Origin of the sequence: Duganella fentianensis (genome assembly GCF_009857835.1) — a bacterium.
Classification (GTDB): Bacteria; Pseudomonadota; Gammaproteobacteria; order Burkholderiales; family Burkholderiaceae_D; genus Rugamonas; species Rugamonas fentianensis.
The window spans coordinates 569,353-800,038 of the sequence record NZ_WWCL01000001.1; the positions used below are offsets into that span (position 1 = coordinate 569,353).

The following is a 230,686-nucleotide window of genomic DNA, read 5'->3' on the forward strand; positions in this document are numbered from 1 at the left end:
TATAATAAAACGCTAAGTGTTGTATGTTTTGGCATCGTTTTTCAGCTCAGAGTGTGTTTGTTTTCAGTAAGTTAGGCTCTTGATCGACATGGAAGAACGGCTGTCGGCGGCTCGGGCCAGCTTGGGTAGTAGCAACGGAGAGTGCTCCCGCTACACGGAACGCGAGATTGCGTTACCAATCCGGTCATGGTTTCTTGTCCCCACGCACGTGTCCTATGCAGTAGAATTTCTGCCAAGAGTGGCGGAGTTCTAACGCGGTAGATCGTCCTGACTGGATGTAAGTAAGTCGTAGTATTGTCGGACTTGGGTAGTCGGCAAGTTCGAAGACCTAGGTTCGATAGGGCCGCAAGAAACTTTATCCTAAATAAGCAAGTCGTTGTGTAATCGAAAGCGCCTGTGCCAACTAAGAAACCTGAATCCAAAGCGGCTGCAAAGCCGAGCAAAGTGACCGCAAAATCTGCCAAGACGGCGGACAAGTCGGAGACGCGTGTTGCCAGCAAAGTGCCGGCCGTGAGCCAGACCACCGATGCTGCTGCACTGGCAGCCATCGATACTTCGGGCTACGTGCTGCCGACGGTGAAAGTGCCGGGGCGGCGCGGTCGCAAGCCGAAAGAATTCCAGCCTGAAAACGACGAAGTGGCCGCACTGAATGCGGTCGAGCGCGCCGAACTGAAAGCGGTGGACAAGGCCAAGGCCAAGGACCGCAAGGCCAAGGAAAAAGCACTGCTGAAGGATGCCTTCTCGTCGGACACGGAAGCTTCGGAAGAGGAACTCGAGCGCCGCCGCCAGAAACTCAAGACTCTGATCAAGTTCGGTAAGGAACGCGGTTTCCTCACCTACGCCGAGATCAACGACCACCTGCCTGACAATATCGTCGATCCGGAAGCGATCGAAGGCATTATCGGCACCTTTAACGACATGGGCATTGCCGTCTACGAGCATGCGCCCGATGCCGAAACCCTGCTGCTGTCCGATAACGTTGCCACCGTCACCAGTGACGACGAGGCCGAAGCGGCGGCCGAAGCCGCACTGTCCACCGTCGATTCCGATTTCGGCCGTACCACCGACCCGGTGCGTATGTATATGCGCGAAATGGGCTCGGTCGAGCTGCTGACCCGTGAAGGCGAGATCGAAATCGCCAAGCGTATCGAAGACGGGCTGAAAGACATGATCCAGGCGATTTCCGCCTGCCCCGTGACGATTGCCGAAATTATCGCCGCCTCCGACCGTATCCGTGCCGAAGAGATCAAGATCGACGAAATCGTCGATGGTCTGGTAGACGAGAACGAAGAAGAAGCGGCCGCCCCGGCTGCTGCTGCCCCGTCCGACGATGAAGAGGAAGACGAGGACGAGGAAGAAGAGGAAGAAGAGGAAGAAGAAGAGTCCGGTGGTTCTGCCGCCGGTGCGGCCGGTTACTCGGCCGAACAGCTGGAAGCCCTGAAAGCGGCTGCGCTGGAAAAATTCGACGTCATCTCGCTGCAATTCGACAAGATGCGCCGCGCCTTCGAGAAAGAGGGCTATAACTCGAAAGCCTACGTCAAGGCACAGGAAGCGATTTCCTTCGAGCTGCTGGGCATACGCTTCACCGCCAAAGTGGTGGAGAAACTGTGCGACACCCTGCGCGGTCAGGTCGATGAAGTGCGCCATATCGAGAAACAGATTCTGGATGTGGCCGTGAACAAGTGCGGCATGCCGCGCGCCCACTTCATCAAGGTCTTCCCCGGCAATGAAACCAATCTGGACTGGGTGGATGGCGAAGTGGCGGCTGGTCACGCGTATAGCGCGATTCTGGGCCGTAATATCCCTACCATCAAGGAACTGCAGCAGCGTCTGATCGACCTGCAGGCCCGCGTGGTACTGCCGCTGCCCGATCTGCGCAACATCAACCGCCAGATGGCGGCTGGTGAAATGAAGGCGCGCAAAGCCAAGCGCGAGATGACGGAAGCTAACTTGCGTCTGGTGATCTCGATTGCCAAGAAATACACCAACCGCGGTCTGCAATTCCTCGATCTTATTCAGGAAGGCAACATCGGTCTGATGAAGGCGGTGGACAAGTTCGAATACCGCCGCGGCTACAAATTTTCCACCTATGCCACGTGGTGGATCCGGCAGGCGATTACCCGTTCCATCGCCGATCAGGCCCGCACCATCCGGATTCCGGTGCACATGATCGAAACCATCAACAAGATGAACCGGATTTCGCGCCAGATTCTGCAGGAAACGGGTGCCGAGCCTGATCCGGCCACGCTGGCCATCAAGATGGAGATGCCGGAAGACAAGATCCGCAAGATCATGAAGATCGCCAAAGAGCCGATTTCCATGGAAACGCCTATCGGTGACGACGACGATTCCCATCTGGGCGACTTCATCGAGGATAACAACACGCTGGCGCCGTCCGATGCGGCCCTGCATGCCTCGATGCGCGGTGTGGTCAAGGATGTGCTGGATTCCCTCACGCCACGCGAAGCCAAAGTGCTGCGCATGCGTTTCGGTATCGAAATGTCGACCGACCATACGCTGGAAGAAGTGGGCAAACAGTTCGACGTCACGCGCGAGCGTATCCGTCAGATCGAGGCCAAGGCACTGCGTAAATTGCGCCATCCTAGCCGTTCCGACAAGCTCAAGAGCTTCCTGGAAGGTAACTAGGGCTTGACGCTGGGCCTGCCTAGCCAGTATCCTCGCGCATTCGCTTGTGCATGCACTTCAGGCGTAAGCTTTCAAAGTATGGGCCGTTAGCTCAGTTGGTTAGAGCAGAGGACTCATAATCCTTTGGTCGCAGGTTCAAGTCCTGCACGGCCTACCAATACAAAAAGGAGTCAGATACCGTATCTGACTCCTTTTTTCATTTCCGCTCCCGGCAGCATCCAGCAGGTTTGCGCAAAGTGGCTACAGGCCGCTATTTGGCCGCTACAGTGAAGTAGCGTCACCCAGCGCAAAAAATCGTCACTCTCATTGATGTGATATATACTCAATTTTGAGTAATTAAGGACTCATTTCATGAGGCCGAATTACAAGCCCCCTTTTCTGGCATTCGTGAAGAAACAGAGTCGTCCGTTTCAGCTGGCGATCGAGGATGCCGTAGAGGACATCTGCGCGCAGCCATCTATCGGCGTAGCCAAGGCGGGTGATCTGCACGGTCTCCGGATTTTTAAATTCAGATGCCATGGCCAGCAATTCCTGATTGCCTACTGCCCAACAGAGAGCGCCGGCTCAGGCAAGGCGTCAGGCTGGCAGCAGATAGACTTTTACCAGATAGGGCCGCACGAGAATTTTTATAGCAATCTCAAGAAGTATCTGAAATCGTGAGGGCATATGCGTCAGAACACCGCAGAAGAAGTCTATCTAAGTTTTACCCGCTTACCGGCGAACGAACGCGCCAGATTTTTCGCCTTGCTTGCCGAGCCAGCCCCCCCATCGCAGAATTTTTCACACGAGCAGGTGTTCGGGCATCTGGCCGGAGCGCGCTTCACGGCACAGGAGGCAGCAGAGTATCTGGGAGTTTCGATGGCCACCTTCCGCCGCTATGTGGCCCATGGCAAGCTCAAGGCGAGAGAAGAAGTTGGCCGTAGCCAGCTGTTCGCAACGGAAGATCTCAAGCATTTCAAGCGGGCGTTGCAGGAAGTCAGAACGCGTGGCGCTGTAACGGCAGCCTGAATCAGCTTTGCATAGTTGCTGACATACCCGCTTGCGCAAGGCAGGCGGCGCGTAGCTGCAGCAGGCTGGCGCGGTGCAGGTGCTCGTCCAGCTGGTCGGCGCTGGCCAGCGCAGCGTCGATCTGGGCTAGCTGGCTGGCGTAGTCCTGCAGGTAGCCATGGGCTTCGGCCAGCGGATGCAGGAAGGCCACCAGTATGCCCGGCATTACGCTGCGCACTGCGCCGGCAGCGTATTCGAGCAGGGCGATGCCTTCAGGCTGGCCGGCACGGGCCAGACTCCAGCCGCGCAGCATGGTGCCGGCCACCTGCCACAGCGCCAGCTGGTACTGGCCGGCGATGGCAAGGATTTCTTCGGCCAGCACCGCCACCTGCGCACCATCCTGCTGCAGCCGGTGCACGGTGGCTGCATGGACCAGCGCGAAGCAGAGCGAATCGGGATGCTCGAGCTGGCGTGCCAGCGTCACGGCGGCCGCAGCGGTTGCCAGCGCGGCCGTATGCTGGCCAAGCGCCTGATGGGCCCATGCCGCATAGGCCAGACCCGCCACTTGCGGATCGTGGCCGCGCTGGTGCTCGTGCCCTTGCCCGTGTCCGTGCTGCCGCGGCTGACCGGCACAGAGCTGGGTGGCCGCCTGTGCATGGTCCAGTGCTGCTCCATAGCGGCCCTGCCACAGGGCCTGATTGGCGGCCGCTGCATGGGCGTGGCCGCGCCGCAGCACATCGCCGCTGGCGTCGGCCGCCTGCAGCAGCGGCGCTATCAGTTCGGCGCTGCCGCGGAAGCTGGCCTGCGCACGCGAACTGGATACCATCCATAGCCCCCACAGCACGTCGAAACGGGCTGCACCCTCATACAGTCCGGCATATTGGCCCTGACATTGCGCATAGGCGCGGTCGTACACGGCCGCTGCCTCTGCCGAACCATAGCCGGCCAGTGCCAGCAAGGCCTGTCCCAGCACCAGCAGCAGATCGCGTTCCATGCCGGCTCGTACCGTACCGGGCGGAAGATGTTCGAGCGCCGCCAGTCCGTTGCGCAAATGCGCCGCCGATTCGGCGCAGGCGTGTGCGGCCAGCGCGTGCTGGCCCGCCTTGAGCCACCAAGTCAGCGCTGCCGGATAGTCGGCTGCCTTGCCCAGATGGTAGGCCAGCTGCGCCGGCTGCTGGCTGGTGCGCTGGGGGAAGTGCTGGATCAGCGCATCGGCAATGCGGCGGTGGGCGCGCTGGCAGTCGGCGCGCGTCTGTGACTGGTAGGCGGCCACCTGCAGCAGGGCGTGGCGGAATTCGAACTGGCGTGCATCGCGCGCTTCCAGCAGGCGCGCCTGCTGCAGCGTTTGCAGCTGTTCGGCATCGACGTGGGTAACATGGGCCAGCAGCTCCAGATCGAAGCTGCGGCCTATGGTGGCGGCGTATTGTGCCAGCCGGCGGGCCGCACCCGTGGCGTCCAGCCGCGCCGCCAGCAGATAGGCCAGCGTGGCCGGCACGCTGCTCGTGGCCGGCTGCGCCAGCGCCTGCCGCACCAGTTCCTCGGCAAACAGCGGTATGCCTTCGGCACTGGCGACGATGCGGGCAATCGCGGCGGGCGGCAACGTGCTCTCGCTGGCGCCGACCAGCGCTGCCATGGCCGCGTCGTCCAGCTGCGCCAGTTCCAGCACTGTCGCATGCGCGGACAGCCATGGGGCCAGCGGGCTGTCGTTGCGGACTGTGTAGACGGTGAGCACGGGCAGGGCTGCCGTGTGCTGGGCCAGCGCGGCCAGCACGGCCTGAGTGGACGGATCGGCCCAGTGCAGATCTTCCACCGCCAGCAGCAAGGGGCTGTGTTCCGCAGCATTACGAAACAGCGCCACCAGCGCGCTGCTGGTGTGCTGGCGCAGCATCTCGCTGCCCATGGTTGCCGGCGTTTCGGCTATACCCAGCAGTGCCTGCAATCCTGCGCTGACGGAGGCGGCGATGGCGCTATGCTGGCGCGCCAGATAGTGTGCCAGCATGCTGCGCCGGCTGGCCGCATCGTGCTCCGGCTGGCAGCCGATCTGGCGTTCCAGCAGGATGATCAGGGGCTGCCACGGAGTGTTCTGATAGGCCGCTTCACATTGCAGTTCCAGCCGCTGCCAGTGTGCGATGTCCAGCGTGCCGGCCAGTTCGCGCAGCAGGCGCGATTTGCCTATGCCCGCTTCGCCGCGCAGCACCACCTGCTGCCCTTGTCCGTGGCTGGCAGCGTCGCGCAGGGCCGCCAGCTGCGCCAGTTCGGCCGTGCGCCCTGCCAGCGGCAACAGGCGTGGTGCGGCATCCAGACGGCTGTTGGCGCCCGTAGTACCGGCCACGCGGTAGCTACGGAAGGCCTGTGAGCCGCAGGGCTGCAGATAGAAGTAGCCGCTCACCAGCTGGCGGGCCGCATCGCTGAGGTGGATTTCGCCACTGCCGGCGCGCTCGTTCAGGCGCGCGGCCAGTGCCGAAGCTACGCCGGCGGGGTCAGGCTGCTCGCCATGCGTGCCCGTGACGATGACGGCGCTGTGTATGCCGCTGCGGGCATAGACGCCGGCCTGACAGGCCGCGCTGATGGCACGGGCGGCGCGTACGGCATTGCGCGCGCCATCTTCGGCGGCGACAGGGTAGCCGAAGTAGCCGGCAAAGCTGCCACCCGGGGCAGCGATAACGTGGGCACCGTGCTGGCGCGCCAGTTGGGCGCAGTGCTGGTAGGGCAGGCGCAGGCGTTCGGCAAGGTCTTCTGCATCATTGCTGCTGGCTGCGTGCAGGCTGCAGTGCAGTATGGTGACCAGCCGCCGTTCGGGAAAAGCCGGCACGTGGGCTGCAGCCACTGCCTGCTGCGGCGCAGGCCAGCCTTCCGTGCGGACGCTGCAAGCTTCGCGCCGCTGCACCTCGCTGCGTATGGTTTCGGCCAGCTGGCGCGTAGCCGCTGCCGGGCTGGTACCCAGTTCCTGTTCCAGCAGGCGCTGGCAGTTGGCATAGTGCCCCAGCGCTTCGGCCGGCCGCCCGGTGGCAGCCAGCAGGCGTATCACGGCGCGGTGCGCCGCCTCGTTCCAAGGTTCCAGCGCCAGATAGCGGCGCGCATGCTGCAGTGCGCGTTCGCTGGCGCCTTGCTGTTCCAGACTTTCGCGCAAGCTTTCCAGTAGCCGCAGCATGTGCTGGTGCAGGGTGGTGCGCCAGCCATCACGCCAGCCTTCGAAGTCCGCCGCATCGTCAACGGCCAGATCGGCGAGGAAGTCGCCACGGTACAGGGCAGCGGCCGCTTCCAGCTGGCCGATGTGCTGTTCGGTGGCTGCGCTGCTGTCGCTGCTACGGGCCGGCGGGCTGCTGGCCGTGGCGAGAAAGGCGCGCGCATCGAGCCACCAGTCGCCATCGCTATTCAGGCGCACGGCTTCGCGTCCGGTGATCAGCTGCGCTGCGCCATCGCCCAGCATGCGGCGCAGATGGTAGAGCGTCTGGCGCAGGTTGATGCGCGCTGCTTCGGCGGGCAGCTGTGGCCACAGCAAATCCGCCAGTTGTTCGCGGCGGTGGCTGCGCTGGCTCTCCAGCGCCAGATACGCCAGCAGGGCCAGCATCTTGCCATAGACCTTGCCGGCAGGCGGCTGGCCCGCGACGCTGAGCTGGATATCACCGAGCAGGTGGAGCTGCAACCGGACAGGAGGCGGAAATGGTGGCGGCATGGTGGTGCTGGGAGCGGGCAGTCTGTGATGGGCGCTGGCTTATAGGCTTAACCGTCAGCGTCGGGCACCCAGTTAACGCCGGGTTTACGCTGGCTTGTTAAGATGAAAATTATGTTTAATGCAATTAAGACATTTTATCATCAAGTGATGCAGCGCTCGGGCGGGCTGCGTTGGCAGCGGGTGCGCGCGTGATGGCGTGGCCCGCTTTGAATTATTACGGACTGCAAGCGCGATGACCTATTTTTCTCTGACTACTACACGCCGTCAGTCGCTGGCGCTGGCCCTGCTGCTAGCCAGTGCGATGGCGGCTGCCCGCGCCGACGAAGCGGCTAATTCGGCTAATCCGGCGAACGATGCACCTGCGGCGCTGCGCCTGTCCGGCTTCGGCACGCTGGGTTTTACCCATAACGATAACCGTGATGCAGGTGCGATCTTTTCCAGTGCACAGAAGCGGCCCGCAGGGCAGGGCTGGTCGTCCAATCTGGATTCCGTGCTGGGACTGCAGGTGGAATGGCAGGCCGGCCCGGATACGGCCTTCGTGCTGCAGGGCGTGGCGCGCGCTGGTGACGATCTGTCGCCAGAACTGCGCATGGCCTATCTGCGCCAGCAGATCAGCAATGACTTTGCCGTGCGTGCAGGGCGCATCCGCAGCCCGCTGTATTTCGATTCGGATGTGGTGGAAATCGGCTACGCCTATCTGATGGCGCGTCCCGCTCTGCCGCTGTATGGCACCGTCAACAGCGTGGCCTCGCTGGACGGGGCCGACCTGCAATGGCGCCACAATATCGGCGACACCGCGCTGCTGGCGCAGGCCTATTACGGCCAGTCCGATTACCGCCACCGTTTCTACAATCTCGATCCCGTGCAGGCGGCCGATGCCAGATTGCGCAATATTCGCGGGCTGGCCGTCAGTGCCACCCTGCCCAACCTGATCCTGCGCGCTTCGCATAGCGTGATCGGCAGCTACACCATGCGTTCGGCACAGGTCAGCCAGATCAATGGCGCAACGGCGCAGCTGGCCGGTGCACTGCAGGCCAGCGCTGCCAACCCCTATCTGCCGCCAGCGCTGGCGGCCGGACTGCAGGCGCGTGCCCAGAGCATACGCGCGCTGGCCTCGCCGTTCGATAGCCGGCCTCTGTACACCAGCGTGGGCTTCGATGCCAATGCGGGCGACTGGCGCCTGCTGGGCGAAGCCACGCGGCTCGATTCGCGCTCGGCCATGGTGGGCAAATACCATGGTTACCAGTTCACCGTGGCGCGCAGCTTCGATGAATTCACGCCCTATGTATCGCTGGCGCGTCAGCGCCGCGCCAGTCCGGCGCTCGATACTTCGGCGCTGGCACCGACCGGGCTCGATCCCATGCTCGATGGCGGGCTGGCGCAGCTCAAGGGTGGGCTGGATCAGGCTGCGCGCTATGCCGATCTGTCGACCCGTTCCATCAGTGCCGGCGTACGCTACGACTTCCGCGGCAATATGGCGCTCAAGCTCCAGTACGATCACCTGCAGACGCCCGGCGCCTACTCGCCCGGCTACTTTGCCGTGTCCCGCCTGCCCATCCGTCCGACCGTGAATCTGTTCACCGTGTCGCTCGATTTCGTTTTCTGAAGGTCGCATCATGCGCATAGCACAGTACTCTCTGATCAGTTGCCTGCTGCTGGCCTGCAGCTGGGCCCAGGCGCAGGTCGTGGTGGTGGTCAACCGCGAAACTGCCGTAGAAAAGATCAATTCCGATCAGGCCACCCAGATGTTCCTCAAGCAGGTGCAGACCTGGCCCGATGGCAAGCCGGTGCAGCCCATCGATATCCGCGAAGGGGCGCCGCTGCGCGCCGAGTTCTATAGCAAGGTTACGGGGCGCAGCGCCGGCCAGGTGCGCGCCTACTGGGCGCGCCAGAGCTTTACCGGCATGGGCTTTCCGCCCAAGCAGGCCGACAGTGCCGAAGAGGTGAGCAAGCTGGTACAAGCCACTCCCGGCGCCATCGGCTACATCAACAAGAAGCAGGTGGCGCCGGCCCTGAAAGTCGTTCTTGAAACCTCGCCCTGATTGCACCGTCCCATGCTGAGTCACTTTCTGGCTCCCACGGTCTGGCTGTCCAACCGCCTGAGCTTCAAGCGCAAGTACGCGCTGATCGGCGCGGTGGTGCTGCTGGCACTGGCCCTGCTGTGCACTCCCTTGCTGCGCAAGGCGGGCAGCGATATCGAACTGGCGCGCAGCGAACGCGAAGGGCTGGTGGCTTATCGCGCCCAGGCCCAGGTGCTGTATGCGCTGGTGAATGCGCGCAGCGCTGCCGTGCTGGCACCGCTGGACCGGCCGGACTGGCAGGCACTGGAAGCGAGCATGCTGCAGTTGCTGCATGCGGAATACCGCGGCGCCGGCATGGAAGCGGTCGCGCGGGTACGCAGCAGCTGGCAGCAGGCACAGGGGATAGCCCAGTCGGGAGACCGGCGCCAGCGCTTTGTTGCGCTGACGGGCAGCATCAATGCCGTGCTGGCGCTGATGCGCGAAGATGCGCGCACCCACCGGCTGAATGTGGATGGTGAGCTTGATGCCACTTTCGACATGCTGGCCAACCGCCTGCCGCTGGTGGCCGAAACGCTGGCACGCCAGCAGGATGCGCTGACCTTCAATTCCGACGATATGGCTTCCTATGCGCTGGGTGCGCAGGTGGTGCTGAGCGAATCGGTGGCCAATCTCAAGGCCGGCCTGTCGCAACTGGCGGCGCTGCACCAGCCGGCTACACGGTTGCAGACGCCGCTCAGCCAGTTCCTGGCGAATATCGCGCGCCAGCAGGATGCAGCCGACAAGACGCTGGATGCACCGGCCAGCATCAACGAATTGCGTGCTCTGGCCACCGATAATCTGCAGGCCGCCCGTGAACTGCTGGAAGCCACGGCCGGCGATGCCGACGCTTTTCTGGCGCTGCGCATCGCCCGCCTGCAGCAGTCGCAGCTGATCGTGGCGCTGATACTGGTGGCCGTGATCGCCGCCATCGCCTATCTGTTCGCCGGCATCTATCTTTCCACCCTGCGTTCGCTGCGCAGTCTGTCGGAAGGCACGGAATCGTTCTGTGCCGGCCGGCTCGATACCCGCATCCATGTCGATACGCGCGACGAACTGGTGCTGGTGGCGAATAACTTCAACACCGTGGCCAGCGAATTTGCCGGTCTGCTCGAAGTGGTGCGCGAACAGAATGAATCGCGCGAACGCGAGCTGGAAGAGCAGGTGGCGGCACGCACCTGGGAACTGGCGGAAAAGAACGAAGCCCTGCGTGCGGCCGGCGAGCGGGTGCAGGAAGAGCTGGATCTGGCACGGGCCATGCAGCAGGCCATACTGCCGCAGCACTTCCCGGCCGAAGATGACTGGGCCGTGCATGCCGCCATGTATCCGGCGCGCGAACTGGGCGGCGATTTCTACGACTGCTTCCCGCTGGCCGATGGCCGCTGCGGCGTGCTGGTGGCCGACGTTTCCGGCAAGGGCGTGGGGGCGGCCTTCTTCATGGCCGTCTCGCGCACGGTGCTGCTCGATCTGGCCATGACGGGCGATGCGCCTGCACGCGTGCTGGCAGCGGCCAACGAGCTGCTGTGCGAACGCAATCCCATGGAGCTGTTCGTCACGGCTTGCTATGCCATCTACGATCCGCAGGATGGCTCGCTGGTATATGCCAGTGCCGGCCATCCGCCGCCGCTGCGGCGCCAGAGCGACGGCGCAGTAGCAGCCTTGCCCTGCATGATGGACGTGGCGCTGGGCTGGATGCCGGGGCTGGAATACACCGACCAGCATGCCGTGCTGGCGGCCGGCGAAGCGCTGCTGCTGTACACCGATGGTGTGACGGAAGCCTTTGCCGATACCGGAGAGGCATATGGCGAACAGCGTTTGATGGCATGGTTTGCCGCCAGTGCCGCCAGCAGTGCGGCGGCCACGGTAGCTAGTCTGGTGCGCGATGTCGCCAGCTTCGTAAATGGCGCGGAAGCGTCCGATGATCTGACCTGTCTGGTGCTCAGACGAAAACCGGGAGTCCCCCTGATGGATACAACACCTATCGTGCTGCATAACAAACGCCTGCTGCTCGAATATGACCTGCCGTCGCGGCTGGAAGAAATCGCCCAGCTGGCGGATGCGGTCAGCACGGCGCTGACCGACCGCAGCGATCTGGCGTTTGCCGCCAACCTGTGTCTGGAAGAGCTGGTGACCAACACCATACAGTATGGCCTGCACAGCGCGCCGGACCGGGTGATCCATGTCCGCATGAGCATCTCCGACGAATGGCTGGAAATCATCCTCAAGGACGATGCGCCGCCGTTCGACCCGTTTGCCGAAGCACCGGCGCCCGATCTGGATGGCGATCTCGAAGCCCGTCCTATCGGCGGCCTGGGCGTACATCTGGTGAAGACCCTGATGGACGATGCGCGCGCCTACTTCGATGGCAGCGGCAACCTGATCGTCCTGCTGAAAACCCTGCGCACCTGAGACGCACAATCACTCCGACCCGACGACTAGACCAGGACCTACCATGAGCTTCCAATACGACTTCTCCCAACTAGATGGCGCCACTGCCGTACGCCTGAGCGGCCGGCTTGATAGCGCAACGGCCAGCGGCTTCGAAAAACCCCTGCAGGACCTGTTCAACCAGCCGGCCAGCCGGGTGCTGATGGACTTCAGTGCGCTCGATTACATCTCCAGTGCCGGCCTGCGCGTGGTGCTGATGGCGGCCAAGCGCGCCAAGCAGAGTCAGGGCGCGCTGGTGCTGTGCAGCCTGCAGCAGCAGGTGCGCGATGTGTTCGAGATCAGCGGCTTTCTGCGCATCCTCGATGTGGCCGACGATAGCAGCGCGGCGCTGAACCAGCTGCGCGCCCGCACCTGAACCTTCGACACGCCGACTGAACCCGCATGGATATTTTTGCCAGCATCTTCGCCGGACTGGGGCTGTTTTTCATCGGCATCCGCCTGTTAAGTAACAACGTCAAGCAGCTGATAGGGCGGCGCATGCGCGTGCTGATCACGCGCGTGCTGGAAGGGAATGGCTCGGTGGCGCTACTGGGCCTGCTGGCCGGCGCCATCATCCAGAGCCTGAATGCCGTTACCTTTGTGATGGTGGCGCTGGTCAGCGCCGGTGCCATCGACAAGCGCCGCGCCTTCCCCGTCATCAACTGGGCCAATCTGGGCACCTCGGTGCTGATCCTGATGGCGACGCTGAATATGCACTGGCTGATCCTGCTGCTGATAGGGATCACGGGCACCACCTATTACCTGAATCTGGACCAGTCGGCACGCTACCGCCATGCCATCGGTGCCTTGCTGGGACTGGGTTTGCTGTTTCTCGGCATAGATTTCATCAAGTCCGGCTCCGCCATCCTCAAGCACACCCTGTGGCTGAAGGATGCCATGCAGGTAGCGGGGCAGTATCCCTTGCTGAGTTTTGCCATCGGCACGCTGATCGCCGCGCTGGTGCAATCCTCGCCTACCGTGACGGTGGTGGCGATGGCGATGGCCGCTGCCGGCCTGCTGCCGTTCAGCAGCGGTGCCATGATCGTGCTGGGTGCGGGGCTGGGCTCGGGCCTGGCCACGCTGTCGATGACGGGCAAGCTGACCGGCAGTGCGCGCCAGCTGGTGCTGTATCAGGTTACGCTCAAGGCCAGCGGCGTGACCGTGATGATGACGCTGCTGACGGCCGACTGGCTGAGCGGCCAGCGGCTGGTCGAGCATGTCATGCAGCAGCTGGGGCTGGGACCCTCGGGCCAGCTGGCCGCCATCTACCTGCTGCTGCAGATCGCTTCCGATCTGGCCATGCGGGCCTTGCGCGCACCTGTGCTGCAGTGGCTGGAGCAGCTGGCGCCGCCGTCAGTGGAAGAGACGCTGGGGCGGCCTCACTACATCAACGATGAAGCACTGGTGGAGCCGGAGACGGCGCTGCTGCTGGTGGAAAAGGAGCAGCAACGCTTGCTGGCCAGTCTGCCCACTTATCTCGATGCGCTGCGCGAGGATGTGTACAGCAGCAGCCCGGCCGCGCACATCCTGCGGGCGGCAGAGGGCAATGTGATCCGCGAATGCGATGTCTTCCTGACCGAGCTGGCCGACCGCAATCACAGCCGCGAAGTGCTGGAACAGACCATCGTGCTGCGTGACCGCAACCAGCTGCTCAACAATCTGCAGGAAGCGCTGGCCGAACTCGATCAGGCCATCGGCGATCCGGTACGCATGGGCGAAGTACGCGGTTTGATTGATAGCCTGGTGGAGAGCCTGCACATGATGCTGGAAACGCTGGCCGAAGTGGCGGCCGCACCGGCGGCAGCGGATCTGGAAATGCTGCGCATGCTGACCCATGACCGATCGGAACTGATGGATGCCATCCGCCGCCGCATGCAGGGTGGCGGCATCGCGGCCGAGATCCAGCAGGCGGTGTTTTCTGCCACCGGCCTGTTCGAGCGCAGCGTGTGGCTGCTACGGCGCTATGTCCTGCTGCTCGACGTCAGGCCGGACAGCGCGGCACCAGCGCCGGCAGGCAGCGAGCGTGCCAGCAGGTATAGCGCCGCATAGTAGGTGCCCAGTACCAGCAGGGCAGAAGCGGGTAGCGGTGCATAGAATTTGTTATACGCCAGCAGGGTATCGGAACTGAGAAACAGCAGGCCGCCCAGCGCGGCCAGACTGCTGGCCGGCGTGGCCAGACTGCGTGCACGTGCGATTGCCTGTGCGCTCATCGCCACCAAGCAAAGCATGTAGGCCAGCACGGGCGGGCGCAGGGCTGCACCGATGCCGGGCCACAGCACGGCCAGATTGGCACAGCCTATCAGCAGCAGGAACAGCAGTGGCCACAGTGGACGGGCCCAGCGGGCGTCGCGCGTGAGGGCGCGCAGAAAGCACAGGTGGGCTAGCAGGAAGCTGGCCAGACCGAGTTCGAAGCCCAGTGCCAGCGTGCTTTTCGGGAGCATCAGCAGCACATCGCCCAGCCACGAAAATCCCAGTCCGGCCAGCAGCGCACGGCGGTAGGCGGCGTAAGTGGCCGGCGTAGCATGGCGCCAGACCAGCGCCGCGATCAGCAGGGTGGCCAGTGGCTTGGCGATGTAGTGCAGCCAGATGGCCGCGCCACCCAGCGTGGAGCCGAGTATGGCCAGCGCGGCGCTGAGCGCGATGAGCGACTGGTGTAGACGAGAAACTGGCATGGCGTAATCCCCGATCGACGCTGTAGGCACAGCAAACCCGGGCTAGACTAGCACAAGCCCGGCGCCTGTCGCCAGATCAACTAGCGCGCCGGCTTATTCCTTGCTGCGGATATCGTGCATGGAGATCACCAGATCGGCCGCCGTCAGGCTGGTCTTGGCGGGGAAGCCGTCTTCCAGCGCCACCACGGCGCCGGCACTGATTTTTTCGTCGGCGCCGGTGCTGGCCGGCATGAAGGCGAAGTTGGGGAAGCCGCTGCGGCCCTGTGCCGCGATCTCGCGCACTGTGCGCGGCGCCGCGCGCAGCAGGCCGTTACGCACGTGGCGCTGACGCTCTTCGTTGCGCTCCTTGAGCAGCGCCTGCAGGCGCTGGATGCTCTGTATCAGCTGCTCCTGCTCGGCGTACAGGGCGGCCAGCGCCTCGTCATCGAGCGGGGCTTCCCACTGGGTCAGCTTGAGCAGGCCGCGCCGGTGCAGGTTCTGGCGCTGGATGTCCAGATCGACCGTGCCCTGGCGTGCCTGCTGGGATTCCAGATTGCGCGCTTCCTGCAGTTCGCCATGCAGGCGATGCCATTTGTCGCCGAACTCGAACACCAGCCCGTCGAAGTAGAAATACATGGGCAGGCCGCTGGCCAGAATCTGCGCCTCGCTCTGCTGCCAGCGGGCAGCCAGTTCGGCGACGGTGAGGGTGATCGGTTCGATGATGGACATGGTGGTGTAACGCGGGCAGGGCAGGCAAAGCGCTATTGTAACGGGGACGGCGCCGTTTGCTGTAGTTGTCGCTGCTTGCCGCTGACCGGGCTGCGGGAGGAGTAGAATGGCGCAGTACAGAGGAGTTGTGGTCATGATGTTTTTAAAAGTTCCGTTCGCGGAAAAAGATGAAGCCAAGGCACTGGGCGCGCGCTGGAATAGCGAGCGCAAATCGTGGTATGTGCCCGACGGGAAGTCCACCGAAGCGTTTGCCCGCTGGCTGCCACCGGGCGGCGCGGATTTTGTACCGGCCATTGCGGCCGTTACGCCCCGTTCCCATCCCGTAACGGTCGATAGCTATGCCGGCAAGCCCGTGGTGGGCAAATATTTTGTCGACCTGCAGCACCTGTGCAATCCTTTCGCAGCCTGCGACCATTGTGCGCCACGCCTGCAGGAATCGGGCTGGCAGGCCGCGCATGACGAGGCGGGGCAGCTGCTGTCAGCCGTGCGCTGAAGATGGAACCGGCCGCCGCGCTGTTTGCTCCGCTCTACGCTGCCCTTGAAGGCGGCGAGCAGCACCAGCGTGCGGCCCTGCTGCTGGCGCCTGATGCGCCATTTATCCGCTTTATCGAAGTGGGCTATGCGCTGCGCGCCTGTCTGGAGGACCGGCGCCAGCATGACTATCTGCTGCAGCGTTTGCGTCCCCATGCGGGCGTCATCGTCGGTACGCTGCCACCCGGCCTGCTGCCACATAGCATGCTGCCGCGCACCCCGGCCTTGCCGCAGTTTCGTCCACTAGAGCAGATCAGCGATGGCGAGGTGCGCGACTGGCTGGTACAGGATGCCGGCATGGTGTACGGCGAACTGCAGCAGGACGAGCTGGCGCGCTATTTCGCCGCCATTGCGCCGCTGCTGGCGCCGGGCGGGCTGATGGTCGATCTCGGTAGCGGGCTGGGCAAGGTGGTGATGACGGCCGCACTAAGCCTGCCGTTCCAGCGCTGCGTGGGGGTGGAATTGCTAGCCTACCGCCACCAGCTGGCGCTGCAGCGCTGTCAGCAATTGCTGGCGCTGAACCGGCAGCAGCTGGAGCGTTTGCCGCAGCCGCTGCAGCGCGACCAGCCTTTGCTGCTGCCCGGCGGTGCCGGCACCACGCTGGCCCATCTGCTTGACCTGCCGCAGCGGCTAGCCTTCATCGAGGCCGATATGTTCGCTGTCGATGTACGCGCTGCCACGCTGGTGTTCCTCTACAGTACCTGCTTCGGTGCGCTGATGCCGGCGCTGGCCCACAAGCTGGCCAGCGAGCTGCAGCCCGGCGCGCTGGTCAGCACTACTACCTATCCGTTATCCCATCCGGCTTTCCGCATCCTGCACCACTATCCGGCCGGTACGCTGGCGTGGACTGCCGTCTATCTGTACCAGCGCCATGGCGAGTGGGATGGCAGTGCGCCGCCAGCCACCAGTTATGAACCCGATGCGGCCGAATGGGAGGCGCGCATGCGGGCCGAACTGGCGGCGCGCTAGGCCGCGCTGCTGTCCTGCAGCAGCCAGCGCTGCGCCGTTGCTATGACCTGCTGCGACAGGGCGCGCGTGTAGGGCGTATCGATATCCCAGCGGTGCCAGATCAGCGGTACGTCGAGATAGTGGCCCGGCGTCAGGTCGACCAGTGTGCCATCGCGCAGGCCGTCGGCACATTGCAGCACGGGCAGCATGCCGTAGCCGAAACCGGCCGCCACAAAACGCAGGAAGCCATCCGAGCTGGCATAGGCATGGTGCGGGAAGGCGCCCGTATAGCCCGTGTACTGGGCGATGTAGCGCGACTGCAGGGCATCCTTGCGGTCGAAGATCATCACCGGCGCACGCTGCACGGCTTGCGCCGTCATGCCTTGCGCGAACCAGCGCCGGGCAAACGCGGGGCTGGCCACGCACAGATAGCGCATCCGCCCCAGCGCGGTGGACGAGGTGCCCGCCACCTGCGCCGTTTCACTGGTGACGCAGCCGAACACCCGCCCTTCGCGCAGCATGCTCAGGGTGTGGTCCTGATCGTCCATGCGGATGTGCAGCATGCAGTCGCCGCCCAGCATCAGCGGGGTCAGGGCTTCCTGCAGCCAGGTGGCGGCGCTGTCGGCATTCACGGCAATCGCGATTTCCGGCGTGGGCGCGCTGCCCGGCGCCGCCTGCAGCAGGGTGGCTTCGAGCAGGCGCACCTGACGGTAATGGGCAATCAGGCGCTGGCCAGCCGGCGTTGGCACGGGCGGCTGGCTGCGTACGATCAGCAGTTCGCCGGCGCTGTTTTCCAGCATGCGCAGGCGCTGCGAAACGGCGGACTGGGTAATCGCCAATGCGGCGGCGGCTTTGTCGAAATTGCCATATTCGATGATGGCGTCGAGCGCGGCCAGCCCGCGGTAATCGACCTGCTTCATTAGTTTTCCTAATATTTGGTGATTATTATTAATTATACTTATCTTTGGTCCCCCTTTAAGCTGGCGTTTTCTACAGGGGATAGCCATGCTGGCAGCAGCTTTTTTCAAGGGTATGGGACTGGGCGGCAGCCTGATCGTGGCGATTGGTTCGCAGAACGCCTATCTGCTGCGGCAGGCACTCAAGCGCGAGTTCGTGCTCAGTTGCGTAGCCATCTGCGTGCTGTGTGATGTGGTGCTGATAGGCGCCGGGGTGGCCGGCATGGGTGCGCTGATTACCGAGGCGCCTGCGCTGCTGTTGCTGATCAAGATCGCCGGTGCGGCGTTTCTGGGCTGGTATGGCTGGCGTGCGGCCCGCTCGGCCCTGCAACCGGGCAGCATGCAGGCCGGGGCGGAAACGGGCGCAGCCGATAGGCGCACGGTACTGGCCGCCATGCTGGCGTTCAGCCTGCTCAATCCTCACGTGTATCTGGATACGGTGGTGCTGCTCGGTTCCATCGGCGGCCAGCAGACCGGCATGGGGCGCTGGTATTTTGCGGCCGGCGCCATGCTGGCTTCGCTGCTGTGGTTTAGCAGCCTGGGTTTCGGTGCGCGCTATCTGACGCCCGTGTTTGCCCGCCCGCGCGCGTGGCAGGTGCTCGATGTGGTGATCGCGCTGGTGATGTGGAGTCTGGCCATTTCCTTGTTTCTGTGACAGCGCCTGTGTCATTAGGCAACAGAACTCGCGTGTTGACGTGCTCTGCCGTATCGCCGCTGCCGGACTTCGTCATACAATGGTCTGAATAAATATTCCTAGAACGTTGAGACGCAGGATCGCAGGGCCTCCTTTATGAGCACGGATCTCGGTAGTTACGCCCATCTTTCAGCAATTGCCGCAGCCTTTGCGGCTGATGCCATTCTGAGCACATTGCTGATTTTCCTATGGCTGATGCAGCGCAAGGAAAAGCACGCGCTGTACTGGGGGCTGGGCCAGCTCTCGGTAATGAGCGGCATCGTGCTATGGTTTATCGGCGGCCGCTATCTGGCCGAAGTCTGGCGTATTCCGCTCTGTGCGGCGCTGCTGGCGGCCGGCATGGTGGGCTACTGGAGCGGCACCAAATTCTTCCTCGGCGAATTGCATCGCGCCCAGCAGCGCTGGATCCTGCCGGTGGCGCTGGCCATCACGCTGGCCTGCTATGTGGTATGGGATGCCATGCCGTCCCTGCTGGCGCCCGGCAGTGCTGCCATCCTCGGCGTGGTAATGGTATGGTGCGGCCAGCGCCTGATCCGTAACAAGAACCGCTACCGCTTCCTCGGCGTTACCCTGCTGCTGCGCGGTGTCTTCAATGTGCTCAGTTCCGTCACGCTGGGGCCGGAGCTGTATCTGTTCTGGTTTATCGGCACCACCGTGCTCAAGACCCTGAGCATGCTGGGGCTGATCTATGCCGTGCAGGACGAAATCCAGCAGCGCTATGCGCGCACCATCGATAGCCTGAGCAACGGCTTTTTGATCCGCGACCGGCGCGGCTATGTGCAGGTGGCGAACGAGCGCTGCGCGCGCTTGCTGGGCTTTGCCGGGCCGGCCGATCTGGTGGGCAAGCATGTGAGCGATCTGCTGCCCGGGCTGACGCCGCAGATGGCCGACGAATACTTCCAGCGCTTCATGGCGCCCGGTGCCGTCTATCCGCTGGTGGAGACGGCCATGTTCCAGCTGCATGACGGCAGTCGTCTGCCGGTCGAGCTGCTGGCGTCGCCGTATGAAGAACGGGGCCGGCTGTATTGTCTGGTGCAGCTGCTCGATATCAGCGAGCGTACCCGCAAGGATGATTTGCTGCGCAAGGCCGCCAACATCGATCCCGTGACGGGCTATTTCAACCGCCACGCCATCACCAACCGGCTCAGGGAAGAAGTCACGCTGGCCTGCAGCGGCGGCTGCGAGTGCGCCGTGCTGTTCATCGACCTCGACAAGTTCAAGCGCGTCAACGACTCTTTCGGCCACGCCGTGGGCGACGAGCTGCTGCGCCAGTTTGCGCGCCGCCTGCATTCGGTGCTGGGCACGAAAGATGTGCTGGCCCGTTTCGGCGGCGACGAGTTCATCGTGGTGCTGCCCGAGCTGGCGGCCGGCAGTGCCGAGCAGCAGGCGCGCGCCTGTGCCGAGCAGATCGTCGCAGCCATGGATAACAGCTTCACCGTGACGCACCACGTGATCGGCGTGTCGGCCAGCGTGGGCGTGGCCTGCTATCCGCAGCACGGCATGGATGGCGCCACGCTGATCCGTCACGCCGATATCGCCATGTATGTAGCCAAGAAAAGCGGACGGGGCGAAGTACGCTTCTTTAACGATGCCATGAATGCGGCCGCCAAGGATGCGCTGGTGATCGATGGCGCGCTGCGCAGCGCGATTGCCGGGCAGGAGTTCCGTCTCGTGTATCAGGCCATTACCAGCGCTGCCAGTGGCGCCCTGACCAAGGTGGAAGCGCTGCTGCGCTGGCAAAGCGCTACACTGGGCAATGTGGCACCGGACCGCTTCATCCCCGTGGCGGAAGACAGCGGCATGATCGTCGAGATTGGTACCTGGGTGCTGAACGAAGCCTGCCGCCAGCTCGGTGTGTGGAAGGCTGGCGCGCTGGGCGAACTCACCGTGAGCATCAATGTCTCGGCATGGCAGCTGGCCGATCCTGCATTCGTGGGGCTGGTGCAGCAGGCGCTGGCGCACAACGACCTGTCACCGCGCCAGCTGGAGCTGGAACTGACGGAGCGTGTGCTGATCGATAACGGCGGCGAAGTACAGAGCGTGCTGGCGCAGCTGCGCGGCATGGGAGTGGGAATTTCGCTCGATGATTTCGGCACCGGCTATTCCTCGCTCAGCTACCTGACCCAGTTCCACCTCAACACGCTGAAGATAGACCGCGCCTTCGTGATGGATATCGAGCACAGTGAACGCAGCAATAATCTGGTGCATGCGATTATCGCCATGGGCCAGAGCCTGGGGCTGCAGCTGGTGGCGGAGGGGGTAGAAACGGCAGGGCAGGCCAGCATCTTGCGCCAGCTGGGCTGCCACCATCTGCAGGGTTATCACATATCGCTGCCGATACCGGCGGATGAATTGCCGGCCTTTGCCTGTCGCCTGAAATCGGCCGGTGCCGTGGCCGAAGTGGCCGAAAACGCCTGAGGGCGGAGTCAGCGGCTGCTGGCAGCCGGCTTCTGCGCCGCTTCTTCCGCCGTGAGTATCCAGATGCGGTCGATATTGCCCCAGCTATCGACCGTGTAATTGACCACCAGATCGCTGCCGCGTATGGCTGCCGGCAGTTCGATCAGATTATCCTGATTGAAGATGCGGGCCGAAGGCGCCAGCTGGCGCACTTTACCGTCGATCAGCACTTCGGGAAAATAGGCCGGCGTCATCTTGCCGCGCACGGCATTGGCGGGGAAGGGCCGTTCGAAAGCCTGTACGCTCAGGCTGGCCGCGCCAGCAAGCAGCAAGAGCGCTAGTCGGATGGTGCGTCGCATAGTCCCTCCCTGTATGAAGCGTCCATTATAGGGCCATCGTCAGCAGCATGGCCGCCACGGCCACGGCCATCACGGCCGTGCACAGCCAGCCCAGTACGGTGAGACGGCGCGAAATCACCAGTGTGCCCATCACTGCTGGCCGGCGTGCCAGCAGCATCAGCACCACCATGATGGGTACGGAAATCACCCCGTTCACCACGGCACTCCAGTACAGCGCACGGATAGGATCGATGCTGGTGAAGCATAGCGCCGTGCCGATCAGGGTGGCGGCGGCGATGATGCCGTAGAACTTGCGCGCGCTGCCATACTGCAGTTCCAGACTGCCGCGCCAGTGCATGGCGCCTGCCATGGCATAGGCAGCCGAACCGGCCAGCACGGGCACGGCCAGCAGGCCGGTGCCGATGATGCCCAGACTGAACAGGGCGAAGGCGAAATCGCCGGCGATGGGGCGCAAGGCTTGCGCCGCCTGGGCCGAAGAGCTGATGTCGGTGATGCCGTGCGCACCCAGCGTGGCGGCCGTGGTCAGCATGATGCACAGCGCTACCAGATTGGAAAAGCCCATGCCGATCACGGTATCGACCTTGATGCGCTGTAGCTGGGGCTGGGCCTGCTCGGTGGCGTGCTTGAGTGCATGGGCATGCGGATCGGCGCGCAAGTCTTCCACTTCCTGCGACGCCTGCCAGAAGAATAGATAGGGACTGATGGTGGTGCCGAATACAGCCACCACCGTGGTGACATAGGCAGGCTGCCACGACAGCGTGGGCCAGACCATGGCCTGCAGCACCTGCAGCCAGGGTAGCTGCAGGCTGATGGCCGTGGCCACGTAGGCAAACAGGGCCAGCGTCAGCCATTTGAGTACATGTACATAGCGGTGGTAGGGCAGCAGCACCTGCAGCAGCAGCGACAGCAGGCCCGCAGCGGCGGCATACCAGTGGCTGGGGCCGCCCGTGAGCAGGCTGACGGCCTGACCCATGGCGGCGATGTCGGCCGCGATGTTGATGGTATTGGCCACCAGCAGCAGACTGACGATGGCGTACAGCAGGGGACGCGGCAGATGGCGCCGCATATTGGTGGCCAGCCCGGCGCCGCTGACGCGGCCGATGCGGGCGCTGATGGCCTGTATGCCCACCATCAGGGGCAGGGTCAGGATCACGGTCCACAGCATCTGCAGGCCGAACTGGGCACCGGCCTGCGAATAGGTGGCGATGCCGCTGGGGTCATCGTCGGCCGCACCCGTGATCAGGCCGGGGCCTAGCTTGCTGAGCCAGCTACTGGCGGCCTGAGCCTGCGCACCGTCCTGCCCTGCGGGCGTCGCTGGGGGAGACTTGGTGCCGGGTGGGATAGGCTGGGACATAAGGCGAGTGTAAGTAAATCCGGTTCTGCATACTAACCGAGGTGAGGAAAGCTTGTCATAAAGTTGTCATGGCAGCGTCATAGACGCGTCACATGCTGTTTCTACAATCTTGCGAGTTAGTTTGCTACCGCTCTTACATTCACTCACAAGAAAGAAAAATCATGCAACAGCGCTTCCCACTGAAACCTCTGTGCCTGCTGGTTCTGCAGGCGCTGGCCTGCCACGCCTATGCAGGCGACGCGGCCGACGCAGCCGCCGACAGCAATCTGGCCGGTGCCGTGGTCGGTCCTATCCAGACCGTAGAGATCACCGGCCGTGGCCAGTCGCGTCAGGTCCAGAACATCAACAAGACCGATCTGGCCGAAGCGCTGCCGGGTACCAGCGCACTGAAAGTGCTGGAAAAACTGCCGGGCGTGAACTTCCAGTCGGCCGACCCTTTCGGTGCCTACGAATGGTCGACCCGCTTCAGCGTGCGCGGCTTCAACCAGAACCAGCTGGGCTTCACGCTCGATGGCGTACCGCTCGGTGATATGAGCTACGGTAACAACAACGGCCTGCACATCAGCCGTGCGATTTCGTCGGAAAACATCGGCAGCGTCACCGTGTCGCAAGGCGCCGGTGCACTGGCCACGGCTTCCACCAGCAACCTCGGTGGCACCGTGCAGTTCTTCTCGCAGATGCCTAACGATGAACTGGGCCTGACCTTCGCCCAGACGCTGGGCAGCGATTCCACTGCGCGCACTTTTGCCCGCGTCGATACGGGCCTGCTGAACGGCGTGGCCAAAGCTTATCTGAGCGGCACGCGTCAGCGCACCGACAAGACCAAGGGTGCCGGTGGCCAGAACCAGGACCAGCTGAACTCCAAGTTCGTGTTTAACTTCGGCGACAACAAGCTGACCGGTTTCCTCAACTATTCGGACCGCCGCGAAGTTGATTATCAGGACGTGTCGCCGGAAATGGTGCAGCGTCTGGGCTATCAGTGGGATAACTACGAAGGCGACTGGCAGCGTGCTGTGAACGCTGCCGCCGGCAAGTTCACGGGTGGCGTGAACAGCATGGATGATGCCTACTACTCGGCCGGCGGCCTGCGCAAGGATACCCTGGGCGGTCTGACGCTGGACCTGAACTTCGGCAGCCATGTGAACCTGAACAGCACCATCTACCATCACGATAACGAAGGTCAGGGTCACTGGTACACCCCGTACGTGGCGACCGATGCCGCCAATCCGATTTCGCTGCGTACCACCGAATACTCGATAGGCCGCGATGGCGTGACCAGCAGCCTGACGTGGGAACTGGGTAGCCACACGATCAACTTCGGTATCTGGGGCGAGCGCAGCAACCACACGGCCAGCCGTAACTACTACAGCGTGACTGGTCCGGCCGACACCATGGTGTTCCTGTCCAAGCCATTCCGCACCGACTGGAAGCAGAACTTCATCACCACCACCTCGCAGTACTACCTGCAGGACAGCTTCAGCGCCATGGACGGCCAGCTGAAATTCAATGCCGGCTTCAAGGGCATGGACGTAGCCATCAAGGCCACCAATCTGGTGGGCAGCCGCGCTGCCGGTGAACTGAGCGCCGAGAAATCCTTCCTGCCGCAGGCCGGTGTCAACTACGCCATCAGCAAGGACGACGAAGTGTTTGCATCGGCTTCGAAAAACATGCGCGCGTTCCAGCCGGGCGTGAGCGGTCCGTTCTCGCAGACGCAAGTGGCGTTCGATGCCGGTGTCGCGAAACTGAAACCGGAAACTTCGGTCAATCTGGATCTGGGCTACCGCTTCAAGCGTGCTGACGTACAGGGTTCGCTGGCCGTGTACAGCGCCCGCTTCGATGACCGTCAGCTGAGTGTGGCCACCTGCGCCGGCATCGTCGGCTGCCCGTCGACGCTGGTCAACGTGGGCAAGGTCGACACCAAAGGTGTGGAAGCGATCGGTGTATGGAAGATCAACCGTGAACTGAGCTGGTTCAACTCGGCCACATTCAACGATTCGAAATACAAATCGGATTACATGGACGGCAAGAATCTGGTGGCCGTTAGCGGCAAGCAGGTGGTGGATGCGCCGCGCGTGCTGTTCAACACCGAAGCTTCGTATGAAAACGCCGGCTGGTTCGCCCGCGTCGGTGCCAGGTACACGGGCAAGCGCTACTACACCTACACCAACGATGCCAGCGTACCGTCGTTCTGGCTGGCCAATCTGTCGGCTGGCTACAAGCTGAAAGCCATGGGCGGCCTGAAAGACCTGACCCTGCAAGCCAATGTGACCAACCTGTTCGACAAGAAGTATCTGAGCTCTATCGGTACCAACGGCTTCCAGAACACCGATACCAGCCATACCTTCCAGAGCATGCTGACGGGTGCACCACGTCAGGTCTTCGTGTCGCTGAACGGCAAGCTGTAATGCGGGCGCCCCTGCTGGCGCTGGTCTGCGGTGCGCTGAACGTTACGGCCGCCGCAGCGGCCACCACGCCGATCGAGCACGTCATCGTGCTGGTCGGCGAAAACCGGACCTTCGATAATCTGTACGGGGTCTACCAGCCGCGCAGGGGACAGACTGTCTCCAACCTGCTGTCGAAGAAGATCGTCAATCCCGACGGCACGCCGGGCCCGCGCTTTGCTGATGCAGCGCAGAAGCTGGGCCTGTCGACGGGCGCCTACACGCCTACGCCGGCCGTAACGGGCAGCTATGCCACGCTGCCGCAGCCGTGGGCCGCCGGTGCATTCGGCCAGCGTCAGGATGTGCCGGATGCACGCTTTCCGGCCAGCCTGCCTAACGGCCCGTTCCAGATCACCCACCATGTGGGCTATGGCGCCCACACGGGCGACCCGACCCACCGCTTCTTCCAGATGTGGCAGCAGGTGAATGGCGGTAAGAACGATCTGTTTGTCTGGGTCGGCGATCAGACGGGCCCCGGCCCCAGCAACCCCTTCCCGCTGGCACCCGGCCGGACAGGGCAGGGCGGGGTGGCCATGGGCTTCTACAATATGGCGCGCGGCGACGCTGCCCTGTTCAAACGGCTGGCCGACCAGTATGCCATCGCGGACAATTATCACCAGCCCATCATGGGTGGCACCACGGCCAACTACTTTGCGCTGGCCACGGCTGATGTGGGCGTGTATCTGGAAGACGGCAAGCCGGCCGTACCGCCGGCCAAGCTGATCGAAAATCCTGATGCCCAGCCGGGTACCAACAACTGGTACACGGAAGACGGCTACCGTGGCGGCACTTATGTGGCCTGTGCCGACGAGAGCCAGCCCGGTGTGGCCGGTATCCGCCAGCTGCTGGCGGCGCTGCCTTACAAGGCCTTCAATGACGGCAATTGCGCACCGGGCCACTACTACATGGTCAACAACCTTGATCCGGCCTACGGGGCGATGGGGCAGGCGCTGGAACTGGGGCCGGACAAATTCCTGCTGCCGCCGCAGACCATGCCGCACATCGGCGATGCGCTGACGGCTGGCGGGGTGTCGTGGAAGTGGTATAGCGGCGGCCGTAACGACGGCATCAAGGTGGACAAGGAATACTGCGGCATGTGCGATACGCCGACCTTCTTCAGCTCCACCATGCAGGGGCCGGACAAGGCCAAGCTGGTCGATCTGATGCAGTTCTATGTGGACGTAAAAGACGCCGCCACTTTCCCGGCCGTGTCCATCATCGCACCGTACGACAGCATCTCCGGCCATCCAGGCTATGCCATGGAAACCAGCTTCGACGAACTGGTAGCCGGTGTGATCGACCGCGTCAAAGCCAATCCGGCGCTATGGAAGAACACCGCCATCCTGATTACTTTCGACGAAGGCGGCGGCTATTACGATTCCGGCTATGTGCAGGCGATAGACTTCTTCGGCGACGGCACGCGCATACCGCTGATTGTGGTGTCGCCATGGGCGAAGAAGGGTGTGGTCGATCACACCTATTATGATCACGCGTCGATCGCCAAATTCATCGAGCGTAACTGGTCGCTGCCGCCGCTGTCGGCACGCAGCCGCGACAATCTGCCCAATCCCGTGCATGGCAAGGCCGATCCGTATGTGCCGCTGAACCGTCCCGCGATAGGCGATCTGATGCCGCTGTTCGATTTCTCCGGCAGCCGCCGCTAGTCGGCCTATGATTAGCCAGCTGCCGGTGTTTCCGGCCGGGCGTCGCCAGCATGCTGCTGTGCGGCGCTCTGGCGCTCCTGCCATTCTTTCAGGGCCACACGGTAGCGATCGAGTTCGCCCTGATACATGTCTTCCACGCAGAAGGTGCAGCCGCTGTGGCAGCAGTCGCCCGGTGCCGGTGGCTGCGGCGCTTCCGGTTCCGGATCGTGGTTCAGTGTGGCGGGTGGAGTGACAGGTGGGTGTGCTTCAGACATCTATTCCTCAAACAGGTGGCATGGCCAGTAGCGCCATGTTACGGCCCTTTTCCTTGGCGCGATAGAGGGCGCGGTCGGCCATCTGCACCAGCTGGTCCGGCGTGCTGTCCTCGCTGGGCACCATGGCGGCCACGCCTATGCTGATGGTCATCACGCCAAACGGCGAGGCCACGTGCGGCAACTGGCGGCGTGCCAGTTCGGCGCAGATGGCCTGCGCCGTGCCGTAGGCATCGGTGGCATCGGTGGCTGCCGCCAGCAGGGCAAATTCTTCGCCGCCGTAGCGCGCTACCAGATTGGAGGTGCGCCGGCCATGGCTGGTGATCAGGTCGGCCACGGTGCGCAGCGCGCTATCACCAGCCAGGTGGCCGTAGTGGTCGTTGTATTTTTTGAAGTAGTCCACGTCCAGCATGGTCAGGGCCAGCGTCTGGCCGGTGCGGGCGGCGCGGCGCCATTCCGTTTCCAGCGCCAGATCGAAACCGCGGCGGTTGCTGACCCCCGTCAGGCCGTCGGTGGTAGTCAGGGCGGCCAGCTTGCGGTTGGATTCTTCCAGTTCTGCCGTACGTGCCGTAACCAGCTGTTCCAGCTTGGCCTGATGGCGCGTCAGACGGCGGATGCGCACTTTGTACAGCAGCAGCAAGGTGCTGACCACCAGCGCGATCAGGCCGGCGCGGAACCACCAGCGCTGCCAGAACGGCGGCGTGATGGTCACTTCCAGCGTAGCCGGTTGCGGATTCCATACCCCCAGATGGTTGGCTGCCTTGACGCGGAAAGTGTAGCGGCCCGGATTGAGGTTGGTATAGCTGGCGCTGCGGTGGGCAGCGTCGGTTTCCACCCAGTCCTGATCGAAGCCGTCCAGCTGGTAGGCATAGCGGTTGAGCGAGGGCTCGGTGTAGTGCAGGGCGGCGAATTCGATCGAGAACACCGAGGCCTGCGCCGACAGGGTCAGCGCGGTAGGCGAGGTGACAGGGCCTTCGGCCTTGACGTTTTCGCCCGGTTTGCCATCCTGCAGCGAGTGGTTGAACACGGTGATGTCGGTAATGGCCACCTGCGGCGGGCGCGAACTGGTACGCACATTGGCCGGGGTCACGGCCGTCATGCCGTGCACGCCGCCGAAGTACAGCACGCCTTTTTCATCGGTGGTGGAGGAATTGACGGTAAAGCCTTCCGTCAGGCCGTCCGAGGCTGTGAAGCGGGCCACCTGGCCCGTGGCCGGATCGAGCCGGTACAGGCCGGCGATGGTGGAGCACCAGATACGGCCTTCGCTATCGTGCTCGATGGCGAGGATTTTCGGTGCGCGCATGGCGGCCGCGTAGGACTTGAAGCTGACCGTGCCATCGCCCTTGAACTGCACCAGATCCAGGCCCTTGCTGGTACCGACCCAGATGCGGCCTTGCGCATCTTCGTGCAGGCTGGCGATGTTGTCGTCGCTCAGGCCGGCAGCGTCCTTGCTGTGGTGGCGGAAGTGGCGGAATTTGCCGGTGGCCGGATCGAGCAGGTCGAGGCCGCCGCCATTCCATTCCGAACCGGCCCAGACGCGGCCCTGCCGGTCTTCCAGCACGGCCGAGGTGCCGTTCACGGCGCGGGTGGCGGGGTCGTTAGGATCGTTGTAATAGATTTTGCGTGCATCCGTTTTGGGGTCGTAGCGGATCAAGCTATTGCCAGTCGCTAGCCACAGCACGCCACCGGCGCCGGGCGCGATGGCGTTGATGTAGTCGCTCGCAGTGTTGCCGAAGTGGATGACCTGAAACGGGCTGTCCGGCGTGTCGAGGCGGTTCAGACCGTTGGACGTGCCCAGCCATAGGGGGCCTTTGCTGGCCACATCCTGATACATGCTGTAGATGATGGAGTGGCTGAGTTTGCCCTTGGTCTTGTCGTCGGCATGGTAGGTGCGGATCACCGTGCTGGTGGCGGGATCGTACAAGCTCATGCCCACATTGCCGCCCAGCCAGACGCGCCCGCCCGGTGCCCGCGCCAGACTCAGCAAGGCATTGCTGGCCGGACCGGAACGGCTGTCGATGCGGAACGGTACGTGGCGGGTAAAGCCTTCGCTGTTCAGGTTGGCAAGGCTGATGCCGTCCGTGAAGGAGGCGATCCACAGCATGCCGGCGCGGTCCTGCAGCACGGCGCGCAGGTTATCGCCGGGCAGGCTATACGGGTCGTCGGCCGCGTGGACGAACTGGTCGAAGCTGGCCGTGGCCTCGTTCCAGCGCAGCAGGCCGGCCGACAGGGTGGTGCTCCACAGCGTGCCCTTGTCGTCCAGATTGAAGTTGGTGATGCGGCTGTAAGGCGAAGCGATGGCCTGGCGGCTGCTCCAGTCGCTCTTGCCATCCCAGCGGATCACGCCCGATTCCGTGCCTATCCACAGTGCGCCGCTGCGGTCGAACTGCAAGGCCCGTACGATGTTGACGCGCGCATCGGGCACGGGGCCGGGGTCGACCTGATGGTGCTGGAAGCGGTTGCTGCCCGGTGCCAGATAATCGAGCCCGCCGGGCCAGGTGCCTATCCAGATGCCGCCGCGGCTATCGAGTGCCAGCGCATTCAGATCATTGCTGGCCAGACTGTCGGGATTGTCGTCCTCGTGGGCGTAGACAGTGAACTTGCCGCTGACCGGGTTGAAGTGCTGCAGCCCGCCCCAGCTGCCCACCCACATGCCGTCCTTGCCATCGGAAATGATGTTCTTGATGATGCGGTGGTTCTTCGGCGCTTTGCCGCTAGGTGCGTAGGTGGTGAAGTTGTTGGTGTCGGGATTGAAGCGGGCCAGCCCGTTCTGGGTGCCGGCCCAGATAAAGCCCTGCTGGTCTTCATAGATGGCGGACACGCGGTCATGGGGCAGGCTGTGCGGATCACCGGGGATGTTGATGTATTTGACTGCCTGATAGCCGTTGTAGCGGTACAGGCCATTGGTATGGGTGCCTATCCAGATAAAGCCTTTGCGGTCCTGCAGCAGCGACAGCATGGAGGGTTCGTCGCCGTCGAGCGGGCCCAGCTTCTTGAAACGCAGCGAGGGAACGGGGGCAGCCGCCAGATCGGCAGCGGGCAGGACACAGAAGACGGTGCAGACAAGAAGAAATAGCCGCAGAGCGCGGCGCAAGGCTGTTGCTAGGTCAGGCATGTTGATTTTCCGTGGGCGGCGCAAGCAGCCGGGCGCCGTACTAAACATTAATTGGTATCTGAGCAGAATGACTATTATACATGCCATTGATGCAATGAAATTGACACAAACTGGGGTTTTTTAGCGCAGTTGCCGCAATTTAGGGTATAGTTTACGGCGCTTATAGTATCGTGCTCACCGCTTTACCGCTCCGCCGGTTGTTCCGCACTTCCTCCAGGTTGTCCAGTAGCGCCGGGCCGGCCGCGCAAACACGTTGTTAATTGAAGAAAGCTGGGCTGCCCGCCGCAGGGCCGCCACCCACATTATGTCCGAAACCCAACATTTCACCCCGACCGTGTCCGACCCAGTTCTGGCCAGTGTGCCTGTTGCCATCGAGCCTGCGATTGCCGTTGAAGCGGCTGCCGTAGCAACGGTCGCGGTTGAAGTCGCTCCTGCCGCTGTGGCAGTGGCTGTCGAAGTTGTTAACGAAGTGGCTGCCGCGCCTGCCAGCGTGCGCTTTGCCGACTTCGGCCTGTCGCCCCTGATCCAGCGCGCGCTGACCGAGCAGGGCTATGAACACCCGACCCCTATCCAGGCGCAAGCCATCCCCGTGCTGCTGCAAGGCCGCGATGTGATGGGCGCGGCCCAGACGGGTACCGGCAAGACGGCCAGCTTCTCGCTGCCGATTATCCAGATGCTGCTGGCCCATGCCAGCCACAGCACTTCGCCGGCGCGCCACCCTGTGCGTGCCCTGATCCTGACGCCGACGCGCGAACTGGCCGTGCAGGTAGCGGAAAACGTGCAGGCCTATGCCAAGCACACGCCGCTGCGCTCCACCGTGGTGTTCGGCGGCATGGACATGAAGCCGCAGACGGTGATCCTGCGCAATGGCGTGGAAATCGTCATCGCCACTCCGGGCCGTCTGCTCGACCACGTCGAACAGAAGAATATCGCCCTGAATCAGGTGCAGATGCTGGTGATGGACGAAGCCGACCGCATGCTGGACATGGGCTTCCTGCCCGACCTGCAGCGCATCATCAACCTGCTGCCGGCCAAGCGCCAGAACCTGATGTTCTCCGCCACCTTCTCGCCGGAAATCAAGAAGCTGGCCAACACCTTCCTGAACCATCCGGTCACCATCGAAGTGGCGCGCAGCAACCAGACCGCCGACAAGGTGACGCAGGTGGTGTACAAGGTAGCCGAGAACCAGAAACATGCGCTGACTGCACATCTGCTGCGCCAGCGCGAGCTGAAGCAGGTGATCATCTTCTCGAATACCAAGATAGGCGCTTCCCGTCTGGCCCGCGGGCTGGAGCAGGAAGGCATGAAAGCCGTCGCCATCCACGGCGACAAGAGCCAGCAGGAGCGCATGGCGGCGCTGGACGCTTTCAAGAAAGGCGAGATCGACATTCTGGTCGCCACCGACGTGGCGGCCCGTGGTCTGGATATTTCCGACCTGCCGTGCGTGATCAACTACGATCTGCCGTATAACGCGGAAGACTATGTGCACCGTATCGGCCGTACCGGCCGTGCCGGTGCGTCCGGCGATGCCCTGTCGATCTATTCGGACAAGGACGAGCGTCTGCTGGCCGATATCGAAAAACTCATCAAGCAGACCATCAAGCGTGGCGATCTGGCCGGCTTCAACCCGGCCCCTGCCTATGCGGGTGAAGAGCGCGGCGAACGCCGTGGCCGCCGCGACGAAGCGCCGCGCAGCAGCAGCCGTGCCGGCGAGCGCGTGGCACCGCGTACGGGCAGCAGCACGTTTGTTCCGCGCCGTGAAAAAGTCGATCCATGGTTCCTCAAGCCTTACGAGCCTGCCAAGGCGCCTGCGCCCGCCAGCACGGCGACGCTGGGCACGGCGGCGCCAGGCGCGCCCAAACCCAAGCAGAAGCTGGCCTTCCTGCTCGGTGGCGTACCGCGCAGCTAGTCCGCTCCATACTCAGTCCATGCCGCTCGCTGAACCGAGCGGCATTTTTTTTGCCCGAAAAGAAATTCCATAAGACAACATTATTTTCAATTTGGAATCAAAATTGTAGACAGGGCGATTTTGTGGCGATATACTTCAAATATCCATTGAGAAATAATTGTTTACAAATTTCAACTAAAGGGAAAAATCATGCGCTTTATCACCATCGCTAAGTCTGCTGCTGTTGTTGCCGCTCTCGTTGCTGGTCAGGCGTATGCCGCTCCGGTCGAACTGATCACCAACGGCAGCTTTGAAACCCTGAACGGTAACCAGAGCCTGAGCAACGGCAGCTGGAGCATCTACAACAACATCAACGGCTGGCGCGGTCTCGATTACGGTATCGAAGTGCGTAACAATGTGGCCGGCACTGCTTTTGATGGCAAGTATTTCGTCGAACTGGACACCACCTACAATAGCGGCATGGAGCAGGTAATTTCCGGCCTGAACGCTGGCAAGCACTATACGCTAAGCTTCGCGATGGCTGACCGTGCCGGCGTGGCCAGCGCTTCGCAAGGCCTGCAAGTGCTGTGGAACGGCTCCAAAGTAGCCGAATACACCAATGCCAGCGGCTGGACTGTCCAGACTCTGGACGTGGTGGCTGGCCTGGGCTCGAACAAGCTGATCTTCAAGGCGGCTGGCATCAGTGATTCCTACGGCACCTCGCTGGACAAGGTTTCGCTGGTTGCTGCTCCGGTACCTGAACCGGAAACCTATGGCATGCTGCTGGCCGGTCTGGCCCTGATGGGTGCCGTGGTACGCCGCAAAGCACGCAAAGCCTAAGCTGCGGCCGCTGAAGCGGCAGCAAACAACGCGCTGACGGGTGTCGCCACCCGCGGCGCTTTTTTTTATGGGCGGACGCGGACGCGCGGCCGTTACCGTCTTGTCACAGTGTCGTGTTATGGTAGCGTGCTATGAAGAAACTACTTGCCCTGATCCTGCTGCTGGCGGCGCAGAGCGTGCTGGCGCGTCCGGCAGCGCCCCTGATACTGATTTCGATCGATGGCTTCCGCGCCGATTATCTGGAGCGGGGTGTGACGCCCCATCTGTCTGCGCTGGCGGCGCGCGGCGTGCGGGCGCAGGCCATGCGGCCTTCCTTTCCCTCGCTGACTTTTCCCAACCACTACACGCTGGTGACGGGCTTGCGCCCCGACCACCACGGGCTGGTGGGCAATGTTATCATCGATCCGGCCATCCCGGAACGGCACTTTCTGATACGCGATAAACAGGCCGTGCTGGACCGGCGCTGGTGGGATCAGGGCGTACCCGTATGGGTGACGGCCGAACAGCACGGGCTGCGTTCTGCCTCCGTGTTCTGGCCCGGTAGCGAAGCCGATATACAGGGCGTGCGCCCCACGCTGGCACCGCCGTATGACGATGAGATGACGCCCGAGCAGCGGGTCGATCTGCTGCTATCCTGGCTGGACCTGCCGCAGCAGCAATGGGATTTCCTGTCGCTGTATTTCAGCCATGTCGACCATGCCGGCCATGATTACGGTCCCGTAGCCGAGCAGACCATGGCTGCCATCGCGCAGGCCGATCAGGCCATAGGCCGTTTGCTGGCCGGTCTGCAGCAGCGCGGCATACAGGCCAATCTGGTGGTGGTGGCCGATCACGGCATGGCCGCCGTGAGTCCGCAGCGGGTGATACGTCTGGACCAGCTGGCGCCGGAAGGCAGTTACGAGCAGGTGGTGGACGGCCCGTATGCGGGCCTGGATCCGGCAGCGGGGCGGGCGGCCGAGCTGGAAGCGGCCTTGCTCAAGCCCTGGCCGCATATGCAGTGCTGGCGCAAACAGGACATACCGGCACGGCTGGCGTATGGCCGCAATGCGCGCGTGCCGGCGCTGATCTGTCTGGCCGAACCCGGCTGGAGCATAGTCTTTAGCGCCGAGCAGGCCGCCAAAGTTCATGGCGGCCGCCACGGCTACGATCCGGCGGCGCCCGAGATGGCGGCCCTGTGCATTGCCGCCGGGCCCGGACTGCGCAGCGGCATGCTGCTGCCGGCCTTCGATAACGTCGATGTGTATCCGCTGCTGATGCATCTGCTGGCGCTGCCGCCGCTGGCGACCGATGGCCAGCTGACGCCATGGCTGCCGGCCTTGCGCTAGCGCTGCGGCGGGGCTTTTTACAATTCTTGCAATTTACTGCGGCGTTTCCCTGTCTGGGCTGGTTTACAATGAGCGACTTTTCGCTCTGTATCTGTTGCCATGAAACGTGAACCACTGTCCGCCAGCACTGCCGAAGCGCCCATCGTTGCGCCGCCCCATCCGGCCTACCGGCCCGATATCGATGGCCTGCGTGCGATTGCCGTGCTGGCCGTGGTGCTGTTCCATGCCTTCCCCAATCTGCTGCCGGGCGGCTTCATCGGCGTCGATATCTTCTTCATCATTTCCGGCTTCCTGATCGGCAGCATCATCATGGGCGAAATGGCCCAGCAGCGTTTCAGCTTTGCCCGTTTCTACGGGCGCCGCATCAAGCGCATCTTCCCTGCGCTGGCGCTGGTCATGGCCAGCTGTTTTGTGGCCGGCTGGCTGGTGCTGTTCGCCGATGAATTCCGCATGCTGGGGCGCCATCTGATGGCCGGTGCCGGCTTTGTCTCCAACCTGCTGCTATGGAGCGAAGTGGGTTACTTCGATACGGCGGCCGATACCAAGCCGCTGCTGCATCTGTGGTCGCTCGGCATCGAAGAACAGTTCTACATTTTCTGGCCCATCCTGCTGATGCTGGCGCAGCGCTGGCGCCAGCGCGCCTGGCTGTGGGCACTGGTGCTGGGCGGCCTGTCCTTCCTGCTGAATGTGGCGCTGGTACACCGTTATCCGAGCGCGACCTTCTATTCGCCGGCCAGCCGCGTGTGGGAACTGCTGATGGGTAGCATGCTGGCCTATCTGACCCTGCACGGCCAGACGCTGGCCGGACTGCTGCGCGCAGGTTCAGCTGCGGCTACGGCCGCGGCGCCCGCGCCGGCGCCCGGTGCGCAGCGGCGCAATCTGTACAGCGTGCTGGGCATGGCCCTGCTGCTGGCCGGTTTCGTGCTGATTACGCGCAGCCGCGCCTTCCCCGGCTGGTGGGCGCTGCTGCCCACCACGGGTGCCGTGCTGCTGATTGCGGCCGGTCCGCAGGCCTGGTGCAACCGCTATGTGCTGGCGCAGCCGCTGCTGGTGTGGGTGGGGCTGATCAGCTATCCGCTCTATCTGTGGCACTGGCCGCTGCTCTCGTTCGCGCACATCCTGCACTCGGCCCAGCCGGCATGGCAGGTCCGTGGCGTGGCTGTGCTGCTGGCCGTGCTGCTGGCGTGGCTGACCTACCGTGTGCTCGAACAGCGCGTGCGCGCACCGGCCCATAACCGGCGCAAGATCATCGTGCTGAGCGGCTTGATGACGCTGGTGGCTGCAGCCGGCCTGTGGCTGGCGACCCATGCCGGCCTGCCGGCGCGTTCCGGCATCGTGGCCAACGCGGCCTTGCAGAAGTCGCTGATCGTGGTGGAGGATGTGGCCAATGCGGAAGCCTGCAAAACCCGTTATGGTTTCGCCAGCAAGTATGAATACTGCCTGCTCGATCAGGTGAAGCAGGAGCCGACCGTGGCGCTGGTGGGCGATAGCCATGCCTACCATCTGGTGGCCGGCCTGACGCGCTACTACCACGACCATGGCGGCAATCTGCTGATGCTGGGGACGCGCGTGCCCTTCATCGGCCTGCCATCGGGTGACGATCCCTATCAGCAGGCTACGCCGCGCATGCTGGAACTGGCTTTGAATACGGCCAGTGTGCAGACGGTGATCTTCTCGACCGCGCTCAAACTCCATGAAGGTAATCCCGACGGGGTGGCGACGGTGCAGGCTTTGCGCACGACGCTGGAGCGCTTCAGCGCCGCCGGCAAGCAGCTGGTGTGGGTGAACGATGTGCCCATGCTGGACTTCGAACCGCGTTCCTGCATCGGCCGTCCCGGTATGGGGCTGGTAGGGGCCGGGGTGGATTGCACGCTGCCGCGCGCCACCTTCGAGCGGAATACGGCCGGCCATGCCGCCATCGTGGCCCGCCTGCTCAAGGAATTCCCGCAAGTGAAAGTATTCGATACGGCCGCGCCGCTGTGCGATGCCAGCCGCTGCCACGTCATGCTGGACGGGAAGCTGATGTACCGCGATACCCACCATCTGAGCTACGACGGCGACCTGTATGTGGCCAGCACCTATGCACGCCAGCTGGGGCTGGCGCCGTAATCGCCTGCGGGCATAGCGCCGCTGCGCCCGCAGCTTGACTGGCCGGCAGGCTGGGTCGGCGGCAGCCTAGCGGAATTCCAGCCTGGCCAGCATCACGCCCAGCAGGCGCTGGTCTTCCCCTATGCCCAGCGCATGCGGCGAAGTCGCATCGGGCAGCGTCAGGGCCAGTTCCACATCGCCACGCTGGTCTGGCGGCAGTGCCAGCGTGAGCTGCTGCTGCGGGTGGGCGCCATCGAAAACAAATTCCTGCACGGCGCCGCCATTCACGCGCACCTGCACACGCTGGCGCCGCGCTTTTTCCACGAAGGCGGAAGCATGCAGCGTGACGCTGTGTGGCCGCTGGCCGTTCAGCTGCGGCAGCGGACACAGGATGCTGGCGCTGGCCTGTTCGCTCCAGCGCCCCGTAGGTTCGGGGAAGCTGAAGCCACGGAGGGTGCAGGGTGGCGGCAAGGCTTTGTTGCCGAGTTCGATCACCGGCTGGGCGCTTACCAGTTCGCGCGTCATGCATAGGGCATCGAGCATGGGGAATGCCTTGCTGGAGCCGGGCAGGGCACACTGGGTCAGTTTGCTCAGGCTGGAGTTCTGGCCAGTCAGTACTACGCCATCGAGGCGGGCTTCGCTCAAGGGCAGCAGCAGCTGGAAGGCAGCTTCGCGGCTGGTGCGGAAGATGCCCAGACTGTACATGTAATCGAGATAGGTATCGCTGTGCGTCATCTGCAGTACGTAGACATCGCGTGCCGGCGTCTCGGCCAGCAGCAGATCGCGCCGCAACGTGAGCTGGTGCTCGAGCTGGACCAGATCGGAGGCATCGCGCTTCGGCCCTTGTGGCTGTACGGCATAGCAGCACAGGGCAGCCAGCACCGGTAGCAACAGCAGCTGGGTGGCCCAGCGTTCGCTGCGGCCGAGGCGCGGCGCGGTATTCCAGTTGCGCAGCATGGGCAGTAGTGCCACGAGCAGCAGCAAGGCCGTGTCTAGCGCGAAGATGTGCTTTTTGACGGCGTATTCGGAGCCCTGGCCCAGCTTCAGCGCCACCAGCTGCATCACGCACATGCCGCTGACGGCCACGCCATACAGGGCCAGATACTTGAGACCCAGCGCCTGACTGCCTTGCGCAGGCTGGGCCTGTGCCAGGGCACGCCAGCGCCATGCCAGCAGCGCGGCCAGCGCCAGCACGGCCAGTGCCAGCAGCGCCATGCTTTTCATGTTGTGGATATAGGCCAGATCGAGCACGCCATTGTTGGCGGCGATTTCCTTCATACCGATATAGCTGGGGTGCTTGACGAAGACCAGCGCGCCCAGCACGGCCAGTGCCGCGCTGCTGCCCAGCTGGCGCAGCGTGGGGCGGCGCTGGCACAGGTCCAGCAGCAGGCTGGCGCCGAGCAGACCCAGTAGTTCGGAAGCGGGCAGCAGATGCACCAGCGCCACTAGTGCGATGCCGGCAATGATGAACAGGTGGCGGCACCATGCGGGCGCGCCGCGCTGTTCCAGTACCAGTACGCCCAGCAGCACCAGCGCTGCACCGGCATGGCCGACCAGCTGGGCATAGAAGTAATAGCCGCCGATTTCGCTGGCGTGTACGAACAGGTGCAGGCTGGCGCTATTGCCCAGCGTGAGAGCGGCCAGTAGTAGCGCGCAGCACCAGGCGGCGCGCTGCGGCAATGCCAGCAGTACGGCGCTCAGCGCAGCCCAGATGATGGCGATCGACAGCCCGCCCAGCAGCTGCATGCCGGCCAGCGGTGAGCCGAGCAGCTTGCCCAGCAGTGCCGCCAGCTGGTGCGAACCGCGCGGGTAGAAATTCATCTCGCCCAGACTGCGATCGATGCCGGGCGGGAGCGACCAGTCCTGATACAGCCTTGCCGTCAGGGCGTAGTGGTGGCCCAGATCGGTGGAGTGGGCATACAGCGCATCCATCCCGTTCAGTACCAGCGGCAGCAGGGCCAGCACCAGCAGGAGCAGCATCCACGGGCGCAGGCTGTCCGGGCTGCGCGTGGGTTCGGGATGGTGAGCCATGATCAGCGCTTTCCGCCCAGCCGTGCCAGCAGGGCCTGCGCGGCAGCGCGGCCTTCGCGGATAGCGTAGTTGGTGCCACGGTCCTCCGGATAGATCTGCGCCATGGTGCTGATGCGGGCATTGGCAAACGGCGTTTCGGCGGCCGGCACATACGACGAGTAATTGCGTTCCGTGACCGGCTGGGCATAGTCGGCGCGCCAGATCTGGTAGTCGCGGATCCAGTCGCGCTGCATGGCCGGGAACATGCGCTGCAGATGGCTCAGGGCGAAGTCCAGATAGGCTGCGTCGTCCATGGACCATAGCGGGTCTTCCTTGGCCAGATAGCGCGACAGGAAGACGATGTGCTTGCCGTCGTAGTTGGCCGGACTATCGAAGTTGGTATGCTCGATTACGCCGACGAAGGGGAAGCCGGGATCGTTGACGTTGAGCCAGTAGGTATCGGACAGGCTGCGGTCCAGCTGCAGTACCAGACAGGCATTGGCCAGATACTTCACGCGGCGCAGGCTGGCCAGCCAGTCGGCCTTGGCGCTGTTCTGGAAAATGTCGGCGATGATGGGCAGGGCCGGCGTGAACAGGAATTCGCGCGCCGTGTAGCTGCCTTGCGCCGTCTGCACGGCCTGTACCTGCTGGCCGTCGGCCGACAGGCCCAGACCGCTGACAGGGGCGCCATACTGCACGCGGCCGCCGAGGCGGGTGATTTCATCGGCCATGGCCTGTGCCAGCCGGCCGAAGCCGCCCTTGAAATAGGCCAGCTGTTCGCCACCCTTGGCGTCGCGCGTGCTGCCGCGCAGTACCAGCTTTTTCCACATCCAGACGGCGTTGATGGCATCGGCAAAAATGCCGAACTTGTTTTCGATCAGCGGCTGCCACACGATGCGGTAGACGTTCTTGCCGCACAGGGGTTCCAGCCATTCGCGTATGGTCAGGTGTTCGATGGCGCGCCAGTCCTTGACGCTGCGCACGCGCAGCACCAGCAGGCCGAGACGGATACGGTCGATCAGCGAGAGCGGCTTGAAGCGCAGCAGGTCGAGCGGGGTGGAGAGGCGCCAGTGGCGGCCGTTGAAATACATGCCGGTCTTGGATGGCATGATCTGGATCTGGCCTTCCAGCCCCAGTTCGCGCACCAGCTGGGGCACATAGCTATCGTTGTCGAACCAGTGGTGGTAGAACTTTTCGATGGTCACGCCATCGCGGAACTGGAAGGTGCCGGCCAGGCCGCCCGGGCCGCTGTCGCCGTCGAGCACCAGCACGCGCTGGCCGGCGCGGGCCAGATCGAGGGCGGCACTGAGACCGGTGAAACCTGCGCCGACGATGGCGACGTCGTAATCGGGAGTGGTATTTTGCTTAGCAGTCATGGAACAAACTCAGTTGGCAGGCGCGGCTTGCGCGCTCTGGAAAGTAAAGCGGCGGTTGAGGGCGAACTGCAGCACCACCACCATGGGCAGGGTCAGCAGCTTGGCCAGACTTTTATCGAGGCCAGCCTGCTCTACCAGCAGCCACAGTAATATGGCCGATGCCGTGTAGCCCACCGTGGCCACGCCGAGGAACAGGGCCAGGCGCTGCAGCACGCGGTCGCGCTGGCGGAAGGTGATGATGCGGTTGAGCGTAAAGCTGAGCAGGGTGCCGGTCAGGTAGCCCAGCACATTGGCGGCCTGATACCACATGCCGCTGCTGATGCTGAGGTGGTAGACCAGATAGTCGCTCGATACGCCTAGCCCGCCGCACAGGCAGTAGAGGATGAACTGCATTACGCGTCCTCCGCCGGCAGGCCGACCGTGGCGCCGATCACATACTGGGGCCGGCCGTTCAGGGTGAGCAGCACGCGGCCCAGATATTCGCCCAGCATGCCCAGCGCCACCAGCTGCACGCCACCGATGATCAGCACCGTCACGATCAGCGAAGACCAGCCGATAGGCATGCGGTCCAGCGTGAACTTCTGGATGATCAGCAGTATGGCCAGCACAAAGCCCAGCCCCGCCATGGCCATGCCGGCGAACGAGGTCAGACGCAGTGGCACGATGGAGAAGCTGGTGGCCATTTTCAGCCACAGGGAGATGGATTTTTTCAGGCTGTAGCCGCTGTCGCCGGCAAAGCGCGCATGGTGCGCCACCGTGACGCTGCCGATATTGCGCGTGGCCGACAGGATCAGTCCATCCACATACACATACGGACCGTGGTAGCGCAGCACATCGCGCGCGATGCTGGCACGCATGGCGCGGAACGGCGACAGGTACAGGCCCTTGGGCTTTTTCATCAGATAGCTGGCCACCTTGTCATTGAGGCGGCTGCCCAGCAGCTTCCACGCCGCGTGCTGGCGCTGGGCGAAGCTGGCGTAGACCACGTCGCGTCCCCGGTCCAGTTCCGCCAGCAGGGTCGGTATGTCGGATGGCGCATGCTGCAGGTCGTCGTCCATGGTGACGATGACGGCTCCGCGCGCACGTGCCAGACCGGCCATGATGGCATTGTGCTGGCCGGCGTTCATGCGCAGGTGGATGCCGCGCACCCAAGGGTATTGTACCGAGAGTTCGGTCAGTACCTGCCAGCTGCGGTCGGGCGAGCAGTCGCACACGAAGATGGCTTCATAGCTGCCGCGGATGGCGGGCAGGCCGTCGAGGGTGTCCTGCAGGCGGCTCACCAGTTCCGGCAGCACCAGTTCGCTGCCGTACACGGGAATCACCAGCGACAGGGCGAGAGAGGTTTCAGTGGCCATAGTATTTGCGGATCAGGTTAATGATGTAGTCGGAACCGAATTCCAGACCGATGGCGCGCGCTGCTGCCATCGACAGTTCGACGTCGAGCTGATAGTGGTCGCCCGCATCGACTTCGGTGTAGTTGGCGCGCTGGCCCAGCACCTGCTCGAAAGTATGCACGAGTTCGGGCACGGGCACGGAAAACGGGCAGGCCACGTTGGTGATCACGCCGTCGGCCCAGTGGTGGTCGATCAGCTGGGCGACGATGGCGGCCACGTCTTCCACGTCGATCAGATTGCGCCAGGCGCGCAGCCAGAGCTGGAACGGTTTGCCTTCGGTGATCTGTTCGTTCAGGTAGTTGGTCAGCGTGTAGGGATTGGGCGTGCTGCCCACTACCTGCGGCAGGCGGATGATGGCCATCTGCCGGCTGCGCGCCGTGATCAGGGCTTCCATGGCGCGCTTGTGCTGCACGTAGGGGGTGTGGGCCAGTTCGGCATCGTGTACCGAGCAGCTGCTGAAATACACGGTGAACAGGTCAAGTTTCAGTGCCTCTTCCAGCATGGCCTGTTCGCGTGCATATTCTTCTGCACGGGTTTCGCGCGAATTCGAGACGCCGGAAGCGAATACCAGTACGTCGTCGCGCAGGCGGAAGTGGGGCGCGCAAGCCTGCGCCAGTAAGCCATTACCAATAATCATGGGGTGTTTTTAGTTGTTCTGTTTCAGGGAGCGGCAGGGCGTTCAGCAATGCGCAGGTTTATCAGGCCCAGCCCCAGCGCGCGCGGGTCGTTGCCCTGACCTTGCGATTGCGGAGTGGTGGGATGGGGTATGGTCAGTTGCAGGCGGCGCTGCTGGCCGTCCGTATCGAACTGCAGCGTGACATCCTGTTCGCTATCGCTGGCATTCAGGCGGAAGCTCTGCTGCTGGCTGCCGACGCGGGCAATCACAGTGGCGCCCACATTCGGTCCGTAAGCGTGGCCGCGCAGCTGGATGGTCAGGCGCTGTGGCAGCGGCTGGGCAAATTCCAGCTGCACCGTGTCGCCCAGGGTCCAGCTGCCCCAGTGTTCGGCATCACCGAGGCCGCTGCTGGCGGCCAGCACGTTGCGGTCCGGCTGTTTGAATTCTATGGTGTGCAGCAGCTTGCTGCGCGGCGGCAGGCGCAGCAGGCTATAGCCGGGGCCACTGCCTTGCACGGCCAGCTGGGCCGGCAGCGCGTGCTGGCCCACCACCAGCAGCCAGTCGCTATCGCCGGGCGCTTGCGTCAGGTCCAGCGGCGCACCGGGCTGCAGGCGCACCATGCCGACGTCGCGCTGGTCGACATGGAACATGGCACGGTAGATGCCCGGCACTTCGGCGCCGGCGATACTGAGGCTGGCCCGCTGGGCCGGCGTCAGTGCCTGATGGGCGTAGCGGCCGGCCAGATCATAAGGGCTGGGCTGTTCGGCGCGGCTCAGGATGGCGCGGGTCTGCAGCTCGCCGACGATGCAGTTGAGCGGAGTGAGCACCAGCAGAAAAGCCAGCAGGGCCAGACGGGGGCGGCTTACCCACAGCAGCAGCAGCGGCAGTTGCAGCCAGCCGACCCAGCGCATGGGCTGGCTCAGTTCCGGGCCATCGATGAACGAGGGATGGAAGTGGGCCGGCAGCCAGAACTGGGCCAGCAGCAGGGCTGCGGCCAGCGGCAGTGCGCACAGCAGGCGCACGTTGCGGCGCACTTCCGGCGCAGCCAGCAGACCGGCACTACTCAGCAGCATCAGGGGGAAGACAAAATCGTAGTAGCGCAGGTGCATGCGTTCACCTTCGCCGGCGGCGGCGCTGGCGATGGAGCCCGTGTAAGCCACCGTCATGGCCAGCGCCGCACCCAGCATCAGCACGGTGTACAGCGTCAGTCTGGCTGCGCCGGGGATGGCGGCGCGCTGGGCCGGACTGCAGGCCAGCGTCAGCATGGCGGCGATGGGCAGGGCATACATCAGCGCGAGTCCCAGCAGGTGGCCCTGCAGGCTATGCCAGGCAGCTGCCAGCACGGGCAGCAGATGGGCGAAGCCGCTGCTGTTGCTGGCATGGCCGCCATAGAAACTGCCCAGCAGACTCAGACCGGCTTTGCCGGCCAGCAGATAGCCCAGGCCCAGTTTGACCGCCAGCAGGCAGGCGACAGTGATGATGGCGCTGGCCGGCAGCAGCAGGGGCAGTACGCGCCAGCCACTGCGACGCCAGCTGCAGTACCAGATGAAGGCCAGTAGTGCCGGGGTGAGGAACAGGGCGTGCACCTTGATCAGGCTGAGTGCCCCGAGCAGGGCGCCACCGAGCGCGGCGACGGCCAGATCGGGCCACTGGCCATGGCGCGCCAGCACGGCCCAGCTGAGCACACTGAAGCCGAAGAAGTAGCTCGCTTCCGGCATGAAGTAGACCGTGTAGCTATTGAACGGCGCCAGTACGGCCAGCAGTGCCAGCGCTGCTGCCAGCGGCGCGCTGCAATAGCGCCGCCCCGTCAGATACAGGAAGGGCACGGCGCCCACCAGCAGCACGGCATTGCCGATGCGGGTGCACTGCAGGAAGGAGTCGCCGCAGGCATTGGTCAGGCCGAACAGGGCCAGATACAGATAGGATGGCACGATGGCTTCGGCCAGCGGCTGCAGGCGGGCGTAGCTGCTGTAGCTCCATTCATCCATGAAGATCAGCGGATAAGCTGCCTGATTCCGCCAGATCAGAATGAACAGCACCAGCAGCGCCAGCGCCGTGAGTAGCGGCGCGACGTGAGAAGGGGCCGGCGTAGTAGGGCGCAGGGCGGACATGAGAGAGCTGATTCGGTTACGGGACACTGTAAATTATACCAATATTATTTATAAACTAATTCCGGCGGCAGCCAGGGGCAGTAGTGCGCATTGCGGCCGCGCTAGCGGCTGGCGCGCCACTGCGCCAGATCCTGCTGCAACTGTTCCCAGCGGTAGAAACGCCGGTTTTCGTAGTACAGCGCGCCCTGATGGGGGCGCTGCTGCAGGCGCGCCAATGCCACGCCCTGTAACTGCTGCTCGCCGCGCAGCAGGTAGTGCAGCAGGACGAAGGGGAACAGCCCTATCCAGGTGTTGCGCTGGGACGGATACATCAGGCATAGGCGCAGATGCTGCCAGCGCTGGCGCCATGGCAGGCGCTGGCGCGCCACTGCGCCGTTCTGTGCCAGCGGTGACAGCACGCGGAACAGGGGCGCAGGGCAGCCCAGCGCGTTGTACAGCGAATACTGGCGCACGCGTTCCAGCAGGCCATGGCGGGCGGCGATTTCGCAGGCGAGGGCATGCAGCGCATCGTGGTCGTGGTGGCCGCCTTCCCATGCCGTGACGTAGATGCTGTCTATGCTGTCGGCGCCACCGTGCTGTAGCTGGTCCGGCGCCTGCAGCAGCCATTGTTCCAGCCACTGGCCGGCGTCGTGCAGCCGTTGCGGCAGGCTGGCATCGGCTATCGCCAGCTGGTCGCCGGCAAAGCTGACGGCGCTGGCTGCGACTCCCAGCCGCGCCAGCACGGCCAGCGATTCCTGATTGCGTTGCTGCGCCAGAGCGCCCTCACCACGGGTGAAATAGGCGCACTGCACCGCCAGCCCGCGCTGTACGCAGTCGGCGATGGCGGCATACACGCCGTATTCGTCGTCCTGATGGGCGAACAGGAACAGGGCACGCATAGGTTTAATAGGCATCGAAATCCAGGAAGCTGAAACGGAGGCGGGCCGGATCGAGCCGCGCTACCCGCGCCGACAGGGGCTTGAAGATCAGGTTCAGCGGCGAAGGGCGCAGGCGCTGGGGAATGCTGGCATAGTTCCAGTAAGAGCGTTCCGCGTCCGGCACCAGACCGATGAACAGGCGCGCGGGCGAAGTCCAGCCGGCGCTGGCCACCCCGGGCACTTCCGGTGCCTGGTCCAGCGTGGCGATGGCCGGCAGCATGGGACTGAGCGAGGGCGCAAAGAACTGCCAGTGCGCGCCGGCGGCGCGGCGCGTCACGGGATTATTCGGATTGGCGCAGCGCCATGCCAGCGCCGCGGCGCTCCAGTGACGTTCGAACGAAGGCTGGCGCGGGCTGTCCTTGCGCAGCAAGGGGCCCAGCCCCACGCGCGCTTCCAGCGGGCGCACCAGCTGGAAGCCCAGTTTGCGGATGAAGCCCGGCGTGCTGTTGGCATTGGCCACGCCATACACGGCATCGAAGCCCAGCGCAGTGGCGGCGTCGTAGCACATATGGGCCAGCTGGCTGAACAGGCCCTGGCCCTGATAGTCAGGATGGGTGGCGGTGTTCAGCGATAGCAGCACGCGGATCAGCTGTCCTTCGAAGCGGGCCTGTGCGGGCAGGCAGACATAGTGGGCCGCCAGCGTCTCGCCATCCCAGGCGTCGAAGCCGACCACGCGGCCATCCGGATTGGCGCGGTATAGCCATTCCAGATATTCGGTGGTGAAGCGGTCTGCGGCACCGGCGGGGAAGCAGGCGGTAAATAGCGCGCGATAGCGCTCCAGCGCAACAGGGGTGGTCTCGACGTTGGCGAATGTAATCACTTGAATATCCAGTGCTTGCTGAGCAGGAAACCATTAACAGCCACCACAGGCAGCGAAACGATCTTGCCGGCCAGTGGAGGAAAACCGAGGACGATGGCCAGATTGACCAGCGCTACCGTGATCATATAGTTGATTGCCACCACACAGAGAAAACGCAGGAAGCTGGCGCCCGATGTCAGGCGGCCGAACGTCACGCGGGCGTGGAAAGCGTAGTTGAGCAGCAGGCCGGCCAGAAAGCCGCCCGAAGTGGCCAGCAGCGCGCTGCAGCCCTGCCACAGCAGCAGCTGCATCAGGCCGACGTCGAGCGCGGCGCACAGCAGGCCGCCCAGCACGAAGATGGCGAACCGGGGACGGTGCTCAGTCATGCTGCTGGCCTGCATCGCTGTCCTGTCGTGGCGTGCTGTCCGTGTCGGCACTGGCTGGTGCTGTGGCAGTGCGCAGGGCGCGGCGGCGGAACAGCTTGCGCTGTAGCGGCTGGCGCGGCACGCTGGCGATGTCGTAGGCGAGGAAGGCCAGTACCAGCTGCACGCCCATCAGCAGCGGCATTGCGGCCAGCATCACGGTGCCGGCCGGCGTGCCCACGCCGGCACGGGCCGAATCGGCCCAGTGCCAGATGCCGTAACCTAGGCCGGAGAGTATCATCAGCAAGCCCAGTGGCAGTTCGATCGAGGCCAGCGACATATTGCGCAGGTAGTAGTTGTAGAACAGCCGCTTGATGAAGTTGCGCGCATGCTTGGCCATGAACTCGGTGACGATCTTGGAGATTTTCAGGTTGCTCACTTCATCGCCGTACACGGCGTCCATCGGCACATCGGCCACCACGGCGTGCAGCGTATTCAGGCGGAACAGCATGTCCGTCTCGAAGAAATAGCGCTGGCTGATCTTGTCGAAGGGCAGGTGGCGCGCTGCATTGGCGTGGATCGCCGTGTAGCCGTTGGTGGGGTCGAACAGATGCCAGTAGCCGGACGACAGTTTGGTCAGCAGCGACAGCACGGCATTGCCGAACAGGCGTACCGGCGGCATGGCGCCTATCTGTTCCAGATCGTAGAAGCGGTTGCCCTTGGTGTAGTCGGCTTCGCCGGCCAGTATCGGGCCGATGAAGTCGGGGATCAGCGCCGGATCCATCTGGCCATCGCCATCGATCTTGACCATGATGTCCATGCCATCGGCTATGGCGGCCCGATAGCCGGCCATGACGGCGCCGCCCACGCCGCAGTTGACGGCATTTTCCAGCACCACCACGCGCGCATCGCTGCACTGGCTGCGCACGAACTGGCCGGACTGGTCGGGGCAGCGGTCGTCCACCACATAGATGCGTTCGACCTCGGGGCCGATGGCAGCGATCACGTCCAGAATATGGCGCGTGACCTTGTAGCTGGGGATGACGACAGCAATGCGGGCGTTGGCGTTGTGAGGTGACATAGGCGTAGGGATGCTGGCTAGGTGTGGTCCGGATTTGCCGTGTCGGCAAACAGGATGTCGGTCAGGTTGCGGGCGTTGTCGGCCCAGGTGTGCCATGGCATGGCGCTGGAAGGTATGGTCTGGCCGGCAGCCTGCAGGCGCAGCCATTCCTGCACGGCGGCTGCCAGTGCGCTGCCGCTGCTGCCGGTGAAATACTGCGCATGGTCGCCGGCGATTTCGCGGAACACGGGGATGTCGCGCGTCAGCAGCGGCATATCGTGGCGCGCCGCTTCGATCAGCGGCAGGCCGAAGCCTTCGCCTTCGCTAGGGAATAGCAGGCAGGCGCAGTGCCGGTACACCTGTTCCAGATATTCGTCGCTGATGCCCTGCAGCCAGTGCAGGCGCTGGCCCAGTTGCGGATGGTTGCGCAGGCGTGCCATGATGGTCGGTATGGTGCGGCGCTGGTTGTCCGGCAGGCCTTTCCAGCCCTCGCCACCGACGATCACCAGCCGTACATCGACCCCGGCCGCCCACAGCTGTTCGAAGGCGTCCAGCGCCTGCAGATGGCCTTTGCGCGGTTCGATGGTGCCTACCATCAGGAAGCTGGGCACGGAGCGGATATCGGCCAGCACAGCTTGCGCATCATCGGGCAGGCCGGTACTGGGCATGGAGGCGGCAATGTCGGCGCCGTGGTGCAGTACGGCGAACGCCGGTACGCTGCGTTGCGGCGCGTGCTGGCGCAGCCATGCGCGGGTTTCGTCGGCGACGGCGCCGCTGATGCACAGCAGGCGGTCGCTATTGCTGGTGACGGTATGCAGCCATTTTTCGAACACATCGTCGACCCGGCCGGGGAAGAATTCCGGCCGCAGCACGGGCAGCAGATCGTGGATCAGGAAATTCACACTGACGCCGGCCGCACGCCAGCGCTGGTACAGGCCGGTGCGCGCTGCTTCTGTTACGGCACCGGGATAGAAATCGGGGCTGTAGAACACGTCGCCGGCACGCACTTTGACTTCTTCATCGACCACGCCATAGCTGTCGGTGCCGGCCAGCGTGTGCAGGTAGCGTCGTGCGTAGCAGTAGTGCCAGCGGCCGCCTTCATCGCTCAGGTACACGGGCAGTACCTGATAGCGCGTGCTGTGCTGGGCCAGCAGTTCGGCCAGCTGGGCGCGCACCACGCGCTGTATGCCCGTCTTCAGGTCTTCGCGCGCGATCGCCGACACATCGACCAGCAGCTGCGGGGCGATGCCGTCGGCCGCTACGCTGGTGTAGCAGTGGCCATGGACGGTGGCTTCCATCAGTTGCTGGGCGCTCTGCGCCCACGTCAGCCATGGCAGTGCACTCGATGGCGGCGCTTTGCCTGCTGCGTGCAGGGCCAGCCACTGTGCTATGGCGTCGGCCAGTGCCTGCGGCTCCTTGCCCTCGAAGTAGTAGGCGTGCTCGCCCGCCACTTCGCGGAATACGGGTATGCCGCGCGCAATGATGGGCAGCTGGTGCTGGGCCGCTTCGATCAGCGGCAGGCCGAAGCCTTCGCCTTCCGACGGCGCCAGCAGGGCAGCGCAGCCCTGATACAGCTGCTGCAGCATTTGGTCGGATACGCCGGGCAGCCAGAACAGGCGCTGTTCGCGCTGCGGGTGGTCTTCCAGTTTCTTGGCCAGCGCATCGACCAGCCAGCCGTTCTTGCCGACGATGACCAGATTGACGGCCACGCCCTGCTGCCACAGCAGCTCCAGCGCGGCCAGCGTCTGTGCCTGACCCTTGCGCGGCTCCAGCGTGCCGACCAGCAGCAGGGTCGGTGCCGCTTTCAGTGCCGCCAGCACCTTGTCGGCATTGTCAGGCAGACCGGTGCTCGGTGCGCTGGCATCGATGTCGGCGCCCAGATGGAAGTAGCTGAGTTTGAGCGGCGCCTGACGGCGGTTCGGCCGGGCCGCCAGCCAGGCGGCCAGTTCGTCCGAGACGGCGCGCGAGATGGTGACGATGCCATCGGCCGCGTAGGTGATGGTGTCGAGGTAGTCGCTATAGTATTTCTCGGCGCCGTAGACAAAGCATTCGGGCCGCAGTACGGGTAGCAGGTCGTACACCACAAACCACACGGCCACGCCGTGGCGGCGCAGCGCCAGCAGTTGCGGCTCGTTCTGGGTGGTGCTGTTGGAGGCCAGATCGAGACCGAGGAACAGATCACCGGGGCGGGCTTCGATCGGTGCGTCTTCCAGCTGGGGCGACTGCACACCCAGCATGGCCGTGGTGAAGCTGCGCGCATAGCGGTAGCTGCGGTTGCCGCCTTCGCCGTACACGGGTTCGACGCGGTAGCCTGCTGGTGGTGCCTTGATCAGGGCCAGCAGGATGCTGCGCACCACGCGCTGGATGCCGGTCTTGTGATCCACCTGCACCAGCGCCGATATATCCACCAGCAGCTGGCGCGGTGCCATGGCAGGCTGGTTGGCCGCGATGGCACTGGCTGCGGCGATCAGCTGGGCTTCGTCGGCTGCCTTGCCGGGCAGGGCCGTCAAGGCCTCGAGCAGCTGGCGGTAGTGGCTGGCGCTGCTGGTACGGCTAATCTGTTCGATGGCCGCATGGTACTGGCGGCCCACTTCGGCCGGTGCATGGTGCTGCTGTACATGGGCGCGGCCAGCGGCGGCCAGCGCGGCACGTTGTGCCGCGTCCGCATGCAGCCCGGCCAGTGCGGCACTGAGGGCGCTGTCGTCGAACAGGTCGGGCAGCTTGATCAGCACCTGGTCCGGCAGGGTGGCGGCGGCGCCGTGCGCGTTGATGATGGTGGGGACGCCATGCAGCAGGCAGTCCAGCACGGAGGCGGAAGTCTCGCCGCGCGTCTGGGTGCGCAATTGCACGGCGGTGTCGCTGGCGGCCAGATAGTGCTGGTAATCGTCGGCGCTGACAAAGCCGGTAATGCGGATGCTGGCGGCGCAGCTGGCGCTGGCGATGCGGTTTTGTAGTTCGGCGCCATACTGGCCGGCTTCGTTCTCGCCGACGAACACCAGCTGGCAGTTGGCCTGCTGTGCCAGCGGCGAAGCGAGGAATGCGTCGAGCAGGCGGTGATTCAGTTTGGTGGGGCCCAGCATGCCGAAGCTGGTGACGAGGTAGCTGTCCTCGCTGATGCCCAGCTGCTGCCGCGCTGCGGCACGGTTCTGTTGCGGCGTGGCCTGTGCCAGCGCAGCCGGCAGGCCGCGCAGCAGCGGCAGGGTGTGCCACTGCCCGGCATAGCCGGCGCCATACCATTGCTGCGCCAGCGTGCGCGAGAAATCGGAATGGACGATTACGCCGCTGGCCTGATCGAGCACCGCCTTATTCGACGGCATGGCCCAGATGGATGGATTGTGGCCCAGTTCCTTGTGTGCCAGCAGGCCGTTGTGGCCGTGCGAGGCATACAGAGCCTGGAAATACGCCAGCGGCTGTACGCCGTCGCGCTGCATATTGTCGATCACGCCGCTGAGGAAGAAATCGTGCAGCACCACCATGCCCGGATACTGTTCCAGCAGGGGGAACATATACTGGTGCGCGTTGGAGTTGCCGAAATGGTAGAGCCGACGCGCAAAGCTTTCGGCACGGGCGGCAAACTGCGCGGGCGTGAGCAGCGGCAGGCGCTGGCCCAGCGCAGTGGCGGCCACGCCGGCGTGGGCCGCGTCCGAGACCACCAGCGTGATGTCGTAATAGGCTTCCAGTTCGGCGATCAGCTCGACGCTGTAATCGGCGATGCCGGATTTTTCCGGCGGCAGCGGCGAAATATAGGCCAGTGCCGGGCGGCTTATGGCAGTGCTGCTGGCGCCCGCGGGCTGGGCAGATTTTTCAGTGCGCCGCGCCAGTGCCGTCTCCAGCGTGGCCCACAGGGCTGGTGCCGCCTGCTCCGGCTGTTCGTAGACTTCATCGCGCAATACCAGTGCGGCGTCGCGCAGGCATTGCTGCTGGGCTTCCGGCAGTGTCTTTTCCTGCGTGCTGGCGGCCAGCGTGTAGACCATCAGCGCATTCTGCGGTGCGCTGCTGTACAGGGTGTCGTTGAGGGCCAGATCGAACAGGCCCGGTAGCAGGATAACGTCGGGATTCAGGCTGGCGAGAAAACCGTCGCGCACCAGCGGCGCGGCCTGCTGGGACCAGCCGCTGCCGGCCGGGGTGCGGTAGCTGCATAGCTGCACGGGCAGTGCGCTGAAGGCATGGCGCAGCGCATCGATGCTGTCGCTCTGGCGTTCGTCGAGCGCGATGATCAGGCTGTGCGCCTGCGCGCGGCTGGCAGCGCTGCGCGCCATTGCCTGAGCCAGTCCGATGATGGCTTGCGGGTTACGGGCCGCGCCGTTCTGGCAGGCTTGAAGATCGATAACCAGACGCATACTTAGTGTTGTCCCTTGTGTTGTGCGCGGCGCAGGTCGTCGAGCACCTTGCGCGCCGAGAGTGGCAGTTCGCGCTGCAGATGCGGTACGTCCGCAGCGCCGGCGGCGGGGCCTCCACCCTGTTTGATCACGTGCAGGCTGCGGCTGACGATGCGGCTCAGGAAAGGCGAGCGCACGATGATGGGCAGCAGGGCGCGGCGCAGCGCTTCGCGCGTGGTGAGCCAGCGCACGGTGCGGCGGATGGCGCCGCGCACAGCGCGTTTCGCCAGCTTCGGCAGGCTGTTGTCGCCACGGCGCATGATAAAGCGCAGCGGCGCCGTGATGCGCCACGAGCTGCTGGCATATACCGCCAGCAGGCGCTGTTCCAGATCCTTGCCCCAGGCGGCGGTCTGGTGCAGATTGCTTTCCAGTTGGCGCACGCTGGCTTCGGCCTGGCGCAGGTCGGCTTGCAGCTGCAGGGCTTGCAGTGTCAGTTGCTGGGCGCGCTCTTCCAGCCGCGCCGTGGTATCGGCCAGCGTCTGTTCCAGCTGGCTGGCGCGCTGGTCGGCCTTGACGCTGAGTTCCCAGGTGTCTTTCAGCTGCCGGTCCAGCGCTTTGCCGCGCTGCCAGGCCTTATCCAGATGGTGGGTCAGGTAGTCGTCGAACACATTGGGCTGCACTTGCAGCTGTTCGGCCAGTTCGGCATGTTCGTCTGCCACGTAATAGCGGTTCAGGCCATCGAACCAGGCAAAGCGGTACTGGTGCCCGGTGACCAGATGTTCCCACTGCAGGTGGTTGCTGTCGCGGCTATTCGGCATGATGGCTTCCACCACCACGATCCATGGACGGCACAGCGAGAAGTCCATGCCGCGCAGGACATCGGCTTCGAAACCTTCCACATCGACTTTGAGGAAGTGCACCGGACCGCTGACGTGCTGGCGGCAGATCTCCGTCAGTGTCAGCAGCGGCACCGTGTGCTCGACTACGGCATGGCCGTGGGCGCGGTGATTGGCCGCCACTTCGGCATCAGTCGAAGCCCAGCCGTTCACGTCCGGCACATCGAACAGGGTGATGCTGCCGCTGCTGGCGCCGGCCGCCACGTTCAGGTTGATGTCGCGTGGCCGCTGTTCGCGGAACGCGGCGCCATACGAAGGCATGGGTTCGATATTGATGCCGCTCCAGCCCTGGTCGTAAAACGCTTTGGTGACGGAATGCAGTTCGGGATCGTTGGCACCGACGTCGATATAGAAGCCGTTGGGCACATGCTTGAGGGCGCGCCACAGCAGCACGTCCTCGTAGTTCTGGGCGTAGGAAAGGAAGCTCATGACCGGATAATCTCGATAGCGGGATCCAGCCATGCCGATCCCTCAAAATGGGGCCGCTGCATATTCACCACGGTGAATACCAGCGCCAGATCGCGCCATTCGTAGTTGTTGACCAGATGGGTGGCCGTGCTGACGATGGCGGTGGCCACCGAGTAGCTGCCGGCGCCCAGATTGGCGGCGAAAGTGAAATCGTAGGTGACGCGCTGGCCGGCCTGCATGTCTTCCAGTGGCAGTTCCTTGAGGTGGGTGTTGGTGCCATACATGGCCTGGCCCAGCCTGTCCTTGATCATATAGCCGAGCACCATGCGCGGTATCGGTGCATGCACGGCCACGGTCACGCGCAGGGTCACCTGCTGGCCCACGTCGATCACTTCGACCGCTTCACCTGCCTGGTTGAGCAGGGCAATCTCGGCCACCGTGGCTTCGCCCGTGCCGGACGTGACCTGCAGCTTGCCGTCGTCGCGCTGGCTCAGGCGCAGCGTGCTGTTTTCCCGTTCCGCGATCAGGGCGTTGTAGTAATCCATGATCTCTTCCGGTGCACCCTCGCGCGCCAGCTGGCCGCCGTCGAGCAGGATGGCGCGGTCGCACACGGACTGGATGGCCTGCTTGTCATGCGAGACCAGTAGCAGGGTAGTGCCGGCGCGGCGGTACTGGCGGATACGCTCGAAACTCTTATGCTGGAAATAGGTGTCGCCCACTGACAGCGCTTCATCGACGATCAGGATGTCGGGCCGGCGTGCCGTAGCGACGGCGAACGCCACGCGCATCTGCATGCCGCTCGAGTACACGCGCACCGGCTGGTCCATATAGTCGCCGATTTCAGCGAAGGCTTCGATGTCCGGCATCAGGGCGGTGATCTGCTCGACCGACAGGCCGATCAGCTGGCCCGCCATGTAGACGTTCTGGCGTCCCGTGAAATCGGGATGGAAGCCCATGCCCAGTTCCAGCAGCGCTGCCACAGTGCCTTCCATGTAGACGCTGCCCGTGCTGGGCTGGGTGGTGCCGGTAATCAGTTTCAGCAGTGTGCTCTTGCCGGCACCGTTAATGCCGATCAGGCCGACAGCTTCGCCCGGCTGCACCTGGAAGCAGATGTCGCGCAGTATCCACTTCAGACGGTGGCGTGCAGGGCGGAATGGCAGCAGCCATTCCAGCAGCCGTGCCCAGCGGTTGGGATAGAGTTTGTAGGCCTTGCCCAGATTGCTAACGGTTATGCTGCCCATCAGAGTTCATCCACCATTTCACCCGCACGCTTGCGGAACAGTTGCAGGCCCAGCGCGCACAGCAGCAGTGCCAGCACGGCAGCTGGCAGCAGACTGGACCATTGCGGTGCCTGCGCGCTGACGAGGATAGTCTGGTAGGACTGGATCACGGCAGCCATGGGATTCCAGGCCAGCAGGCCACGCACTTCCGGCGGCAGTATGCTGGCCGGATAGACGATGGGGGTGAACCAGAACCAGAACTGGATGAAGATCTGGAAGAACTGGCCCACGTCGCGGAAAAATACGTTCAGCACGCCCAGCACCATGCCCAGTCCGATGGCGAGGGCAACCTGCAGCAGCAGGATGGGCAGGATCAGCACGAAGACGGCACCGGGAAACTGGCCGCTGGCGATCAGGAAGACGCTGAACAGGCCGAAAATGATGGCGAAATTGACCAGCGCATTCAGCACCACGATGACGGGCAGACAGATGCGCGGGAAGCTGATCTTTTTGAGCAGATTGGCCTGCTCGAGAAACATGTTCTGCGCCTTGGACGTGATCTCCGCGAACAGGCCCCAGGTGAGGATGCCGGCGCACAGGTAGATGCTGTAGCCGTACACGCTGGCATTGCCGGGCAGGCGGTTCTGCATCACTTGCGAGAAGATCAGGGTGTACACCAGGATCATGGCCAGCGGACTGAGTACGGTCCAGGCTGCGCCCAGCATGGTGTTACGGTATTTGGACTGGAACTCGCGCTTGACACTGCCGCTGACAAAGCCGCGATAGCGCCACAGGGCGCCGAACATGGCGAGCGCCATTATGCACCCTTCATGGCGAAGTGCGGCGGGATGGACAGGGGCAGGCGCAGGGCTGGCATCATCAGCAGGCAGGGTGCGGAAACGGCACCGCGGGTCAGTTTACAAGTGGGCGATTATACCGCACGGCTTGTTAAGCTAGAAACATGTTACAGCTTGTCACATGCCCGCCGACTAGAGGTTTTATTCGCTCTGGACCAGTTTCTGCAGTTCCTCCGGCTTCTTGATAATCAGCCGGTGCGGTTCCTTCTGGACGATGCCCTGCTGGGTCAGTGCCAGCAGCGCCCGGGTGACGGTTTCGCGGCTGGTATTGATCATATTGGCAATATCCTGATGAGTGGGCAGGTTTTCCACCACGGTGCCGTCAGCATCTTTTTTCTGCATCAGCACGATATAGGAATAGATGCGCTTGGACGTGTTGTTGATACTCAGCAGAGCGCGGAATTCCGAATCGCGCTGGATTTTCTGGGCCAGGTGGCGCAGCATCTGGCGCGCCACGGAAGGCGAGTGGGAGAACAGGTTCATGGCGACGGGGGCGGGCAGGAAGGCTACCAGCACGTCGCTCATGGCTACCACCGAGGCGGAGCGGGTGGAACCGTTGATCAGGGCGATTTCGCCAAAGAAGTCGCCCGGTACCAGCATGCGCAGGCCTATGGCACGGCCATCTTCCGTGATATCGACCACTTGCAGCGAGCCGGACAGCAGGAATAGCAAACCGTCGCCACTGCCGCCCTTGTGCAGCACCACATCGCGCTTGGCGTAGTGGCGAATGCGCAATTCCGGCTTGATAGCCGCCATTTCGTCGGGGGTGAGTTCTGCCAGCAGCGGGATTTTCCGGAGGAAAATCTGGATCTGCGGTTCTTCTCCGGCCGGTGGCGGGGTCACGGTGTTGCTTGCAGGGGCGGTGTTAGACGTCATGTTGCCATTGTAACGTGTTCGTGTCGCCGAGGTAGCACTACGCTACAGACCCTGCCACTGCCAGGTCAGCTGCAACTGCCGGTCGTTGTATTGGAAAATGGAGATGTTTTCCTTGTTACGTACCTGTCGCGCTTCCAGTTGCAATGATTGTGTAGTGCTCAGTGGATATGTGACGGCAGCCCGCCAGACCTGTGTATTCTGATGGCGGATCTGATCGATAAAGCTGGGCGAGTAGGCTTTGCTGCTATCCCAGACCTGCTGGGTATAACTTAGTTCTCCGGTGGTTTCTCCTGCCAGACGATGGCGCCACAATGCGGTGGCCATCCAGCCTTCGCGATTTCCCCCGGGCCGGGCCGATCCGGCGCGGTCAGTCAGTCGCCCCAGAGTCATGCTGGCGCTGTTGTCTTCCAGGCGGTAATTAAACTGGCCTCTGATTTCGGCAGTGTTCGAGTTGAAATTGTCCTGCGTCAGGTATTCGACATGGGTTAAGGCCGTCGTCAGATTAAATTGCATGCTGCCCGGCAGCGGCAATGGTGGCCCCACGCGGGCTTGTACCTGCGTCTGGCGCTGGTATAACTGGTTACCCAGGGTAATCAGACCGACGCTAGCCGCACCATGCAGGGTCCAGCGACCAAAGCGCCATGGCGTATCGAAACCGGCAAACAGAGAAGACGAGTTGTACTGCCCTAATCTGTCATAGCGACGTGACTGCAGTTGTACATAGCCCGACGTACCATTCGGGGTCAGATCGCGCAAATAGTCTGCCGTCAGCAGGGAATACTGATCATGTTTAGGCAAAAAATCGCTGGTTAATGGCAGTTCGACCGGAACGCCCGACGAACTGGCCGTATAACTGCCTATGCTGGATCCCTGATTGACGTTCTGGTCTATGCCGCGCGCCAGGCTGAAGGCCAGCTGGGCATTAGGACGCCAATGGGCACAGCCATTGCTGCGCGCCTCGGTGATGAGCTGCATGATGCCGGGCGAAGGATTGAAGCGGCTGCGGATGACTTCGAACATGCGCTCAGCCTCCTGCTCATGGCCCAGTGCGCACTGTATGAGCGCAAGATCCAGCCAGGCGCCGGCATGCAGGGGCTCGCCTTCTATCACCTGTCGCAGTGTATCGCTGGCATCCGTGTTACGGCCTTCGGCAATAGACTGCAGCGCTTGCCGGTATAGCTGCTGGTTCTGACCAGCTTCTTCCTGCGCCTGCAGCAGGGGCGGATAGAGCAGGACGAACGTGGCAAGCAGCGTGGCGGACAGGGAGGCTCTCAAGCGCCTTGCTCCTGTTGTGACGCGATGCTTTGAACGGACGTTGCTGCTACGGTGGTGCTCATAAGTGTTTCTAAAGTATAAACTGTGGTGGGCTTTTCCTTGCCCCGTAATAAACGTTCACCCAGTGGAATAAAGCGGTGCCGGCGCGCCCGTTCTACTGTACCGGCGCCTACGATCACGTCGTAGGGGTAATCGCGCGCCGCCTGTTCCAGCCGGGATGCTGTGTTCACGCTGTCACCAACGGCAGTATAGATGCTGCGGAAGGTGGTGCCGAAATCCCCAGCCATGGCCAGACCGCTATCGATTCCTATGCGGACACGTAACGGTGGTCGCCCTTTGGCCTGTTGCGCGAGGCTCAGTTGCTGTACGCGCCGCACAATAGCATGGGCAGCGTCTAATGCCAAATCGGCATGTTGTAAATTTGGTAATGGTGCTCCCCAGAAAGCCACCAGTCCATCGCCGGTATACTTATCGAGTGTACCGTGATGCTCAATCACGGGTTCGGTCAGGCATTCGAGAAAATCACGCGTCAGCTTGGCTGCTTCGTCCACCGGAAGGGACTCCACTTGAGTGGTATAGCCTTCCATATCGGCGATCAGGGTAGTGACGTCAAGCTGGCGCGGTGCCAGCGGGTCCAGCAGGTCGCTGCGCAGTAACTCCGTTACGACGGCCGGAGCAACATACTGGCGCAGAGTGTCGAGCAGGTGGCGCGAGCGCTGCTGGGCTAGTTGCCACTGGTAGGGCACGGCAAAAGTCAGCATGAAGAGCAGCGAAGCGAGCGGCGCAGTCGTGGAGAACTCTGCATCGTGCCGGCTGATGACAAAGGCCAGTATCAGCCAGCACAGTGCCCCGGCCGCCAACAATAGAATGTTGCGTGCCGCTGAAAGGCGCGGCAGGCTATAGCCTATCAGCAGTGCCATCAGGGTTGCCCAGGCCAGGGCCATCCAGCGGCCCGGCCAGCGGGCTGGAGTGAGGCCGTCGCGCTGGTCGAGCAGAGTCGATAGCAGGGCGGCCTGCACGCCCAGACCGGGCCGGTTGGCCGCCAGCGGCGTGGTGACGCGGTCCGCCAGCGTCAGCGAGGAGGAGCCGATCAGCACCAGGCGCCCGCTGGCGCTGGCCGGATCGATGCGGCGCTGCAGGATGTCGGCCGCGCTGACCACGGTGTAGGCTGGCCAGTCGCGCTGGTAGGAAATCCGTAGCGCAGCGCTATCGGCACCCGGAAGTACTTTGGAACCTCCGCCACAGCAGTTGATCAAAGCTAGGCTGAGCGCGGGATAGACCTGACCGTTATACTGGCTGAGCAGCGGCGCCCGGCGCAACGTACCGTCGGCATCGGGTACGAAGCCGATGTTGCCGATATGGGCGGCGGTGCTCGCCAGCTGGGCATGGTTGGCCATATAGCCAGTAGCTGGCAAGGCCGGTGTGCTGCTCTGGATGGCGCCACCCAGTACCCCTTTGCGTAGCGGTTCGGGGCGGGTCAGACTGTAGTCCAGGGCCTGGGCCAGCACCAGCGGCCCGTTCTGTGCCAGTAGCGCGAGCCGGGTATCACCCATGGTATCGCCGGCATCGGGCATGAGTATGTCGAGCGCAATCCCGCGCGCACTGTAGTCGGTGAGCAGGATTTCGACCATGTCGGCTATCCTGCCCCGGTTCCAGGGCCAGGGGGCGACGGTGTTGAGGCTGGTTTCGTCGATGTCGACGACCAGCACGCGCGGCTCTTCGGCATTACTTGTCTGTAGCTGAATATAGCGGTCGCGCAGCCATTCATCGGCCAGAAAGCTGCTGCCGGACGGACTGAACCACTCCGCCGCCACTGTGATGATTACGGCCGCCAATGGTAACAACCAGCGTAATTGCCGGCTAAAAGCAGGGTAGGGCGAGCGCGAGGCCGGCAGTGTGGTCATCAGGGAGTTACGGCAGTGTACTATCAGCGAGAGATTGACAGGTTACAACACGCAGCTAAGGGCGGCAAACGCTTTTGCTACAAAGTGTAAAGTTGGCGGCGTAGGGCTGGGCTTTCAGTAGAATGTGACGTTCATCACGGAAATATCCCTTGGAGCGGGGATAATTCTAGTTGTACCAAGGAGAATTATGATGCGTAAATTACTGATACTTGCTAGCAGCCTGCTGCTGGCTCACGCCGCCCATGCCGCCGAGGCAGGGAAAATCATATTCGTCGCCGGTGCAGCCAAGGTTGCTTCCAATGCAGCCGTTCTGAATGCAGCGGTCAACGAAGGTGAAATGCTGAGCACCGGGGCGGACGGCTATATTTATATCAAGACCATCGATAATGGCTTGTTTGTCCTGCGCCCGAATACCCAGGCGCGGATTGCTAGCTATCATATAGATAGTGTTAATCCTGCTAATACCCGTATCAAGCTCGAACTGATCAGCGGCGTGGCGCGTAGCCAGTCCGGTCAGGCCGTTAAGCTGGCGCGGCAGAATTTCCGCTTTAATACGCCGGTCGCTGCGATCGGGGTGCGCGGTACCGACTTCACTGTATTTACTGATAATGAAACTTCGCGTGTTACCGTTCTGTCTGGCGGGATAACCATGAGTGGTTTCGCCAACGGTTGCCGCCCAGAAGGAACGGGCCCATGTGAAGGCGCTGCAGCGCGCGAACTGAGTGCTGCACAAAAGGGGCAGTTGCTGCAATTGCAGCGAGGTCAGGCAACGCCTCAGTTGATGCAGGGTAATACGTCGCTGGCCCCTGATCTGGTGGCGCCGCCGCGGTCTGATGAGCCAGGTAAGCCGGCTAGCGGTTCTGCAGCAGCAGCGACGGAGCCTAGCCTTGACCCCAAGAAAGATCTGACGCTGCAGCAGGAGAAGGCGAATCAGCAGGCTATTGCTCAACAGCCTACAGTTAAGCCGACAGTACCGGATGTGACCGTCAAAACGCCTGAGGTGGTTGCACCAGTCACGCCAGAAGTTCCCGTTGTGCCGCCGGCGCCTCTGAAGGAAGTTAGTTGGGGGCGTTATACCGCCATAGCGAATCAGCCTGCGCCGACGGTGGCGCTTGCTAAGGACGGAGCTGACCGGATTGGTTTTACCGAAGATTTTGTATTGTTCCGCAGCCGTAACGGCAGTAATTTTGCGACCCCAGTGCAGGGTTCGGCCGCGTTCACTCTGGCCAGTAGTGAAGCATATATCCGCAATCTGGATGGCACGGGCAAAGCGCCCGTCAGCCTGCAGAATGGGGTGTTGTCTTTCGAATTTGGCAATTCCAGTTTTGCGACTCAGTTCGATGTTCTAACGCAGAATGCGGAAACCTACAAAATGGCAACTACCGGCAAGGTTGGTAGCGATGGCGTGTTCTCCAGTCTTAGCAATAACTCGCGCAGTAATAATATGTCGGTGACGGGAGCATTGTCGGATATGGCGAACGCAAGCTATATCTTCCAGGGGAGCCCCGACGCCAAGCACGTAGTCAACGGGGTAGCAACCTGGAGAAAGTGATCCAAGTTAAATTCATACCGAGCCCGCCCTCAATATGATGTGAGGGCGGGCTTTTTTCGTTGCTTTTTATTTTTAAAAAGACAATGTCGGGCAAATTTGCGTTATGCTGCCCGATGCTGTTTTGAAATATTTTTTTTGTTGAATGGGCGCCTGGGAAGCGGGGTGTCCATACTTTTGCGTGTCAATTTGATTTATCCGGGGCCATCTACCATAATGGCCGCGCGGTAATTTAATGTCGCAAAAAAGCAAAAAAAGCAGAGGTAATTGAGGTTTGGTGTGACGATCGTCACATTCTTCCCCAGCTATCCTCTGCCATTATTCGGTACGCCTAATTGCGATTCGCAGGCTGCGTTGCCGAAGCGCTTATTTTTTTAACCCTAGGAGTTATACAAATGGCTACAACCACTGAATTAGTTCAACAACTGTACGTAGCGTACTACAACCGTCCTGCCGACGTAGCTGGTCTGGCATTCTGGGTTGACGCTATCGACAACCGCGGCGCGACTATCGACCAGGTTAGCAAGGGCTTCAACACCGTTAAAGAGTACACCGATATGTACTCGGGCAAAACTGCTGACGCAGTTGTAAACACTGTTTACCAGAATCTGTTCGGCCGTATCGCCGACAGCGAAGGTCTGAACTTCTGGGGTCCAAAGATTCAATCGGGCGCTATCACCACCGCTGACCTGGTTAAATACATCACCGCTGGCGCTGTGAACGCTGACGGTACCCCAAATGCTGACGGCCAAGTATTCGCTAACAAAGTAGCTGCTGCTCAAGCCTTCACCACCGAAATCGGCACCGCCGGTAACGAAGCTGAACGCGTTGCTTACGCTAACGGCGGCAACGCTGTGGCCGTAGCTAAAGCCTACATCGCTGGTGTAACCACCACCGCATCGCTGACCGCAGCACTTGCAAACGTGCACGCTGTTGCTCAATCGGCTCTGCCAGCCCCAGAAGTTACCAACTTCACCCTGAAGGCTACCGTTGACGACGTTCTGGGTACTGCTGGTAACGATGTTATCACCGCTGTGATCGATGGCACTACCAATGCTGTAGCTACCACCCTGACCCCACTGGACACCATCAACGGCGGCGCCGGTAACGACACCGTTGTGCTGAACGTCCTGAACGGTGTGGGCAATGCTGGTACCGCAGTTGCCGCTCTGCCAGCTGTTACCGTCAGCAATGTTGAAAACCTGAACATCCGTTCGGCAGTCGATCTGACCGCCAACACCTCGTCGTGGTCCGGTCTGACCAACGTCAACCTGACCCAAGGTGCAGTTGTTGCACTGACCTCGGGTGCTACCACCGCTGTTGCAGTTTCGGGCGCCACCGGTAACGTTAGCGTAACCGGCGGTTCGACCCAGACCGTCACCAGCGCAGCTAGCGGCACCGCTGTGACTCTGGGCTCGGCTGCAGGTGCAGTTGCTGTAACCCACACCGCACAAGCTGGCGGCAATATCGGTATCAACAACGGCACCACCGTTGACGTAACCGCTTCGGGCGCTACCACCGGTACCGTAATCATCGGTAACACCACCGCTGCTTCGGGTGCTGTAAATGTTAACACCACCGGCGCTGCTTATGCTGCCGCTGACACCGCTGCAGTACGTGGCCTGATCACCATCACCGGTGGTACTACCGTCAACGTTAAGCAAACGGCTACCTCGTCGGACGCTAAAGTTGCTGCTGATACCAGCGCTGTTGGTAACGGTGTAACCCAGAGCGCAGTAACGGTTCATGCTAACAACAGCACTACCGCTGTTACCGTAGCTCAAACTGCCGCTGCAACCGCTGTAGACGCAGTTATCGCTGCTGCTGGTGCTAAGCAAGTTGACACCGTGACCTTCACCGCCATGGCTGCCAATGACAGCATCACCGTTGGTGGTCTGACCTTCACCGCTTCGAAAGCACTGACCGCTGCTCAAGCTGCAGCTGCATTTGCTAACCTGGCTTCCGGCGTTACCACCGGTGCAGCGCCTGCTGCTAACGGTATCTACTCGGGTACCTTCGTGTCTACCTACACCACTGGTGCTGTTGTGACCACTGGCTCGGTAGTAACGGTAGATGCAACGGCAAAAACCGCTGCAAACGGCAACACCCCAATCTCGTTCTCGGAAAGCGTTGCTGCTGCCAACCCATCGGTAGCTAACAAAACCGCTGGTGTGGTCAGCGCTGATGCAGTGACCGGCGTACTGGGCGTAGCAAACGGCACCGTTACCATCGACAGCGCAGCTGTTACCGGTACGGCTAAACTGGCTACCGTTTCGCTGGACGGCTACGGTGCTGCCACCGTTGCATCCGACGCACTGACCAGCCTGAACCTGGCACACAGCGCTTCGACCGTAGGCGTGACCAACGCTGCTGCAACCACCCTGGCTCTGGGCCTGAACAGCGTTACCGGCGCAATCAACCTGGGTTCGACCTACACCGCACTGAACGTAACCACCAGCGGCGACGACTCCGCTTCGGCTGTTACCGCTGGCGGCGTACAAGCTCTGACCATCACCGGCACCCAAGCTGTTGATCTGTCGGGCTCGACCCTGGGCGCACTGAAAACCGTTACGGTTTCCGGTTCGGCTGGCGTAACCATCAACGCTTCGGGCTCCAACGTGACCGCCGTGAACACCTCGGCAACCACCGGTAAAGCTGTCGTGTCGATCGACGCTACCAAAGCAACCTACACCGGCGGCGCTGGCGTTGACGTTGTAACCCTGACCACCACCGCCCCAACCAAGGCTGTATCGCTGGGCGCTGGCGACGACACCCTGGTTCTGGCAACGGGCACGACCTCGGCTACCGTTACCCTGGACGGCGGCGCGGGCACCGACATTCTGTCGATGGCAGCTGCTGACGCTGCTTCGGCATCGTCGACCAGTGCATTCGCTGACCGTATCACCGGCTTCGAAAAACTGAAAGTTGGTGCTGCTGGTGCTGCTACCACCGTTGATCTGGCCAACATGGACGCTATCAACTACGTGATCAGCGCTGGTGCTACTGGTACCAAAGAAGTGTTCGTCGCAACCTTCTCGGCTGATACCACCGCAGGTCACCTGTCGTTTGACGGTATCGACTTCACCGGCGTAGTTGCTGGTACTGCCGCCGCTACCGCAGGGGCATTTGTTACCTACTACAACGCACAGGCTGGTGCTAACTGGGTTGCTGTGGACAACACCGATGGTACCGTGACCTTCACCGCCAAAGTGGCTGGTGCTGTAACCGACATCCTGTCGGCAGCCTTCAGCACCCACGGCATGGGCGCAGACGTTACCGTTACTGCAGCTGCTCCAACCACCCAGGGTGCTGACGCTAACCCAGCAAACACGCTGACTCTGACCCACTTCGCCAACAACGGCACCGTGGAACTGATCGGCGCTGCTGCAACCACCACCGTCACCCTGAACGATGCAACCGGCACTTCGGACAGCCTGAACATCATCACCAAAGTTGGCACCGCCAACCTGGACTTCGGCACCGTTGCTGCTGCTGGCGTTGAGACCCTGAACATCACCGCGACCGATACCGACACCTCGACGTCGACCGGTAACGGCGTTCAGACCGCAACCCTGGCAGTGACCGACGCGGCTGCTAAGTCGATCGTGATCACCGGTACTTCGGCTCTGACCCTGTCGCTGAACGCAGCTAACACCGCTGTGACCTCGATCGACGGTTCGGCTATGTCGGCTAAGCTGATCGCTGCTACCGTAGCTGGTGCTGCCGCTGCTGCTACCGTGAAAGGTGGCGCTGGTGCCGACCAACTGACCGCTAACCACATCGGCGATACGCTGATCGGTGGCGCCGGTAACGACACCCTGATCGTCAACGCTGGTCTGGTAACCCTGACCGGTGGTGCTGGTGCAGATACCTTCGACGTTTCGACCGCAACTTCGAACTCGAACAGCTACGCAACCATTACCGACATCAGTGCTGGCGACAAGATCACGTTCAACAGCGCTGCTGTGAACTTCTTGGCTTCGAAAGTAACTCTGGCTAACACCGCTGTGTTCCAGGATTACGCTAACGAAGCGATCAAACTGAGCTCCGACGGCCAAGTGTCGTGGTTCCAGTACAATGGCGATACCTACATCGTTGAAAATGCAACTGGCGCTTCGACCACCCAGTTCACCAACGGTACCGATATCATCGTTAAACTGACCGGCATCGTTGACCTGAGCACCGCTTCGTTCAGCAGCTCGACTCACACCGTTCTGATCGGCTAATCAGGCTGAATTGGATGAGCTAACCCTTGCTGGCGGTCTGACTGCCAGTAAGGGGGAACTCTGAAAATTTCTGCTAGCCTGAAAAGGCGCAAAACCACCTAGTGCAAACTGGGTGGTTTTTTTTATTCATTGAGGTTTGCTTGTGTTTCCCTGGTAGGGCGGGAATGAATTGCCTGTTTTTTGTGCAACATGGAGCGCTATTTTGTAAATTTTGTGACGCAAATCACATTTGCGGATCAAAATCAGGGATAATCTCTGCACGCGTTGCGGAAGTATTGCCTATGCTCAAAATTGGCGGCGGCGTGCTCAATCGTTATCCGGAAATAGGTCGTGCGTTGCACGAAAATATATGAAAAAGAAATTGGTTGAAGGTAAAGATGAAATCGCCGAGGTGTTACGTGGTTTCAAGAAGACATTTGTTACGGTAGGGACGTTCAGTGCGATCAGCAATTTGCTGATGCTGGCGCCGTCTATCTATATGCTGCAGGTCTATGATCGTGTGCTGGCTAGCCGCAATGAAATTACGCTGCTGATGCTGACGCTGATGATGCTGGGCGCTTATGCCTTCGTCGGTACGCTCGAGCTGGTGCGTAGCTTCGTGTTGGTACGCGTCGGAGCGCAGTTCGACATGCAGCTTAACAAGCGCGTCTACACCGCAGCTTTCGAACAGAATCTCAAGCGTTCAGCCAGCAATGCCGGGCAGGCGCTCGCCGACCTGACCAATCTGCGTCAGTTTTTGACTGGCAATGCGCTGTTCGCGTTTTTCGATGCGCCATGGTTCCCCGTGTATCTGCTGGTGATCTTTGTATTCGAACCGTCACTGGGGCTGTTCGCACTGGGGGGCACTGCCGTCCTGGTGCTGCTGGCTTACATCAATGAACGCGTGACGCACAAGCCTTTGGCCGAAGCCAATGGTATGGCCATTTCTGCCAATAATCTGGCGACCAATAATCTGCGCAATGCAGAAGTCATTGAATCGATGGGTATGCTGCCCAACCTGCTGGCGCGCTGGTACCGGCTGCACGGCCGGTTCCTGCAGGTGCAGGCGGAAGCTAGCGAAAAAGCCGGCATCGTTGGTGCTGTGACCAAATTTGTACAAGTGTCCTTGCAGTCACTGGTGCTAGGCTACGGCGCGTTGCTGGTGCTGGAAAATAAAATTTCTCCGGGAATGATGATTGCAGCCTCGATTCTGGTGGGCCGCGCATTGGCACCGGTGCAGCAGGTGATCGGTGTATGGAAGTCGTTTGCCTCGACCCGTAGCGCCTATGAGCGTCTGAACGCGCTGCTGGCGGCCAATCCCGCCCGTCCGGTAGGGATGGCGCTGCCCAAGCCACAGGGCATACTCGCGGTCGAAGGTGTCACCGCTGGCGTGCCGGGCAGCCCGACCCCGGTGCTGCGCGGTCTGACCTTCGCTGTACAGGCTGGTGATGTGCTGGGTGTAGTGGGCCCTAGCGGTTCCGGCAAATCGACTCTGGCACGTCTGCTGGTAGGCGTGTGGCCCGCTGGAATGGGCAAAGTGCGCCTGGATAGCGCCGATATCTATACCTGGAACAAGGCGGAGCTGGGGCCACACATGGGTTATCTGCCGCAAGACATCGAATTGTTCAGTGGCTCTATCAGTGAAAATATCGCTCGCTTCGGTGATGTCGATCCGGAAATGGTGGTGGCTGCGGCAAAGCTGGCCGGTATCCACGAAATGATCTTGCACCTGCCTGACGGCTACAACACCAAGCTTGGTGACGGTGGCGCCGGTTTGTCCGGTGGTCAGCGTCAGCGTCTGGGGCTGGCACGGGCCATGTATGGTGATCCTGCTGTGCTGGTGCTGGATGAGCCGAATTCCAATCTGGATGATGCGGGTGAAGCGGCGCTGGTAAGAGCCATTAATGACCTGCGTAGCCGCGGTAAGACAGTAGTTCTGATTACTCACCGCACCAACGTGATCGGTGCCACGACCAAGTTGCTGGTGCTGCGCGAAGGTCAACTGGCGGCCTATGGCCCGACTAATCAGGTACTGGCAGCTTTGCAGGAAGCTACCCAGAAGCAGCTGGAAGCGCAGCAGCAGGCGGTTGCACAACAACAGGCCGCGCAACAGCAAGCGGCGCAGCAACAAGCGGCACAGCAACAAGCGGCACAGGCAGCGGCCTCGACCGAACAGGAGTAAGCCATGAATATGATTAGTAAGAAAGATCCGGCGGTCGAAGTGATCAGCCATGATGTGGCGCAGGTGCCGGTGAATACCGATGCATCCTCGTATGCCCGTACTGGCTGGACGATTTGTCTGGTGGGTGTGATAGGTTTCCTGCTATGGGCAAATTTCGCCCCGCTGGATAAAGGGGTGCCGCTATCGGGTACGGTGGTGAAGGAAGGCAACCGTAAGGCCGTGCAGTATTTCGGCGGCGGCATCGTACAGGATATCCTGGTGAATGACGGTGACCACGTGAAAGCTGGCCAGGTACTGGTGCGCATGAACAATGTGCAGGTGAAATCGGCGCTTGATGTAACGCTGGCGCAGTATCTCAGTACGCGTGCGCTGGAAGCGCGTTTGAAAGCTGAACTGGCCGGTAAAGGCAACGTGCCATTTCCGCCCGAACTGGAACGCTACAAGAGTGACGACCGCGTAAGTGGCCTGCTGGCCTTGCAGGCCCAGTTAATGACATCGCGTCAGGTCTCGCTGCAGAATGAACTGGCAAGCGCAGATGAGAGCATTGCAGGTATTGAAGCTCAGATACACGGTCTGGAACAGTCACGCGACAGTAAGAAGGAACAACTGGCGATTCTGAAGGAGCAGGTTGACAGTACCCGTGACCTGGCCAAGGATGGTTTCATTGCGCGTAATCGTTTCCTTGACCTGCAACGTTCGTATGTGCAGATGAGTGGCGCTATTGCCGAGGATGTGGGCAATATCGGCCGTTCCCGCCGTCAGGTGAGCGAATTGCATTTGAAGAAAACCCAGCGTCAGCAAGATTATCAGAAGGAATTGCGTACCCAGCTGACAGAGACCCAGAAAGAAGCATCTGCTCTGGCGGGGCGTCTGGAAGGGCAGGAGTTCGAGGCGAATAATGTCGAGGTCAAATCGCCTGCGGACGGTGTGGTACTGGGCTCGAATGTGTTTACGCGCGGAGGTGTGGTGGCCCCGGGCGCCAAGATGATGGAAATTGTTCCAGCAGAAGATGCACTGGTGGTTGAAGGTCAACTGGCGGTAAATCTTGTGGACAAAGTTCATCCGGGACTGCCGGTCGAAATCATGTTGTCGGCATTTAACTCGAACAAGACCCCGCACATCCCCGCCGAAGTTGTCACTGTGGCGGCTGACCGTAGTGTCGAAGAACGCACCGGTGCCCCATATTACAAAGTGCGTGTGCGCGTGACCAAGGCCGGGCTGAAACTGATTGCCAGCCACAAGCTGAATGTGGTGCCTGGTATGCCGGCGGACCTGTTTGTGAAGACGGGTGAACGCAGCATGATGAATTATTTGCTGAAGCCGTTGTACGATCGCGCCAAAACGTCGCTGTCGGAGGAATAACGTGGCTGATCTAACTTATCGTTTCCGGATCAAATCGGTGCTGGCAGCAATAATGGCGGTGAGCCTGCTGCCTGCGGCCCCAGCGCACGCGTTGGGCTTGCTGGAAGCCTATCAGGCTGCACTAAAAAATGATCCGGCATATCGGGCGGCCTATTATGCCGGTCAGGCAGGCGCTGAGAACCGCGCTTTGGGTCGCGCCAACTTATTGCCTACGGTTTCGGGCAGCTTTGGCGCCAGTAAAGTACGTAACACGATCACTGAAGCGAAGATCATCTTTCCGCGAGACTATCTGAGCCGTTCGGCGACGGTGCAGCTGCGTCAGCCATTATTCAGCTTGGATGCCTGGGCGCGTGCCAAACAGGGGAGCGCGCAGGCTGCCTATGCCGCTAGCGTGTTTGAAAGCCAGCAACAGGAAGTTATCTCGCGCGTTGTGAATGCCTATTTCGATGTGCTGTATAAGGCGGACCTGCTGGCGCTGGCGAAAGTCGAACGCGATGTTTATGTCGAGCAGCGCAAGATAAATGATCGGCTGTTTGAAAAAGGCGAAGGTACCCGTACCGATATGCTGGAGAGTCAGGCCCGCCTTGATACTGCCGAAGCGGCAGTGCTGGAAACACAGGATGCGCTGACAGTGTCGCGTACTACACTGGCAGCGATAGTTGGCGTGGAACTGGGGCAGCTTGATGCGTTGGTTCCAGAATTCGAAACCCGCCCACCGGAGTCCTTGAGCTTTGAGGCATGGAAGAACATCGCACTGGAGCGCAATCCGGACATCAAAGCCATGATGCATGGTGTCGAGATTGCCCGTCAGGAGGTGACTAAATCCCGTGCGGGCCATTTGCCAAGAGTAGACTTTGTGGCGGCTTATAGCCGGAGTTCCTCCGATACGATCCAGACCTACAATCAGGAAACGACATCACGTAGCGTGGGTATACAGGTGAATATTCCGCTGTATGCCGGTGGTCAGGTGAACGCTGCGACACGGCAGTCGGTGGCGAATCAGGAAAAGGCCAAGGCAGACCTGCAAGCACAGACTGACAAGGTCTTGACGGAATTGCGCAAAGACTATGATGCAATGATGAGTAGCGTAGCGCGTATTGGCGCTCTGCAAAAGGCGGTAGCGTCTTCCGAACTACTGATCAAGGCGACCCAGATGAGCGTGAAAGGCGGTGTGCGGATTAACCTTGATGTGCTGAATGCTACCCAACAGCTTTACGTGAATAAGCGCGATCTGGCGCAGGCACGCTATAACTATCTGCTTAACACACTGCGTATGCGCGCTTCGGCGGGTACGCTAACCGAAGCGGATGTGCGTGAGATTGCACCGTATTTCCGTCCGGTGTCGTGATGCGGCTGATGGACGATGAGTTGGAAGTGACGGTCGATGGCGTGAGTTACAAGGTGGCCGACCTGTGCGAAGAAGCAAAGGCGCAAGTAACCAGTTTGCAATTCGTTGACGCGGAAATCGCAGACCTGCAAGCAAGGCTTGCGGTCTACCAGACAGCTCGCAACTCCTATTAAGCTGCGTTGCAGCAATTGATACCTCGTACCAAGCAGTGAGTCAAAAACGCATTTCTTCGGGAATGCGTTTTTTTTGCTTAGGACTAAGTCGCCGGTGCGAAGCATTGCATTAGCGCGTGATCGACGAAGGATGCGCGGGCCGGCAAGGAAGGTATAGGTGCCAGATAATTCCACCACGTCGATCGGCTATAATTCCCGATTTATTTCGAAATTGCTAATGGATCCGGAGAAACAGCCTTTAGTGCCAGAAGGGGCGTCCGAACTTAATCTGACATACCGTTCCGATATCGATGGATTGCGTGCGCTGGCCGTGCTGGCAGTTGTGCTGTATCACGCCTTTCCTACCTTGTTACCCGGCGGTTTTGCCGGCGTCGACATCTTCTTTGTTATCTCGGGTTTCCTGATCGGCGGGATACTGCTGGATGGTATAGCGCGTGGCGGCTTCAGTTTCGCCGAGTTCTACGCACGTCGCGTGCGCCGGATTTTCCCTGCGCTGCTGATTGTGATGTCAGCATGCCTCGCCTTTGGCTGGTTCTCACTTTTTCCCGATGAATACAAGATGCTCGCCAAGCATGTGCTGGGCGGCGCTGGCTTTGTCTCGAATTATGTACTGTGGAATGAAGTGGGCTATTTCGACACGGCGGCCGAGACCAAACCTCTGCTACACCTGTGGTCACTGGCGATCGAAGAGCAGTTTTACATCGTGTTTCCTGCCTTGCTGTTGCTGGCCAGACGCCGGCCGATGCTATTGGTGCTAGGCATGGCGCTGGTTTCGTTTGCGCTCAATGTGGGCGGGGTCAGCCACTATGCCAGCGCCACGTTCTACTCTCCTGCTAGCCGGTTGTGGGAATTATTGCTGGGGACTATGCTGGCCTATCAATTACGGCAGCGTAAGGACCCAAGCAGTACCAGCGTAGCCGGCGAGCGTACACAGCGCGCGCTTGGCAGCAGCGGTCCAAGCGCACTGCAGTCGATACTCGGACTCGTACTGCTGGCCGGCGCTATGCTCGTTCTTCGTGCCGAACGCCATTTCCCGGGCTGGTGGGCCTTGCTGCCTACGCTGGGGGCATTGCTGGTGATATCGGCTGGTCCGCAGGCCTGGTGCAACCGCGTGCTACTGTCGAACCGGCTGATGGTGGGCGTGGGCTTGATCAGTTATCCGCTCTACCTGTGGCACTGGCCCTTGCTGGCATTTGCCCGCATCGTTGAATCGGGCCTGCCATCGGTGCGTATCCGCGTAGTGGCCGTGCTCGCGGCACTGGGCTTGGCCTGGCTGACCTGGTTTATGCTGGAGCGGCCCATGCGGCGCCCTCGGTATGGCCGTCGCAAAGTCGGCGCGCTGTGCGCGGCGATGTTGCTGCTGGCGCCAGGCGCTGGCCTGCTATACCGCTACGATGGCCTGCCGACCCGCGCTAGCGTAGTCGATAGTGCACGCCAGCAGCAGGACCTGATCTTCACGCCGGACTATCGCAACGCTGAGGTCTGCATGGCGCGCTATGGTTTTGTCGGCGCGCTGCAATACTGTCAACTGGACCAGCCGCAACAGGCACCGACCGTGCTGCTGCTTGGCGATAGTCATGCCGGCCATCTGGTCGATGGATTGCGCAGCTATTACCGCAGTCGTGGCGAAAACCTGTGGTATCTGCAGACCCGTCTGCCATTCGTGGGTGTTCCGCCTGGCGACGATATCCTGCAGAAAGAGACGATACGGATGATGGAACTGGCGCTGCATACGCCCGGCATCAGGACGGTGATCTTGTCCACGGCATACAAGCTGGCGCCCAGCACGGCTACCGGACGGGTGGCTTACGATGCATTGCGTAACACGCTGCGCCAGTTTCTGGCACAGGGCAAGCAAGTGGTGTTTGTGAACGATGTGCCGGCGCTGGACTTCGATCCGCGTGCCTGCCTGCGCCGCGCCGGCGTGGCCAGCTCGCAGACACGTACTGATTGTGCCATCCCGCGCAGCCAGTTCGAACATAACGTCGCCGAGCATGCTGCGGCGCTCCGTGCAGTGTTGAAGGAGTTCCCAGCCGTACAACTGTTCGATAGCGCCGCACCACTGTGCGACGCCGAACGCTGCCATGCCATGCTGGGGCAGACGCTGATGTACCGCGACACGCACCATCTGAGCGCCAGCGGCGATGCTTACATGGCCAAGCAGTATGCGCGCCAGTTAGAGGCGCGCGCTACAGGAGCTTATTTGCCGTAGCAATGCGGGCAGGATTTGCCTTCGACAAATTCCGGTGCGATCTGCTGGCGCGGCGTGACCACGGCACGGCAGTTGAAGCACTGGGTAGTCTCGGTGGGCTCCAGTTTCGGATTGAGCGCAGTGCGGTAGTCGAACACGAAGCAGTCGCCCGTGTAGTGGTCGCCACCCACTTCCTCGAAATACTTGAGGATGCCGCCTTCCAGCTGGTAGACATCCTGATAGCCGATGTTCTGCATGTGGATGGCGGCTTTCTCGCAGCGGATGCCGCCGGTGCAGAAGGTCACCACGGTCTTGCCGGTGAAATCGTCCTTGTGCGCGGCGATCACTTCGGGGAATTCGGTGAACTTCTTGATGCGGTAGTCCACCGTGTTGTCGAAGGTGCCCACATCCACTTCGAAATCGTTGCGGGTATCCACCATCACGACCGGCTGGCCCTTGTCGTCCACCCCGTTATCGAGCCAGCGCTTGAGCGTGGCCGCTTCGACGAAGGGCGCGCGGCCATCTTCCGGCTTAATCAGCGGCATGCGCATGGTGATGATTTCTTTTTTCAGCTTGACCAGCATGCGCTTGTGTGATTGCTCGGTCGAATAGCTTTCCTTGACTTCCAGATCGGCAAAGCGGGCATCGCTACGCACCCAGGCGAGGAATTCGTCGATGTGGGCACGCGGGCCGGAGAGGAACATATTGATGCCTTCCGGGGTCAGCAGAATCGTGCCTTTCAGGCCTAAACGCTGGCAGATCGCCTGATATTCAGGACGTTTGGCTTCCGTATCGTCGAAGGTGACGAATTTGTAGGCGGCGATATTGACGTGAGCGGCAGCGGCGGCGGTTGCGGCAGCATGCGCTTCAGCTTGTAAAGCAGTATTAGCGTGCATGATGATCCAGATCAAAAATTTTTCGGAGCCGACATTATACGCAAGCTTGGCCGTCCGGGTTTTTTTACCGCCAGACGGCATTGCGTTTTTCGCAACGCATGCCTTTCCAAAGTACGCTAGTTGATTTCCGGAGTAGGGGCGCCACACGGTAAAATAGCCGGATATTGAACCCGCAACGAGCAGCATATGAACATGGCAGTAGACCCAGCAGCTATCCCCGCCGCATCCGCCCCGGCAGCCTTGCCCACCGGCCCGGATTTCGTCCACCTGCGCGTGCACTCCGAGTACTCCATCGTGGATGGACTGGTGCGCATCGACGATCTGGTGAGCACAGCGGCCAAGGACAAGCAGGCGGCGCTGGCCGTCACGGATCTGGCCAATATGTTCGGCATGGTGAAGTTCTACAAAGCGGCGCGCGGCAAGGGCATCAAGCCCGTGGTCGGCGTGGACTGCTGGATCACCAATGACGAGAATCGCGACAAGCCCTCGCGCCTGATGCTGTTCGCAAAAAACCGCATGGGCTATCTGCAGCTGTGCGAGCTGCTGTCGAAAGCCTGGCTGACCAACCAGCACCGCGGCCGCGCCGAACTGCGCACCGAATGGCTGCAGGAGCTGACCCAGCAGGACTACCCGCTGCTGCCCAATGATGCCAAGGCCAACGGCCTGATCGCCCTGTCCGGCGCCCATTTCGGCGACATCGGCATGGCCATCGAAAACGGCAATCCGGCGCTGGCCGAACAGCTGGCGCAGAAATGGGCGGCCATTTTCCCCGGCCACTTCTACATCGAGATCCAGCGCGCCGGCCAGCCCAATCAGGAATCGCAGGTACGCCATTCGGTGGCGCTGGCCTCCAAGCTGGGCCTGCCCGTGGTGGCCACCCACCCCGTGCAGTTCCTGTCCGGCGACGAATTCATTGCGCACGAAGCCCGTACCTGTATCGCCGAAGGCGAGCTGCTGGCCAACAGCAAGCGGGTACGCAAATTCAACGAGCAGATGCGCTTTTTGTCGCAGGCGGAAATGCGCGAACTATTCGCCGATCTGCCGGCAGCCCTGCAGAACTCGGTGGAGATCGCCAAGCGCTGCAACCTGACTCTGACGCTGGGCAAGCCGCAGCTGCCTAACTTCCCTACGCCGGGCATGACCATCGACGAGTTTCTGGTGGCCGAAACCAGGAAGGGGCTGGAAGAGCGTCTGCTGCATCTGTTCCCCGATCCCGCCAAACGCGAACAGGAACGCCCGCGCTACGAAGCGCGTCTGGAGTTCGAGAACAACACCATCATCAAGATGAAGTTCCCCGGCTACTTCCTGATCGTGGCCGAGTTTATCCAGTGGGGTAAGAATAACGGCGTGCCGATCGGGCCGGGACGGGGTTCCGGTGCGGGGTCGCTGGTGGCGTATGCGCTCAAGATTACCGATCTGGACCCGCTCAAATACAACCTGCTGTTCGAACGTTTCCTCAATCCGGAACGGGTATCCATGCCCGACTTCGATATCGACTTCTGTCAGGAAAAGCGCGAACTGGTGATCCAGCACGTGAAAGATCTGTATGGCCGCGATGCGGTGTCGCAGATCGCCACCTTCGGTACCATGGCAGCCAAGGGCGCGATCCGTGACGTGGGCCGGGTGATGGACTTCGGCTATAACTTCTGCGATGGCGTGTCCAAGCTGATTCCGTTCAAGCCGGGCAAGCCCGTCTCGATCGCCGATGCGATCGAGGAAGAACCGATGCTCAAGGAACGCCAGCAGAACGAAGAGGAAGTGGCGCAGCTGCTGGATCTGGCGCAGCAGGTGGAAGGCATCACACGTAACATCGGTATGCACGCCGGTGGTGTGCTGATTGCGCCGGGCAAGCTGACCGACTTCTGCCCGCTCTACACCCAGTCCGGCGATACCGGCGTGGTGTCGCAGTACGACAAGGACGACGTGGAAGCCGTCGGTCTGGTGAAATTCGACTTCCTGGGCCTGACCACGCTGACGATTCTCGATCGCGCGGTTCGTTACATCAAGGACCTCGATCCGGCCGAGTCGGAATTCGATCTGGCCAAGCTGCCGCTGAACGACCGGCCTTCCTACGAGCTGCTGACCAAGGCCAAAACCGTGGCCGTGTTCCAGCTTGAATCGCGCGGTATGCAGGGCATGCTGAAAGATGCGCGGCCCGACCGCTTCGAGGACATTATCGCGCTGGTGGCGCTGTACCGTCCGGGCCCGATGGACCTGATTCCCGATTTCTGCAAACGTAAGCACGGCGAGAAGTTCGACTATCCCGATCCGCGCACCGAATCGATTCTGTCCGAAACCTACGGCATCATGGTGTATCAGGAGCAGGTGATGCAGATGGCGCAGATCGTCGGCGGCTACTCGCTGGGCGGCGCGGACATGCTGCGCCGGGCCATGGGTAAGAAAAAAGCCGAGGAGATGGCCGAGCACCGCGCCATCTTCCGCGCCGGTGCCGCCAAGGACGGCCTGTCGGAAGAAAAAGCCGACGAGATTTTCGACCTGATGGAAAAGTTCGCGGGTTACGGCTTCAACAAGTCGCACGCCGCCGCCTATGCACTGCTGTCGTATCACACGGCCTACTTGAAGGCGCACCATCCGGCCGCCTTCATGGCAGCCAATATGTCGCTGGCCATGGACGATACCGAGAAGGTCAAGATTCTGGTGGAAGACGCCATCGACATCTGCGGCCTGACCATCCTGCCACCCGATATCAACCACTCGGATTACCGCTTCACGCCGGAAGGTCCGGCGCCTTCCGTCACGGGCAAAAAAGTCACCCACATCCGCTATGGTCTGGGCGCGGTCAAAGGCTCGGGCCAGAATGCCATCGAAGCGATTATCGCCGCGCGCAAATCGGGTGGCCCGTTCACCAGCCTGTTCGATTTCTGCAAGCGCGTGGACAAGAAGCAGATCAACCGCCGCACCATCGAATCGCTGATCCGCTCGGGCGCCTTCGACTGCCTGCAGGTGGACCGCGCCGTGCTGCTGGCATCGGTGGGCTTTGCGATGGAATGCGCCGAGCAGGAAGCCCGCGCCGCCAATCAGGTCAGCCTGTTCGGCGGTGACGACAGCGATCTGGTGGCGCCACCGGAATACGTGAAGACGGCACCGTTCACCGACCGCCAGAAGCTGGCCGAAGAAAAGATCGCGCTGGGCTTCTACCTGTCCGGTCACATGTTCGATTCGTTTGCGCCGGAAGCGCGGCGCTTCTGCCGCACCAAGCTGTCCGAGCTGGAACCGTCACGCGAGCCGCGCATGCTGTGCGGCGTGATTACGGGCGTGCGGCCGCAGATGACCCAGCGCGGCAAAATCCTGATCGTCACGCTGGACGACAAGACCTCGGTGGTGGAAGTGACCGTGTACAGCGAAGTGTTCGAAGAGCACAAGCACATGTTCCGCGAAGACGAATTCCTCGCCGTAGTGGGCAAGGTGTCGGAAGACCGCTTCAATGGCGGCTTGCGGATTTCGGCCGAGCGGGTGTTCGACATCATCACGGCGCGCGTCAACTACGGCAAGCAGCTGGGCATGGCGCTGCCGGCTTCGGTGGATGTGCGCAAGATGTCGGAGTTGCTGGCGCCGCACCGTCAGGCCGACGGCTTGCCCGTTTCGCTACGCGTCATGCCGCAAGGGGTGAGCTGCGTGCTGCAGCTCGGTGAAGGCTGGCGCGTCGCGCCGTCGGACGAATTGCAGCTGGCCCTGCAGCAGGTGCTGGGCGCCAGCGAAGTCGCGATCGAGTACTAGAGCAAGTACGAGCGCAAGTACGAGCGTGACTACTGGCGGGCGTGGCTGGCCGCGTTAAGCCAGTGCCAGCTTGTCCTCTTGCAGTTGCGGGGCCGGCATGGTGGGATGGCGCTGGCCCAGCGTGCCCGGCACAGCTTCGAAGCGGGGGGCGTGCAAGCCGTGGCGGATGTGCGCGGCCAGTTCGAGCAGGGTTTCGTGGCGCTTGCGCGCTTCCGAGCGTTTTTTCGAAGCGATCGCCGCCAGATCCGGCGGCGCGATGGCCACGCAAGGCAGGCGATAGTCGCCATCGCTGCGGCGCGCTGCTTCCAGTTCCTGCCACAGGGCGTCGTAGTCGGCGTGCACTTTGCCCTGACGGGTGGCGCTGTGGACCACGCGGTTGGCATTGCTGACCATACGCATTTCCACGCAACCGTAGTCATGGCCGATCTGGCTCAGCAGCTTGACCATCAGGTTTTTCGGACGCAGGCCATGCAGTTCGCGCGTGGCATCCTTGATCAGCTGCAGCCCCTGTTCGCCTTTGGGTCCCTGCATGCAGCCTATGCCCAGCTGCATGCCGCGCGTACCTTGCAGGAAGGAGAAGGCACAGGTGTAGACCAGCGTTTCGCCTTGCAGCAGTTGCAGCACCAGTTCGCCTTCACGTTCCATCGGTTCGATGGCGCGCAGCTGGATACGGTAGGGCAGGCCGGTCTTGCCGCTGATCTGCCCCAGCATGACCGGCGCGCGGGCAGCGCGCACCGTCAGCGGGCCCAGACCCTGACGGAAGATGAAGCCGTAGTGCTGCTGCAGCATATCCACGCGGCTGCGGCAGCAGGCCGTGCTGCTCAGGTAGGGGCGATAGATTTTGTAGAGCAGACGGGGCCGCGACCTGACCAGATCGAGAAACAGGGGGTGAGAGTTTAGCAGGCCCAGCCAGGCAACCGTGGCTTCACGGTGCCACAGGCCACGCAGCGAAAGTTTCAGCGACTCGCGCAGCCGCTTCAGGCCGCGAAAGCTGACCACGCCGGAGCGGAGAGAGATGGTGTTAGTCATCGAGAAACTTCCATTGCACTTTATTCAAGTCGATATCATAACTGCTGTGTAACGCAATGTAAATTGGTGTAAAGGCCTACGCTTTTCCCTTAATAATGGCGGTCTGGAAAAATAGCCATTACAGGACGTAAACTCTTTGATTTGTAAGGGAAACACGTAGGCGTAAAATGCAGTGATTATTGCTTTTAGAAAATGCATAATGCTACAAAACGATACAAAGCCTCCCTATGCATAAAGTCCGTTCCCGCTATCTGGAGTTTCCGGCGTTCATAGCGCTGTACCTGCTGTTCGACTGGGCTACCTATGTCGATCCGCTGTACGGCCTGAACATCACGCCCTGGAATCCCGATCCGGCGCTGGGGCTGGTGTTCTGGCTACGTCATGGCTGGCTGGCGGCACTGCCGTGGTGCGTGGCCCTGATAGGCGGCGAGCTGCTGGTGCGCGGTTTGCCGGCCGGCTGGTGTATTACGCTGCTGAGTTCGTTGTGGCTGACCTGCGGCTACGGCATGCTGGGTGCGATGCTGCGGCGCCAGTTTGGCGATGGCGGGGTGTTCGATAGCCGCGACCGCATGTTCCGCTGGGTGCTGATCGTAGTGGTGGGCGCGCTGCTGAATGATCTGGGCTATATCGCCCTGCTGTCGGCCGGCGGGCTGATTCCGCTGGGGCAGTGGGGCGAGGCCGTGCTGCGCTTCGGCATAGGCGATGTGGTGGGCATACTGGTGTCGATGCCGCTGTTCTGGATGCTGTCCAGTTCGTCGGGCCGGCAGCGCCTGTTTGCCACCGTGTGGCGCGCCGAGACGCTGGGCTATCTGGGGCTGACGATAGGTGTGCTGTTTCTGGTGTTCGGTTCCATCGCCACCTCGGAATTCAAGCATTTCTATTTCCTGTTCCTGCCGGTGATCTGGGCGGCGTTCCGGCAGGGGTTGTACGGCACGGCGCTGATGGTATTTACCCTGCAGGCGGCAATAGGCGCGCTGGTGAAATGGAATAATGCGGTCGATATCGCCGTACACGAGCTGCAGATGCTCGATGCCGTGCTGGCGCTGGTGGGTTTCTCCATCGGCATTGCGGTGGATGAGCTGCGCAAGGCTTCGAATGAGCTGAAGCGTACCTTGCGTCTGGCGGCAGCCGGCGAAATGGCGGCAGCGCTGGCGCATGAGTTGAACCAGCCCCTGACGGCGCTGGGTGCTTATGGCAAGGCATGTGAATTGCTTCTGGAACGGGGCGAGGCGGGCGAAGTGATGAAGGGCGCGATCCAGCGCATGATCGCCGAGTCGGGACGGGCGGCGGACGTGGTGCGGCGCCTGCGCGACTTCTTCCGTACCGGCGCGATCAAGCTGGAACTGCTGGAAATGAATCAGGTCGTGGCCGATGTGAGCCAGCAGTTCGTCGGCCCCATGCGCGAGCAGGGGGTGGTGCTGACCATCTTGCCGGCAGCGGCGCTGGCCGTGCAGGCCGACCGCCTGCAGCTGGAGCTGGTGCTGCGCAATCTGCTGGCCAATGCCATGGAAGCGGTGCAGGAACAGCCGGCCGGGCAGCGCCACGTGACGGTGTCGCTCAGCCAGACGGCAGCCCAGCGCCGGGCCGGGCGGGCGCGCCATGGCTGCGTGCAGCTATCGGTGGAAGACAGTGGTAAAGGTATTTCGGCAGCGCAGGCCATGCGCCTGTTCGAGCCCTTTGTTTCGTCCAAGGCGAGCGGGCTGGGGCTGGGGCTGGTACTGAGCCGCGCCATGATGGAAGCGCACGGTGGTTCATTGTGGGCAGAAGTGGCGCAGCATGGTATTTTCAGACTGGCGCTGCCGCTGGCGCGGGCGGAAGAGCAGCTAAATACGCAGGTGAATAATGCAACATGATCTAACTATTTTTATCGTCGACGATGATCCCGCAGTGCGCGATGCACTGAGCCTGCTGCTGGGCGTGCGCGGCTACCGCACGGCCATGTTTGCCAGTGGCGAAGCTTTTCTGCAGGCGTGGCAGGCGGCCTGGCGCGGCTGTCTGCTGATCGATATCCGCATGTCCGGCATGGACGGGCTGGCGCTGCAGCAGGAGCTGCTCAAGCGCGGCTGCCCGCTACCCATGATCATCATGAGCGGCCATGGCGATGTGAGCATGGCGCGCGCCGCGTTCCGCGCCAATGCCATTGATTTTCTGGAAAAGCCCTTCGACGATGCCAAGCTGATTGCCGCCATCGATGAAGCGCTGGCGCTGGCACGCAGCCATCATACGGCGCAGGAGCAGCGCGACCGCAGCGTGCATCTGCTGAGCGAGCTGACGCCGCGCGAGCGCGAAGTGATGAAGCTGGTGGTGACGGGGCGGCATAACCGCGATATCGGCCCCGAACTGGGTATCAGCGTGCGCACGGTGGAGGTGCACAAAGCCCGCCTGATGGCCAAGCTGGGGGTGGATAATGTGGCGGATCTGGTGCGGATCAGCATGCTCGACAAGAAGAGCTGAAACGGAGCGCTGCAACGCTCGCGCTGGCGCCGCAGGGTGGCGGCGCCGACGGATTTAGAGCGCAGCGTGTTCGCGCAGGCCGCGTACGGCCACGATGGTGCGGTCTTCGGCGCGCTGCAGCACCACCTTGCGGTTGCTGGTTTCCTGATCGCGCTGGTTTTCGCGGTGCCACAGGTGAAACACTTCCGTGCTGAAGGCGCCGTCCTTGCGCATCACCCCCGCATTAAACAGGCGCACCACCAGATCGGAATCTTCATGGCCCCAGCCGAGGAAGCTCTCGTCGAAGCCGTTGACCATGTCCAGATCGCTGCGCCAGACGCCCAGATTGCAGCTCTTGATGCGGCGCCAGGTAAAGCGCTTGCTGGTGCGCCACAGGTCGGGCCAGGTGGCCAGTAGTTGCAGCACCTTGTTGGTATCGCCGCGCAGGCGCCAGCCCAGCTTCTGGCCCAGCGTCAGGCTTTGCAGGTCGAGGTGCTGCTGCAGGGTGCGTTCGGTGGCGGCCGGACTGAGGAGAATGCGGCTGCCCGAGACCAGATAGCCGTGCTGCGCCAGTTTGCGGTGCTGGCTGATAAAATCGCGCTGCGGTACGCAATCGCCGTCGAGGAACACGATGTAGTTGCCACGGGCGTCCAGCGTGCCCAGATTGCGTGCGCGGGCGGCCCGGAAACCCAGGTCTTCCTGCCACACGTGGCGCAGCGGCATGGGCGCGCGTGCCTGCAGCGCGGCGATGGCCTGCTGCGTGTTGTGGCCGGAGCCGTCATCAGCGATAATGATTTCGAAGTCCTGATCGTCCTGGGCGAAGCAGGCCTCGATGACGCAAGTCAGGGCATCAGGACGGTTATAGGTGGTGACGACGACGGAAATAGTGGGCGATGGCATATAGGAAACTGCGCGCACGAAGGGCAGTCCCGTCGCACCGCATAAACATAAAAATGCATGAATAATAGCTCACCTCCGAATCGCGCCAGCACTGTCTTTATCCACAGCCTGATTTTCATGCTGCCTTTTCTGGCGCTGATCAGCAGTTTTGGCGTGGGCCTGTGCAGTTTCGCGTTTCTTCTGGCGGCGATTTTCTATCGCCGTCCGGCCATGGCGGCGCTGCGGCCTGTGCTGCCGGCCGTACGCCCCGTACTGATCGCCTTTGCGCTGGCGCTACTGCTGGCCGTGCTGAATCTGAGCTTCAGCAGCGGCGTACTGCTGCGCGATATGGAAAAACCCACCCGCATGCTGGCTGCGGCCACCGTGATGCTGACCGTGCTGGCGCTCCGGCCCCAGCGCCGCGCCCTGTGGTGGGGCCTGATCGCCGGCTCCATCGCCGGCGCCGTTTTCATTGCCTACCAGCGCTGGGGGCTGGGCGTGGACCGGCCGGGCGGGCTGATTAACTCGATTACTTTCGGCGACATCGTGCTGTGTATGGGCCTGCTCTGTCTGGCCGGCATGCAGGATTTCCCCGGCCGCGCTGCAATCTGGCCCGGCCTGGGCGCACTGGCCGGCCTGTTCGGCTCCATCGCTTCCGGTACCCGTGGCGGCTGGATCGCCATCGTGTTCGCCCTGATCGTGCTGCTGCGTTACAGCCACGTGCTGCGCGGCCGTCTGCGCAAGGGGCTGGCCCTGCTGGCGCTGGCGCTGATGGTGAGCGCCTTCTTCATTCCGCAGACGGGCGCGCGGGTGCGGGTCGATCAGGGCATCAGCGATGTCGAGCAGTATCTGAACGGCGGCGAAACCTATACCAATGTGGGCATACGTTTCGAACTGTGGCGCAGCGCCGTGCAGCTGATCAAGCAGCATCCGCTGCTGGGCCTCAATCCCGTCAGCGAACGCAGCGAGCTGCAGGCGCTGGTGGAGCAGGGGCGGGTCCACCCCTATGTGCTGGACTTCCCCCATTATCACAACGATATCCTGCAGGCGCTGGTGTTCGGCGGCGTGCTCGGCCTGCTGGTGTGGGCTGCTACGCTGGTGGTACCCATGCTGTTCTTCCTGCGCATGCTGAACTGCCCCGAGGCCAGCCGCAATGGCGCCTATGCGCCGGCGCTGGCAGGGCTGCTGCTGGTGCTGAGTTACTTTGCCTTCGGTCTGACCGAAGTGATTTTCTGGTCAGTGCGTAGCTGTATGTTCTACGCCCTGATGCTGTTTCTGTTGATAGGCCTGTGTCTGAATACGCAGCTGCCGCCCGCGAGTGGAGAAAAGGCATGAGCCAACTGCGTACCCTGGTGATTTCGCCCAACTGGATAGGCGACGCCGTCATGGCCCAGCCGCTGCTGCAGCTGCTGAAAGCGGCCCATCCGGAGCGCCCCATCGATGTGCTGGCGCCACCGGCCGTGTCGCCCGTCTGGCGCCAGATGCAGGAAGTGGCGGAAGTGCTGGAAACCCCGTTCCGCCATGGCGCGCTGCAGCTGAAGGAGCGCTGGAAGTATGCGCGCCTGCTGCGCCAGCGCGGCTATGCCGATGCCTACGTGCTGCCCAATACCATCAAGTACGCGCTGATCCCCTGGCTGGCCGGCATAGCGCAGCGGGTCGGCTACAAGGGCGAGAGCCGCTACGGCCTGATCAACCTGATGCACCATGACGAAACCCCGCCGCGGCCTATGGTGGCTTTCTATGCCGCGCTGGGCGCACCTGTGCTGGCGCAGCAGAGCGCCGCCATGCGCGCCGCGCTGCCCAGGCCGCGCATGCAGGTCAGCGCCGGGCAGCGTCAGGCCGTCTGTACGCGGCTGGGCATCGATGCTGCACGGCCCGTGCTGGCACTGGCACCGGGGGCGGAATTCGGCGGCGCCAAGCGCTGGCCGGCCAGCCACTTTGCCGGTCTGGCCCGTGCCGTGCTGGCGCAGCAGCCGGCCACGCAGGTGATCCTGCTCGGTTCACCGAAAGATCAGGAAGCCTGCAGGGAAGTAGCCGGCCAGCTGGCGGGCGCGCAGGTGTTCAATCTGGCTGGCGCTACTTCGCTGGCCGAAGCGATTGCGCTGATCGCCGTGAGCAGTGCCGTGGTGGCCAATGATTCGGGCCTGCTGCACATCGCGTCAGCGCTCAACCGTCCGGTGGTGGCGCTGTATGGCCCGACAGATCCCGACCATGCGCCGCCGTTTTCCGATCTGGCCGCGTCGATTTCGCTGCGTCTCGCCTGCGCGCCCTGCAAGCAGCGCGAATGCCCGCTCGGGCATCAGGACTGCATGGTCAAGCTGACGCCGGAGCTGGTGTGGCAGCGCCTGCAGCCTATGCTGGCGGCCCGCTAGCATCCGCCACGCCCAGCAGCGCAAACGCTGCCTCGGCCACGGCCGGCGGCACCAGATGGCCGCCATCGAATTCCGCGTAATGCACCTGATAGCCTTCGTTGGCCAGCTGGGTCGCCAGCGACTGGCCCCGCTCGACGGGCAGCACGGCATCGCCCGAGCCATGGCCGATGAAGATGCGCGGGCTGGCGCTGCGCCCATTGGGGAGCATGCAGCCCGGCGAGAAGGCCAGAATATCGCTGAATAGCTCGCCATTCATCAGTCCTACCGAGAGGGCATACGAGGCGCCGTCGGAAAAACCGGCCAGCGTAATCGCGCTCGCGTCCACCTCGTGGCGTCGCATTACCCACGTCATCGCCTGATCGAGAAAGTCCAGATCGGGGCCATAGCCGCCGCGGAACATATCCCAGCTGGTTCCGCGCGCTTCCGGTATCAGCAGCAGCACCTGCTCGCGCACGGCGTAACGCAGGGCGGCAGCATCGGCGCCGCCATGCTGGCCGCGCGCTCCGTGCAGCAGGACCAGTAGTGGCGTGGTGGGTCCTCTTCCTTCCGGAATGTAGAGCACGGCCTGACGCTGGTGGGGAAATGCCAGCTTGTGTATGCCGGCTGGCAGCGCCAGTGCGGCGCTGGCGCCGTTGCCATACAGCGTAGCGCGCGCATGCAGGCGCCCGTCGTGCGCAGGCGCAACTGGATTCAGGGCGGGACTGTTCATGGCGACTCCGGCGCGTGAGGTTATTTCAGTGTAGCGACTTTTGCCTGCCGCGATGTTTCGAAATGTGACGGACTGGACAGGGAAGCGGCAAGCTTGTATTCAATCATTTTCACCAATATTCTCAAAATAAACAATAATTGCCTTCCGGAAGTTTTTAAAATACACTCTAGCTATATTGTTTTTGTCAAAAAACACGAATTTTCCGATTGCGGAGGCTGCGTTGTCCCGTCAAATTCCGAACAAGGCCGGTCTGGCTGCGGTAGTGCTGGCTGCCGCCATGGTGCTGAGTGCCTGCGGTCAGCGGCAGGCGTTGGCCCTCCCTGCGAATGCGCAGCAGATGGCCAGCCATATCGAACTGGCGCTCGAGCGCGACCAGTTCCGTGCCGCCGTCGAGATGGGCGAAGCCTTTTTACAACGGCATGCCGATCCGGAGGGGCGTATCCACCGTGCACTGGTCGGCGCCTATCTGGCGCTGGGCCATGCCGCACCGGCAGCGCGCCACATGGAGCTGGCAGTGGCGGCCGGTGCCACGGCAGCACCCAAGGCGGCGCCGGCCATCCTGCCGCAAGCGCGAGTGCACGATGCAGAATAGGACTTTGCTTGCGGCGCTGGCGCTGGTGCCAGGACTGGTGCTGGCCTTGCCGGCCCGGGCAGACCTGTCCGGCGCCATGGCGGCCTACGTGCGGGCCGACTATGCCAGTGCCCAGCGCCAGCTGCTGGAACTGGCGCAGCAGGGCGAGTCTGCCGCCCAGCTGTATCTGGGCCGTCTGTATCAGGAGGGGCGCGGAGTCGGGCAGGATTATGCCGAAGCGGCACGCTGGTACGGGCTGGCCTCGGCAGGCGGCAATCTGCCGGCACGCTACAGTCTGGGCAGTCTGTACTTTCAGGGCCGCGGCGTAGCGCGCAACCATACGGAAGCGCTGGCGCTGATCCGCTCCGCTGCCGAACAGGGGCTGCTGCAGGCCCAGTTCGAGCTGGGTAGCATGTATGCCTCGGGGCAGGGCGCGGTGCGGGATTTCCGTGAAGCGGTGCGCTGGACGCGCATGGCGGCCGAACGTGGTGATGCGCAGGCCCAGTTCAATCTGGGCGTGTTCTACCGTAACGGACAGGGCGTGGCGCAGAGCTATCAGGAGGCGCTGTACTGGTACCGGCGCGCGGCCGATCAGGGCGAGCTGGGGGCCATCTACAATCTGGGCTGGATGTATGCGGGGGCGCTGGGCGTGCGGCAGGACCGGGTGCGGGCCTATGCCCTGTTCAGCGTGGTGGCGGAACGTGATGAAGCGCGCCAGAGTGCGCGCGATGCCCTGGCGCCCAGGCTGACGCTGCAGGAGCTGCACAGTGCGCAGCAGCTGGCGGCACGCCTGAACGGCGCCGGTACTATCAGCAAGTTGCTGGAGCAGCCCGCCGTCTCTGGCTCTGGCGCGGCGCGCTAGCGCTACATCAGGATGACGTCGTACTGCTCCTGATGGTAGGCCGTTTCCACCTGTAGCGAAATCTTCTTGCCGATGAAATCACCGAGCATGGCCAGGTGCTGCGACTCTTCTTCGAGGAACAGGTCGACCACTTCCTGCGAAGCGAGGATGCGGAACTCGCGCGGGTTGAACTGCTTGGCTTCGCGCAGCAGCTCGCGCAGGATTTCGTAGCAGATGGTGCGCGAAGTTTTGACCTGACCCTTGCCGTTGCAGGCCGGGCAGGGCTCGCACAGGATGTGGGCCAGCGATTCGCGCGTACGCTTGCGCGTCATCTCCACCAGCCCCAGCGCCGAGAAGCCGGACACGGAGACCTTGGTGCGGTCGCGCGACAGGGTTTTTTTCAGTTCGAGCAGCACGGCGTTGCGGTGCTCGGTGTTTTCCATGTCGATGAAATCGAGGATGATGATGCCGCCCAGATTGCGCAGCCGCAGCTGGCGCGCAATCGCATGCGCCGCTTCCAGATTGGTCTTGAAAATGGTGTCGGCAAAATTGCGTCCGCCCACGAAGCCGCCCGTGTTGACGTCGATGGTGGTCATCGCTTCGGTCTGGTCGACGATCAGGTAGCCGCCCGATTTCAGATCGACGCGGCGCCCCAGTGCGCGCAGGATTTCTTCTTCCACGCCATACAGATCGAACAGCGGGCGCTCGCCCGTGTAGTGCTGCAGCCTTGGCAGTACGCTAGGCGTATAGGTCTTGCCGAATTCCTGCAGGTTCAGATGGTTCTCGCGCGAGTCCACCTGTATGGTGGCCGTTTCGTCGTGCACGAAATCGCGCAGCACGCGCTGGGCCAGACTCAGATCCTGATGCAGCAGGGTGGTGGCCGGTTTGGTACGCGCACCATGGCTGATCGCCGCCCACGTTTTACGCAGGTATTCGATGTCGGCCGCGATGTCGGAATCGCTGGCCTCTTCGGCTTGCGTACGCACGATGTAGCCGCCTTTTTCATCTTCCGGCAGCAGGCTTTGCAGGCGTGCGCGCAGCGCTTCGCGGTCGGCTTCCTTTTCGATCTTCTGCGAGATGCCGATATGGCTATCCTGCGGCAGATACACCAGCATACGGCCGGCAATCGAGATCTGGGTGGACAGGCGGGCGCCCTTGGTGCCTATCGGGTCCTTGATCACCTGCACCGTCAGCACCTGACCGTCGAACAGGATTTTTTCGATAGGCGTGGGCGGGCTATTCTGGCTGCCGTCGTGCGGACGGGCTTCCCAGATGTCGGCCACGTGCAGGAAGGCGGCCCGTTCCAGACCAATGTCGATGAAGGCAGACTGCATGCCCGGCAGTACCCGCACCACCTTGCCGGAATAGACGTTACCGGCCAGGCCGCGCGTGAGCGTGCGTTCGATGTGCAGTTCCTGCACGGCGCCCTGCAGAATCAGGGCGACGCGGGTTTCCTGCGGGGTGATGTTGATCAGTATGTCTTCGTTCATAGGTCTCCGGCTACTGCGTATGGTTATGAACGTCGATCATACACGCCGCTTACAGCAGCGGCAAACCGGCCTGCTTGAGTAGCTGGGCCGTTTCGTACAGAGGCAGGCCCATGATGCCGGAATGGCTGCCCGAGATATGTTCGATGAACTGGCCAGCCATGCCCTGGATGCCGTAGCCGCCGGCCTTGTCGAACGGTTCCTTGCTGTTGCAATAGGCCTGGATGGCCTCTGCCGACAGTTTGCAGAAGCGTACTTCGGACACTTGCGTGAACTGGCCCTGGAAAGCCTCCGAGCAGAGCGCCACCGAAGTCAGCACCTGATGGCTGCGGCCCGACAGCAGTTCCAGCATGCCGCGCGCTTCCGTCACGCTGCCCGGCTTGCCGAGGATGCGGCCATCGATGGTGACCGTGGTATCCACCCCCATCACCAGCCGCTCCGGCATATTGCGCAGCTTGACCATGCGGTGGGCAAAATGGGCTTTTTCATGCGCCACGCGTGCCACATACACTTCCGGGGTTTCGCCGCGCAGCACTTCTTCCGTCACGTCCATGCCGCGGCGGCCATCGCTACGCAGTTGCAGCAGCTCGAACTCCACGCCGATCTGGCGCAACAGTTCACGACGACGCGGGCTTTTGGAGGCAAGATAGATCATGTTTTCGGCTGACTGCATGGCGGACCTCAGACTCGGTGGTAGGGATGGTTTTGGGTGATCGTCCACGCGCGGTAGAGCTGCTCGGCCAGCATCACCCGCACCATGCCGTGCGGCAGGGTCATGCTGGAGATGCGGATCAGGCCTTCGGCGCGGGCTTTTAATGCAGGATCGAGACCGTCGGCGCCGCCGATCAGGAAGGCCGTATCACGGCCATCCTGCTGCCACGCTTCCAGCTGCTGCGACAGGCCGACCGACGTCAGGTCCTTGCCGCGTTCGTCGAGCGCGATGATGCGCACCGACTTGGGCAGGGCTGCTTCGATGCGCTCGCGTTCGAGCGCCATCGCGGTGGCGGCAGTCTTGCTACCGGAACGTTCGACCGGCTTGATTTCCTTCAGCACGATCTTGAGTTCCGGCGGCATGCGCTTGACGTATTCGGCGTAGCCAGTCTCTATCCAGGCCGGCATTTTATGGCCGACCGCAGCGATGATGAGCTGCATCTAGACTTACTCGGCAGCTTTCTTGATACGCTTGATGACGGTTTTCACCGGAGCTTCTTCCGCCTTAGGCTTGGCTGGCTTGCGCTTAGGCGGCTGGGCTTTCAGTGCAGCGGCAGCAGCGATCGCGGTTTTGGTTTTGCCAACCTTGACGGTTTTACCAGTCGGCACGGCAGCTTCTTTCTTGACTGCGGTCTTCTTCTCGGCGGCCGGTTTGGCAGCAGCGGCTTTGCGCGCCGGGGCTTTTTTCTCGATGACCGGGCTGGCATCTACCGCTTTTTTGCCGGCGGCGAGGTGGGTGCTGACCTTCTTCGGTGCTGCAGCAGCTTCGCCTTCCTTGGTCGACTTGCGCTTGGCGGCGCCCAGTTTGACCGGCTTGTCGCCCCAGATTTCTTCCAGACGGTAGTAGGCGCGGATGGGAGCCTGCATGATGTGGACGATCATATCGCCCAGATCGACCAGTACCCATTCACCCGTATCTTCACCTTCCATGCCGTAGACGTCGCCGCCGGCTTCCTTGACCTTGTCGCGCACCGAGGCGGCCAGCGCCTTGGTCTGGCGGTTCGAGGTACCGGATGCGATGGCGATGCGGTCGAACAGGCTGGTGAGGTGGGTAGTATCGAACAGGACGATATCTTGGCCTTTGACGTCTTCCAGAGCGTCAACGACGAGGGTTTGCAGTTTTTTGATGTCCATTAGCTTTTGTATAGATGGTGTTGTTCAATATAGTCTAGCACTAGCGGCGGGATAAGCGAGTTTGCCGCTTCCCCCCGTTGTAATGCCGCACGTAGTTCGGTGGCAGAGATATCCACCGCGAGGTCCTGTGCCAGATAAGTCAGACCGTGCGGCGTGTTACGGATTTGTTCCGGTGTTCCCAGCCGGCTGGAAAACACCTCGGCCACGGCTGGCGGCAGGCCAGCGGTGGCAATGTCATAGCCGGGGCGGCTCGCTACGCAGATGTGGGCGTAGTCGAACAGCATGCGCCATTCGCGCCAGCTATCGAGTTTTTGCAACTGGTCGGCGCCCATGATGAAGCTGATGGAAGCGTCCGGCCCCTGTTCGCTGCGCACCTGCCGCAGCGTATCAATTGTGTAGGTAGGCTGCCCCTGCGCGGCCCGTTCGATTTCCTGCGGGTCGATCACCACGTGGGCGGCCGCGCCGGCAAAGGCCAGCGCCGTCATTTCTGCCCGTTGCAGCGGGCTGGCCTTGAGGCCAGATTTCTGCCATGGCGCGCCGGTCGGGATGATGCGTAACTGGTCAGCCTGCAGCAAGTGCGCGAAATACTGTCCCAGCGCTACATGACCGTTATGCACCGGATCGTAGCTGCCTCCCAGCAGTGCGATTCGGCGGGCCATCGTCACGCAGCGAGCCAGTCGCGGTGGGGCAGGAAGTCGGTGTACAGCGCCGCTTCCGGCGAGCCGGCTTCGGGTTCCCAGCGATAGCGCCATTTGACGATAGGCGGCATCGACATCAGGATGGCTTCCGTGCGGCCGCCCGACTGTAGGCCGAACAGCGTGCCACGGTCGAACACCAGATTGAACTCGACATAACGGCCGCGTCGATACGCCTGGAAATCGCGTTCGCGCTCGCCATACGGCGTATCCTTGCGGCGCTCCAGTATCGGCTGGTAGGCTGCAAGGAAGGCGTCGCCCACGCTCTGCATCATGGCGAAGCTGGCCTCGAAGCCGCCTTCGTTGTAATCATCGAAAAACACGCCGCCTACGCCGCGTGCTTCCTGCCGGTGTTTCAGGTAAAAATATTCGTCGCACCATTTTTTAAAGCGCGGGTGCAGTTCGGCGCCATGTGGTGCCAGCGCGTCCGCACAAGTGCGGTGGAAGTGCTTTGCGTCGTCCAGATTGCCGTAATACGGCGTCAGGTCCATGCCGCCACCGAACCACCACACCGGTTCGCCCGCTGCATTGGTGGTGGTGAAAAAGCGCACATTCATGTGCACCGTCGGTGCATACGGATTACGCGGATGCAGGACCAGCGATACGCCCATGGCCTGCCACGGTTTGCCGCCCAGATCGGGGCGCGAGGCCGCCGCAGAAGGAGGCAGTTTGGCGCCGGCTACGTGGGAGAAATTCACCCCGCCGCGTTCGATCACATTGCCTTCTTCAACCAGACGGGAAATCCCGCCGCCGCCTTCCGGCCGTTCCCACGCATCGCGCAGGAAGGGCTTGCCGTCCACCGATTCCAGTGCCTGAACGATGCGGTTTTGCAGCTCGAGCAGATAAGCCTTGACGGCTTCAGGATTAGGGGAGGTGGGCATAAAGCGGCGCAATTAAAAAAAGTGAGGGTGGATTGTACCCTGTTGCGCGTTTTTGTGATACCCACCCGCCTATAGCAGAAATTAGTAGAGCTTAGTGCTAGAACTTAGTGCTTGAGACCGCGCCAGCCGATGTCGCGACGGCACTGCATGCCTTCGAAGCTGATCTGGTCGACCACTTCGTAAGCCTGCTTCTGCGCCATCTTGATGCTGTCGCCGAGACCGACCACGCACAGCACGCGGCCACCGCTGACCTGCAGCTGACCGGCGTTTTCCACCGTACCAGCATGGAAGGTCACGGTCTCCGAGGTTTCGGCCGGAATGCCGTCGATCACGGCACCTTTCAGCGGGGTGTCAGGATAGCCGGCCGCTGCCAGTACCACGCCCACTGCCGTGCGGCGGTCCCATTCCAGTTCCACCTGATCGAGCGTGCCGTTGACAGCATGTTCCATCACCGTGACCAGATCGGTTTTCAGACGCGACATGATAGGCTGGGTTTCAGGATCGCCCATGCGGCAGTTGAATTCCAGCGTACGCGGGTTGCCCGCTGCATCGATCATCAGGCCGGCATACAGGAAGCCGGTGAACACGATGCCATCCTTGGCCATACCGGCGATGGTCGGGTTGATAATCTCGCGCATCACGCGCGCATGCATGGCTGGCGTGACGATAGGTGCAGGCGAGTAGGCGCCCATACCGCCCGTGTTGGGGCCTTCGTCATTGTCCTTCAGGCGCTTGTGGTCCTGGCTGGTGGCCAGTGGCAGCACGTTTTTGCCATCGCACATGACGATGAAGCTGGCTTCTTCGCCGGCCAGGAATTCTTCGATCACGATGCGCGCACCGGCATCGCCGAAGCGGTTATCGGCCAGCATATCGTCCACCGCGCGGTGGGCTTCTTCCAGCGACATGGCAACCACCACGCCTTTACCGGCAGCCAGGCCGTCGGCCTTGATGACGATAGGCGCGCCGTTGGCGTCGATGTAGGCGTGCGCCTGAGCGACATCGGAGAAAGTCTGGTAGCGGGCAGTAGGAATGCCGTGGCGCTGCATGAAGGCCTTGGCGAAGTCTTTCGACGACTCCAGCTGGGCAGCTTCTTTCGACGGGCCGAAGATTTTCAGGCCGCGTGCGCGGAACAGGTTGACGATGCCGCCAGCGAGCGGGGTTTCCGGGCCGACCACGGTCAGGCCGATGTTTTCCTGTTCGACGAAGTTTGCCAGTTCGTGCAGGTCGGTGATGTTGACGTTGACCAGACGCGCATCGCGTGCGGTACCGCCATTGCCGGGAGCAACGTAGACCATCTGGATGCGCTCGGATTGCGCCAGTTTCCAGGCCAGTGCGTGTTCACGGCCACCAGAGCCGACTACCAAAATTTTCATATGTCCTCAGTCTTCGATCAGCGTGTTGGAATAGACTTCCTGTACATCGTCCAGCGCTTCCAGTGCATCGAGCAGCTTCTGCATCTTGACGGCGTTGTCGCCACTGAACACGGTTTCCGTGGCGGGCTTCATGATGATCTCGGCCACTTCGGCCTTGAAGCCGGCCGCTTCCAGCGCGTCTTTCACGGCAGCGAAATCGTGCGGGCCGCACAGCACTTCGAAACCGCCTTCTTCGTCGGCGATCACGTCTTCGGCGCCAGCTTCCAGCGCCACTTCCATCAGCGCGTCTTCGTTAGTGCCCGGTGCGAACAGGAACTGGCCGCAGTGTTTGAACATGAAGGCCACCGAGCCTTCGTTGCCCATGTTGCCGCCGTTTTTGTTGAAGGCATTGCGCACTTCGGCCACGGTACGTACACGGTTATCGGTCATGCAGTCGACGATCACGGCGGCGCCGCCGATGCCGTAGCCTTCGTAGCGTACTTCCTCGTAGTTGGCGCCATCGTCGCCACCGGTGCCGCGGTTGATCGCGCGCTGTACGTTATCCTTCGGCATATTCGCGTCGGCAGCCTTGTCCACGGCCAGACGCAGGCGCGGGTTGGTCTGCACGTCGCCACCGCCCATGCGGGCAGCAACGGTAATTTCCTTGATCAGACGGGTCCAGATCTTGCCACGCTTTGCGTCAGTGGCAGCCTTTTTGTGTTTGATATTGGCCCATTTGCTATGTCCAGCCATGTTTGCTCTTCCTTCGGCGGTGTCAGTTGGTGTTCGGTGAGGGCGATATTCTAGCATAGGCCGCATGGCGGCCGACGCTAGCGCCGCCCGCCGCTAACCGGAAGTCGGCTTAGAGGGATACCTCCATTTTATGTAGCACGAGCGTCATTTTCCGCTGATAACATTTTCTTTCTTATAACCAAAATAAATCTAGGAGAGAGTCTATGGATAGGCGGCAATTTATCAAGCTCGGCAGCTTCATCACGGCATCCGTGGCGACCGGCGCCGGACTGACGGCTTGCGGTGGCAGCAGCACAGGCCCGACAGCAACGGCTAGCGGGGCATGGAAATTCCCTCAGAGCGTAGCTTCGGGCGATCCGCACAGCGATAGCATCATCCTGTGGACCCGCGCCGTACCGGCCACGGCCGACGATGTGGCTGTGCTGACGGGCGTGGCCGATAGCAGCATCCGCGTGATTCTGACGGCGGCCGACAACAGCGCCGCCATGGGCAGCAACAAAGCCCTGAGCGGACAGCTGGTGGCCGATGCCACCGTGCCTTTGCAGTCGCAATTTGACAACACCGTGCGTCACAAGGTCACCGGCTTGACGCCGAACACTTTGTACTACTATCAGTTCATCGCCGGCGACACCCGTTCCAATGTGGGCCGCTTCAAGACGGCACCGGCCGCCGAGGCCGACGTGGCCCAGCTGCAGTTCGCCTACATGACCTGTCAGGACTGGAGCATCAACCACTGGGGCGCGATGAGCAGCATCGCAGCCGAGAACCTCGATTTCATCGTCCATCTGGGCGATTACATCTACGAGACGGTGGGCGACGACTTCCAGCTGGGCGGCGTGGAAAGCCGCCACGACAAGCTCAAGCTGCCCGATGGCGCCTACAAGAACGGCAGCAGCGGCGCGCAGTATGCAAACACGCTGGCCGACTACCGCTATCTGTACAAGAAGTACCGCACCGATGCGCGCCTGCAGGCGCTGCACGAGCGCTTCGCTTTCATCGCCATCTGGGATGACCACGAATTCAGCGATGATGCATGGCAGGATGCCCAGACCTATGACGGCAGCTTCAATCAGGCCGACGGTTCCGACCTGCACCAGACCAGCCGCCGCCGCAGCGCCAGTCAGGCGTGGTTCGAATTCATGCCGGCCGATGTGGTGCTCGATACGGCCGCTGCCGGCTTCCAGAACATCAAGATTTACCGCGATTTCCAGTTCGGCAAACTGATGCAGCTGGTGATGACGGACCAGCGTTTGTACCGTGCCGACCATGTGATCCCCGAATCGGCCATCAATCCGGCCACGGGCAAACCACTTGGCCGTCTGGGCGCACGCTATCTGGTGCAGCAGGACGTATTCAACACGGTGGAAGCGCAGAAAATGGGCGGCGCCACGGCCATCGGGCTGGAGCCGCTGGCCACTGTGTCCATGCTGGGCACGACTCAGCGCCAGTGGTGGATGGACAAAATGAAGTCGGCCAGCAGCACGTGGAAACTGTGGGGCAATGAAGTCTCGCTGCTGCGCATGGGCCTGAATGGCACGGATGCCGTGGCTACCTTGCTGGCGCTGAATTCCGTCGCCACGCTGGCCGGTTCGATCAGCGGCACGGTCACGGCCACGGGCGGCAACTTCCCGCTGGCCGCTGCCATCGTCGCTGCCGCTACGGCAGGTGCCACGCCAGCGCTGGCCCAGCAGGGTGCGGGTGCCATCATGGCGGCTTACGCGGTAACGGGCAGCAGCAATGAAGCACGTGTGGCGGCCGGTATGAAAGCGGGCCTGACGGCAGCGCAGGCAGGTATCGCGGTGGCAACCTACACGGCCGTGTATCTGGCCGGCAGCGGCGTGGTGGCGGCAACGCCAGCAGCGCTGGTGGGTGCCGGCGCGCAGACCATTGCCTTCGGCTACATCAAGCCCGATGTACAGGCTAACAAAGCCGCCTCGGTGTTCGTACAGGCTGCAGGCAAGCAGGCCGCGCTGGCGCCATTCTTTACGCGCTTCCTGCTCAACTGCGACCAGTGGGATGGCTACAATTCGGAGCGCAAGGCGCTGATGGCTCATTTGAAGAGCAATAGCGTGAGCAATGTGGTGGCGCTGACGGGCGACATCCACGCCTTCTTCGCCGGCAGCGTCAGCGACGATTACGATGCTGCAGGCGGCGGCACGCCCGTGATGGCGGATCTGGTCACGGCCGGCATCAGCTCGGACTCCTTCTTCGTGTATCTGCGCGATGCAGCCACTTCGCTGGGCGATATCGCGGCACTGGTCACGTATCCGCTGGCCGTTCCAGTAACGGGGCTGGGCACGCTGAACCTGAGCTTCAACCTGCTCGACTACACCATGGGCAAGGCAGCACCGACCGTGGCCAGCCTGCTGGAGCAGACCCGCGTGCAGATACGTGGCGCTCTGGGTGCCAAAGGCTTGCCGGAAGCGCAGCTCGACGCCACCACTAGCGCCGTGCTAGCCGGCCTGCAGGCCAATAGCGACTTCAGTACCAGCCTGCTGGCACTGGCCCAGCAACTGGCTGGTCTGGGCAACAACCCGTGGCTCAAGCATCTGAACACCGATGCGCAGGGCTATACGCTGGTAACGCTCACGCCGGGCAAGCTGGTGGCCCAGTTCAAGCAGGTCAACAAGCTGGTAGGCAGCAGCGCACCGGCCACCGTGGTGGCACGCGTAACCACGGCCACCGTGAACGCGGGTAGCGCAGCAGTAAGCATTAGCTAAGCGCTGGCGGGGCGGTGGGCAGAGTGTCTGCCGCCCCTGTTTTGGCCCAGCGCCGACCCCATTCCCGATTTCCATTTACAATTGCTTCATGGATAAAGGGATCAAGGATGGCGCTGCGGCGCGAGCCGCCTATCTGGGCGGACTGGGTATCGCCATTGGCGGTGCCGTGCTGTTTTCTACCAAGGCCGTGGTGGCCAAGCTGTTGTACCGCTACCAGATCGACGCCGTCACCCTGATCGCCTTCCGCATGCTGTTCTCGCTGCCCGTGTTCGCGGCCGTGGCGATCTGGAAGATGCGCACGGAAGCGCCGCTGTCGCGCGCAGACCGCTGGCGCGTGCTGGGCCTCGGGCTGGTGGGCTATTACCTGTCCAGCTTCCTCGACTTTCTCGGCCTGCAATATATCTCGGTCGGGCTGGAACGCCTGATCCTGTTCCTCACGCCGACGTTTGTCCTCCTGATTTCTTCCACACTGCTCAAGCAGCACATCAGCCGGCGCCAGTGGCTGGCGCTGCTGCTGTCTTACTGCGGCATCGTGTTCGTGTTCCTGCATGACCTCAATAGCGGCAACCATAACGTGGCGCTGGGCGCCACGCTGGTGACGGGATCGGCCGCTGCCTATGCGGTCTACCTGCTGCTGTCGGGCGAAATGGTGCGCCGTCTCGGCTCGCTGCGGCTGGTGTCATATGCCATGTGCGTCTCGACGGTGGCCTGCGTGGGCCAGTTCCTGCTGCTGCGTCCCGTCACGGGGCTGCTGCAGCCGCTGCCCGTGTACGGGCTGTCGCTGGTGAACGGTATCCTGTGTACCGTGATGCCGGTGTTTATGACTATGGCGGCAGTGGAGCGCATCGGCGCCGGTACGGCTTCGCAGGCTGGTATGATCGGACCGGTTTCTACGCTGTTTCTGGGGGCGCTGCTGCTGGGCGAACCCGTCACATCCTGGCAGCTGGGTGGCACCGCGCTGGTGCTGGCCGGGATTTATCTCTTATCAAAAAAATAGGAAAACTCTCTGATGAAAACCCGCATTGCCCTGATCGCCCACGATAAGAAAAAAGACGACATGATTGCGCTGGCCAGCCAGTACAAGGATTTTCTGGCCACCTGCGAACTGACTGCTACCGGCACCACGGGTGGTCGCCTGGTCAAGGAAGTAGGGCTGGCAGTGGACCGCAAGCATTCGGGGCCTTTCGGTGGCGATTTGCAGATCGGCTCCATGCTGGTGGAAGGCGGTATTGATTGCGTGATCTTCCTGCGCGATCCGATGACGCCACAGCCGCACGAACCGGACATCAATGCGCTGGTGCGTGCCTGCGACGTGCATAACACGCCATGCGCCACCAATGTCTCGTCGGCCCATCTGGTGCTGGCCCAGTTGCAGCAGCGCGCTGCGCGCGGCTAAGTGGCGCTAGACTTTCCTCTATCCTCAAGCACAAGCGTACAGGAGGCGTTATGACCAAGCTTATCCGCATTAACCGCGTGGGCGGTCCCGAAGTAATGGAGCTGGTGGACGTGGAACTGGGCCCGCCCGGTCCCGGCGAAGCGCAGGTGCGCCAGCATGCCATCGGCATCAATTTCATCGATGTGTATTTCCGTACCGGCCTGTATCCGCAGCCCCTGCCCGGTGGGCTGGGCATGGAAGGCGCCGGCGTGGTGGAGGCTATCGGCGAGGGCGTTACCGAAGTGAAGGTGGGCGACCGCGTGGCGTATGCGGGCCGTCCCATCGGCGCCTATGCCGAGGCGCGCAATATGCCAGCCTCGCAGCTGCTGGTACTGCCCGATAACGTGGATTTCGACACGGCCGCCGCCATGATGCTGCAAGGCCTGACGGTGCAGTATCTGTTCCACCGCACCGTGGCGCTGAAGGCGGGCGACACCATCCTGTTCCATGCGGCCGCCGGCGGGGTAGGGCTGATCGCCTGCCAGTGGGCCAAGCTGCTGGGCGTAACGCTGATCGGCACTGTGGGCTCGGACGAGAAGGCGGAACTGGCCACGCGCAATGGCGCCCATCACGTCATCAACTACAACAAGGAAAACTTCACCACGCGCGTGCGCGAGATCACGGGTGGCAAAGGGGTAACGGCCGTCTACGATTCGATCGGCAAGGATACCTTCATCGGTTCGCTCGACTGTCTGCGCCCGCTGGGCACCATGGTCAGCTTCGGCAACGCATCGGGGCCGGTGGAGCCGTTCAGCCTGAGCGAACTGGCTAACCGTGGCTCGCTGTTTGTCACGCGGCCTTCGCTGATGGCGTATATGTCTACCCGCGCCGAGCTGGAAACAGCGGCCAAGTCGCTGTTCGGCGTAGTCGCCAGTGGCGAAGTCAAAATTGATGTGCGTCAGCGCTATGCACTGGCCGACGTGGCCCGCGCCCATACGGAGCTGGAAGCGCGCCAGACCACCGGTTCATCGATATTGCTGCCGTAAACGCCATGCAGCCGGTAGAACCGGCTGCATGGTGTGGACTGCGGACTTAGCGGATGCGCGCCAGTAGCCGTCTGCGACGGCTGGCGCAGCGCGTTTCTGGCCGCCCTTAGCCCGCTTTGGCGGGTGCCACAGGCGCTGTTTCCGTCTGCGGTTTCAGTTCCAGATCAACCCGGCGCGGTACGCCGTTCTGGCCGGGGAAGCCCGTGAAGGCGCTTTGCACCAGTGCCGGCATCACTTGCGGCGTAGCGGCCACGCGGCTGGTGTTGTTGACGGTGACGTCGTACAGCTTGCGGCCATCCGTGCCGTTGATGGTGATGCGCAGCTGGCGCTGGTACTCATGCTTGATGCGCTCGGTCACCATGACGGGCGCACCATAGCCGAACGGATCATAGAAATACGGACGGTAGCCGAGACGGCTATAGCCCCAGCCATAACGGCCCCAGCCTGGCCCCCAGTAAGGCCCGACCATGAACGGATCCTGCGCTTCCAGTATGCGCACGGGATGGTCTATGGTGCTGAATTTCATTCCTACCAACAGTTGCGCCGGCTGCCTCTCCGCCGCTTGGTGCAAGCCCAGCTTGTCCAGCTCACGTGCCACCAGCAGCTGATAGCTGCGGTATTCCAGCGTATCGTCGGCGCCCTGTGGTGCTTCGAAGGCATAGCTCTGGTCACGCGCTTCAGCGCTCCAGGCGTTGAACGAGGTGACGTCGCTGCGCAGGGTGGTGGCGCAGCCACTGAGCAGCACAACAGCGGCAGTCGCGATGAGGGCGATTTTTTTCATGATTTAGCCTCAGTAAAGTTAGTCGGATGGGTGCATCTGATAGTTTATGACGGCTTATGCACCGTTGCACGAATCTTACAGAAAGTTACGGCCGGCGGGAAAGCTGACACGTACACCGCGCTTCCCTTGCCGGATTTCAGGCGACCGCCAGCGCTGGTATTGGTAAAATAGGCTTTTGCTCACGTTTCACGGGATTTTCATGCGACCAGACAGCACGCCACCGACCATCTACCGTAAAGATTACACCGTCCCAAGTTATCTGGTGGAAACAGTGGAGCTGGGATTCGATCTCGATCCGGACCGCACCATCGTCGCCAACCGCATCACCATGCAGCACAATCCGGCCAGCCCTAGCCGCTCCATCGTGCTGCACGGCGAAGAGCTGGATCTGGTGGAGCTGCGCCTGAACGGCCGCGCACTGGCGCCGACCGAATACAAGATCGAAGGCTCGCTGCTGACGATACCGCGCGCACCGGCCCAGGTGGTGCTGGAAATCGAAACTCTGTGTACGCCCATCCAGAATACCTCGCTGTCCGGACTGTATGTCTCGAACGGCAGCTTCTATACCCAGTGTGAAGCGGAAGGCTTCCGCCGCATTACCTATTTCCCCGACCGTCCTGACGTGATGGCCAAGTACACGGTAATGCTGCGCGCCGACAAGGCGCGCTATCCGGTGTTGCTGTCCAACGGTAACCTGATCGAATCGGGTGAGCTGGACGACGGCCGCCACTACGCCAAATGGGAAGACCCGTTCAAGAAGCCGTCCTATCTGTTTGCACTGGTGGCAGCGCGGCTGGTCTGTCAGGAAGAGCACTACACGCTCAAGTCGGGCCGCGAAGTGCTGCTGCAGGTGTGGGTGGAAGAGGGTAATCTGGACAAGACCGACTACGCCATGCAGTCGCTGAAGAATTCGATCCGCTGGGATGAAGAGCGCTTCGGCCTGGAACTGGATCTGGACCGCTTCATGATCGTCGCCGTGGGTGACTTCAACATGGGCGCGATGGAAAACAAGGGCCTGAACATCTTCAACACCAAGTTCGTGCTGGCCAATCCGCGCGTAGCCACCGATATCGACTACGCCGGCATCGAAGCCGTGGTAGGCCACGAATACTTCCACAACTGGACCGGCAACCGCGTGACCTGCCGCGACTGGTTCCAACTATCGCTGAAAGAAGGCCTGACCGTGTTCCGCGACCAGGAATTCAGCGCCGACATGATAGGCACGGACAGCGGCCGCGCCGTCACCCGTATCGATCAGGTACGCACGCTGCGTCAGGCCCAGTTCCCGGAAGATGCGGGCCCTATGGCCCATCCGGTGCGGCCGGATTCCTTCGTCGAGATCAACAACTTCTACACGGTGACCGTGTACGAAAAAGGCGCCGAAGTGGTGCGCATGTATCAGACCCTGCTGGGTCGCGATGGCTTCCGCAAGGGCATGGATCTGTACTTCGCCCGTCACGACGGTCAGGCCGTGGAATGCGACGACTTCCGCGCCGCCATGGCCGATGCCAATGGCCGCGACCTGCGCCAGTTCGAGCGCTGGTACAGCCAGGCCGGTACGCCGGTAGTGTCGGCACGCACGCGCTACGATGCCGTCAAACGCAATTTCGACATCATCCTGAGCCAGCGCTGTCCGGCCACGGCTGGCCAGCCGGACAAGCTGCCCTTCCATATTCCCGTGGCAGTGGGTCTGCTCGATGCCAATGGCAAAGACCTGCCGCTGCTGCTGGAAGGCGGCGACCATCCGAAAGACGCCACCACGGTAGTGCTGGAACTGAAAGAGCAGGAGCAGATTTTCCGCTTCCGTAACGTGGATGAACGTCCTGTCCCGTCCATCCTGCGCGATTTCTCGGCACCCGTGGTGCTCGAATACGACTACACGGATGATGAGCTGCTGCACCTGTACCGCCACGACAGCGATGCCGTGAACCGCTGGGAAGCGGGCCAGCGTCTGGCCATGGAGCGTCTGCTCAAGCTGACGGCGCAAGTCACGGCGCATGGCGATGCGGCGGTGCTCAAACTCGATAGCACTTTCATCGAAGCCCAGCGCGCGCTGCTGGTGGACGAGTCGCTCGATCCGGCCTTCCGCGAACTGGCGCTGATCCTGCCATCGGAAACCATCATCGCCGAGCAGATGGAAGTGGTGGACCCGCAAGCCATCCACACGGCACGCCAGTTCATGCGCCGTACCATAGGCGCAGCCCTGAAAACCGAACTGCTGGCGCAATACCGCGCCAACCAGACGCCCGGCGCCTACAGCCCCGACGCCCTGTCGGCAGGCAAGCGCGCGCTGAAAAACCTGTGCCTGTCCTATCTGCTGGTGGCGCCCGAAGCGGCCGAGCTGAAAGTAGCGCAACAGCAGTTCGACAATGCCAGTAACATGACTGACCGCGCTGCTGCACTGGTCGCGCTGATTCACAGTGGTGGTGATGCGGCGCCGTATCTGCAGGCGTTCTATCAGGACTTCGAGAACGAAGCGCTGGTGGTGGACAAATGGTTCGCCATGCAGGCTGCAGCGCCGGCCACCAATGTGGCTGCCGTGCGCAAGCTGATGCAGCATCCGGCCTTCACGCTGAAAAATCCTAATCGCGCGCGCAGCCTGATTTTCAATTTCACTAACGGCAATCCGGCCCAGTTCCACGCCGCCGATGGTAGCGCCTACGCCTTCTGGGCCGAGCTGGTGATCCAGCTGGACGGCATCAATCCGCAGGTGGCCGCGCGTCTGGCACGCAGCATGGATCGCTGGCGCCGTTACGCACCGGCGCTGCAGGAAAAAATGAAGCAGGCGCTGGAACAGGTCGCCGCCCAGAGCAAGCTGTCGAACGACGTACAGGAAGTCGTCAGCAAAGCTCTGGCTAACTAATTCAAACCAAACCAAGGGTACTTATGAAACGTATCAGCCTTACTCAATATCTGGTGGAAGAACAACGCCAGCACAACTCGATTCCGGCCGAACTGCGCCTGCTGATCGAAGTGGTGGCGCGCGCCTGCAAAACCATCAGCCACGCTGTAGGTAAAGGCGCGCTGGGCGAAGTGCTGGGCACTGCCGAAACGGAAAACATTCAGGGCGAAGTGCAGAAAAAGCTGGATATCATCTCCAACGAAATTCTGCTGGAAGCTAACGAGTGGGGCGGCCATCTTGCAGCCATGGCATCGGAAGAGATGGAATCCATCCACCCGATTCCTAACCGCTATCCTAAAGGCGAATACATGCTGCTGTTCGATCCACTGGACGGCTCTTCCAACATCGACGTCAACGTTTCGATCGGTACCATCTTCTCCGTGCTGAAGGCGCCGGAAGGCATGGCCCAGCCGACCGAGGCGGACTTCATGCAGCCAGGTACCCAGCAGGTGGCCGCCGGCTACGCCGTGTACGGCCCGCAGACCATGCTGGTACTCACCACCGGCAATGGCGTGAACTGCTTCACGCTGGACCGCGAGATGGGTTCGTGGGTACTCACCCAGCGCAATATGCAGATCCCTGCCAAGACCAAGGAATTCGCCATCAATATGTCGAACGCGCGCCACTGGCACCCGCCCGTCAAGCGCTACATCGATGAACTGCTGGCCGGCGAAACGGGCCCGCGCGGCACCAACTTTAATATGCGCTGGATCGCTTCGATGGTGGCCGACGTGCACCGTATCCTGAACCGCGGCGGCGTGTTCATGTATCCGGCCGATCTGCGTGATACCTCGATGCCGGGCAAGTTGCGCCTGATGTATGAAGCCAATCCTATGGCCTTCATCGTCGAACAAGCCGGCGGCGCAGCCACCGACGGCAAGCAGCGCATCATGGATATCCAGCCGCACAAGCTGCACCAGCGCGTGCCGGTCTTCCTTGGTTCGCGTGATGAAGTGGCTGTCGTTACCAGCTACCATCAGGCCTAAAACCACGGTTTTCCGCGGGTTCTGACGAGTTTTCCTTAGCGCGCTGCAAATTTTTCGATTTGGGACTAGCGCGCTGCAAGAAATATTTGTTAGAATATGCGACCCAGCCGCTTTAGCTCAGTCGGTAGAGCAGTTCATTCGTAATGAAAAGGTCGCCAGTTCGATTCCGGCAAGCGGCACCAGGATCATAAAGCCTGCTATTCCTCACGGAGTAGCAGGCTTTTTCCTTTTCTGCGCTGGTTTTCCTGAGTGTGATTCTTCAATTCCCCTTCCGGACCTTGCTGGATTGGTTCAATTGGATGACTTCGAAACCATCCGGCGAGGGGAGTATGTCACCCGCTTCCACCTGTTCTCCACTCGGTGGACCAAACCTGTATCGATACACGACATAATGGGTATTGGTTTCACCGAGTCCCATGGTAGGAAATGCCAGCATGACCTCACGAGGCCCAAGATAAAGCTGACTTGGCGGTACTTTTTCGGCGAAGTCCAACCGTGCCAGCGAGGCGCCGTCTTTTGGCGATATCAATACAAACCCCTGCAGGGCATTTGCCGTGAACTCTCCCCACACAATCAGTGCTCGCGCGAATTTACCAACACAGCGTATCGATACCGGCTCTCCTCTTGATTGTTCGGGACCGCCAAAGAACGGTGTGACTGTTCTAGCATGACGGATCGAATAAATGTAGGAATCCCCGATTCGCGCTTCACGCAGGACTTCGACACGCTGCCTTTTCGCTACTCCCACATCGCAGACCTTTACTAATTCCGCTGCGTTTAGGGCCGATGCCAGCGAGAGGCCAAAAGCAATATACAGGGCTTTCACTTGACCATCTCCCTTAAAATCTGCATGTTGTCAGGATCTACCGTCAGTCTCTCCGCGGCAGTCTTGATCTTGCGGTAGTAGATGCCGTTTCTGACTCCTCGGTAGTCCTTGAATGCCTCTTCGATCGCTGCTTGAGTACTTAATGAGGAATGATTGTCGATCAGTGCCTGTAGGTACTGCGTTCCGGTCTGGATGTTTCTTGCTTCGTCCACGAACTCAGGATTGTCGTGAAAGGCATCAGCGTCGCGATAGATGTCCCGTTCTGGCCGGCGCTCTTTGCGGGGTTTCTTGAGGTTATTGAGCCGCGCCAGTTCGCGTACTGGAGCCTTCAGTAGCTGCATCAGGCCACGCGCGCTGCTTCCCAGGGCTTTGGCATCCTTATCGAAGCGCGACTCCATGTAGATTTGGCAGATGATGGTGTCATTGCTTAGAGAAGAGCGATTGTTTGTGGCTACAAGAGCGCGGATCTCACGTAGCCGTGCGGAGTCATCAACGCTCACCATCTCCGGCTTGGTGTTGGAGACAGGCGTGAGCTTTGCTGCATGCGTTTTTACAGCGTTCGTGTTCGCCATTTCATCGGTCCCAGAACGGGTTGACTGGAGTCGATTCCGGTTCGTACACGCGCAGGATGACGTTGTCCGGGTGTGTGGCCGCCACCTTGGAGGTCTTGCCGTCTTTATCGGTCTTCCCCTCCAAGTGCTGTCCGCTGGCCAGCTCGATGTTGTAGGGCCAATCTGTGACCGGCAATCCGCTGCAAGTGTCGAGAACCAAAAACTCAAGATCGTAGCTCTCGGCGCTCGCCTTTGTCAGGCTCGATGCGATTGACTGCCCGGCTTTTAGGGAAACGGAGGTGCCACCCGCTTCACTCTCACCGATCACCTGGCTGCGTAAGGTCTGATTCGCGACGAGTCGAGGGGACGGAAAACACCCGCACAGGCACATGTCATTGCCCAGGGCAACCTGTTTTCCGTTCCAGGTCTCTGGAATGCGGGGACCGACACAAAGAATTTTCCCCTGCGACTTGCACGCCCGGCAGAAAATCAAATCGCCCTCGAGCGCGATTTTGACGCCGCTGACACTTCCCTGACTACTTGCGGAAATCACTTTCCAGCCAGCAGTCGTGCTCGCGCCTAGTGTGATTGTATAACGCTGCATGAGTGCCTCCATGGTCCGCGCCAACTGGTTCAAACGTGAGAAAGGGAAACAGATACCGAGCGTTAATTATTGACTTGACCTGGAAACTCGAATTGCGGAACTGCAAGGAGTCAGTCTGTGGTGGTACTGGTAAATGGCGTCCACCTGACGGCCAAAGAAAAGGTGTATGACTGGTTTTGAATGGATGGAGAACATCCACTCCCTGAAGGAATCGCATGCTTTCATCGCACGGGCAGAGTTCCGCATTCCTGTAGCAGCCTCAATCCGAGCGGAGTTGTTCATTCTATGGGGTGGTGGAAGTCCGCCGCACCCTGAACGGCGCCAATCGAACTGAAAATGAGGGGCGCTTGATTGCTCATCTGCGCGGTGCCCCTCACATATTTCTAGTGTTTCTTAGTTTTTCCCGTTCGGACAGCCTGTTGCTGTCTGGCGCACACCGAGCGTGCGTCGCCGGCGCCAAGCCAGCAAGCCCAGACCACCGAGCAGCATGGCGTAGCTTGAGGGTTCAGGCACTGCAGATACGCTGATGCTGCCATCGCGCCCCAGATGCGAGAAATCCAGTTTTGCGCGGTCGTAGCCGTCGACGACGATGTGCTCTGCATCGAGCTGACCACTGAAATGCTGGAAGTCGAACAGCTTGATGCTGCTGCCCGGGTTGGCATTGAAATCGGCGCCGAATACCAGATGCAAAGTGCCATTGAAATTGAGCGTAGAGAGCCCGCTCATCTGGTCGTGGCCGCTGCCCATTACTTCCATCGTCAGTATCGCGTTGCTGTCATAGCTGGCGCTACCACCGCCAAAACCGACTTGGGCACTGGCGCCTGCGCCGCCGGGATTGTAGCCGGCGCGGAACAGCATCTGCCCCGTGAAGCTGCCCGTGCCGCTCACGTCGTCATAGAAACTGAGCGTGCCGCCACTGCTGCTAACGCTGCCCTGATTCACGAACAGGCCGTAGATGCTGGTGTTGCCGCTGCTGCTGAGCGTGTTGCCTGCGCCTAGCAGCAAGCCGTCGCTGCTATGCAGCTGGCCTTTGTCGCTGATGAAGGTGGCGCTGCCCAGCTGTGCTACACCCTGATTGAAGATCCAGACCCGGCTATTGCCGACATCCAGCGTACCGGCAAAGCCGAATCCTGCTGCATCGTTGCCGTCGCCCAGAGACAGCACGCCGCCGCTGGCATTGATACGCGCGCTGCTGCCGCCGCTGATGGCGCCGTTGACGCTGCCGTAGCCTTGCAGCAGGCCGACTTTGTCTATGTTCAGCTGACCGCTCACCCGTCCGCCTTGCAGCGCGAGCGTGCCCGCCTTGAACTGGCCACCATCGAGGACCAGATTGGTATTGCGTCCAAGGCTGAGCGTGTGGTCCACGTTGAGATTGCGTGCGCTATTGAGCACCAGCGTGTTCTGCGCCAGTGCGCCGCTGCCCAGCGTCGCACCGTTGCGGCCGCCCAGACTGAGCGTGCCGCTGGTCCAGTTGTAGTTTTGCGTGCCGACTTCGTTATCGAAGCGTAGTGTGCCGCCGCTGAGGTTAAGACTCCCCGCGCGTAGCTGTCCTCCGGCGAAGGTCAGGTTAGTGCCTGTTCCAATGTTCAAGCCTTTGCTGACTTCCAGCGTTGCATTTTGCCCCAGACGAACACTTTGTTCAAACAGGCCAGTTCCCAGAGCCACGCTGCCTTTGCTGGTAAGGCGCAAAGTCCCGCTGTTGAGTGCTACTTTGCCGCTTACCGTGCTGTCGTCCATGATGTTGAGAGTGCCGCCATCCAGCTGCAGATAGCGGGCGCTAAGCTGTCCGCCGTCAACGGTCAGGCTACTGCCCGCTTCCAGACTGAGTGTGCCAGCTAGTTGCAGTGTCTTGCCGGTATCGAGGACGGGGGTATTGCGCAGCAGCTTGCTGACACTGATGCTTCCTGTGCCGCTTACCACCAGAGTGCCGCTACTGAGCTGCACACCATTGCTGGCCGCCGCCTGTTCGGACAGGTTCGCTGTGCCACCCCGCACGGCGAGCAGACCACTTTGTAATTGACCGTTTGTCACAGTGAGCGATGTGCCATCGCTGATGGTAAGGGTATTACTCACCTGCAGCCCCTTGCTGCCATCGATGAGCAGATCTTTAGGTAGGATGCTAGTGCCTAGCTGCGCTCCACCAGATCCGGTAAAGCCGAGTGTGCCACCCTGCCAGGTGAATCTCCCTGCATTGTCGAACTGCGCAGCACTCAGTGTTCCTTCATTAAAGATGAACAGACTGTTTTGTCCAAAGCTGGCCGTGCCTTTAACTTGAATAGTGCCATATTGCAGCATGGCGCTCCCAGTACTGAGCTTGAAATCGCCTTGCACATCGAGCATCCCGCCCGTCACGGCCATTGAACCGACAAAGTTGTTGTCGTAGATGAAGTTGCCCGTGCTCATGTACGCGCCGTTACTGACTTCGAAGTCATTGCGGTTGGTTGTGTACCCAACTGCAAAAATGAGGTCGCGCTGAGAAAGCCATTTGGTTCCTGCTCCAGCGATGCTGAAGTTTGTTTCCGGACCCCTAATGGTACTCGCTGCCATACGGCTGTCGATATAGTTGGTGCCAATGGCGCCTATGTCATTGAATACGGCACCGTTCGTCAAAGAAATGGAGGTGGAACGGCCACCGAATAGGAGTGCAGAGTTGTTATTTAAGGTTGCGCCTGGACCATCCACGGCTAAAGAGAACCAGCCATTCCCATTAAATGTGCCGCCGCTGTTATTCACAAAATTTGTTGTGAGTGTCGAGTTGGGCGCGATATAGATATTATTGAGCGAATACTCGCGTGCCTTAAGATTGGAAATGCTGACGTCGTTGCTGATCTTTAGAGATCTGGTGTCTAGCGTGACATCGGCCAGTTTCAGACCGGCCTTACCACCGTCAATTTGGCTGTTCCCCGGCTGATAATAGCCTGGGCTACTAAATTTGAGTGGCATGTTAATCGTTTGCCGATAGGCGCTGAAATTGCGGATATCTGCTTGGCTGTCGACGGTTTTCCCGCTTAGTGTCATGGCTGGCGCATCGCTGGCAAAAGTTAGATGGCCGATCTCTTGGAGTAGGTCATTATCGCTGGCTGATACTGCGCTCTTGCCGAAGACGAGATTGTCGCGTTTTGCCGGCAATAGGTCGTTCCCCCAGTTACCGGCACAATTCCATTGTATGCAGTTGATCGCGCTGCCTGTCCAAACGACATCGGCGGCGCTGGATGGCGCTTGCGGCAAAATTAGGCCGGCTGCCATCAGAGCAGCGACGAGAGGGCGTGCCCTGCGGGAAGTATGGGCGCGATGCATGCGAGGGGGCATGGTGAATTCTCCTGAATTGAGTCGCATTCTCGCTGCGCGATGGCAACGGGCCGCCTAAATGTCAGACTGACCAATAGCGGAATGCAATGTTTATGTATTTAAATGCAATAATTGCAATTTTAATTCACCATTCTTTAGATGAGTACAGTCCATCCAGACTATTCTGGGACCCGATACGCTCCCCCTTGCTTGTATAACTATGGTCCACGGCGGGGCGCGAGCATGCCATTTCCTGCGCGGCGTCCATGTTTAGTGTTTTCGATGCGGCAGCCAGGCACGAAACTTCCACTGTCGTAAATTTCCCTCACTCTTGTTTAGTAAGCAAACTAAACTAAATGCCAATTTTGAAATCCTGTTGAATGGCCAAAACTTAGTTTGTATAAACAGTTATGGGCGAAACGCGATGCCCATCGACATGCAGGTGGCACCTCTGTCGTTTAGTAAATCGTCTGATACTGCGCTGCTCATCGCAGTGCACAGTGCAGCAATACGGAGAGACGCGGGAGGCCGCCACCAGTTCCACGGGTCATGGGAACTTTGCTACCGCCATATAAAAAAGCCCGACCCCGGGCATAACTAGGAGATCTACATGATGTTCAGTACCCATCTCGCAAGCCGGCAGCCTCGCTGCTCCGTCAAGCCCCTTGCTCTTGCTGTGGCGACGGCACTGGTGGCGCTGTCCAGCGCGCACGCGCAAACGGCGGGCAAGGCCGCCGATGCCAAGGGTGATGCCGCCCAGCCGGTAACGGTGCAGGTCACGGGCTACCGCTATGCGATCGAACAAGCGCTGGATCAGAAACGTAACGCCAATGCCATCGTTGAAGTGATTACCGCCGAAGATGTGGGCAAATTCCCCGACAAGAACGTGGCCGATGCGCTGCAGCGCGTGCCCGGTGTGATTGTCAACCGTGATGGCGGCGAAGGTAAAAACGTCAGCGTGCGCGGTCTGTCGTCGGAACTGACGCTGACCCAGCTGAACGGCAACTACATCGCCACTGCAGAATCGAACGGTGATCCTACCCGCTCGTTCAACTACATGCTGATGCCGTCGAATATGCTGTCCAGCGCTGAGCTGTTCAAGACGCCGGAAGCGCGTCTCGATGAAGGCGGTATTGGCGGCACGGTGATCCTGCACACGCGCCGTCCGCTGGAAGTGAAGTCCGGCAGCGGCTTTGTTTCGGCCGAAGGCACCTGGGCCGACACCACCAAGAAAACCGATGGCCAGTTCTCCGGCCAGTACGCCTGGCACGACGAAGCCAACACCTTCGGTATTCTGGCCGGCTTCACCCAGCAGAAACGTACTACCCGCACCATGGGTGCCAGCACGGAAAACTGGCAGTGGTATGCCGACGATTACAAAGCCCATCCGGCGACCGATGTGAACGGCAAGCCTTCGGGTCTGAATTCGCGCTGGTGGGGCCAGTCCGGTTTCTACGACCAGAACGGCAAGTACTACACCAACTTCATGATGCCGACTTCCGTCAATCTGAACGTGAAGAACGAAGAGCGCGAACGTAAAGGTGGCCAGCTGACCATGCAGCTGAAACCGATGCGCAACCTGACGCTGACGGGTAACTACTTCCGCTTCGATCTGTCGCAGGATTCGCAGACCAATACCCTCAAGGTGCCCGAGTGGAATCTGGCGCGCTACGATGGCGACGGCAACTGGCCTGGTGGCCGTATGCTCGACGGTCTGACCTTCGATCGCAGCGGCACCATCGTGACGGGTGCCCAGTACAGCGCCCACGCCGGCAAGAAATACTACTGCAGTGGCGATGCCGCTGCGGCAGCAGGCTACAAGAACACCGGCGGCTTCGGTCCGGACGATTGCACCATCCCGACGCCGCAGATCACCGGTAGCTACAATCAGGAGAAGTCGCTGTCGCAGACGGCCGACTTTGAAGCAGACTGGCACGGTCAGTCGCTCGATGCGCTGTTCAAGCTGGGTCGTACCTGGGCCACCGGCGGGCCATCGATGCAGTTCACCATGCCGATCAAGCCGCGCGTGCAGAATGCCGATGGCAGCTGGACGCTGGGTAACTACGCCAGCGCATGGACCACGCAGGGTACGCCGACCATGACCTTCTCGCCTGAGCTGATGGCCAATCTGCAGAAGGGCATAGGCGAGATCGACCTCGGTTCGACCCAGTCCTCGTGGACCCGCAACAGCACCGAGCAGAAATATCTGCAGGGTGATTTCACCTGGCACACGGATACCAACTGGCTCGATTCGCTGCAGTTCGGCGCCAAATACCGTGACGGCGGCACCCACCGCAGCACCGGTAACAACTACTGGGCCTGCAAAGGCAAGGACGCCAGCAACTACGACAACCGCTATCAGGCCGGCTGCGATTCGAGCGCTTCGCGTTTCCAGTCCAACTACCTGTATTCCGAGTCGCTGTCGAATCTGGCCGGCGGCATCAAGGCCAGCGCTTTCCCGGCGATTAACTACCCGGCCTATATCGCGCATCTGAACGAAACCTACGGCGCCATGCAGACCCGTAACGAAGATAATTTCGTCTACAACGTGGGCGAGAAGATCACTTCGATGTATCTGCAGGCGAATGTGAAGACCGACCGTCTGCGCGGCAATGCCGGCCTGCGTGTCATCCGTACCCGCCAGCACGCCGATTCGACCGACCGCGTAGACAACTACAACGACTACTTCTTCAACGGCGCCAACGGCGCACCGGCACCCTGCCAGGCTGGCGGCAAACCAGCCGTGGGTGCTCCGGCCGGTTCGGGCTGCGTCAGCGGCTTCACCACGCTGCCGGATAGCGTGGCGCACACTTCGTCGTTCGTGGTCAGCTCGCTGGACCGCACCTACAACGATGTGCTGCCTAGCTTCAATCTGGCCTACGATCTGAGCGACCAGCTGCTGCTGCGTGCCGCCGCATCGAAAGTGGTGGCCCGTCCTAGCTATGGCGACATCGCCTCGCCGGGCGGCCTGCAGAACTACAGCCAGGAATATGTCAACGACCGTCGCCTGATCGGCGGCGGCGACCAGCAGGGCTGGTTCGGCGAAGGCAGCAACAAGGCGCTGGAGCCGTACAAAGCCAAGCAGTTCGATCTGGGTCTGGAGTGGTACTTCCACCGCGGTTCGGTGCTGGGTACTGGCCTGTTCCGCAAGAACGTGAGCAACTTCGCCGTGCCGGTGGTGCTGAGCATGCCGATGACGGTGGGTGGCCAGACTGTCACGGTGCAGAACTACTCGACCAGTGCCGGTGGCCGTGATGCGGTGTCGCAGGGTATCGAACTGTATGGCCAGCACACGCTCGACATGGGTCTGGGCTTCCAGTTCAACTACACCTACAACAAGACCAATCAGGCGGCCATTACGCTGGCTGACGGCAAGCAGATCGGCACTTCGCCACTGGTGGGCAGCGCGCGCAACCAGACCAACCTGACCGTGTTCTACGGTACGGACCAGTACATGGTGCGTGCTTCGTACAACCGTCGCGGCGAAGTAGTGGGTGGCCTGATCAACGGTCTGAATGTGTACTCGGATCCGTATAGCCAGGTGGACCTGAACGCGTCGTACAACTTCACCAAGCAACTGAGCCTGACTGCTTCGGTGCTGAACCTGACCCGCCAGGAGACCCGTTCGCATCTGGGTAACGACACCACTGATCGTTTCTACGGCAATAACTACACGGGCCGTGTGATCTACGGTGGTCTGAGCTACAAGTTCTAAAACTTCCCCAGGCTCCCCGTCCCGCCGGATGGGGAGTTTTTCCCGCAGTTGCCGGTTCCGCCGGCAACTGCCTTCTTCATTTGGGCAGCGCGATGACGACAACTCGAGCGACGCAACAACGCATTTCCAGAATCACCGTGGTGGGCGGCGGCAGTGCCGGCTGGATGGCCGCAGCAGCGCTGACCACCTATCTAGGCAAGGGCGCCAGTGTGCGCCTGATCGAGTCCGAGGAAATCGGCATCGTCGGCGTCGGTGAAGCCAGTGTGCCGCATATCCGCCAGTTCAATGGCCAGTGGCTGGGACTGGACGAAGCAGAATTCGTCCGGCGTACCCAGGGCACGGTCAAGCTGGGCATACAATTCAATGACTGGGGCCGCATAGGCGACAGTTATATACACGGCTTCGGCGCCATCGGCCGTTCACTGGGGCCGCTGCCTTTCCACCAGTTCTGGCTCAAGCTGCATCTGGCCGGCAAAGCCGGACCGATAGGCGACTATTCACCGCAGACAGTGATGGCGCCGCAAGGCAAATTCACGTCGGGCGACCGTAATGCGGCAGCCGGTTCGCCGCTGGCAGATATCGCCTATGCCTATCACTTCGATGCGGCCCTGTACGCGCGCTATCTGCGCGAAGTGGCCGAGCAGCGCGGCGTGCAGCGTATCGAGGGCAAGATCGTCAGCGTACAGCAGCGCGCCGAGGACGGCTACATCGAATCCGTCACGCTGGCATCAGGGCAGGTGGTCGATGGCGAACTGTTCATCGACTGCTCCGGCTTCCGCGGCCTGCTGATCGAGGAAACCCTCAAGACCGGTTATGTGGACTGGTCGCACTGGCTGCCCTGCGACCGCGCCGTGGCCGTGCCTTGTGCCAGCGCGCAGACTATCACGCCCTACACCCGCTCGACGGCACGCGCGGCCGGCTGGCAGTGGCGCATACCGCTGCAGCACCGCATCGGCAATGGCTATGTGTATTCGAGCCGCTATCTGGGCGATGACGAGGCGGCGGCAACGCTGATGGCTAATCTTGACGGCAAGGCGCTGGCCGAACCGCGTCTGCTGCGTTTTACTACCGGTGTGCGCAAGAAGACCTGGCACCGCAATGTGGTCGCGCTGGGTCTGGCCAGCGGCTTCCTCGAGCCGCTGGAATCGACCAGCATCTATCTGGCCCAATCGGGCATCACCCGCTTACTAAGCCTGTTCCCGAATGCGGACTTCAACCCGCAACTGGCCGAACAATACAATCGCGAGACGGCCTTCGAATACGAACGGGTGCGCGACTTCCTGATCCTGCACTACCACGCCACCGAGCGTAGCGATACACCGTTCTGGGACTATTGTCGCACCATGGCGATACCGGACAGTCTGCGCGAGGCGATGGAGCTGTTCCGTAGCGACGGCCGCTATTTCCGTAACGGCGAAGATTTCTTTGCCCTGCCTAGCTGGGTACAGGTGATGCTGGGGCAGGGCATAACGCCGCAGGGCTACCATCCTATCGTCGACGAGATGCCGGAGCCTAAGCTGGTGGAACTGGTGGAAGGCATGCGCGGCATGCTGGCCCATGCCGTAGCTGCGATGCCCAGCCATGAGGAGTGGCTAGAGCGCTACTGGAAGGCGCGCGCAGCATGAAGGCCCTGATCAAGTGGTGCTGCCGTCCGGCGGCATGGGCAGCGGGCCTGCTGGCGCTGCTGGTCCTGGCGCCATCTGTCTCGGCGGCCGCGCTGCAGTCGCTCGACCAGGGCTGGAGCTTCCGCATGCTGCCGGGCGACGCCCGGCTAGCGGGCCATCCGCAAGCGGCAGGCTGGAAGGCAGCCACCGTGCCGGGCACCGTGCACACCGACCTGTTTGCCCACAAGCTGATTCCTGATCCCTATGTGGGCGCACCGGAAGCCGGGCTGCAGTGGATAGGTCTGGCGGACTGGGAATATCGCACCCGCTTCGATACCCCGGCGGCCACGCGCAACAGCGCGCGCAGCGATCTGGTGTTCCACGGCCTCGATACCTATGCCGAAGTCTGGCTCAACGGCGAAAAACTGCTGGATGCGGATAACGCCTTTCGGGTCTGGCGCATTCCCGTGCAGGGGCGGCTGCGTGCGCGTGGCAATGAACTGCGCATCGTACTGCGTTCGCCTATCAGCAAGCTGCTGCCACAGGTGGCGGCCATGCCGAACAAGCTGGCTGGTAACTATCCTTCGCCGTATGGCGACGAACCGGCCGATGCGATGACGGCCAACTTTGCCCGCAAGCCCGGTTACCACTATGGCTGGGACTGGGGGCCGCGCTATGTCACGGCAGGCATCTGGAACACCGTGCAGCTGCAAAGCTGGGATGTGCTGCGCATCGATGATCTGCAACTGCGGCAGGACCATGTGGACGAGCAGCGTGCCGAACTGGCGGCCGTCGCCACGCTTGATGCCATCAACGCTGGCACTGTTGAACTGCGTCTGTGGCAGACCGCGCCCGATGGCAAGCGGGTGCTGGCAGTGCAGCAGAAAGCGGAACTCAGGCAGGGCAGTAACCGCATCGAACTGGCTGTGCGTGTCGTCAAACCGCAGCGCTGGTATCCGAACGGCTATGGTGCGCAGGCTTTGTACCGCTACGAGCTGGAAGTAGCGCAGGGGAGCAGGTTGGTGGCCAGCACCAGTGCGCGCACGGGTCTGCGCAGCATGGTACTGAAACGCGATAGCGATGCGCAGGGACAGAGCTTCTATTTCGAAGTGAACGGCATCCCCGTGTTTGCCAAAGGTGCCAATACCATCCCGTTCGATATGTTCCGGCCGCGCGTGAGCAAGGCACAGTTGCGCCGTGTGCTGGAATCGGCGCGCGATGCGAATATGAACTTCCTGCGTAGCTGGGGCGGCGGCTACTACGAAAGCGATGCATATTTCGATCTGGCCGATGAACTGGGTCTGCTGGTCTGGCAGGATTTCATGTTCGGCGGCGGCATGCAGCCGGCCTATGACGATGCCTTTCGTGCCAGCGTAATCGCCGAGGCGCGCGACAACGTGCGGCGCTTGCGCAACCATCCCAGCATTGCGCTCTGGTGCGGCAATAACGAAGAAGAAATCGCGTGGAAGTACTGGGGGCCGGGCAAAGCCATGATGCAGGCCGACCCTGCGTTTGCCACCCGTGTGTGGAATGGCTACGTGCAGCTATTCGGTAGCGATCTGCGCAAGGTAGTGGCGGAAGAGGGCGGTGGCGTGGCCTACTGGGCCAGTTCGCCCAGCGATGATCTGGCCGAGGTGGCCAATACTCCGGCCCGCGGCGATATGCATTACTGGGAGGTGTGGGGCAATCCCGCCCACCCGGTCAGCAAATATCTGGAGATCACCCCGCGCTTCATGTCGGAATATGGGCTGCAGGCCTGGCCCGTGCAGCGCACGGTGGACGCATTTGCCAAACGCGCCGAGCAGGGCATGGCCACGCCCGTCATCGAAGCGCATCAGAAATTCATGGCCGGCAAGGGTAATGAACGCCTGCTCAAATACATCAATGACGAATTCGGCACCCCTTCGGGCTTTGCCAGCTTTATCTATCTGAGCCAGATCGCGCAGGCCGAGGGCATTGCGCTGGCGGCCAGCCACCACCGCGCCAGCCGGCCCTACACCATGGGATCGCTGTACTGGCAGCTCAACGATGTGTGGCCCGGCGCTTCGTGGTCTAGCGTGGACTGGTTCGGGCGCTGGAAGGCGCTGCAGTTCTATGCGCGGCGCTTCTATGCGCCCGTGGCCGTGGCAGCGCTGCGCGATGCGAACGGCATCAGCCGCGTGCATCTGCTGAATGACCGTATCCATAGCCTGCACGGCACGCTGCGCCTGCGCGTTAGCACGCTGGATGGCACCTTGCTGCGTGAAGAACACCGCGCAGTGGAACTGGCGCCGCTGTCGGCGCTGTGCAGCGCCGAGTACACCGATGCGCAGTTGCTGGGGAATGCAGATCCGGCGAATACCGTGGCCGTGTTCGATCTGCAGGTGGAAGGCGAAGCGCCCGTGCGCAGCGTGCTGTACTTCCGTGCCGCGAAAGCAATGCGCTGGCCCGACGCGCAACTGCAGGTGCGCTTGCAGCCTGCAGCCGGCGGTTACCAGCTGGAGCTGAGCGCACGCCAGTTCGCCCGCGCCGTCTGGGTAGACTTCGGTGATCTCGATGCGGAGCTATCCGATAACGCCCTCACCCTGCTGCCTGGCGAAACCGTGCGTCTGTCGCTGCGTTCGCCGGCCAGTCTGGCGGCGCTGCGTCGCGCCCTGCGGATGCAGTCCGTGGGCGATGTGCTGGCGCAGGGCGCGCGTTGATGCGCGCCGTTTTACTAAACAATGCTAAAGAGCGCCCCGCACAGCAGCGCGCGATTGTTGCTGAAAAGTGGCGCTGATATAAAAGCGTCCTAGGCAGCGCAAGGCGAACATCATCGTCACAATCATCGCAATGCTCTGGACTAGCGTTCGCCGAAGCGTTTATTAAACCGAAAAAATGGAGACACCGGATGTACCTGAATTTGCTGCGAGCTTTGCTGTGCCATGGGCTGCGCGTAGTGCGGGGGCAGGCGTGAGCCAGGCCACGTTGCGCGATATCGCGGCGGCTACCGGTCTGTCGATCGGTACGGTCTCGCGCGCACTGAAGAACCAGTCGGGGATGACAGAGTCCACCCGCAGTCTGGTGCTGGAAACGGCGGAACGGCTGGGCTATGACTTCGCGCAGTTGCGCAGCGGTCCTATCCGCCGCATCGCCTTCCTGCTGCATAGCCAGCACAACACCCTTGCTTCCGGCTCCTTCTTCTCGCCAGTGCTGCACGGTGCCGAGGAAGTCTGCCGGCGCGAAGGGATAGCGCTATCATTCTTTGCCGTGGGTCCGGCCGAGCCGGTAATGGGTCTGATCCGTCTGCACCAGCCCGATGCCATCCTGTGTGCCGGCTACTTCGAGCCGGAAGTGCTGACGGCGCTGCAGCAGGCCGGCAAGCCCATGGTGCTGGTGGATATGCAGCGGCGCGGCTTCACCTCCGTCAATCCGGACAATCTGCACGGCGGCTATCTGGCTACCCAGCACCTGCTGCGGGCCGGACGCAAACGCATCGCCATGCTGTCCGGCTCACTGGCGCACTACAGCATACAGCAGCGCAATCGCGGTTTCCGTCAGGCCCTGTTCGATGCCAAGGTTCATGCCGACCCCGATCTGGAAGTCACGCTGCCGGCCGTGGGCGATGCCGAACAGAGTGTCAGCGATGCCGTGCAAGCCTTGCTGGCGCTGCCCAAACGCGCTGATGCCGTGTTCTGCTACAACGACAGCACGGCGCTGGCGGCCATGAAGGCTTGCCGCAAGGCGGGGCTGAAGATCCCGCAGGACATCGCCATCGTCGGCTTCGATGATATTGCTGCCGCCCCTGCCGGCATCCCGCCGCTCAGCACTGTCCGCGTGGACAAGGCCGCGCTGGGCCAGACCGGCATCGAATTACTGCTACAGAAAACCGAAAACCACCCATCCCAGATAACCGTGCCAGTTGAGCTGATCGTGCGCGAGAGCAGCCACGGCGTTTAACCCACACCCACCGGAAAAACCATGACCCAATTACCGAATTTCCGTAGCCCTAGTGTCCTGCTCGAGCATGCGCAGCACACCATGCGCTTCTACCATCCGCGCGCCATCGATCCGGCTGGCGGCATGTACCATTTTTTCAAGGATGATGGAAGCGTCTACGACATGCAGCAGCGCCATCTGGTGAGCAGCACCCGCTTCGTGTTCACCTATGCCATGGCCTATCGTCATTTCAAGGAAGAGGCATATCTGAGGGGCGCGGAGCATGCACTGCGCTTTCTGCGCGAAGTGCACCGCGATCCTGTCGGCGGCGGCTATGCATGGCTGCTGGACGGTACACAGGTGATCGACGGCACCCAGCACGCCTACGGTCAGGCCTTCGTGCTGCTGGCCTATGCCCATGCCACCATGGCCGGTCTGGAACAGGCGCGCCCCTGGATCGCCGAGACCTTCGCGCTGATGGAACAGCGCTTCTGGGGTGCGCAGGCTGGCTTGTATGCCGACGAAGCAAGCCACGACTGGAGTGTGCTGTCCGGCTATCGGGGCCAGAACGCCAATATGCATGCCTGCGAAGCGCTGCTGGCGGCCCATCAGGCCACGGGCGAACTGCGCTATCTGGAGCGTGCCTACAAGGTGGCCTACAACATCACCCAGCGTCAGGCGCAGCGTTGCGGTGGCCTGATCTGGGAACACTACGACGCACAGTGGCAGCCTGACTGGCAGTTCAACATTCATGATCCGGAAAACCTGTTCCGTCCCTGGGGCTATCAGCCCGGCCACTTTACCGAATGGGCCAAACTGCTGGTACAACTGGAAGCCCGCGCGCGGGGCGTGCTGGCGCAGTCGCTGGACTGGCTGGTGCCGACGGCGGAACGGCTGTTCCGCGTGGCGCTGGAAAAAGGCTGGGATGCCGAGCATGGCGGCGTGTGCTACTCGCTGGCGCCGGAACTGCATGTGTGCGATGGCCATAAATACTTCTGGGTGCAGGCCGAGAGTGCCGCGGCGGCCGCGTTGCTGGCTCAGCGTACGGGTAATCGCGAATACTGGGACTGGTACCAGCGCCTGTGGGCGTATAGCTGGACTTATATGGTCGACCACAAATACGGCGCGTGGTACCGCATCCTCGATCAGCAGAACCGCAAGCTCAGTGATGAAAAGAGCCCTGCAGGTAAAGTCGATTACCACACCATGGGCGCCTGCTACGACATTCTGACCGTACTGGGAAAGGCTGATCATGCATGAAGCCCCTGTAATGCTGTGCGCCGGCGAGGCGCTGACCGATATGATCCATCAGGGGAATGAGCAGTGGATCAGTCAGGTGGGCGGCTCGGTCTGGAATGTGGCACGCGCATTGGCGGCGCTGGGCGAACGTACGGCCTTCGCCGGTGCCATCAGCAATGACCGCTTCGGTGAGGCGTTGTGGAATGCCAGCGCTGCTGTGGGGCTGGACCTGCGGCTGATTCAGCGCGTACAGCATTCGCCCCTGCTGGCCATCGTGGAGCAGGGCGAACCCCCGAGCTACTTCTTTGTGGGCGACGACAGCGCCGATCTGCACTTCGATCCGGCCACGCTGCCGGCCGGCTGGTCGGGCGCGCTGCGCTGGGCGCACTTCGGCGGCATCAGTCTGGCGCGTCAGCCGCTGGCAGCTACGCTGGTGGCGCTGGCACAGCAACTGAAAGCGCAGGGCGTGGCGATCAGCTACGACCCGAACTTCCGCAATCTGATGGATGCCAGCTATCAGCCCACGCTGCGCACTATGGCGGCACTGGCCGATTTGATCAAAGTGTCGGACGACGATCTGCGCGGTCTGTTCCCCGATATGACGCTGGATCAGGCGTTACAGCAGCTGCGGGCAGCCAATCCGGCCGCCTACTGCCTGCTAACCCGCGGCGGGCAGGGCGCCACGCTATTCCATGGCAGCGCACGTGCCGATGCGCGTGCGCCCAAGGTCGAGGTGGTGGATACCGTCGGAGCTGGCGATGCCAGCGTGGCGGGCCTGCTGCATAGTCTGGCCGGCTATCCGCAACGCGGTTTGCAGGCGCACCTGCATGCGGCGCTGGCGGCCGGTTCCGCCGCCTGTCTGCAGGCTGGCGCCCATCCGCCGCAGGCTGCGGCCATGAAGCAATTCTTCGAACAATTACAAGGAGACAGCAAGTGAAACAAGCATCCCGATTTTCCCCGTTCCGCCCCGTACTGCGCGGCCTGAATATCGCACTGCTGGCTGCCCTGCCACTGTTTGCACAGAATGCCGCGGCGGCCGATGCGCCGGCCAAGAGCCCGGCGTCGGGCAAGGTGGCGGCGAATCAGGCAAATGAGGCGAATAAGGCGCTGCGTCCGGTCAGCGAAGCCGAGGCAGCGGCGCTGGCGCAGCAGGTGAAGGATGAAGTGCGCCATGCCTGGCGTGGCTACAAGCAGTATGCCTGGGGCCATGATGCGCTTAGTCCGCTCAGCAAGAAGCCACGCGACTGGTATGAGCATACGCTGCTGATGACGCCTGTCGATGCACTCGATACCCTGATGATCATGGGCCTGAAAGATGAAGCGGACGAGGCGCGTGAACTGATCGTCCAGCAGCTGAACTTCGATCAGGACATGTATGTGCAGAACTTCGAAATCACCATCCGTCTGCTGGGTGGCCTGCTGTCGGCCTATCAGATCAGCGGCGACGCACGCTTGCTGGACAAGGCGGAAGATCTGGCCAAGCGTCTGCTGCCGGTATTCGATAGCCCGACCGGTATGCCCTACACTCACGTGAATCTGCGCACCGGTAAAGTGCGCGGCAAGATCAGCAATCCGGCCGAAACGGGTACGCTGGTGCTGGAATTCGGCATGCTGAGCCGCCTGACGGGCAAGCCGGTCTACTTCGAAAAATCCAAGCGTGCGCTGGTGGCCACCTATAAGGCCGCTTCGCCACTGGGACTGGTGGGCTCCACCATCGATGTCGAGACGGGGCGCTGGACGGACACGGGAGCCCACATCGGCGGCGGCATCGATTCCTACTACGAGTATCTGAACAAATGCTGGCGCCTGTTCGGCGATCTGGAATGCAAAGCCATGTGGGAGCACAGCATCAAGGGCATGAACAAGGCGCTGGCCGACCAGCGTGGCAACGCGCTGTGGTACGGTCATGCCGATATGACGACGGGTGCGCGCAGCAAGACCCAGTATGGCGCGCTGGATGCCTTCATGCCGGCGCTGCTGGCGCTGGGCGGCGATATAAAACGCGCCAAGGCGCTGCAGGAATCCGGTCTGCGCATGTGGCGTCTGCATGGCATCGAACCGGAATCGCTGGATTACGCCAGCATGACGGTGCAGTCGCCCGGCTACGCGCTGCGTCCGGAGATCGTGGAGTCGGCCTACTATCTGCATCACTACACGGGCAATCCGCGCTATCGCGCCATGGGCCGCGAGTTCTGGGAAGCCTTCGTGCGTTACTGCCGCACTGAAGCGGGTTACGCTGCGCTGAAAGATGTGCGTACCAAGGAGCAGGAAGACTCGATGGAGAGCTTTGTATTTGCCGAGACCTTCAAGTATTTCTACCTGCTGTTCGCGCCGAAGAGCGCATTGAATTTCGATGCCGTGACCTTCAACACGGAAGCCCACCCGCTGCATCTGCCGGCGTCAGCACCGACTGCTCCGGCAACCCACTAGGCGGAGCGCGCACAGATGACACTCATCACATTAAGCCGTGGCCTGCGCTGCGTCGGGTTCGTGCTGGCAGCCAGTGCGCTGCCCCAGTTTGCGCTGGCCGCTATGCAGGCCGGCAGCATGCCGGTGAATACCTTCATCGGCACTCAGGACGAAGGCAATACCTTCCCCGGTGCCTCGGCGCCGTTCGGCATGATACAGATCAGCCCCACTGGCGAGCATTACGCTGGCTGGCGCTATAGCGATGCGCGCATCCGTGGCTTCGGTCATTCCTTCCTGTCCGGCGCCGGTTGCTGGGAGCAGGGCGGGCAGGTGTCCGTGCTGCCCGTGACGGGGCGCATAGGTGCCGGCGGCGATATCGATACGGCCAAGCCGGAGAGTTTCGATTATCGCCGCTATGCGGCCGAGTACACGCATGATGGCGAAGTGGGACAGGCTGGCTACTACAAGGTACAGCTGACCAGCTATGGCGGCATTACCGCCGAAGCGACAGCACTGACGCGCGCCGCAGCCGAGCGCTATACCTTCGCGGCCGGTATCAAGGATGGCCATCTGCTGGTCAATCTCGGACAGGCCAACGAACGTCACGCGGTGGTGGGCAGCGAGCTGCGCGTGCTTGATGACCATAGCATCGAAGGCAAGGTGGTTACCAAGAGCTTCTGTGGCGGCGCGCAATACACTACATGGTTCCGTATGGTGTTCGACCAGCCTTTCGTGGCCCATGGCATCTGGGACGATCAGGGTGGCAAGGCCGGCGTGAACGGTCCTAGCCAGCAGGGTGAAGCGCGCCCACATGGCGCGTGGTTCAGCTTCGATCTGAAGTCCGGCCGCAGCGTTACGGCAGTCAGCGCCATTTCGCACGTGGATGCTGCAGGCGCCCGCATCAATCTGCAGGCCGAAGGCATGGCCGCTGGTCGCCCTGTGAGTTTTGATGCCATGCGCACCCGGGCCCAGGCCAACTGGCAGCGCGAACTGGCGCGTGTACGTATCGAAGGCGGCAGCCAGGATGACCGCACCGTGTTCTACACGGCGCTGTATCACACATTGCTGCAGCCGCTGACGGGTAATGATGCCGACGGCCGCTATCGCGGTTACGATAGTGCGATTCATACGGCCAGAGACTGGACCTATTACGAATTCTTCTCGCTGTGGGATACCTACCGCGCGCAGAACCAGATGCTGGCCTTGCTGTATCCGCAGCGGGCACGCGACATCGCCAGTTCCGTGCTGAAAATACGCGAGCAGGGTGGCTGGCTGCCTCGCTGGGGCTACGCCAACTTCGAAACCAATATCATGACCGGTGATCCGGTCACGCCATTCCTCGTCGACCTGTGGCGCTACGGTGCGCTGAAGGGACGCGAGAAAGAAGCCTACGCAGCCTTGCGTGAGAATGCTTTCGGCGTGCCGCCAAATGGTATCCGTGCGCAGGGACGTGCCGGTAACGAAAACTATATGCGGCAGGGCTATGTGCAGTACGACCGCGGCTTTGTCTCCAAAGGCATGGACGTCGATCCGCACCATGGTGCTTCGGCCACGCTGGAATACGCGCTGGCGGACGGCGCACTGGCAATCATGGCGAAGGCACTGGGACAGCAGAGCGATGCCGCTACGCTGGCGCAGCGCGCCCTGAACTGGCGCAAGATCTGGGATGCCAGCGTCAAAGATAGCGGCACCGGACTGCAAGGCTTCCCCCGTCCCCGTCTGATGGATGGTAGCTGGTTCAGCGAACTGACGGGCGGTTACGATCCGCGCAGCGACCGTGGCTTCCACGAAGGGACAGCATGGCAGTACCAGTGGCTGGTGCAGCAGGATGTACCGGGTCTGGTCGCCGCCATGGGCGGCCAGAAGGAAGCACTGCGCCGACTCGATCTGTTCTTCGATTACGATGCCGTGCAGGCCGATGCCGCAGCAGTGCGCAAGTCGTGGGTAGTCGGGCCGTACAGCTATTACAGCCAGTTCCGTTACAACCCCAATAACGAACCCGATCTGCACACGCCGTGGATGTACACCCTGATGGGGCAGCCGTGGAAAACCACCACCGTGCTGCGGGCGGCGGAAACCCTGTTCGGCAATAGCCCCGGCGGCGTGACGGGTAACGATGATCTGGGCACCATGTCGGCCTGGTATCTGTTCAGCGCACTGGGGATGTATCCCGATGCACCGGGCAGCGGCCGGTTCCTGCTGCATGCACCGCGCTTTGCCAAGGCCGAAATCGATCTGCCTCAGGGCCGCATGCTCAGTATCAGCGCGCCAGCCGCAGTGGCGGGAGAGCGCCGCTTTGTGGAGAGTGTGCGCTGGAGCGGTCAGCCGCAGCAGCGTGTCTGGCTGGACTGGGAGCAGATACAGGCAGGTGGCACGCTGGATTACAGCCTGACGCCGCAAGCCGGCAGCAACTGGGGCACCCGCGCACGTGATCTGCCCAAAGCCCCTGCCGGTATTGCGCCCTGAACGGCCGGGGTGGAAAGGCACCGCCAGCCAGCAAAGATAACAAGCATAACAACACGAGACGACAGGAGTCCATGATGGAACATATATCGCAGCGCGCGCCGCTGCAGCACACGCAGGCCAGTACCGGCAATACGGGACCGCTAATCATCATTACCACGCTGTTCTTCATGTGGGGGCTGCTCACGGCACTCAATGATGTGCTGATTCCCCACCTGAAGGCACTGTACACGCTGAACTATGTGCAGGCCATGCTGGTGCAGTTCTGCTTCTTCGGTGCCTACTTCCTCGTCTCGCTGCCGGCCGGTATGCTGATCAAAAAAATCGGTTACCAGAACGGCGCCGTGGCGGGGCTGGTGATCGCCGCAGCCGGCTGTGCACTGTTCTATCCGGCGTCGATGAGCGGTTACGCCCTGTTCCTGCTGGGCTTCTTCGTACTGGCTGCCGGTATCACCATCCTGCAGGTGGCAGCCAATCCCTATGTCACCGTGCTCGGAGATGCCCGCACGGCCTCCAGCCGCCTGACCCTGACGCAGGCCTTCAATTCGCTGGGTACCACGGTAGCGCCTACCCTGGGCGGCATTCTGATCCTGTCCAGTGATGTAACAGACCGCGCGGCGCAGGCGGCCAGCGTGCAGGGGCCGTATCTGGCGCTGGCCGGTGCCTTGCTGCTGCTGGCACTGATGTTCGCTTTTGCCCGCCTGCCGCGCATAGCTTACGTGGATGACGCTGCGCCGCTGGCTGCTACTGGCAAGGCATCGGCACTGTCCCATCCGCAACTGGTGATGGGCGCCATCGGCATATTCCTGTATGTGGGCGGCGAGGTCAGTATCGGCAGCTTCCTGATTAACTTCCTCGGCGAGCCGGATATCGCCAGCCTGCCAGCAGATACGGCTGCGCACTATGTCAGCTACTACTGGGGCGGCGCCATGGTAGGCCGCTTCATCGGCTTCCTGGTGATGCGCTATATCAGTCCGGGCAAGACGCTGGCCTTCAATGCGGCTGCTTCGATGGCGCTGATACTGGTCGCCATCTTCGGTCATGGCCAGACGGCGATGTGGGCGATACTGGCGGTTGGCCTGTGCAATTCCATCATGTTCCCGACCATCTTCAGCATGGCGCTGTACCGCCTCGGCAATCTGACGGGACAGGCTTCCGGCATACTCTGCATGGCCATCGTGGGCGGCGCCATCGTACCGTTCGCACAGGGGCTGCTGGCCGATTCCATCGGTCTGCAACTCTCTTTCCTGATGCCGCTGCTCTGCTATGCCTTTGTGCTGTACTTCGGTGTGAAATATGCCGGCCTGTATAGCGCGGGCGAGCAGTCCTGAGGCATGCGGACAGTCGCCATGCGGATACTGAAACCTGTGTTCGCCCTCTGCACTGCGCTGGCGGGGGCGGGCGCCTATGCCCAGCTGGCGGCGGTGGCCCATCCCGCCATCGCCTTCCAGCCGCGCAACTACATAGCTTATCGCAGCACCACGCCGCCGCAGATCGATGGTCTACTGGAGGAAGCCGACTGGCAGAAGGCCGAGTGGACGGAAGACTTTGTCGATATCGAAGGCAGCAGCAGGCCGGTGCCGCGTTTCCGTACCCGCGCCAAGATGCTGTGGGACGACGAGTATCTGTATTTCGCCGTGGAGATGGAAGAGCCGGACCTATGGGCCACGCTGAGCGAGCGCGATAGCGTGATCTATCACGATAACGATATCGAACTGTTCATCGATCCCGAAGGCAGCACGCACCGCTACATGGAACTGGAAATCAACCAGCACGGCACGGCATGGGATCTGCTGCTGACCAAGCCTTATCGCGATGGCGCGCGCGTGGCCTATACGGGCTGGGATATGCACGGCCTGAAAATCGGCCGCCAGTTGCGCGGTACGCTGAACCAGCCCGGCGACAGGGATCAGGGCTGGACCGTCGAGGTGGCGATACCGTGGCGTGCGCTGCGCGAAAGCCACGACGCCGTGCTGCGTCCGCAAGCGGGCGAGCAGTGGCGTCTGAATTTTTCGCGGGTGGAGTGGCAGACCAGCAGTGCCGATGGGCGCTACCGCAAATTGACCGACGCCGCCACCGGCAAGCCGCTGGCGGAGGACAACTGGGTCTGGTCGCCGCAGGGCGTGATCAATATGCATTACCCCGAAATGTGGGGCGTGGTGCAGTTTTCCGGCCACAGCGTAGGCGGTGCGCGTGATACCTGGCGTGCCGATCCCGCGCAGGCGGCGCGCTGGGCGCTGCGTGAAGTGTATTACGCCCAGCGCAGCTATTTCACTAGACATCAGCGCTTTGCCTCCAGCCTGCAGCAACTGGGGCTGAAGCTGGCGCCGGTGGCGGCTTATGTCTGGCCGCCCCGCATGGACGCAACGCCGTATCAGTTCTCGGCCCGTCTGCAGGCGCGCGACAGGAAATCCGTGCTGCAGATAGACCACGATGGTCTGCTGCACTGAGAGGAACGCTGGTTTTGTTTAGTAAATTCCCGATAAACTCGCGATCCGTGGTTGCGCCGGCGCTTGCCGATGCAGAGGCCATGGCTATACTGACAGGCATAGCAGCCCGCAGAGGCGCAGATTGCAGGGGTTTAGTAAATACGGGAGCGAGACATATGAGCATTACCATCCGCGATATCGCCAAAGCCACAGGGCTTTCCAGTGGCACCATTTCGCGCGCATTGAAGAATGAAGGCGGCCTGACGGAAGAAACCCGCCGCATGGTGGTGGAAAAGGCCCGCAGCATGGGCTACGACATGGGGCGGCTGCGCCAGAAGAAGCTGCGCCGCCTGACCTTTTTGCTGCACCGCCAGCACAACAATATGTCCAGCAGCCCGTTCTACACACCGGTGCTGCATGGCGCAGCAGAGGCCTGCCGCAAGCACGGCATCATTCTGTCCTTTACGGCCGTGGGGCCTGCGGATGGCGTCGTCGAGCAGATCCGCCTGCATCAGTCGGATGCCATCCTGTGCGCCGGTTACTTCGAGCCGGAACTGCTGGCCGTGCTGCGCAGCATAGGCAAGCCGCTGGTGCTGATCGATATGAAGCTGGGCGGTTACACTTCGGCCAATCCGGACAATATGATGGGAGGCTACCTGGCTGCGCGCCATCTGCTCGATATCGGCCGCGAGCGCATCGGCTTCATCTCCGGCTCGCTGGCCCACTTCAGTATCCGCGAACGGGCGCGCGGCTTCCGGCAGGCGCTGTTCAATGCCGGCGTGCTGGCCGACCCTCGGCTGGAAGTGATGATGCAGGAGGGCGTGGAACTGGAAGCGGCCGCGCGCGAAGCCATGGAAACGCTGCTGGCCTTACCCCATCCGCCCGATGCGGTGTTCTGCTATAACGACGCGGCTGCGCTGGTAGCGTTGGATACCTGCATGCGCGCCGGCCTCAAGGTGCCCTACGATATCAGCATAGTCGGCTTCGACGACATTGCCGCCGCTGCCCATGCGCGCCGGCCACTGACCACCCTCAGTGTGGACAAAAGTGCGCTCGGTGCGCTCGGGGTGGAACTGCTGCTCAACGGTGAAACGGAAGAAGTGATAGAGCGGGTGCTGCCGGTGAATCTGGTGGTGCGCGAGAGTACCGTCTGCCGACCGAATAACTAGCCGTAAAAATAGTTGTAGCTGCGCCCACTACCATCAGAAAGGGACGTTCTCCATGTTATATCGCTCCATCATGCTCGCCGCAGCATGGGCCGCTGCATTGTCTGTTGTCTCTGCACCCGTCTTTGCCGCACCTGCTGCGGCACCGTCCGATCTGGCGCGTTACGTCAACCCTATGGTGGGTACAGGCGGCCATGGTCACACCTTCCCCGGGCCGACGTTACCGTTCGGGATGATACAACCGGGCCCCGATACCCGCCTGACGGGCTGGGATGGCAGTAGCGGCTACCACGATAGCGACCGCGTGGTGTATGGCTTCAGCCATACCCATCTCTCCGGTACGGGCGTGTCGGATTACGGCGACGTCCTGCTGCTGCCGGCTACAGGCAAGGTGAAGTGGGTCAGCGGCTACCGCTACAAGGGCGAGGACCCGCTGCCGTTCGATGCCAGCGGCTATGGCAGCCAGTTCGATAAAGCCAGCGAACGGGCCGAAGCCGGCTACTACGGCGTAACGCTGAAGGATTACGGCATCAAGGCCGAGATTACCACTACCTTGCGCACGGCACTGCACCGCTGGACTTTTGCGCGGGCCGAGCAGGCCCACGTCATGCTCGATCTGTCGCACCGTGGCGAACTGCTGGCTTCCGGCCTGAATGTCATCGATGACTACACTGTCGCAGGCTGGCGCCGCACCAAAGCGTGGGCGGCACATCGTCCGGTGTATTTCATCATCCGTTTCGATCATCCATTCAAACGCGTTACGGGGCCGATCGGGCAGGAGCAGATCAAGGCGGCGCTAGCTTTCGATCTGAAGGCGGGCGAAGTGCTGCAGGCGCAGGTGGGTATTTCGGCAGTAGATAGTCAGGGCGCTGCTGCCAACCTGGCGGCCGAGCAGAAGGGCTTTGCCTTCGAGCGCGTGCGCCAGCAGGCGCGCGCTGCATGGAATCGCCAGCTGGGCCGCATCGAAGTGGAGGGCAGTAGCGAGAAGGATAAGCGGGTGTTCTACACGGCGCTGTATCACAGCTTCGTGCAACCGAATACTTTTCAGGATGTCGATGGACGCTACTACGGGCGCGATGGACGCGTACATCAGTCGCGTGACGGTACGCGCTATTCGGTGTTCTCGCTATGGGATACCTTCCGCGCCGCGCACCCGCTGTACAGCATCGTCGAGCGGCGCCGCAGCGCAGACTTCATCAAGACCTTTATCGCACAGTTTAAGGAAGGGGGCCGGCTGCCCGTTTGGGAATTGTGGGGTAACGAGACCGACTGCATGATCGCCTACCATGTGGTGAGCGTGATTGCCGATGCCTATGCCAAGGGCATACGGAACTTTGATGCCAGAGCCGCGCTGGAAGCCATGGTGAAGACGGCTGAAGTGGATAAATACGGCCTGACGACCTATCGCAAACAGGGCTATCTGCAGGGCGACGAGGAAGCTGAAAGCGTCTCCAAGACGTTGGAATATGCCTATGACGACTGGTGTATTGCCGTACTGGCGACAGCGCTGGGCGAAAAAGAGATTGCGCAGCGCTTTGCTGCCCGGGCCGAAGGCTGGCGCAATCTGATCGATGAAAAAGGCCATGTCCACCCCCGTGCCAAGGGGCGCTGGATGGAAGGCTATGATCCGGCCGAAGTGAGCGTCAACTTCACGGAAGCGAACGGCTGGCAGTATGGTTTCTTCGTTCCGCACAATATCGCAGGCTTTATCGCGCGTGTGGGTGGCAATGAGAAGTTCCTGCAGCTGCTGGACGACTGCTTCAATGCGCAGCAGGGGCTGAGCGGGCGCCATCAGGTCGATATCACGGGGCTGGTGGGGCAGTATGCGCATGGTAATGAACCGAGTCACCACATGGCCTATCTGTATGCCTTCGGCGGCCAGCCGTGGAAAACGCAGGCACTGGTCAAGCGTCTGATGGACGAAATGTATGACGACACGCCCGATGGTCTGGCCGGTAACGAAGATTGCGGACAGATGAGTGCATGGTATGTGATGAGCGCACTGGGGCTGTATTCCGTCACGCCCGGCCAGCCGGATTACGTGATCGGCACGCCGCGCTTCCGGCGTGCCACCATCCATCTGGAAAATGGCAAGCGTTTCACCATACGTGCCGATGGTAGCGGTCCGTATGTGCAGGGTGCAAAGCTGAACGGCAAGCCATGGAGCCCTGTCTGGTTATCGCATACGGCCATCATGCAGGGCGGTGAACTGCGCTTCAGCATGGCCGCTACGCCGTCGCAATGGGGCAGCGCCGTGGCCGACCGCCCCCGCACCGGACAGGTGCAGACGGCGGAAGCAGTGGTGCTGGCACCGGTCGCCAGCGGGCCCTATCGTTTCAAGGAGTCGGCTGTACTGGATGCGCAGGCGCTGGAAGCGGTGGATGCCATCCATTACAGCACCGACGGCACTGTGCCGGATGCGGCCAGCCCGCGCTGGCAAGGGCCGTTGACGGTACAGGCCAGCACCATGCTGAAACTGCGCGCACGGCGTGGTCAGTACTGGAGCCCTGTAACGGAAGCACCTGCCGTAAAACTGAGCGAACAGCTGAAGATCGCCCTCAGGTACGCGCCCAACCCGCAGTATGCAGCCGGCGGTGCAGCCGCGCTGGTTGATGGCATCCGTGGCGGTAATGACTTCCGTCTGGGTGGCTGGCTGGGTTTCTACGGAACCGATCTGGATGGCGTGATCGACCTGGGCGAACCGCGGGCGCTTAAGCGGGTGGCCGTCAACTTCCTGCAGGACCAGAACAGCTGGATCTTCATGCCCAGGGCACTGGAAGTGGAAGCCAGTAGCGACGGCAAGCTGTGGTTTGCACTGGGCAGCGCGGCGAACCAGGTGGATGAACATGCCGATGGCAGTATCATCCGTGAGCTGGCGGTTGCGGCGGACGGTAAAGTGGCGCGCTATGTGCGGGTAAGAGGCGTGGCACCCGTCTGGTGTCCGGACTGGCACAAAGGGCAGGGCAACCGTAGCTTTATTTTTGCTGATGAAATCACTGTGGAGTAAGACGATGCGTAGTGAGCTGCAATCGAATAAACCGGGTAGGGCTCTGCTGCTGGCCGTCATGGCGCTGGTCTGTGCTCAGGCGCAGGGCAGGGAAGTCAGCGTCAGTTCGCCCGATGGCAAGCTGACCGTGATCGTCAGCGATGAACACGGCACGCCGGATTACCGTGTCCGGTATGCGGGCAAGGAAATCATGCCGGCGGCGCGCCTCGGTCTGGTGCTGCGTGACGGGCCGGAACTGGGCGAAGGCTATACCATAGCCGCCAGCCGCACGGCCGATAAGGACGAGACGTGGCAGCAGCCTTGGGGCGAGCGCCGGCTGGTGCGGGACCATCATCGCGAACTGCTGGTGGAACTGGCGCGTGGCGGAAAAACGCCGCGCAAGTTTGCGCTGCGCCTGCGCGTGTTCGACGATGGTCTGGGCTTCCGTTACGAGGTGCCGCGCCAGCGCGGTGTCGAGCAGGTGGAGATTACCGATGAACGCACCGAGTTCCGCTTTGCCGACAGTGGCAAGGCGCGCGCCTGGTGGATCCCTGCGCGCTACTGGCGCAGCTACGAAGCGCTGTACCAGAAAACTGCGCTGCATGATGCACCGCATGTCGAGACGCCGTTTACGGTGCGTCTGGCCAGCGGCGTGCATCTGGCGCTGCATGAAGCGGCGCTGACCAACTACGCGTCTATGACGCTGAACCAGCGCCGCGAAGGCGTTTTCAAGGCCGACCTGACGCCGTGGTCGGACGGCAGCAAGGTAAAACTGCGCGCACCGTTCAATACGCCATGGCGCACCGTGCAGGTGGCGCCCGATGCGGCAGGGCTGCTGAATTCCGATCTGATCCTCAACCTCAATGAGCCGAACAAGCTAGGCGATGTGTCGTGGGTCAAGCCCGGTAAATATGTGGGCATCTGGTGGGGCATGCATTTGTGGCAGAAGACCTGGGCATCGGGTGACAAGCACGGTGCCACCACGGCTGAAGTGAAGCGCTATATGGACTTCGCCGCCAAATACGGCTTTACCGGCGTACTGGCCGAGGGCTGGAATGTGGGCTGGGACGGCGACTGGCCGGACAACGGCGAGAAGTTCAAATTCTCCCAGCCCTATCCGGACTTCGATATGGCCGCCGTGGCAGCCTACGGCCGCAGCAAAGGCGTAAAGCTGATTGGCCACCACGAGACTTCGGGTGCCGTGAGCCACTATGCCAGCCAGATGGGCGCTGCCTATGACTATGCGCGCGCCAACAATATCGACACCATCAAGACGGGCTATGTGGCAGACAACGAGCGTATAAAACGCATCGACGCAACGGGGCAGGTGCGCTACGAGTGGCACGACGGCCAGTTCATGGCGGCCGAGTATCTGCGCTCGGTAACGGAGGCGGCCAGGCGCCACATCGCCATCGATACCCACGAGCCGATCAAGGATACCGGCCTGCGCCGCACCTATCCCAACTGGCTGTCGCGCGAAGGCGCGCGCGGGCAGGAATACAACGCCTGGGGCTATCCTCCCAATCCGCCCGAACACACGGCGATACTGCCCTACACCCGCATGCTGTCCGGCCCATTCGACTACACTCCCGGTATCTTCAATCTGGAGCCGAACGGTAAAGGCCACGAGAACCGCGTGCGTTCCACGCTGGCCAAGGAACTCTCGCTCTACGTGGTGCTGTACTCGCCGGTACAGATGGCGGCAGACCTGATCGAGAACTACGAGGCCCGTCCCGACGCTTTCCAGTTCATCGCCGATGTGCCGACCGACTGGGAGCAGAGCCGTGCGCTGGCCGGCGAAGTGGGCGAATACGTGGTCATGGCACGCCAGCAGCGTGGCGGTGCGGACTGGTATCTGGGTGCGCTGACCAACGAGCATGCGCGCGATGTGCAGTTCAAGCTGGATTTCCTCGATCCGCAGCGGCGCTATCAGGCGCAGATCTACCGCGACGGTGCAGCAGCCAACTGGGAGACCGCACCTTACGATATGGTGATCGAGCAGCGCGAGGTACGTGCCGGTGATGTACTGGCGTTGCATCTGGCAGCCGGTGGCGGCGCGGCGATCCGCTTCAAGGCACTGGATTAGCGCTGTGCATAAGCCGACATGACAATTGTCATGTCGAACTCATGTTAATTGCTTCTTTTGCAGCATTGCAGTCTTCGGCACACTGGTGCCATACCTACACCGGAGATTGCAATGAAACCTGTACTGAGCAAACTGCTGCTGGCCTGTGGCCTCGCCCTTTCCCTGCCGGCGCTGGCCGACACCTGGCTGATCCGCGACGCGCGAGTGTTTGATGGCGAGCAGCTGCACGCGCGCCGCTCGGTGCTGGTCCGGGATGAAAAAATCGTTGACGCGGATTTTCGCGGCGCAGCGCCACCCGATGCGCGCATCGTGGAAGGCGCTGGCCGTACCCTGCTACCGGGCCTGATCGACGCCCATGTCCACGCCTTCCAGCAGTTCGAGCTGCCGCTGCTATTCGGCGTCACCACCCAGCTCGACATGTTCACCAGCGTCAGCGTGCTGCAGGATATGAACGACAGGATGCGGCGCCACGATAACCGCACGCGGGCCGATGTCATCTCCGCCGGCACGCTGGTAACGGCCCCCGATGGCCACGGCACCGAATACGGTATGACCATCCCCACGCTGACCCGGCCGGAAGATGCACAGAGTTTTGTCGATGCCCGCATTGCGGAAGGTTCGCACTTCATCAAGATCGTGATGGAAGATGGTGGCAACAGATTCAAGTTCAAAACGCTCGATCTGGCGACTGTGCGCGCCGTGATCGCTGCTGCACATAAGCGCGGCAAACTCGCCGTGGTCCACATCGGCAATCTCGCTAACGCCCGTGCCGCGCTGGAAGCGGGCGCCGATGGTCTGGCGCACCTGTTTGTGGGACGTGGCCTGAGCGAAGCCGAGGTGCAGGACTTCGTGCAATTGGCGCGTGAAAAGCGAGCGTTCATCGTTCCCACCCTGAGTGTGCTGGAAAGTGTGGCGGGGCTGCACGCCGATGAGTTGCTGGCCGATGCCGGGCTGACGGCGCTGCTGACCAATGAAGAACTGGCGCCACTGAAGGTGAATTTTGGCCAGCAGCCGGTGGCGGCCGTCATGACCTCGCCGCGTCAGCTGGTTGCGGCGCTGGCCAGGGCAGGTGTGCCGCTGCTGGCCGGAACGGATGCCGGCAACCCGGGCACCCAGTATGGCATCAGCCTGCTGCATGAAGTGGCCGCGCTGGCGCAGGCCGGCCTGACGCCGGTACAGGCGCTGGCCGCCGCGACTTCGGCACCGGCCCGGGCTTTCCGGCTGCAGGACAGGGGCCGCATCGCCAATGGCTACAAGGCCGACCTCGTGCTGGTACAGGGCGATGCGGCCAGCGACGTGACAGCGTTGCATCACATCGTCGAAGTCTGGAAAGACGGTACGGTACTGACGGAAGCGCGTCAGGCCAAGCAGCAGCAGGTTGCGCAGGCATTACAGCAACGCCAGCAAGGCTATGCAGCCCTGCCGGACGGCGGGCGGATCAGCCAGTTCACGCCCGAACATCTGGGCAGTGCGCTGGGCATGGGCTGGATGGCGTCTTCCGACCAGATGATGGGCGGCCAGTCGCAGGTAGACCTGAAAGTGCTGGAGGCGGAAGCAGACGGCCAGCGGCCGCTGGATATCCGCGCCAGAGTGGCCACAGGTTTTGCATTCCCGTGGGCTGGCGTAGCCTACATGCCCGGTGCGCAGCCACTGCAGCCGGCTGACCTGCGCGCCGCCAAGGTGCTGCGCTTCCGCGTCAAAGGCGATGGCCAGCGCTATGTAGTGGCCATGCTGTCCAGCGGCAGCCGGATTCCCGTTAATGTGGGCTTTGCCACCAGCGACAGCTGGCAGGAGGTGGCGCTGCGTCTGGAGGAGTTCCGTGGTGTAGACTTCGGGGCCGTCACCATGATAGCGTTCAATGCGGGGCCGCGGGCGGGCGACTATCAGTTCCAGCTCGCCGATGTGCGGCTGGTAAGCCAATAAACGGAGCAAACGCGCAGTGATGAAGTCTATACGGGAAATGCTGATGCGCGGCTGGCGTGCCGCATGGGTGCCGCCAGCGATGGGCAAAGCACCCTATGTGTGGACTTTCTCGCTGCTGTTCATGGTGTGGAAGTATTACTTCATACCGCCCACGGTGCTGGAACTGGTGCTGCTGCTCGTGTCCGTGCCGCTGTTCCTGCTCATCTACTTCAATAGCCTGTGGCATAACAATCTGGCGGTGGTGCCCCATCTGCTAGGCGTGGTGCTGATCGGATTGCTGTGGGCACCGTGGAATCCCGGTGCCAGCTGCTTTTTCATTTTCGCGTCCAGCATGTGTGCCCGCTTCGAACGCGGGCGCCATGCCTATGCCGCCATCGTGCTGGTCGTGGCCAGTGCCGTGCTGGCCGGCCATGTGCTGCAGCTGAAGCAGAGCTTCATGCTGCCGGTGCTGATCTTCGGCCTGCCTATCGGTATTGCCAGCGTCATGGAGGGCAAGGTGTGGCGCTCGCGCGAGCAGCTGTTGCGCAAGCAGGAAGAGGTGGCCTATCTGGCGCGGATAGCCGAGCGTGAACGCATATCGCGCGACATGCACGATCTGCTGGGCCACACGCTATCGCTGATTACGCTCAAGGCGGAGCTGGCGGGTAAGCTGCTGGAGCGTGATGTAGCCGCCTGCCGCAACGAAATCCGCGATATTGAACAGAGCGCCCGCACGGCCTTGTCCGAAGTGCGGGCTGCGGTCAGCGGCATGCGCCAGAGCGGCTTTGCCCACGAGCTGGCGATAGCCCGCGCCACGCTGGCCGCAGCGCAGATAGGGTTGCGCGAACAGCTGGCCAGCTGCGAGATGCCTGCCGTGGCGGAAAATGTGCTGGCGCTGGCTTTGCGCGAAGCCGTGACCAATATACTGCGGCACGGTCAGGCCACGGAATGCATGGTGAACCTGCAGCTGGCAGGGGCTATGCTGACCTTGCAGGTGCGCGATAACGGCCGCAGTCTGGCCGATGGCAGCATGCCGGAATTCGGCAATGGTTTGCGCGGTATGCAGGAGCGGGTGGCGGCACTGGGTGGGCGTCTGCTACTGCGGGTGGAGCGCGGGGTGACGCTGGAAGTGGCGCTGCCGGTGGGAGGAGTCGGTTTATGACGGCGATGATCCGTATCGTGATTGCGGAAGATCAGGCCTTGCTGCTGGGCGCACTGGTGGCGCTACTGAGGCTGGAAGGCGATATCGAAGTGGTGGGGCGTGCCAGTAACGGGCAGGAGGCGCTGGCGCTGTGCCAGTCGCTGCGGCCCGATGTGCTGCTGACCGATATCGAAATGCCATTGATGACAGGGCTGGAACTGGCGGCAGCACTGGCCGGGCAGGGCCTGCCTACCCGGGTCATGATCGTGACCACCTTTGCCCGCAGCGGTTATCTGCGGCGGGCACTGGCAGCCGGCGTGCGTGGCTATCTGCTCAAGGATGCTCCGGCCGAAACGCTGGCGGCGGCGATCCGCAGTGTGCATGCCGGCGGGCGTGCCATCGCGCCCGAACTGGCGCTGGAGAGCTGGAGTGGCCAGCAGGACCCCTTAAATGAACGCGAGCGGCAGGTGCTGCGGCTGGCCGGCGAGGGCAAAAGCAGCAGCGAGATCGCGCGCCTGCTGCATCTGTCCGAGGGGACGGTACGGAATTACCTGTCGGAGGCGATCAGCAAGCTCGCTGCCAGTAACCGGGTCGAGGCTTTCCGGCTGGCGCGTGACGCCGGCTGGCTATAGGACGGCGGGCCTGCGTGGCGCACCGCTGTTGTGTGAATGTCGCGCCGGTGTGGCGTGCAGGCAGGAGCTTTACCCTCCGCTTGCTTGCATGAGGGCGGCATCGGCTACAATGGTTTAGCCGTCTGCCACATCGGGTTCGCCATGCCTATGCACTACCTCCGGGCCTTAACCAGCCCGCATCGCACACATCTGAGTAATCGCCATCTGGGCCGCTCGCTGGCCTTTGTCGCCGGTGCCGTGAATGCTGGCGGCTTTTTCGCCGTGGGGCAGTACACCTCGCACATGTCCGGCATAGTTTCGTCGCTGGCCGATGGCGCCGCGCTGGGCGATGTGCCGGTACTACAGGCCGGCCTGATGTCGCTGCTGTCGTTTGTCTGGGGCGCAGCGTTTTCCACCATCATGGTCAACTGGGGCAAGCGGCGTGGCGCGCAAAGCCAGTTTGCCCTGCCGCTGATACTGGAAGCCATACTGCTACTGAGTTTTGGCCTGGTGGGGGCTACCCTTGATGCTTCCGGTCATATCGAAGCGATTCTGTCGCTGCTGTGTTTCGTGATGGGCCTGCAGAACGCCATCGTCACCAAGATTTCGCGCGCCGAAATCCGCACCACCCACGTTACCGGTCTGGTGACCGATATCGGCATCGAGCTGGGCAAGATGTTGTACTGGAATCGCGTCAGCGACGATCCCACCCTGGAACCCGTGTGTGCCGACCGCGATAAACTGCGCCTGCTTAGCTCCCTGCTGGCGATGTTTTTCTGTGGCGGCCTGGCCGGTGCTTTCGGCTTCAAATACATAGGCTACATCGTCACCGTGCCGCTGGCGCTGGGCCTGCTCACGCTGGCCATTATTCCTGTCTTTGACGACTGGCAGGCCGTGCGGCGGCGCCAGTCACCCTTCAACTTCTGAAGCCTGCGGCGTCTGGTCCTGCTGCTGGTGCAGTGCTGCTTCGGCGGCCTGCTGCAGCACACTGGCCTCCTGATACGGGCTGGCGACACGTGCAGCGACGCCGAAACGCAGGCTGCCCGCACCCTGACGAGGCAGGCCGCAGGCTTCCAGACAGCCACCGATCTGGCGCAGTAGCAGGTGGGCTGCATCGGCGTCCAGCCCCGGCGCGAGGAAGGCAAACTGGTCGGAACCGTAGCGGGCCAGCGTATCACCGGCGCGGTGCATGCAGTTTTTCAGCGTCTGCGCTAGCTGCTGTAAGAGCTCGTCGGTGGCGATCTGGCCGTGCAGTTCCTGATACACGTCCATCTGCTGCAAGGCGATCAGGCCCATGGCCAGCGGCTGTTCCTCGCGCGCGGCACGGCGCCATTCGCGCACCAGCTGGTCGTCGAAATTGCGCCGGTTGGCCAATCCCGTCAGCTTGTCACTGGCGGACAGATAGGCCAGTTGGTGCCGGGCCTTGCGCAGTTCCTCATTGCGCCCGGCTAGCAGCGCTTCCAGTTCGTGCGCACGGGCGCGCCAGCGCCGCATCAGCCAGCGCGCCAGTACGGCGGCAGCACTGAGTACCAGCAGGGCCTGTGCAGCGCGGGCCCAGCCAGTCTGCCATGGCGGTGGCGTGATGGTGACGGGCAGGATGATTTCGTCGCGCGCGGCCACCCCTTTGTTATTGGTCCCCTGCAGGTGGAAGTGATACTGGCCCGGCGCCAGATTGGTGTAGGTGGCGACAGGACGGCTGGCATCGGCCTGCACCGGCTGTTTGTCGAAGCCTTCCAGCCAGTAGGTATAGGCGTTGCGGCGTGGTTCGGCATAGTGCAGGGCGGCGAATTCGAAGGAGATGGTGTTGGCGCTCCATGGCACGGTGAGTGCGCGTGGCTGGGTTAGCGTGCCTTCGAGCTGCACGCCTTCCGGCAGTGCCCCCGTGCCCAGCGAGCGGTTCAGCACCCGCAGGTCGGTAATCGCCAGCTGGGGCGGGCGCGAGGCGCTGCTGTGGATGGCCGGATTGACGGCCGTTACGCCACTGCTGCTGCCGAAGTAGAGCAGGCCGTCGCTGCTGTTGGCGGCCGAGTCCATGTAAAAGCCTTCCGTCAGACCGTCTTCCACGGCATATTCCGTCACGGTCCACGAAGCGGGGTCGATTTTGCTCATGCCGGCCGCCGTGGTCACCCAGATGAAGCCATTTTTATCGGTACGTATGGCTTCGATCAGACGGGTTCCGAGCTCGCCTTTTTCCTGTATGCGAGTGACGCTGAACTTGCCGTCCTTGTCGGCGACGATGTGGTTCAGGCCTTTCGAAGTGCCTATCCACATGCTGCCATCGGCATCCAGATGCATGGTGCTGACACGGTCGCTGCTCAGACTTGCCGGATTATTCGGATCGAGCCGGAAGTGGTGGAATTTGCCGGTGACAGGGTCGCGCATATCGAGCCCGCCGCCGCGATAGAACTCGCCGGTCCAGACCCGTCCCGCGCGGTCTTCGATCACGGTAGTGGCGCCGTTCACGCTGCGGCTAGCGGGGTCTTTGGCATCATGGGTAAAGCTCTCGGTGGCACCGCTGGCGGGATCGTAGCGCAGCAGCGCCGCGCCCGTGGCCAGCCACAGCACACCGCCCCGGCCCGGCGCGATGGAATTGACGAAGTTGCTGGTCTTGCTGCCAAACTGGATGACCTTGAACGGACCTTCCGGCTTATCCAGCCGGTTCAGCCCTTCCGATGTGCCCACCCATAGCGTGCCATCGGGGGCCTGGTAAGTGCAGTAGATGACGTTGGAGCTGAGTGCGCCGGGCCGTTTCGGGATGGCGCTGTAAGTGCGCAGCATAGCGCGCCTGACGGGATCGAACAGGGCCAGACCATCGTCGAGCGCCAGCCATAGCTGGCCATTGGCGGCCGCGCCTATGCTGCGCACGAAGTTGCTGGATTTGACGAAGTCCGGTTCGATATCGCGCGGCACAAAGCGTTCGAAGCCGTGGTAGCCCAGATTGGCGCGGCTCACACCATCCGTCAGCGAACCGACCCACAGCGTGCCGGCGCGGTCGCGCATGGTGGTGTTGATGGCGTCGCTGTTCAGGCTATGCGCATCTTCGGCACGGTGGCGGTAGCTCTGGAACTGGCGCAGTTCGCGGTCGTAGCGTATCAGGCCGGCCGTGCGGGTGCTGATCCAGACATCGCCGGCGCGGTCTTCGTCGATATCGGTCACGCGCTTGGCGGCCACCGGCATCAGCGTGCGCTGCTCCCACGGCTGGCCGGCCTTCCAGGTGTAGACGCCATCGGCCGTACCTATCCACAGCGTGGTGGCGCTGTCGAAGTAGAGCGCCCGCACATCGTTGGCCTTGGGGTTGGGGCGGGCCGCGTCATCGACGCGGAAATGCTGGAAACCGCTGGCGCCGGGGGCCAGATAATCGAGCCCGCCCGGCCAGGTCGAGGCCCAGACGCCGCCCTTGTTATCCACTGCTACCGCATTCACATCGTTGAATTGCAGGCTGTCCGGCCGGTTATCTTCGTGCTGATAGATCAAGAATGCGCCGCTGCGCGGGTCGAAGTGTTGTAAGCCGCCCCATGTTGCCAGCCACATGCCGCCACGGTTGTCGCTGATGATGCGGCGGATGATGCGGGCGTTGGCCGGCCCCTCTCTGGGCAGGTAATGGACGAAGCCATTCGTCACCGGATCGAAGCGCGCCAGCCCTTCGTCGCTGCCTACCCACAGCTGTCCTTTTTCATCTTCGAACAGCGAGGTGATGCGGCCGCCGGGCAGGCTGGCCGGATTGGATGGATCGTTGAGAAAGCGCACCTGCTTGTGGCCATCATGGCGGAACAGGCCTCCTTCTATCGTGCCTATCCAGACGAAGCCCTGCCGGTCCTGCAGGATGCTGAGGATGGCGCGGCTGTCGGCACCGAGCGAATCGACGGCGGTAAAGGCGAGCGGACGTGGTGCGGCTACCACGGCGGGGGCCGGCCCGCCGAGAGCAGCCACCAGTAGTAAAGCCGTGTAAATACGTCCGGAATTGCGCAGCATGGTCTATCCTCGCGGTGTCAGCCTAGGGAGTAAATCACAGATCGGCGCGGGGTGGAAGCGTTTGCGGTGTACTTTTAAGTTATACTCTATTGTCAAATATTCACGCAATGCCAGGCGCAATGGACGGACCAGCAGACGGAAAACCTCAGCGTACGGCGGCTCTGCCTGTCCGTCCGCTACAGCATTTCCGAAACAGCCTGCAGCGGCGCGGCTGGCGTAAATTGATGCTGATACGCTGGGCTGGACTGGCCGTGCTGGTGGCAGCCAGCGCCGTCTTGATCCAGCGCCAGGTAGTATTCCAGCAGCATGGCCGCGACCTGCGCGCGCGCGCCGACGACATCGCCCGGCAGATCCAGATCGATAGTACGGATGGCCGCGTGATGGGCGGCGCGATTCTGATGGGACTGGTGGAAGACAGCGTCAAGCAGCTGCTGGCGGGCGAGATGAGTGCCGATGCCTATCGCCTGCATGTGAATTTCGCCGCCGTGCTGGATCAGTACAACGCCGATACCGTGTTCGTGCTGGCCGGTGATGGCACCACCGTGGCCTATCTGAACAAGGAAGGCAAGGCCATAGGCGTGGGGCGCAACCTGCGCTACCGCCCTTACGTACGGCGCGCGCTGGCCGGGCAGGCGAATGTGTATGCGGCCATCGGCAGCAATTCCCACGAGCGCGGCCTGTATTTTGCCGCACCCGTGTACAGCGGGAATTCGCGCGATACGCCGATTGCCGGGGTCTATACCATCAAGATGCCGGCCGCCGAAATCGACCGTATTCTGGTGCGCAGCAAGGATCCCGCGCTGCTGCTGTCGCCCGATGGCGTGGTGTTCGCTACCAACCGCAATGAATACCTCTACATGGTCAGTGGCCAGATTGCACCTGCGCGTATGGCGCAGCTGGAAAAGGAGCGCCAGTTCGGCGATGTGTTTTCCGCCAGCGGGCCTTTGCCGCTGCCGTTCGAAACCCATGGCAGCCAGACCAGCATGGCAGGCCAGACCCATGCGATAGCCAGTGCTCCCCTGAGCTGGCCCGATGATGGCGGCCAGTGGCGCGTGCTGATCATGCAGGACCGCAGCCAGTGGCTGCCGCTATGGCACCAGCTGGCGCTGGCCGCCGCCTGTGCCGCCGCGGTGTGGCTGTTCGCTTTAGTGGTAACGGGGCGCAGCCGTGCCGCAGAACATGCACGCCAGGTGCGCTTCGAGAACGAGCGGCGCATGCGCGAGATCACCAACAATCTGCCGGTGGCGGTTTACCAGTTCAAGCTCGATGGCAGTGGCCAGCCGCAATTCCGCTTCATGAGTCCTGCCATCACGGCCATTACAGGCCTGCAGGCCAGCGATGTGCTGGCCGATGGCGCCACCCTGTTCGCACTGCTCGATCCGGAAGGACAGGGCGGCCTGCTGGCCCGGTTTGCCGACGCCGGGCGCCAGCACCGCTTGGTACAGCGACGCATCGCCTTCGGTGCCGAAGGCGGCCTGACCCAGCGCTGGGTCGAGCTGCACTGCAGCTGCGTGCACCAGAGCGCAGAGGAAGAAGTGTGGAACGGCTACCTGGCCGATGTCACGGCCGAACATGCGGCCGCGCAGGCACTGAGCGCAGCCAAGCATACGGCGGAAGAGGCCACGCGCAGCAAGTCGCTATTCCTCGCCAATATGAGCCACGAAATCCGCACGCCGATGAATGCCATCATCGGCATGAGCCATCTGGCCCTGAAGACGGAGCTGACACCGCGCCAGCACGACTATGTGCAGAAAATCCAGCGCGCCGGCCAGCACCTGCTGGGCATCATCAACGATATTCTGGACTTCTCCAAAATCGAGGCGGGCAAGCTGCAAGTGGACCGGCAGCCGTTCGAACTCGATCAGCTGCTGGAAAATCTGGCCACCCTGATCGGCGACAAGGCCAGCGCACAAGGGCTGGAACTGGTATTCGACGTGGCGGCGGACGTGCCCACGGCGCTGGAAGGCGATGCCCTGCGGCTGGGCCAGATTCTGATCAACTATGCCAACAACGCGCTGAAGTTCACCGAGCAGGGCGAGGTGGCCGTGACGGTGCGGGTGCAGAGCCGCGACGCACAGCATGTGGTGCTGTATTTTGCCGTGCGCGATACCGGCATAGGGCTGAGTGAAGAGCAGATCGGCCAGCTGTTCCAGAGCTTCCAGCAGGGCGATGCCAGCACCACGCGCAAATATGGCGGCACGGGGCTGGGACTGGCGATCTCGCGCAAGCTGGCGCAGCTGATGGGCGGCGAGACGGGCGTGGAGAGCGTGCTGGGACAGGGCTCGACGTTCTGGTTCACAGCCCGTCTGGCGATAGGCCAGAGCCAGCGACCGACGCTGCTGCCGGCGCCCGACCTGCGCGGCCGGCGCCTGCTGGTGGCCGACGATAATGCCAGCGCACGCAGCGTGATAGCCGGCATGCTGGCCAGCATGGGCTTCGCAGTGGAGACGGCCGTCTCCGGCGCCGAAGCGCTGGCCATGGTGCGGGTGGCCGCACTGAGCGACGAGCCTTACGAGGTGGTGCTGCTGGACTGGCAGATGGGTGCCCTGAGCGGGGTGGATACGGCGGGTGCCATCCGCGCGCTGGCGCTGGCCGTGCCGCCGCGCCTGCTGATGGTGACGGACTACGGCCGCGAAGAAGTAATCCAGCAAGCCCATAGCGCCGGCTTCGATGATGTGCTGATCAAGCCCGTCAACGCTTCGGTCCTGTTCAACACCCTGATCCGTTTGCTCGGTGGCGCCGTGGACGATGCGGCGCAGGCGCGGGTAGCGCCGCTCAGCATGCTGGCGGCGCTGGGCACCATACGCGGCGCCCGCGTGCTGCTGGCGGAAGACAATGAACTGAACCAGCAGGTTGCGGCCGAACTGCTGCTCGATGCCGGGCTGCAGGTGGATATCGCCGTCAACGGCGTCGAGGCGCTGGCCATGGCCCGGCGCGGCGGCTACGAACTGGTGCTGATGGATATGCAGATGCCGGAAATGGATGGCATCGAGGCTACCCGCGCCATCCGCGCGCTGCCGGCGCTGGCCGAACTGCCCATCGTAGCCATTACGGCCAACGCCATGCAGGCGGACCGCGAACTGTGCCTGCAAGCCGGCATGGTCGATTTCATCGTCAAGCCTATCGAGCCCGATGAACTGTGGCGCGTGCTGCTGCGCTGGATACCGGTGCGCACTGCGGCTGCCGAGGAACTAGCGGCCCAGCCTGCGGTGGAATATGCGGCGCCGGCGCAAGCCCCGCTGGCAGCCATCGAAGGGCTGGACATGGTGGGTGGCATGCGCCGCGTGATGGGACGGCAGGCGCGCTATGTGCACATGCTGCGCGCGTTCGCTGCCAATCAGGCCGGTGCCGTGCAGCAGATGCGTGCCCAGCTGGAGGCGGGTGACCGGGCCGGTGCCGAACGCACGGCCCATACGCTCAAGGGGCTGGCCGGGAACATCGGCGCCGACGCGCTGCAGCTACTGGCCGACGCCATGGAGCATGCGCTCGCGCCGGCGCAGACGGGCAGTACCCGCGCTGCCGTGCTGGCGCAGCAGCTGGAGCCGCAGCTGGCGCAGCTGGCACAGGTGCTGGCCGGCCAGATCGATGCCATCGTCGCCGCCCTGCCGCAGGAGCAGGCGGCTGCTGCCGTACAGTACACACCGGCCCAGCGCGATCAGCTGGTGGGCGAGCTGATGTCGCTGCTGGCCGACGATGATGCGCGTAGCGCGCATCTGCTGAATGAACATAAAGCCCTGTTTGCAGCGACCTTCCCGCAGCAGTTCGGCGCGCTGGAACAGGCGATACAGGAATTCGATATGGAGCTGGCGCTGCAGCTGTTGAACAGTGCCGGCGAGAGCGCCATCAATAAATAAGCCATAGTTATAGGCCGCCAATAAGGAAAATGCATGAGTATCACTGCACGTAAGCCCGTCATTCTGGTTGTGGACGACACACCGGACAAGCTGACGCTGATGAGCGATCTGCTGTCCGAGCAATACACCGTGAAGGTAGCGCCGAATGGCGCGCGTGCGCTGAAAATCGCCCAGAGCGACAAGGCGCCCGACCTGATACTGCTGGATGTGATGATGCCGGAGATGGACGGCTACGAAGTCTGCCGCCGCCTCAAGGCCGATCCCGTGTCGGCCGAAATCCCCGTGATCTTCCTGACGGCGAAGACCGAGCGCGAAGATGAGCAGAGGGGTTTCGATCTGGGTGCCGTGGATTACATCACCAAGCCGGTCAGCCCGCCCATCGTGCTGGCACGGGTGCAGACACACCTGGCGCTGAAAGCCTCGGCCGACTTCCTGCGCGACCAGAACGCCTATCTGGAGCAGGAAGTGCAGCGCCGCACCGATGAAGTGCAGGCACTGCAGGACGTCACCATCCTGATCATGGCCTCGCTGGCTGAAACGCGCGACAACGAAACGGGCAACCATATTCTGCGCACCCAGCACTACGTCAAGCTGCTGGCCGAATATCTGGCGCCGCATCCGCGCTTCGCTGCCACGCTGACGCCGCGCTACATCACCCAGCTATTCAAATCGGCGCCGCTGCACGATATCGGTAAAGTCGGCATTCCCGACCGTATCCTGCTCAAGCCGGGCAAGCTCGATGCGGACGAATTCGAAATCATGAAAACCCACACCACGCTGGGCCGTAACGCCATCGTGCATGCGGAACAGGGGCTGGGCGTGAGCGTGCCCTTCCTGCAGACGGCCAAGGAAATCTGCTATTCGCATCAGGAGAAATGGGATGGCAGCGGTTATCCGGAAGGCTTGCAGGGCGATGCGATTCCGCTGTCGGCGCGGCTGATGGCGGTGGCCGATGTGTACGATGCGCTGATTTCGCGCCGCGCCTACAAGGAACCCAAGACGCACGAAGAAGCACTGGCCATCATGCATGCAGGGCGGGGCAGCCATTTCGACGCCGATATCCTCGACGCCTTCATCACGCTGCAGAACGAGTTCCGTGCCATTGCGGCGCGTTATGCGGACGAGGAGCATGGCACCTGAACAGGCGCCCCCGCCTGAAATACGGCTATGCGCCGGCAGGTCCGCCTGAACGGACCTGCGTCTGCCTGGCGGTAGGTCGGTAGATCAGTAGGTGGTGATGGCGCTAGGCTGGCCAGCCTTGAAGCTGAAGATGGTGACGGGCGACTGCTTCATGTCGCCGCGTGCATCGAAGCTGTAGTTGCCGGCGACGCCCTTGTACTCGCCGCCACTGATCACGGCACCGACTTTTTGCGGGTCGAGCGAATTAGCCTTCTGCATGGCCTGCGCATACATCATGGTGGCGTCGTAGTAGGTGGCGGCATACACGTCGGCATCCTGCTTGAAGCGCGCCTTGAACTTGCTCTTGAAGGCAGGACCGCTGGCAGCCTTGTCCAGCAAGGCACCCCCTTGCGGGCACAGCACGTTTTCACCCACGGCATCGCCACCGAGCTTGCCCATTTCCACCGTACAGATGGTATCGCCGCCGAGCAGGCGGGCGTTGATGCCCAGCTGTTTCATCTGGCGTGCCATCGGCGCCGCCTGCGGCGCATAGCCGCCAAAGAAGATGGCTTCCACCTTCCTGGTTTTCAGCTTGGTCAGGATGGAGGTGAAGTCGAACGATTTATCGGTGGTGAACTCATGGCCCGCCACCGTCATGCCGGCCGCCTTGGCCTGCTTCTTGAATTCCTCGGCCAGCCCCTGACCGAAAGCCGTGCGGTCGTCGATCACGGCGACGGTTTTCAGCTTCAGCTCATTGGCTGCGTACAGCGCCATTTTGCCGCCCAGCTGGGTGTCGCTGGCGTTGACGCGGTAGATGCCCTTGTAACCCTGCTGGGTCAGTTTGGGGTTGGTGGCCACGGTTGCGATCAGCACACCGCCATCGTTGTAGGCGCGCGAAGCGGGTATCGCCACGCCCGAGTTGTACGGACCGACGACGAATTTCACGCCCTGATCGATCAGCTTCTGGGCCGCCGCCACACCGGCTTTCGGGTCGCCCTGATCATCTTCCGACTGCAGTTCGAAGCGCACCTTCTTGCCAGCCACGGTGATAGGTTTGGCATTCAGTTCTTCCACCGCCAGCCGTGCACCGCTTTCATTATCCTTGCCGGAGAAAGCCTGCGCGCCCGACAGCGGGCCGCTATGGCCTATCTTCACCACGGTTTCCTGAGCCTGAACCTGAGCGGCGGCCAGCAGGGCAGCGGCCAGTGCGATGTGCTTCAATTTCATGTGATCTCCGAGTTTTGGTATGGTAAAACGATAGCAGGATTATCGCTAAAAACGGAAAATATTATCGCGTGACTTGGCCGCACCGGGAGCCTTTTTTGTCCGCTCTGTCCTGAGAATAAGGCTTGCAGCCGAATTTAGTTCGGCTGTCCGCGCATGCTGAACCAGCTGCGCACATGCTCGGCCACGGTGGCGGGTGGAATCGCTGCCATGCAGGGGCAGGGGATCACGCTGGTGCCATGGGCCAGACGGCGTTCGCCGCGGCAGCGCACATGGCTGTGGATCACGCTGGCCATGGGCCCCAGCGGGCGCCAGCGCTGCACATCGCTGCGGCGCGACTGGAACAGGCCCAGCGTGTGGATGCCCAGCGCGGCGGCCAGATGCAGCGGCCCCGTGCTGCCGGCCACCAGTCCGTCGCACTGGCTGATAAAGGCCATGAATTCCGTCAGCGACAGACGGCCCACCATATCCGTCACATTCTCCGCGTGGGCATGGCGCTGCAGCAGCGGCTGCAGGCAGGCGCGGTCTTCGGCCGTACCGCAGATGAACCAGTGTACTTCGCGTGGGTCGATGCGCTCGATCAGCTCTGTATAGAACTCGAGTGGCCACTGGTGCGAGCGTGCCGTTACCAGCGCGGGACTGAGGATCACGGTGCGGCGGCCCTGTGCAAACTGGGCAGGATGCAGCGTGGCCGCAGCTGTGCTGGCACCGGCCGGCGTGGCAGCTGCGCCGGCCGGCGGCGCGAGGTGATACAGCGCCGGTATCTGCGTGGCGTCATTGACGATGATGCCCAGCGGGCGCAGATACTGCAGATCGAGCAGGCGCTTATTCAGGCCCGAGTTGGGCGAGGAGATCGGCACCAGATGGGTGCAGCGCTGCCAGTTATACAGCCGGAACAGCGAGCCGATACGGATGGGCAGCGCCGCATCGTAGGCGCTCTGGGCCAGCCGGCGGCAGGGGTTGACCTGGATGAAGATATCGGGCCGCACGGAAGCCAGCAGTGCGGTCAGTTCGGCCCCGTCTTCCGGCGCGGCGTAGACTTCGTCCACATCGGGGCAGTGGCGCGCGATGTCGGCCGTGCGGCGGTTGGTCAGCAGGATGACGGTGCAGCGCGGGTCGTGCTGTTTGAGTGCGGCGGCCATGGGCAGACTGATGACCAGATCACCCAGTTGCGTGGTCTTGGCCAGCATAATGCGCCGGCCCGGCGCCATTGCCGTTGCGGGTAAAGGCTGCAGCTTGCGAAAAAACGCCATGTTCTGAAATAGTTCCTGTACTGGCTCGGAGTATCGCATATTCATGGCGACCCCTGCGGTCCGATTTGTATCAGCTTCTTTACAGCCCGGTTACAGCGGTATGCACAGCTCTGCGTGGAAGGTGCCGCTAGCGGGATCCATGGCGTAATCGGCCGCATAGCGTTCGAAACAGGGCCCGCTTGGCTGCTTGCCTTCGGCCTGCAGCTGGGCGAAGAAAGCGCCCCATGCCGGGCCTACGTCGGCGGCCGTGCCATGGAACTGGGCCACGGCGTAGCTGCCGCCCGCCAGTTCGGCTGCGCGGGCCGGTTCGCGCACAGGGTATTCGGCCGACACTTCAACGCAGGCGTCGTAGCGGCATTCGGCTGCCGGGGTGCTGGCCGGATCATCGAGCGCCACACCGTAAGTGACTTTGTTTACCAGCCCCATGGCTTTCTGCCACGGGGTGAAGACTTCCTGCCAGAATTCGCCGAGGGCAGGACCGAACGGCCCTTTGTAGCGCAGGTAGACCACCCGTACCGGTGCCAGCTGCCTGATGTCGTATTCCATGTCCTGCCCCTTTGCTTACTCTGGTTGTGCGATATTCGGTCTAGTGGCCACCTCCGGCAACCTGACGCAGCGGCGTGACGCTACGGCCATCCTGATCATCGTCATGCCGGGTCGGGCGGCGGCGCAGTTTTGCCATCAGCCGTTTCAGCAGGTGCTCCAGATCATCGATGTAGGTGAACACGGCCGGTACTACCAGCAGGCTAAGCAGGGTCGAGGTAATCAGCCCGCCGATCACCGTGATCGCCATCGGCGAACGGAAACTCGGGTCGGCACCCAGACCCAGCGCCAGCGGCATCATGCCCGCGCCCATGGCGATGGTGGTCATCAGGATAGGACGGCTACGCTTGTGGCAGGCGTCTACCAGTGCTTCGAAGCGGCTCATGCCTTCCTGACGCGCCAGAATAGCATAATCAACTAACAAGATAGAGTTTTTCGTAACGATCCCCATCAGCATGATCAGGCCTATCATGGATGGCATGGACAGGGCGCGGCCCGTAATCAGCAGGGCCACGAAGGCGCCACCGATGGAGAGCGGCAGGGCGGCCAGAATCGTCACCGGCTGCATGAAGTCCTTGAACAGCAGTACCAGCACGCAGTAGATGCACAGCACGCCGATCAGCATGGCGATGCCGAAGCTGGCAAACAGCGCGGCCATTTCCTGGGTGTCGCCCAGTTCGGCAATTTTCACGGAAGGCGGCAGGTTTTTCAGGGTGGGCAGGGCGCGCGCTTCTTCGTTGACTTCGCCCAGCGACCGTTTGCCCAGTTCCACTTCCAGCATCACGTTGCGGCTGCGGTTCAGACGGTTGATCTGGGCCGGACCGCTTTCTACTGCGATGCTGGCCACGGTAGCCAGCAGCACAGGGCCGTTCTTGCCCGGCACGGTCAGGCGGCCGATGGCGTCGAGGTCGGCGCGCACGGCGTCCGGCAGTTTGACGCGGATAGGCACCTGACGTTCTGGCAGATTCATTTTGGTCAGGTCGGTGTCATAGTCGCCGGCCGTGGCCACGCGCACAGTCTGGCCTATGGCCGCTGCCGTCACGCCCAGATCGGCCGCTTTGGCGAAGTCCGGCGTGACGATGATTTCCGGCCGCACCAGCGAAGCGCTGGAGCGCACATTGCCCACGCCTTTCAGGGTACGCAGCTCGCGCTCGGCCTTCTGCGCCGATTCGGCCAGCGCCACCGGGTCCTCACTGCGCAGCACCAGCTGCATCTTCACCCCGTTATCGGGCGGGCCCACCTTGAAGCGGGCGCCGGGTATGGCGTTGAGCTTGTCGCGGATTTCGCCTTCCAGATCGGCCATGGAAGCTTTGCGTTCGTTGCGGTGCACGGTGGTCAGGGTCAGCACGGCGCTGCGCGCTTCGGCGGCTGCACCGGGAGCGAAAGCGTCGCCGCTGGAGCCGCCGCCGATGGAGCTGAACACCGACTTGATGCCTTTGACTTCCATCGCCGCAGCGCGGGCGCGCTCGGCCACCACACTGGTTTCGGCCAGAGTGGAGCCGGGTGGCAGTTCCAGATTGATCTGGGTCTGCGAACGGTCGGCGGCCGGCACGAAGCCGGTCGGCAGCAGGCCCACCAGCATGATGGAGCCGACGAAGAAGGCCATCGAAGCGCTGGCCGTGACCAGACGGTGCTGCAGGCACCAGCGCATCACTTTCATGTAGCGCGTCATCAGCCAGCCATCGGCTTGCTGTGCATGGGTGGCAGGCTTGAGCAGATAGGCGGCCATCATGGGCGTGAGCAGACGGGCGACGACCAGCGAAGCCAGCACGGCTACCACGGCGGTCCAGCCGAACTGCTTGAAGAACAGGCCGGGAATGCCGCCCATGAAGGCGGTCGGCAGGAACACGGCCACCAGCGCAAAGGTGGTGGCGATCACCGCCATGCCGATTTCGTCGGCCGCTTCCATTGCCGCTTCCATCGGGGTTTTACCCATGCGCAGATGGCGCTCGATGTTTTCGATTTCGACGATGGCATCGTCCACCAGCACGCCCACCACCAGTGCCAGCGATAGCAGGGTCACGGTATTCAGGGTGTAGCCGAACAGGTAGATGCCGAGGAAGGCCGGCAGCACGGACAGCGGCAGGGCGGCTGCTGCCACCAGCGTGGCGCGCCAGTCGCGCAGGAACCACCACACCACCAGCACAGCGAGGATGGCGCCCTCGTACAGCAGTTCCATCGAACCGCCAAAGTTTTCTTCGACCGGGAAGGCGTTGTCGATCACCTGCTTGAGTTCCACGCGCGGATTGGCCTGCGCCAGTTCCGCTATGGCGGCACGCGCGCCTTTGGCTACGGCCAGTTCGCTGGCGCCCTTGGTGCGGAACACTTCGAAACCGATCACGGGTACGCCGTCCTGCAGCGCTACTGCGCGCGGTTCGGACACGGTATCGGTCACGCTGGCCACCTGATCGAGGCGCACGCGGCGGCCATCGGCCAGCGGCAGTTCCATCGCGCTCAGTTCGGCCGCGCTCTTGACGGTGGCGATGGTACGCACTGCCTGTTCGGCGCCGCTGACATCACCACGGCCACCGGGGGCTTCCTTCTGCACCAGCCGCAGCTGGCGTGATACGTCGATGGCGGAGACGCGCAGCGCCGCCATGCGGGTGTCATCGAGTTCGACGCGGATTTCGCGCTTGACGCCGCCCACCCGTTTGACGGCACCCACACCCGGTACGGCCAGCAGACGCTTGGACACTGCGTTGTCGACGAACCAGCTGAGTTCCTGCGTGTCGAGCTTTTCGCCCGGGGCTTTGGCGGCGGATGCCGTAAAGGTCAGCACTACGCGGCCGGCCGTCGAGGCTTTGGTGACGGTGGGGTCGCGCAGTTCGGCCGGCAAATCGGCTTTCACCCGTGCTACCGCATCGCGCACGTCGTTGACGGCATCGGCGATCTGCTTTTCGAGGATGAATTCCACCGTGGTGGTGGCGACGCCATCGAGCACCGTGGTGTAGATGTTTTTCACCCCTTGCAGGGTGGCGACCGAATCTTCGATCTTGCGTGCCACTTCGGTTTCCAGCTGGGCCGGCGCACTGCCGTCCAGTGTGGCGGTGATGACCACGATGGGGAGTTCGATATCAGGGAAATCCTGTACCGGATTGGCTTTGTAAGCCATCATGCCGGCCAGCGATAGCAATGCAAACAGCATGATCGCCGGTATCGGGTTCTTGATGGAGAGAGCAGAGAAGTTCATCGGCGTTCCTTATTTGGCGGCCACTTTGGTTGCTTCTTTGGATGCGACTTTGGCGGCAGCGGCGGTGTCGGCGACGTTGTGTACCAGATCACCATCGTTGAGGAAGCCGGCGCCGCGCACCACTACCTGCGTGTCGCTATTCAGGCCACTCAGCACTTCGATGCGCTCGCCCAGACGGCGGCCCGGCTGCACGCGGATCTGGCTGACGTGGTTATCCGCATTCAGGCGGAATACGAAGCTGAAGCCATCGCGTACCACGATGGCCTGTTGCGGCACAGTGATGGCGTCGGAGGTGCCCAGATCGAACTGGCCGCTGGCGAACATGCCGGCCTTGAATGGCGCATCCTTGCCGCTGGCCGCGCTGGCGGGCAGGTCGACGTAGACCAGCGCCGAGCGGGTCTGCGCATCCACGGTGGGGGCGATCATGCGGATCTTGCCGCTGGCGACACTGCCGTTAGCGGCTTTGACGCTGGCCGTGGTGCCCGGCTTGAGCTGGCGCAGATCGGCAGCCACCACTTCGGCACGCCATTCGAGGCGGCTTTGCAGAATCATGCGGAACAGTTCCGTGCCGGTGCCGGACACGGCACCCACGGTGGCGCTGCGTGCCGTAATCACGCCGCTATCGGGCGCCACCACCCTGGTGTATTTCATGCGCAGCTGCTGGCTGGACAGTGCCGCCTTGGCGGAAGCGATGCGCGCATTGGCGCTCTGTTCGGCCGTGGTGTACTGGCTGATCTGCTGGGCGCTCAGGGCGCCGGTGTTCTGCAGGCTGCGCGCACGGGCGGCATTGGCCACGGCTTCGGCAGCATTGGCTTCGGCTTCCTGCAGGGCTGCCCTGGCCTGGGCTAGATCGGCTTCTACCGTTTCAGCGGCAAACACGGCCAGCACATCGCCAGCTTTGACTACATCGCCCACGTTGACGCGCACTTCGGCCAGCCGCAGGCCATTCGACTGGCTGCTGACGCTGGCTTCCTGCCATGCGGCCACATTGCCGTTGGCGGCCAGTTTGATGGGCAGGCGCGCGGCTTCGGGCCTGGCGGTGGTGACGGTCAGGGCTGGCTTGGCAGTAGCCGGTTTGGCATCGCTGGCTGCGTGCGAGGCAGGCGAAAACAGGGTCATGCCGATCACGCCGGCAGTGAAGATCGCCAGCAGGGCAAGGGCGACAGGCTTGTAGGAGGTTTTCAGAGTTTTCATGGCGTGCAGGGATTATTGGGGGCTGGCGAGGGCGGGAGTGCCGTTGCGGTTGGCGCTATCGGTGCCAGCCGCAGGGCTGGTGCCGGTGGTCGGTTCAGTGCTGGCGGTGGACCAGCCGCCGCCGGCGGCGCGGTACAGCGCCACCCAGGCAGCGCTGCGCTCGCGCTGCAGATTGATCACGCTTTGCTCCGCCGCCAGGCGGGTGCGGCGTGCGTCTTCCAGTTCGAACAGGCTGGCCAGCCCGCTCTGGTAGCGCTGTTCGACAGCGCTGAAATTGACGCGATAGCCTTGCAGTGCGGTCTGGGCATCGCTGCTGCGCGCGGCGCTGGCATCGAGGTTGACCAGTGCCTGTTCCACTTCGCTGACCGCCTGACGCACGGTGGCGCGGTAGCTGCTGACGGCACTGTCGTAGCGGGCCCGCGTGGCTTCCACATTGGCGCTGCGCTTGCCGCTATCGAAGATGGGCAGGGTCATGGACAGCGGGCCGATAGTCCAGGTATCGGTTTTGGTGTTGTCGCCGCCGGCACGGAAATTTGCCACGCCGACCGAGCCAGACAGGGTCAGGCGCGGATAGCGCGCGGCCTGCGCCGTGCCGACGTCCGCACTGGCGGCGCTGACGGCACGTTCGGCGCTGAAGACGTCGGGGCGCTGGCTCAGGGTGCTGGCTGGTAGTTCGGCAATCGCGATGGCTGGGGCGCTGGCTGCTGCGCCAGCGTCAGTACCTGCAGTGGCACCGGCGCCAGCACCAGCGGCACCGGTTGCTGCAAGGTTGCCCGTGCTGCCGGCGCTCGCCAGCTGGCGGCGCAGTTCCGGTTCGGTGATCGCCGTCAGCGCGGCCAGTACTTTGACATCGACATCGCAGGCCGCGCGCTGGGCGATGGCGCGGCTATTGCCATCGGCTGCGCTGGCGCGTGCCAGTGCCAGACTTGCGGGCGACTGGAAGCCTGCCTGCGCACTGAGTTCCGTCAGGCGTGCTGTATCGGCGCGCGAAGCGGCATCCTGTCTGGTCACGGCCAGCAGCTGTTCGCAGGCGCGCAGGCCGTAATACTGGTTGGCCACTTCGGCGGCCACCGAGACCCGCGCATCATGCCAGCCGGCGCGGGCGCTGTCGTAGCGCTCCTGCGCGGCATCGCGCGCTGCACGGTTGGCGCCGAACAGGTCGATCTCCCAGCTGGCCTGCAGGGCAGCCTGCGACACGGTGCCCATAGGTAGCGTGGATTGCTGGTTGGCGCGGCTGATGCTGGTAGCCGCATCGAGCGAGGGCGCCAGCGCGGCGCCGGCAGCCACACGTTCGGCGCGCGACTGGGCAATGCGGCTGGCCGCTGCCGCCACATTCGGGCTGGCTGCCTGCGCTGCATCGATCAGCTGCACCAGCAGGGCATCGTTCTGGGCACGCCACCAGTTGGCCAGTTCGGTCTGATTACCGTGATGGGGCAGGGGCGCCTGCCACTGTGGCGGCACCTGCGCCGTCACATGGGGCGCAGGCACTGAGGTGGCGCAGGCGCTCAGCGCTGCCACGGCAGCCAGGGCCCCCGTGCGTTGAAGTAGCTTCATGCTTATCCTTGTTGAAGTTTGTTTTTCTCGGCCTGCACCAGTGCCTCGGCGTAGCCGCCCAGATACTGCAGCCATTCGGCCACGGCTTGCGGCGTGGCCAGCAGGTGAGGGGTGATGGTATGAATGATGTCGCGCCCGACCAGCATCTGTATGGCCATGCCGACCAGCGCATAGGCCAGCCGGTGCACGCGATCGTCCGGCTGCGCCAGGCCCAGATGGCGGCTCAGCACTCCCACCAGCGCCAGATGTTCCGGTTTGATGTTGTTGTGGATTTCACGCTCCCACAGCCCGGTCGGTTCCAGCATTTCGCGGTAGAACAGGCGCACCAGCTGCTGGGCATCTTCGCCCGCCAGCAAGGGCGCCAGCAGCTGGCGGTAATAACCGTCGAGCGACTGGCGCAGCGTGTAGTGCGGCTGGTCGAACTGGGCGATGTTGTCGGGCGCCGGTTCGCACATGGTGGCAAAGCAGGCCTGATACAGGCCGGCCTTGTCGCCGAAGTAGTAGCTGATGGCGGCCACGTTGGCGCCGGCCGCCCGGGCGATCTCGCGCGTCGAAGTACGGCTGTAGCCATGGTTGCCGAACAGGCGCGTGGCCGCCTGCAGCAGGCGGATGCGCGATTGCTCGCCATCGGAGCGGGGTTTGCGGCTGTCGTCGTGGACTGGAAGTGAGGATGATTTTGCGTTCATGGCGCCATTACATCACATAATTTAAACGATTGATATAACTAAATCAGTTGTTTAAATTAAGGCGCGCAAGCCGCCATGGGAACGAAGCCGTCCCCCTGCCTGAATCTGCAACTGATGCAGTGCAGTCGTATGGCTGAGGAAAATATTGTAGGGAGAATAAAAAAATGCCCGCGACCAGATGGGCGGGCATAGTTCCAATGTCAGGCGACATTCGGAGGAGACAGTTCTACTATAGTCCCGTTTATGTTGCGGTGCAATACCGTAGAACTACGCTGTCGTTCTCGCCAGATTGGCAAAAAATTAAATCCTCTGCTGCGCTGCGGTCCTGATTTCAGGGCTGGCCCTGGAAGCCGTTGCTGCGCCAGGTCAGCACCAGTGTGTCGCGGTGGCCGTAGTGCTGCAGCGGCTGGATGGGGGTCGATTCGTGGATTACGGCGGCATCGTCGAGCAGCAGCAGGGTCCATGGCTCGGTCAGGGTGAAGCGTTTGCCGTTGGGGCCGTCCGCTTCGAACAGGCGCGATTCGCCGCCCTTGATATCCTTGCGTCCGATCAGGATTACGGCGACGAAATCGACGCCGTCGCGGTGCGCCCCTTCCGGCGTGGGCCGGCCTATGCCGTCCGTCGTGTCGATGCGGAACTGGTGCGCTTCGACGTACCATGGCGTGCTGCTGCGGCGCGCGGCGCTGCACAGCTGCCCCAGTCCCTGTAGCAGGGCCGGCCAGGCGGGCAGGGCCACGGTCTCGGCCAGCATGGGTTCGAACAGACGGTTCATGCCGCCATGCAGGGCGTTGTATTCGAGCGGCTGCCAGTGGGCGCGGTGGGCCGTCTGCTGCAGTTCGCGGCCATGCAGGATGAAGCAGGAATGGCGGCGGCGCCGGTAGCGTCCGCCGTCTTTCATGTACAGATCGGGCTCCAGTCCTTCCCAGCTGGGAATCAGCTGGTTCAGCGTGGCCAGCGGCACGCCGGCTAGAGCGGCCACATCCTGCGGCGGCAGAATGGCATAGCCATCCTTGCGCAGGGCTTCGGCCATTTGCGAGGGGTGGGTGTAGAACGGTGCGGGACTGGTCATGGTGTGATCTAGCTGGCGGACATCAGGCTGGCGCGCAGGGCGTCCAGCTGGGTTTTCATACCGACCACCTGATCCACGCTGCAGTGCGTGGCCTGCAGAATGGAAGGCGGCAGTTTGGCGGCTTCATGGCGCAGCGCGTCGCCTTGCGGCGTCAGGCTGATGATGACCTGGCGCTCGTCGCTGGCAGCGCGCGCGCGCGTGAGCAGGCCGGCCTGCTCCATGCGTTTGAGCAGCGGCGTCAGGGTGGCGGAATCAAGAAACAGGCGTTCGCCCACTTCCGATACGGTCAGATCATTGCGTTCCCACAGCACCATCATGACCAGATATTGCGAGTAGGTCAGGCCTAGCCCGCGCAGCAGCTTGCGGTACAGCTTGCTCATCGCGAGCGAGGTGGAGTACAGCGCGAAGCACAACTGCTGGTCCAGTTGCGGTACGGCAGATAGTGGAGCTTGAGTAGTCATGCATCCAGTATAGGTAGTGCGCGATACAATTGCAAGCAAAGCGGCGCTGCCGGCGTTGCCGGGGCACCAAATTAAGCGGAGAAAAATGTCTGGCAGGCACTATGGTCGGTTAATATAACGGTAGGGATTAACCTTGGGAGTAGCAGCGGATGAACACCAGGAAGGCCATCGTACTGATTGCCGATGCAGCGGCGGACAACCTGATCTCGATTAACGGGATGCTACAGGAGCACTATGAAGTGCTGCTGGCGAACCAGGGCGCCGGCGTGCTGCAGCTGATGCAGCAGGTGCCGCGGCCGGATCTGGTGCTGCTCGATACGGCGCTGCCCGATATGGATGGCTACAACGTCTGCCAGCAGCTCAAGTCCAGTCCCGATACGGCAGAAATCCCCGTGATCTTCCTGCAGCAGGAAGCCGACGAAGCGCGCGCCCTGCTCGAGGGCGGCGTGGATGTGCTGCACAAGCCCGTGCTGGCCGATCTGCTGCGCGCCCGCGTGGCGGCCCACCTCGAACTGCGCCACTCGCGCGAGCTGCTCAAGCAGCAGCGCAACCTGCTCGAACATGTGGTGGAAGAGCTGACGGTGGAACTGAGCCAGATGCTCGATGCGATGATCTGGGCGCTGGCTTCGCTGGCCGAAACGCGCGAATACGAAACCGCCAACCACCTGCGCCGCGTGCAGCACTATGTGGCAGCGCTGGGGCGCCAGCTGTGCAGCCATCCGCGCTTTGCCGACGAGCTGAGTGCAGCGAATATCAAGGCGCTGTTCAAGGCCGCGCCGCTGCACGACATCGGCAAGGTATCGATACCGGACGCCATCCTGCTCAAGCCGGACCGCCTGACGGAAGCCGAATTCGCCGTCATCAAACAGCATACGGTGTATGGCCGCGATGCCATCGTGGCGGTGGAGCAGCAGCTTGGTTACTCCAACACCTTCCTGCGCTTTGCCCGCGAAATCACCTACTCGCACCAGGAAAAATATGATGGCAGCGGTTATCCGCAAGGGCTGGTGGGCGATGCCATCCCCATCTCGGCGCGCCTGATGGCGGTGGCTGATGTGTACGATGCGCTGATTTCCAAGCGTGTCTACAAGCCGGCCTTCAGCCACGAGACGGCGATGGAAATGATACGCCAGGGGAGCGGCGAACATTTCGATCCCGATGTGGTCGATGCCATGCTGACCATAGAAGAGGAATTCATGGAGATCGCCGCGCGCTACCGCGACGAGGCCGATACTCCCGCCAGTGCGCCCGCTGCGCTGGAATAGGCGCTAGCACCCATGCTTAAATCGCGCGGCTATCTGGCATTTATCGTGGGCTTATGTCTGACCTTGGCGACCTGCCAGATCGTGCTGACGGCGCAGCGTCACCAGATCCGCAGCAACTTCGAGCGCGATGCGGAAAAAGTGGTGCGCGATACGGAGACCCGGCTGCAGACCTATTTCGATGTGCTGCTGGCCATCAAGGGCGTGTATGCGCTCGACGACGGCATGGACCGCCAGCGCTTCCAGCGCTATGTGAACCAGCTCCAGCTGGACCAGCGCTACCCCGGTTTTCAGGCCATACAGTTCGTGCGGCGCGTGCCCGAGCAGCGCCTGCAGGAATTCAGCAGCAGCGTACGCAAGGATGGCTATCCGGCCTTCAGTGTGCATCCGGTCAGCAGCCAGCAGCTGCATTATGTGATCGAATATACCGAGCCGCTAAAGGGCAACGAGGCCGCCTTCGGGCTGGATCTGGCGGCGCTGCCACCCCATCTGCGTGCGCTGCAACTGGGGCGCGATAGCGGCCAGATCGTCGCCACCGAGCGCATCACGCTGGTACAGGATAGTAGCGGCGAGCCCGGCTTTGTGGCCCGTGCGCCAGTGTATCTCAATGGCGTGCAACTGCAGACGGCAGCCCAGCGCGAAGCAGCGCTGGTGGGCTTTGTGGCCATCGTCTTCAAGGTCAATACGCTGATGCGCGAAGTGATCGATCCGGCCATGCTGGAGCACCTGCATGTGCGCATACAGGACCGCGGCTACCGGCAGGATGCCACGCCGCTGGCGCCCAGTGCGCAAACGCTGATGTACGACAGCCGGGCCGGCAGCGCAGCAGTAACAGCAGCAGCGCCCGCTGCGCTGGAAGATCTGGCCGTGCAGATGCCCATGGTGGTGGGCATGCGCCAGTGGCAGGTGGAGGTGCAGGGCCATGCCGGCAGCCGCTATACGCGCGCACCATGGCCGGTAATCCTGATCGGCATTGCCGGCGTAATCATCAGCGCGCTGATTGCAGCCCTGCTGGTATCGACCCGGCGCATGACGGTGGCGCGTCACGGGCTGGAATACAGTCTGGCCGAGCTGGAGCGGCAGAAGCACAAGGTGGAGCAGGCGCGCGCCGATCTGGCTGCGCTGACGGAGACCCTGAAGCAGGCCCAGACCAATCTGCTGACGTCAGAGAAGATGGCTTCGCTGGGCGCGCTGGTGGCCGGCGTGGCGCACGAACTGAATACGCCTATCGGCAACAGCCTGCTGACGGCCAGCGCCCTGAGCGACATGGTGCGCGAACTGGAACACAAGCTGGCCAACGACGGCGGCCTGAAACGCTCGGCACTGGAAGCCCATATGCAGGATGCGCGCAAAGCCTGCGACATCATGAATAGTTCGCTGACCCGCGCCGCCGACCTGATTACCTCGTTCAAGCAGGTGGCGGTGGATCAGGCCAGCGGCCAGCGCCGCCGCTTCAAGCTCGATGATGTGGTGCATGACACGCTGGCCACTTACGCCGCCCAGCTGCGCCGCAGCGCCTGCCATGTCACGGTGGATCTGCCGGCCGGGGTGGAGTTCGATTCCTATCCGGGCAGTCTGAGCCAGGTGCTCAGCAATCTGATCGGCAATTCGCTGCTGCACGGCTTCGATGGGCGCGACTGCGGCGGCATCCGCATCGAGGGCCGGCTCGATAGTCCCGATGCCGTCACGCTGCGCTTCAGCGATGACGGCGTCGGCATGTCGCCGGGCACGCTGCGCAAGATCTTCGATCCCTTCTTCACCACCAAACTGGGGCAGGGTGGTTCCGGCCTCGGCATGAACATCGTCTACAACATCGTCACCGGCGTCCTGCGCGGCACCATACAGGTGGAGTCGGTGGCCGGCCAGGGCACCACGGTGACACTGGTGCTGCCGCTGCAGCTGCCGCCGGAAGAACAGCCGCTTCAGGCATAGCGCTGGCGCAGCAGTGCCAGCATGGCGACATTCAGTTCCCACGCATTCGATACTTCTTTCTGCGTATAGGGCAGGGTCTGGGTGTAGGGGACGGGGCCGAACTCCGGCGTCAGCGTCATGCGGCTGGCACCGGCGGCGCGGCGCAGGCGGATGATTTCATCCCACCAGCCCAGATGTGCCTCTAGCGCAGCCTGCGCTTCCGGTGCGCGGAAGTCGGCCACTTGCGGGCCTTGTGCATGACCGACGCGGGCATGGATGTGGCGCACCTGCGGCAGGGTGGCGGCCAGCGTCTGCGGCTGGTCTTCCAGCAGCGATTCGCAGGCGCAGCACCAGTGCGACAGGTCGGCCGTCAGCTGCAGCTCCGGCAGTTGCTGCAGATAGGGCAGCAGCAGCATGGGGTGGCCGCTGAAGCGGCTGCGGTGGATTTCGTGCACGATGGGGATGCCATGCTGGCGCGAGATATCGGCCGCCAGCTGCAGCAGCTGCAGATTCTGCTCGCGCGTGTAGTAGTCCTTGCCCGTATGCGAATTGACGTGCAGCGGACGGGCTGCGCAGGCGTTGTGCAGCAGCTGTTCCAGTGCCGTGCGGTGCGCTGCGAAGTCGCTATGGAAGACGGTTTCCCATTGCGCTACGATCAGGCCCAGCCCCGCTGCGGCGATGCGCGTAGTCCATTCTTCGCGCTCTGCCACGTCCAGTGGCAGCGACATTTCGATGCCGTCGAAGCCGGCCTGTTTGACGCGCTCGATGAAGACGTCCGGCGCCAGTTCGTTATTGCCCCAGTGGGCGGCAAAGATCTCGATCTTCATCAGATAAAGCCTCGCACGGGGAAGCTGGCGTCGCGCTGTATCCAGTTGTGTGGCGAATAGGCAGTGGCGCCGTCCGTTACGTGCAGGGTGTAGGCGTGGCGCGAGATGGGCGAGCGGTTGGGCGCGCTGTAGTGCGGCAGCAGGCCGTGGAAGCACACCAGACTGCCGGCCTTGCATTCGAGCGGCACGGCGGTGCTGTTGTCAGGCCAGGGCTGGGTGCTCAGGGTTTCCATGCGCAGCTCGTCGCCGTTGCGCAGGAAGCGCTCGCGCATCGGGCCTTTGTGGCCGCCCGGTTCGGCCCACAGGCAGCCGTTCTGCAGGGTGGCGTCTTCCAGCGCAAACCAGAAGGTGGTCACGCTGATGGGGTCTGTATCGAAGTAGGTGGCGTCCTGATGCCAGCGTACTTCGCCGCCTATGCCGGGCTGCTTGAAGATGTACATCGATTGCCATACCTGCGCTTCGGCCAGCCCCAGATCGCGCGCCAGTTCGGCCAGCCGCGCGTCGCTGGAGAAGCTGCGGAACACCGGATCGAGATCGTGCATGGCGTGGCCGATCTTGTTGATCGACAGGGCTTTGGGCTGTTTCAGCTGGCCGTCCGGGCCGAAAGCTTCTTCCTCGAAGAAGCAGCGGATGGTGTTGTCCGAGCCGAGGAAGTAGGCGTCGTTGGTCTTTTCCTGTTCGATGGTGCTGAAGATGCCGGAACGCTGGCTGGGATCGAAGGCATCGACGATCTGTTCGGCGCGCGCGCGCAGGGCGGCGATCTGCCCGGCCGATTTGAAGTCCGGCAGGACGATGTAGCCGTCGCGTTGGTATTGTTGTTTCTGGATGTCAGTCAGCATGGTGTTTTCCGTTTTTGAGGGCGAATACAGTGCAATTTGGCAGTTTAGGGCGACAAGCAGACGCCTACAATGGGGCGATGGTTGACACATTGTCGCCAGAATCGAGACAATGGCGGCATGGATCAGTTACGGGCGATGGAAATCTTTGTCGAGGTGGCACGCTGGCGCAGCTTCAGCGAGGCCGGCCGCCGGCTGGGCCTGACGCGGGCCATGGTCAGTAAGCACATACTTCAGCTGGAAGAGCGTTTGCAGGCCCGGCTGCTGCACCGTTCCACACGCGAGGTCAGCCTGACCGATGCGGGGCTGGCCTATCTGGCGCCGTGCCAGGCCACGCTGGCGCAGGCGCTGGAAGCCACCCGTACCCTGCATCAGGTCAGTCAGGCGACGGCGGGGGCGGGACTGACGGGGCCGCTGCGCATCCAGGCACCGTCGAGCTTCGGCAGCGAGTGGCTGGCCGACGCCGTGGCGCGTTTCGCTGCACTGCATCCGCAGCTGACACCGATGTTGTACGTGGACGACGCTCTGCTCGACCCGATTGCGCACGGATTTGATCTGACTATCCGTGTCGGCGGAATTCCGGATGTGCACGCGCTGGCCATGCGTCCGCTGGCACCGTGTCGCGGCATGCTGTGTGCCTCGCCCGATTATCTGCAACGCTACGGCGTACCGCGCCACCCGCAGGAATTGCAGCAGCACCGCTGCCTGCATTTCAGCCATCTGACGGATGGCACGCTGTGGCAGTTTGTACGGGGCGAGCAGCGCGAGTCGGTGCGCGTAGCGGCCAGCTTTACGGCAAATAATGGCGTGGTGCTGCAGCAGGCGGCCCAGCGCGGGCTGGGCATCGTCTACAACACCACTTTTCTGGCATGGCGTGCGCTACTGGCCGGCACGCTGGTGCCGGTGCTGCAGGACTGGGCGCTGCCGCTCAACCATCTGAGCGCGCTGTATCCGGCCAGCCGCCAGCCGTCCGCCAAGGTGCGTGCCCTGATCGATTTTCTGCTGGCCGAGTACCAGCCCGTGCCGCCGTGGGACCGAGAGCTGATGGCAGCGGGACTGCTGGCCTCTTAGGCGGCCGGGCTGGCCTGCCCGGGGCTGACCTGCCAGGCGCCGTCGCGGTACACGCATTCCTCGCCCAGATATACGCCTTCGGTGATGGCGAAGACGTCGATGTGGTAGCGCGTATCGGCACGGCGGAACTGCGGCTTGGCGTACTGGCCATGCTTGGCGCCCAGCGACAGGTGGATGCCGCACATGCGCTCGTAGGTGCCGATGTCGGCCACCATGCGTTCGCGCGAGAAGGCGCGGTTCATGCCGAAGCCCAGTTCGCGCAGCCAGACTTCGCCTTCATGGGCGCGTATCAGTTCCAGTACGGTGTCGAATTCCGGCGTACTGTTTTCAGTGCCGCTGACGCGGCCTTTTTCCACGATCAGGGTAATCGGTGTGGCCGGATGGTTGACGCGGAAGCTGGTATCGCCGAACACGTAGATGCGCACGCGGCCATTCACGGCTTCCAGATCCTGCGCTTCCGTGAACACTTCGCCCAGCGGATACTGGCCGCCGACGTTCTGCATGGCGCTGTAGTCGCCGATATTCAGCTTGGCCGTTTCGAACGGCGAACCGAATACCAGCTTCTCGCCCGCGCCGCTATCGACCACGCCATACGGCGCCTGATCGATGCGCGCCTTGAGCGCGTGGCCCACGCCGCGGTAATAGGCCGGGTCGTAGGCCAGCGCGTCGATGTAGAGCAGGCCCTGCGCCGTATCGGGCATGCGCGCCAGATGCACGTGCTCGATCACTTTCAGGCCGCGCTTGAACAGCTCGATGCGGACGCGGAAGGCTTCCAGCCGGAAGCTGGTGGACTGGATCAGCACCACCAGATCGCCGGCCTGATAACGGTCGAACGCGGCCAGCACCTGCTCCGGCGTAACGCTGTCGAAGTCAATAAATTCGGCTTGCGGCAGGCTGCGGCGGTAGCCTTCGGTCAGCGCGCGGTTCAGATCGGTGCGCTGGTCATGCACGATCAGGGCGGCCTGCTGCTCGGTCAGGCCGATGGCGATGCGCACCGTGTTGCCGATATTGATGGCTGCCGTATCCACTGCAGATTCCGGAATCACGCCGTAAGGGCTGGCAGGAGTGGTGCTGGCAGGGGTAGGGGAGTTCATGGTGGCAAGGGCAGCAAAGCAGTTAAATGGGGACAGCCGGCATTATACGGCTTGCGCCAGCTTGATTATCCGCAACGCCACGTTCCTACGCTTTCTCCTTGTCTTGTGCAAAATCGCAGGATAGAATCGAAATATAGCCTAGCAGCAACATAACAACAGGAAGCGTGATGAGCGTATTAATGGGACAGGATTTGCCGTACGAGCGGCCGGATGCAACGGGCCGCGCGGCCCTGTTTGTGCCGACCCCGAACATCAAACCTGATGTGCTGGAAGCCGTGCGCAAGGGTGCGGCGATCGTCGGCTTTGGTAATCACGACCGCACGCTGACGATTTATTACGAGAGCAACCGTTTCAACGAAGCGCATCTGCAGAAGTGGGAACACAAGGCCCGCAAGGCCTTCGACCGGCTGGTCGACAATCTGCCTACCGTCTCGAAAATGACGGTCAAGGCTGATAATTTCGAGCAGGTGGGTTACATCAGCCACAAGGGCATACTGATACGCCGGATGGAAAAGCTGCGTAACTGGCTGGATCAGTCGGATGCCCTCGACGGCGCACCGGAAGCGGAAACCATTGCGTTTGCACCGCCCGCTGCACCGAAGAAAATCAACGCCGAATAAGCCAGCGGGGGCGGGAAAAAATCCGCCGTCCGTACGAATAGCCACCGTACCGTCTCAGGTACCGTGGCTATTTTTATGGGCGTGCTTGATGTGAACCACGTTATTGGCTTCGTTCGGGCTGGGCGGCACGGCATCGGGCGCATCGCCCAGCACCACGGACAGATCGACGAAGCCGGCGCGCCAGGCCCGTTCCAGATCCTGCTCGATGGCTTCCAGCGTGGTGTGTTCGAAGTTGGCGAAGCCGCGCAGGCCATACGCACGGTGGCGGCCATGCGCCTTGGCCAGATACAGCGCCATGTCGACCAGATTCACCACCCGTTCCCATGGCAGCGGGGTGCCGTCGGGTGCCAGCGGGTAGGGTGCATAGCCGACCGAAACCTGCACCGTGATACTGTGCCCCTGGTATTCCACCTTCTGGGCCGCGATGCTGCGCAGGATGCGGCGTGCCACATCGTCTATGCCGTGGCGGGATACGGCCGGCAGATAGGCGAGAAATTCTTCGCCGCCCCAGCGCACGATCATATCGGTTTCTCGCAGCGCCACGCGCAGGTGTTCGGCCAGCATTTTCAGCACGGCGTCGCCGGCTGCGTGGCCGTAGCTATCGTTGATATGCTTGAAGTGGTCGACATCAAGCAGGAACAGGGCGCCCACCAGATCGGACTCGCGCGCATCGCCGTGCGGCAGAGCGCGCATGAAGTCCTGGAAGTGGCGGCGGTTGTACAGCGCCGTGAGAGGATCGCGCACCGACTGGGCCTTGAGTTCCAGATTCTTTACTTCCAGCTGGGCATTCGCATGGCGTACGCGGCGGTACAGCATGCCGACGATGAGGGCGCCCAGTGCCGTCACCAGTGCCAGCAGCCACCACACGCGCTGCTGCAGGCGCTTGTTATCGAGCTCGGTGCCCTTGAGCTGGTTGTCGCGGCTTAGCAGTTCGATCTGGCGCTGCTTCTTCTCCGTCTCGTATTTCTCCTGCAGCTCCAGCACGGCCTGCTGGCGGCGCCGTTCGAACAGCTGGTCGGAGATAGTGCGCTCGCGGTGATAGGCCGAGACGGCACCGGCCGTATCGCCCACCCGTTCCAGCGCCTCGCCGTATTCGCGCAATATGGCCTGCAGCAAGGGCTTGTTATTCTCCTGCTCATAGCGGCTCAGGGCCTGTTCGTATTGCTGCTTGCCTTCGGCAATACGGCCCATGGCCAGATAGGCCTGGGCCAGATTGGCACGGGCAGTGGATTCCATGCTGCGGTCGCCGGATTTCTGGGTCGAACGCAGCGATTCGTTGGCGTACTGGGCGGCGCGTGCATAATCGTGCAGCTTCAGATAGGCGTCCGACAGATTGCCCAGCGCCATACCCACCCCGCGTTCCGAGCCCAGTTTGCGCATCAGGTCCAGCGCCAGCTGCTGCGCCTGTATGGCGCGCTTGTACTGGCCGATCTCCACCGCCAGTACGTATTCCGTGGTCTTGGCCGCCGCCATGCGCCCCGGTGAATGCAACTGGCCCGCCAGCTCCAGCATTTCCTGCAGCGTGAGGTCGGCCTTGTCGTACTCCTTCATCTGGGTGTACAGCTTGGTCAGTGCATTGAGGGCGCCGAACAGCATGACGGGATCGCTGGTCGCTTCGCGCGCCGTATCGAGCGCCTGCTGGATCTTGCTCAGGGCGGTAGGAAAATCGCCCTGTTCGGCATAGGCCTGTCCCACCGTTACCTGGGCCTGCGAACGCAGGGCCAGATCGCTACTCTTGTTGGCCAGTTTCTCGGCCTCGAATGCCAGCTGGTAGGCCGCGCTGGCTTCGGCTTTTTCGAACAGCACATAGCTCTTGGCGAGCAGGCCTTTGGCCAGCATGGCATCGTCGTGCTGGGCGCGGCCGAAGCTGATCAGCTGTTCCGTGTCGGCCATGGCAGCGTCGAGCTGGCCCGTGCGCAAGTGGGCCACGCTGAGCTGGTTGATCAGTTCGGCGCGGGTGGCCGGCGGCTCCTGCTCTGCCTTGGCTTGCAGGGCCTGTAGCTGGGTCAGGGCTTTTTCCGGAACGAAGCGGCTCTGGTCGCGGATATCGAGGATGCGCTGATACATACCGGATCCCTCGGTCTGTGCCGAGGCCAGTAGCGGCGACAACAGCAATGCAGCAGCCAGCGCGAGCGCGCTACGGTGCTGCCGTGGGCGGGGTATCCGTGCTGCCAACGATCAGTCTCCTCGGATGATGGCGCAATTAAATAGTGTAGTCGATTATATTCTTGTTGCTGATTGGAAATCCCGCGCAAACCCGCATTTTCGCGAAAACGCCACAGTTTCTGCGCTAGCGGTGCGGCAACTGTTGGATTGCTGCACCGGTGTGGGGATGGATCTTAAAAAAATATAATGCTTGCGTGGAGCAGATTCAAGCAGCCAGTTGCTGTAACAGGTAGAGGCGCTGGTAGATGCCGTCGTTTATCTGCATCAATTGCTCGTGCGCCCCCTGTTCGGCGATGCGGCCATGGTTGAGCACGATGATGCGGTCGGCATCGCGGATGGTCGAGAGGCGGTGCGCAATCGCGATCACGGTGACGCGGCCGCGCAGGGCATCGAGCGCCGTCTGCACGATCTGCTCGGTCTGGGAATCGATGTGCGAGGTGGCCTCGTCGAGCAGCAGGATGCGCGGCTGGCCGGCCAGTGCCCGGGCGATGGCCAGCAGCTGCTTCTGGCCCACCGACAGGCGCGATCCGCCTTCGCCCAGCGGGCTGTCGTAGCCCTGATCGAGCGCGCAGATGAAATCATGGGCATGGGCCGCCCGTGCCGCCGCTTCAATGGCGGCATCGGACAGGCCGCGCCCCATGTCGATGTTCTCCCGTGCCGAGGCGGCCAGCAGGAAGGGATCCTGCGGCACCAGACCCACTTCGGCGCGGAAGCGCTGATTGGCGATGCTGGCCAGCGGCGTGCCATACAGGCGGATGCTGCCCTGCTGCGCCGTGTAATAGCGCAGCAGCAGTGCCAGCAGGGTGGACTTGCCGCTGCCCGTGTGGCCGACGATGCCGATATAGCTGCCGCTGGCGATCTGCAGCGACAGGTCGTGCAGCACGGTGGTGCCGGGATGGTAGGCAAAGCTCAGATGCTCGATGCTGACGGCGGCGCCATCCGTCGCCGCTGCGCTCGGGGCGCTGCCGGCATGGTCGTCGGCGCGGGTTTCGTCGAGCAGGGTGGCGACGCGGGCGCTGGCCACGACCGACTGCTGCAGCTGGCTGAACTGCATGGTGATCTGGATCAGCGGTTCGATCACGCGTGCCAGATAGCTGATGAATGCATACAGCACGCCCACTTCGGCCGCCGTCATGGGGCGCTGGCCGAACAGGAAAATCACGGCTGCCAGCAGGATGATGTTGAACAGGTCGAGCGCAGGGCGCAGCAGCCAGGCATTGGCGCGCAGTTCGGCCAGACGGGCGTGGTAGTGGTCCTGATTGGTGCGGGCGAAGCGCTGGCCGAAGCGGCGCTCGGCATTGCTGGCCTGGAGCACGCTCATGCCGGCGATCGATTCGGCCATCTGCGCATTGATGTCGCTGCGCAGGGCGCGGGCGCGCGTCACGGCCGGCGCGCTCCAGCGCTGGTACAGCCAGACGATCAGCAGCACCATGGGCAGCAGGGCCAGCACGATCAGCATCAGATGCCAGTCCAGCCATGCCATCGCAGCCACCGTGCCGATCAGCACGATGGAACTGTCAAGCATCACGAACAGCACCTGGATGTACAGGGTCTTCACGGCCTCCGTGTCGTTGGTGACGCGCGACACCAGCTGGCCCGTGATGGCGCGGTCAAAGTAGGCCATGGGCAGTTGCAGCACATGGCTGTAGACCATTTCGCGCAAGCGCATCACCGAGCGCATGGCCAGACCGGACAGGCGCACCAGCTGCAGGTAGCGCAGGCCGCTGGCGATCCAGCCCGTCAGCACCACGCCGGCCAGCAGCGCGGCCATGCGCGGCCAGTCCAGATGGTGCGGCAGCAGGTGTTCGTCGATCAGCGCCTTGCCCATGATGGGGCCCAGCACTTCCAGCAGGGCAGCCAGCACCAGCCAGATGATGGCGCGCCACAGGTGGTGCAGATCGGGCCGGGCGGCGCGCTGCAGCAGCGCCAGCGCGGGGCGGAACGCCTGGGCGGCCGGGGTTTTACTGGTGGATTCAGGATGCATCGAGACTGGCTTCCAGTTGTTGATAGCGCCACTGGCTGGCATACCAGCCGTCGGCGGCCAGCAGCTGTTCGTGGCTGCCCGTTTCGCAGATGCGGCCGGCGTGCAGCACCACGATCAGGTCGGCGTTGACCACGGCACTCAGGCGGTGGCTGGCGATGATGGCGCTGCGCCCCTTGCGCTGCTGGCGTAGCTGTTCCAGATGCTGCAGGATGCGGGTTTCCGTACCCGTATCGACGGCCGACAGGGCATCGTCGAGCAGCAGCAGATCGTTATCGGCCAGCAGGGCACGCGCAATGGCGACGCGCTGGCGCTGGCCGCCGGACAGGGTGATGCCTTTTTCGCCCACGGGGGTGGCATAGCCTTGCGGGAAGCGCAGGATGTCGTCGTGGATATCGGCCAGACGGGCTGCCTGTTCGATCTCGGCGCTAGTCGCATCGGGTCGCGCCAGCGCGATATTCTCCGCGATCGAGGCCGAGAACAGGAAGGATTCCTGCGGCACCCAGCTAATCGCAGCGCGCAGCGCCTGCAGCTGGTAGCTTGCCAGCGGCTGGCCGGCCCAGACCACGCTGCCCGACTGCGGCGTGAGCTGGCGCAGCAGCACGCGCAGCAGGGTGCTCTTGCCGCTGCCGGTAGGGCCCACCAGACCCAGCGTCTGGCCGGCGGCCAGCGTCAGCGTGACGTCTGCCAGCGCGGCCGCCGTCTGCTGCGGATAGTGGTAGTTCACATGCTGCAGCGCCAGCGCGCCACTGGCCACCTGCGCCAGCGTGCCGTGATCGTCGATCACCAGCGGCGCATCGAGCATGGGCTGCAAACGCTGCCAGGCAGCGCGGCCCCGTTCGATCAGCGAGAGTACCCAGCCGGCCGCAAACATGGGCCAGATCAGCTGGCCCAGATACATGGTAAAGCTGGTCAGCGCACCGATGGTCAGCTGCTGCTGCCAGACCAGATAGCCGCCCAGTCCCAGCGTCAGGCCGCCGGCCGCCGTCAGGGTCAGGCCGACAGCCGGTTCATAGGCCGCTTCCCACACTTGCGCACGCAGGCTGGCATCGGAGGCGTGCTGCGCCAGCGTGGCGAAATGCTGCGCGCTGCGCTGTTCCAGACCCAGTGCGCGCAAGGTGCGCACACCGGACAGGGTTTCCTGCACATGGTCGTTGAGGGCACTGAAATGCTTGAGGGTTTCCGTGGCCGCCGTGTGGATATGTCCGGATATGAACCAGAATGACCATGCCATCAGCGGGAAGGGCAGCAGGGCGATGCAGGCCAGCCGCCAGTCCACGCCCAGCAGCATCACGCCCAGCACCATGGCCAGCGTGAGCGCACCGTCGAAGCCGGCCAGCATGGCTTCGCCGGCCGCCATTTCGATGGCGTCGATATCGTTGGTGGCCAGTGCCATCAGGTCGCCCGTGCGCTGCTGCTGGTAGAAGGCGGGGCCCTGCAGCGTCAACCGGGTGTAGAGGCGGGTGCGCAGCGAGACGCCCAGCTGGTAGGCCGCGCCGTACAGAATCTGGCGCCAGCCCACCCGCAGAAAATAGATGCCGGCGCCGATCAGCAGCAGATAGCTGATTTCGCGCAGCAGCTCGCTACCGCCTAGCGTATGGCTGGCCAGTCCGTCTATCATGGCGCCTACCTTGCGCGGCACCCAGATGGTGAGTGTCGCCACGCCGGCCAGCATGATGGCCGAGAGCGCATAAGCGCGGCTGTGCTGGCGCACAAAGCCGCCTATCAATCGAGAGAGTGTTGCCATAGAACCCAGCATGAAGCTTACAGCCCGCTAGGATACACCAAAGCAAGGCGGGATCAGGGCGGGCATGCTGCCCGCGCTGATCCCGCCTGATTGCTGCCCGGTGTTTTCCTGCCCCTGGCCCTGTTTGCGACTTCTGCGCGCGCTATTCCTGCCCTATTACCGCGCGACAGCCACGACGCAGGCGTTTATTTCTTGGCTTTGGCGGCAGGCTTGGCTTTGGGAGCGGCTTTGGCTACCGGCACTTCCCGGGCTTCCACCACTTCCGCTTCGATCAGCTGGGCCTGCGCGGGAGCAGTCGTAACGATTTCCACGGCCACGGCTTCCACCGCCACGACTGGTGCGGGCACGTCGGCTGCTACCGGCCTGGCGGCTGCCGGCTTGGCGCTAGCGGGTTTCTCGGCCACAGGCTTGCTCACGGCTACCAGTTTAGGCACCTCGGCCTGGGCGGGGGCTGGCTGGGCGGCGGCGTTGTTCGGGCTGAATTTCTGCAGGCTGGCCTTGGCGTTTTGCAGCAGTTCCGTCTGGGCGCTGGCAGCGATACTGTAGAGCGCGCGGCCATAGTCGAACAGCTGGTCGAAATTGAGGGTGTCTGCCTTGTTCAGTTCTAGCAGTTCCTGCGGGCCACGGGCTGCCAGCAGCTTCCTGGCCGTGGCGGAACTCTGGGCCACGCTGGCGCGGCTGGTATTGAGGTTGAGCGCAAACAGTTTCTCGGCACTTGCAACGGCGCTGCTGGCCAGCGTGTTGAGCAGGGTGATCTGGTTTTCTAACTGGCTGCGGGTGGCTACGGAAAACTGCTCGGTGATCGAAGACATGGTTTCTCCTGGGCGATTAGAATGTCGGCATGGTTGCGCTCTGCCGGTGGATTTGGTGCGATGCAATAATTTGATTCTAGCCTTGAATATTGGGCTTGAAAAGCATTTTCGTATCTCGTTACCAATGAATTACTGCGGCGCAATAATTTACGGGTTTTCATGAAAGGACGCCACCATGGCGATCAAGCTGGAGAAAGATGCGGAGCAGCGCCTGATCGGCTCTATCCAACGTTATTGCGCCGAGCATCTGGACGAGGAAGTGGGTGAGCTGAAGGCAAGGCTGCTGCTGGATTTCTGTTTGCGTGAAATTGGCCCCTCTGTCTACAATCAGGCCATACTCGATGCGCAGGCGGCCATGCAGGACCGGATCGCCGAATTGCAGACCGAGTGCTATGAAACGGAATTCTCATACTGGAAAAAATAGGCGGGAGCGCATATGGATGTCTCGGTCGATACAGTGATCCGCAATGCCAGTCTGGCCGATGGCCAGCGCGGCGTGGATGTGGCCATCACGGCCGGACGCATTACGGCGCTGGGCCCGGCCCTGCCGCTGCGCGGGGCGCAGGAAATCGATGCGCAGGGCGATCTGCTCAGCGCCCCGTTTGTCGATGCCCACTTCCACATGGACGCCACCCTCAGCTACGGCCTGCCCAGAGTGAATGCTTCCGGCACGCTGCTGGAAGGCATAGCGCTGTGGGCCGAACTCAAGCCGCAACTGAGCCAGCAGGCGCTGGTGGAGCGGGCTCTGCAGTATTGCGACTGGGCCGTGGCACGCGGCCTGCTGGCCATCCGCTCCCATGTCGACGTGTGCGACGACCGCCTGCTGGCGGTGGAAGCGCTGCTGGAAGTACAGCGCCGGGTAGCACCCTACCTCGATCTGCAGCTGGTGGCCTTCCCCCAGGATGGTGTGCTGCGCAGCCCGACGGCGCTGGCCAATCTGCGCCGTGCGCTCGATATGGGGGTGGAAGTGGTGGGCGGCATCCCGCACTTCGAGCGCACCATGGCGGACGGCGCCGCCTCGGTACGCCTGCTGTGCGAACTGGCGGCCGAACGGGGCCTGATGGTGGACATGCATTGCGACGAATCGGATGACCCCCTGTCGCGCCACATCGAAACGCTGGCCTATGAAACCCAGCGGCTAGGCCTGCAGGGGCGGGTGGCCGGTTCGCACCTGACTTCCATGCATTCGATGGACAACTATTATGTGAGCAAGCTGCTGCCGCTGATACGCGAAGCGGGCGTGGCGGCGATTGCCAACCCTCTCATCAACATTACCCTGCAGGGGCGGCACGATAGCTATCCCAAACGGCGCGGCATGACGCGCGTGCCGGAACTGCTGGCGGCCGGCATCGAGGTGGCGTTCGGCCACGACTGCGTGCAGGACCCGTGGTACAGCCTGGGCTCGGGCGATATGCTGGAAGTGGCGCACATGGGCCTGCACGTGGCGCAGATGACGGGGCAGGATGCCATGCGGGCCTGCTATCAGGCCGTCACCAGCAACCCGGCCCGCATCCTCGGCCTGCAGGGCTACGGCATTGCGGTGGGCCACCATGCGGATCTGGTGCTGCTCGATGCGCCCGATCCGGTCGCCGCGATCCGCCTGCGCGCGGCGCGCCGGCTGGTTATGCGGCGTGGTAAGGTGCTGGCGGAGGCGCCACGGGCCGTCAGCCGCCTGCATATTGCTGGCCGTCCGGCCCAGGTGGATTTCCGTTTGCAGCGTTAGACGCCACAGTAAGGCAGGCAAGGCTGGACTTGCCGTTTGAAATCCTCGACAATCAGGATGTGCTTTCTGTTGCGCGTTGGCAAAGTACCCTGCGTTTGCGCAGCGCCGCGCGGCGTGCTGTTTTCTCTGAGGTTTAGCCCTGGCATGAAGATACTGAGTACTGAGCGCCTGCATCTGCGCACCATGAATCCGGAAGACGCAGCGTTTTATTTCGAACTGGTCAACGATCCCACGTGGCTCAAATACATAGGCGACAAGGGCGTACGCAGTGTCGAAGGTGCCCGTACGGCGATACAGGACGGGCCTATGGCCATGCAGGCCCTGCATGGCCATTCGCTGTATGTGATGGAACGCCAGAGCGATGGCCAGCCGCTGGGCCTGTGCGGCCTGATCAAGCGCGACACCCTGCCTGCCGTGGATATCGGCTATGCCATCCGGCCCGCCTATTTCGGTCAGGGCTACACTTACGAAGCGGCTGCCGCCGTAGTGGCCTACGCACGCGAACAGCTGAAACTGCCCGCGCTGATGGGGATAACCAAACCGGGCAACGTGAATTCCATCCGCCTGCTGGAGAAGCTGGGCTTGCGCTATATCGGCAGCGAAGTGTTTCCGCCGAATACAGAAGCGACCAATAAATACCGTATCGAGTTTGCGCCTGCCTGAGCCGGCAGGCGAGCTTACCGGCCATTTGAAAGTTTTATAAGAAAACTTGGTTTGTTAAATTTTTTCCGCTGTTGGTGTGGGGCTTTCCATACAGGGCGGACATGATGGTTCCGAATTGTTACCAAGGGGGAAGTCATGAATTTGTCGAATCTGAAGATAGGTCTCAGGCTGCGCTTACTTGGCGGATTCTTTTTCATCGCTTTAGCGATCGTCGCCACAGGCGGCTGGCGCACGCTGCATGAAACCAATGCCATCAGCGCGCAGGCCATGGCCCGCTCCGTCGCGCTGAGCCAGGCCATCGATGCGGCCCGCGCCGCTCAGGTGGAGTTCAAGATACAGGTGCAGGAATGGAAAAACATCCTGATCCGGGGCAATGACCCGGCGGCCCTGCAGAAATACACGGAGGCTTTTGTCAAAGGCGGTGAGCAGACGCGCGCCAAGCTCAGGCAGCTCGACACCCAGCTGAAAAAGCTGGAACTGGCCACGCCGCTGGTGGACGATGCCATCCGCACCCAGAACGAACTGGTCAGCAAATATCTGGCAGCCCTCAAGCAGTACGACAGTGCCAATCCGGAAAGTGTGCACATCGTGGATGGTCTGGTGAAAGGCATGGACCGTGAACCGACCAAAAAAATCGACGATATCGTTGGCTACATCAGCAAGGAGTCGCAGCGGCTGACGGAGGAAATGGCTGCGGCCAACACCTCCGCGTACAACCAGGCCATACTGGCCATGGGCATCACGCTGGCCCTGACGCTGGTGGTGGGCTGGGTGACGGTGGTGGCACTTATACGCAGCATTACGCGCCCCTTGAGCGAAGCCGTGGACATGGCGCAGACGGTGGCGGCGGGCGATCTGCGCACGGAAGTGCAGGTGCGCAGCCGTGACGAAATCGGCGAACTGCTGGGTGCGCTCAAACTCATGCAGAACAATCTGAGCGACATCGTCGGCAAAGTGCGCGAAGGGACGGATAGTATCTATATGGCCTCGTCCGAAATCGCCAAAGGCAATCTCGATCTGTCGGGACGTACGGAAGAACAGGCCAGCTCGCTGGAAGAAACCGCTGCCGCCATGGTGGAACTGACCACCACCGTGCAGCAGAACAATGCCAATGCCACAGAAGCCTGCCGGCTGGCCGATGCGGCATCGAGCGTGGCGGCCAAAGGTGGCGATGCAGTCGAGCAGATGGTGCGCACCATGGGCTCGATTAATGAATCCTCGCGCAAGATCGTCGACATCATTGCCGTGATTGACGGCATCGCCTTCCAGACCAATATTCTGGCCCTGAATGCGGCCGTGGAAGCGGCGCGTGCAGGCGAGCAGGGGCGCGGCTTTGCCGTGGTGGCCTCGGAAGTGCGCAATCTGGCCCAGCGTTCGGCAGCGGCAGCCAGGGAAATCAAGGAACTGATCGGCGATTCGGTAGAGCGGGTGGAAGCGGGCAGCCGGCTGGTGGGGCAGGCCGGTGCCACCATGGACGAAGTGGTGGCCAGTGTGCAGCGGGTGACGGCCATCGTCAGCGAGATCAGCGTGGCCAGTGTGGAGCAGCGCGACGGCATAGAGCAGATCAGCATCGCCATCAGCCAGATGGATAGCGTGACCCAGCAGAACTCGGCACTGGTGGAAGAATCGGCGGCCGCAGCGGAAGCGCTGGAGCAGCAGGCGGCGCGGCTGACGGATGCTGTCAGCGTGTTCAAGCTGCAGGGCGGCGCCAGGCTGGCCAGCACACCCCGACGCACCCTGCTGGCAGCACCGGCCTGAATTTGTCAGGCCGGTGTGGCGGGTTTAATGGCTGCTGACGGGATGGGCAGGACTGGCAGGGTATAGCCAGCGCAAGGGGCGTTCTACCCGCGCCGCCCAGGATCGTTCGTTATGAATGGCGGCTTCGGCCGCATAGAATTCCAGTTCCGTGTGTGCGCGATAGCCTTGTGCCAGCAAAGCGTCGCGCATTTTTTCTGTGTCTTCCAGACCATCGCTGCTGGTGCCGGCATCGAGGTAGAAGCGCACGGGCAGATGGGCCGGCGGCTGGCGCACCAGCGCCTGCTGGTTCCACCAGAACGAGCCGGACAGGCTGGCGGCCATGGAGAACACGTCAGGACGATGCTGGGCCATATACACCGAAGCGATGCCGCCCAGCGAAGAGCCCATGATGGCGGTGTGCTCGCGTTCGGGGCGGGTGCGCAGATGGGCATCGACCCATGGTTTCACCATGTCGGCGACAAAGGTCAGATAGGCATCGAGCTTGCCGCCGCCATGGCGGGCATCGCAGCAGGGCGTGTACTCGGCGATGCGGTCAGCATTGTTGTCGATGCCGACGATGATCACGGGCGCCACCTCGCCGTTGGCGATCAGGCGGTCCATCACGCCGGCGATTTCCCATGCCGCGCCATAGGCCGCGCTGGCCGGGTCGAACAGGTTCTGGCCATCGTGCATGTACAGCACGGGATAGCGCTGCGCCGTATCGCGTTCATAGCCGGGCGGCAGATAGATGCGCAGCTGGCGCTGGTTGCCCAGCTGGGGCGAGGCGATAGGCGCCGTGATCTGTACGCTGCCTCGCGGCGGCAGTGCAGGCAGCTGCGCGGCGGCTGCCGTCGCTACTGCCGTGCTGCCCGCAGTCACACTATGGTCAGATGCCGCCACGGCAGCGGCAGCGCCGCCGTTTGCGGCATGGTCGGCGTTGGGCGTGGTCGTTGCTGCCAGTGGCAGCAGGCGCAAGCCATACAGGTCGAAGCGGTTGGACGGTCCTTGCATGCCACCCGCATCGGCATAGCTGCTGTTACTCTGCAGGTAGCTCATATTGTAAAAGTCGCCGAGCTGCATGCGGTAGCTGCCGGCTTGCAGCTGCGCTGTCAATGGTGTGGACCAGCTGATGGCGGCATTGTGCGGTAGTTGCACCACGCCTTGCGCCACGATGCGGCCGGCCGCATCGCTGAGCGTCATCCATTTGACGCCGCCGCTGATGCCCAGGTTGATGTGGTGCGCCGCATTGCGGTATTTCAGCTGCACGGCATAGCGGCCCGCCCGTTCTGCCCGCAGCCCGCTGACGCTCAGGGTATCGCTGCCGGCGCCCCAGCCGGCGATGCGGCCTTGCTCGGCGCTGATGCCGGACTGGAAGCGTGCATCATCGGCTGCGATTTCCAGCCCGCTGTGCAGGCAGACCAGCGGCGTGTGGTGGCTGCGGTGGCCGCTGGCCTGATGCACGGCTTCCATGCTGTAGCACAGATTGTCGGCCGCGCCCTGGCCCAGCAGCGGGGCGCGGCGGTCGGCCCAGCTGCTGCTGGTGAGACCTTGCACGGCCAGCCGGCCATTGCGGTAGACGTTGTAGCGCACGCCCTGCGGCGGCGCGCTGAAGCTCAGCGTGGGGAAGCCGAAGCTGCCCCGTGCCAACGCCACCTGCTGCGGTTCGGCCGGTGCTGTCACGGCACTGTCCTGCGCCAGCGGCGCAGCGTGCACACGCTGAATTTTCTGCTGGCCTGCCTGCAGTGTGCCCAGCGTGATGACGATGTGGTTGTCGTCGGCCAGAGCAGCCCAGTCTATGCTGGCGCTGGCCGGCTGGCCATTCAGGCTGATGCCGGCCACGCGGTAATAGCCTTCGCTCTGGCTGGCCGCAGGCAGGCGTAGCGTCACCTGCAGCTGCTTGCCGCGCAGGTTCAGATGGCGCAGGCTGATGCTGTCGCTGCCGGCAAACTGTTCGCGCCGTAGCCGTGCCGTCACGAAGGGCTGTAGCGCTATGCCGTGCTGGGTAGTCTGCACACCGAACACATTGCCGACCACCATGCCCAGATAGGCGCCCACCGACCAGAGCTGGCGACGCGAATTGATCACGGGGCCGCTGAGGTCCTTGCCGTCGCGCTGGTCCTTGAGCATGGGCAGGCCGCTCAGCCATTCCATGTTTTCCATATTCGACAGATTGGTGGCGGCGCCCCGTATCAGGGTCTGGTAGGCGGCATCGGCAACTGCGCTATTGCCGGCCATGGCGGCGGCACGCAGGCCGAAGGCGGTGACGAAAGGCCAGATGGCGCGGTTGTGGTAGATCGCCGTATCGGGTTGCTGCGGATAGATCACCGGCGCACCCATGGGGCCGTGTGGATAGTGCGCCAGTATGCTGGCGGCCTGACGCTCATCGGCGATGCCGGTGATGATGGCCAGTGACTGGCCTAGCCAGTCGTATTTGTACAGTGCCGCGCCATCGAAATGGCCGGCCGTGAGGCTGCTGTACAGACCAGTATCGGCCTGCCACAGGTGCTGGTTGATGGCGCGTTTGAGTGCGGCGGCCCAGTCCTCATAGCGCTGTGCCAGTGCGGGCTGGTCCTGTTCGCGGGCCAGTTGTGCGGCCAGCGTCAGCGCCTTGTAGTGGGCGGCGTTGGTGGACAGGGCTTTGCTGCTGGCCATGCTGGCCAGATCGCTGGTGATCCACGGCGCATAGCTTTGCTCGCGCCAGTCGAGGAAGGACTGTTCGCCCGTGTACAGGCCATCGCTGCTGTCGTAGGCAGCCAGCCGGTCGTTCTCCAGCGTGTTGGAAAGCGCGCGCAGGGCGGTGCGGGCAAACGCGCGGCGCTCGTCCGGTGCCAGCGCCTTGAGTGCTTCGTCCGCGCCGAAGGCCCAGCTGACCCGGTCCGTGCTGACTGGCCAGCTGCCGCCGCTGCCCGTATCCTGAATGATCTGCAGGCCGTCGCTGCTGCCGGCCACCGCGCTGGCGGGCGCGATGCCGCTGCGGTAGCCGGACAGCTTGAATTCGAGCGAGTTGCGCACGCGGCGCGGATCCAGCATGCCCAGCCCCAGCGAGGCTGCATACGACAGGTCGCGGGTCCAGACGTAGTGCCAGGATGCGCCCGTTTCGAAGCAGTTGCAGCTGATGGGCTGGCCGCCGTTGTAGCTGCCGTCGCGGATCTGGCTGACGGAGTTCTGTGCCATTTCCAGACCGGCCAGCGTGAATAGCGCATCGAAACCGGGATTGCCACTGCGGACTACCGGCTGGCCTGCTGCTTCGCTATAGCTGATTTCCTGCTCGCCCACGCGCACCGGCATGCTGCTGCGCTGGGTGTAGCGGCGCAAATCATGCTCCAGCGGCGTGACGCTGTACTGCACCGTATAAGGTGCGGCGGCGGGCACGGGATAGCTGACCGTCAGCGCGCTGGCCGGATAGCTGCCGTCCGTGCTGCTGGCGGGACTGGCCATTACTGGCAATGCTGGCGTGGTCGCAAGCGGTAGCAGGCCCAGTGCGGTGCGGATGCTGGCGGCGAGGATGTGCGGGGCGGGTTTCACGGGGCTATCTCCAGTATCAGTGCCGAACGGGCCGGCAGGGTTAGCTGTTCACCGAGCGCGATACGCTGGCCAGTAATGATATCCGTGCCGTTCTGTGCGCCCTGCAGCATTTCCTGAAAACGCGCCATGTTTAGTGGCGTTGGGCTGCGGTTTTTGTTGAGCGCCACCATCACCTTGCGGTTGCCATCGTAGCGGAAGTAGACATAGGTGTTCTGCTCCGGTCCGAAGTGCATGGTGCGGCCATGGTGGATCACGCTGGCATGCTTGCGCCAGTTGAGCAGTTTCTTCAGGTAGTCCTGCGCGGCCTGCTGCTGCGCTGTCAGACCGGCGCCGGTAAAGGCGCTGATGCTGTCGCCCTGCCAGCCACCGGGGAAGTCGCGCCGGTAGGACGCATCGTCGCGCCCCCTGGTACTGCTGGTCATCTGGATTTCCGTGCCGGCGTAGAACTGCGGGATGCGCGGTGCCGTGGCCACGAAAGCCAGCGCCATGCGGTACAGCTGGTCGTCTTCACCGAGTTCGCTGTACAGACGCGACATGTCATGGTTGCCTTCGAATAGCACCAGATTGCCCGCATCGGCATACAGATAGTCCTGCGACAGGGCTTCGTACAGGCTGGTCAGGCTGTAGTCACCATCATCGGGCGCCACCAGTGCACGGCGCAGCACATCGGCCAGCGGGAAGTCCATCATGCTGGGCATGTGCGACACATAGCCATTGGCATTGCGTTTGCCGCGCTGCCAGTGCGCTACCACGGGAATGTGCGGGCTCCATTCTTCGCCCACCAGATTCAGGTGCGGATATTCGGCCATCACGGCGCCGGACCAGCGGCTCAGGAAGTCGGTGTTGGAATAGCTGTAGGTATCCACCCGCAGGCCGGACAGGCCGGCATACTCGATCCACCATAGTGTGTTCTGGATCAGGTAGCGCGCCACGCGGGGATTGGCCTGATTCAGGTCCGGCATGCTTTCGACAAACCAGCCTTCGGTGAAGTTGCGCCTGTCCTGCTGCGAAGCATACGGATCCTGCACGGCCACGCGGTGGTGTTCGGTGGGGACGAACTTGCCCTGATAGGTCAGCCAGTCCGCTTCCGGCATGTCCTGCAGCCACCAGTGCTGGCTGCCGATGTGGTTGAGCACCACGTCCTGTATCACGCCCAGCCCTTTGCTGCGGGCCTGCGCCACCATGGCGCGATAGTCCTCGTTGCTGCCGTAGCGCGGGTCGATGCGGTAGTGGTGGGTAGCCGCATAGCCGTGGTAGGAGTAGGCCGGCATATTCGATTCCAGCAGCGGGGTAGGCCACAGCTGGGTGTAACCCATGGCAGCGATGTAGTCGAGATGGTCGCTAATGCCGCGCAGATCGCCGCCATGGCGGCCGGAGCCTTCGCTGCGCTGCGCCTGTTCGCGCATATCGGGCGCATTGTCGTTGGCCGTATCGCCATTGGCGTAACGGTCAGGCATGACCTGATAGATGGCGTCGGCACGGCCAAAGCCCTGACGCTGGGCCGAGCCCTGTGCCCGCGCCTGCAGGGGATAGCGGTAGTGCAGCACAGTGGCCGCAGCACTGCGTGCCTGCTCGCCGCGCCCCCTGAATGTCAGATCCAGTTCACCGGCGCGGGCCCGGGCGCTGATGCGCAGGTTGATGAACAGGTAATTGGGGTTGGCCACCCGCTCGACGGAAGTGATCTGCACGCCCGGGTAGTGCAGGGTGGGCAGCAGCTGGCCGATCTGCGGGCCATGCACCATCAGCTGCAGGCTGCGCTCGTGCATGCCCGTCCACCAGCTGGGCGGCTCCATGTGATCGATGCGGTAATCGGCGCGGGCGCTGCCCAGAGTCAGGCTGGCGAGGGTGGCCAGCAGCAGGCGCTTGTTCATGCAGTCTCCATTTTTAGATGAGTAGTCGTACTACAGGGCGTGTTTCTCATTGCCTTTTGACCATTTTGCTTTATTTGCCAATAGTTTGCGCCAAAAAAGTGCGCGAATAGCGGCCGGATGGAAAAGCAATTTTAGTCAAAATACAAAGTTTGCACGATTTTTGTCTTCTTGCCACCCGCTGTCTGCCGGTTTATCGGCATTTCAGCCCGTGGACATTGAAAAATTCTTGCAGAAAAAAGTGGTCTTAGTCTGAAATCTGTAGTTCCACTACAAGTCTATTACTGAAATCCTGTAGCCGAAATACAACGAGTCACCCTTATTCGCTAGGGAAACCCGCTTGCAGGCGTGTTTTCAGGCGTAGTTGGCTGTGCTTTTGTTTGACACAGAATCTAGTTTTAGTACAAAATTCTTTCCAGAACGTCTTAAGAACGTTGTTTTTCCTTGGATCCCGTGTAGTTTGAGACGCCCCGGCTTGCGGAGCGGCTGATGTTTGCGGGAATTATGTTTTGTGTCGTGTGTTGAGGGGACATTAAATGAGTATTTTCGCGAATAAGCGCCGTCAAAGCGCCGCGTTCCAGTTGAATCCAGTCGCAGCTGGTTGTGCTGTATTCCTGTCTATGATGGCGAGCAACGTCTATGCGCAAGAAGCTGCGCAAGGCGAAGCTGCACAGGCTGCAGACGTAACGGCCGCTCAATCCGACGCTAAAGCGCCGGAAGTCCAGTCGGTGGTCGTATCCGGTATCCGTCGCGGTATCGAAGCAGCGATCTCGATCAAGAAGAATTCCACCTCCATCGTTGAAGCCATTTCCGCTGAAGATATCGGCAAGCTGCCGGATTCCAGCGTGGCGGAATCGATCGCCCGTCTGCCCGGCGTAACCGCCCAGCGTAGCCGCGGTTCGGGCAAGGCTGCCGACATCAGCGTGCGCGGTCTGGCACCGAGCTTCAACGGTACGCTGGTCAATGGCCGTGAAATGGCTTCGACCGGCAACGCCCGTAGCCCGGAATTCGATCTGTTCCCAGCGGAACTGATCGGCAGCGCCATGATCTACAAAACCCCGGACGCGACCGTGATCGGTCAGGGTCTGGCATCGACCATCGACCTGCGCACTGTGCAGCCACTGGACTTCGGCAAGCGCGTGCTGGCTGCGGGTGCCCGTAACGAGCGCACCGGCGTGCGTTCCGGTTCGCCAGAAGGTGACGGCAAGCGCTACACCTTTAGCTATGTGGACCAGTTCGCTAACCGCACCATCGGTGTGGCCGTGGGCATCACCAGCTACAAAGAAAACGGCGGCGGCCAGCAGAAGTTCGAAGGCGGCGGCACCGACACCGTTACCTACAATGGTCAGAGCGTCGTCGTTCCTGCCGGTTTCAAAGCGGACACCGAGACCTCGAAGAACAACCGCGATGGCGTTTCCGCCATGCTGCAATACCGTCCTAACAAAGACTTCAAGACTTCGGTCGATCTGTTCTACTCGGCCGGTAGCACCAGCCTGAAGAAAACCGGTCTGGAAGGCTCGATCGGCGGTTCGTGGGGCGGCTATGACCCGGTTGGTACGCTGAGCAACGCCACCATCCAGAACGGCGTGGCCACCAGCGGCACCTTCAGCAATTTCAAGGGCGACGTACGTAACCACAAAGAATCGGCCGACGACAAACTGACGGCAATCGGCTGGAACACCCAGTGGAAAGTGGCTGACTGGACCCTGACCGGCGACCTGTCGCACTCGAAAGCTACCAAGAACGCCTCGCGTTACGAAACCACTGCTGGCCAAGCTGGTAACGTGCCTGCATCGCAGATCGGTTCCCTGTCGTGGACCGGCTTCGACGGCAAAAACCTGGCAGCAATGAAGCTGACCTCGAGCTTCGACTACTCGAACCGCTCGCAAACCTTCCTGACCGACACCGACGGCTGGGGTGGTGGTCCTAACTCGCCACAGGCTGGCTATGTCGCGCTGCCTAACGTAGACGACAAGATCGACGCAATCCGTCTGTCCGGCCGTCAGCAAGTGGAATGGGGCCCAGTGGCTGCCGTGCAGTTTGGCGTGAACTACACCAAGCGTAGCAAAGTACGCTACGGCGAAGAAGGCCGTCTGGTGGTGAAAGGTAACGGCGGCTACGCCACCGCAACCGTACCGGGCAGCGAAGTCGCGACTGCTGGTACCACCGGCATTCCTATCGTATCGTTCGACCCAACCGGCACTCTGGGTTCGATCTACACCATGGCTAAGTGGGTAGACGCAAGCGTGCTGGCGAAAGACTGGTCGGTATCGGAAAAGGTCACCACCGCTTACGCCATGGGTGATCTGGACGGTACGCTGGCTGGCCTGAGCTACCGCGGTAACTTCGGTGCGCAGTTCGTGCACACCAGCCAGTCGACCACCGGTAACAAAGTGGATCTGGCAACCTGCACCGGCATCACCGCAGAGACCTGCCCATCGTCTGTGATCGCAGACGGCACCTCGTACAACGACATTCTGCCTAGCGCTAACGTGTCGTTCGATCTGGGTAGCGAACAGCAGGTACGTTTCGGTCTGGCCAAAGTGCTGGCTCGTGCAAATCTGGACGATATGCGCGCTAGCTCGGCCTTCGGCGTGAGCAAGAACAACACCGTACCTATCCTGACCGGTAGCGGCGGTAACGCCAAGCTGGAACCGTTCCGTGCAAAAGCAGTGGACGTATCGTACGAGAAGTACTTCGGCAACAAGGGCTACTTCAGCGCTGCTGCCTTCTACAAAAAGCTCGATACCTACATTCTGCGTGCACCGCGTGCGTATGACTTCAAAGGTCAGGTTACGGCTGCGACCCCGCTGCCAACCACCGGCCCATACGCTGGTTCGACGGTGGGTCTGCTGACCATCCCGACCAACGGCGACGGTGGCAACCTGCACGGCTACGAGTTCGCAGTCAACGTACCGTTCTCGCTGGTGTCGACTTATCTGGACGGCTTCGGTGCTTCGGCTAACTTCTCGAACACCGAGAGCGGTATCGAACTGCCGGCAATTGGTTTCGCTACCCAGGGCGTAAGCAGCGTGAAGATCCCTCTGCCAGGCCTGTCGAAGCGCGTGACCAACCTGCGTATGTACTACGAGAAGAATGGCTTCCAGTTCGCATGGGCTGCCCGTCGCCGTTCGGACTTCCTGGGTCAGATCAGCGACTACCAGGACAATGCACAGCTGACCTTCGTGAAAGGCGAGACCATCATCGACCTGCAGGCTTCGTATGAATTCCAGCAGTCGTTCCTGAAAGGTCTGTCGGTCTACGTACAGGCTAACAACTGGAACAATACGCCTTACCAGGAGTACAACGGTGTTGATTCCAGCGCCATTTCGTACAAAACTGTGTTCGGTCGTACCTACCAGTTCGGCCTGACCTACAAGTTCTAACTCTCGCAGTTAAACGCATAGTTAGTGCTAACATCAACCCCGGTCCGCCGGGGTTGTTTCGTTTCTGGAGCAGGCTTTTTGAGGAGTGAGTTGGATGCAGACTGCGATTAAAAACATCGTGATCGTCGGTGGCGGAACGGCAGGCTGGATGAGCGCCACGGCGTTGGCCACCATCCTGCGCGGGCAGTACAACATCCGGCTGGTGGAGTCGGATGAAATCGGCATCGTCGGTGTGGGCGAAGCCACCATTCCGATGATACAGCGCTTCAATCAGGTGGCCGGCATCGATGAAGCAGAGTTCATGAAAGCCACCCAGGGCAGCTACAAGCTCGGCATCGAATTCGTCAACTGGGGCAAGCTGGGCGACCGTTACATCCACGGCTTCGGCATCCTTGGCCAGGACTTGTGGACTGTGCGTTTCGACCAGTACTGGCAGCGCATGCGTGCACTGGGCAAGGCGCACGAGCTGGATGAGTATTCGATCACGCGCATGGCAGCACGTCACAACAAATTCATGCCGGCACGGCCCGATCTGCCCAATTCGCCGCTGGCCGATATCGCCTACGCCTACCACTTCGACGCCAGCCTGTATGCGCGCTTTCTGCGCGGCGTGAGCGAACAGCGCGGCGTGCGCCGTACCGAAGGCAAGATCGCCAGTGTGGCGCTGCGGTCCGATAACGGCTTTGTCGAAGCGGTGGTGCTGGAATCAGGTGAACGTATCGAAGGAGATCTGTTTATTGATTGCTCCGGCTTCCGTGGCCTGCTGATCGAAGACGCGCTGCAGACGGGTTACGAGGACTGGTCGCACTGGCTGCCTTGCGACCGTGCGCTGGCGGTGCCGTGCAAGTCCGCATCCGTGCTGACGCCCTATACCCGCTCGACTGCCCACACGGCAGGCTGGCAGTGGCGCATCCCGCTGCAGCACCGCACCGGCAATGGCCATGTGTATTGCAGCGCCTTCATGGATGATGCACAGGCGCAGGATATTCTGCTGAAAAATCTGGATGGCGATGTGCTGGCCGAGCCGCGCCAGATCAAGTTCAAGACCGGTATGCGCAAGCAGGGCTGGAACCGCAATGTGGTGGCGATCGGTTTATCGAGCGGCTTCCTCGAACCGCTGGAATCGACCAGTATCCACCTGATCCAGTCGTCGATTGCGCGCCTGCTGCAGTTCTTCCCTGACAGTGGCTTCAATCCACTGGAAGTGGCCGAGTACAACCGCCAGAGCCGTTTCGAATACGAGCGTATCCGCGACTTCGTGATCCTGCACTACAAGGCCAACCAGCGTGATGATTCCGAATTCTGGAAACAGTGCGCGGCCATGCCCGTGCCGGATACGCTGCAGCACAAGATCGATCTGTTCCAGGCGCGTGGCCGCGTGGTGCGCTTCGATAACGAGCTGTTTGCGGAGACGGGCTGGCTGCAGGTGATGCATGGCCAGAATCTCAAGCCGCAGGGCTATGATCCGCTGGCCGATCTACTGCCGGTAGAAGAAGCGGAGAAGTATCTGGAGAGCATACGCGACGTGATCGCCCAGTGCATACAGCACATGCCGACCCACGCCGACTATATTGCGCAGCATTGCGCTGCGCCGCGCCAGCCTATGCCGAAGTAATCCGGCACTAAGGACTAGCCCGTGGCCGGGGCAGCATCGCGCTGCCGCGGCCACGGCTTCCGTCAGGCTGGTGCTTTACATCTTCTCTGTCGCGCACTGCGCAGCAATGTACTCTTCGTGCGTCGGCATGTGATCGACACAGCGCTGCACCACATCCTTGACGTTGTTCAGGAAGCCTTCGATTTCCTCCGGCGTGCGCTGATCCACCAGCGGGTGGTAGCCCTTGCTGCGCAGGCCCTGACCATGCATCACCTGTATCCAGCTGGTTTCCGTGAACAGTTCGTCGCGCGACAGCAGCAGGCGGCCATTGCTCTGGTACAGATCCATGCGGCGCTGTAGCGTATCGGGTATCGGCATATTGCGGCAGTAGTCCCAGAACGGATCGCCCACGCGCTGATTAAGCTTGTAGTGCAGGATCAGGAAGTCGCGGATGCCGATGTATTCTTCGTCATTGGCGCGGTTGAAGGCGTCGATGTCGGCCTGCTCGAAGCCCATGTGCGGGAACATCATGAGCAAACGGGTAATGCCGGTCTGCACCAGATGGATACTGGTCGATTCCAGCGGCTCCATGAAGCCGCCGGCCAGACCGATGGATACCACGTTGCGGTTCCATGCCAGCTTGCGCTTGCCCGCTTTGAAAGTCAGGTGGCGCGGGTGGGCCAGCGCCTTGCCATCCAGATTATTCATCAGGATATCTTCCGCTTCGGCTTCCTGCATGAACTGGCTGCAGTAGACATGGCCGTTGCCGATGCGGTGCTGCAGCGGAATGCGCCACTGCCAGCCAGCCTTGTGGGCGGTGGAGCGGGTGTAGGGCAGCAGCGGGCTGACCGAGGCGCATGGCACGGCAATCGCACGGTCGCACGGCAGGTAGTGCGACCAGTCTTCGAAGCCCGTCTTCAGGGTTTCTTCGATCAGCAGGCCACGGAAGCCGGAGCAGTCGATAAACAGATCACCCTCGATGCGCTCACCGCTATGCAGCACCACGGCTTCTACATAGCCATCGCTGGCACGCTGTTCGACCTTGATGATACGGCCTTCGGTACGGATGGCGCCGCGGCTCTCGCTGACGCGGCGCAGGTATTTGGCATACAGCGAAGCGTCGAAGTGGAAGGCGTGGGAAATGTCGGCCAGTGGCGAATCGCCGCTCTCGCGGTCGGCGCGCATGAATTTGAACTGGCGTGCTGCGGCGGTGTTGATCGAATAGTCTTCGATATTCGGCGCCTTGCCTTCCTGGTACATTTTCAGCCAGTAGTGGTAGAAGCGCGCCAGCATCTGGTCGCGTCCGATCACGCCGAAGCCGTGCAGATAGGAGTCGCCCGGTTTGCCCCAGTTGACGAACTCGATGCCGAGTTTGAAAGTGCCTTGAGTGTTGCGCAGGAATTCGTTTTCGTCGATGCCGATCAGGTCATTGAACCCGCGGATGACAGGAATAGTCGCTTCGCCTACGCCGATGGTGGAGATTTCATCGGATTCGATCAGGCGGATTTCGCAACCGTTGGAGATTAAAGTGGACATCGCGGCGGCGGTCATCCAGCCCGATGTGCCGCCACCGACGATGACGACTTTTTTAACCAGTCCCAGACTCATTTTCACTCCGTTTTGTAAGCTGATGAAGCACCCGTTAATCGGGGTGCTTCATCATACACGCTGGGGTGAAGCTAGTCTCGGACTGTCGCTTAAATACAGCGTCTGACGGCGACGCTGATGTTGGCTTTTTTACTTCTTGGCAGCCGCTGCATAAGCAGCATTCTGGGCATCCAGCCAGGTCTTCAGCGGTGCGAAGTAGTCGAGCAGTGCACCACCGTCGATACGCTCTTCACCCGAAATGGCTTTCAGCTCTTCCGGCCAGGGTTTGCTGGCGCCCATGGCCAGCATCTGCTGCAGTTTGGCGCCTGCTTTGGCGTTGCCATAGATCGAGCAACGGTGCAGAGGCCCCGTGTAGCCTGCCTCGCGGCACAGCGCACGGTGGAACTGGAACTGCAGCATATTGGCCAGGAAGTAGCGTGCGTAAGGCACGTCGGCTGCCACGTGGTACTTGGCACCGGCATCGAAACCTGCCCCTTTGGCATCCATCGCGACCGGGCGTTTCATGCCCATGTACTGCTCGCGCAACTGCCACCAGCTCTTGTCGAAATCTGCCGGTTTGGTCTTGCCGGAGTAGACATCCCAGCGCCATTTATCGACCATGTACGCGAACGGCAGCATAGGAACTTTGCCCAGGGCGCGTTCCAGTAATTGACCTATATCTGCATCGGCATCCGGTGCCTGATCCATCAGGCCGATCTTCTGCAGGTAGTCGGGCGTGATGGAAAGGGCGATGGTGTCGCCGATGGCTTCGTGGAAGCCGTCATTGGCGCCGCCGCGGTACAGGTAAGGCTGGCCCGTATAGCCGAGGAAGTAGTAGACGTGACCGAGTTCGTGGTGGATCACGGTGAAATCTTCTGCCGTCGGGTTGATGCACATCTTGATACGCACATCATCCTTCTCGTTGATCGGCCATGCCGAAGCGTGGCACACCACATCGCGGTCGCGCGGCTTGGTGAACAGCGAACGTTCCCAGAACGACGCGGGCAGCTTCTGCATGCCCAGCGAGGTGTAGAAACCTTCTGCATACTTGGTCATCTGCTTGGCGTCGGTCTTGCGTTCTTCCAGTACCTTGGTCAGGCTGTAGTTGCTGGCGCCCGTAGCCGGTTTCAGGATGGGATAAAGATTGTTCCAGGTCTGGCTCCACATATTGCCGTACAGGTGGGCCGGAATCGGGCCTTCCAGCGGCACCACGTCGGCGCCATAGGTTTCGCGCAGCTTGTAGCGGCTATAGGTATGCAGCGAGTCATACAGCGGCTTGACCTGCTGCCACAGACGTTCCATTTCGCTGGCAAAGGCATCGGCCGGCATGTCGTACTGCGAACGCCACATGGCGCCCGTATCGACAAAGCCCATCTGCTTGGCGCCCTTGTTGGACAGGGCGATGTAGTCGAGGTATTTGCCTTTGTACTCAGGCGACTGGGCGTGCCAGCCTGCCCACATTTCTTTCAGCTTGGCTTCGTCGCGGCTATTCGCCAGTACTTTTTCCATTTCACCCAGCGCCATGCAGGCGCCGGCGCTGCCATCGGCATTTTTCGGGCAGTATTTGGCTTTGCCGTAGGCGCCGTTCAGGCCTGCCTGCAGGGCGGCGTACTGCTCGCGTTCTTTCGGATCGGCGAATACCAGCGTCTGCTGCAGCAGCATCAGCTTGCGGGCCGAGTCGGCCGGCAGTTTCAGGCCGTTGAAGCGGCGTGCGCCGATGGCGGCTTCACCGGAGGCGGTCAGATAGCGCTCGGCGAAGAAGGAGGCTATCGCTTCCGTATCATCGGTAATGAAGTTGGAACCAACCCATGCGCCCAGTGCCTGCTCGTTGTTCAGTTTATTGAGCCTGGCTTCGGTGTCGCTGAGGAAGCGCTCGGCTTCGGCAACGGTCGGTTTCTGGGTGGGGGCGGCCAGCACGGTGGTGCTGGCGGCTGACGTGGCGGCTAGGGCCAGCAGCGTGCTGATAATTTTTGGTGTCACAGGCATCTCCCTTGGTGGTCTTGTCATGGCACCGGATGTAACCATCCGATGGGCGGCAATGATACACCCAGGCGAAAGCGGGGCGGGCAAAATTCCCGCCCCGGCCTGTCCTCGTGCGGAGGCTTACAGGGTGATGCTGACGCTGCGGTTGGCGGCGCCGCTGGCCGGCATAGCCACGTTCAGTACTTTGCTGCCTTCGTCCCACACGAACATCACGGCTTTGCCATCGACGCGCACCACGGAAGGCGCGCGCGTGACATTGTGCACCTGCAGGGCGATGCTGCGGTCCGGCCGCTGGTACTGCTTGCCCGCTTCGGCGCTGACGCTGATGGTCAGCTCGCGGCCCTGCAGTTTGCTGGCGAAGTTCAGCAGCTCGTACTGGCCCTGTTCATAGGCGTTGGCAGTGCTGCCATCGTCGTCATACAGCTTGCCGCTGCCGGCGCTGACGCTGGCATCGTGGTAGTAGTGCAGTTCGATGTGGCGGGTGTTGTAGTCGCGCGTGCTCTGCACCACTTTGGCCATGGGGATGAAGGCGCCGCCGCGCACGTACACGGGGATATGGTTGGCTTCCAGTCTGACGCTATCGCTGATGCCGCCGGCATGTTTGGCACCCGTGTAGAAGTCGAACCATACGCTGCGCGCCGGGAAGTAGACTTCGGCCGTGCTGGCGCCCTTGGTAAGTACCGGCGTCACCAGCAGGTCCTTGCCCCATAGGTAGCTGGACGACATGGCATATACCTTGGTATTGCGCGGCTCTTCGTACAGCATGGGGCGCATCAGCGGCAGGCCGGAACGGTGATTGTCGAAGGCCAGCGTGTAGTTATATGGCAGCAGGCGATAGCGCAGGCGGATCGCTTCGCGCGCCAGTGCCTTGGTGGCGTCATCGCGGTACACGGGTTCCGGTGCTACATCATCCTGCGCGTGCGGACGGAAGATGGGCTGGAACACCCCATATTGCAGCCAGCGTGCATACAGTTCGTTATCGAGCACGGGGTTGGCAAAGCCGCCCAGATCGGAGTGCATATAGGCGGCACCCTGCATGCCCATCTGCAGGGCGATTTCCGGTTGCGAGTGCAGGCCGCCCCAGCTGCGGTCTACGTCGCCCGACCATGGAATAATGCCGTAGCGCTGGGTACCCGAGTAACCGGCCCGCATCAGGATGAAGGGGCGCTCCGTCGGGTAGTCGCGCTGATAGCCTTCCGCCACCAGCCGGGCCCACTGGTGGCCGTAGATGTTGTGCACTGCCTCGGCACCGCCGGTAGCGTGCTGCATGGCGGCGGGATGGACTTCCGGCTCGCCCAGATCGCCCCAGACGCCGGCCACGCCCTGCTGGTGCAGCTCCTGGTAGATATTCCAGAACCAGTCCTTGCCGGGCTGGCCGAAAATATCGATCAGGCCTGTGTGGCCGAAGTAGAAGTCATAGGCCAGCGCAGCGCCGCTGGCATCCGTGCCGAGGATTTTTTTATCCACGGCTTCCTGCCATCGGGCCGAAGTATCGACGATGAACGGTTCGGTAATCACCACCGTCTGCACGCCCTTGTTGCGGAAGTCGCTGATCATGCCGGCCGGGTTGGGGAAGTTATCCTTGTCCCACGCCAGATTGCCCATGGTGCCTTTGACTTCTTTGCCGAACCAGAACAGGTCGAACACGATGGCATCGAGCGGAATATCGTCCGCAATGAATTTATTCACCGTGGCGCGGGCGATCGCCTCATCGCGGTAGCCAAAGCGCATGGCGAAGTTGCCCAGCGCCCAGCGCGGCGGCAAGGGCTGCCGGCCCGTCAGGCTGGTGTAGCTGGCGATCAGGTCTTCCCAGCTGTCGCCGGCGATCACCTGATAGGTCTTGCGGCCGCCCGTGGTTTCATAGCTCAGGCTATTGTCCTTGCGGCTGTCGAAATCCAGATAGCCCGTCTGCGGATTATCGAAGTGCAGCGCATACATTTTCGACGACAGGGCCAGCGGCATGCCATAGCCCATCTGGGTGGAATGCTCGCCATAGCCGTAGTGGGCCTTGTTATACAGGGTAAAGCGCTGGCCGCGGCGGTTCATGCCGACGGCACGCTCGCCGGCGCCATACAGGGCTTCATCCTTGTCGAGTGCGAATTCGATGGCTTCCAGCGTGCGCGCTACGCCCTGATGGATATCCTTGCTGCCTAGGGCGGGGTCGTCCTGCTTCTTCATATAGCCGTGCTTTTCCGCGACCAGCTTGTGGCCCTTGTAGGCGTAGCTGATCTGGAATGGCGCCTTGGTGATGGTCACCTGCATGGCGCCGGCCATGTATTCGAGGTGGCCTGCTTTGCTGGTCAGTGTGGTTTTTACGCCCGCCGGTGCCAGCACTACGGCGTGCGAGGCCGGGTCGGCCACTTCGCCGTTCGGGACAAAGGTGGTTTCGACCATGCTGGTCGTGTAGGGCTTGATCAGATAGCGGCCATCGCTGGTGCGTACTTCCAGCACGCCATCGCGCTGGCTGGCACTTTCGAACTTGCGCTCGGCATTCTGCGCCAGTACGGCGTGGCTGGCCAGTAGGGTCAGGGGCAGCAGGGTGGCGAGGCGGGTCAGAGGTGGTTTTTTCATGTAGTCGGGTCGTCTCTAAATAGTCTGTGTTTATGTTGTTTGGCTACATTTAGGCAGGGGTTTTCACCGTGCAGCTGGCTGTTTTCCTGTATTTTACCTTGGGTTCTATCATTTGACACACATCAGGTGCCGTGTTATTTTGCTACAAATCTCAAAATAGTCGGGGACACGCCGCATGCACACTTCCACCAGTAAGCCCATACTGTCGTTCTGGCAGTTATGGAATATGAGCTTCGGCTTCTTCGGCATCCAGTTCGGCTTTGCGCTGCAAAATGCCAACACCAGCCGCATCTTTTCCACCCTCGGTGCGAATCCCGACGACCTTTCCCTGTTCTGGCTGGCCGCTCCCGTCACGGGGCTGCTGGTGCAGCCCATCATCGGCTATTTGAGCGACAACACCTGGCACCCGACCTGGGGCCGCCGCCGTCCGTTCTTCTTCATCGGTGCCTTGCTGGCGTCCATTGCCTTGTTCCTGATGCCGAATTCCAGCGCGCTGTGGATGGCCGTGGCCGTGCTGTGGCTGATGGATGGCGCCATCAACGTGTCGATGGAACCGTTCCGTGCCTTTGTCGGCGACAAGCTGGGACCATCGCAGCAGACTGCCGGTTTCGCCATGCAGACCTTCTTCATCGGCTGGGGCGCCGTGATCGCGTCGCTGCTGCCGACCATCTTTGCCGACTACCTGAAGGTGAGCAATGTGCCCGTCAACGGCGCGATTCCTGACACCGTGCGCTACTCCTTCTACAGCGGTGGTGCGATCTACATGCTGGCCGTGCTGTGGACTGTGCTGACGGCGAAAGAAACCCCGCCTGACGATCTGGAAGCTTTCCGCGCCGAGCAGCGCCGCACCAAGGGCATGGCTTTCGCCCTGCGTGAAATCATGGGTGGCTTTACCCGTATGCCGGCGACCATGCTGCAGCTGGCGGCAGTGCAGTTCTTTACCTGGATTGCCCTGTTCGCGATGTGGATCTATACCACTTCGGCCATAGGCGAAAACGTGTTCGGCACGGTGGATGCCCAGTCTGCGGCCTATCAGGAAGCCGGCAACCGTGTCGGCGTGATGTTCGCCGTGTATAGCGGGGTGTCGGCACTGGCGGCGTTCATCCTGCCTGTCTTCGCGCGCTACACCAGCCGTAAATTCGTTCACATGAGCTGCCTGGTCATCGGTGGCGTCAGCCTGTTCAGCCTATATGCCATCCACGATGTCAACCTGCTGTATGTGCCGATGATAGGCGTGGGCATAGCGTGGGCCAGCATTCTGACCATGCCGTATGCGATTCTGGCCGGTGCCCTGCCGGCCAAACGCATGGGCTACTACATGGGCGTGTTCAATTTCTTCATCGTGATTCCGCAGATCGTCAGCGGCCTGCTGCTGGGTTTCGTCACCAAGCACCTGTTCGCAGGTCACACCGTGCAGACCGTGATGCTGGGCGGTGTGTGCATGATCGTGGCCGGTGTGTTGACCCTGATTGTGCGTGATAACGCAGAACCCGTGGGCCAGTGAGGTAATATTGTTCGTATGATCACTTTCGTGTCGCTGTTCTGGCCATCCGTGGCCAGCGCAGACGGCGTGCAAAGTGCCTGAAATCTGCCCTACCCATGCGCGGAGCGAACATGAGCATACAAGTCCGATCTACTCTTCCATTCGCGGGCCAGCGGCCCGGCACTTCCGGCCTGCGGAAAAAAGTCACGGTTTTCCAGCAGCCCGGCTACCTCGAAAATTTTGTCCAGAGCGTGTTCGATACGCTCGGCGATTGCAGCGGCCAGACGCTGGTGCTGGGCGGCGATGGCCGTTACCACAACCGCGTGGCCGTGCAGACCATCTTGCGCATGGCCGCAGCACATGGCTATGCCCGCGTGCTGGTGGGACAGGGCGGCATCCTGTCCACGCCGGCCGTCAGCTGCGTGATCCGCAAGCATGGCGCCATGGGCGGCATCGTGCTGTCGGCCAGCCATAATCCGGGCGGCGCCGATGGCGACTTCGGCATCAAGTACAACATTGCCAATGGCGGCCCCGCGCCCGAGAGTGTGACCGAGGCGATCTACCAGCGCACCACCGCCATCAGCAGCTACCGCATCAGCGATGCGGACGAGATAGACCTGAGCCAGCCCGCCAGCTACCAGCTGGAGCAGATGGTGGTGCAGGTGATCGACCCCGTGGCCGATTACGCGGAGCTGATGCAGCAGCTGTTCGACTTCGACGCCATGCGTGCCCTGTTTGCCGGCGGCTTCCGCATGTGCTTCGACGGCATGCATGCCGTCTCCGGGCCGTATGCGCTGGCCATACTGGAAGGGCAGCTGGGTGCACCGGCCGGCACGGTGATCAATGCCGTGCCGCTGGAAGATTTCGGCGGCCACCATCCCGACCCGAATCCCGTCAACGCGGCGCAGCTGATCGCCATCATGGCGGACGATGACGCGCCTGATTTTGGTGCTGCGTCGGATGGCGATGGCGACCGCAATATGATCGTCGGCCGCCGTTTCGAGCTGACCCCGTCCGACAGTCTGGCCGTGCTGGCGGCAAATGCTACGCTGGCACCGGGCTACCGTCAGGGACTGGCCGGCATCGCCCGCTCCATGCCCACTTCGCGGGCGGCCGACCGGGTGGCTGATGCGCTGGGCATACCTTGCTACGAAACCCCCACCGGCTGGAAGTTCTTCGGCAACCTGCTCGATGCCGGCAAGGCTACCCTGTGCGGAGAAGAGAGCTACGGCACGGGCTCCAGCCATATCCGGGAAAAAGATGGACTGTGGGCGGTGCTGTTCTGGCTTAACCTGCTGGCCGCCACGGGTAAACCGGTGCAGCAGCTGGTGGATGAACACTGGGCCCGTTTCGGCCGCAACTACTATTCGCGCCATGATTACGAGGCCATCGATGCCCACGCCGCCAGCGAGCTGATGGCGTCACTGCGCATCAAACTACCGTCGCTGGCTGGGCAGGACCTCGGCAACTACGTGGTCGATTATGCCGACGATTTTGCCTACACCGATCCCGTCGATGGCTCCATCTCGACAGGGCAGGGAGTGCGCATCGTCATGACGGACGGTTCGCGCATCGTGTTCCGCCTGTCCGGCACGGGCACGGAAGGGGCCACGCTGCGCGTCTATCTGGAGCGCTACGAGGCCGACCCGACCTACAACCATCTGCTCACGCAGCAGGCCCTGTCCGCATTGATACTGATCGCCGAACAGGTGGCCGGTATCAGCGGCTGGACCGGCCGTGCGCGCCCTAGCGTTATCACCTAAACTCACTACAGGACGACAGCATGAAATTGACCCCTCTCGCATTCACACTGGCTCTGGCACTGGGTAGCAGCACCATTGCTACGGCGGCGCCGCAAGCAGCACCGGCGGCAGCAGTCCGGCCATTCTCGTGGGACAACGCGACAGTCTATTTCCTGCTGACGGACCGTTTCAACAACGCTAACCACGCCAACGATCTGGCCTATGGCCGCAAGGCCGATGCAGCGCCGCTGCGCGGTTTCATGGGCGGCGATCTGGCCGGTATCACTGCGAAAATCCGCGCCGGCTATTTCACCAGTCTGGGCGTGAACGCCATCTGGCTGACGCCACCCGTGGAGCAGATCCATGCCGGTACTGATGAAGGCACGGGCAAGTCCTACGGCTTCCACGGCTACTGGGCCGCGGACTTCACGGCCATCGATGCCAATCTGGGTACGGAGCAGGATTTCCGCGAGCTGGTGGAAGCGGCCCACCAGCGCGGTATCCGCGTGCTGCTCGATGTGGTGATGAACCACACGGGGCCGGTGACGGAAGCGGATCCCGTATGGCCGGACGAATGGGTGCGCACGGGGCCGGCCTGCACTTACAAGGATGCGGCCAGTACCATCAGCTGCACGCTGGTGGAGAATCTGCCCGACCTGCGCACGGAAAGCGATACGCCGGTAGCGCTGCCGCCTGCGCTGGTGGCCAAGTGGCAGCGCGAAGGGCGGCTCGAGCGCGAGCAGCGCGAGCTGGACCAGTTCTTCGCCCGCACCGGTTATCCCCGTGCACCACGCTACTACCTGATGAAATGGCATAGCGACTGGGTGCGTAAATACGGCGTGGATGGCTTCCGTGCCGATACGGTGAAACATGTAGAAGCGCCTGTGTGGAGGGAGTTGCGCGCCGTGGCCGATGCCGCCTTTGAAGACTGGAAGCGCGCCAACCCCGCCAAGAAGCTGTCGGACGACCGCTTCTACATGACGGCCGAAGTGTATAACTACCGGCTGGCGGATGGCCAGCTGCATGATCTCGGTGGCGGCCAGATTGCCAACTACTACCAGAACGGTTTCGATAGCCTGATCAATTTCGGCACCGTGGACGATGCCGGGCAGGATTACGAGAGCATGTTCAGCCGCTACTCGGCCATGCTGCATGGCGGCGCGCTGCAGGGCTATTCTGTGCTCAACTATCTGGCCTCGCACGATTTCGACCGCCCCTATGATGCGGCGCGCCGGCGCCCCTTCGAGACGGCCAACAAGCTGCTGCTGGCACCGGGCGCAGCGCAGATCTACTACGGCGACGAGACGGCACGCCGGCTCGATGTGGCCGAAGCCGTGGGCGATGCCAAGCTGCGCTCCTTCATGAACTGGGATGAGCTGAAACAGAACGCCCAGCGTGATGGCTACCGCGTGGCGGAAGTGCGCGCGCACTGGGCCAAACTGGGCCTGTTCCGGCAGGCACACGTCGCCGTGGGCGCCGGCGTGCACCAGCAGTTGCAGGCGCAGCCCTACGTCTTCAAACGTACGTACAGCAAAGGGGCGCTACAGGATAAGGTGGTGATAGCGCTCGATCTGCCGACTGACCGTAGCACCAGCATTGCGCTGCATGGCGTGTTCGCCGACGGTGCCAGAGTGCGCGACTACTACAGCGGCAAGACGGCCGTGGTCCGTCACGGTCAGGTCAACTTCGGCACGCGCAATGCCGTGCTGCTGATAGGGCAGGACTGAGGCGCGGACTGCGGTACTTGCTGCTACGCTTACTGGGCCGTGATCATCACGGTGGACGGCAGGCTATCGAGCTTGCCGTCATTGACGATCAGTGTCGCCACATACACGCCTGGCACGTCGGGATTGAAGGTCGGCGAGGCGACTTTGGAGTTGAGCAGATAGGCCACGCTATTGGCCGGCTTGGACAGGGTCCACAGGTAGGACACCAGATCCTGGTCGGCATCGCTTGCCGTGCCATTCAGTTTCACCGACGTCCCCACAGCCACTACCTGCGCCGGACCGGCACTGGCGACGGGTGCATGGTTGGAAGGCGGCACGTAGTCGCCGCCACCGCAGGCGCAAAGTAACACTGACAGGAACAGGGCTGCTGCGTAGTGGTGTCTCATCACGATCTCTTTCCGGATCCATAGGGAGCCGGAAAGATAGCATGATTTTTTAGTACGTTTCTACGAATACCACGGCACTTCGTGGCGGAATTACAAAGGAACCCGTGCTGGCGTCGAATCTGGCTTCCGAGGCCACGCGTTTGTCCGCTGCGGCCATGTCGGTGTGGACCGGATGCAGCTGGTAATGGCGGTTCTTTTCTTCGCTGATGGTGAGTTTCTGCACCTGCGTATCGACGTTGATCAGGTAGGTGATGGACCTGAACTGCGCACCGGCATAGCCGGCGCCTTCGAGGTGGCCCACCAGTACCGTCGGCACCTGCTGGCTGCCGGTGTTGTAGAAGCTCAGGCGCTGGCGGATCTCGGCCGCACTGCGCAGGCGGAACAGGGTGCTGCTGGAGCGGATGCGTAGCAGGTCGCGGAAGGCATCGCGTGCAAAGGCGATGTCCTTGGGCGTTGGCTTGATGGCGCTATTGCGCAGCAGCGGCAGAATCAGGTCGTAGTCCTTGCCATTGTCTTCCGCACGCGGTGCGCCGACGCCGTAGTAGTTGTCCTGATAGCTCCAGTCCAGCCGGTTGAACCAGTCGCCCGATTCGAAGCTGTTACGGTCCAGTGATTTGGAACGCAGGATATCGAAGCCGGCATGGAAGTAGGCTACGCCCTGGCTGAAGGCGTTGATGGCGGCCCCCAGCATCTGTACGCGTGCGCGCTCGGCGCTGCTGGTGGCAGTGGGCAGCTTGAAGGCATTGATGTCGTACAGCGTCTGGTTATCGTGGTTCTCTACATAGTTCACCACTTCTCCCGGTTCGCTGGCGTAGCCGGCCGGCTGGTTGCCGCCGTAGACGATGTTCTGCAGCGGCTGGATGCTGTCGTCGTAGCGCCGCATGGGGTAGCTGCGGATGGAACCGGCCAGACCCACGCGCACCATATCGGCCGTCTGCAGCAGATCGGTCATGCTGCGCTTGCCGGCCTGCGCATTGTTGTCGTACACCAGACCATTGATATAGCCCTGCTGGCTGATCATCTGCAGGCCGCTATCGCCGGCGCCGCCACCGCGCACGGCATCGCGCGCACGGTCGCTGAAGGTGCCGATGCCGCTGCCATTGAGCGAGAGCTGGGAAGCCTGCACGAAGCGCGCACCATCGGCCACTTCGCCGAAATTCCAGCCTTCGCCGATCAGGTTGATATGGCGGCCCGCAGCACGGTCGGCCTTGAGCTGTAGCTGCTCCATGGCAGCGCGCGGCTGGTGTCCCATCAGGTCGAAGCGGAAGGAATCGATGTGGTACTGCTGCGCCCACAGCGCAACGGAATCGATCATCAGCTTGCCCATCATGCGGTTTTCTGTCGCCGTGTTGTCGCAGCAGGTGGAACGTTCGACTGCACCAGTTCCGTTCAGGCGGTGGTAGTAGCCGGGCACGATGCGGTCCAGTACCGATTTTTCATTCTGGCCGGCGATGAAAGTGTGGTTGTACACCACGTCCATGCCGACCCGCAGGCCGGCCTTGTGCAGCGCCTGCACCATCTGGCGGAATTCGATGATGCGGGTGGCGCCGTTGGCCGGATCGCTGGCGAAACTGCCTTCCGGTGCGCTGTAGTGATACGGGTCGTAGCCCCAGTTGTAGCAGTCGCTGGCCTGGCCGCGGGCGATGTTGGCCTGCGTTTCCGTATTGTCGGGCGCCAGTCCGGCCGGAATCTGTGGCGTGATGCAGCCCTGTTCCGGCACGCTGCCGATATCGAACACGGGCAGCAGATGGATGTCCGTCATGCCGGCCTGCGCCAGTGCGGCCAGATGCTGCATGCCGTTGCTGGTGCTTTCCGTGAAGGCCGCATATTTGCCGCGCCTGGCGGCGCTGACGCTGGCATCGTTGATGGAAAAGTCGCGCACATGCAGTTCGTACACCGTCATGTCGGGCTGGAAGTAGACCCGTTTGGGGCGGTGCTCGCGATCCCAGCCGGCCGGCTTGAGGCGGGGCGCGTTCAGGTCGGCGATATAGCTGCGGCGCGAATCGGTGGTCAGGCTGACGGAATAGGGGTCGGTGACCAGATTGCGCACCAGCCCCGCCGACGGTGCGATCACATCGACCAGGTAGCGGTAGTACTGGCCGTCCTGCGCGGCGCTGCTCTGCAGCGACCAGATGCCGCTGGCGCTGTCGCGCTGCATGGGCTGGATGCTGCTGGCGGCTGCCGTGCCGCTGGCGTAAGTGCAGACGGCCACCTGCTGGGCCGTGGGGGCCCACAGCCTGAAGCTGACGGCGGCATTGCCGGCGATGCTGACACCCAGATCGGCCACTTCGGCGGCCGAGGCATACAGGTCGTCCAGCGCGCCGGCGATCTGCAGGCTGGTCGCGTCGCGTACTCTGCCATCGGCGCCCTCCAGTACCAGCATCAGCTGGCCTGTCAGCAGTTGTGGCAGGCGCGCGCTGTCGGCCGCGGCCAGCTGCAGCTGCGCGCCCCTGGCGACAAAGCGGAAGCGCTGCGCCAGCGCATCGGGTAGTGCTGTGCTTGCCGGGCTGAGTGTCAGCACAGTTTCGGCACCGCGTACGGCCGCACCTTTGCTGGCGCTGATCGCCGGCGTGCTGGCGTAATACAGTTTGAATACGCCATCGCTGGCGCTGGCGCCGGGCCATAGGATGGTCTGGCGGTCCAGCCAGTAGGCGCGTGCGTCGGTGGCGGGGGCGGCCCGCAGCGTGGTGGCGTAGGGGCCGTCGCAGGCGGCCAGCGTGGGGGCGGGACTGGCACCCAGACAGGGCAGCGCTATGGCGCTGCCCAGAGTGAGGCCAGCCGCGTAACGCCACGCGGCACGGGGATGAGCTGCCATACTAGTCTCCGAAACTTTAGATTTTTCGTAGTGCAGTTACAAAATTAACTGCAATACAGTGGAATTTGCCGGTTATGGTAATCCAAAATCTGTAGTTTTGATACTTTGTGGCAGTTTTTTACTCGAAACCGAGGCGTTTTGCGCCGGACAGCACTTCCACCACTTCCGTGGTGGCTTTGGAAAATGGCGTGCCGTGGCTCAGTGCCTGTTCAGCGCGCAGGTAGTCGCCCTTGTTGATCAGCTCGCCCACCTGTCCGGCAATGCGGTGGAAGCGTGCATGTTTGTCGATCAGCGTAACAAAGCTGGGGCGGCCGCCCAGGCGCTGGCCTTCGCCATAGATCCATTTGCCCAGTGCGCAGCAGTCGTCGCGCTCCAGCGTCTTGACGTCGATCTGGTCGCCGTGTTCGATGGCGTCGCGCAGTTTGACTTTCCACTGGCGGTGCGCATCGATGATGCTGTCCACATCCACTCCTTCCACCAGCTTGCCGGAAGCCTTGCCGGGCAGGCGGAATTCATCGACCTGTGCCGCCAGATGGATGGCCACATCGCGCTGGGTGCCGGCCGAGGCAGCGGTTTCGTCCACCAGCTGGGCGTTGGCCTGGGTGTTGCGGTCCAGCTCAGCCACGGCTTCGCCGATCTGGCCTATGCCCAGACTCTGCTCGCGCGCACCATTGGCCACGTCGTCGAGCAGCAGCTTGATCTGCGCCGCATTGGCGACGATTTCCGTAATGGTCTGGCCGGCCTGGCGTACCACGTCGGTACCGGCCCGCACTTCCTGCGAGCTCTGGGTAATCAGCGCCTTGATTTCGCGCGCGGCTTCCGCGCTGCGGCCAGCCAGCGCACGCACTTCGGTGGCTACCACGGCAAAGCCGCGCCCCTGTTCACCGGCACGGGCAGCTTCCACCGCCGCATTGAGCGCCAGAATATTGGTCTGGAAGGCGATGCCGTCGATGACGCTGATAATTTCGCTGATCTTTTTGGACGATGCTTCGATGCCTTCCATGGTCTGCACCACGTTGTGCATCACTTCGCCGCCACGGGTGGCCGCGGCAGCGTTTTCGATCGAGATGGCCGAGGCCTGCCGTACCGAGTCGGCCGTCATCTGCACGGTGGAGACCGTCTGCTCCAGCGCTGCCGAGGATTGCTCCAGCGCGGAAGCGGCGGCTTCCGTGCGGCTGGACAGATTGCGCGTGCCTTCGGCGATATCGATACTGGACGACACCACCAGATCGCTGGCTTGCTGCACTTCTGTCACGGTATCGCGCAAAGCCTTCTGCATATTGGTCAGCTCGCGCAGCATGCCGGACAGTTCATCGTTGCCGGTAGGGCGGATGTCGGAGCGCAGATCGCCCATGGAAATGGCGATCAGCTCGCGTCGCAGCTTCTTGAAGCCGCTCTGCATGGAATTGTAGAAGCCGACGAACAGATAGGCCGACAGCAGGATGGCGATCAGGCACAGCGTCAGGGTGGCATACAGTGCCGTGCGCAAGCCGGACTCGCGTTCGGCCAGCATGGCATCGAGCACGCCCAGATTGGCGGCGATATCTTCGAACTGCAGTTTGATGGCGCTATTGACCTGTGCACCGTAAGCATTGCGGTCGCCCGCTACTTCGCTCTGGCCATAGGGGAAGCTGCTGCGTACCAGCGTCGCCAGCCCATTCAGGGCCGCTTCGCTTTCACCGCGCTGGGCGCTGGCATACTGCGGCCTGGCAGCGGCGACGATGGCGCGGTCCTGTTTGGCCTGACGCTGCTCGTGTTCGATGATGGCCATCAGACGCTGGATCTGGCTGCTCTGCTGCGGCGTGATGCTGCCGGCCTTGAGGCTGCTGCGGCCCAGCGTGCGCAGTTCCGACAGACGATCGATCACCTGCGGCGCGTGCAGCAGGGCGGCGCTCATCAGGTGGTAGCTTTCCAGTGCCGGGTCGAGCGACAGGTCGGAATTATCCAGTGTGCTTTCGGCCAGCCTTACCAGCGCCAGATCGAGTGCGCGCAGCTTCTGGGCAGCTTCCTCGCCCGAACCGAAATTGCCCTGCGCGACGCGATAGGCTTCGCGCACATTCACCATATCGGCTTTGGTGCCCAGCGCATCGGCCGATTCGGCTTCCACGCTGTCGAGTTTCTGGAAAGCGCTATCGAACGCACCCCGTGCCGTGGCCAGTTCCGGTGCGGGCTCGCCATCGGCTGCGCTGCGCGCCTGCAGGCGCCAGCTGATGGCGGCTTCGCGGGCCTGCAGCAGCGGCGACATGACACGCACGCCCAGCCGCTCGCGCCCGGCCACACGCAGATCCTGCCGTGCGGCCGAGTTGTAGCTGTAGAACAGCCAGATCAGGGGAATCAGGAAGCTGACGCTAATCAGCAGAAATTTGCCCGGCAGACGCAGGATGCGCATCAGACGGGCGCCGGGACGCCAGAGGGGAAGGGATAAAAACTGGCTGATGACTTTCTTCATGCAGGGCTCGCGAAATAGGTAACTCCCTTATTTTGCGCCCCTGCAGCAACAATGAATAGTAAAACTATTTAATTGATAGTTTCCTTTCGATAATTGTCGACCATGGTGTAGCGCATTGCATACAGCGCAAACAGCGCAGCCACCAGCAATGCGAAGGCGGCGAAGAAGAACATCTGGAAAGCGATGGGACTCATGCCGCTGCTGGCAATGTGGGCGCTGACGGCCGGGTTCTTTACGCCGGAATTGACAATAAGCACCCAAAGGTTGCCGACGGTAACGGCGAGATACCAGAAGCTGAGAATGATGCCCTTCATGGTGGCCGGTGCCTGGCTATACGCAAATTCCAGACCGGTAGCCGAGACCAGCACTTCGCCCAGCGTCAGCAGGGCATAGGGCAGCAGCTGCCACAGGATGGAAACTTTGTCGCCGCCATCGAGCTGCAATTGCAGCAGGCCCACCACCACCCAGGCCAGTGCCGACAGGGCGATGCCCATGCCCATGCGGCGTAGCGGTGTAGGCGTGATGCCGATCGCGCGCATCAGCGGGAACAGGGCGATGTTGTTGAAGGGGATAAGCAGCATCACCAGGATGGGATTGACCGCCTGCATCTGCGCCGGCAGCAGGGTAAATTCCCAGCCGAACAGCGACAGCAGCGGGCTATCCATGGTGTTGGCCTGCACGATCCAGGTCGAGGCTTTCTGGTCGAACAGCGACCAGAACGGGGTAATCATGGCAAACACGATCAGGATGCGCAGTACGGCACGCACGCCTTCTACCGCTTCATCCGTGTGCAGGCCGCGCGCACGCTCGAGTTGCAGCGAGACGCCGACGCCGCCAAAGGCCAGTAGCAGCACCAGCGCCGTGCAGGCTGCAATCACGAAACCCCATTGCGGCGTCATGGCCAGCGAGGCTAGCGCACCGAGGGCGCCGGCGCCGGCCACCATCAGGCCGGGGCGGCCCTGACCGTCGCGTTTGGCCAGCAGGGCAGTGCGGGCCACGCTGCTGAAGGCGTTCGGATCCGGTTTGGCCGGCGGCACGTGCACGTATTTGCGCTTGCCCAGCCAGAATACGAAGGTGGCAATCGCCATCAGCAGGCCGGGGATGCCGAAGGCCACGGCAGGGCCGTAGTCGCGCAGAAACACGGGCATCAGCAGCGAGGCGAAGAAGGAGCCGAAGTTGATGATCCAGTAAAAGGCGTCGAACACCAGCTTGGCGCGGTTCTTGTTGGTCTGGTCGAACTGGTCGCCCACGAAGGCCACCACCAGCGGCTTGATGCCGCCCGAGCCGAAGGCGATCAGGCCCAGCCCCAGATAGAAGCCGTTCAGGTTGTCTTCGAAGATGGCGAGACAGGCGTGGCCGGCTACGTAGATCAGGCTGAACCAGAACACCGTGTTGTATTTGCCGAAGAAACGGTCGGCCAGCCAGCCGCCCAGCAGGGGGAAGAAATACACCCCGATCACAAAGGTGTGGAACACGTGCTTGGCTTCGGCCGGCCGGTCGCCCAGTGGGATGAACAGCAGCAAAGTACTGAGCAGGAAAGGCGTGAGGATGTTGCGCATGCCATAGAAGCTGAAACGCTCGCAACCTTCGTTGGCAATGATGTAGGGAATCTGTCGGGGCATAGGCCCGTTACCGTGATCGCTCACTGTATTTCTCCTGATTTGTGTAGTTTGACTACTATTTTTTAGAATGGAATTTTTTGTAAAAATTCCAAGTTATTGATTTTAAATGGATAAATGCCAAAATCTACGGGATGGTCGGCGATTGAAAATTATAGAATCGTGATGTATATTCTCTACAAACATAATCCACCGCCGGGCCCACCCCGGATTCTCATATGACCAAGCAACTTACACAAGTCTCCCCGCATGCGTCGGACTGGTATCGCGAAGCAATTATTTACCAGATTTATCCGCGCAGTTTCATGGATACCAATGGCGACGGCGTAGGGGATCTGCCGGGGATTACGGCCAAGCTGGACTATATCGCATCGCTGGGCGTGGACATCGTCTGGATTTCGCCTTTCTTCAAATCGCCCATGAAGGACTTCGGCTACGACATTTCCGACTACTGCGATGTGGACCCGATGTTCGGCACGCTGGCCGATTTCGATAGCATGATCGCCAAGGCGCACAGTCTGGGCCTGAAGATCATGATCGATCAGGTGATGTCGCACACGGCGGAAGAGCACCCGTGGTTCAAGGAGAGCCGCTCCAGCCGCGATAATCCTAAAGCCGACTGGTATGTGTGGGCCGATCCTGCACCGGATGGCAACCCGCCCAACAACTGGATGTCGGTATTCGGCGGCTCCTCGTGGCAGTGGGATACGCGCCGTCGTCAATACTATTTACATAATTTCCTCACTAGCCAGCCGGATCTGAACTTCCATAGCCCGGCTGTGCAGCAGGCCCACCTCGATGCGCTGCGTTTCTGGCTCGAGCGCGGTGTGGACGGCATTCGTCTGGACGCCTGCAACTTCCACTTCCATGACACTGAGCTGCGCAGCAACCCGCCGGCTACCAACCGCGATACGGCCACCGTGTCGGACGTGAACCCGTATGGCATGCAGGCGCACATCTACGACAAGAGCCGGCCCGAGAACCTGCCTTTCCTGCAGAAGCTGCGCGCACTGCTCAACGAATATCAGGCAGTGGCTATCGGTGAAGTGGGCGCTGACGATTCGCTGGCTGTGATGGCCGAGTACACGGCCGACGGCGACAAGCTGCACATGGCCTACAGCTTCAATCTGCTGGTGCCGCAATGCTCGGCCCACTACATCCGCCAGCAGGTGGAGAATTTCGAAGCGCGCGTGAAGGGCGGCTGGGCCTCGTGGTCGGTCGGCAATCACGACGTGCAGCGTGTGGCCACCCGCTGGGGCGGCCCCGAGGCGCCGGCCGCTTTCGCCAAGATGATACTGGCCATGCAGCTGTCGCTGAAAGGCACGCCTTGTCTGTATCAGGGTGACGAGCTGGCGTTTGCCGAAGCCGATGTGCCGTTCGAACTGTTGCAGGACCCGTACGGCATTACCTTCTGGCCCGAGTTCAAAGGTCGCGACGGCTGCCGTACGCCGATGGCCTGGAGCGATGCCGCCAATGGCGGCTTCACCACGGGTAAGCCGTGGCTGCCCGTCTCGCCCGACCATCTGGCCAAGGCAGCGTCGAAACAGGAAGGCGATGCGCAATCGTCACTGGAATTTACCCGCCACTTTATCGCCTGGCGCCGTCAGTTCCCCCAGCTGACCCGTGGCGGTATCGAGTTCTTCGATGCACCGGAACCCGTGCTGGCGCTGTGCCGTGACGCGGCAGGTGAGCGCAGCATCATCGCCGTGTTCAATCTGAGTGGCGCGCCTGTCAGCTGCGCACTGCCGCAGGCTGCCGGTGCCGAACAGCTGGCCGGCTATGGCCTGCCAGGTTCGGTGCTGAATGGTCAGGTCGAGCTGCCCGCCTTCGGTGCGTGGTTCGGCTACGCCGCCTGATAGTGTCGTAAACAGGCCGGGGATTTGCCGCTCCGGCTTTTTAACCTCGGGTATTTCGGGTATGCTTCCGCCAACTGTTTTAACTGTATAGACAATGAAACAAGCCGAAGTGGATGAAAAACTGAACCGTACCGCCTTTGCTGACGGCCCGCGCCTGCTGGCCGACATCGGCGCGACCCATGCCCGCTTTGCCCTGCAGACGGCGCCCGGCGAATTCCGCGCGGTGCGCGTGCTCAAGTGCGACGATTACACCGACATCGTCGCCATGTTGCGATCCTATCTGTCCGACCATGCCGACCTGACGCTCAACCACGCCGCACTGGCGGTGGCCAATCCCGTCAGCGGCGACTATGTGCGCATGACCAACCGCGCGTGGGAATTCTCCACCGACGAAGTGCGGCGCGCACTGGGCCTGCATACGCTGCTGGTGGTGAACGACTTTACTGCGCTGGCCATGTCGCTGCCGGGTCTGAAATCGTCCGACCTGATGCAGGTGGGCGGCGGCAAGCCGGCCTCGAATTCCGTGATCGGCGTGCTCGGTCCCGGCACCGGTCTCGGTGTCTCGGGTGTGATCCCTACTGTCGATGGTTTCGTCACGCTGGGATCGGAAGGTGGCCACACCAACTTTGCCCCGGCCGATGAGCGCGAATACGCGATACTGCAATACGCATGGCAGACCTGGTCGCACGTGTCGACCGAACGTCTGATCTCCGGCCCCGGCATGGAAATCATCTACCGCGCCATCGCCAAACGCAATGGCCGTCAGGTGCGCGATCTGACGTCGCAGGAAATCATGGCCGGTGCGCTGACGGACAAAGACCCGCTGTGCATGGAAGTGCTGGAATGCTTCTGCGCCATGCTGGGCGGCGCCAGCGCCAATCTGGCCGTCACGCTGGGGGCTTTCGGCGGTGTGTTCATCGGCGGCGGCATCGTGCCGCGCATGGGCGAGTGGTTTGCTACCTCGCCGTTCCGCGCCCGCTTTGAAGCCAAGGGCCGCTTCACCAGCTATCTGGCCGAGATTCCCACCTATGTGATTACCACGCCGAATCCGGCTTTCTACGGTGTGGCGACGATATTGTCCGAACACCTGCGCGGCCGCAGCGGCGCCAACACCCTGATGGAACGGGTGCAGCATCTGCAGCACGAGCTGACGCCGGCCGAGCAGCGCGTGGCCCAGCTGGTACTGGAACAGCCGCGCCTCGTGCTGAACGAACCGATCGCCGATATCGCCCGTCTGGCCGAAGTCAGCCAGCCGACCGTGATCCGCTTCTGCCGTTCGCTGGGCTTCCTCGGTCTGGCCGATTTCAAACTGAAGTTTGCCAGCAGCCTGACGGGCGCCATTCCGGTACGTCACAGTCAGGTGCGGGTCAGCGACAGCACGCACGATCTGAGCGCCAAGGTCATCGATAATACGGTTTCGGCGATTCTGAAATTCCGCGACCAGCTCGATGTGCGTTCGCTCGACAAGGCGATAGCGCTGGTGGCCAAGGCCAAGCGCGTCGAGTTCTACGCCATGGGCAATTCGCGCGTGGTGGCGCTGGATGGCCAGCACAAATTCTTCCGCTTCCGTATTCCGACTTCGGCCTATGGCGATTCGCACCTGCTGACGCTGGCGGCCGAGCTGCTCAATCCGGGCGATGTGGTGATCGCCATTTCGAATTCGGGCCGTCTGCCGGAACTGCTGGAAGCTGTCGATGCAGCGCGGGCGGCCGGTGCCGATGTTATCGCCATCACTGCCAGCAATTCGCCACTGGCCAAGAAGGCCAGCGTCTGTCTGGCGGTCGATCACAGCGAAGACAGCACCACCTTCCTGTCGATGATATCGCGCATACTGCAGCTGCTGCTGATCGATATTCTGTCGGTCGGTATTTCGCTCGACACGCAGAACTCCCGTCTGGTGGTCGAGCATAAGGCCAGCACCGGCGATGCCGACAGCCGCCGTTTGCTGATCTCCCACCTCGACAGCTAATCTACTCACTACCAATTCGGGGTCAGGTCTGTCATTCGGACATTGACCCCGCATCATTGAGCAAACTCAAGACGCATTCTGTACTCGCGCATCTGGCGTGAGTCGGAATGCGTCTTTGACTTTTTACGTCCATATTGCGCGTGCTCAAACTAATTCGTCGACTGTCCGAATGACAGATCTGACCCCGAATTTTGCTTGCATTCTTTAGAAAAGAGTTTAAGATATATCTTATTAAGTTATATCGTAAGAAGATATGACTTAAGTTGCCATATCTTAAGGAGCTCTATCATGTTTAAATTTTTACATCACCAGCACCGCCATCACGCCAGCCATGGCGAACATCACGGTCTGCGCGGCGGTGGCCGCGGCCGTGGTCCGAAAATGTTCGATGCGGGTGCCATGCGCTACATCGTGCTGCAGCTGATCGCCGAGAAGCCGCGCCACGGCTATGAAATCATCAAGGAGCTGGAGCAGCGTTCGGGCGGTGCCTATACGCCCAGCCCCGGCGCCATCTATCCGCTGCTATCCATGCTGCTCGATATGGGCCATGTAGTTGCCAGTGCCGACGGCAACAAGAAGCTGCACACCATTACGCCGGAAGGCGAGGCGTTTCTGGCCGAGAACCGCCAGTTCGTCGATGCGATCCAGAAGCGCATGGGTGATCCGGCCGACGCACGCGATGATCTGCGCACCCTGATGCATGAACTCAAGCACGCGGTGATCTCGCAGGCGCAGGATTTCCAGTCCAATCCGCAGCGCCTCGACGCCATCCGCGCCGTGCTGCGCCGCGCGACGGCAGAAATACAGGGGCTGGAATGAGTCAGACTATACCCGCTTCGGCTGGGGTGCTGGCACCGGCGCGCGAACGCATCGTGCTCTGGCTGCTGGCGCTGACCCAGTTCACCGTCATCATGGATTTCATGGTGATGATGCCGCTGGCACCGCAACTGATGCGCGCCTTCGACATAACACCGGCCGCCGTTTCAGGCGCCGTGTCGGCCTACGCGTGGTGCGCCGGTATCTCCGGCCTGCTGGCCTCCATGTATATCGACCGTTTCGACCGCAAGCGTCTGCTGCTGACCATGTTCGCGCTGTTCACCGTCTCGAATCTGGCCTGCGCCGTAGCGCCCAGCTTCCATGTGCTGGTGCTGTCGCGTGCCTTTGCCGGCCTGACGGGCGGCGTGCTGGCCTCCATCATCATGGCCATCATCGGCGATCTGATTCCGGCCGAGCGGCGCGGTGCGGCCACCGGCATCGTCATGACCTCCTTCAGTCTGGCCGCAGTAGCGGGCGTGCCGACCGGCGTGATGCTGGCGGCCCACTATGGCTGGGCTGCGCCGTTCTATCTGCTGGTGGTGTTCTCGCTGCTGATCTGGGCGGCAGCGTGGCGCGTGCTGCCCGCGCTCGACGGCCATCTGGCGCGGCGCGTGCCGCTGGCGCAGGTGCTGCCCGAGCTGCTGGCGCTGTACCGTGTGCCCGATCACCAGAAAGCCTTTTTGCTGTCCGGCGTGAATATGCTGACGGGCATGCTGGTGATCCCGTTCATTTCGCCCGTACTGGTGAATAACATCGGCGTGCAGCCGGCCGAAATCACTTTCGTGTATCTGGCGGGCGGGGTGGCCACGCTATTCAGTGCGCGTCGCATCGGCCGCTGGTCCGACCAGGCCGGGCCGCAGTTCGTCTACCGCGCCGTGGCGCTGTTCTCGCTGCTGCCGATTATGTTCATGACCCATATGCCGCAGATACCGCTGTGGGGTGTGCTGCTGTTCTTCCCCTTCTTCATGACGGCGCTATCGGGGCGGAATATTCCGCTGCAGGCGCTGATGACGACGGTGCCGCAGCCGGCACGGCGTGGTGCCTTCCTCAGCGCTAATTCGGCCATACAGTCCATGGGTAACGGGGTAGGGGCACTGCTGGGCGGTCTGCTGCTGCAGACGGAAGCGGGCGGGCATATCAGCGGCTATGGCCTGAATGGCTGGCTGGCCGTGGGCCTGACGCTGTTTGCGGTGATCTGGATAGGACGGGTGGGTGCCGGCGTGGCGCCAGCACCGCTGGCAGCCAAGGCTTAACCGTCGATGCTGGTGCGCTTGGACGGGTGTTTTTCACGGCGCCAGCGCGCCAGACTGATCACTTCATCGGTGCTGGCATCTTCCACCAGGATCTCGTCGTCGCTCGACGAAACGAGGAAGCTTTCCCAGCGCTGGGCTGCATCGCTGCTGTTATCGACGAAGCTGAACTGGTAGTACAGCTTGCCGTTGAGTTTGCGCGGGGTCGGATCGTATTCGATCAGGGCGCCGCGCGATTTGCCGCCCGAGTTCTTTTCGATAATCGCCGACCATGCCTGCAGTTCCGGCAGGGCCATCAGCGCTGCGGCACTCTGTTCCTTGCTGTGCAGGTGATGGGCTTCGGCCGTGGCGACCGGTACGGGCGCACTGCTGGCACGCGGCACGCTGGCCGTGCTGGCTGGCGCGCTGGCGGCCGTGCTGCTGCTGGCGCTGGCCGCCGGCAGTGCCGGAGCTATCGCGCCGGGAGCGCCGGCCTGGGTCTGGTTTGCGAAATAAAGCCCTCCGCCCAGCAGGGTCGCTCCGGCGATTACGCCTGCAAGAAACAGATTTCGGGAGGACTGGGTATGCGATTCCATAAACTTGCTGACCTGGGCAACATAATTGTCGGCCATACTAAACCAAAGCTACCTCAGGGGCAACGATTTCGGCCTATTTTCAGCCTTGCCGATACCATTTTGGTATTGGCCGGACGAGATAATTCATTGGAGGCGCGCGGTGTTTTTCCGTACCATGGCAGCACCAAGACACGCCCGGCTAGCGGTAATTTAATCGTATGATGGCGGATTCGAATTCTGGAGAACAGCGTATGAGCAAGCAGGAAGCGCAGTGCATCTGGCCACTGGGCGCGCAACTGGGCGAGGGCCCGCTGTGGATGGCACAGCAGAAGCGCCTGTATTTCGTCGATCTGAAAGGCTGCGCCCTGCATGCGCTTGATCTGGCGGATGGCCAGCGCCATCGCTGGGATATGCCGGACTATATCTGCTGGCTGGTGCCGCGCCGCGATGGCGATGGTTTCATGGCCGGTCTGCGCGATGGCATTGCGCGCCTGTGGCTGGAACCGCAAGTACGCATCGACTATGTGGCGCGCCCGTTTGCCGAAGGCAGCGGCCTGCGCATGAATGACGCCAAGGCCGATAGTAAGGGCCGTATCTGGGCCGGCTCCATGCACAACACGGATTATGCGCAGGCCGCAGGGCGCCTGTTCCGGCTGGCGCCCGACCTGAGCCTGAGCGTGGCCGATGATAATTACCATATCTGCAATGGGCCGGCGCTGAGTCCCGATGGCACCACGCTGTACCACACGGACAGCTATCAGGGCCGCATCTATACCTATCCGCTGGCGGCCGACGGCACGCTGGGCGAGCCGCGTCTGTGGCGCCAGTTCGGCGACGAGGAAGGCGCACCGGACGGCATGACGGTCGATAGCGCAGGCTGTCTGTGGATTGCACAGTGGGGCGGTGGCCGGGTGTGCCGCTATGCGCCCGATGCCACCTTGCTGGAAACCGTTACGGTGGCTGCCCGCAATCCTGCCTCGTGCACGCTGGGCGGGCCGGATCTGCGTACGCTCTACATTACTACGGCGTGCGAGGACAACACGCCGGAACAGCTGCAAGCCTATCCGCTCAGCGGGGCGTTATTTGCTGCGCAGGTAGCAGTGCCCGGCGTAGCTGCCTACCGCTACGGCTAGGCGGATGATTGCGCAGGGCGCCGAATCAGGCGAGAATGCTGGCCTTGACCGGCATCGACGTTGGTGCCGGCTGCAACGCGCGAGACCTCACACCATGCAAAACCACACGCTCAAATATCTGCACCTCGTTCCCGATAGTCCTCTGCCTGAACTGAAAGGCATGGGGCAGTTTCAGGCCATCGTCATCCTCGATGGCGAAGTGGCCGAGATGAGCATGTGGGAGCTGGCGCGCGGTCTGGTGGAATCGGGCTGCATGCTGGCGCTGGTATGGGGCAAGGACTGCGAAGCATGGCGTGAAGCGCTGGAAGATGCAGCGCTGGAAGCGGCCGATTACGACGATGTACCGGCCGAACGCGCCGTGATCGTTACGGCCCACGAAGACGACGAACTGGAAGAAGTGTTCTGGTATGCGCGCCACCGCGCCACCCATCCGGCGCTGGCGCTGCGCGAAACCTTGATCGTGCATATCGCCGACGCGCCGCGTCGTGAAGAGCTGGAAGCGGCCTACCACGACGCCTGAAGCCAAATCGCAAAGCCGGGGTCAGGTCGGGCAAAACAAAAAGGGCAGATCGCGCGATCTGCCCTTTTTTGCTAGCGAGGCTGGCTAAGGGACGGCGCTGCCGTCCCTTGGTCATTACATCATGCCGTCCATGCCGCCCATGCCGCCCATACCACCCATGCCGCCCATGCCGCCGGCTGGTTTGTCTTCGGCTACTTCAGCGATCATGCAGTCGGTGGTCAGCATCAGGCCAGCGATCGACGCTGCGTTCTGCAGAGCCGAGCGGGTGACTTTAGCTGGATCCAGCACGCCCATTTCAACCATGTCGCCGTAGGTGCCGTTGGCAGCGTTGTAACCGTAGTTACCCGAGCCAGCCAGAACGGCTGCAACCACCACCGAAGCTTCTTCGCCGGCGTTCTGAACGATCATGCGCAGAGGCTCTTCCATTGCGCGCAGAACGATCTTGATACCTGCGTCCTGGTCCGGGTTGTCGCCTTTGACGTTCAGTGCAGCACGGGCACGCAGCAGCGCTACGCCGCCGCCTGGCACAATGCCTTCTTCCACAGCTGCGCGGGTTGCGTGCAGTGCGTCTTCAACGCGGGCTTTTTTCTCTTTCATTTCAACTTCGGTGGCAGCACCGACTTTGATCACGGCAACGCCGCCAGCCAGTTTGGCTACGCGCTCTTGCAGTTTTTCGCGGTCGTAGTCCGAAGTCGCTTCTTCGATCTGAACGCGGATCTGTTTTACGCGCGCTTCGATGGCAGCAGCCTGGCCAGCGCCGTCGATCACGGTGGTGTTTTCTTTGCCGATTTCGATGCGTTTAGCCTGGCCCAGTTCTTCCAGGGTGATTTTTTCCAGGGTCAGACCAACTTCTTCAGCAACGACCTGGCCGCCGGTCAGGATAGCGATGTCTTCCAGCATGGCTTTACGACGGTCGCCGAAGCCTGGGGCTTTCACTGCGCAGGTTTTCAGGATGCCGCGGATGTTGTTCACGACCAGAGTTGCCAGTGCTTCGCCTTCGATGTCTTCAGCGATGATCAGCAGTGGACGGCCCGACTTGGCAACTTGCTCCAGTACTGGCAGCAGGTCACGGATGTTCGAGATTTTCTTGTCGCACAGCAGAACAAACGGGTTGTCCAGTGCAGCAACTTGCTTCTCTTGGTTGTTGATGAAGTATGGCGACAGGTAGCCGCGGTCGAACTGCATACCTTCAACGATGTCCAGTTCGTCGTTCAGCGATTTGCCGTCTTCAACGGTGATCACGCCTTCTTTGCCGACTTTTTCCATCGCTTCAGCGATACGGTCGCCGATTGAGGTGTCCGAGTTAGCCGAGATCGAGCCAACTTGAGCGATTTCTTTGGTGGTGGTGCATGGACGGGCGATCACAGCGATCTGTTCGACGGTCGCAGCAACGGCCTTGTCGATACCGCGCTTCAGGTCCATCGGGTTCATGCCGGCGGCCACGAACTTCATGCCTTCGCGCACGATGGCTTGTGCCAGTACGGTTGCGGTGGTGGTGCCGTCGCCAGCGTTGTCGCTGGTGCGCGAGGCCACTTCTTTGACCATCTGCGCGCCCATGTTCTGCAGCTTGTCTTTCAGTTCGACTTCTTTAGCAACCGATACACCGTCCTTGGTCACGGTAGGGGCGCCGAACGAACGCTCCAGCACTACGTTGCGGCCTTTAGGGCCCAGGGTTACTTTAACGGCGTTGGCCAGTACGTTCACGCCTTCAACCATTTTGGCGCGCGCTGCGTCGCCGAATACTACATCTTTAGCTGCCATGTTTAATTCTCCGAAATAAGGGTGGGTCGAGGTCTATCGCTGGTCTTACTTGACCACGATGGCCATGATGTCTTCTTCGCGCATCACCATCAGTTCTTGACCGTCAACTTTGACGGTCTGGCCGGCGTATTTGCCGAACAGAACGCGGTCGCCTACTTTGACATCCAGTGGACGGACTTTGCCGTCTTCCAGAATCTTGCCATTGCCTACAGCCAGGACTTCGCCTTGATCTGGTTTCTCAGCAGCCGCATCAGGGATGATCAGGCCGGACGCAGTTTTGGTTTCCTGGTCGAGGCGTTTGACGATTACGCGATCGTTCAAAGGGCGAAGGTTCATACAAAACTCCTTAATGATTAACAATGGTACAGTTTGTTGCTGCTTCAACAAGGTTGCCGCAGCGGAAATTTAACGAAGCAGACTGTTAGCACTCCTCCGTATCGAGTGCCAATTATAGGGACGACCCCTGCCCATTTCAAGGCGTAAAATTTGCGCGGGCGCAAAAAAGCACATTTTCAGAGAGGATTCTTGCTCGCAAGCTACAAGACGCCAGCCCGCGCCGCCCCTAGGCCTCTACGTGCGGGGGATCAAGCCTGATACTTGCACGCTGCGCTGCTAGCGTCAGCCATGCGGAAATTATTTGTGCCTTTGTCGTCGGAGACGCTGCACGCCGCACGTATGATGGTTGACGCCGCACGGCGTGCTCCCTATAGTGGTGGGATGATTCCAGATTTCCAAGAACTCTCCGACAAAATCGACCAGCTGGCCGAACTGACCCACGCTCTGCGCCGCGAAAATGCCCAGCTACGGCAGGCTAATTCAGCACTGGTAGTGGAAAACATGGGCTACCAGCGCAAGCTGGGAGAAGCGTCCGCACGTGTGGCCGCCCTGCTGGAACAGATTCCTGCGCTCGAGGAGGAGATAGACCCCGAGGAATTGCCTGCCAGTGAGGAAGCACAATGAGCACTGTCGATGTGACCATCATGGGCGCAGCGTATCGCCTCGTCTGCAAAGAGGGCGAGGAACGCGCGCTGCGCGAAGCGGCCGCCTTCCTCGACAAGAAAATGACGGCCATCCGTGATGCCGGCAAGATCAAGGGTAATGACCGTATCGCCGTGATGGCAGCGCTGGGCGTGGCGGCGGAATTCCTGTCGGCCCGCTCGCCGGCCGGGCCGCTGTCGGATATGTCGCTGCTGGATATGCAGACCAAGATGAGCGCCATGCATCAGGTTCTTGATGGCGCTCTAACGCCGCAAGAAACCCTGTTTTAATTCCGGTTTTTTCTTCCTTTGCGGCGCACAAAGGAGTAAACTGCGTTCTACCCTGCGGTGTTCGCGATTGCCATATAGTCCTTGAACCATTTATGTGCACCGGTTGCGGAATTTTGTTTGATGGGCGTGAGCGTCGCTAGTCCGATGAACCCGAAATTGAACTAACTGTGACCACCTTGAACCATTCGGTTCGGGATGCCGGCAAAGACGGCACAGGCGGGGCCGAATACCTTGAAGCGGTTGCTTGCATGAGAATGCGCAGCCGCTTTTTTTCGTCTGGAGCAAAGCAATGCAATACTGGTTGATGAAGTCCGAGCCCGATGAAGTGAGCATGGACGATGTGATGGCCTCGCCCAACCGCACCACCGCATGGTTCGGTGTGCGTAACTATCAGGCGCGTAATTTCATGCGCGATGCCATGCGCGAGGGCGATGGTGTGCTGTTCTACCATTCCAGTTGTGCGCAGCCGGGCATAGCCGGTCTGGCGCGCATCGTCAGCCAGCCCTATCCCGATGCTAGCCAGTTCGATCCGGTCAGCCCTTATTACGACCCCAAAGCCTCGCCCGAACAGCCGCGCTGGATTTCCATCGACGTGCAGGGCACCCACAAGACGCGGCTGCTGCCGCTGGCCGAGCTGCGTAGCATCCCCGAGCTGGCCGAGATGGTGGTGCTGCAGAAGGGCAGCCGCCTGTCGATTACGCCGGTTACGCCCGACCAGTGGCGCTACATCGAGGCGCTGCTGACAGGCGCTGCATGAGCGCGGGCCTGATCCTGCTGCTATTGCTGATGGGGGCATTCGGCGGTTTTGCGGCCGGCATGCTGGGCATAGGCGGCGGCATGATACTCGTGCCTTTCATTACCATGATCTTTACGGCGCAGGGTTTTGCGCCGCACGCCATCATCCACATGGCAGTGGCCACTTCGCTGGGCGTGATCATGTTCACTTCCGTGTCCTCGGTTCGCGCCCATCACCAGCATGGGGCTGTGCTGTGGTCGGTGGCGGCCCTGCTGGCGCCGGGCATATTGCTCGGGGCGTGGTGCGGCCCCTGGATCGCCAAGCAAATGAGTTCGGCAGGGCAGGCCTTGCTGTTCGCCGTATTCCTGACGATTTCTGCTACCCAGATCCTGTTCGGCAAAAAGGCTGCTGCGTCCACCTCGCAGGACGACGCAGCGGCGGCCCATCTGCCTGGCCGCAGCGCCATGTTCGGCACCGGCATGCTGATCGGGGTGATTTCGGGACTGGTGGGGGCGGGCGGCGGTTTTCTGTCCGTGCCTTTCCTGATGCGGCGCGGAGTGCGCATCCAGAACGCGGTGGCGACCAGCGCTGCGCTGGGTTTCCCCATCGCGCTATCGGGCACGCTGTCGAATATCTATTACGGCTGGCAGGTGCCGGATCTGCCGCCGTATGCACTGGGCTTTGTGTATGTGCCGGCGCTGGCCGTAATGGCGCTGGCCAGCGTGAGCATGGCGCCGTTCGGTGCGCGCGCGGCGCACCGCTTGCCGGTACAGACGCTGAAGAAAATCTTCGCCGTGATGCTCTACTGTCTGGCGGCGTATATGCTGTACAAGGCGCTCAACTAGTTTCTGCTGCAGCCGGCGGCCGGGGGCCGCCATGCCGGCGCTCTTGCGCTAGCGCTGCAGCGGCGCGCGGCCTTGCTGGCGTACGGTGTAGGCCCAGACCAGCATGGCGATGGCGCCGGCGATCATCGGCAGCGACAGCACCTGACCCGACGTGATCGGCAGGCCCAGCACCGTGGTTTCCCAGTCCGGCGTGCGGAAGTATTCCGTGCCGAATCGCGCGCAACCATACAGCAGCGTGTAGAACGCGCCCACGGCCAGACGCGGACGCTGCTTGCGTGCAAACAGCCACAGAATCACGAATACCAGCAGGCCATCGATCAGCATCTGGTACAGCGGCGACGGATGGCGCAGCCCCTGCAGGAACACGGGATTCGGCGCCAGCGGGTAGGCATTGTCCGGCCACAGCATGGCCCATGGCAGCGACGGATCGCTGACCACGCGGCCCGGTAGTTCGGCATTGATGAAGTTACCGAGGCGGCCAGCGGCATAACCGAGCGGCACCAGCGGCGCGATGAAGTCGTACACATCGAGCAGGTTGCGGCCGGCTTTGCGCGCCCACACGGCCATGGCGATCAGCACGCCGAGGAAGCCGCCGTGGAAGGACATGCCGCCGCGCCAGACCTTGAAGATTTCCAGCGGATTGGCGAAGTATTCGAGCGGATGGTAGAACAGCACTTCGCCCAGACGGCCGCCGATTACCACCCCCAGCATGCCGTAGAACAGCATGTCGTCCAGATCTTCCTTGCTCCAGCGCTGTGCCGCGATGTGCGGCTGACGGATGCGCACGCGACCCAGGGCCACGAACAGGGCAAAGGCCAGCACATACATCAGGCCATACCAGTGAATGGCAACCGGACCCAGATGCAGGGCAATCGGATCGGGCATAGGGTGTATCAGCATAAGGTGCTCTTTCTCAGTAAATCCAAAAATCCGTGCAGTACCGGCGAAGCGTTATCGCGCCGCCATGCCAGCCCGGTTTCTACCAGCGGCGTGGCTTCCGCCAGCGCCCGGTATTCTACTCCGGGCCGCATCAGGTTGGAGACCGACTGCGGCACCAGTGCCATGCCCATGCCGGCCGAGACCAGACTGACGATGGTCTGCATCTGTATGGCCTGCTGGCCGATCTGTGGCGTCAGCCCGGCCGTGCGGAACACGGACAGGATGGCATCGTATAGGGCCGGTGATATGGCGCGCGGGAAGATAATCAGCGGCAGCGGCGGCAGGCCGGCCAGCGTCAGCTTGCCCTTGCGTTTCACGCCCGGCAGGTCGGCCGGCAGGGCCAGCACCAGCGGTTCGTTCAGCACGGGCAGATAATCAAGTTCCTGTTTCGCCTTGTCGGGCAGGGGCGGAATCAGCAGGCCGGCATCGATGCGGCCCTGTAGCAGATCATCCAGTTGCAGGTCGGAGGTGGCTTCCTGCAGTGTGAGCTGCACCTGCGGATAGGCGGCGCGGTAGGCGCGCAGGAAGGGCGGCAGCACGCTGTAGTCGGCCGAGGAGACAAAGGCTAGCGTCAGGCTGCCCACTTCCCCTGCGGCGGCGCGCTGTACCAGTTGCGGCAGTTCCTGTACCTGCGCCAGCAAACGGCGCGCAGCGGGTAGCAGTGCCAGTCCCGCTGGGGTGAGCGCCACGCCGCGCCGGTTGCGCTCGAACAGGGGCGCACCGAGCTGCTGTTCCAGTGCCTGTATGGTCTGCGACAGGGGCGGCTGGGTCATGTGCAGGCGCAGCGCTGCTTTGCCGAAGTGGAGTTCTTCCGCCACGGTGACGAAGTAGCGCAGCGGCCGCAGTTCGATGTTGCGTAAGTCGTTGGTCATATCCGGAGCGTGAGTGCTGTTCTTCTGTGATATTTTATACGACTCACAGGAGTAGAAATCATATATTTGACACTAGAGCAGGGGCAAGGCAAGCTGTCAGGCTAGAACAGCTTATTTAGCTTAGATAGCTTACGCTAAGGCGCTTAAAGCGGCCTTATCGTCCAAGCATCATACGTTGCACTACCGGAGAGACATCATGCCGCAATACCGTTCCCGCACTACCACCCACGGCCGCAACATGGCCGGCGCCCGCGCCCTGTGGCGCGCCACCGGCATGAAGGATGGCGATTTCGATAAACCTATCGTTGCCGTGGTCAATTCCTTCACCCAGTTCGTGCCGGGCCACGTGCACCTGAAGGATCTGGGCCAGCTGGTGGCACGCGAGATCGAAAAAGCTGGCGGTGTCGCCAAGGAATTCAATACCATCGCCGTGGACGACGGCATCGCTATGGGCCACGGCGGCATGCTGTACTCGCTGCCGTCGCGTGACCTGATCGCCGATTCGGTGGAATACATGGTCAACGCCCACTGCGCCGATGCCATGGTGTGCATCTCCAACTGCGACAAGATCACCCCCGGCATGCTGATGGCCGCCATGCGTCTGAACATTCCGGTGGTATTCGTTTCCGGCGGCCCGATGGAAGCGGGCAAGGTGCTGAAAGTGGTGGACGGCTCGCAGAAAGTCATCAAGCTCGATCTGGTCGATGCCATGATCAAGGCCGGCGACCAGACCGTCAGCGATGCTGATGTAGCGGAAATCGAACGCTCGGCCTGCCCGACCTGCGGCTCCTGCTCTGGCATGTTCACCGCTAACTCGATGAACTGCCTGACCGAAGCGCTGGGCCTGTCCCTGCCCGGTAACGGCACCATCGTCGCTACCCACGCCGACCGCGAACAGCTGTTCCTGCGCGCCGGCCGCCTGATCGTGGAACTGGCCAAGCGCCACTACGAGCAGGACGACTATTCCGTGCTGCCACGCTCGATCGCCACCAAGGCCGCGTTCGAAAACGCCATGGCGCTGGACGTCTCCATGGGCGGTTCCACCAACACCGTGCTGCACCTGCTGGCAGCAGCGCACGAAGCTGGCGTGGCGTTCGACATGGCCGATATCGACCGCATCTCGCGCAAAGTGCCTTGCCTGTGCAAGGTAGCGCCGATGACGGATAAATTCCACATCGAAGACGTGCACCGCGCGGGCGGCATCGTGGCGATTCTGGGCGAACTGGCACGTGCCGGTCTGCTCGACACTTCGCTGCCGACCATCCACGCGCCGACGCTGGCCGAAGCGATTGCGCGCAACGATATCAAGGTGAGCGACGATGCGGCTGTGCAGCAGCTGTTCCGTGCCGCGCCGGGCGGCGTACCGACCCAGGTGGCGTTCTCGCAATCGGAGCGTTACGAGGCACTCGATCTGGATCGCAGCACGGGCTGCATCCGCGACAAGGCGCACGCCTATTCGCAGGATGGCGGTCTGGCCGTCCTGTACGGCAATCTGGCCGTGAACGGTTGCATCGTCAAGACGGCCGGTGTGGATGAAAGCATCCTGAAATTCAGCGGCAAGGCACGTGTGTTCGAAAGCCAGGACGCTGCAGTAGAAGGCATTCTGGGCGATACCGTGCATGAAGGCGATGTCGTCATCATCCGCTACGAAGGCCCGAAAGGTGGTCCCGGCATGCAGGAAATGCTGTACCCGACTTCGTACATCAAATCCAAAGGTCTGGGCAAAGCCTGTGCGCTGCTGACGGATGGCCGCTTCTCCGGCGGTTCCTCCGGTCTGGTGATCGGTCACGCTTCGCCGGAAGCGGCCGAGGGTGGTGCCATCGGTCTGGTGGAAGAGGGCGATATGATCGATATCGATATTCCGGCCCGTACTATCAGCCTGCGTATCAGCGACGCAGAACTGGCTGCACGCCGTGTAGCGATGGACGCCCGTGGTGACGCTGCATGGAAGCCGGTCGATCGCCAGCGCTATGTGTCGCAGGCGCTGCAGGCTTATGCTGCGCTGACCACCTCGGCCGATCGCGGCGCCGTGCGTGACCTGTCTCAGATCAAGCGCTAATTCAGTCTGTCTGAAGGCGTATATCCCGCTCCCTGTGGAGCGGGATTATTTTTTTGTGCCGAACTCCTGCGCAACGCGGGCCCGGCGGCGCTTCTCGTCTTCGTTATGCGCTTTGCGTTTGTCCAGTCCCAGCAAGGGCTCCAGAAATTCGAACCAGATAAAGGCGAAAACCATCAGGCCGCCTATCCACCACCACGACAGCGTGGCAAAGCGCCACACCTCGAAGTAGCGCAGTCCGCACAGGGCGGCGATCAACAGGATGAGGGGCATGAGGGTCTCCTTCGGTACTCGATTCTATTTTACTTGCTCTCTGGAAATTTCAAAGGTGTTTTTATGTGTCGCGTCAACGCCTAAACTCGCATTGACGTTAATAGCAACAGGCGAAAACACGGTAGAATGGCCTATAGAATTGCTTAGTACTCAACTGGAGAAAACGATGAAACGTAACGTAATGATGGCTGGTCTGGTTCTGGTGTCGGCTTTCGCTTCGCAAGCTGCTATGGCTGATGCTGGCGCTGATCTGGCAAAAGCTAAAAACTGCCTGGCTTGCCACGCAGTTGCTACCAAACTGGTAGGCCCAGCTTACAAAGATGTAGCTGCTAAATACGCTGGTCAGAAAGATGCAGAAGCCAAGCTGGTCACCAAAGTACTGAAGGGTGGTTCGGGCACCTGGGGCGCTATCCCTATGCCAGCTAACCCACAGGTGAACGAAGCTGAAGCCAAAACTCTGGTGAAATGGGTTCTGGCACAAAAATAAGCCTTCCCCGTGAAGCAAAAAAAAACGCGCTAACTAGCGCGTTTTTTTTCGTCTGGAGCCAGTCGCAGCTGGCTCCATATTCGGTCTTACTTGACCACTTCCATCTTGGTCTTTTTGCCATCCTTGTAGGTGAACAGGGTCAGCGCGCCATCTTTGATGTCGCCCTTGCTGTCGAACATGATCATGCCCGTCACACCCTGATGCTGGATTTTCTGCAGCACGGGCAGGTATTTGGCTGGCTCGGCCGAATTGGCCTGCTGCATGGCAGCTGCCATCGTCATCACCGAGTCATACACATAGGGCGCGTACAGCTGCACATCGGAGTTGTACTTCTTCTTGTAGCGGGCGACGAAGTCATCCATGTTCTTTTGCAGTTCGGCCGTCACACCGCCCGCTTCGGCACACACCACCATTTCATTGGCCGCGCCTTCGCCGGCCAGCTTAGGCAGGGCCTCCGTGCACATGCCGTCGCCGCCCATGTAGCGCGCCTTGATGCCCAGCGCCTTCATCTGACGCAACAGGGGGCCGCCTACCGAATCCATGCCGCCGAAGAAGACCAATTCAGGATTCTTGGCCTTGATGGTGGTAAGGATGGCGTTGAAGTCGGTTGCCTTGTCGGTGGTGAATTCCTTGGCGACGATCTGTACGCCGGCACCGGCCTTCTTGGCGCCCTTGATGAACTCGTCTGCCACACCCTGACCGTAGGCCGTGCGGTCATCGATCACGGCAATCTTTTTCACGCCCAGTTTGTTGACGGCGTACGAGCCCAGCGTGCCGCCCAGCTTGGCATCATTGGCGACCACGCGGAATACCGAGTTAAAGCCTTGCTGGGTGTATTTGGTCTGGGTGGTGGCCGGCGAAATCTGCGGGATGCCGGCGTCGTGGTAAATCTTGGAAGCCGGGATGGAGGTGCCCGAATTCAGGTGGCCGATCACGCCCTGTACTTTGGCATCGACCAGTTTCTGTGCCACGGCCGTACCCTGTTTCGGGTCGCCGCCGTCATCTTCCAGCATCAGGGTGAACTTGACGGCTTTGCCGCCGATCTTGATGCCTTTTGCGTTCAGTTCTTCTACCGCCATCTTGGCACCATTTTCATTGTCCTTGCCGAGGTGGGCCGACGGGCCGGAGACAGGGGCAACGTGACCGAGCTTGATGACTTCCTGCGCGTGAGCGCCTGCAGTAAAAGCCAGAGCAATAGCGAGCGGCATGAACTTGGTCTTGAACAGCATATACATCCTCCAATGGTTGAATAGCGACATGGTGCGCGGACGCGGCAGAATTCTCTGCAAGAGCCATACCGTACAACAAAATATGCATGCCGGATAGGAAAGATTGCTGCAGTGTGGGGATTTCGCAGAGCATGCCCTGCGCTGTGGCAGGTTTGCGCTCAGGTGGGGCGGTAGATGCACCATGACGGGCATCTACCGGCAGCCGTGAATGGCTAATGATGGTGCTTACTTCTTGCGTGCTTGCAGGTGGATCAGTTCCTGCGTCACTGCACGGGCGACGATTTTTTCGATGGTGTCGTGCAGGCCCACGCGCACTTCATTGGTGAGGTCGCGCAGGGCGTGGTTGAGCACCTCGGCCATGCTGTCCTTGATGCGCTGCTCGAGCACGAAATCGACGCGCGACAGCAGGCGCTGCATGATACGGCTGGACAGGCGGTGCTCCATGGCTTCCCATTCCGCATCGGTCCAGTTTTCTATGGCATCTTCTTCCAGTTGTGCCGCCAGCTCGGCACGACGGGGTGGGGCGGCTTCGCCCGGTAGCAGGTCGTCGCCCAAGGCGTCGACCTTCATTACTTCCGTCAAGACAGGGATGCTGGCATCAAATGATGGTGCTTGGCTCATGATTTTCCTGTGACAAAGTGGGTGAGTGGATAGGCTTGCTGCTTGTAGGCGCTGTAGCGCTTGCGGCCTGCGGCCGCATCTTCCTCGTCGGAGGATATGATTTCTATCACGCGCGCAAACTGGTCCAGCGTGGCCGGCGTGCGGCGCGACAGATTAATTAATAATTCGCGGTGTGGTAATTCTGCCGCATCGTTGTCCGTGAGCAGCACCGGCGTCTGTGTGGCCAGTGCATCGCTGGCGGCCACGTGAGGCAGAAAGTCGGTGGCGGAAAAAGTCCACATCGCCGCATCAAGTTCGGCTAGCTGGCTGGCATCGTCGGTCATCAGCACCACCATGTGCTGGGCCGAGCGGGCTTTGCGCACCAGCCGGCAGGCATAGGCGATTTTGTCCGGCACATTGGTGTGGAAGTCGATGCGGGTCATGGTGCGATTATCTCGTAGTTTGTTCAGGCTCTTACTGTGCTGGGGCGCCGGGGCTAGCCCCTTGCTGAGCGGGAAAATGCAGCACTTTTCAGCAGGGTGAACGAGCAGTGTAAGGGAAAATCCGTTCGGGCGCTGGCATCGCTTTTGCTACCGTGCGTGCAGTTTTTACCTGCTTGACTTGCTTGCCATTTATGCGTGCCTAGCCCGTGTTGCGGCGTTAGCACAGACCGGATTTTATTGTTGCAAATTGCGCCGGATGGGAGTCATCCGGCGCAGCAAAATGTAGCGTCAGGCTGCCATACCGCTGTGACGCAGCAGCGCATCGATGCTGGGTTCGCGGCCACGGAAAGCCGTGAACGATTCCAGCGCCGGACGCGAGCCGCCCACAGACAGAATCTCTTCGAGGTAGCGCTTGCCCGTTTCCGCCGTGGCAGCAGGGCTGATGGCCTGCGCTTCTTCGAAGGCGGCATACACATCGGCCGACAGCACTTCGGCCCACTTGTAGCTGTAGTAGCCGGCCGCGTAGCCACCGGCAAAGATATGGCCGAAGGAATTCTGGAAGCGGTTGAAGGCAGGCGGAATGATCAGCGCGAACTGCTGGCGTACACCGTCGATGACTGCCTGCACCGACTGGCTGCCGTTGGCATCGTAATCGTAGTGCAGATGCATATCGAGCAGCGAGAATTCCACCTGACGCAGGGTCTGCAGGCCGGACTGGAAATTCTTCGCAGCCAGCATCTTGTCGTACAGCGCGCGCGGCAGCGGCTCGCCCGTGGTCGCGTGGGCTGTCATGTGCTCCAGCACATCCCACTCCCAGCAGAAGTTTTCCATGAACTGCGATGGCAGTTCTACTGCATCCCATTCCACGCCGGAGATGCCCGATACGCCCAGTTCATCGACAACGGTCAGCATGTGGTGCAGGCCATGGCCGAACTCGTGGAACAGGGTGATCACTTCATCGTGGGTGAACAGCGAAGGCTGGGCCACGCCATCGACTACGGCAGGCTCGGTGAAGTTGCAGGTGAGGTAGGCGACAGGCGTCTGCACCTTGTCGCCGCTGGCGCGGCGGCCACGGGCATCGTCCATCCATGCGCCACCGCTCTTGCCGGCGCGTGCATACAAATCGAGGTAGAACTGGCCTATCAGTTTGCCGGCGCGTTCGATGCGGAAGAAGCGCACGTCCGGATGCCAGACGGGGGCGCTATCGGTTTTGATTTCGACGTTGAACAGGCGCTGGATCAGGCGGAACAGGCCATCGACCACTTTCGGTTCAGGGAAGTACTGCTTCACTTCCTGTGCCGAGAAGGCGTAGCGGCGTTCCTGCAGCTTTTCCGAAGCGTAGGGAATATCCCAGGCCTTGAGTTCATCGAGGCCCAGTTCTGCACGCGCGAACTGTTTCAGTTCGTCGAGATCCTGCTGGGCGTAAGGGCGCGCACGCTGGGCCAGATCTTCGAGGAAGCTGATGACCTGTTCAGGCGATTGCGCCATCTTAGGCACCAGCGACACTTCGGCAAAGTTGCGGTAACCGAGCAGCTTGGCTTCTTCGTCACGCAGCTTGAGCAGGGTGACGATGTTGGCTGTGTTGTCCCAGTCTTCCTTTTTGCTGAAGCCCTCGGCCTGATCGGAAGCCTTGGTGGCATTGGCGCGGTAGATGGTTTCGCGCAGTTCGCGTTTGTCGGCAAACTGCAGCAGCGGGAAGTAGGACGGGAAATGCAGCGAGAATTCGTAGCCGGCCTTGCCATCTTTCTCGGCGGCGGCGCGCGCAGCGGCTTTTACGTCAGCCGGCACGCCGGCCAGATCGGCCTCATCGGCTACCAGCAGTTTGAAATCGTTGGTGGCGTCGAGCACGTTTTCCGAGAAGCGCGTGGATACGGCCGCGTGCTGCTCCTGAATTTCAGCGTAGCGCTCTTTCTGTTCCGCTGGCAGTTCGGCGCCGCCCATGCGGAAGTCGCGCACAGCATTGTCGATGATGCGCTGGCGCGCTGGCGACAGCGTGGCGAATTCGGCGCTGGCGCGCAGCGCCTTGTATTTAGCGAACAGCACTTCGTTCTGGCCCAGTGCGGTCCAGAACTCCGTGACTTTAGGCTGGTTCTCGTTGTAGGTGGCGCGCAGCTCGGGCGTATCCACCACATTGTTGAGATGACTGACGATGCCCCATGCGCGGCCCAGCAGTTCCGTCGCCTGTTCCAGCGGCGCGACGAAATTGTCCCAGCTTACTTGCTCTTGCGGTGCTTCCAGTTGCGACACCACGGCACGGCTCTGTGCCAGCAGGGTGTCGATAGCAGGCGTGACGTGCTCGGCCTTGATGGCGTCGAAGCGCGGCAGGCCGGAAAAGTCCAGCAGGGGATTCTGTTCAGTCATCTCGTATCCAGTCCGTTGAAGGGTAATCTTTAGGCGCGTTCGGCCGCTTCAACCGTGTTCATCAGCAGCATGGTGATGGTCATCGGACCCACACCGCCCGGTACCGGGGTGATGTGCGAAGCGACTTCCTTCACGCCGGCGAAATCCACATCGCCGCACAGCTTGCCCGCGTCATCGCGGTTCATGCCGACGTCGATCACGATGGCGCCCGGTTTCACCATGTCTGCCGTCAGGGTGTTGCGACGGCCTACTGCTGCGACCACCACATCGGCCTGACGGGTGTACAGGCCCAGATCCGGCGTCGCGCTATGGCAGATGGTGACGGTAGCATTGGCTTGCAAGAGCAGCAGCGCCATCGGTTTGCCGACAGTGTTGCTGCGGCCGATCACCACAGCGTGTTTGCCGCGCAGATCCACGCCCGTGCTTTCGATCAGTTTCATGCAGCCGTAAGGGGTGCATGGGCGGAAGCCTTCCAGACCCGTCATCAGTTCGCCGGCGCTCAGCACCGAGTACCCGTCCACGTCCTTGGTGGTGGAAATGGCTTCGATCACTTTGTGCGGGTTGATGTGCTTAGGCAGCGGCATCTGTACGAGGATGCCGTGGATGGCCGGATCGACGTTCAGCGCGGCGATGCGTTCGAGCAGGGCGGCTTCGGTCAGATCGGCAGGATATTGCTCCTTGAGCGAGTAGAAACCGGCATCTTCGCAGCCTTTGACCTTGTTGCGCACGTAGACGTGGCTGGCCGGATCGTCGCCCACCAGAATCACGGCCAGGCCGGGTTGTTTTCCTTCAGCGGTCAGTTTGGCAGCACGTGCAGCAATTTCAGCGCGCAGTTTTTGGGAGAGGGCGATTCCGTCGATCAGTTGAGCAGTCATGATGTGGGCAGAGTGAAGAGGGAAAGAGAGGGAAAGCGTGATTATAAGGCCGCAGCGCCCATTGCGCCGCGTTTCCTGCATGTTCGGGTGTTGCGCTGCACAAGTTTTTCATAGGGAAATTTCATAATACGAAATGTCATATCGTAATTTGAAAAAGCCCGAAAGTGCTGTTAGAATCCGCACACGGCTTAGTAGTATTGGTAAATAATCAGCGTAAAAACCCTTTCGGCACAGGCGGATCGGGCCCTTAACTCAGGAGACTTCATACATGTCAGCTCAACTTGACCAGGTTACGGTAAGCACCGACCCGGACGCGCAGGAAACTAAAGAGTGGTTGGACGCACTGGCCGCAGTGCTGGAACAAGAGGGCCCTGAACGCGCTCACTACCTGATGGAGCGTCTGATCGATCTGGCCCGTCAGGCTGGCTCCGACATTCCTTTCTCCGCCAATACTGCCTACGTCAATACCATTCCTGCCCATCTGGAAAACCACTGCCCGGGCAATCTGGAATATGAAGAAAAGCTGCGCTCGTGGATGCGCTGGAACGCCATGGCCATGGTGGTCAAGGCTAACCGCGCGGACGGCGACCTCGGTGGCCACCTGTCCTCGTTCGCCTCGCTGGCCAATATGCTGGGCATAGGCTTCAACCACTTCTGGAAAGCGCCTAGCGAAAACCATGGTGGCGACCTGCTGTACATTCAGGGCCACTCGTCGCCGGGCGTGTACGCCCGCGCCTTCCTCGAAGGCCGCCTGAGCGAAGAACAGCTGACCAATTTCCGTCGCGAAGTCGATGGCAAGGGTCTGTCGTCCTACCCGCACCCGAAACTGATGCCGGACTTCTGGCAGTTCCCTACCGTGTCCATGGGTCTGGGCCCCTTGATGGCGATCTATCAGGCACGCTTCCTGAAGTACCTGCATGCCCGCTCGATCGCTGACACCACCGATCGTAAAGTGTGGGCCTTCTGCGGCGACGGCGAAATGGACGAGCCGGAATCGATGGGCGCTATCGGCATGGCTGGCCGCGAAAAACTGGACAATCTGGTCATCGTGGTCAACTGCAACCTGCAGCGTCTGGACGGCCCGGTGCGCGGCAACGGCAAGATCATTCAGGAGCTGGAATCGGACTTCCGCGGCGCCGGCTGGAACGTGGTCAAAGTCATCTGGGGTCCGGGCTGGGATGCACTGCTGGCCAAGGACAAGGAAGGCATCCTGAAAAAAGTAATGATGGAAACCGTCGACGGCGAATACCAGAATTACAAAGCCAAAGATGGCGCCTATGTGCGTAAGCACTTCTTCGGCAAGCATCCTAAGCTGCTGGAGATGGTCGCCAACATGACCGACGACGACATCTGGCGTCTGACCCGCGGTGGTCACGATCCGCACAAGATCTATGCTGCCTTCAAGGTCGCACAGGAACACAAAGGTCAGCCTACCGTGCTGCTGGTGAAAACCATCAAGGGCTTCGGCATGGGCAAACACGGTGAAGCACGCAACACCGCTCACCAGACCAAGAAACTCAGCGACGAAGCTGTGCGCGAAATGCGCGACCGCTACTCGATCCCGATTCCGGACGATCAGCTGGCCGATATTCCGTTCTACAAACCGTCCGACGACGCACCGGAAATCAAGTACCTGCACGAGCGCCGCAAAGCGCTGGGCGGCTACCTGCCTGCGCGCCGCGTAAAAGCTGACGAAACGCTGGTGGTGCCACCGCTGTCGTCGTTCCAGAACGTACTGGAAGCCACGCCGGAAGGCCGCGAGATTTCGACCACCCAGGCCTTCGTGCGTATCATTACCGCGCTGCTGAAAGACCAGAGCCTGGGTCAGCGCGTGGTGCCGATTCTGGTGGACGAATCGCGTACCTTCGGTATGGAAGGTCTGTTCCGTCAGATCGGTATCTTCAACCAGCAAGGTCAGTTGTACGAGCCAGTCGATAAAGATCAGGTGATGTACTACCGCGAAGACAAGGCCGGCCAGATTCTGCAAGAGGGTATCAACGAAGCCGGTGGTATGAGCTCGTGGATCGCTGCGGCGACTTCGTACTCGACCAACAACCGCGTGATGATTCCGTTCTTCACCTACTACTCGATGTTCGGTATGCAGCGTATCGGCGATCTGGCATGGGCTGCCGGCGACATGCGCGCCCGTGGCTTCATGATGGGCGGTACCGCTGGCCGTACCACGCTGAACGGCGAAGGTCTGCAGCACGAAGACGGCCATAGCCACCTGTTCGCTGCCGCGATTCCGAACTGCCTGCCGTACGATCCGACCTTCTCGCACGAAGTGGCCGTGATCATTCAGGATGGTCTGCGCCGTATGGTGACGGAACAGGAAGACGTGTTCTACTACATCACCATCATGAACGAGAACTACCCGCACCCTGGCCTGAAGGCTGGTCAGGAAGAGGGTATTCTGAAGGGTATGTATTTGCTGCAAGAGGGCGACAAGGCCGCCAAGCAGCGCGTACAGCTGATCGGTTCGGGCACGATTCTGCGCGAATCCATCTTCGCTGCCGAACTGCTGAAAAACGACTGGAACGTTGCCGCCGACATCTGGTCCGCTCCGTCGCTGACGCTGGTAGCGCGCGAAGGTCAGGATGCCGAACGCTGGAATCTGGTCAACCCGACCAAGCCACAGCGCGTGCCATACGTGACCCAGCTGCTGCAGGGCACCGAAGGTCCTATCGTTGCCACCACCGACTACATGCGTCTGTTCGCCGAGCAGATCCGCGCCTACATGCCGAAAGACCGCAGCTACCGCGTGCTGGGTACCGACGGTTTCGGCCGCTCGGACAGCCGCGTGAAACTGCGTGAATTCTTCGAAGTGAACCGCTACTACATCACCGTAGCAGCGCTGAAATCGCTGGCCGAAGAAGGCAAGATCGACGCCAAAGTGGTGGAGCAGGCTGTAGTCAAATACGGTCTGGATCCGAACAAACCAAATCCGGTGACCCAATAATCCGCTGATAAAAGATACGGAGCAAACGCTATGAGCATTGTGGAAGTTAAAGTCCCGGATATCGGTGATTTCAAGGAAGTGGAAATCATCGAGCTGATGGTTAAAGTCGGCGACACCATCAAGGTCGATCAGTCGCTGATCACCGTTGAATCGGATAAAGCCAGTATGGAAATTCCTTCGTCCGCTGCGGGCGTGGTGAAGGAAATCAAAGTTAAAGTCGGTGACAAGGTTGCCGAAGGTTCGCTGCTGCTGATGGTGGAAGCGGATGGCGCGGCTGCTGCTCCTGCGGCGGCAGCACCTGCACCTGCTGCCGCTGCTGCGCCTGCACCAGCCCCTGCGGCTGCTGCACCAGCGCCTGCTGCCCCTGCGGCAGCAGCCGGTCCGGTGGAAGTCACCGTGCCGGACATCGGCGACTTCAAGGAAGTGGAAGTGATCGAAGTCATGGTCAAAGTGGGCGACACCATCAAGGTAGACCAGTCGCTGCTGACCGTGGAATCGGACAAGGCCAGCATGGAAATCCCTTCGTCGCACGCCGGCGTGGTGAAAGAAATGCGCGTCAAGGTCGGCGATAAAGTCGGCATGGGCAGCGTAGTGCTGGTGGTTGAAGCGACCGGCGGCGCTGCTGCGCCTGCAGCTGCACCGGCTGCTGCCGCGCCAGCCGCAGCCCCTGCTGCTGCCGCGCCAGCCGCAGCCCCTGCTGCTGCTGCCGCTGCTGCGAGCGCACCTGCTGCTGCGCCAGCTGCCGCAGCGTCGCAAGGTTCGGTACAGACCAGCAAACTGGCACACGCTTCGCCATCGATCCGCAAGTTCGCCCGCGAACTGGGCGTGGATCTGGGCAAAGTGCCGGGTTCGGGTCCGAAAGGCCGCATCACCCAGCAGGACGTACAGAACTTCGTCAAGGGCGTGATGGCTGGTACCGTGGCCGCACCTGCCGGCGCTGCTGCAGGTGGTTCGGTAGGCGGTGGTGGCAACTTCAGCGTGCTGCCATGGCCGTCGCTGGACTTCAGCAAATTCGGCGAAACCGAACTGCTGCCACTGTCGCGCATCAAGAAGATTTCCGGTCCTAATCTGCACCGCAACTGGGTACAGATTCCGCACGTTACCCAGTTCGACGATGCCGACATCACCGATCTGGAAGCGTTCCGCGTCGAGACCAATAATGCCAATGCCAAGAACAAGGATGCCGCCAAGCTGACCATGCTGGCCTTCGTGATCAAGGCATCCGTGGCCGCGCTGAAGAAATTCCCGACCTTCAATGCCTCGCTGGACGAGAAGGGCGAGAACCTGATTCTGAAGAAGTACTACAACATCGGCTTCGCGGCCGATACGCCAAATGGTCTGGTAGTGCCGGTGGTGAAAAACGCCGACCAGAAATCGGTCTCTCAGATCGCGCGCGAAATGACGGAACTGTCGGCACAGGCACGCGAAGGCAAGCTGAAACCGACCGATATGCAGGGCGCTACCTTCACCATCTCGTCGCTGGGCGGCATCGGTGGTACCCACTTCACGCCTATCGTGAATGCGCCGGAAGTGGCGATTCTGGGTCTGTCGAAAGCTTCCATCAAGCCGGTATGGGATGGCAAAGCCTTCCAGCCTCGTTTGATGATGGGTACTTCGCTGTCCTACGATCACCGCGTGGTCGATGGTGCAATGGGCGCCCGCTTCTCCGTGTACCTGAGCGAAGTGCTCGGCGATATGCGCAAAATTCTGCTGTAAGGAGCGACTATGAGCACAGAAGTAAAAGTGCCGAATATCGGCGACTTCGCGGATGTAGAAGTGATCGAAGTGATGGTCAAGGTCGGCGACACCATCAAGGTGGATCAGTCGCTGGTGACAGTGGAATCGGACAAGGCCAGTATGGAAGTGCCTTCTTCGCACGCAGGTGTGGTGAAGGAAGTGCTGGTCAAGGTTGGTGACAAGGTCAAGGAAGGCGTAACCTTGCTGCTGGTGGAAGCCAGTGCCGGTGCAGCTGCGCCTGCCGCTGTTTCTGCACCGTCGGCACCGGCTCCGGCCGCTGCTGCTCCTGCAGCCGCAGCAGCCGCGCCTATCGTGGCGCCGGCTGGCAGCAGCTACAGCGGCCAGATCGATATCGACTGCGACATGATGGTGCTCGGTGGCGGCCCCGGTGGCTACTCGGCAGCTTTCCGCGCAGCGGATCTGGGCATGAACACCGTGATCGTCGAGCGTTTCAGCACGCTGGGCGGGGTCTGCCTGAACGTCGGCTGCATTCCGTCGAAAGCGCTGCTGCACGTGGCTTCCGTGATTGATGAAACCTCGCATATGTCGAACACCGGCGTGACCTTCGCCAAGCCGACCATCGATATCGATCAGGTACGCAAGTACAAGGAAGGCGTGATCGCCAACATGACCAACGGTCTGGCCGGCATGGCCAAGGCCCGCAAGACCCAGATCGTACAGGGTGTTGGCCAGTTCCTCAGCGCTAACCACATCGAAGTGACTGCGGCTGACGGCAGCAAGAAAGTCGTGCAGTTCAAGCAGGCCATCATCGCTGCCGGTTCTTCGGTCGTGAAGCTGCCGTTCGTGCCGGAAGATCCGCGCATCGTCGATTCGACCGGTGCACTGGAACTGCGCCAGATTCCGAAGCGTATGCTGGTGATCGGCGGCGGCATCATCGGTCTGGAAATGGCCACCGTGTATTCGACCTTCGGTGCCCGCATCGATGTGGTCGAAATGATGGACGGCCTGATGCAGGGCGCTGATCGTGATGCCGTTAAAGTCTGGCAGAAGTACAACGAGAAGCGCTTCGATAACGTCATGACCAAGACCAAGACGGTGGCGGTTGAAGCGCTGCCGGAAGGGATCAAAGTCACCTTCGAGGCAGCCGAAGCCGGTGCTACTGCGCCTGCTCCGCAAGTCTACGATCTGGTGCTGGTGGCCGTGGGCCGTAGCCCGAACGGCAAGAAGCTGGCAGCCGACA

Annotated in this window: 164 protein-coding genes, 2 tRNA genes and 1 other RNA gene (1 of these 167 cut by a window edge); 88 read left to right on the top strand and 79 right to left on the bottom strand. The window is 61.9% G+C overall.

Annotated features, from left to right (window positions below; genetic code table 11):
- The first annotated feature begins 396 nt into the window (after positions 1 to 396).
- The 4 genes from rpoD (at position 397) to GTP23_RS02620 (ending at position 3,654) form a co-directional block, all read left to right on the top strand.
- The gene (gene rpoD, locus GTP23_RS02605) at positions 397 to 2,646 is read left to right on the top strand and encodes an RNA polymerase sigma factor RpoD (RefSeq protein WP_161033727.1); all 2,250 of its coding nucleotides are present in this window, start codon (positions 397 to 399) and stop codon (positions 2,644 to 2,646) included.
- Between the two features lie 80 nt (positions 2,647 to 2,726).
- Positions 2,727 to 2,803, top strand: a tRNA-Ile gene (locus tag GTP23_RS02610).
- A 194-nt stretch (positions 2,804 to 2,997) separates the two neighbouring features.
- A complete protein-coding gene (locus GTP23_RS02615) occupies positions 2,998 to 3,306 on the top strand; it encodes a type II toxin-antitoxin system RelE/ParE family toxin (protein ID WP_161033728.1) in 309 nt (102 codons plus the stop codon).
- Positions 3,307 to 3,312: 6 nt separating this feature from the next.
- Positions 3,313 to 3,654 (top strand): helix-turn-helix domain-containing protein, encoded by a 342-nt coding sequence (locus tag GTP23_RS02620; RefSeq protein ID WP_155432994.1) that lies wholly within the window; start codon positions 3,313 to 3,315, stop codon positions 3,652 to 3,654.
- A gap of 1 nt (position 3,655) precedes the next feature.
- On the opposite strand, the gene GTP23_RS02625 is transcribed toward GTP23_RS02620, so the two are convergent.
- Positions 3,656 to 7,309, bottom strand: coding sequence for an ATP-binding protein (locus tag GTP23_RS02625; protein ID WP_161033729.1), 3,654 nt, complete (start codon positions 7,307 to 7,309; stop codon positions 3,656 to 3,658).
- 232 nt (positions 7,310 to 7,541) lie between these two features.
- Between GTP23_RS02625 and GTP23_RS02630 the strand changes: the two genes are divergently transcribed.
- From GTP23_RS02630 to GTP23_RS02650, 5 genes are read left to right on the top strand one after another with little or no spacing between them, the layout of a single operon-like run.
- A complete protein-coding gene (locus GTP23_RS02630; protein WP_161033730.1) occupies positions 7,542 to 8,915 on the top strand; it encodes a hypothetical protein in 1,374 nt (457 codons plus the stop codon).
- A gap of 10 nt (positions 8,916 to 8,925) precedes the next feature.
- Positions 8,926 to 9,351 carry a phosphate ABC transporter substrate-binding protein gene (locus GTP23_RS02635; RefSeq protein ID WP_161033731.1) on the top strand — a complete coding sequence of 142 codons (426 nt, stop codon included), beginning with the start codon at positions 8,926 to 8,928 and terminating at the stop codon, positions 9,349 to 9,351.
- 12 nt (positions 9,352 to 9,363) lie between these two features.
- Entirely contained in the window at positions 9,364 to 11,775 is a 2,412-nt protein-coding gene (locus GTP23_RS02640; protein ID WP_161033732.1) for an ATP-binding SpoIIE family protein phosphatase, read from the top strand.
- Between the two features lie 43 nt (positions 11,776 to 11,818).
- Positions 11,819 to 12,169 (top strand): STAS domain-containing protein, encoded by a 351-nt coding sequence (locus GTP23_RS02645; protein ID WP_161033733.1) that lies wholly within the window; start codon positions 11,819 to 11,821, stop codon positions 12,167 to 12,169.
- A 26-nt stretch (positions 12,170 to 12,195) separates the two neighbouring features.
- Positions 12,196 to 13,842 carry a Na/Pi symporter gene (locus GTP23_RS02650; protein ID WP_161033734.1) on the top strand — a complete coding sequence of 549 codons (1,647 nt, stop codon included), beginning with the start codon at positions 12,196 to 12,198 and terminating at the stop codon, positions 13,840 to 13,842.
- Here GTP23_RS02650 and GTP23_RS02655 read toward each other — a convergent pair.
- Both GTP23_RS02655 and GTP23_RS02660 read right to left on the bottom strand, forming a co-directional pair.
- Positions 13,755 to 14,465: a lysoplasmalogenase gene (locus tag GTP23_RS02655; RefSeq protein ID WP_161033735.1), complete on the bottom strand. Its 711-nt coding sequence runs from the start codon at positions 14,463 to 14,465 to the stop codon at positions 13,755 to 13,757. The two genes, GTP23_RS02650 and GTP23_RS02655, sit on opposite strands and share 88 nt — an antisense overlap.
- Before the next feature lie 93 nt (positions 14,466 to 14,558).
- On the bottom strand, positions 14,559 to 15,173 hold the full coding sequence (locus GTP23_RS02660; RefSeq protein ID WP_161033736.1) for a hypothetical protein: 615 nt from the start codon (positions 15,171 to 15,173) through the stop codon (positions 14,559 to 14,561).
- A gap of 133 nt (positions 15,174 to 15,306) precedes the next feature.
- Between GTP23_RS02660 and GTP23_RS02665 the strand changes: the two genes are divergently transcribed.
- Together GTP23_RS02665 and GTP23_RS02670 are read left to right on the top strand one after the other, a co-directional pair.
- Positions 15,307 to 15,666: a DUF5710 domain-containing protein gene (locus GTP23_RS02665; protein ID WP_161033737.1), complete on the top strand. Its 360-nt coding sequence runs from the start codon at positions 15,307 to 15,309 to the stop codon at positions 15,664 to 15,666.
- A 2-nt stretch (positions 15,667 to 15,668) separates the two neighbouring features.
- Positions 15,669 to 16,673 (top strand): class I SAM-dependent methyltransferase, encoded by a 1,005-nt coding sequence (locus GTP23_RS02670; protein ID WP_161033738.1) that lies wholly within the window; start codon positions 15,669 to 15,671, stop codon positions 16,671 to 16,673.
- Here the strand turns inward: GTP23_RS02670 and GTP23_RS02675 are convergent.
- Positions 16,670 to 17,572 carry a LysR family transcriptional regulator ArgP gene (locus GTP23_RS02675; protein WP_161033739.1) on the bottom strand — a complete coding sequence of 301 codons (903 nt, stop codon included), beginning with the start codon at positions 17,570 to 17,572 and terminating at the stop codon, positions 16,670 to 16,672. The two genes, GTP23_RS02670 and GTP23_RS02675, sit on opposite strands and share 4 nt — an antisense overlap.
- Positions 17,573 to 17,657: 85 nt before the next feature.
- Here GTP23_RS02675 and GTP23_RS02680 point away from each other — a divergent pair, with 85 nt between their 5' ends.
- Positions 17,658 to 18,263 carry a LysE/ArgO family amino acid transporter gene (locus GTP23_RS02680; RefSeq protein WP_161033740.1) on the top strand — a complete coding sequence of 202 codons (606 nt, stop codon included), beginning with the start codon at positions 17,658 to 17,660 and terminating at the stop codon, positions 18,261 to 18,263.
- Positions 18,264 to 18,398: 135 nt separating this feature from the next.
- On the top strand, positions 18,399 to 20,720 hold the full coding sequence (locus tag GTP23_RS02685) for a putative bifunctional diguanylate cyclase/phosphodiesterase (RefSeq protein WP_229255896.1): 2,322 nt from the start codon (positions 18,399 to 18,401) through the stop codon (positions 20,718 to 20,720).
- An 8-nt stretch (positions 20,721 to 20,728) separates the two neighbouring features.
- Here the strand turns inward: GTP23_RS02685 and GTP23_RS02690 are convergent, their stop codons facing one another.
- Complete coding sequence (locus GTP23_RS02690; RefSeq protein WP_229255897.1) at positions 20,729 to 21,058, bottom strand: hypothetical protein; 330 nt, start codon at positions 21,056 to 21,058, stop codon at positions 20,729 to 20,731.
- A 25-nt stretch (positions 21,059 to 21,083) separates the two neighbouring features.
- Positions 21,084 to 22,412, bottom strand: a complete 1,329-nt coding sequence (locus GTP23_RS02695; RefSeq protein WP_161033741.1) for an NRAMP family divalent metal transporter — start codon at positions 22,410 to 22,412, stop codon at positions 21,084 to 21,086.
- Between the two features lie 161 nt (positions 22,413 to 22,573).
- Here GTP23_RS02695 and GTP23_RS02700 point away from each other — a divergent pair, with 161 nt between their 5' ends.
- Complete coding sequence (locus GTP23_RS02700) at positions 22,574 to 24,817, top strand: TonB-dependent receptor (protein ID WP_161033742.1); 2,244 nt, start codon at positions 22,574 to 22,576, stop codon at positions 24,815 to 24,817.
- A complete protein-coding gene (locus GTP23_RS02705; RefSeq protein WP_161033743.1) occupies positions 24,817 to 26,517 on the top strand; it encodes an alkaline phosphatase family protein in 1,701 nt (566 codons plus the stop codon). The genes GTP23_RS02700 and GTP23_RS02705 overlap by 1 nt, the downstream gene beginning before the upstream one ends.
- A gap of 11 nt (positions 26,518 to 26,528) precedes the next feature.
- On the opposite strand, the gene GTP23_RS02710 is transcribed toward GTP23_RS02705, so the two are convergent.
- A complete protein-coding gene (locus tag GTP23_RS02710) occupies positions 26,529 to 26,771 on the bottom strand; it encodes an oxidoreductase-like domain-containing protein (protein ID WP_161033744.1) in 243 nt (80 codons plus the stop codon).
- A 7-nt stretch (positions 26,772 to 26,778) separates the two neighbouring features.
- Positions 26,779 to 29,883 carry a ligand-binding sensor domain-containing diguanylate cyclase gene (locus GTP23_RS02715; protein WP_161033745.1) on the bottom strand — a complete coding sequence of 1,035 codons (3,105 nt, stop codon included), beginning with the start codon at positions 29,881 to 29,883 and terminating at the stop codon, positions 26,779 to 26,781.
- A 304-nt stretch (positions 29,884 to 30,187) separates the two neighbouring features.
- Between GTP23_RS02715 and GTP23_RS02720 the strand changes: the two genes are divergently transcribed.
- The 4 genes from GTP23_RS02720 (at position 30,188) to GTP23_RS02735 (ending at position 36,045) form a co-directional block, all read left to right on the top strand.
- Positions 30,188 to 31,792 carry a DEAD/DEAH box helicase gene (locus tag GTP23_RS02720; RefSeq protein WP_161033746.1) on the top strand — a complete coding sequence of 535 codons (1,605 nt, stop codon included), beginning with the start codon at positions 30,188 to 30,190 and terminating at the stop codon, positions 31,790 to 31,792.
- Between the two features lie 189 nt (positions 31,793 to 31,981).
- On the top strand, positions 31,982 to 32,611 hold the full coding sequence (locus GTP23_RS02725; protein ID WP_161033747.1) for a PEP-CTERM sorting domain-containing protein: 630 nt from the start codon (positions 31,982 to 31,984) through the stop codon (positions 32,609 to 32,611).
- A 131-nt stretch (positions 32,612 to 32,742) separates the two neighbouring features.
- A complete protein-coding gene (locus tag GTP23_RS02730; RefSeq protein WP_161033748.1) occupies positions 32,743 to 33,936 on the top strand; it encodes an alkaline phosphatase family protein in 1,194 nt (397 codons plus the stop codon).
- A 99-nt stretch (positions 33,937 to 34,035) separates the two neighbouring features.
- Positions 34,036 to 36,045 (top strand): acyltransferase family protein, encoded by a 2,010-nt coding sequence (locus GTP23_RS02735; RefSeq protein WP_161033749.1) that lies wholly within the window; start codon positions 34,036 to 34,038, stop codon positions 36,043 to 36,045.
- 66 nt (positions 36,046 to 36,111) lie between these two features.
- Here GTP23_RS02735 and GTP23_RS02740 read toward each other — a convergent pair whose 3' ends face one another.
- From GTP23_RS02740 to GTP23_RS02820, 17 genes are all read right to left on the bottom strand, one after another.
- Positions 36,112 to 38,055, bottom strand: coding sequence for a DUF7024 domain-containing protein (locus GTP23_RS02740; protein ID WP_161033750.1), 1,944 nt, complete (start codon positions 38,053 to 38,055; stop codon positions 36,112 to 36,114).
- 2 nt (positions 38,056 to 38,057) lie between these two features.
- Positions 38,058 to 39,410, bottom strand: coding sequence for an NAD(P)/FAD-dependent oxidoreductase (locus GTP23_RS02745; protein ID WP_161033751.1), 1,353 nt, complete (start codon positions 39,408 to 39,410; stop codon positions 38,058 to 38,060).
- Between the two features lie 9 nt (positions 39,411 to 39,419).
- Complete coding sequence (locus tag GTP23_RS02750; RefSeq protein ID WP_161033752.1) at positions 39,420 to 39,803, bottom strand: GtrA family protein; 384 nt, start codon at positions 39,801 to 39,803, stop codon at positions 39,420 to 39,422.
- Positions 39,803 to 40,765, bottom strand: coding sequence for a glycosyltransferase family 2 protein (locus tag GTP23_RS02755; RefSeq protein ID WP_161033753.1), 963 nt, complete (start codon positions 40,763 to 40,765; stop codon positions 39,803 to 39,805). The genes GTP23_RS02750 and GTP23_RS02755 overlap by 1 nt, the downstream gene beginning before the upstream one ends.
- Complete coding sequence (locus GTP23_RS02760) at positions 40,755 to 41,441, bottom strand: NAD-dependent epimerase/dehydratase family protein (RefSeq protein WP_161033754.1); 687 nt, start codon at positions 41,439 to 41,441, stop codon at positions 40,755 to 40,757. Before GTP23_RS02760 ends, GTP23_RS02755 begins: the two co-directional genes overlap by 11 nt.
- 23 nt (positions 41,442 to 41,464) lie before the next feature.
- A complete protein-coding gene (locus GTP23_RS02765) occupies positions 41,465 to 43,531 on the bottom strand; it encodes a DUF7024 domain-containing protein (protein ID WP_161033755.1) in 2,067 nt (688 codons plus the stop codon).
- A gap of 101 nt (positions 43,532 to 43,632) precedes the next feature.
- Complete coding sequence (locus tag GTP23_RS02770; protein ID WP_161033756.1) at positions 43,633 to 44,424, bottom strand: PIG-L deacetylase family protein; 792 nt, start codon at positions 44,422 to 44,424, stop codon at positions 43,633 to 43,635.
- Positions 44,414 to 45,268, bottom strand: coding sequence for a GNAT family N-acetyltransferase (locus GTP23_RS02775; protein WP_161033757.1), 855 nt, complete (start codon positions 45,266 to 45,268; stop codon positions 44,414 to 44,416). Before GTP23_RS02775 ends, GTP23_RS02770 begins: the two co-directional genes overlap by 11 nt.
- Entirely contained in the window at positions 45,265 to 45,633 is a 369-nt protein-coding gene (locus GTP23_RS02780) for a GtrA family protein (RefSeq protein ID WP_161033758.1), read from the bottom strand. The genes GTP23_RS02775 and GTP23_RS02780 overlap by 4 nt, the downstream gene beginning before the upstream one ends.
- Positions 45,626 to 46,690: a glycosyltransferase family 2 protein gene (locus GTP23_RS02785; protein WP_161033759.1), complete on the bottom strand. Its 1,065-nt coding sequence runs from the start codon at positions 46,688 to 46,690 to the stop codon at positions 45,626 to 45,628. The genes GTP23_RS02780 and GTP23_RS02785 overlap by 8 nt, the downstream gene beginning before the upstream one ends.
- 17 nt (positions 46,691 to 46,707) lie before the next feature.
- A complete protein-coding gene (locus tag GTP23_RS02790) occupies positions 46,708 to 51,009 on the bottom strand; it encodes a glycosyltransferase (protein ID WP_161033760.1) in 4,302 nt (1,433 codons plus the stop codon).
- A 2-nt stretch (positions 51,010 to 51,011) separates the two neighbouring features.
- Positions 51,012 to 52,313, bottom strand: coding sequence for an FkbM family methyltransferase (locus tag GTP23_RS02795; protein ID WP_161033761.1), 1,302 nt, complete (start codon positions 52,311 to 52,313; stop codon positions 51,012 to 51,014).
- Entirely contained in the window at positions 52,310 to 53,533 is a 1,224-nt protein-coding gene (locus GTP23_RS02800; RefSeq protein ID WP_161033762.1) for an ABC transporter ATP-binding protein, read from the bottom strand. The genes GTP23_RS02795 and GTP23_RS02800 overlap by 4 nt, the downstream gene beginning before the upstream one ends.
- Positions 53,533 to 54,330, bottom strand: a complete 798-nt coding sequence (locus tag GTP23_RS02805) for an ABC transporter permease (protein ID WP_308494784.1) — start codon at positions 54,328 to 54,330, stop codon at positions 53,533 to 53,535. Before GTP23_RS02805 ends, GTP23_RS02800 begins: the two co-directional genes overlap by 1 nt.
- Before the next feature lie 180 nt (positions 54,331 to 54,510).
- A complete protein-coding gene (locus GTP23_RS02810; RefSeq protein WP_161033763.1) occupies positions 54,511 to 55,245 on the bottom strand; it encodes a Crp/Fnr family transcriptional regulator in 735 nt (244 codons plus the stop codon).
- A gap of 42 nt (positions 55,246 to 55,287) precedes the next feature.
- Positions 55,288 to 56,520, bottom strand: coding sequence for a bacterial transcriptional activator domain-containing protein (locus tag GTP23_RS02815; protein ID WP_229255898.1), 1,233 nt, complete (start codon positions 56,518 to 56,520; stop codon positions 55,288 to 55,290).
- On the bottom strand, positions 56,517 to 58,424 hold the full coding sequence (locus GTP23_RS02820; protein WP_161033764.1) for a CHASE2 domain-containing protein: 1,908 nt from the start codon (positions 58,422 to 58,424) through the stop codon (positions 56,517 to 56,519). Before GTP23_RS02820 ends, GTP23_RS02815 begins: the two co-directional genes overlap by 4 nt.
- A gap of 187 nt (positions 58,425 to 58,611) precedes the next feature.
- Here GTP23_RS02820 and GTP23_RS02825 point away from each other — a divergent pair, with 187 nt between their 5' ends.
- The 7 genes from GTP23_RS02825 to GTP23_RS02850 all read left to right on the top strand — a co-directional run bounded on the left by GTP23_RS02825 (position 58,612) and on the right by GTP23_RS02850 (position 71,455).
- Positions 58,612 to 59,976: a FecR family protein gene (locus GTP23_RS02825; protein ID WP_229255899.1), complete on the top strand. Its 1,365-nt coding sequence runs from the start codon at positions 58,612 to 58,614 to the stop codon at positions 59,974 to 59,976.
- Positions 59,977 to 60,368: 392 nt separating this feature from the next.
- Positions 60,369 to 64,199, top strand: coding sequence for a DUF4214 domain-containing protein (locus tag GTP23_RS02830; protein WP_161033765.1), 3,831 nt, complete (start codon positions 60,369 to 60,371; stop codon positions 64,197 to 64,199).
- A gap of 349 nt (positions 64,200 to 64,548) precedes the next feature.
- Positions 64,549 to 66,360: a type I secretion system permease/ATPase gene (locus tag GTP23_RS02835; RefSeq protein ID WP_161033766.1), complete on the top strand. Its 1,812-nt coding sequence runs from the start codon at positions 64,549 to 64,551 to the stop codon at positions 66,358 to 66,360.
- A 3-nt stretch (positions 66,361 to 66,363) separates the two neighbouring features.
- Positions 66,364 to 67,722, top strand: a complete 1,359-nt coding sequence (locus GTP23_RS02840) for an HlyD family type I secretion periplasmic adaptor subunit (protein ID WP_161033767.1) — start codon at positions 66,364 to 66,366, stop codon at positions 67,720 to 67,722.
- 1 nt (position 67,723) lies between these two features.
- Complete coding sequence (locus GTP23_RS02845) at positions 67,724 to 69,070, top strand: TolC family outer membrane protein (protein WP_371866794.1); 1,347 nt, start codon at positions 67,724 to 67,726, stop codon at positions 69,068 to 69,070.
- Positions 69,070 to 69,243, top strand: a complete 174-nt coding sequence (locus GTP23_RS22545; RefSeq protein WP_202412091.1) for a DUF6447 family protein — start codon at positions 69,070 to 69,072, stop codon at positions 69,241 to 69,243. Before GTP23_RS02845 ends, GTP23_RS22545 begins: the two co-directional genes overlap by 1 nt.
- Before the next feature lie 217 nt (positions 69,244 to 69,460).
- On the top strand, positions 69,461 to 71,455 hold the full coding sequence (locus GTP23_RS02850; RefSeq protein WP_161033768.1) for an acyltransferase family protein: 1,995 nt from the start codon (positions 69,461 to 69,463) through the stop codon (positions 71,453 to 71,455).
- Here GTP23_RS02850 and GTP23_RS02855 read toward each other — a convergent pair.
- Positions 71,443 to 72,330, bottom strand: a complete 888-nt coding sequence (locus GTP23_RS02855) for a sulfurtransferase (RefSeq protein ID WP_161033769.1) — start codon at positions 72,328 to 72,330, stop codon at positions 71,443 to 71,445. The genes GTP23_RS02850 and GTP23_RS02855 overlap by 13 nt on opposite strands.
- Before the next feature lie 192 nt (positions 72,331 to 72,522).
- Between GTP23_RS02855 and dnaE the strand changes: the two genes are divergently transcribed.
- A complete protein-coding gene (dnaE, locus tag GTP23_RS02860) occupies positions 72,523 to 76,068 on the top strand; it encodes a DNA polymerase III subunit alpha (protein WP_161033770.1) in 3,546 nt (1,181 codons plus the stop codon).
- A gap of 54 nt (positions 76,069 to 76,122) precedes the next feature.
- Here the strand turns inward: dnaE and GTP23_RS02865 are convergent, their stop codons facing one another.
- Positions 76,123 to 77,097 (bottom strand): VirK/YbjX family protein, encoded by a 975-nt coding sequence (locus GTP23_RS02865; protein ID WP_161033771.1) that lies wholly within the window; start codon positions 77,095 to 77,097, stop codon positions 76,123 to 76,125.
- Between the two features lie 227 nt (positions 77,098 to 77,324).
- On the opposite strand from GTP23_RS02865, the gene GTP23_RS02870 reads away from it, so the two are divergent.
- Together GTP23_RS02870 and GTP23_RS02875 are read left to right on the top strand one after the other, a co-directional pair.
- The gene (locus GTP23_RS02870) at positions 77,325 to 78,950 is read left to right on the top strand and encodes an ATP-binding protein (RefSeq protein WP_161033772.1); all 1,626 of its coding nucleotides are present in this window, start codon (positions 77,325 to 77,327) and stop codon (positions 78,948 to 78,950) included.
- Positions 78,940 to 79,551, top strand: coding sequence for a response regulator transcription factor (locus GTP23_RS02875; protein ID WP_161033773.1), 612 nt, complete (start codon positions 78,940 to 78,942; stop codon positions 79,549 to 79,551). Before GTP23_RS02870 ends, GTP23_RS02875 begins: the two co-directional genes overlap by 11 nt.
- Positions 79,552 to 79,605: 54 nt before the next feature.
- On the opposite strand, the gene GTP23_RS02880 is transcribed toward GTP23_RS02875, so the two are convergent.
- Positions 79,606 to 80,430 (bottom strand): glycosyltransferase family 2 protein, encoded by an 825-nt coding sequence (locus GTP23_RS02880; RefSeq protein ID WP_161033774.1) that lies wholly within the window; start codon positions 80,428 to 80,430, stop codon positions 79,606 to 79,608.
- Between the two features lie 57 nt (positions 80,431 to 80,487).
- On the opposite strand from GTP23_RS02880, the gene GTP23_RS02885 reads away from it, so the two are divergent.
- On the top strand, positions 80,488 to 81,744 hold the full coding sequence (locus tag GTP23_RS02885; protein WP_161033775.1) for an O-antigen ligase family protein: 1,257 nt from the start codon (positions 80,488 to 80,490) through the stop codon (positions 81,742 to 81,744).
- The gene (waaF, locus tag GTP23_RS02890; protein WP_161033776.1) at positions 81,741 to 82,781 is read left to right on the top strand and encodes a lipopolysaccharide heptosyltransferase II; all 1,041 of its coding nucleotides are present in this window, start codon (positions 81,741 to 81,743) and stop codon (positions 82,779 to 82,781) included. The genes GTP23_RS02885 and waaF overlap by 4 nt, the downstream gene beginning before the upstream one ends.
- Here the strand turns inward: waaF and GTP23_RS02895 are convergent.
- Positions 82,762 to 83,490 carry an alpha/beta hydrolase gene (locus tag GTP23_RS02895; protein WP_161033777.1) on the bottom strand — a complete coding sequence of 243 codons (729 nt, stop codon included), beginning with the start codon at positions 83,488 to 83,490 and terminating at the stop codon, positions 82,762 to 82,764. The two genes, waaF and GTP23_RS02895, sit on opposite strands and share 20 nt — an antisense overlap.
- A 220-nt stretch (positions 83,491 to 83,710) precedes the next feature.
- On the opposite strand from GTP23_RS02895, the gene GTP23_RS02900 reads away from it, so the two are divergent.
- Positions 83,711 to 84,082 carry a hypothetical protein gene (locus tag GTP23_RS02900; RefSeq protein WP_161033778.1) on the top strand — a complete coding sequence of 124 codons (372 nt, stop codon included), beginning with the start codon at positions 83,711 to 83,713 and terminating at the stop codon, positions 84,080 to 84,082.
- A complete protein-coding gene (locus tag GTP23_RS02905) occupies positions 84,072 to 84,923 on the top strand; it encodes a tetratricopeptide repeat protein (RefSeq protein ID WP_161033779.1) in 852 nt (283 codons plus the stop codon). The genes GTP23_RS02900 and GTP23_RS02905 overlap by 11 nt, the downstream gene beginning before the upstream one ends.
- 2 nt (positions 84,924 to 84,925) lie before the next feature.
- On the opposite strand, the gene rng is transcribed toward GTP23_RS02905, so the two are convergent.
- The 8 genes from rng to GTP23_RS02945 all read right to left on the bottom strand — a co-directional run bounded on the left by rng (position 84,926) and on the right by GTP23_RS02945 (position 91,915).
- A complete protein-coding gene (rng, locus tag GTP23_RS02910; protein ID WP_161033780.1) occupies positions 84,926 to 86,392 on the bottom strand; it encodes a ribonuclease G in 1,467 nt (488 codons plus the stop codon).
- A gap of 49 nt (positions 86,393 to 86,441) precedes the next feature.
- Positions 86,442 to 87,062, bottom strand: a complete 621-nt coding sequence (locus GTP23_RS02915; RefSeq protein WP_161033781.1) for a Maf family protein — start codon at positions 87,060 to 87,062, stop codon at positions 86,442 to 86,444.
- 8 nt (positions 87,063 to 87,070) lie between these two features.
- A complete protein-coding gene (rlmH, locus tag GTP23_RS02920) occupies positions 87,071 to 87,541 on the bottom strand; it encodes a 23S rRNA (pseudouridine(1915)-N(3))-methyltransferase RlmH (RefSeq protein ID WP_072789839.1) in 471 nt (156 codons plus the stop codon).
- Between the two features lie 6 nt (positions 87,542 to 87,547).
- On the bottom strand, positions 87,548 to 88,234 hold the full coding sequence (rsfS, locus tag GTP23_RS02925; RefSeq protein WP_155433053.1) for a ribosome silencing factor: 687 nt from the start codon (positions 88,232 to 88,234) through the stop codon (positions 87,548 to 87,550).
- Positions 88,234 to 88,893, bottom strand: coding sequence for a nicotinate-nucleotide adenylyltransferase (locus tag GTP23_RS02930; protein ID WP_161033782.1), 660 nt, complete (start codon positions 88,891 to 88,893; stop codon positions 88,234 to 88,236). The genes rsfS and GTP23_RS02930 overlap by 1 nt, the downstream gene beginning before the upstream one ends.
- Before the next feature lie 2 nt (positions 88,894 to 88,895).
- Positions 88,896 to 89,810, bottom strand: coding sequence for an oxygen-dependent coproporphyrinogen oxidase (hemF, locus tag GTP23_RS02935; RefSeq protein WP_161033783.1), 915 nt, complete (start codon positions 89,808 to 89,810; stop codon positions 88,896 to 88,898).
- Positions 89,811 to 89,914: 104 nt separating this feature from the next.
- Entirely contained in the window at positions 89,915 to 91,183 is a 1,269-nt protein-coding gene (gene purD, locus GTP23_RS02940; protein WP_161033784.1) for a phosphoribosylamine--glycine ligase, read from the bottom strand.
- Positions 91,184 to 91,189: 6 nt separating this feature from the next.
- Positions 91,190 to 91,915, bottom strand: coding sequence for a YebC/PmpR family DNA-binding transcriptional regulator (locus GTP23_RS02945; RefSeq protein ID WP_155433057.1), 726 nt, complete (start codon positions 91,913 to 91,915; stop codon positions 91,190 to 91,192).
- Positions 91,916 to 92,118: 203 nt separating this feature from the next.
- On the opposite strand from GTP23_RS02945, the gene GTP23_RS02950 reads away from it, so the two are divergent.
- From GTP23_RS02950 to GTP23_RS02965, 4 genes are all read left to right on the top strand, one after another.
- Positions 92,119 to 94,635, top strand: coding sequence for an alkaline phosphatase D family protein (locus GTP23_RS02950; protein WP_161033785.1), 2,517 nt, complete (start codon positions 92,119 to 92,121; stop codon positions 94,633 to 94,635).
- 88 nt (positions 94,636 to 94,723) lie between these two features.
- Complete coding sequence (locus tag GTP23_RS02955; RefSeq protein ID WP_161033786.1) at positions 94,724 to 95,632, top strand: DMT family transporter; 909 nt, start codon at positions 94,724 to 94,726, stop codon at positions 95,630 to 95,632.
- A 12-nt stretch (positions 95,633 to 95,644) separates the two neighbouring features.
- Positions 95,645 to 96,031 (top strand): methylglyoxal synthase, encoded by a 387-nt coding sequence (locus GTP23_RS02960; protein WP_161033787.1) that lies wholly within the window; start codon positions 95,645 to 95,647, stop codon positions 96,029 to 96,031.
- A gap of 50 nt (positions 96,032 to 96,081) precedes the next feature.
- The gene (locus GTP23_RS02965) at positions 96,082 to 97,056 is read left to right on the top strand and encodes a quinone oxidoreductase family protein (RefSeq protein ID WP_161033788.1); all 975 of its coding nucleotides are present in this window, start codon (positions 96,082 to 96,084) and stop codon (positions 97,054 to 97,056) included.
- 106 nt (positions 97,057 to 97,162) lie between these two features.
- On the opposite strand, the gene GTP23_RS02970 is transcribed toward GTP23_RS02965, so the two are convergent.
- Positions 97,163 to 97,837 (bottom strand): DUF4136 domain-containing protein, encoded by a 675-nt coding sequence (locus GTP23_RS02970; protein WP_161033789.1) that lies wholly within the window; start codon positions 97,835 to 97,837, stop codon positions 97,163 to 97,165.
- A gap of 199 nt (positions 97,838 to 98,036) precedes the next feature.
- Here GTP23_RS02970 and pepN point away from each other — a divergent pair, with 199 nt between their 5' ends.
- The 3 genes from pepN (at position 98,037) to GTP23_RS02985 (ending at position 101,907) form a co-directional block, all read left to right on the top strand.
- Positions 98,037 to 100,700: an aminopeptidase N gene (gene pepN / locus GTP23_RS02975; protein WP_161033790.1), complete on the top strand. Its 2,664-nt coding sequence runs from the start codon at positions 98,037 to 98,039 to the stop codon at positions 100,698 to 100,700.
- A 23-nt stretch (positions 100,701 to 100,723) separates the two neighbouring features.
- A complete protein-coding gene (locus GTP23_RS02980) occupies positions 100,724 to 101,725 on the top strand; it encodes a class 1 fructose-bisphosphatase (protein WP_161033791.1) in 1,002 nt (333 codons plus the stop codon).
- A 106-nt stretch (positions 101,726 to 101,831) separates the two neighbouring features.
- Positions 101,832 to 101,907, top strand: a tRNA-Thr gene (locus GTP23_RS02985).
- A gap of 77 nt (positions 101,908 to 101,984) precedes the next feature.
- Here the strand turns inward: GTP23_RS02985 and GTP23_RS02990 are convergent.
- The 4 genes from GTP23_RS02990 to GTP23_RS03005 form a co-directional block, all read right to left on the bottom strand.
- A complete protein-coding gene (locus GTP23_RS02990) occupies positions 101,985 to 102,551 on the bottom strand; it encodes a hypothetical protein (protein ID WP_161033792.1) in 567 nt (188 codons plus the stop codon).
- Positions 102,548 to 103,123, bottom strand: a complete 576-nt coding sequence (locus tag GTP23_RS02995) for a transglycosylase SLT domain-containing protein (RefSeq protein WP_161033793.1) — start codon at positions 103,121 to 103,123, stop codon at positions 102,548 to 102,550. Before GTP23_RS02995 ends, GTP23_RS02990 begins: the two co-directional genes overlap by 4 nt.
- 1 nt (position 103,124) lies before the next feature.
- Positions 103,125 to 103,706, bottom strand: a complete 582-nt coding sequence (locus GTP23_RS03000; protein WP_229255900.1) for a PAAR domain-containing protein — start codon at positions 103,704 to 103,706, stop codon at positions 103,125 to 103,127.
- Between the two features lie 393 nt (positions 103,707 to 104,099).
- Positions 104,100 to 107,015 (bottom strand): beta strand repeat-containing protein, encoded by a 2,916-nt coding sequence (locus GTP23_RS03005; protein ID WP_161033795.1) that lies wholly within the window; start codon positions 107,013 to 107,015, stop codon positions 104,100 to 104,102.
- 589 nt (positions 107,016 to 107,604) lie between these two features.
- Between GTP23_RS03005 and GTP23_RS03010 the strand changes: the two genes are divergently transcribed.
- The 17 genes from GTP23_RS03010 (at position 107,605) to GTP23_RS03090 (ending at position 135,569) form a co-directional block, all read left to right on the top strand.
- Positions 107,605 to 110,709 carry a TonB-dependent receptor gene (locus GTP23_RS03010; protein WP_229255901.1) on the top strand — a complete coding sequence of 1,035 codons (3,105 nt, stop codon included), beginning with the start codon at positions 107,605 to 107,607 and terminating at the stop codon, positions 110,707 to 110,709.
- Positions 110,710 to 110,801: 92 nt separating this feature from the next.
- Positions 110,802 to 112,334 (top strand): tryptophan halogenase family protein, encoded by a 1,533-nt coding sequence (locus tag GTP23_RS03015; RefSeq protein ID WP_161033796.1) that lies wholly within the window; start codon positions 110,802 to 110,804, stop codon positions 112,332 to 112,334.
- Positions 112,331 to 114,994, top strand: a complete 2,664-nt coding sequence (locus tag GTP23_RS03020; RefSeq protein ID WP_161033797.1) for a beta-mannosidase — start codon at positions 112,331 to 112,333, stop codon at positions 114,992 to 114,994. The genes GTP23_RS03015 and GTP23_RS03020 overlap by 4 nt, the downstream gene beginning before the upstream one ends.
- Positions 114,995 to 115,244: 250 nt before the next feature.
- Entirely contained in the window at positions 115,245 to 116,231 is a 987-nt protein-coding gene (locus GTP23_RS03025) for a LacI family DNA-binding transcriptional regulator (RefSeq protein ID WP_371866796.1), read from the top strand.
- Positions 116,232 to 116,252: 21 nt separating this feature from the next.
- Positions 116,253 to 117,470 (top strand): AGE family epimerase/isomerase, encoded by a 1,218-nt coding sequence (locus GTP23_RS03030; protein ID WP_161033799.1) that lies wholly within the window; start codon positions 116,253 to 116,255, stop codon positions 117,468 to 117,470.
- Complete coding sequence (locus GTP23_RS03035) at positions 117,463 to 118,386, top strand: carbohydrate kinase family protein (protein WP_161033800.1); 924 nt, start codon at positions 117,463 to 117,465, stop codon at positions 118,384 to 118,386. The genes GTP23_RS03030 and GTP23_RS03035 overlap by 8 nt, the downstream gene beginning before the upstream one ends.
- Positions 118,383 to 119,879 (top strand): glycoside hydrolase family 47 protein, encoded by a 1,497-nt coding sequence (locus tag GTP23_RS03040; RefSeq protein ID WP_202411898.1) that lies wholly within the window; start codon positions 118,383 to 118,385, stop codon positions 119,877 to 119,879. The genes GTP23_RS03035 and GTP23_RS03040 overlap by 4 nt, the downstream gene beginning before the upstream one ends.
- A 15-nt stretch (positions 119,880 to 119,894) precedes the next feature.
- The gene (locus GTP23_RS03045) at positions 119,895 to 122,324 is read left to right on the top strand and encodes a GH92 family glycosyl hydrolase (protein ID WP_161033801.1); all 2,430 of its coding nucleotides are present in this window, start codon (positions 119,895 to 119,897) and stop codon (positions 122,322 to 122,324) included.
- A 74-nt stretch (positions 122,325 to 122,398) separates the two neighbouring features.
- Positions 122,399 to 123,652 carry a sugar MFS transporter gene (locus GTP23_RS03050; RefSeq protein ID WP_371866854.1) on the top strand — a complete coding sequence of 418 codons (1,254 nt, stop codon included), beginning with the start codon at positions 122,399 to 122,401 and terminating at the stop codon, positions 123,650 to 123,652.
- A gap of 18 nt (positions 123,653 to 123,670) precedes the next feature.
- Positions 123,671 to 124,771 (top strand): carbohydrate-binding family 9-like protein, encoded by a 1,101-nt coding sequence (locus GTP23_RS03055; RefSeq protein WP_161033803.1) that lies wholly within the window; start codon positions 123,671 to 123,673, stop codon positions 124,769 to 124,771.
- 155 nt (positions 124,772 to 124,926) lie between these two features.
- The gene (locus GTP23_RS03060; protein WP_161033804.1) at positions 124,927 to 125,919 is read left to right on the top strand and encodes a LacI family DNA-binding transcriptional regulator; all 993 of its coding nucleotides are present in this window, start codon (positions 124,927 to 124,929) and stop codon (positions 125,917 to 125,919) included.
- A gap of 52 nt (positions 125,920 to 125,971) precedes the next feature.
- The gene (locus tag GTP23_RS03065) at positions 125,972 to 128,923 is read left to right on the top strand and encodes a GH92 family glycosyl hydrolase (protein WP_161033805.1); all 2,952 of its coding nucleotides are present in this window, start codon (positions 125,972 to 125,974) and stop codon (positions 128,921 to 128,923) included.
- Between the two features lie 4 nt (positions 128,924 to 128,927).
- Complete coding sequence (locus GTP23_RS03070; RefSeq protein ID WP_202411900.1) at positions 128,928 to 130,988, top strand: glycoside hydrolase family 97 protein; 2,061 nt, start codon at positions 128,928 to 128,930, stop codon at positions 130,986 to 130,988.
- 111 nt (positions 130,989 to 131,099) lie between these two features.
- Positions 131,100 to 132,911, top strand: a complete 1,812-nt coding sequence (locus GTP23_RS03075) for a CIA30 family protein (RefSeq protein WP_161033807.1) — start codon at positions 131,100 to 131,102, stop codon at positions 132,909 to 132,911.
- Between the two features lie 19 nt (positions 132,912 to 132,930).
- Complete coding sequence (locus GTP23_RS03080) at positions 132,931 to 134,052, top strand: sensor histidine kinase (RefSeq protein ID WP_229255982.1); 1,122 nt, start codon at positions 132,931 to 132,933, stop codon at positions 134,050 to 134,052.
- Positions 134,049 to 134,663: a response regulator transcription factor gene (locus tag GTP23_RS03085; protein WP_308494785.1), complete on the top strand. Its 615-nt coding sequence runs from the start codon at positions 134,049 to 134,051 to the stop codon at positions 134,661 to 134,663. Before GTP23_RS03080 ends, GTP23_RS03085 begins: the two co-directional genes overlap by 4 nt.
- Before the next feature lie 141 nt (positions 134,664 to 134,804).
- The gene (locus tag GTP23_RS03090; RefSeq protein ID WP_161033808.1) at positions 134,805 to 135,569 is read left to right on the top strand and encodes a YoaK family protein; all 765 of its coding nucleotides are present in this window, start codon (positions 134,805 to 134,807) and stop codon (positions 135,567 to 135,569) included.
- Here the strand turns inward: GTP23_RS03090 and GTP23_RS03095 are convergent.
- Positions 135,552 to 138,614: a two-component regulator propeller domain-containing protein gene (locus GTP23_RS03095; protein ID WP_161033809.1), complete on the bottom strand. Its 3,063-nt coding sequence runs from the start codon at positions 138,612 to 138,614 to the stop codon at positions 135,552 to 135,554. The genes GTP23_RS03090 and GTP23_RS03095 overlap by 18 nt on opposite strands.
- A gap of 224 nt (positions 138,615 to 138,838) precedes the next feature.
- Between GTP23_RS03095 and GTP23_RS03100 the strand changes: the two genes are divergently transcribed.
- Together GTP23_RS03100 and GTP23_RS03105 are read left to right on the top strand one after the other, a co-directional pair.
- Positions 138,839 to 142,468, top strand: coding sequence for a response regulator (locus GTP23_RS03100; RefSeq protein WP_229255902.1), 3,630 nt, complete (start codon positions 138,839 to 138,841; stop codon positions 142,466 to 142,468).
- Positions 142,469 to 142,501: 33 nt separating this feature from the next.
- Entirely contained in the window at positions 142,502 to 143,608 is a 1,107-nt protein-coding gene (locus GTP23_RS03105) for a response regulator (RefSeq protein ID WP_161033811.1), read from the top strand.
- A gap of 84 nt (positions 143,609 to 143,692) precedes the next feature.
- On the opposite strand, the gene GTP23_RS03110 is transcribed toward GTP23_RS03105, so the two are convergent.
- The 9 genes from GTP23_RS03110 to GTP23_RS03150 all read right to left on the bottom strand — a co-directional run bounded on the left by GTP23_RS03110 (position 143,693) and on the right by GTP23_RS03150 (position 154,761).
- A complete protein-coding gene (locus GTP23_RS03110) occupies positions 143,693 to 144,814 on the bottom strand; it encodes a branched-chain amino acid ABC transporter substrate-binding protein (RefSeq protein ID WP_161033812.1) in 1,122 nt (373 codons plus the stop codon).
- Positions 144,815 to 144,948: 134 nt separating this feature from the next.
- The gene (locus tag GTP23_RS03115) at positions 144,949 to 146,064 is read right to left on the bottom strand and encodes a glycosyltransferase family 9 protein (RefSeq protein ID WP_161033813.1); all 1,116 of its coding nucleotides are present in this window, start codon (positions 146,062 to 146,064) and stop codon (positions 144,949 to 144,951) included.
- Positions 146,065 to 146,154: 90 nt separating this feature from the next.
- Positions 146,155 to 146,610: an AraC family transcriptional regulator gene (locus GTP23_RS03120; RefSeq protein ID WP_161033814.1), complete on the bottom strand. Its 456-nt coding sequence runs from the start codon at positions 146,608 to 146,610 to the stop codon at positions 146,155 to 146,157.
- A 40-nt stretch (positions 146,611 to 146,650) separates the two neighbouring features.
- A complete protein-coding gene (locus GTP23_RS03125) occupies positions 146,651 to 149,797 on the bottom strand; it encodes an efflux RND transporter permease subunit (RefSeq protein WP_161033815.1) in 3,147 nt (1,048 codons plus the stop codon).
- A 9-nt stretch (positions 149,798 to 149,806) separates the two neighbouring features.
- On the bottom strand, positions 149,807 to 150,991 hold the full coding sequence (locus tag GTP23_RS03130; RefSeq protein WP_161033816.1) for an efflux RND transporter periplasmic adaptor subunit: 1,185 nt from the start codon (positions 150,989 to 150,991) through the stop codon (positions 149,807 to 149,809).
- 12 nt (positions 150,992 to 151,003) lie between these two features.
- On the bottom strand, positions 151,004 to 152,545 hold the full coding sequence (locus GTP23_RS03135; protein WP_161033817.1) for a TolC family protein: 1,542 nt from the start codon (positions 152,543 to 152,545) through the stop codon (positions 151,004 to 151,006).
- Positions 152,546 to 152,547: 2 nt separating this feature from the next.
- On the bottom strand, positions 152,548 to 153,231 hold the full coding sequence (locus GTP23_RS03140; protein WP_161033818.1) for a CerR family C-terminal domain-containing protein: 684 nt from the start codon (positions 153,229 to 153,231) through the stop codon (positions 152,548 to 152,550).
- 331 nt (positions 153,232 to 153,562) lie between these two features.
- The gene (locus tag GTP23_RS03145) at positions 153,563 to 154,300 is read right to left on the bottom strand and encodes a 2OG-Fe dioxygenase family protein (protein ID WP_161033819.1); all 738 of its coding nucleotides are present in this window, start codon (positions 154,298 to 154,300) and stop codon (positions 153,563 to 153,565) included.
- A gap of 8 nt (positions 154,301 to 154,308) precedes the next feature.
- Entirely contained in the window at positions 154,309 to 154,761 is a 453-nt protein-coding gene (locus GTP23_RS03150) for a MarR family winged helix-turn-helix transcriptional regulator (RefSeq protein ID WP_161033820.1), read from the bottom strand.
- 149 nt (positions 154,762 to 154,910) lie between these two features.
- Between GTP23_RS03150 and GTP23_RS03155 the strand changes: the two genes are divergently transcribed.
- Both GTP23_RS03155 and GTP23_RS03160 read left to right on the top strand, forming a co-directional pair.
- Positions 154,911 to 156,026: an HD domain-containing phosphohydrolase gene (locus tag GTP23_RS03155; protein ID WP_161033821.1), complete on the top strand. Its 1,116-nt coding sequence runs from the start codon at positions 154,911 to 154,913 to the stop codon at positions 156,024 to 156,026.
- 12 nt (positions 156,027 to 156,038) lie between these two features.
- Positions 156,039 to 157,955: a CHASE domain-containing protein gene (locus tag GTP23_RS03160; RefSeq protein WP_161033822.1), complete on the top strand. Its 1,917-nt coding sequence runs from the start codon at positions 156,039 to 156,041 to the stop codon at positions 157,953 to 157,955.
- Here GTP23_RS03160 and GTP23_RS03165 read toward each other — a convergent pair.
- Positions 157,946 to 158,761, bottom strand: coding sequence for a sugar phosphate isomerase/epimerase family protein (locus GTP23_RS03165; RefSeq protein ID WP_161033823.1), 816 nt, complete (start codon positions 158,759 to 158,761; stop codon positions 157,946 to 157,948). The genes GTP23_RS03160 and GTP23_RS03165 overlap by 10 nt on opposite strands.
- Entirely contained in the window at positions 158,761 to 159,600 is an 840-nt protein-coding gene (locus GTP23_RS03170) for a phytanoyl-CoA dioxygenase family protein (protein ID WP_161033824.1), read from the bottom strand. Before GTP23_RS03170 ends, GTP23_RS03165 begins: the two co-directional genes overlap by 1 nt.
- Positions 159,601 to 159,717: 117 nt before the next feature.
- Between GTP23_RS03170 and GTP23_RS03175 the strand changes: the two genes are divergently transcribed.
- The gene (locus GTP23_RS03175) at positions 159,718 to 160,668 is read left to right on the top strand and encodes a LysR family transcriptional regulator (protein ID WP_229255903.1); all 951 of its coding nucleotides are present in this window, start codon (positions 159,718 to 159,720) and stop codon (positions 160,666 to 160,668) included.
- Here GTP23_RS03175 and GTP23_RS03180 read toward each other — a convergent pair.
- The gene (locus GTP23_RS03180; protein ID WP_161033825.1) at positions 160,665 to 161,762 is read right to left on the bottom strand and encodes a M29 family metallopeptidase; all 1,098 of its coding nucleotides are present in this window, start codon (positions 161,760 to 161,762) and stop codon (positions 160,665 to 160,667) included. The genes GTP23_RS03175 and GTP23_RS03180 overlap by 4 nt on opposite strands.
- A 167-nt stretch (positions 161,763 to 161,929) precedes the next feature.
- Here GTP23_RS03180 and GTP23_RS03185 point away from each other — a divergent pair, with 167 nt between their 5' ends.
- The gene (locus GTP23_RS03185; protein ID WP_161033826.1) at positions 161,930 to 162,382 is read left to right on the top strand and encodes a hypothetical protein; all 453 of its coding nucleotides are present in this window, start codon (positions 161,930 to 161,932) and stop codon (positions 162,380 to 162,382) included.
- A gap of 54 nt (positions 162,383 to 162,436) precedes the next feature.
- On the opposite strand, the gene GTP23_RS03190 is transcribed toward GTP23_RS03185, so the two are convergent.
- The 4 genes from GTP23_RS03190 to GTP23_RS03205 all read right to left on the bottom strand — a co-directional run bounded on the left by GTP23_RS03190 (position 162,437) and on the right by GTP23_RS03205 (position 169,088).
- The gene (locus GTP23_RS03190) at positions 162,437 to 164,557 is read right to left on the bottom strand and encodes a tetratricopeptide repeat-containing diguanylate cyclase (protein ID WP_308494786.1); all 2,121 of its coding nucleotides are present in this window, start codon (positions 164,555 to 164,557) and stop codon (positions 162,437 to 162,439) included.
- 196 nt (positions 164,558 to 164,753) lie between these two features.
- Positions 164,754 to 166,532: an ABC transporter ATP-binding protein gene (locus GTP23_RS03195; protein ID WP_161033827.1), complete on the bottom strand. Its 1,779-nt coding sequence runs from the start codon at positions 166,530 to 166,532 to the stop codon at positions 164,754 to 164,756.
- Positions 166,522 to 168,276 carry an ATP-binding cassette domain-containing protein gene (locus tag GTP23_RS03200; RefSeq protein WP_161033828.1) on the bottom strand — a complete coding sequence of 585 codons (1,755 nt, stop codon included), beginning with the start codon at positions 168,274 to 168,276 and terminating at the stop codon, positions 166,522 to 166,524. Before GTP23_RS03200 ends, GTP23_RS03195 begins: the two co-directional genes overlap by 11 nt.
- A 185-nt stretch (positions 168,277 to 168,461) precedes the next feature.
- Positions 168,462 to 169,088, bottom strand: coding sequence for a phasin family protein (locus GTP23_RS03205; protein WP_161033829.1), 627 nt, complete (start codon positions 169,086 to 169,088; stop codon positions 168,462 to 168,464).
- Positions 169,089 to 169,263: 175 nt separating this feature from the next.
- On the opposite strand from GTP23_RS03205, the gene GTP23_RS03210 reads away from it, so the two are divergent.
- From GTP23_RS03210 to GTP23_RS03225, 4 genes are all read left to right on the top strand, one after another.
- The gene (locus tag GTP23_RS03210; RefSeq protein ID WP_161033830.1) at positions 169,264 to 169,512 is read left to right on the top strand and encodes a DUF2164 domain-containing protein; all 249 of its coding nucleotides are present in this window, start codon (positions 169,264 to 169,266) and stop codon (positions 169,510 to 169,512) included.
- Positions 169,513 to 169,524: 12 nt separating this feature from the next.
- Positions 169,525 to 170,811 carry an amidohydrolase family protein gene (locus tag GTP23_RS03215; RefSeq protein ID WP_161033831.1) on the top strand — a complete coding sequence of 429 codons (1,287 nt, stop codon included), beginning with the start codon at positions 169,525 to 169,527 and terminating at the stop codon, positions 170,809 to 170,811.
- 144 nt (positions 170,812 to 170,955) lie between these two features.
- Positions 170,956 to 171,474: a GNAT family N-acetyltransferase gene (locus GTP23_RS03220; RefSeq protein WP_161033832.1), complete on the top strand. Its 519-nt coding sequence runs from the start codon at positions 170,956 to 170,958 to the stop codon at positions 171,472 to 171,474.
- Between the two features lie 135 nt (positions 171,475 to 171,609).
- Positions 171,610 to 173,232, top strand: a complete 1,623-nt coding sequence (locus GTP23_RS03225; RefSeq protein WP_161033833.1) for a methyl-accepting chemotaxis protein — start codon at positions 171,610 to 171,612, stop codon at positions 173,230 to 173,232.
- Positions 173,233 to 173,256: 24 nt separating this feature from the next.
- Here the strand turns inward: GTP23_RS03225 and GTP23_RS03230 are convergent, their stop codons facing one another.
- Together GTP23_RS03230 and GTP23_RS03235 are read right to left on the bottom strand one after the other, a co-directional pair.
- Positions 173,257 to 176,736 carry an alpha/beta hydrolase-fold protein gene (locus GTP23_RS03230; RefSeq protein WP_371866799.1) on the bottom strand — a complete coding sequence of 1,160 codons (3,480 nt, stop codon included), beginning with the start codon at positions 176,734 to 176,736 and terminating at the stop codon, positions 173,257 to 173,259.
- A complete protein-coding gene (locus GTP23_RS03235; RefSeq protein WP_161033834.1) occupies positions 176,733 to 178,607 on the bottom strand; it encodes a glycoside hydrolase family 13 protein in 1,875 nt (624 codons plus the stop codon). The genes GTP23_RS03230 and GTP23_RS03235 overlap by 4 nt, the downstream gene beginning before the upstream one ends.
- 617 nt (positions 178,608 to 179,224) lie before the next feature.
- Between GTP23_RS03235 and GTP23_RS03240 the strand changes: the two genes are divergently transcribed.
- Positions 179,225 to 181,990, top strand: a complete 2,766-nt coding sequence (locus tag GTP23_RS03240) for a TonB-dependent receptor (protein WP_229255904.1) — start codon at positions 179,225 to 179,227, stop codon at positions 181,988 to 181,990.
- A 94-nt stretch (positions 181,991 to 182,084) separates the two neighbouring features.
- The gene (locus GTP23_RS03245; RefSeq protein WP_161033836.1) at positions 182,085 to 183,605 is read left to right on the top strand and encodes a tryptophan halogenase family protein; all 1,521 of its coding nucleotides are present in this window, start codon (positions 182,085 to 182,087) and stop codon (positions 183,603 to 183,605) included.
- Between the two features lie 75 nt (positions 183,606 to 183,680).
- Here the strand turns inward: GTP23_RS03245 and GTP23_RS03250 are convergent, their stop codons facing one another.
- The 3 genes from GTP23_RS03250 to GTP23_RS03260 form a co-directional block, all read right to left on the bottom strand.
- Positions 183,681 to 185,192 (bottom strand): tryptophan halogenase family protein, encoded by a 1,512-nt coding sequence (locus GTP23_RS03250; protein ID WP_161033837.1) that lies wholly within the window; start codon positions 185,190 to 185,192, stop codon positions 183,681 to 183,683.
- A 129-nt stretch (positions 185,193 to 185,321) separates the two neighbouring features.
- A complete protein-coding gene (locus GTP23_RS03255) occupies positions 185,322 to 187,157 on the bottom strand; it encodes a M2 family metallopeptidase (RefSeq protein WP_161033838.1) in 1,836 nt (611 codons plus the stop codon).
- Positions 187,158 to 187,274: 117 nt separating this feature from the next.
- Positions 187,275 to 189,725, bottom strand: coding sequence for a TIM-barrel domain-containing protein (locus tag GTP23_RS03260; protein ID WP_161033839.1), 2,451 nt, complete (start codon positions 189,723 to 189,725; stop codon positions 187,275 to 187,277).
- Positions 189,726 to 189,900: 175 nt separating this feature from the next.
- Here GTP23_RS03260 and GTP23_RS03265 point away from each other — a divergent pair, with 175 nt between their 5' ends.
- The 3 genes from GTP23_RS03265 to GTP23_RS03275 all read left to right on the top strand — a co-directional run bounded on the left by GTP23_RS03265 (position 189,901) and on the right by GTP23_RS03275 (position 194,677).
- Complete coding sequence (locus GTP23_RS03265) at positions 189,901 to 191,229, top strand: MFS transporter (RefSeq protein ID WP_161033840.1); 1,329 nt, start codon at positions 189,901 to 189,903, stop codon at positions 191,227 to 191,229.
- Between the two features lie 110 nt (positions 191,230 to 191,339).
- The gene (locus GTP23_RS03270) at positions 191,340 to 192,971 is read left to right on the top strand and encodes an alpha-D-glucose phosphate-specific phosphoglucomutase (protein WP_161033841.1); all 1,632 of its coding nucleotides are present in this window, start codon (positions 191,340 to 191,342) and stop codon (positions 192,969 to 192,971) included.
- 20 nt (positions 192,972 to 192,991) lie between these two features.
- Entirely contained in the window at positions 192,992 to 194,677 is a 1,686-nt protein-coding gene (locus tag GTP23_RS03275) for an alpha-amylase family glycosyl hydrolase (protein WP_161033842.1), read from the top strand.
- Positions 194,678 to 194,706: 29 nt separating this feature from the next.
- Here the strand turns inward: GTP23_RS03275 and GTP23_RS03280 are convergent, their stop codons facing one another.
- The 4 genes from GTP23_RS03280 to GTP23_RS03295 form a co-directional block, all read right to left on the bottom strand.
- Entirely contained in the window at positions 194,707 to 195,063 is a 357-nt protein-coding gene (locus GTP23_RS03280; protein WP_161033843.1) for a PKD domain-containing protein, read from the bottom strand.
- Between the two features lie 49 nt (positions 195,064 to 195,112).
- The gene (pulA, locus tag GTP23_RS03285; RefSeq protein WP_161033844.1) at positions 195,113 to 197,878 is read right to left on the bottom strand and encodes a pullulanase-type alpha-1,6-glucosidase; all 2,766 of its coding nucleotides are present in this window, start codon (positions 197,876 to 197,878) and stop codon (positions 195,113 to 195,115) included.
- A gap of 118 nt (positions 197,879 to 197,996) precedes the next feature.
- Entirely contained in the window at positions 197,997 to 200,327 is a 2,331-nt protein-coding gene (locus tag GTP23_RS03290; protein WP_161033845.1) for a methyl-accepting chemotaxis protein, read from the bottom strand.
- 68 nt (positions 200,328 to 200,395) lie between these two features.
- On the bottom strand, positions 200,396 to 201,949 hold the full coding sequence (locus GTP23_RS03295) for a POT-type proton-dependent oligopeptide transporter (protein WP_161033846.1): 1,554 nt from the start codon (positions 201,947 to 201,949) through the stop codon (positions 200,396 to 200,398).
- Positions 201,950 to 202,164: 215 nt separating this feature from the next.
- On the opposite strand from GTP23_RS03295, the gene GTP23_RS03300 reads away from it, so the two are divergent.
- The 4 genes from GTP23_RS03300 to GTP23_RS03315 all read left to right on the top strand — a co-directional run bounded on the left by GTP23_RS03300 (position 202,165) and on the right by GTP23_RS03315 (position 207,840).
- Positions 202,165 to 203,802, top strand: coding sequence for an alpha-amylase family glycosyl hydrolase (locus GTP23_RS03300; RefSeq protein WP_161033847.1), 1,638 nt, complete (start codon positions 202,165 to 202,167; stop codon positions 203,800 to 203,802).
- A gap of 94 nt (positions 203,803 to 203,896) precedes the next feature.
- On the top strand, positions 203,897 to 205,771 hold the full coding sequence (locus GTP23_RS03305) for a glucokinase (RefSeq protein ID WP_161033848.1): 1,875 nt from the start codon (positions 203,897 to 203,899) through the stop codon (positions 205,769 to 205,771).
- A 288-nt stretch (positions 205,772 to 206,059) separates the two neighbouring features.
- Positions 206,060 to 206,590, top strand: coding sequence for a PadR family transcriptional regulator (locus tag GTP23_RS03310; protein WP_161033849.1), 531 nt, complete (start codon positions 206,060 to 206,062; stop codon positions 206,588 to 206,590).
- On the top strand, positions 206,587 to 207,840 hold the full coding sequence (locus GTP23_RS03315) for an MFS transporter (RefSeq protein WP_161033850.1): 1,254 nt from the start codon (positions 206,587 to 206,589) through the stop codon (positions 207,838 to 207,840). Before GTP23_RS03310 ends, GTP23_RS03315 begins: the two co-directional genes overlap by 4 nt.
- On the opposite strand, the gene GTP23_RS22685 is transcribed toward GTP23_RS03315, so the two are convergent.
- Positions 207,837 to 208,412: a hypothetical protein gene (locus tag GTP23_RS22685; RefSeq protein WP_229255905.1), complete on the bottom strand. Its 576-nt coding sequence runs from the start codon at positions 208,410 to 208,412 to the stop codon at positions 207,837 to 207,839. The genes GTP23_RS03315 and GTP23_RS22685 overlap by 4 nt on opposite strands.
- Positions 208,413 to 208,642: 230 nt before the next feature.
- Here GTP23_RS22685 and GTP23_RS03325 point away from each other — a divergent pair, with 230 nt between their 5' ends.
- The gene (locus GTP23_RS03325) at positions 208,643 to 209,524 is read left to right on the top strand and encodes an SMP-30/gluconolactonase/LRE family protein (RefSeq protein ID WP_161033851.1); all 882 of its coding nucleotides are present in this window, start codon (positions 208,643 to 208,645) and stop codon (positions 209,522 to 209,524) included.
- Positions 209,525 to 209,618: 94 nt separating this feature from the next.
- Positions 209,619 to 210,044, top strand: a complete 426-nt coding sequence (locus tag GTP23_RS03330) for a DUF7684 family protein (RefSeq protein WP_202411902.1) — start codon at positions 209,619 to 209,621, stop codon at positions 210,042 to 210,044.
- Positions 210,045 to 210,158: 114 nt separating this feature from the next.
- Here the strand turns inward: GTP23_RS03330 and groL are convergent, their stop codons facing one another.
- On the bottom strand, positions 210,159 to 211,805 hold the full coding sequence (groL, locus tag GTP23_RS03335; protein WP_161033852.1) for a chaperonin GroEL: 1,647 nt from the start codon (positions 211,803 to 211,805) through the stop codon (positions 210,159 to 210,161).
- A gap of 45 nt (positions 211,806 to 211,850) precedes the next feature.
- Positions 211,851 to 212,141 (bottom strand): co-chaperone GroES, encoded by a 291-nt coding sequence (groES, locus tag GTP23_RS03340; RefSeq protein ID WP_008451606.1) that lies wholly within the window; start codon positions 212,139 to 212,141, stop codon positions 211,851 to 211,853.
- A gap of 381 nt (positions 212,142 to 212,522) precedes the next feature.
- Here groES and GTP23_RS03345 point away from each other — a divergent pair, with 381 nt between their 5' ends.
- The 5 genes from GTP23_RS03345 to GTP23_RS03365 all read left to right on the top strand — a co-directional run bounded on the left by GTP23_RS03345 (position 212,523) and on the right by GTP23_RS03365 (position 214,654).
- Positions 212,523 to 212,765, top strand: coding sequence for a hypothetical protein (locus tag GTP23_RS03345; protein WP_161033853.1), 243 nt, complete (start codon positions 212,523 to 212,525; stop codon positions 212,763 to 212,765).
- Positions 212,762 to 213,073, top strand: coding sequence for a cell division protein ZapA (locus GTP23_RS03350; RefSeq protein ID WP_161033854.1), 312 nt, complete (start codon positions 212,762 to 212,764; stop codon positions 213,071 to 213,073). Before GTP23_RS03345 ends, GTP23_RS03350 begins: the two co-directional genes overlap by 4 nt.
- Positions 213,074 to 213,119: 46 nt before the next feature.
- Positions 213,120 to 213,300: non-coding RNA, 6S RNA (gene ssrS, locus GTP23_RS03355), on the top strand.
- A 62-nt stretch (positions 213,301 to 213,362) separates the two neighbouring features.
- Complete coding sequence (locus GTP23_RS03360) at positions 213,363 to 213,830, top strand: EVE domain-containing protein (protein WP_161033855.1); 468 nt, start codon at positions 213,363 to 213,365, stop codon at positions 213,828 to 213,830.
- On the top strand, positions 213,827 to 214,654 hold the full coding sequence (locus GTP23_RS03365) for a sulfite exporter TauE/SafE family protein (RefSeq protein ID WP_161033856.1): 828 nt from the start codon (positions 213,827 to 213,829) through the stop codon (positions 214,652 to 214,654). The genes GTP23_RS03360 and GTP23_RS03365 overlap by 4 nt, the downstream gene beginning before the upstream one ends.
- A gap of 48 nt (positions 214,655 to 214,702) precedes the next feature.
- On the opposite strand, the gene lgt is transcribed toward GTP23_RS03365, so the two are convergent.
- Together lgt and GTP23_RS03375 are read right to left on the bottom strand one after the other, a co-directional pair.
- Positions 214,703 to 215,554 (bottom strand): prolipoprotein diacylglyceryl transferase, encoded by an 852-nt coding sequence (gene lgt / locus GTP23_RS03370; RefSeq protein WP_161033857.1) that lies wholly within the window; start codon positions 215,552 to 215,554, stop codon positions 214,703 to 214,705.
- On the bottom strand, positions 215,548 to 216,465 hold the full coding sequence (locus GTP23_RS03375) for a LysR family transcriptional regulator (protein ID WP_161033858.1): 918 nt from the start codon (positions 216,463 to 216,465) through the stop codon (positions 215,548 to 215,550). Before GTP23_RS03375 ends, lgt begins: the two co-directional genes overlap by 7 nt.
- Positions 216,466 to 216,661: 196 nt before the next feature.
- On the opposite strand from GTP23_RS03375, the gene ilvD reads away from it, so the two are divergent.
- The gene (gene ilvD, locus GTP23_RS03380; RefSeq protein WP_161033859.1) at positions 216,662 to 218,524 is read left to right on the top strand and encodes a dihydroxy-acid dehydratase; all 1,863 of its coding nucleotides are present in this window, start codon (positions 216,662 to 216,664) and stop codon (positions 218,522 to 218,524) included.
- 45 nt (positions 218,525 to 218,569) lie between these two features.
- On the opposite strand, the gene GTP23_RS03385 is transcribed toward ilvD, so the two are convergent.
- Positions 218,570 to 218,794: a TIGR04438 family Trp-rich protein gene (locus GTP23_RS03385; protein WP_161033860.1), complete on the bottom strand. Its 225-nt coding sequence runs from the start codon at positions 218,792 to 218,794 to the stop codon at positions 218,570 to 218,572.
- Positions 218,795 to 218,960: 166 nt separating this feature from the next.
- On the opposite strand from GTP23_RS03385, the gene GTP23_RS03390 reads away from it, so the two are divergent.
- Positions 218,961 to 219,281 (top strand): c-type cytochrome, encoded by a 321-nt coding sequence (locus GTP23_RS03390; RefSeq protein WP_161033861.1) that lies wholly within the window; start codon positions 218,961 to 218,963, stop codon positions 219,279 to 219,281.
- An 86-nt stretch (positions 219,282 to 219,367) separates the two neighbouring features.
- Here GTP23_RS03390 and GTP23_RS03395 read toward each other — a convergent pair whose 3' ends face one another.
- From GTP23_RS03395 to folD, 5 genes are all read right to left on the bottom strand, one after another.
- Positions 219,368 to 220,510: a branched-chain amino acid ABC transporter substrate-binding protein gene (locus GTP23_RS03395; RefSeq protein ID WP_161033862.1), complete on the bottom strand. Its 1,143-nt coding sequence runs from the start codon at positions 220,508 to 220,510 to the stop codon at positions 219,368 to 219,370.
- A gap of 225 nt (positions 220,511 to 220,735) precedes the next feature.
- On the bottom strand, positions 220,736 to 221,131 hold the full coding sequence (locus tag GTP23_RS03400) for a DUF2486 family protein (RefSeq protein WP_161033863.1): 396 nt from the start codon (positions 221,129 to 221,131) through the stop codon (positions 220,736 to 220,738).
- Positions 221,128 to 221,553 carry a DNA polymerase III subunit chi gene (locus GTP23_RS03405; RefSeq protein WP_161033864.1) on the bottom strand — a complete coding sequence of 142 codons (426 nt, stop codon included), beginning with the start codon at positions 221,551 to 221,553 and terminating at the stop codon, positions 221,128 to 221,130. Before GTP23_RS03405 ends, GTP23_RS03400 begins: the two co-directional genes overlap by 4 nt.
- A 288-nt stretch (positions 221,554 to 221,841) precedes the next feature.
- Positions 221,842 to 223,914 carry a M3 family metallopeptidase gene (locus GTP23_RS03410; RefSeq protein WP_161033865.1) on the bottom strand — a complete coding sequence of 691 codons (2,073 nt, stop codon included), beginning with the start codon at positions 223,912 to 223,914 and terminating at the stop codon, positions 221,842 to 221,844.
- A 29-nt stretch (positions 223,915 to 223,943) separates the two neighbouring features.
- Positions 223,944 to 224,789, bottom strand: a complete 846-nt coding sequence (gene folD / locus GTP23_RS03415; protein ID WP_155433154.1) for a bifunctional methylenetetrahydrofolate dehydrogenase/methenyltetrahydrofolate cyclohydrolase FolD — start codon at positions 224,787 to 224,789, stop codon at positions 223,944 to 223,946.
- A gap of 268 nt (positions 224,790 to 225,057) precedes the next feature.
- Here folD and aceE point away from each other — a divergent pair, with 268 nt between their 5' ends.
- The 3 genes in view from aceE to lpdA are tightly spaced (at most 30 nt apart) and all read left to right on the top strand, a layout consistent with a single transcriptional unit that may run on beyond the window.
- Positions 225,058 to 227,748, top strand: a complete 2,691-nt coding sequence (gene aceE / locus GTP23_RS03420) for a pyruvate dehydrogenase (acetyl-transferring), homodimeric type (RefSeq protein WP_161033866.1) — start codon at positions 225,058 to 225,060, stop codon at positions 227,746 to 227,748.
- Positions 227,749 to 227,778: 30 nt separating this feature from the next.
- A complete protein-coding gene (gene aceF / locus GTP23_RS03425) occupies positions 227,779 to 229,464 on the top strand; it encodes a dihydrolipoyllysine-residue acetyltransferase (RefSeq protein WP_161033867.1) in 1,686 nt (561 codons plus the stop codon).
- Between the two features lie 9 nt (positions 229,465 to 229,473).
- Positions 229,474 to 230,686, top strand: partial view of a dihydrolipoyl dehydrogenase gene (lpdA, locus tag GTP23_RS03430; RefSeq protein WP_161033868.1) — the 5' portion only. 569 nt of this gene lie beyond the right edge of the window; the window shows 1,213 of its 1,782 coding nt (coding positions 1-1,213); the start codon lies at positions 229,474 to 229,476; its stop codon lies off the right edge, out of view.

What these genes read in the sequence shown, in the direction of transcription:
- GTP23_RS02615 (WP_161033728.1), top strand. Translation starts at nt 2,998, where the DNA reads ATGAGGCCGAATTACAAGCCCCCTTTTCTGGCATTCGTGAAGAAACAG.
- GTP23_RS02620 (WP_155432994.1), top strand. Translation starts at nt 3,313, where the DNA reads ATGCGTCAGAACACCGCAGAAGAAGTCTATCTAAGTTTTACCCGCTTA.
- GTP23_RS02625 (WP_161033729.1), bottom strand. Translation starts at nt 7,309, where the DNA reads ATGCCGCCACCATTTCCGCCTCCTGTCCGGTTGCAGCTCCACCTGCTC.
- GTP23_RS02630 (WP_161033730.1), top strand. Translation starts at nt 7,542, where the DNA reads ATGACCTATTTTTCTCTGACTACTACACGCCGTCAGTCGCTGGCGCTG.
- GTP23_RS02635 (WP_161033731.1), top strand. Translation starts at nt 8,926, where the DNA reads ATGCGCATAGCACAGTACTCTCTGATCAGTTGCCTGCTGCTGGCCTGC.
- GTP23_RS02640 (WP_161033732.1), top strand. Translation starts at nt 9,364, where the DNA reads ATGCTGAGTCACTTTCTGGCTCCCACGGTCTGGCTGTCCAACCGCCTG.
- GTP23_RS02645 (WP_161033733.1), top strand. Translation starts at nt 11,819, where the DNA reads ATGAGCTTCCAATACGACTTCTCCCAACTAGATGGCGCCACTGCCGTA.
- GTP23_RS02650 (WP_161033734.1), top strand. Translation starts at nt 12,196, where the DNA reads ATGGATATTTTTGCCAGCATCTTCGCCGGACTGGGGCTGTTTTTCATC.
- GTP23_RS02655 (WP_161033735.1), bottom strand. Translation starts at nt 14,465, where the DNA reads ATGCCAGTTTCTCGTCTACACCAGTCGCTCATCGCGCTCAGCGCCGCG.
- GTP23_RS02660 (WP_161033736.1), bottom strand. Translation starts at nt 15,173, where the DNA reads ATGTCCATCATCGAACCGATCACCCTCACCGTCGCCGAACTGGCTGCC.
- GTP23_RS02665 (WP_161033737.1), top strand. Translation starts at nt 15,307, where the DNA reads ATGATGTTTTTAAAAGTTCCGTTCGCGGAAAAAGATGAAGCCAAGGCA.
- GTP23_RS02670 (WP_161033738.1), top strand. Translation starts at nt 15,669, where the DNA reads ATGGAACCGGCCGCCGCGCTGTTTGCTCCGCTCTACGCTGCCCTTGAA.
- GTP23_RS02675 (WP_161033739.1), bottom strand. Translation starts at nt 17,572, where the DNA reads ATGAAGCAGGTCGATTACCGCGGGCTGGCCGCGCTCGACGCCATCATC.
- GTP23_RS02680 (WP_161033740.1), top strand. Translation starts at nt 17,658, where the DNA reads ATGCTGGCAGCAGCTTTTTTCAAGGGTATGGGACTGGGCGGCAGCCTG.
- GTP23_RS02685 (WP_229255896.1), top strand. Translation starts at nt 18,399, where the DNA reads ATGAGCACGGATCTCGGTAGTTACGCCCATCTTTCAGCAATTGCCGCA.
- GTP23_RS02690 (WP_229255897.1), bottom strand. Translation starts at nt 21,058, where the DNA reads ATGCGACGCACCATCCGACTAGCGCTCTTGCTGCTTGCTGGCGCGGCC.
- GTP23_RS02695 (WP_161033741.1), bottom strand. Translation starts at nt 22,412, where the DNA reads ATGTCCCAGCCTATCCCACCCGGCACCAAGTCTCCCCCAGCGACGCCC.
- GTP23_RS02700 (WP_161033742.1), top strand. Translation starts at nt 22,574, where the DNA reads ATGCAACAGCGCTTCCCACTGAAACCTCTGTGCCTGCTGGTTCTGCAG.
- GTP23_RS02705 (WP_161033743.1), top strand. Translation starts at nt 24,817, where the DNA reads ATGCGGGCGCCCCTGCTGGCGCTGGTCTGCGGTGCGCTGAACGTTACG.
- GTP23_RS02710 (WP_161033744.1), bottom strand. Translation starts at nt 26,771, where the DNA reads ATGTCTGAAGCACACCCACCTGTCACTCCACCCGCCACACTGAACCAC.
- GTP23_RS02715 (WP_161033745.1), bottom strand. Translation starts at nt 29,883, where the DNA reads ATGCCTGACCTAGCAACAGCCTTGCGCCGCGCTCTGCGGCTATTTCTT.
- GTP23_RS02720 (WP_161033746.1), top strand. Translation starts at nt 30,188, where the DNA reads ATGTCCGAAACCCAACATTTCACCCCGACCGTGTCCGACCCAGTTCTG.
- GTP23_RS02725 (WP_161033747.1), top strand. Translation starts at nt 31,982, where the DNA reads ATGCGCTTTATCACCATCGCTAAGTCTGCTGCTGTTGTTGCCGCTCTC.
- GTP23_RS02730 (WP_161033748.1), top strand. Translation starts at nt 32,743, where the DNA reads ATGAAGAAACTACTTGCCCTGATCCTGCTGCTGGCGGCGCAGAGCGTG.
- GTP23_RS02735 (WP_161033749.1), top strand. Translation starts at nt 34,036, where the DNA reads ATGAAACGTGAACCACTGTCCGCCAGCACTGCCGAAGCGCCCATCGTT.
- GTP23_RS02740 (WP_161033750.1), bottom strand. Translation starts at nt 38,055, where the DNA reads ATGGCTCACCATCCCGAACCCACGCGCAGCCCGGACAGCCTGCGCCCG.
- GTP23_RS02745 (WP_161033751.1), bottom strand. Translation starts at nt 39,410, where the DNA reads ATGACTGCTAAGCAAAATACCACTCCCGATTACGACGTCGCCATCGTC.
- GTP23_RS02750 (WP_161033752.1), bottom strand. Translation starts at nt 39,803, where the DNA reads ATGCAGTTCATCCTCTACTGCCTGTGCGGCGGGCTAGGCGTATCGAGC.
- GTP23_RS02755 (WP_161033753.1), bottom strand. Translation starts at nt 40,765, where the DNA reads ATGGCCACTGAAACCTCTCTCGCCCTGTCGCTGGTGATTCCCGTGTAC.
- GTP23_RS02760 (WP_161033754.1), bottom strand. Translation starts at nt 41,441, where the DNA reads ATGATTATTGGTAATGGCTTACTGGCGCAGGCTTGCGCGCCCCACTTC.
- GTP23_RS02765 (WP_161033755.1), bottom strand. Translation starts at nt 43,531, where the DNA reads ATGTCCGCCCTGCGCCCTACTACGCCGGCCCCTTCTCACGTCGCGCCG.
- GTP23_RS02770 (WP_161033756.1), bottom strand. Translation starts at nt 44,424, where the DNA reads ATGCCTATTAAACCTATGCGTGCCCTGTTCCTGTTCGCCCATCAGGAC.
- GTP23_RS02780 (WP_161033758.1), bottom strand. Translation starts at nt 45,633, where the DNA reads ATGACTGAGCACCGTCCCCGGTTCGCCATCTTCGTGCTGGGCGGCCTG.
- GTP23_RS02785 (WP_161033759.1), bottom strand. Translation starts at nt 46,690, where the DNA reads ATGTCACCTCACAACGCCAACGCCCGCATTGCTGTCGTCATCCCCAGC.
- GTP23_RS02790 (WP_161033760.1), bottom strand. Translation starts at nt 51,009, where the DNA reads ATGCGTCTGGTTATCGATCTTCAAGCCTGCCAGAACGGCGCGGCCCGT.
- GTP23_RS02795 (WP_161033761.1), bottom strand. Translation starts at nt 52,313, where the DNA reads ATGAGCTTCCTTTCCTACGCCCAGAACTACGAGGACGTGCTGCTGTGG.
- GTP23_RS02800 (WP_161033762.1), bottom strand. Translation starts at nt 53,533, where the DNA reads ATGGGCAGCATAACCGTTAGCAATCTGGGCAAGGCCTACAAACTCTAT.
- GTP23_RS02805 (WP_308494784.1), bottom strand. Translation starts at nt 54,330, where the DNA reads ATGGCGCTCGCCATGTTCGGCGCCCTGTGGCGCTATCGCGGCTTTGTC.
- GTP23_RS02810 (WP_161033763.1), bottom strand. Translation starts at nt 55,245, where the DNA reads ATGACGTCTAACACCGCCCCTGCAAGCAACACCGTGACCCCGCCACCG.
- GTP23_RS02820 (WP_161033764.1), bottom strand. Translation starts at nt 58,424, where the DNA reads ATGACCACACTGCCGGCCTCGCGCTCGCCCTACCCTGCTTTTAGCCGG.
- GTP23_RS02825 (WP_229255899.1), top strand. Translation starts at nt 58,612, where the DNA reads ATGATGCGTAAATTACTGATACTTGCTAGCAGCCTGCTGCTGGCTCAC.
- GTP23_RS02830 (WP_161033765.1), top strand. Translation starts at nt 60,369, where the DNA reads ATGGCTACAACCACTGAATTAGTTCAACAACTGTACGTAGCGTACTAC.
- GTP23_RS02835 (WP_161033766.1), top strand. Translation starts at nt 64,549, where the DNA reads ATGAAAAAGAAATTGGTTGAAGGTAAAGATGAAATCGCCGAGGTGTTA.
- GTP23_RS02840 (WP_161033767.1), top strand. Translation starts at nt 66,364, where the DNA reads ATGAATATGATTAGTAAGAAAGATCCGGCGGTCGAAGTGATCAGCCAT.
- GTP23_RS22545 (WP_202412091.1), top strand. Translation starts at nt 69,070, where the DNA reads ATGCGGCTGATGGACGATGAGTTGGAAGTGACGGTCGATGGCGTGAGT.
- GTP23_RS02850 (WP_161033768.1), top strand. Translation starts at nt 69,461, where the DNA reads ATGGATCCGGAGAAACAGCCTTTAGTGCCAGAAGGGGCGTCCGAACTT.
- GTP23_RS02855 (WP_161033769.1), bottom strand. Translation starts at nt 72,330, where the DNA reads ATGCACGCTAATACTGCTTTACAAGCTGAAGCGCATGCTGCCGCAACC.
- dnaE (WP_161033770.1), top strand. Translation starts at nt 72,523, where the DNA reads ATGGCAGTAGACCCAGCAGCTATCCCCGCCGCATCCGCCCCGGCAGCC.
- GTP23_RS02865 (WP_161033771.1), bottom strand. Translation starts at nt 77,097, where the DNA reads ATGACTAACACCATCTCTCTCCGCTCCGGCGTGGTCAGCTTTCGCGGC.
- GTP23_RS02870 (WP_161033772.1), top strand. Translation starts at nt 77,325, where the DNA reads ATGCATAAAGTCCGTTCCCGCTATCTGGAGTTTCCGGCGTTCATAGCG.
- GTP23_RS02875 (WP_161033773.1), top strand. Translation starts at nt 78,940, where the DNA reads ATGCAACATGATCTAACTATTTTTATCGTCGACGATGATCCCGCAGTG.
- GTP23_RS02880 (WP_161033774.1), bottom strand. Translation starts at nt 80,430, where the DNA reads ATGCCATCGCCCACTATTTCCGTCGTCGTCACCACCTATAACCGTCCT.
- GTP23_RS02885 (WP_161033775.1), top strand. Translation starts at nt 80,488, where the DNA reads ATGAATAATAGCTCACCTCCGAATCGCGCCAGCACTGTCTTTATCCAC.
- waaF (WP_161033776.1), top strand. Translation starts at nt 81,741, where the DNA reads ATGAGCCAACTGCGTACCCTGGTGATTTCGCCCAACTGGATAGGCGAC.
- GTP23_RS02895 (WP_161033777.1), bottom strand. Translation starts at nt 83,490, where the DNA reads ATGAACAGTCCCGCCCTGAATCCAGTTGCGCCTGCGCACGACGGGCGC.
- GTP23_RS02905 (WP_161033779.1), top strand. Translation starts at nt 84,072, where the DNA reads ATGCAGAATAGGACTTTGCTTGCGGCGCTGGCGCTGGTGCCAGGACTG.
- rng (WP_161033780.1), bottom strand. Translation starts at nt 86,392, where the DNA reads ATGAACGAAGACATACTGATCAACATCACCCCGCAGGAAACCCGCGTC.
- GTP23_RS02915 (WP_161033781.1), bottom strand. Translation starts at nt 87,062, where the DNA reads ATGCAGTCAGCCGAAAACATGATCTATCTTGCCTCCAAAAGCCCGCGT.
- rlmH (WP_072789839.1), bottom strand. Translation starts at nt 87,541, where the DNA reads ATGCAGCTCATCATCGCTGCGGTCGGCCATAAAATGCCGGCCTGGATA.
- rsfS (WP_155433053.1), bottom strand. Translation starts at nt 88,234, where the DNA reads ATGGACATCAAAAAACTGCAAACCCTCGTCGTTGACGCTCTGGAAGAC.
- GTP23_RS02930 (WP_161033782.1), bottom strand. Translation starts at nt 88,893, where the DNA reads ATGGCCCGCCGAATCGCACTGCTGGGAGGCAGCTACGATCCGGTGCAT.
- hemF (WP_161033783.1), bottom strand. Translation starts at nt 89,810, where the DNA reads ATGCCCACCTCCCCTAATCCTGAAGCCGTCAAGGCTTATCTGCTCGAG.
- purD (WP_161033784.1), bottom strand. Translation starts at nt 91,183, where the DNA reads ATGAAAATTTTGGTAGTCGGCTCTGGTGGCCGTGAACACGCACTGGCC.
- GTP23_RS02945 (WP_155433057.1), bottom strand. Translation starts at nt 91,915, where the DNA reads ATGGCTGGACATAGCAAATGGGCCAATATCAAACACAAAAAGGCTGCC.
- GTP23_RS02950 (WP_161033785.1), top strand. Translation starts at nt 92,119, where the DNA reads ATGGATAGGCGGCAATTTATCAAGCTCGGCAGCTTCATCACGGCATCC.
- GTP23_RS02955 (WP_161033786.1), top strand. Translation starts at nt 94,724, where the DNA reads ATGGATAAAGGGATCAAGGATGGCGCTGCGGCGCGAGCCGCCTATCTG.
- GTP23_RS02960 (WP_161033787.1), top strand. Translation starts at nt 95,645, where the DNA reads ATGAAAACCCGCATTGCCCTGATCGCCCACGATAAGAAAAAAGACGAC.
- GTP23_RS02965 (WP_161033788.1), top strand. Translation starts at nt 96,082, where the DNA reads ATGACCAAGCTTATCCGCATTAACCGCGTGGGCGGTCCCGAAGTAATG.
- GTP23_RS02970 (WP_161033789.1), bottom strand. Translation starts at nt 97,837, where the DNA reads ATGAAAAAAATCGCCCTCATCGCGACTGCCGCTGTTGTGCTGCTCAGT.
- pepN (WP_161033790.1), top strand. Translation starts at nt 98,037, where the DNA reads ATGCGACCAGACAGCACGCCACCGACCATCTACCGTAAAGATTACACC.
- GTP23_RS02980 (WP_161033791.1), top strand. Translation starts at nt 100,724, where the DNA reads ATGAAACGTATCAGCCTTACTCAATATCTGGTGGAAGAACAACGCCAG.
- GTP23_RS02995 (WP_161033793.1), bottom strand. Translation starts at nt 103,123, where the DNA reads ATGGCGAACACGAACGCTGTAAAAACGCATGCAGCAAAGCTCACGCCT.
- GTP23_RS03000 (WP_229255900.1), bottom strand. Translation starts at nt 103,706, where the DNA reads ATGCAGCGTTATACAATCACACTAGGCGCGAGCACGACTGCTGGCTGG.
- GTP23_RS03005 (WP_161033795.1), bottom strand. Translation starts at nt 107,015, where the DNA reads ATGCCCCCTCGCATGCATCGCGCCCATACTTCCCGCAGGGCACGCCCT.
- GTP23_RS03010 (WP_229255901.1), top strand. Translation starts at nt 107,605, where the DNA reads ATGATGTTCAGTACCCATCTCGCAAGCCGGCAGCCTCGCTGCTCCGTC.
- GTP23_RS03015 (WP_161033796.1), top strand. Translation starts at nt 110,802, where the DNA reads ATGACGACAACTCGAGCGACGCAACAACGCATTTCCAGAATCACCGTG.
- GTP23_RS03020 (WP_161033797.1), top strand. Translation starts at nt 112,331, where the DNA reads ATGAAGGCCCTGATCAAGTGGTGCTGCCGTCCGGCGGCATGGGCAGCG.
- GTP23_RS03030 (WP_161033799.1), top strand. Translation starts at nt 116,253, where the DNA reads ATGACCCAATTACCGAATTTCCGTAGCCCTAGTGTCCTGCTCGAGCAT.
- GTP23_RS03035 (WP_161033800.1), top strand. Translation starts at nt 117,463, where the DNA reads ATGCATGAAGCCCCTGTAATGCTGTGCGCCGGCGAGGCGCTGACCGAT.
- GTP23_RS03045 (WP_161033801.1), top strand. Translation starts at nt 119,895, where the DNA reads ATGACACTCATCACATTAAGCCGTGGCCTGCGCTGCGTCGGGTTCGTG.
- GTP23_RS03050 (WP_371866854.1), top strand. Translation starts at nt 122,399, where the DNA reads ATGGAACATATATCGCAGCGCGCGCCGCTGCAGCACACGCAGGCCAGT.
- GTP23_RS03055 (WP_161033803.1), top strand. Translation starts at nt 123,671, where the DNA reads ATGCGGATACTGAAACCTGTGTTCGCCCTCTGCACTGCGCTGGCGGGG.
- GTP23_RS03060 (WP_161033804.1), top strand. Translation starts at nt 124,927, where the DNA reads ATGAGCATTACCATCCGCGATATCGCCAAAGCCACAGGGCTTTCCAGT.
- GTP23_RS03065 (WP_161033805.1), top strand. Translation starts at nt 125,972, where the DNA reads ATGTTATATCGCTCCATCATGCTCGCCGCAGCATGGGCCGCTGCATTG.
- GTP23_RS03070 (WP_202411900.1), top strand. Translation starts at nt 128,928, where the DNA reads ATGCGTAGTGAGCTGCAATCGAATAAACCGGGTAGGGCTCTGCTGCTG.
- GTP23_RS03075 (WP_161033807.1), top strand. Translation starts at nt 131,100, where the DNA reads ATGAAACCTGTACTGAGCAAACTGCTGCTGGCCTGTGGCCTCGCCCTT.
- GTP23_RS03080 (WP_229255982.1), top strand. Translation starts at nt 132,931, where the DNA reads ATGAAGTCTATACGGGAAATGCTGATGCGCGGCTGGCGTGCCGCATGG.
- GTP23_RS03085 (WP_308494785.1), top strand. Translation starts at nt 134,049, where the DNA reads ATGACGGCGATGATCCGTATCGTGATTGCGGAAGATCAGGCCTTGCTG.
- GTP23_RS03090 (WP_161033808.1), top strand. Translation starts at nt 134,805, where the DNA reads ATGCCTATGCACTACCTCCGGGCCTTAACCAGCCCGCATCGCACACAT.
- GTP23_RS03095 (WP_161033809.1), bottom strand. Translation starts at nt 138,614, where the DNA reads ATGCTGCGCAATTCCGGACGTATTTACACGGCTTTACTACTGGTGGCT.
- GTP23_RS03100 (WP_229255902.1), top strand. Translation starts at nt 138,839, where the DNA reads ATGCTGATACGCTGGGCTGGACTGGCCGTGCTGGTGGCAGCCAGCGCC.
- GTP23_RS03105 (WP_161033811.1), top strand. Translation starts at nt 142,502, where the DNA reads ATGAGTATCACTGCACGTAAGCCCGTCATTCTGGTTGTGGACGACACA.
- GTP23_RS03110 (WP_161033812.1), bottom strand. Translation starts at nt 144,814, where the DNA reads ATGAAATTGAAGCACATCGCACTGGCCGCTGCCCTGCTGGCCGCCGCT.
- GTP23_RS03115 (WP_161033813.1), bottom strand. Translation starts at nt 146,064, where the DNA reads ATGGCGTTTTTTCGCAAGCTGCAGCCTTTACCCGCAACGGCAATGGCG.
- GTP23_RS03120 (WP_161033814.1), bottom strand. Translation starts at nt 146,610, where the DNA reads ATGGAATACGACATCAGGCAGCTGGCACCGGTACGGGTGGTCTACCTG.
- GTP23_RS03125 (WP_161033815.1), bottom strand. Translation starts at nt 149,797, where the DNA reads ATGAACTTCTCTGCTCTCTCCATCAAGAACCCGATACCGGCGATCATG.
- GTP23_RS03130 (WP_161033816.1), bottom strand. Translation starts at nt 150,991, where the DNA reads ATGAAAACTCTGAAAACCTCCTACAAGCCTGTCGCCCTTGCCCTGCTG.
- GTP23_RS03135 (WP_161033817.1), bottom strand. Translation starts at nt 152,545, where the DNA reads ATGAAGCTACTTCAACGCACGGGGGCCCTGGCTGCCGTGGCAGCGCTG.
- GTP23_RS03140 (WP_161033818.1), bottom strand. Translation starts at nt 153,231, where the DNA reads ATGAACGCAAAATCATCCTCACTTCCAGTCCACGACGACAGCCGCAAA.
- GTP23_RS03145 (WP_161033819.1), bottom strand. Translation starts at nt 154,300, where the DNA reads ATGACCAGTCCCGCACCGTTCTACACCCACCCCTCGCAAATGGCCGAA.
- GTP23_RS03150 (WP_161033820.1), bottom strand. Translation starts at nt 154,761, where the DNA reads ATGACTACTCAAGCTCCACTATCTGCCGTACCGCAACTGGACCAGCAG.
- GTP23_RS03155 (WP_161033821.1), top strand. Translation starts at nt 154,911, where the DNA reads ATGAACACCAGGAAGGCCATCGTACTGATTGCCGATGCAGCGGCGGAC.
- GTP23_RS03160 (WP_161033822.1), top strand. Translation starts at nt 156,039, where the DNA reads ATGCTTAAATCGCGCGGCTATCTGGCATTTATCGTGGGCTTATGTCTG.
- GTP23_RS03165 (WP_161033823.1), bottom strand. Translation starts at nt 158,761, where the DNA reads ATGAAGATCGAGATCTTTGCCGCCCACTGGGGCAATAACGAACTGGCG.
- GTP23_RS03170 (WP_161033824.1), bottom strand. Translation starts at nt 159,600, where the DNA reads ATGCTGACTGACATCCAGAAACAACAATACCAACGCGACGGCTACATC.
- GTP23_RS03175 (WP_229255903.1), top strand. Translation starts at nt 159,718, where the DNA reads ATGGATCAGTTACGGGCGATGGAAATCTTTGTCGAGGTGGCACGCTGG.
- GTP23_RS03180 (WP_161033825.1), bottom strand. Translation starts at nt 161,762, where the DNA reads ATGAACTCCCCTACCCCTGCCAGCACCACTCCTGCCAGCCCTTACGGC.
- GTP23_RS03185 (WP_161033826.1), top strand. Translation starts at nt 161,930, where the DNA reads ATGAGCGTATTAATGGGACAGGATTTGCCGTACGAGCGGCCGGATGCA.
- GTP23_RS03195 (WP_161033827.1), bottom strand. Translation starts at nt 166,532, where the DNA reads ATGCATCCTGAATCCACCAGTAAAACCCCGGCCGCCCAGGCGTTCCGC.
- GTP23_RS03200 (WP_161033828.1), bottom strand. Translation starts at nt 168,276, where the DNA reads ATGGCAACACTCTCTCGATTGATAGGCGGCTTTGTGCGCCAGCACAGC.
- GTP23_RS03205 (WP_161033829.1), bottom strand. Translation starts at nt 169,088, where the DNA reads ATGTCTTCGATCACCGAGCAGTTTTCCGTAGCCACCCGCAGCCAGTTA.
- GTP23_RS03210 (WP_161033830.1), top strand. Translation starts at nt 169,264, where the DNA reads ATGGCGATCAAGCTGGAGAAAGATGCGGAGCAGCGCCTGATCGGCTCT.
- GTP23_RS03215 (WP_161033831.1), top strand. Translation starts at nt 169,525, where the DNA reads ATGGATGTCTCGGTCGATACAGTGATCCGCAATGCCAGTCTGGCCGAT.
- GTP23_RS03220 (WP_161033832.1), top strand. Translation starts at nt 170,956, where the DNA reads ATGAAGATACTGAGTACTGAGCGCCTGCATCTGCGCACCATGAATCCG.
- GTP23_RS03225 (WP_161033833.1), top strand. Translation starts at nt 171,610, where the DNA reads ATGAATTTGTCGAATCTGAAGATAGGTCTCAGGCTGCGCTTACTTGGC.
- GTP23_RS03235 (WP_161033834.1), bottom strand. Translation starts at nt 178,607, where the DNA reads ATGAACAAGCGCCTGCTGCTGGCCACCCTCGCCAGCCTGACTCTGGGC.
- GTP23_RS03240 (WP_229255904.1), top strand. Translation starts at nt 179,225, where the DNA reads ATGATGGCGAGCAACGTCTATGCGCAAGAAGCTGCGCAAGGCGAAGCT.
- GTP23_RS03245 (WP_161033836.1), top strand. Translation starts at nt 182,085, where the DNA reads ATGCAGACTGCGATTAAAAACATCGTGATCGTCGGTGGCGGAACGGCA.
- GTP23_RS03250 (WP_161033837.1), bottom strand. Translation starts at nt 185,192, where the DNA reads ATGAGTCTGGGACTGGTTAAAAAAGTCGTCATCGTCGGTGGCGGCACA.
- GTP23_RS03255 (WP_161033838.1), bottom strand. Translation starts at nt 187,157, where the DNA reads ATGCCTGTGACACCAAAAATTATCAGCACGCTGCTGGCCCTAGCCGCC.
- GTP23_RS03260 (WP_161033839.1), bottom strand. Translation starts at nt 189,725, where the DNA reads ATGAAAAAACCACCTCTGACCCGCCTCGCCACCCTGCTGCCCCTGACC.
- GTP23_RS03265 (WP_161033840.1), top strand. Translation starts at nt 189,901, where the DNA reads ATGCACACTTCCACCAGTAAGCCCATACTGTCGTTCTGGCAGTTATGG.
- GTP23_RS03270 (WP_161033841.1), top strand. Translation starts at nt 191,340, where the DNA reads ATGAGCATACAAGTCCGATCTACTCTTCCATTCGCGGGCCAGCGGCCC.
- GTP23_RS03275 (WP_161033842.1), top strand. Translation starts at nt 192,992, where the DNA reads ATGAAATTGACCCCTCTCGCATTCACACTGGCTCTGGCACTGGGTAGC.
- GTP23_RS03280 (WP_161033843.1), bottom strand. Translation starts at nt 195,063, where the DNA reads ATGAGACACCACTACGCAGCAGCCCTGTTCCTGTCAGTGTTACTTTGC.
- pulA (WP_161033844.1), bottom strand. Translation starts at nt 197,878, where the DNA reads ATGGCAGCTCATCCCCGTGCCGCGTGGCGTTACGCGGCTGGCCTCACT.
- GTP23_RS03290 (WP_161033845.1), bottom strand. Translation starts at nt 200,327, where the DNA reads ATGAAGAAAGTCATCAGCCAGTTTTTATCCCTTCCCCTCTGGCGTCCC.
- GTP23_RS03295 (WP_161033846.1), bottom strand. Translation starts at nt 201,949, where the DNA reads ATGCCCCGACAGATTCCCTACATCATTGCCAACGAAGGTTGCGAGCGT.
- GTP23_RS03300 (WP_161033847.1), top strand. Translation starts at nt 202,165, where the DNA reads ATGACCAAGCAACTTACACAAGTCTCCCCGCATGCGTCGGACTGGTAT.
- GTP23_RS03305 (WP_161033848.1), top strand. Translation starts at nt 203,897, where the DNA reads ATGAAACAAGCCGAAGTGGATGAAAAACTGAACCGTACCGCCTTTGCT.
- GTP23_RS03310 (WP_161033849.1), top strand. Translation starts at nt 206,060, where the DNA reads ATGTTTAAATTTTTACATCACCAGCACCGCCATCACGCCAGCCATGGC.
- GTP23_RS03315 (WP_161033850.1), top strand. Translation starts at nt 206,587, where the DNA reads ATGAGTCAGACTATACCCGCTTCGGCTGGGGTGCTGGCACCGGCGCGC.
- GTP23_RS22685 (WP_229255905.1), bottom strand. Translation starts at nt 208,412, where the DNA reads ATGGAATCGCATACCCAGTCCTCCCGAAATCTGTTTCTTGCAGGCGTA.
- GTP23_RS03325 (WP_161033851.1), top strand. Translation starts at nt 208,643, where the DNA reads ATGAGCAAGCAGGAAGCGCAGTGCATCTGGCCACTGGGCGCGCAACTG.
- GTP23_RS03330 (WP_202411902.1), top strand. Translation starts at nt 209,619, where the DNA reads ATGCAAAACCACACGCTCAAATATCTGCACCTCGTTCCCGATAGTCCT.
- groL (WP_161033852.1), bottom strand. Translation starts at nt 211,805, where the DNA reads ATGGCAGCTAAAGATGTAGTATTCGGCGACGCAGCGCGCGCCAAAATG.
- groES (WP_008451606.1), bottom strand. Translation starts at nt 212,141, where the DNA reads ATGAACCTTCGCCCTTTGAACGATCGCGTAATCGTCAAACGCCTCGAC.
- GTP23_RS03345 (WP_161033853.1), top strand. Translation starts at nt 212,523, where the DNA reads ATGATTCCAGATTTCCAAGAACTCTCCGACAAAATCGACCAGCTGGCC.
- GTP23_RS03350 (WP_161033854.1), top strand. Translation starts at nt 212,762, where the DNA reads ATGAGCACTGTCGATGTGACCATCATGGGCGCAGCGTATCGCCTCGTC.
- GTP23_RS03360 (WP_161033855.1), top strand. Translation starts at nt 213,363, where the DNA reads ATGCAATACTGGTTGATGAAGTCCGAGCCCGATGAAGTGAGCATGGAC.
- GTP23_RS03365 (WP_161033856.1), top strand. Translation starts at nt 213,827, where the DNA reads ATGAGCGCGGGCCTGATCCTGCTGCTATTGCTGATGGGGGCATTCGGC.
- lgt (WP_161033857.1), bottom strand. Translation starts at nt 215,554, where the DNA reads ATGCTGATACACCCTATGCCCGATCCGATTGCCCTGCATCTGGGTCCG.
- GTP23_RS03375 (WP_161033858.1), bottom strand. Translation starts at nt 216,465, where the DNA reads ATGACCAACGACTTACGCAACATCGAACTGCGGCCGCTGCGCTACTTC.
- ilvD (WP_161033859.1), top strand. Translation starts at nt 216,662, where the DNA reads ATGCCGCAATACCGTTCCCGCACTACCACCCACGGCCGCAACATGGCC.
- GTP23_RS03385 (WP_161033860.1), bottom strand. Translation starts at nt 218,794, where the DNA reads ATGCCCCTCATCCTGTTGATCGCCGCCCTGTGCGGACTGCGCTACTTC.
- GTP23_RS03390 (WP_161033861.1), top strand. Translation starts at nt 218,961, where the DNA reads ATGAAACGTAACGTAATGATGGCTGGTCTGGTTCTGGTGTCGGCTTTC.
- GTP23_RS03395 (WP_161033862.1), bottom strand. Translation starts at nt 220,510, where the DNA reads ATGCTGTTCAAGACCAAGTTCATGCCGCTCGCTATTGCTCTGGCTTTT.
- GTP23_RS03400 (WP_161033863.1), bottom strand. Translation starts at nt 221,131, where the DNA reads ATGAGCCAAGCACCATCATTTGATGCCAGCATCCCTGTCTTGACGGAA.
- GTP23_RS03405 (WP_161033864.1), bottom strand. Translation starts at nt 221,553, where the DNA reads ATGACCCGCATCGACTTCCACACCAATGTGCCGGACAAAATCGCCTAT.
- GTP23_RS03410 (WP_161033865.1), bottom strand. Translation starts at nt 223,914, where the DNA reads ATGACTGAACAGAATCCCCTGCTGGACTTTTCCGGCCTGCCGCGCTTC.
- folD (WP_155433154.1), bottom strand. Translation starts at nt 224,789, where the DNA reads ATGACTGCTCAACTGATCGACGGAATCGCCCTCTCCCAAAAACTGCGC.
- aceE (WP_161033866.1), top strand. Translation starts at nt 225,058, where the DNA reads ATGTCAGCTCAACTTGACCAGGTTACGGTAAGCACCGACCCGGACGCG.
- aceF (WP_161033867.1), top strand. Translation starts at nt 227,779, where the DNA reads ATGAGCATTGTGGAAGTTAAAGTCCCGGATATCGGTGATTTCAAGGAA.